200 protein-coding genes, 1 tRNA gene, 7 pseudogenes and 1 riboswitch (2 of these 209 running past the window's edge) are annotated in these 230,686 nt (G+C 50.7%); of the genes and pseudogenes, 117 read left to right on the top strand and 91 right to left on the bottom strand.

Annotated elements, in window-relative coordinates:
• Both A8F97_RS12790 and A8F97_RS12785 read left to right on the top strand, forming a co-directional pair.
• A protein-coding gene (locus A8F97_RS12790) for a retention module-containing protein (protein ID WP_418303278.1) crosses the window boundary here: on the top strand, positions 1 to 5,001 show its 3' portion. It extends 7,803 nt beyond the left edge of the window; 5,001 of the gene's 12,804 nt are visible here — the last part of the coding sequence; its start codon lies beyond the left edge, outside the window; its stop codon occupies positions 4,999 to 5,001.
• A 59-nt stretch (positions 5,002 to 5,060) separates the two neighbouring features.
• Positions 5,061 to 5,405, top strand: coding sequence for a hypothetical protein (locus A8F97_RS12785; protein WP_014698923.1), 345 nt, complete (start codon positions 5,061 to 5,063; stop codon positions 5,403 to 5,405).
• 122 nt (positions 5,406 to 5,527) lie between these two features.
• On the opposite strand, the gene lapD is transcribed toward A8F97_RS12785, so the two are convergent.
• On the bottom strand, positions 5,528 to 7,480 hold the full coding sequence (gene lapD / locus A8F97_RS12780; RefSeq protein ID WP_014698924.1) for a cyclic di-GMP receptor LapD: 1,953 nt from the start codon (positions 7,478 to 7,480) through the stop codon (positions 5,528 to 5,530).
• Positions 7,481 to 7,489: 9 nt separating this feature from the next.
• Entirely contained in the window at positions 7,490 to 8,179 is a 690-nt protein-coding gene (lapG, locus tag A8F97_RS12775; protein WP_014698925.1) for a cysteine protease LapG, read from the bottom strand.
• Positions 8,180 to 8,393: 214 nt separating this feature from the next.
• On the opposite strand from lapG, the gene murQ reads away from it, so the two are divergent.
• The 3 genes from murQ (at position 8,394) to tadA (ending at position 10,697) form a co-directional block, all read left to right on the top strand.
• Complete coding sequence (gene murQ, locus A8F97_RS12770; protein WP_043898757.1) at positions 8,394 to 9,245, top strand: N-acetylmuramic acid 6-phosphate etherase; 852 nt, start codon at positions 8,394 to 8,396, stop codon at positions 9,243 to 9,245.
• Between the two features lie 32 nt (positions 9,246 to 9,277).
• Complete coding sequence (gene yfhb / locus A8F97_RS12765) at positions 9,278 to 9,916, top strand: phosphatidylglycerophosphatase C (RefSeq protein ID WP_014698927.1); 639 nt, start codon at positions 9,278 to 9,280, stop codon at positions 9,914 to 9,916.
• 304 nt (positions 9,917 to 10,220) lie between these two features.
• The gene (gene tadA, locus A8F97_RS12760; protein WP_033071024.1) at positions 10,221 to 10,697 is read left to right on the top strand and encodes a tRNA adenosine(34) deaminase TadA; all 477 of its coding nucleotides are present in this window, start codon (positions 10,221 to 10,223) and stop codon (positions 10,695 to 10,697) included.
• A 154-nt stretch (positions 10,698 to 10,851) separates the two neighbouring features.
• Here the strand turns inward: tadA and mltF are convergent, their stop codons facing one another.
• A complete protein-coding gene (gene mltF / locus A8F97_RS12755) occupies positions 10,852 to 12,378 on the bottom strand; it encodes a membrane-bound lytic murein transglycosylase MltF (RefSeq protein WP_375154048.1) in 1,527 nt (508 codons plus the stop codon).
• Positions 12,379 to 12,576: 198 nt separating this feature from the next.
• Here mltF and purL point away from each other — a divergent pair, with 198 nt between their 5' ends.
• From purL to glnB, 5 genes are all read left to right on the top strand, one after another.
• A complete protein-coding gene (gene purL, locus A8F97_RS12750) occupies positions 12,577 to 16,464 on the top strand; it encodes a phosphoribosylformylglycinamidine synthase (RefSeq protein WP_033071026.1) in 3,888 nt (1,295 codons plus the stop codon).
• Positions 16,465 to 17,168: 704 nt separating this feature from the next.
• On the top strand, positions 17,169 to 18,620 hold the full coding sequence (locus A8F97_RS12745; RefSeq protein WP_014698931.1) for a sensor histidine kinase: 1,452 nt from the start codon (positions 17,169 to 17,171) through the stop codon (positions 18,618 to 18,620).
• 20 nt (positions 18,621 to 18,640) lie between these two features.
• A complete protein-coding gene (gene qseG, locus A8F97_RS12740; RefSeq protein ID WP_033071027.1) occupies positions 18,641 to 19,477 on the top strand; it encodes a two-component system QseEF-associated lipoprotein QseG in 837 nt (278 codons plus the stop codon).
• The gene (glrR, locus tag A8F97_RS12735) at positions 19,474 to 20,811 is read left to right on the top strand and encodes a two-component system response regulator GlrR (RefSeq protein ID WP_014698933.1); all 1,338 of its coding nucleotides are present in this window, start codon (positions 19,474 to 19,476) and stop codon (positions 20,809 to 20,811) included. Before qseG ends, glrR begins: the two co-directional genes overlap by 4 nt.
• Before the next feature lie 288 nt (positions 20,812 to 21,099).
• Positions 21,100 to 21,438, top strand: coding sequence for a nitrogen regulatory protein P-II (glnB, locus tag A8F97_RS12730; RefSeq protein ID WP_005970202.1), 339 nt, complete (start codon positions 21,100 to 21,102; stop codon positions 21,436 to 21,438).
• 127 nt (positions 21,439 to 21,565) lie between these two features.
• On the opposite strand, the gene pemA is transcribed toward glnB, so the two are convergent.
• The 3 genes from pemA to hmpA all read right to left on the bottom strand — a co-directional run bounded on the left by pemA (position 21,566) and on the right by hmpA (position 26,134).
• Positions 21,566 to 22,672, bottom strand: coding sequence for a pectinesterase PemA (pemA, locus tag A8F97_RS12725; RefSeq protein ID WP_033071028.1), 1,107 nt, complete (start codon positions 22,670 to 22,672; stop codon positions 21,566 to 21,568).
• A 101-nt stretch (positions 22,673 to 22,773) separates the two neighbouring features.
• Entirely contained in the window at positions 22,774 to 24,432 is a 1,659-nt protein-coding gene (gene paeY, locus A8F97_RS12720; protein WP_014698935.1) for a pectin acetylesterase PaeY, read from the bottom strand.
• 511 nt (positions 24,433 to 24,943) lie between these two features.
• Entirely contained in the window at positions 24,944 to 26,134 is a 1,191-nt protein-coding gene (gene hmpA, locus A8F97_RS12715; protein ID WP_033071029.1) for an NO-inducible flavohemoprotein, read from the bottom strand.
• 360 nt (positions 26,135 to 26,494) lie between these two features.
• Here hmpA and glyA point away from each other — a divergent pair, with 360 nt between their 5' ends.
• From glyA to A8F97_RS12680, 7 genes are all read left to right on the top strand, one after another.
• The gene (glyA, locus tag A8F97_RS12710; protein WP_014698937.1) at positions 26,495 to 27,748 is read left to right on the top strand and encodes a serine hydroxymethyltransferase; all 1,254 of its coding nucleotides are present in this window, start codon (positions 26,495 to 26,497) and stop codon (positions 27,746 to 27,748) included.
• 436 nt (positions 27,749 to 28,184) lie between these two features.
• Positions 28,185 to 29,345, top strand: coding sequence for a 3-phenylpropionate MFS transporter (locus A8F97_RS12705; RefSeq protein WP_014698938.1), 1,161 nt, complete (start codon positions 28,185 to 28,187; stop codon positions 29,343 to 29,345).
• A 31-nt stretch (positions 29,346 to 29,376) separates the two neighbouring features.
• Complete coding sequence (locus tag A8F97_RS12700; protein ID WP_025919119.1) at positions 29,377 to 30,036, top strand: DUF1007 family protein; 660 nt, start codon at positions 29,377 to 29,379, stop codon at positions 30,034 to 30,036.
• A complete protein-coding gene (locus A8F97_RS12695; RefSeq protein WP_025919120.1) occupies positions 30,027 to 31,100 on the top strand; it encodes a nickel/cobalt transporter in 1,074 nt (357 codons plus the stop codon). The genes A8F97_RS12700 and A8F97_RS12695 overlap by 10 nt, the downstream gene beginning before the upstream one ends.
• A gap of 119 nt (positions 31,101 to 31,219) precedes the next feature.
• Complete coding sequence (locus A8F97_RS12690; protein WP_014698941.1) at positions 31,220 to 32,347, top strand: ABC transporter substrate-binding protein; 1,128 nt, start codon at positions 31,220 to 31,222, stop codon at positions 32,345 to 32,347.
• A gap of 421 nt (positions 32,348 to 32,768) precedes the next feature.
• Positions 32,769 to 34,436, top strand: a complete 1,668-nt coding sequence (locus A8F97_RS12685) for a methyl-accepting chemotaxis protein (RefSeq protein ID WP_014698942.1) — start codon at positions 32,769 to 32,771, stop codon at positions 34,434 to 34,436.
• Between the two features lie 87 nt (positions 34,437 to 34,523).
• Positions 34,524 to 34,847 (top strand): hypothetical protein, encoded by a 324-nt coding sequence (locus A8F97_RS12680; RefSeq protein ID WP_005970188.1) that lies wholly within the window; start codon positions 34,524 to 34,526, stop codon positions 34,845 to 34,847.
• Positions 34,848 to 34,903: 56 nt separating this feature from the next.
• Here A8F97_RS12680 and A8F97_RS12675 read toward each other — a convergent pair whose 3' ends face one another.
• From A8F97_RS12675 to suhB, 4 genes are all read right to left on the bottom strand, one after another.
• Positions 34,904 to 35,704, bottom strand: a complete 801-nt coding sequence (locus A8F97_RS12675; RefSeq protein WP_014698943.1) for an ABC transporter ATP-binding protein — start codon at positions 35,702 to 35,704, stop codon at positions 34,904 to 34,906.
• On the bottom strand, positions 35,701 to 36,783 hold the full coding sequence (locus A8F97_RS12670; protein WP_005970186.1) for a FecCD family ABC transporter permease: 1,083 nt from the start codon (positions 36,781 to 36,783) through the stop codon (positions 35,701 to 35,703). Before A8F97_RS12670 ends, A8F97_RS12675 begins: the two co-directional genes overlap by 4 nt.
• Positions 36,784 to 36,789: 6 nt before the next feature.
• Positions 36,790 to 37,908, bottom strand: coding sequence for an ABC transporter substrate-binding protein (locus A8F97_RS12665; protein WP_033071030.1), 1,119 nt, complete (start codon positions 37,906 to 37,908; stop codon positions 36,790 to 36,792).
• 192 nt (positions 37,909 to 38,100) lie between these two features.
• Entirely contained in the window at positions 38,101 to 38,904 is an 804-nt protein-coding gene (gene suhB, locus A8F97_RS12660; RefSeq protein ID WP_014698945.1) for an inositol-1-monophosphatase, read from the bottom strand.
• 142 nt (positions 38,905 to 39,046) lie between these two features.
• Here suhB and trmJ point away from each other — a divergent pair, with 142 nt between their 5' ends.
• The 11 genes from trmJ (at position 39,047) to sseB (ending at position 48,099) form a co-directional block, all read left to right on the top strand.
• Positions 39,047 to 39,772: a tRNA (cytosine(32)/uridine(32)-2'-O)-methyltransferase TrmJ gene (trmJ, locus tag A8F97_RS12655; RefSeq protein ID WP_005970181.1), complete on the top strand. Its 726-nt coding sequence runs from the start codon at positions 39,047 to 39,049 to the stop codon at positions 39,770 to 39,772.
• A 119-nt stretch (positions 39,773 to 39,891) separates the two neighbouring features.
• Positions 39,892 to 40,386: a Fe-S cluster assembly transcriptional regulator IscR gene (gene iscR, locus A8F97_RS12650; protein WP_005970180.1), complete on the top strand. Its 495-nt coding sequence runs from the start codon at positions 39,892 to 39,894 to the stop codon at positions 40,384 to 40,386.
• Positions 40,387 to 40,641: 255 nt separating this feature from the next.
• A complete protein-coding gene (locus A8F97_RS12645) occupies positions 40,642 to 41,856 on the top strand; it encodes an IscS subfamily cysteine desulfurase (protein ID WP_014698947.1) in 1,215 nt (404 codons plus the stop codon).
• Between the two features lie 24 nt (positions 41,857 to 41,880).
• Positions 41,881 to 42,267, top strand: coding sequence for a Fe-S cluster assembly scaffold IscU (iscU, locus tag A8F97_RS12640; protein ID WP_005970177.1), 387 nt, complete (start codon positions 41,881 to 41,883; stop codon positions 42,265 to 42,267).
• A gap of 81 nt (positions 42,268 to 42,348) precedes the next feature.
• Positions 42,349 to 42,672 (top strand): iron-sulfur cluster assembly protein IscA, encoded by a 324-nt coding sequence (gene iscA / locus A8F97_RS12635; RefSeq protein ID WP_005970175.1) that lies wholly within the window; start codon positions 42,349 to 42,351, stop codon positions 42,670 to 42,672.
• A gap of 71 nt (positions 42,673 to 42,743) precedes the next feature.
• Positions 42,744 to 43,262, top strand: a complete 519-nt coding sequence (gene hscB, locus A8F97_RS12630; RefSeq protein WP_014698948.1) for a co-chaperone HscB — start codon at positions 42,744 to 42,746, stop codon at positions 43,260 to 43,262.
• A gap of 74 nt (positions 43,263 to 43,336) precedes the next feature.
• Entirely contained in the window at positions 43,337 to 45,187 is a 1,851-nt protein-coding gene (hscA, locus tag A8F97_RS12625; protein WP_033071031.1) for a Fe-S protein assembly chaperone HscA, read from the top strand.
• 1 nt (position 45,188) lies between these two features.
• Positions 45,189 to 45,524 (top strand): ISC system 2Fe-2S type ferredoxin, encoded by a 336-nt coding sequence (gene fdx, locus A8F97_RS12620; protein WP_014698950.1) that lies wholly within the window; start codon positions 45,189 to 45,191, stop codon positions 45,522 to 45,524.
• A 21-nt stretch (positions 45,525 to 45,545) separates the two neighbouring features.
• On the top strand, positions 45,546 to 45,746 hold the full coding sequence (gene iscX, locus A8F97_RS12615; RefSeq protein ID WP_014698951.1) for a Fe-S cluster assembly protein IscX: 201 nt from the start codon (positions 45,546 to 45,548) through the stop codon (positions 45,744 to 45,746).
• Between the two features lie 153 nt (positions 45,747 to 45,899).
• Positions 45,900 to 47,210, top strand: coding sequence for an aminopeptidase PepB (pepB, locus tag A8F97_RS12610; protein ID WP_014698952.1), 1,311 nt, complete (start codon positions 45,900 to 45,902; stop codon positions 47,208 to 47,210).
• Positions 47,211 to 47,304: 94 nt separating this feature from the next.
• On the top strand, positions 47,305 to 48,099 hold the full coding sequence (sseB, locus tag A8F97_RS12605) for an enhanced serine sensitivity protein SseB (protein WP_014698953.1): 795 nt from the start codon (positions 47,305 to 47,307) through the stop codon (positions 48,097 to 48,099).
• 93 nt (positions 48,100 to 48,192) lie between these two features.
• On the opposite strand, the gene sseA is transcribed toward sseB, so the two are convergent.
• On the bottom strand, positions 48,193 to 49,062 hold the full coding sequence (sseA, locus tag A8F97_RS12600) for a 3-mercaptopyruvate sulfurtransferase (protein WP_014698954.1): 870 nt from the start codon (positions 49,060 to 49,062) through the stop codon (positions 48,193 to 48,195).
• 460 nt (positions 49,063 to 49,522) lie between these two features.
• Between sseA and ndk the strand changes: the two genes are divergently transcribed.
• The 11 genes from ndk to A8F97_RS12545 all read left to right on the top strand — a co-directional run bounded on the left by ndk (position 49,523) and on the right by A8F97_RS12545 (position 60,702).
• On the top strand, positions 49,523 to 49,951 hold the full coding sequence (gene ndk / locus A8F97_RS12595; protein WP_014698955.1) for a nucleoside-diphosphate kinase: 429 nt from the start codon (positions 49,523 to 49,525) through the stop codon (positions 49,949 to 49,951).
• A 244-nt stretch (positions 49,952 to 50,195) separates the two neighbouring features.
• The gene (gene rlmN / locus A8F97_RS12590) at positions 50,196 to 51,398 is read left to right on the top strand and encodes a dual-specificity RNA methyltransferase RlmN (RefSeq protein WP_014698956.1); all 1,203 of its coding nucleotides are present in this window, start codon (positions 50,196 to 50,198) and stop codon (positions 51,396 to 51,398) included.
• Between the two features lie 190 nt (positions 51,399 to 51,588).
• Positions 51,589 to 52,374 carry a type IV pilus biogenesis/stability protein PilW gene (gene pilW, locus A8F97_RS12585; protein WP_050512632.1) on the top strand — a complete coding sequence of 262 codons (786 nt, stop codon included), beginning with the start codon at positions 51,589 to 51,591 and terminating at the stop codon, positions 52,372 to 52,374.
• Complete coding sequence (gene rodZ, locus A8F97_RS12580; protein ID WP_033071032.1) at positions 52,364 to 53,362, top strand: cytoskeleton protein RodZ; 999 nt, start codon at positions 52,364 to 52,366, stop codon at positions 53,360 to 53,362. The genes pilW and rodZ overlap by 11 nt, the downstream gene beginning before the upstream one ends.
• A gap of 40 nt (positions 53,363 to 53,402) precedes the next feature.
• Entirely contained in the window at positions 53,403 to 54,524 is a 1,122-nt protein-coding gene (ispG, locus tag A8F97_RS12575; protein WP_014698959.1) for a flavodoxin-dependent (E)-4-hydroxy-3-methylbut-2-enyl-diphosphate synthase, read from the top strand.
• Positions 54,525 to 54,661: 137 nt separating this feature from the next.
• On the top strand, positions 54,662 to 55,936 hold the full coding sequence (gene hisS / locus A8F97_RS12570; protein WP_015729856.1) for a histidine--tRNA ligase: 1,275 nt from the start codon (positions 54,662 to 54,664) through the stop codon (positions 55,934 to 55,936).
• Between the two features lie 13 nt (positions 55,937 to 55,949).
• Positions 55,950 to 56,570, top strand: a complete 621-nt coding sequence (locus A8F97_RS12565) for a YfgM family protein (protein WP_015729857.1) — start codon at positions 55,950 to 55,952, stop codon at positions 56,568 to 56,570.
• 10 nt (positions 56,571 to 56,580) lie between these two features.
• A complete protein-coding gene (bamB, locus tag A8F97_RS12560) occupies positions 56,581 to 57,762 on the top strand; it encodes an outer membrane protein assembly factor BamB (protein WP_033071033.1) in 1,182 nt (393 codons plus the stop codon).
• Between the two features lie 144 nt (positions 57,763 to 57,906).
• Positions 57,907 to 59,394 carry a ribosome biogenesis GTPase Der gene (der, locus tag A8F97_RS12555; protein ID WP_033071034.1) on the top strand — a complete coding sequence of 496 codons (1,488 nt, stop codon included), beginning with the start codon at positions 57,907 to 57,909 and terminating at the stop codon, positions 59,392 to 59,394.
• Positions 59,395 to 59,468: 74 nt separating this feature from the next.
• The gene (locus A8F97_RS12550) at positions 59,469 to 60,428 is read left to right on the top strand and encodes an AEC family transporter (protein ID WP_014698964.1); all 960 of its coding nucleotides are present in this window, start codon (positions 59,469 to 59,471) and stop codon (positions 60,426 to 60,428) included.
• A 49-nt stretch (positions 60,429 to 60,477) separates the two neighbouring features.
• A complete protein-coding gene (locus tag A8F97_RS12545) occupies positions 60,478 to 60,702 on the top strand; it encodes a zinc ribbon domain-containing protein (protein WP_014698965.1) in 225 nt (74 codons plus the stop codon).
• 8 nt (positions 60,703 to 60,710) lie between these two features.
• On the opposite strand, the gene A8F97_RS12540 is transcribed toward A8F97_RS12545, so the two are convergent.
• From A8F97_RS12540 to xseA, 3 genes are all read right to left on the bottom strand, one after another.
• The gene (locus A8F97_RS12540; RefSeq protein ID WP_033071035.1) at positions 60,711 to 61,055 is read right to left on the bottom strand and encodes a protealysin inhibitor emfourin; all 345 of its coding nucleotides are present in this window, start codon (positions 61,053 to 61,055) and stop codon (positions 60,711 to 60,713) included.
• The gene (locus A8F97_RS12535; protein ID WP_014698967.1) at positions 61,052 to 62,095 is read right to left on the bottom strand and encodes a M4 family metallopeptidase; all 1,044 of its coding nucleotides are present in this window, start codon (positions 62,093 to 62,095) and stop codon (positions 61,052 to 61,054) included. Before A8F97_RS12535 ends, A8F97_RS12540 begins: the two co-directional genes overlap by 4 nt.
• A gap of 223 nt (positions 62,096 to 62,318) precedes the next feature.
• Positions 62,319 to 63,713: an exodeoxyribonuclease VII large subunit gene (gene xseA, locus A8F97_RS12530; RefSeq protein ID WP_014698968.1), complete on the bottom strand. Its 1,395-nt coding sequence runs from the start codon at positions 63,711 to 63,713 to the stop codon at positions 62,319 to 62,321.
• A 171-nt stretch (positions 63,714 to 63,884) separates the two neighbouring features.
• Here xseA and guaB point away from each other — a divergent pair, with 171 nt between their 5' ends.
• The 4 genes from guaB to A8F97_RS12510 all read left to right on the top strand — a co-directional run bounded on the left by guaB (position 63,885) and on the right by A8F97_RS12510 (position 68,302).
• Positions 63,885 to 65,351: an IMP dehydrogenase gene (guaB, locus tag A8F97_RS12525; RefSeq protein WP_014698969.1), complete on the top strand. Its 1,467-nt coding sequence runs from the start codon at positions 63,885 to 63,887 to the stop codon at positions 65,349 to 65,351.
• A gap of 107 nt (positions 65,352 to 65,458) precedes the next feature.
• Positions 65,459 to 67,036, top strand: a complete 1,578-nt coding sequence (gene guaA, locus A8F97_RS12520) for a glutamine-hydrolyzing GMP synthase (protein ID WP_033071036.1) — start codon at positions 65,459 to 65,461, stop codon at positions 67,034 to 67,036.
• 154 nt (positions 67,037 to 67,190) lie between these two features.
• Entirely contained in the window at positions 67,191 to 67,451 is a 261-nt protein-coding gene (locus A8F97_RS12515; protein ID WP_127087860.1) for a hypothetical protein, read from the top strand.
• Complete coding sequence (locus A8F97_RS12510; protein ID WP_033071037.1) at positions 67,448 to 68,302, top strand: PA4780 family RIO1-like protein kinase; 855 nt, start codon at positions 67,448 to 67,450, stop codon at positions 68,300 to 68,302. Before A8F97_RS12515 ends, A8F97_RS12510 begins: the two co-directional genes overlap by 4 nt.
• A gap of 292 nt (positions 68,303 to 68,594) precedes the next feature.
• On the opposite strand, the gene A8F97_RS12505 is transcribed toward A8F97_RS12510, so the two are convergent.
• Together A8F97_RS12505 and A8F97_RS12500 are read right to left on the bottom strand one after the other, a co-directional pair.
• On the bottom strand, positions 68,595 to 69,473 hold the full coding sequence (locus A8F97_RS12505) for an aldo/keto reductase family oxidoreductase (RefSeq protein WP_033071038.1): 879 nt from the start codon (positions 69,471 to 69,473) through the stop codon (positions 68,595 to 68,597).
• Between the two features lie 29 nt (positions 69,474 to 69,502).
• Positions 69,503 to 70,501 carry an NADP-dependent oxidoreductase gene (locus tag A8F97_RS12500; RefSeq protein WP_227001551.1) on the bottom strand — a complete coding sequence of 333 codons (999 nt, stop codon included), beginning with the start codon at positions 70,499 to 70,501 and terminating at the stop codon, positions 69,503 to 69,505.
• Between the two features lie 41 nt (positions 70,502 to 70,542).
• Here A8F97_RS12500 and A8F97_RS12495 point away from each other — a divergent pair, with 41 nt between their 5' ends.
• Positions 70,543 to 71,145 (top strand): TetR/AcrR family transcriptional regulator, encoded by a 603-nt coding sequence (locus A8F97_RS12495; RefSeq protein WP_015729865.1) that lies wholly within the window; start codon positions 70,543 to 70,545, stop codon positions 71,143 to 71,145.
• Between the two features lie 109 nt (positions 71,146 to 71,254).
• Positions 71,255 to 71,368: pseudogene (locus tag A8F97_RS24645) on the top strand (helix-turn-helix domain-containing protein); the annotation flags it as partial.
• Between the two features lie 143 nt (positions 71,369 to 71,511).
• Here A8F97_RS24645 and A8F97_RS12490 read toward each other — a convergent pair.
• Together A8F97_RS12490 and A8F97_RS23275 are read right to left on the bottom strand one after the other, a co-directional pair.
• Entirely contained in the window at positions 71,512 to 72,957 is a 1,446-nt protein-coding gene (locus A8F97_RS12490) for a tetratricopeptide repeat protein (protein ID WP_015729866.1), read from the bottom strand.
• 105 nt (positions 72,958 to 73,062) lie between these two features.
• Positions 73,063 to 73,425, bottom strand: a pseudogene (locus A8F97_RS23275) (helix-turn-helix transcriptional regulator); the annotation flags it as partial.
• On the opposite strand from A8F97_RS23275, the pseudogene A8F97_RS12480 reads away from it, so the two are divergent.
• A pseudogene (locus tag A8F97_RS12480) lies at positions 73,419 to 73,924 on the top strand (FMN-dependent NADH-azoreductase); the annotation flags it as partial. The pseudogenes A8F97_RS23275 and A8F97_RS12480 sit on opposite strands and share 7 nt — an antisense overlap.
• A 17-nt stretch (positions 73,925 to 73,941) precedes the next feature.
• Positions 73,942 to 74,250: pseudogene (locus A8F97_RS12475) on the top strand (YciI family protein).
• A gap of 108 nt (positions 74,251 to 74,358) precedes the next feature.
• Here A8F97_RS12475 and A8F97_RS12470 read toward each other — a convergent pair.
• The 3 genes from A8F97_RS12470 to A8F97_RS12460 form a co-directional block, all read right to left on the bottom strand.
• Positions 74,359 to 75,489, bottom strand: a complete 1,131-nt coding sequence (locus A8F97_RS12470; RefSeq protein WP_014698980.1) for a linear amide C-N hydrolase — start codon at positions 75,487 to 75,489, stop codon at positions 74,359 to 74,361.
• Between the two features lie 175 nt (positions 75,490 to 75,664).
• Positions 75,665 to 76,102, bottom strand: a complete 438-nt coding sequence (locus tag A8F97_RS12465) for a GNAT family N-acetyltransferase (RefSeq protein WP_025919142.1) — start codon at positions 76,100 to 76,102, stop codon at positions 75,665 to 75,667.
• An 86-nt stretch (positions 76,103 to 76,188) separates the two neighbouring features.
• Positions 76,189 to 76,587 carry an ester cyclase gene (locus A8F97_RS12460; RefSeq protein WP_033071040.1) on the bottom strand — a complete coding sequence of 133 codons (399 nt, stop codon included), beginning with the start codon at positions 76,585 to 76,587 and terminating at the stop codon, positions 76,189 to 76,191.
• A gap of 257 nt (positions 76,588 to 76,844) precedes the next feature.
• Between A8F97_RS12460 and A8F97_RS12455 the strand changes: the two genes are divergently transcribed.
• The 4 genes from A8F97_RS12455 (at position 76,845) to A8F97_RS12440 (ending at position 81,235) form a co-directional block, all read left to right on the top strand.
• Positions 76,845 to 77,618: a DUF3750 domain-containing protein gene (locus tag A8F97_RS12455; protein ID WP_015729870.1), complete on the top strand. Its 774-nt coding sequence runs from the start codon at positions 76,845 to 76,847 to the stop codon at positions 77,616 to 77,618.
• A gap of 450 nt (positions 77,619 to 78,068) precedes the next feature.
• Positions 78,069 to 78,836, top strand: coding sequence for a sulfite exporter TauE/SafE family protein (locus A8F97_RS12450; protein ID WP_181374902.1), 768 nt, complete (start codon positions 78,069 to 78,071; stop codon positions 78,834 to 78,836).
• A 342-nt stretch (positions 78,837 to 79,178) separates the two neighbouring features.
• Positions 79,179 to 80,090, top strand: a complete 912-nt coding sequence (locus tag A8F97_RS12445; protein ID WP_014698985.1) for a DUF1266 domain-containing protein — start codon at positions 79,179 to 79,181, stop codon at positions 80,088 to 80,090.
• Positions 80,091 to 80,416: 326 nt separating this feature from the next.
• Positions 80,417 to 81,235 (top strand): hypothetical protein, encoded by an 819-nt coding sequence (locus tag A8F97_RS12440; RefSeq protein WP_033071041.1) that lies wholly within the window; start codon positions 80,417 to 80,419, stop codon positions 81,233 to 81,235.
• Positions 81,236 to 81,295: 60 nt separating this feature from the next.
• On the opposite strand, the gene adhP is transcribed toward A8F97_RS12440, so the two are convergent.
• Together adhP and A8F97_RS12430 are read right to left on the bottom strand one after the other, a co-directional pair.
• Entirely contained in the window at positions 81,296 to 82,306 is a 1,011-nt protein-coding gene (adhP, locus tag A8F97_RS12435) for an alcohol dehydrogenase AdhP (RefSeq protein ID WP_014698987.1), read from the bottom strand.
• Between the two features lie 236 nt (positions 82,307 to 82,542).
• Positions 82,543 to 83,466, bottom strand: a complete 924-nt coding sequence (locus A8F97_RS12430) for a GGDEF domain-containing protein (protein WP_015729872.1) — start codon at positions 83,464 to 83,466, stop codon at positions 82,543 to 82,545.
• 743 nt (positions 83,467 to 84,209) lie between these two features.
• On the opposite strand from A8F97_RS12430, the gene A8F97_RS12425 reads away from it, so the two are divergent.
• Positions 84,210 to 84,563 (top strand): DKNYY domain-containing protein, encoded by a 354-nt coding sequence (locus A8F97_RS12425; RefSeq protein WP_033071042.1) that lies wholly within the window; start codon positions 84,210 to 84,212, stop codon positions 84,561 to 84,563.
• Between the two features lie 75 nt (positions 84,564 to 84,638).
• Here the strand turns inward: A8F97_RS12425 and ahr are convergent, their stop codons facing one another.
• Positions 84,639 to 85,658: an NADPH-dependent aldehyde reductase Ahr gene (gene ahr / locus A8F97_RS12420; protein WP_033071043.1), complete on the bottom strand. Its 1,020-nt coding sequence runs from the start codon at positions 85,656 to 85,658 to the stop codon at positions 84,639 to 84,641.
• Positions 85,659 to 86,373: 715 nt separating this feature from the next.
• Between ahr and leuC the strand changes: the two genes are divergently transcribed.
• From leuC to A8F97_RS12400, 4 genes are all read left to right on the top strand, one after another.
• Positions 86,374 to 87,792, top strand: a complete 1,419-nt coding sequence (gene leuC, locus A8F97_RS12415; protein WP_025919147.1) for a 3-isopropylmalate dehydratase large subunit — start codon at positions 86,374 to 86,376, stop codon at positions 87,790 to 87,792.
• Between the two features lie 2 nt (positions 87,793 to 87,794).
• The gene (gene leuD, locus A8F97_RS12410) at positions 87,795 to 88,406 is read left to right on the top strand and encodes a 3-isopropylmalate dehydratase small subunit (RefSeq protein ID WP_033071044.1); all 612 of its coding nucleotides are present in this window, start codon (positions 87,795 to 87,797) and stop codon (positions 88,404 to 88,406) included.
• 18 nt (positions 88,407 to 88,424) lie between these two features.
• Positions 88,425 to 89,270, top strand: a complete 846-nt coding sequence (locus tag A8F97_RS12405) for a fumarylacetoacetate hydrolase family protein (protein WP_014698993.1) — start codon at positions 88,425 to 88,427, stop codon at positions 89,268 to 89,270.
• A gap of 76 nt (positions 89,271 to 89,346) precedes the next feature.
• Positions 89,347 to 90,693 carry a 2-hydroxycarboxylate transporter family protein gene (locus tag A8F97_RS12400; protein WP_015729878.1) on the top strand — a complete coding sequence of 449 codons (1,347 nt, stop codon included), beginning with the start codon at positions 89,347 to 89,349 and terminating at the stop codon, positions 90,691 to 90,693.
• A 35-nt stretch (positions 90,694 to 90,728) separates the two neighbouring features.
• Here A8F97_RS12400 and A8F97_RS12395 read toward each other — a convergent pair whose 3' ends face one another.
• A complete protein-coding gene (locus A8F97_RS12395) occupies positions 90,729 to 91,634 on the bottom strand; it encodes a LysR family transcriptional regulator (RefSeq protein ID WP_050512675.1) in 906 nt (301 codons plus the stop codon).
• A 69-nt stretch (positions 91,635 to 91,703) separates the two neighbouring features.
• Between A8F97_RS12395 and A8F97_RS12390 the strand changes: the two genes are divergently transcribed.
• Together A8F97_RS12390 and A8F97_RS12385 are read left to right on the top strand one after the other, a co-directional pair.
• A complete protein-coding gene (locus A8F97_RS12390; RefSeq protein ID WP_050512633.1) occupies positions 91,704 to 92,321 on the top strand; it encodes a hypothetical protein in 618 nt (205 codons plus the stop codon).
• Positions 92,318 to 93,247 carry a hypothetical protein gene (locus A8F97_RS12385; protein ID WP_033071046.1) on the top strand — a complete coding sequence of 310 codons (930 nt, stop codon included), beginning with the start codon at positions 92,318 to 92,320 and terminating at the stop codon, positions 93,245 to 93,247. The genes A8F97_RS12390 and A8F97_RS12385 overlap by 4 nt, the downstream gene beginning before the upstream one ends.
• A gap of 457 nt (positions 93,248 to 93,704) precedes the next feature.
• On the opposite strand, the pseudogene A8F97_RS24910 reads toward A8F97_RS12385, so the two are convergent.
• Positions 93,705 to 93,824: pseudogene (locus A8F97_RS24910) on the bottom strand (transposase); the annotation flags it as partial.
• Between the two features lie 296 nt (positions 93,825 to 94,120).
• Positions 94,121 to 94,217: riboswitch (TPP riboswitch) on the top strand.
• A 37-nt stretch (positions 94,218 to 94,254) separates the two neighbouring features.
• Here A8F97_RS24910 and thiM point away from each other — a divergent pair.
• From thiM to psiE, 3 genes are all read left to right on the top strand, one after another.
• Positions 94,255 to 95,049, top strand: coding sequence for a hydroxyethylthiazole kinase (thiM, locus tag A8F97_RS12380; protein ID WP_014698997.1), 795 nt, complete (start codon positions 94,255 to 94,257; stop codon positions 95,047 to 95,049).
• Complete coding sequence (gene thiD, locus A8F97_RS12375; RefSeq protein ID WP_033071047.1) at positions 95,046 to 95,849, top strand: bifunctional hydroxymethylpyrimidine kinase/phosphomethylpyrimidine kinase; 804 nt, start codon at positions 95,046 to 95,048, stop codon at positions 95,847 to 95,849. Before thiM ends, thiD begins: the two co-directional genes overlap by 4 nt.
• A gap of 216 nt (positions 95,850 to 96,065) precedes the next feature.
• Complete coding sequence (psiE, locus tag A8F97_RS12370) at positions 96,066 to 96,473, top strand: phosphate-starvation-inducible protein PsiE (protein ID WP_005970095.1); 408 nt, start codon at positions 96,066 to 96,068, stop codon at positions 96,471 to 96,473.
• Positions 96,474 to 96,486: 13 nt separating this feature from the next.
• On the opposite strand, the gene yegS is transcribed toward psiE, so the two are convergent.
• The 11 genes from yegS to A8F97_RS12315 form a co-directional block, all read right to left on the bottom strand.
• On the bottom strand, positions 96,487 to 97,386 hold the full coding sequence (gene yegS, locus A8F97_RS12365) for a lipid kinase YegS (RefSeq protein ID WP_033071048.1): 900 nt from the start codon (positions 97,384 to 97,386) through the stop codon (positions 96,487 to 96,489).
• 629 nt (positions 97,387 to 98,015) lie between these two features.
• Positions 98,016 to 99,377 carry a prephenate-dependent tRNA uridine(34) hydroxylase TrhP gene (trhP, locus tag A8F97_RS12360; protein WP_033071049.1) on the bottom strand — a complete coding sequence of 454 codons (1,362 nt, stop codon included), beginning with the start codon at positions 99,375 to 99,377 and terminating at the stop codon, positions 98,016 to 98,018.
• A 194-nt stretch (positions 99,378 to 99,571) separates the two neighbouring features.
• On the bottom strand, positions 99,572 to 100,531 hold the full coding sequence (locus A8F97_RS12355; protein WP_033071050.1) for a glutathione S-transferase family protein: 960 nt from the start codon (positions 100,529 to 100,531) through the stop codon (positions 99,572 to 99,574).
• Positions 100,532 to 100,812: 281 nt separating this feature from the next.
• Entirely contained in the window at positions 100,813 to 101,364 is a 552-nt protein-coding gene (locus A8F97_RS12350) for a GNAT family N-acetyltransferase (RefSeq protein WP_014699002.1), read from the bottom strand.
• A 60-nt stretch (positions 101,365 to 101,424) separates the two neighbouring features.
• Positions 101,425 to 102,153: an envelope stress response regulator BaeR gene (baeR, locus tag A8F97_RS12345; protein WP_014699003.1), complete on the bottom strand. Its 729-nt coding sequence runs from the start codon at positions 102,151 to 102,153 to the stop codon at positions 101,425 to 101,427.
• Positions 102,154 to 102,186: 33 nt separating this feature from the next.
• Positions 102,187 to 103,560 (bottom strand): envelope stress sensor histidine kinase BaeS, encoded by a 1,374-nt coding sequence (gene baeS, locus A8F97_RS12340; RefSeq protein ID WP_014699004.1) that lies wholly within the window; start codon positions 103,558 to 103,560, stop codon positions 102,187 to 102,189.
• A 7-nt stretch (positions 103,561 to 103,567) separates the two neighbouring features.
• Positions 103,568 to 104,968, bottom strand: a complete 1,401-nt coding sequence (gene mdtD, locus A8F97_RS12335; protein WP_033071051.1) for an MFS transporter — start codon at positions 104,966 to 104,968, stop codon at positions 103,568 to 103,570.
• Positions 104,969 to 105,380: 412 nt separating this feature from the next.
• On the bottom strand, positions 105,381 to 108,461 hold the full coding sequence (gene mdtC, locus A8F97_RS12330) for a multidrug efflux RND transporter permease subunit MdtC (protein ID WP_014699006.1): 3,081 nt from the start codon (positions 108,459 to 108,461) through the stop codon (positions 105,381 to 105,383).
• On the bottom strand, positions 108,458 to 111,580 hold the full coding sequence (locus A8F97_RS12325; protein ID WP_033071052.1) for an MdtB/MuxB family multidrug efflux RND transporter permease subunit: 3,123 nt from the start codon (positions 111,578 to 111,580) through the stop codon (positions 108,458 to 108,460). Before A8F97_RS12325 ends, mdtC begins: the two co-directional genes overlap by 4 nt.
• Complete coding sequence (locus A8F97_RS12320) at positions 111,580 to 112,812, bottom strand: MdtA/MuxA family multidrug efflux RND transporter periplasmic adaptor subunit (RefSeq protein WP_033071053.1); 1,233 nt, start codon at positions 112,810 to 112,812, stop codon at positions 111,580 to 111,582. The genes A8F97_RS12325 and A8F97_RS12320 overlap by 1 nt, the downstream gene beginning before the upstream one ends.
• A gap of 368 nt (positions 112,813 to 113,180) precedes the next feature.
• Positions 113,181 to 114,371: a NupC/NupG family nucleoside CNT transporter gene (locus tag A8F97_RS12315; protein WP_095522169.1), complete on the bottom strand. Its 1,191-nt coding sequence runs from the start codon at positions 114,369 to 114,371 to the stop codon at positions 113,181 to 113,183.
• A gap of 263 nt (positions 114,372 to 114,634) precedes the next feature.
• On the opposite strand from A8F97_RS12315, the gene A8F97_RS12310 reads away from it, so the two are divergent.
• Complete coding sequence (locus A8F97_RS12310; protein ID WP_015729889.1) at positions 114,635 to 115,600, top strand: aldo/keto reductase; 966 nt, start codon at positions 114,635 to 114,637, stop codon at positions 115,598 to 115,600.
• A gap of 70 nt (positions 115,601 to 115,670) precedes the next feature.
• Positions 115,671 to 117,428, top strand: coding sequence for a D-lactate dehydrogenase (dld, locus tag A8F97_RS12305; RefSeq protein ID WP_015729890.1), 1,758 nt, complete (start codon positions 115,671 to 115,673; stop codon positions 117,426 to 117,428).
• 144 nt (positions 117,429 to 117,572) lie between these two features.
• Here the strand turns inward: dld and A8F97_RS12300 are convergent, their stop codons facing one another.
• The 6 genes from A8F97_RS12300 to A8F97_RS12275 form a co-directional block, all read right to left on the bottom strand.
• Entirely contained in the window at positions 117,573 to 117,914 is a 342-nt protein-coding gene (locus tag A8F97_RS12300) for a PTS sugar transporter subunit IIB (protein WP_011094702.1), read from the bottom strand.
• Between the two features lie 154 nt (positions 117,915 to 118,068).
• The gene (locus A8F97_RS12295) at positions 118,069 to 120,129 is read right to left on the bottom strand and encodes a beta-galactosidase (protein ID WP_033071054.1); all 2,061 of its coding nucleotides are present in this window, start codon (positions 120,127 to 120,129) and stop codon (positions 118,069 to 118,071) included.
• 40 nt (positions 120,130 to 120,169) lie between these two features.
• Positions 120,170 to 121,387 (bottom strand): glycoside hydrolase family 53 protein, encoded by a 1,218-nt coding sequence (locus A8F97_RS12290; RefSeq protein ID WP_033071055.1) that lies wholly within the window; start codon positions 121,385 to 121,387, stop codon positions 120,170 to 120,172.
• Between the two features lie 35 nt (positions 121,388 to 121,422).
• On the bottom strand, positions 121,423 to 122,271 hold the full coding sequence (locus A8F97_RS12285) for a sugar ABC transporter permease (protein ID WP_011094699.1): 849 nt from the start codon (positions 122,269 to 122,271) through the stop codon (positions 121,423 to 121,425).
• A gap of 12 nt (positions 122,272 to 122,283) precedes the next feature.
• The gene (locus A8F97_RS12280; protein WP_043898762.1) at positions 122,284 to 123,600 is read right to left on the bottom strand and encodes a carbohydrate ABC transporter permease; all 1,317 of its coding nucleotides are present in this window, start codon (positions 123,598 to 123,600) and stop codon (positions 122,284 to 122,286) included.
• An 88-nt stretch (positions 123,601 to 123,688) separates the two neighbouring features.
• Positions 123,689 to 124,921 carry an extracellular solute-binding protein gene (locus A8F97_RS12275; RefSeq protein WP_014699015.1) on the bottom strand — a complete coding sequence of 411 codons (1,233 nt, stop codon included), beginning with the start codon at positions 124,919 to 124,921 and terminating at the stop codon, positions 123,689 to 123,691.
• Between the two features lie 492 nt (positions 124,922 to 125,413).
• On the opposite strand from A8F97_RS12275, the gene A8F97_RS12270 reads away from it, so the two are divergent.
• Entirely contained in the window at positions 125,414 to 126,496 is a 1,083-nt protein-coding gene (locus tag A8F97_RS12270) for an ABC transporter ATP-binding protein (protein ID WP_015729894.1), read from the top strand.
• A gap of 493 nt (positions 126,497 to 126,989) precedes the next feature.
• Here the strand turns inward: A8F97_RS12270 and A8F97_RS12265 are convergent, their stop codons facing one another.
• Positions 126,990 to 128,297, bottom strand: coding sequence for a maltoporin (locus tag A8F97_RS12265; RefSeq protein ID WP_014699017.1), 1,308 nt, complete (start codon positions 128,295 to 128,297; stop codon positions 126,990 to 126,992).
• Positions 128,298 to 128,783: 486 nt separating this feature from the next.
• Positions 128,784 to 129,794 (bottom strand): HTH-type transcriptional regulator GalR, encoded by a 1,011-nt coding sequence (gene galR, locus A8F97_RS12260; RefSeq protein WP_014699018.1) that lies wholly within the window; start codon positions 129,792 to 129,794, stop codon positions 128,784 to 128,786.
• Positions 129,795 to 130,258: 464 nt separating this feature from the next.
• Between galR and galT the strand changes: the two genes are divergently transcribed.
• Both galT and galK read left to right on the top strand, forming a co-directional pair.
• On the top strand, positions 130,259 to 131,299 hold the full coding sequence (gene galT, locus A8F97_RS12255; protein ID WP_014699019.1) for a galactose-1-phosphate uridylyltransferase: 1,041 nt from the start codon (positions 130,259 to 130,261) through the stop codon (positions 131,297 to 131,299).
• Positions 131,300 to 131,308: 9 nt separating this feature from the next.
• Positions 131,309 to 132,472: a galactokinase gene (gene galK / locus A8F97_RS12250; RefSeq protein ID WP_014699020.1), complete on the top strand. Its 1,164-nt coding sequence runs from the start codon at positions 131,309 to 131,311 to the stop codon at positions 132,470 to 132,472.
• A gap of 63 nt (positions 132,473 to 132,535) precedes the next feature.
• On the opposite strand, the gene mgtE is transcribed toward galK, so the two are convergent.
• Positions 132,536 to 134,014 (bottom strand): magnesium transporter, encoded by a 1,479-nt coding sequence (gene mgtE / locus A8F97_RS12245; RefSeq protein ID WP_033071056.1) that lies wholly within the window; start codon positions 134,012 to 134,014, stop codon positions 132,536 to 132,538.
• Between the two features lie 219 nt (positions 134,015 to 134,233).
• On the opposite strand from mgtE, the gene A8F97_RS12240 reads away from it, so the two are divergent.
• Together A8F97_RS12240 and A8F97_RS12235 are read left to right on the top strand one after the other, a co-directional pair.
• Positions 134,234 to 134,683, top strand: coding sequence for a MarR family winged helix-turn-helix transcriptional regulator (locus tag A8F97_RS12240; RefSeq protein WP_014699022.1), 450 nt, complete (start codon positions 134,234 to 134,236; stop codon positions 134,681 to 134,683).
• 158 nt (positions 134,684 to 134,841) lie between these two features.
• Entirely contained in the window at positions 134,842 to 135,267 is a 426-nt protein-coding gene (locus tag A8F97_RS12235; RefSeq protein ID WP_014699023.1) for an organic hydroperoxide resistance protein, read from the top strand.
• A gap of 192 nt (positions 135,268 to 135,459) precedes the next feature.
• Here the strand turns inward: A8F97_RS12235 and A8F97_RS23250 are convergent, their stop codons facing one another.
• The 4 genes from A8F97_RS23250 to ppk1 form a co-directional block, all read right to left on the bottom strand.
• Positions 135,460 to 135,675, bottom strand: coding sequence for a YfgG family protein (locus A8F97_RS23250; RefSeq protein ID WP_014699024.1), 216 nt, complete (start codon positions 135,673 to 135,675; stop codon positions 135,460 to 135,462).
• Positions 135,676 to 135,909: 234 nt separating this feature from the next.
• On the bottom strand, positions 135,910 to 136,098 hold the full coding sequence (locus A8F97_RS12230; RefSeq protein WP_005970064.1) for a YjfB family protein: 189 nt from the start codon (positions 136,096 to 136,098) through the stop codon (positions 135,910 to 135,912).
• Between the two features lie 231 nt (positions 136,099 to 136,329).
• A complete protein-coding gene (gene ppx / locus A8F97_RS12225) occupies positions 136,330 to 137,865 on the bottom strand; it encodes an exopolyphosphatase (protein ID WP_014699025.1) in 1,536 nt (511 codons plus the stop codon).
• A complete protein-coding gene (gene ppk1 / locus A8F97_RS12220; protein ID WP_014699026.1) occupies positions 137,865 to 139,937 on the bottom strand; it encodes a polyphosphate kinase 1 in 2,073 nt (690 codons plus the stop codon). Before ppk1 ends, ppx begins: the two co-directional genes overlap by 1 nt.
• Before the next feature lie 217 nt (positions 139,938 to 140,154).
• On the opposite strand from ppk1, the gene A8F97_RS12215 reads away from it, so the two are divergent.
• From A8F97_RS12215 to pstB, 3 genes are read left to right on the top strand one after another with little or no spacing between them, the layout of a single operon-like run.
• The gene (locus A8F97_RS12215) at positions 140,155 to 142,323 is read left to right on the top strand and encodes an ABC transporter permease subunit (RefSeq protein WP_033071057.1); all 2,169 of its coding nucleotides are present in this window, start codon (positions 140,155 to 140,157) and stop codon (positions 142,321 to 142,323) included.
• A complete protein-coding gene (pstA, locus tag A8F97_RS12210; protein ID WP_014699028.1) occupies positions 142,320 to 143,966 on the top strand; it encodes a phosphate ABC transporter permease PstA in 1,647 nt (548 codons plus the stop codon). The genes A8F97_RS12215 and pstA overlap by 4 nt, the downstream gene beginning before the upstream one ends.
• Positions 143,967 to 143,981: 15 nt before the next feature.
• Complete coding sequence (gene pstB, locus A8F97_RS12205; protein ID WP_014699029.1) at positions 143,982 to 144,797, top strand: phosphate ABC transporter ATP-binding protein PstB; 816 nt, start codon at positions 143,982 to 143,984, stop codon at positions 144,795 to 144,797.
• Here the strand turns inward: pstB and A8F97_RS12200 are convergent.
• Complete coding sequence (locus tag A8F97_RS12200; protein WP_014699030.1) at positions 144,794 to 145,255, bottom strand: hypothetical protein; 462 nt, start codon at positions 145,253 to 145,255, stop codon at positions 144,794 to 144,796. The genes pstB and A8F97_RS12200 overlap by 4 nt on opposite strands.
• Before the next feature lie 371 nt (positions 145,256 to 145,626).
• Here A8F97_RS12200 and A8F97_RS12195 point away from each other — a divergent pair, with 371 nt between their 5' ends.
• Positions 145,627 to 146,064, top strand: coding sequence for a helix-turn-helix domain-containing protein (locus tag A8F97_RS12195; protein ID WP_014699031.1), 438 nt, complete (start codon positions 145,627 to 145,629; stop codon positions 146,062 to 146,064).
• A gap of 171 nt (positions 146,065 to 146,235) precedes the next feature.
• Here the strand turns inward: A8F97_RS12195 and A8F97_RS12190 are convergent, their stop codons facing one another.
• From A8F97_RS12190 to ppiB, 5 genes are all read right to left on the bottom strand, one after another.
• Positions 146,236 to 147,525 (bottom strand): HAAAP family serine/threonine permease, encoded by a 1,290-nt coding sequence (locus A8F97_RS12190; protein WP_025919171.1) that lies wholly within the window; start codon positions 147,523 to 147,525, stop codon positions 146,236 to 146,238.
• A gap of 661 nt (positions 147,526 to 148,186) precedes the next feature.
• Complete coding sequence (gene purK, locus A8F97_RS12185) at positions 148,187 to 149,257, bottom strand: 5-(carboxyamino)imidazole ribonucleotide synthase (protein WP_014699033.1); 1,071 nt, start codon at positions 149,255 to 149,257, stop codon at positions 148,187 to 148,189.
• Entirely contained in the window at positions 149,254 to 149,763 is a 510-nt protein-coding gene (gene purE, locus A8F97_RS12180; protein ID WP_014699034.1) for a 5-(carboxyamino)imidazole ribonucleotide mutase, read from the bottom strand. The genes purK and purE overlap by 4 nt, the downstream gene beginning before the upstream one ends.
• 453 nt (positions 149,764 to 150,216) lie before the next feature.
• The gene (locus A8F97_RS12175; RefSeq protein ID WP_014699035.1) at positions 150,217 to 150,939 is read right to left on the bottom strand and encodes a UDP-2,3-diacylglucosamine diphosphatase; all 723 of its coding nucleotides are present in this window, start codon (positions 150,937 to 150,939) and stop codon (positions 150,217 to 150,219) included.
• A 10-nt stretch (positions 150,940 to 150,949) separates the two neighbouring features.
• Complete coding sequence (gene ppiB / locus A8F97_RS12170; RefSeq protein WP_014699036.1) at positions 150,950 to 151,444, bottom strand: peptidylprolyl isomerase B; 495 nt, start codon at positions 151,442 to 151,444, stop codon at positions 150,950 to 150,952.
• A gap of 24 nt (positions 151,445 to 151,468) precedes the next feature.
• Between ppiB and A8F97_RS24120 the strand changes: the two genes are divergently transcribed.
• The 3 genes from A8F97_RS24120 to cysS all read left to right on the top strand — a co-directional run bounded on the left by A8F97_RS24120 (position 151,469) and on the right by cysS (position 153,953).
• The gene (locus tag A8F97_RS24120; protein WP_141650732.1) at positions 151,469 to 151,720 is read left to right on the top strand and encodes a hypothetical protein; all 252 of its coding nucleotides are present in this window, start codon (positions 151,469 to 151,471) and stop codon (positions 151,718 to 151,720) included.
• A 145-nt stretch (positions 151,721 to 151,865) separates the two neighbouring features.
• Positions 151,866 to 152,297, top strand: coding sequence for a DoxX family protein (locus A8F97_RS12165; protein ID WP_005970046.1), 432 nt, complete (start codon positions 151,866 to 151,868; stop codon positions 152,295 to 152,297).
• 270 nt (positions 152,298 to 152,567) lie between these two features.
• Positions 152,568 to 153,953: a cysteine--tRNA ligase gene (cysS, locus tag A8F97_RS12160; RefSeq protein WP_014699037.1), complete on the top strand. Its 1,386-nt coding sequence runs from the start codon at positions 152,568 to 152,570 to the stop codon at positions 153,951 to 153,953.
• Positions 153,954 to 154,045: 92 nt separating this feature from the next.
• On the opposite strand, the gene ybcJ is transcribed toward cysS, so the two are convergent.
• The 3 genes from ybcJ to A8F97_RS12145 form a co-directional block, all read right to left on the bottom strand.
• Positions 154,046 to 154,258: a ribosome-associated protein YbcJ gene (gene ybcJ, locus A8F97_RS12155; RefSeq protein WP_014699038.1), complete on the bottom strand. Its 213-nt coding sequence runs from the start codon at positions 154,256 to 154,258 to the stop codon at positions 154,046 to 154,048.
• Positions 154,259 to 154,493: 235 nt separating this feature from the next.
• Entirely contained in the window at positions 154,494 to 155,357 is an 864-nt protein-coding gene (gene folD / locus A8F97_RS12150) for a bifunctional methylenetetrahydrofolate dehydrogenase/methenyltetrahydrofolate cyclohydrolase FolD (RefSeq protein ID WP_014699039.1), read from the bottom strand.
• 106 nt (positions 155,358 to 155,463) lie between these two features.
• Positions 155,464 to 156,954: a sensor domain-containing diguanylate cyclase gene (locus A8F97_RS12145; protein ID WP_227001550.1), complete on the bottom strand. Its 1,491-nt coding sequence runs from the start codon at positions 156,952 to 156,954 to the stop codon at positions 155,464 to 155,466.
• Positions 156,955 to 157,475: 521 nt separating this feature from the next.
• Between A8F97_RS12145 and A8F97_RS12140 the strand changes: the two genes are divergently transcribed.
• The 8 genes from A8F97_RS12140 (at position 157,476) to arnF (ending at position 166,326) form a co-directional block, all read left to right on the top strand.
• Positions 157,476 to 158,642 (top strand): nucleotide sugar dehydrogenase, encoded by a 1,167-nt coding sequence (locus A8F97_RS12140; RefSeq protein WP_033071059.1) that lies wholly within the window; start codon positions 157,476 to 157,478, stop codon positions 158,640 to 158,642.
• Positions 158,643 to 158,875: 233 nt separating this feature from the next.
• A complete protein-coding gene (gene arnB / locus A8F97_RS12135) occupies positions 158,876 to 160,024 on the top strand; it encodes a UDP-4-amino-4-deoxy-L-arabinose aminotransferase (RefSeq protein ID WP_033071060.1) in 1,149 nt (382 codons plus the stop codon).
• On the top strand, positions 160,017 to 161,000 hold the full coding sequence (arnC, locus tag A8F97_RS12130; RefSeq protein WP_015729905.1) for an undecaprenyl-phosphate 4-deoxy-4-formamido-L-arabinose transferase: 984 nt from the start codon (positions 160,017 to 160,019) through the stop codon (positions 160,998 to 161,000). Before arnB ends, arnC begins: the two co-directional genes overlap by 8 nt.
• Entirely contained in the window at positions 160,997 to 163,018 is a 2,022-nt protein-coding gene (gene arnA, locus A8F97_RS12125) for a bifunctional UDP-4-amino-4-deoxy-L-arabinose formyltransferase/UDP-glucuronic acid oxidase ArnA (protein ID WP_033071061.1), read from the top strand. Before arnC ends, arnA begins: the two co-directional genes overlap by 4 nt.
• Positions 163,015 to 163,908, top strand: a complete 894-nt coding sequence (gene arnD, locus A8F97_RS12120; protein ID WP_033071062.1) for a 4-deoxy-4-formamido-L-arabinose-phosphoundecaprenol deformylase — start codon at positions 163,015 to 163,017, stop codon at positions 163,906 to 163,908. Before arnA ends, arnD begins: the two co-directional genes overlap by 4 nt.
• A gap of 17 nt (positions 163,909 to 163,925) precedes the next feature.
• A complete protein-coding gene (gene arnT, locus A8F97_RS12115; RefSeq protein WP_033071063.1) occupies positions 163,926 to 165,596 on the top strand; it encodes a lipid IV(A) 4-amino-4-deoxy-L-arabinosyltransferase in 1,671 nt (556 codons plus the stop codon).
• On the top strand, positions 165,593 to 165,934 hold the full coding sequence (gene arnE, locus A8F97_RS12110) for a 4-amino-4-deoxy-L-arabinose-phosphoundecaprenol flippase subunit ArnE (RefSeq protein ID WP_014699047.1): 342 nt from the start codon (positions 165,593 to 165,595) through the stop codon (positions 165,932 to 165,934). Before arnT ends, arnE begins: the two co-directional genes overlap by 4 nt.
• Positions 165,934 to 166,326, top strand: coding sequence for a 4-amino-4-deoxy-L-arabinose-phosphoundecaprenol flippase subunit ArnF (gene arnF, locus A8F97_RS12105; protein WP_025919179.1), 393 nt, complete (start codon positions 165,934 to 165,936; stop codon positions 166,324 to 166,326). The genes arnE and arnF overlap by 1 nt, the downstream gene beginning before the upstream one ends.
• A 30-nt stretch (positions 166,327 to 166,356) precedes the next feature.
• Here the strand turns inward: arnF and A8F97_RS12100 are convergent, their stop codons facing one another.
• From A8F97_RS12100 to A8F97_RS12090, 3 genes are all read right to left on the bottom strand, one after another.
• Entirely contained in the window at positions 166,357 to 167,397 is a 1,041-nt protein-coding gene (locus A8F97_RS12100; protein WP_015729910.1) for an ABC transporter ATP-binding protein, read from the bottom strand.
• 2 nt (positions 167,398 to 167,399) lie between these two features.
• Entirely contained in the window at positions 167,400 to 168,977 is a 1,578-nt protein-coding gene (locus tag A8F97_RS12095; protein ID WP_014699050.1) for an ABC transporter permease, read from the bottom strand.
• Between the two features lie 126 nt (positions 168,978 to 169,103).
• A complete protein-coding gene (locus A8F97_RS12090) occupies positions 169,104 to 170,120 on the bottom strand; it encodes an iron ABC transporter substrate-binding protein (RefSeq protein WP_033071064.1) in 1,017 nt (338 codons plus the stop codon).
• A 357-nt stretch (positions 170,121 to 170,477) separates the two neighbouring features.
• On the opposite strand from A8F97_RS12090, the gene A8F97_RS12085 reads away from it, so the two are divergent.
• Entirely contained in the window at positions 170,478 to 171,371 is an 894-nt protein-coding gene (locus A8F97_RS12085) for a LysR family transcriptional regulator (RefSeq protein ID WP_015729913.1), read from the top strand.
• A gap of 274 nt (positions 171,372 to 171,645) precedes the next feature.
• On the opposite strand, the gene A8F97_RS12080 is transcribed toward A8F97_RS12085, so the two are convergent.
• On the bottom strand, positions 171,646 to 171,846 hold the full coding sequence (locus tag A8F97_RS12080) for a hypothetical protein (RefSeq protein ID WP_014699053.1): 201 nt from the start codon (positions 171,844 to 171,846) through the stop codon (positions 171,646 to 171,648).
• 347 nt (positions 171,847 to 172,193) lie between these two features.
• On the opposite strand from A8F97_RS12080, the gene A8F97_RS12075 reads away from it, so the two are divergent.
• The 4 genes from A8F97_RS12075 (at position 172,194) to A8F97_RS12060 (ending at position 176,247) form a co-directional block, all read left to right on the top strand.
• Positions 172,194 to 173,330 carry a D-alanyl-lipoteichoic acid biosynthesis protein DltD gene (locus A8F97_RS12075; RefSeq protein WP_033071065.1) on the top strand — a complete coding sequence of 379 codons (1,137 nt, stop codon included), beginning with the start codon at positions 172,194 to 172,196 and terminating at the stop codon, positions 173,328 to 173,330.
• A 129-nt stretch (positions 173,331 to 173,459) separates the two neighbouring features.
• Positions 173,460 to 174,578 carry a membrane-bound O-acyltransferase family protein gene (locus tag A8F97_RS12070; protein ID WP_014699055.1) on the top strand — a complete coding sequence of 373 codons (1,119 nt, stop codon included), beginning with the start codon at positions 173,460 to 173,462 and terminating at the stop codon, positions 174,576 to 174,578.
• The gene (locus tag A8F97_RS12065; RefSeq protein WP_033071066.1) at positions 174,575 to 176,008 is read left to right on the top strand and encodes an AMP-binding protein; all 1,434 of its coding nucleotides are present in this window, start codon (positions 174,575 to 174,577) and stop codon (positions 176,006 to 176,008) included. Before A8F97_RS12070 ends, A8F97_RS12065 begins: the two co-directional genes overlap by 4 nt.
• Positions 176,009 to 176,025: 17 nt before the next feature.
• Positions 176,026 to 176,247: an acyl carrier protein gene (locus A8F97_RS12060; protein WP_005970017.1), complete on the top strand. Its 222-nt coding sequence runs from the start codon at positions 176,026 to 176,028 to the stop codon at positions 176,245 to 176,247.
• Positions 176,248 to 176,395: 148 nt separating this feature from the next.
• Here A8F97_RS12060 and A8F97_RS12055 read toward each other — a convergent pair whose 3' ends face one another.
• Positions 176,396 to 177,850, bottom strand: coding sequence for a M20 family metallo-hydrolase (locus tag A8F97_RS12055; protein ID WP_127087862.1), 1,455 nt, complete (start codon positions 177,848 to 177,850; stop codon positions 176,396 to 176,398).
• A gap of 549 nt (positions 177,851 to 178,399) precedes the next feature.
• On the opposite strand from A8F97_RS12055, the gene A8F97_RS12050 reads away from it, so the two are divergent.
• Both A8F97_RS12050 and A8F97_RS12045 read left to right on the top strand, forming a co-directional pair.
• Complete coding sequence (locus A8F97_RS12050; protein ID WP_014699058.1) at positions 178,400 to 179,347, top strand: omptin family outer membrane protease; 948 nt, start codon at positions 178,400 to 178,402, stop codon at positions 179,345 to 179,347.
• A gap of 113 nt (positions 179,348 to 179,460) precedes the next feature.
• Positions 179,461 to 179,826: a DUF4751 family protein gene (locus A8F97_RS12045; protein ID WP_014699059.1), complete on the top strand. Its 366-nt coding sequence runs from the start codon at positions 179,461 to 179,463 to the stop codon at positions 179,824 to 179,826.
• 97 nt (positions 179,827 to 179,923) lie between these two features.
• Here A8F97_RS12045 and A8F97_RS12040 read toward each other — a convergent pair whose 3' ends face one another.
• From A8F97_RS12040 to A8F97_RS23240, 3 genes are all read right to left on the bottom strand, one after another.
• Positions 179,924 to 180,955: a methionine synthase gene (locus A8F97_RS12040; RefSeq protein WP_014699060.1), complete on the bottom strand. Its 1,032-nt coding sequence runs from the start codon at positions 180,953 to 180,955 to the stop codon at positions 179,924 to 179,926.
• A gap of 27 nt (positions 180,956 to 180,982) precedes the next feature.
• Positions 180,983 to 181,960: a DUF1852 domain-containing protein gene (locus tag A8F97_RS12035; protein ID WP_014699061.1), complete on the bottom strand. Its 978-nt coding sequence runs from the start codon at positions 181,958 to 181,960 to the stop codon at positions 180,983 to 180,985.
• Between the two features lie 479 nt (positions 181,961 to 182,439).
• Positions 182,440 to 182,643: a GIY-YIG nuclease family protein gene (locus A8F97_RS23240; RefSeq protein ID WP_232487872.1), complete on the bottom strand. Its 204-nt coding sequence runs from the start codon at positions 182,641 to 182,643 to the stop codon at positions 182,440 to 182,442.
• A gap of 227 nt (positions 182,644 to 182,870) precedes the next feature.
• Here A8F97_RS23240 and A8F97_RS12030 point away from each other — a divergent pair, with 227 nt between their 5' ends.
• From A8F97_RS12030 to A8F97_RS12000, 9 genes and pseudogenes are all read left to right on the top strand, one after another.
• Positions 182,871 to 183,287, top strand: coding sequence for an NUDIX hydrolase (locus tag A8F97_RS12030; protein WP_095522170.1), 417 nt, complete (start codon positions 182,871 to 182,873; stop codon positions 183,285 to 183,287).
• A 72-nt stretch (positions 183,288 to 183,359) separates the two neighbouring features.
• Positions 183,360 to 183,929 (top strand): TetR/AcrR family transcriptional regulator, encoded by a 570-nt coding sequence (locus A8F97_RS12025; protein ID WP_014699063.1) that lies wholly within the window; start codon positions 183,360 to 183,362, stop codon positions 183,927 to 183,929.
• A gap of 125 nt (positions 183,930 to 184,054) precedes the next feature.
• Positions 184,055 to 184,457: pseudogene (locus A8F97_RS23235) on the top strand (DUF1348 family protein).
• Between the two features lie 124 nt (positions 184,458 to 184,581).
• Positions 184,582 to 184,806 carry a LysE family transporter gene (locus A8F97_RS25155; RefSeq protein WP_157985451.1) on the top strand — a complete coding sequence of 75 codons (225 nt, stop codon included), beginning with the start codon at positions 184,582 to 184,584 and terminating at the stop codon, positions 184,804 to 184,806.
• A gap of 406 nt (positions 184,807 to 185,212) precedes the next feature.
• Positions 185,213 to 185,551, top strand: coding sequence for a hypothetical protein (locus tag A8F97_RS12020; RefSeq protein ID WP_025919186.1), 339 nt, complete (start codon positions 185,213 to 185,215; stop codon positions 185,549 to 185,551).
• A 466-nt stretch (positions 185,552 to 186,017) separates the two neighbouring features.
• On the top strand, positions 186,018 to 187,709 hold the full coding sequence (locus A8F97_RS12015) for an Hsp70 family protein (RefSeq protein ID WP_033071965.1): 1,692 nt from the start codon (positions 186,018 to 186,020) through the stop codon (positions 187,707 to 187,709).
• Positions 187,706 to 189,001: a J domain-containing protein gene (locus A8F97_RS12010; RefSeq protein ID WP_033071067.1), complete on the top strand. Its 1,296-nt coding sequence runs from the start codon at positions 187,706 to 187,708 to the stop codon at positions 188,999 to 189,001. The genes A8F97_RS12015 and A8F97_RS12010 overlap by 4 nt, the downstream gene beginning before the upstream one ends.
• A 376-nt stretch (positions 189,002 to 189,377) precedes the next feature.
• Entirely contained in the window at positions 189,378 to 189,698 is a 321-nt protein-coding gene (locus A8F97_RS12005) for a hypothetical protein (RefSeq protein ID WP_033071068.1), read from the top strand.
• A gap of 459 nt (positions 189,699 to 190,157) precedes the next feature.
• A complete protein-coding gene (locus A8F97_RS12000) occupies positions 190,158 to 190,562 on the top strand; it encodes a hypothetical protein (RefSeq protein ID WP_050512634.1) in 405 nt (134 codons plus the stop codon).
• 204 nt (positions 190,563 to 190,766) lie between these two features.
• Here A8F97_RS12000 and A8F97_RS11995 read toward each other — a convergent pair.
• From A8F97_RS11995 to A8F97_RS11935, 13 genes and pseudogenes are all read right to left on the bottom strand, one after another.
• Positions 190,767 to 191,126, bottom strand: a pseudogene (locus A8F97_RS11995) (Arm DNA-binding domain-containing protein); the annotation flags it as partial.
• A gap of 389 nt (positions 191,127 to 191,515) precedes the next feature.
• Positions 191,516 to 191,920: a type II toxin-antitoxin system tRNA(fMet)-specific endonuclease VapC gene (gene vapC, locus A8F97_RS11990; protein WP_033071069.1), complete on the bottom strand. Its 405-nt coding sequence runs from the start codon at positions 191,918 to 191,920 to the stop codon at positions 191,516 to 191,518.
• On the bottom strand, positions 191,920 to 192,150 hold the full coding sequence (gene vapB / locus A8F97_RS11985; RefSeq protein WP_012765080.1) for a type II toxin-antitoxin system VapB family antitoxin: 231 nt from the start codon (positions 192,148 to 192,150) through the stop codon (positions 191,920 to 191,922). Before vapB ends, vapC begins: the two co-directional genes overlap by 1 nt.
• Positions 192,151 to 192,244: 94 nt before the next feature.
• The gene (locus A8F97_RS11980) at positions 192,245 to 193,078 is read right to left on the bottom strand and encodes a DUF4942 domain-containing protein (RefSeq protein ID WP_033071967.1); all 834 of its coding nucleotides are present in this window, start codon (positions 193,076 to 193,078) and stop codon (positions 192,245 to 192,247) included.
• A 117-nt stretch (positions 193,079 to 193,195) separates the two neighbouring features.
• Complete coding sequence (locus A8F97_RS11975; RefSeq protein ID WP_033071070.1) at positions 193,196 to 193,516, bottom strand: TA system toxin CbtA family protein; 321 nt, start codon at positions 193,514 to 193,516, stop codon at positions 193,196 to 193,198.
• Between the two features lie 70 nt (positions 193,517 to 193,586).
• On the bottom strand, positions 193,587 to 193,922 hold the full coding sequence (locus tag A8F97_RS11970; protein WP_033071071.1) for a type IV toxin-antitoxin system YeeU family antitoxin: 336 nt from the start codon (positions 193,920 to 193,922) through the stop codon (positions 193,587 to 193,589).
• A 39-nt stretch (positions 193,923 to 193,961) separates the two neighbouring features.
• Complete coding sequence (radC, locus tag A8F97_RS11965; protein ID WP_033071072.1) at positions 193,962 to 194,435, bottom strand: RadC family protein; 474 nt, start codon at positions 194,433 to 194,435, stop codon at positions 193,962 to 193,964.
• An 87-nt stretch (positions 194,436 to 194,522) separates the two neighbouring features.
• The gene (locus tag A8F97_RS11960) at positions 194,523 to 194,756 is read right to left on the bottom strand and encodes a membrane protein (RefSeq protein ID WP_033071073.1); all 234 of its coding nucleotides are present in this window, start codon (positions 194,754 to 194,756) and stop codon (positions 194,523 to 194,525) included.
• A gap of 16 nt (positions 194,757 to 194,772) precedes the next feature.
• Positions 194,773 to 195,246 (bottom strand): hypothetical protein, encoded by a 474-nt coding sequence (locus tag A8F97_RS11955; RefSeq protein ID WP_033071074.1) that lies wholly within the window; start codon positions 195,244 to 195,246, stop codon positions 194,773 to 194,775.
• Between the two features lie 35 nt (positions 195,247 to 195,281).
• A complete protein-coding gene (locus A8F97_RS11950; RefSeq protein ID WP_227001548.1) occupies positions 195,282 to 195,854 on the bottom strand; it encodes a hypothetical protein in 573 nt (190 codons plus the stop codon).
• A gap of 178 nt (positions 195,855 to 196,032) precedes the next feature.
• Entirely contained in the window at positions 196,033 to 196,731 is a 699-nt protein-coding gene (locus A8F97_RS11945; protein ID WP_033071076.1) for a DeoR family transcriptional regulator, read from the bottom strand.
• A gap of 369 nt (positions 196,732 to 197,100) precedes the next feature.
• Positions 197,101 to 197,976 (bottom strand): GTPase family protein, encoded by an 876-nt coding sequence (locus tag A8F97_RS11940; RefSeq protein ID WP_033071077.1) that lies wholly within the window; start codon positions 197,974 to 197,976, stop codon positions 197,101 to 197,103.
• A 125-nt stretch (positions 197,977 to 198,101) separates the two neighbouring features.
• Positions 198,102 to 198,896 carry a hypothetical protein gene (locus A8F97_RS11935; protein WP_033071078.1) on the bottom strand — a complete coding sequence of 265 codons (795 nt, stop codon included), beginning with the start codon at positions 198,894 to 198,896 and terminating at the stop codon, positions 198,102 to 198,104.
• A 365-nt stretch (positions 198,897 to 199,261) separates the two neighbouring features.
• On the opposite strand from A8F97_RS11935, the gene A8F97_RS11930 reads away from it, so the two are divergent.
• From A8F97_RS11930 to A8F97_RS24640, 4 genes are all read left to right on the top strand, one after another.
• Positions 199,262 to 199,843, top strand: coding sequence for an inovirus-type Gp2 protein (locus A8F97_RS11930; RefSeq protein ID WP_033071079.1), 582 nt, complete (start codon positions 199,262 to 199,264; stop codon positions 199,841 to 199,843).
• Positions 199,844 to 199,946: 103 nt separating this feature from the next.
• The gene (locus A8F97_RS11925) at positions 199,947 to 200,153 is read left to right on the top strand and encodes a helix-turn-helix transcriptional regulator (protein ID WP_033071080.1); all 207 of its coding nucleotides are present in this window, start codon (positions 199,947 to 199,949) and stop codon (positions 200,151 to 200,153) included.
• Between the two features lie 103 nt (positions 200,154 to 200,256).
• On the top strand, positions 200,257 to 200,832 hold the full coding sequence (locus tag A8F97_RS11920; protein ID WP_033071081.1) for a hypothetical protein: 576 nt from the start codon (positions 200,257 to 200,259) through the stop codon (positions 200,830 to 200,832).
• A gap of 164 nt (positions 200,833 to 200,996) precedes the next feature.
• A complete protein-coding gene (locus A8F97_RS24640) occupies positions 200,997 to 201,161 on the top strand; it encodes a PDDEXK nuclease domain-containing protein (protein WP_237029076.1) in 165 nt (54 codons plus the stop codon).
• A gap of 257 nt (positions 201,162 to 201,418) precedes the next feature.
• On the opposite strand, the gene A8F97_RS11910 is transcribed toward A8F97_RS24640, so the two are convergent.
• From A8F97_RS11910 to A8F97_RS11870, 8 genes are all read right to left on the bottom strand, one after another.
• A complete protein-coding gene (locus A8F97_RS11910) occupies positions 201,419 to 203,158 on the bottom strand; it encodes a UvrD-helicase domain-containing protein (protein WP_033071082.1) in 1,740 nt (579 codons plus the stop codon).
• Positions 203,155 to 204,906 (bottom strand): ATP-dependent nuclease, encoded by a 1,752-nt coding sequence (locus tag A8F97_RS11905; RefSeq protein WP_033071083.1) that lies wholly within the window; start codon positions 204,904 to 204,906, stop codon positions 203,155 to 203,157. The genes A8F97_RS11910 and A8F97_RS11905 overlap by 4 nt, the downstream gene beginning before the upstream one ends.
• A gap of 23 nt (positions 204,907 to 204,929) precedes the next feature.
• A complete protein-coding gene (locus tag A8F97_RS11900) occupies positions 204,930 to 206,003 on the bottom strand; it encodes a serine/threonine-protein kinase (RefSeq protein ID WP_033071084.1) in 1,074 nt (357 codons plus the stop codon).
• On the bottom strand, positions 206,000 to 207,055 hold the full coding sequence (locus A8F97_RS11895) for a serine/threonine-protein kinase (RefSeq protein WP_033071085.1): 1,056 nt from the start codon (positions 207,053 to 207,055) through the stop codon (positions 206,000 to 206,002). Before A8F97_RS11895 ends, A8F97_RS11900 begins: the two co-directional genes overlap by 4 nt.
• Positions 207,056 to 207,066: 11 nt before the next feature.
• Complete coding sequence (locus tag A8F97_RS11890) at positions 207,067 to 208,227, bottom strand: protein phosphatase 2C domain-containing protein (RefSeq protein WP_033071086.1); 1,161 nt, start codon at positions 208,225 to 208,227, stop codon at positions 207,067 to 207,069.
• A gap of 17 nt (positions 208,228 to 208,244) precedes the next feature.
• Positions 208,245 to 208,466: a type II toxin-antitoxin system RelB/DinJ family antitoxin gene (locus A8F97_RS11885; protein ID WP_033071087.1), complete on the bottom strand. Its 222-nt coding sequence runs from the start codon at positions 208,464 to 208,466 to the stop codon at positions 208,245 to 208,247.
• 484 nt (positions 208,467 to 208,950) lie between these two features.
• Complete coding sequence (locus A8F97_RS11875; protein ID WP_033071089.1) at positions 208,951 to 210,165, bottom strand: tyrosine-type recombinase/integrase; 1,215 nt, start codon at positions 210,163 to 210,165, stop codon at positions 208,951 to 208,953.
• Between the two features lie 177 nt (positions 210,166 to 210,342).
• Positions 210,343 to 210,419 (bottom strand) — tRNA-Arg (locus tag A8F97_RS11870).
• A gap of 398 nt (positions 210,420 to 210,817) precedes the next feature.
• On the opposite strand from A8F97_RS11870, the gene A8F97_RS11865 reads away from it, so the two are divergent.
• Positions 210,818 to 213,271: a DUF3772 domain-containing protein gene (locus A8F97_RS11865; RefSeq protein ID WP_033071090.1), complete on the top strand. Its 2,454-nt coding sequence runs from the start codon at positions 210,818 to 210,820 to the stop codon at positions 213,269 to 213,271.
• 183 nt (positions 213,272 to 213,454) lie between these two features.
• On the opposite strand, the gene A8F97_RS11860 is transcribed toward A8F97_RS11865, so the two are convergent.
• Together A8F97_RS11860 and dgcA are read right to left on the bottom strand one after the other, a co-directional pair.
• Positions 213,455 to 214,315: a D-amino-acid transaminase gene (locus tag A8F97_RS11860; RefSeq protein ID WP_033071091.1), complete on the bottom strand. Its 861-nt coding sequence runs from the start codon at positions 214,313 to 214,315 to the stop codon at positions 213,455 to 213,457.
• A 42-nt stretch (positions 214,316 to 214,357) separates the two neighbouring features.
• Positions 214,358 to 215,338 carry an N-acetyl-D-Glu racemase DgcA gene (gene dgcA / locus A8F97_RS11855; RefSeq protein WP_014699070.1) on the bottom strand — a complete coding sequence of 327 codons (981 nt, stop codon included), beginning with the start codon at positions 215,336 to 215,338 and terminating at the stop codon, positions 214,358 to 214,360.
• 381 nt (positions 215,339 to 215,719) lie between these two features.
• Between dgcA and alaC the strand changes: the two genes are divergently transcribed.
• Complete coding sequence (gene alaC / locus A8F97_RS11850; protein ID WP_014699071.1) at positions 215,720 to 216,961, top strand: alanine transaminase; 1,242 nt, start codon at positions 215,720 to 215,722, stop codon at positions 216,959 to 216,961.
• A 108-nt stretch (positions 216,962 to 217,069) separates the two neighbouring features.
• Complete coding sequence (gene gspS, locus A8F97_RS11845; protein WP_014699072.1) at positions 217,070 to 217,483, top strand: type II secretion system pilot lipoprotein GspS; 414 nt, start codon at positions 217,070 to 217,072, stop codon at positions 217,481 to 217,483.
• Here gspS and gspB read toward each other — a convergent pair.
• Positions 217,480 to 218,043: a type II secretion system assembly factor GspB gene (gene gspB, locus A8F97_RS11840; RefSeq protein ID WP_014699073.1), complete on the bottom strand. Its 564-nt coding sequence runs from the start codon at positions 218,041 to 218,043 to the stop codon at positions 217,480 to 217,482. The two genes, gspS and gspB, sit on opposite strands and share 4 nt — an antisense overlap.
• A gap of 752 nt (positions 218,044 to 218,795) precedes the next feature.
• Here gspB and A8F97_RS11835 point away from each other — a divergent pair.
• From A8F97_RS11835 to gspL, 11 genes are all read left to right on the top strand, one after another.
• Positions 218,796 to 220,775, top strand: coding sequence for a glycosyl hydrolase family 28 protein (locus A8F97_RS11835; protein ID WP_015729949.1), 1,980 nt, complete (start codon positions 218,796 to 218,798; stop codon positions 220,773 to 220,775).
• A 51-nt stretch (positions 220,776 to 220,826) separates the two neighbouring features.
• On the top strand, positions 220,827 to 221,684 hold the full coding sequence (gene gspC, locus A8F97_RS11830) for a type II secretion system protein GspC (RefSeq protein WP_025919195.1): 858 nt from the start codon (positions 220,827 to 220,829) through the stop codon (positions 221,682 to 221,684).
• 88 nt (positions 221,685 to 221,772) lie between these two features.
• Complete coding sequence (gene gspD, locus A8F97_RS11825; RefSeq protein ID WP_025919196.1) at positions 221,773 to 223,725, top strand: type II secretion system secretin GspD; 1,953 nt, start codon at positions 221,773 to 221,775, stop codon at positions 223,723 to 223,725.
• Positions 223,722 to 225,218, top strand: coding sequence for a type II secretion system ATPase GspE (gene gspE / locus A8F97_RS11820; protein ID WP_014699077.1), 1,497 nt, complete (start codon positions 223,722 to 223,724; stop codon positions 225,216 to 225,218). Before gspD ends, gspE begins: the two co-directional genes overlap by 4 nt.
• A 1-nt stretch (position 225,219) precedes the next feature.
• Entirely contained in the window at positions 225,220 to 226,446 is a 1,227-nt protein-coding gene (gene gspF / locus A8F97_RS11815) for a type II secretion system inner membrane protein GspF (RefSeq protein ID WP_033071093.1), read from the top strand.
• A gap of 32 nt (positions 226,447 to 226,478) precedes the next feature.
• Entirely contained in the window at positions 226,479 to 226,919 is a 441-nt protein-coding gene (gene gspG / locus A8F97_RS11810) for a type II secretion system major pseudopilin GspG (protein ID WP_005969985.1), read from the top strand.
• Between the two features lie 99 nt (positions 226,920 to 227,018).
• Positions 227,019 to 227,585, top strand: coding sequence for a type II secretion system minor pseudopilin GspH (gene gspH, locus A8F97_RS11805; RefSeq protein WP_014699079.1), 567 nt, complete (start codon positions 227,019 to 227,021; stop codon positions 227,583 to 227,585).
• Positions 227,582 to 227,947 (top strand): type II secretion system minor pseudopilin GspI, encoded by a 366-nt coding sequence (gspI, locus tag A8F97_RS11800; RefSeq protein WP_014699080.1) that lies wholly within the window; start codon positions 227,582 to 227,584, stop codon positions 227,945 to 227,947. Before gspH ends, gspI begins: the two co-directional genes overlap by 4 nt.
• A 50-nt stretch (positions 227,948 to 227,997) precedes the next feature.
• Positions 227,998 to 228,597 (top strand): type II secretion system minor pseudopilin GspJ, encoded by a 600-nt coding sequence (gene gspJ, locus A8F97_RS11795; RefSeq protein ID WP_227001545.1) that lies wholly within the window; start codon positions 227,998 to 228,000, stop codon positions 228,595 to 228,597.
• Positions 228,594 to 229,580 (top strand): type II secretion system minor pseudopilin GspK, encoded by a 987-nt coding sequence (gene gspK / locus A8F97_RS11790; protein ID WP_014699082.1) that lies wholly within the window; start codon positions 228,594 to 228,596, stop codon positions 229,578 to 229,580. The genes gspJ and gspK overlap by 4 nt, the downstream gene beginning before the upstream one ends.
• A protein-coding gene (gspL, locus tag A8F97_RS11785) for a type II secretion system protein GspL (protein WP_033071094.1) crosses the window boundary here: on the top strand, positions 229,577 to 230,686 show its 5' portion. It continues 168 nt past the right edge of the window; the window shows 1,110 of its 1,278 coding nt (coding positions 1-1,110); its start codon is at positions 229,577 to 229,579; the stop codon falls past the right edge of the window. The genes gspK and gspL overlap by 4 nt, the downstream gene beginning before the upstream one ends.

The following is a 230,686-nucleotide window of genomic DNA, read 5'->3' as shown; positions in this document are numbered from 1 at the left end:
CCGGCCGGGATCGGTGATACCGGGCAGGCGACCATCAGCGATTTGAATAGCACCGATCCGCAAACCCCGAACCCGGGCGCGGACGTACCGGTGCTGACGGTCGGGGATGCAGGGACCGTGGCGGAAGGCCAGCCGGCGCGCTTTGAGATTGCGCTGAGCAAGCCGGTGGATGCGGCGACCACGCTGACCTTCACGGTGCGCCACGGCTCTACCGACGCGAACGATATCGGCACGCCGACGGTCACGATAGCCGGGCAGCCGGTGGCGGTGACGGCGAACGCGGACGGCAGTTACAGCGTACCGGTCGCGGCCGGCACCACTGACGGCATTGTGGTGTCGGTGCCGACCGTGGACGATGGGGTATTTGAAGGCAACGAGACCTTTGAACTGGTGGGCACGCTGACCGGGACCACGGCATCGGGCACCCCGCTGCCGGCCGGGATCGGCGACACCGGGCAGGCGACCATCAGCGATTTGAATAGCACCGATCCGCAAACCCCGAACCCGGGCGCGGACGTACCGGTGCTGACGGTCGGGGATGCGGGAACGGTGGCGGAAGGCCAGCCGGCGCGCTTTGAGATTGCGCTGAGCAAGCCGGTGGATGCGGCGACCACGCTGACCTTCACGGTGCGCCACGGCAGTACCGACGCGGACGACATCGGCACGCCGACGGTCACGATAGCCGGGCAGCCGGTGGCGGTGACGGTGAACGCGGACGGCAGTTACAGCGTACCGGTGGCGGCCGGCACCACCGACGGGATTGTGGTGTCGGTGCCGACCGTGGACGATGGGGTATTTGAAGGCAACGAAACGTTTGAACTGGTGGGCACGCTGACCGGCGCCACGGCATCGGGCACCCCGCTGCCGGCCGGGATCGGTGACACCGGGCAGGCGACCATCAGCGATTTGAACCGTGGCACGCCGGACAACCCGAGTGCCGGCGCAGATGTACCGGTGCTGACGGTGGGGGATGCGGGAACGGTGGCGGAAGGCCAGCCGGCGCGCTTTGAGATTGCGCTGAGCAAGCCGGTGGATGCGGCGACCACGCTGACCTTCACGGTGCGCCACGGCAGTACCGACGCGGACGACATCGGCACGCCGACGGTCACGATAGCCGGGCAGCCGGTGGCGGTGACGGTGAACGCGGACGGCAGTTACAGCGTGCCGGTGGCGGCCGGCACCACCGACGGCATTGTGGTGTCGGTGCCGACCGTGGACGATGGGGTATTTGAAGGCAACGAAACGTTTGAACTGGTGGGCACGCTGACCGGCGCCACGGCATCGGGCACCCCGCTGCCGGCCGGGATCGGCGATACCGGGCAGGCGACCATCAGCGATTTGAACCGTGGCACGCCGGACAACCCGAGTGCCGGCGCGGATGTACCGGTGCTGACGGTCGGGGATGCGGGAACGGTGGCGGAAGGCCAGCCGGCGCGCTTTGAAGTTGCGCTGAGCAAGCCGGTGGATGCGGCGACCACGCTGACCTTCACGGTACGCCACGGCAGTACCGACGCGAACGACATCGGCACGCCGACGGTCACGATAGCCGGGCAGCCGGTGGCGGTGACGGCGAACGCGGACGGCAGTTACAGCGTGCCGGTGGCGGCCGGCACCACCGACGGGATTGTGGTGTCGGTGCCGACCGTGGACGATGGGGTATTTGAAGGCAACGAGACCTTTGAACTGGTGGGCACGCTGACCGGGACCACGGCATCGGGCACCCCGCTGCCGGCCGGGATCGGCGACACCGGGCAGGCGACCATCAGCGATTTGAATAGCACCGATCCGCAAACCCCGAACCCGGGCGCGGACGTACCGGTGCTGACGGTCGGGGATGCAGGGACCGTGGCGGAAGGCCAGCCGGCGCGCTTTGAGATTGCGCTGAGCAAGCCGGTGGATGCGGCGACCACGCTGACCTTCACGGTGCGCCACGGCTCTACCGACGCGAACGATATCGGCACGCCGACGGTCACGATAGCCGGGCAGCCGGTGGCGGTGACGGCGAACGCGGACGGCAGTTACAGCGTACCGGTGGCGGCCGGCACCACCGACGGCATTGTGGTGTCGGTGCCGACCGTGGACGATGGAGTATTTGAAGGCAACGAGACCTTTGAACTGGTGGGCACGCTGACCGGCACCACGGCGTCGGGCACCCCGCTGCCGGCCGGGATCGGTGACACCGGGCAGGCGACCATCAGCGATTTGAACCGTGGCACGCCGGACAACCCGAGCGCCGGCGCGGACGTACCGGTGCTGACGGTGGGGGATGCGGGAACGGTGGCAGAAGGCCAGCCAGCCCGCTTTGAAATTGCGCTGAGCAAGCCGGTGGATGCGGCGACCACGCTGACCTTCACGCTGCGCCACGGCTCTACCGACGCGGACGATATCGGCACGCCGACGGTCACGATAGCCGGGCAGCCGGTGGCGGTGACGGTCAACGCGGACGGCAGTTACAGCGTACCGGTGGCGGCCGGCACCACCGACGGGATTGTGGTGTCGGTGCCGACCGTGGACGATGGGGTATTTGAAGGCAACGAGACCTTTGAACTGGTGGGCACGCTGACCGGCGCCACGGCATCGGGCACCCCGCTGCCGGCCGGGATCGGTGATACCGGGCAGGCGACCATCAGCGATTTGAATAGCACCGATCCGCAAACCCCGAACCCGGGCGCGGACGTACCGGTGCTGACGGTGGGGGATGCAGGGACCGTGGCAGAAGGTCAGCCGGCGCGCTTTGAGATTGCGCTGAGCAAGCCGGTGGATGCGGCGACCACGCTGACCTTCACGGTACGCCACGGCTCTACCGATGCGGACGACATCGGCACGCCGACGGTCACGATAGCCGGGCAGCCGGTGGCGGTGACGGTGAACACGGACGGCAGTTACAGCGTACCGGTGGCGGCCGGTACTACCGACGGCATTGTGGTGTCGGTGCCGACCGTGGACGATGGGGTGTTTGAAGGCAACGAGACCTTTGAACTGGTGGGCACGCTGACCGGCGCCACGGCATCGGGCACCCCGCTGCCGGCCGGGATCGGTGATACCGGGCAGGCGACCATCAGCGATTTGAATCATGCACCGGTCACCGCCGACCAGTCGATCCGTACCGAGGAAGATACGTCGGTCAGTGGCACTATTACGGCAAGCGATGTGGACGGTGACACGCTGAGTTACGGGGTGGGTACGCCGCCGCAGAACGGCACGCTGACGCTGGACAGCACCACTGGGAAATACACGTACACGCCGGCTGCCAACTTTAGCGGCAGCGACCACTTTACGGTCACGGTGGCGGACGGCAACGGCGGCACGGCAACCAGCACGGTGACGGTGGGCATTACCCCAGTAGCCGATGCGCCAGTCGTGAGCCTGAGCTCTACCGTCGGTGCTACGACGCCGGGTTCTGCGGAAATCATCAAGGTGAACGGAGGAAGTGGGAAGTCCGGTGGGTTTGATGTACAAGATGGAAAAATTGTTAAGATCGGCAGTGGCGTGCGCGTTTGGTTGACAGAGGGCGACACTGCGCCTACTGCTGCTAACCCTTCTGAACAGATTAAGTATTACGGCAAAGATAATGGCAATGGTAATCCTGGGGGATCGACAAGCTATGCTGACATTTTTGTTGTTCATTCCAAAAGCGGTTATTTCTACCGCCAGTCTGATTGGACTGAAGCACAGAAACAGTATAACCAGCTTGATTCTGTCCACGGGAATAGTCAGTCACAGTCGAGTAACCCAGGTAAAGATTATATCTTTGTCCAAAAAGAAGAGGGCTTTACCTATAAGGCTGAAAATTCGACGAATAATAGAAATAATAACTTCAACACAATGGATGGCGTGAAAGTTACTTATTCTGACGGGAAGGGGCATTCGGGGGCTTTAATTAAGCAGGTAAGCAACCAGCTTGAAGGTGTGATCTACAGCGATGGATCGACATATACCGCCGGAAATAGCGCGACAGTGGACAAAGTACCCGGTCAGGCGGGAAAACAGATCTATACGCTCGATGTTTCAGCGGCATTGACCGATCGTGACGGTAGTGAAATGTTGTCAGGGATTCGGCTGACGGGGATCCCGACGGGTACGGTGCTGACTGACCAGATCAACAACGTGAAGTATACCGTGGGTGATGATGGTACATACCTGATTCAAAATGCGCACAATGCCCAAACTCTGGCTGGGAAGATTACGCTTGAGGTGCCAGGTGATGACGGTAAATTGAATGTCATCGCGCAGGCGACATCGACAGAAATTAGCAACCACGATACGGCAACGGGCTATTCGGCGGAAGGCGCTGAGCAGTATGGATTGAGTGTCGGTACGGCAGGTAGCGATACGATGTCCGGCACGTATAATGATGATGTTCTGTTCGGCGATGTCGTATCGTTCCCGAATATCGATGGCAATGGTATCACTGCTTTGCAGAACTACATTGGCAAGCAGTTAGGTATGCAAACGGGTGTGCCGACCACGAAGGACATGCATAACTATATTGCGTCGCATAGCTCGGAGTTTGATCTGTCGTCAGCCAAAGGAGGGAATGACATACTCAATGGCGGTGACGGGGATGACATCCTTTTCGGTCAGAGCGGCAATGATACCCTCTACGGTGGTGCAGGGAATGACTTGCTCTACGGCGGTAGCGGAGACGACATCCTGATTGGCGGCGCAGGGGGGGATACGCTTATCGGTGGTGCGGGTGCGGATACCTTTAAATGGCAGGCTGGTGATATCGGCAACGATGTGATCAAAGACTTTAATGCCAAAGAGGGTGACCGGATAGATCTAAGTGATTTGATTGGTGAGTTAGAGCAAGGAACCGATATCAGTCGCTATATTCGCATCACAGATAGCCAGGGTTCTCCGGTGATTGAAGTGAGCACGGCAGGGAACTTTACGGCAGATAAAGGCGGAACGGTTGCGGTGTCGATTACGTTGGAACATTATAACGGTGCATTACCGTCGCTTGAAAGTCTGGTGAGTAAACCTGAACAGCCCCATTGATGGAAAAGGCGGAGCCTGCCCGGCTCCCTTCTTATCGAAAACATAAAAGGTCTCTGAAAATGTTTTATATCCAGCGCGATAGTGATGGGCATCTGATGAAGGTAGAAGAGAGTCCTTTTCCTGAAATGAATGGTGAGTTGCCTGACGATTCGCGTGAGGCGCAGGCCTGGGTCCGGAGCCATCAGGCGGCGATGTCCAGTTTGCAGCAACTGCAGCAAAGCGATCTGGAAATGGTGCGTGTGCTGGAAGATTTAATTCAGGTTTTGATCCAGAAAGGTGTAGTCAGCATTACCGATTTCCCTCAGGCGGCACAGTTGAAGTTGATCAGCCGTGCACAGGCGCGTGAAGCGCTGAATGGCGGATTGAACAAGCTGATTGGTGATGATGAAGAAACGATGTTTTAAAGAGATAATCTTTTAAAGATACAATGTGTTAAAGCAAGAGTATTTTAACCTCGATCCCGGCTTCTCTCCGCAATAGAAGAGGCCGGGACGGTTAAAATTCCGTTAGCCAAAATGGCGTCACGTCAGGCCTTGAGCGCTAGCGCCGGTTCACCCAGCAGTCGTCCCATTGCGCCCTGTAATCCCATCTCCTGAAGCACTTTTAATTCACCCGCTGTTTCAACGCGTTCGGCGATAAGCGGTAAGGCAATGCTGTTGGTGGCACGATACAGCGCTTCGATAAACATTTGCTTATCGCTTTCCTGATCGATATTACGGATGTAGCTGCCATCGACTTTAAGGTAAGCCAGCCCCCACTGGGACAAGTTGCCGATCATATTAAAGCGTCCACCAAAGTGCTGTAACCCCAGCGCACAGCCATGCTCATTCAATAGCTTGATTAAGGCTTCCAGTTGGACGCTGTCTGGCAGTTGATTCTCATCCAGCTCCAAAATCAGCCGTCTGGCAATGTCTGGTTGATGCTTCAGCGGGGCGAGCAGGTCGGTGAGTAGATGAAGATCCTGGGCTGTGGTGCCAGACAGGCTCAGTGCGAGGTTGCCGTCGTGCTGGCGGAGATAGGCCAATACTTCGCGTAGCATGGTCTGATCCAGGCGGGTATCCCAGCCAAAGCGTTGGATCCACGGCAGGAAGCGACCTGCCGCGATGCTGTTTCCTTGCGCGTCCTGAATGCGAGCCAGTACCTTGTGATGTAATATCTGGCTGGGATCGTCACACGCGACAACGGGTTGCAGGAAAAGCTGCAAACGTTCCTGTTCAAGGATGGGGTCGAGCAGGTTAAACCACATATGGCGATCGGTCTCGATCTGTTCCGCACTGAGTGACGGAATCTGGTGAGAGGCGGCAGTATCGGTATCGCTTTCGGCTCGCGTAAGCGCCTGATCGCCCTGAATAAACAGGGATTGTGCGGTGTCGCCGTGGCGGAAAGGCACCATGCCGAATTGGGCAACAGGGGAGACATCGGTTTCGCCTGTCAGATGCAAGGTTTCGATGTTACGCGTCAGTTCTCCAATCAGCGCATAGGCTTCTTTATCAACCAAGCCAGGGCAGAACAGGGCAAATTCCCCACCGCGGATACGCGCTAAAAGACTTTCCGTATTCGTGTGCTGTTTTTGCATTTTTCGCAGGATATTCCCAACGGAGGCTAACAGCGCATCAGTACGCTGGCCGCCCAGTCGTTGATTCATACCCGCCAGATCCTGAACGCGAATCATAATAAGAAAGCCGGGTGCCGTTTCCTCATCGGCCAGTTTGTCGTTGAATTGCATATCAAATGCACGGCGGTTATTCAGCCCGGTTTGTGGATCCTGATAGGCTTCCTGACGTAAGCGCTCGCTCCGCTCTGCCTCCTCTTCAAACAGTGTCTTGAGTTTGCTGACCATCAGGTTCATTGCCTGTGCGACGCGGCGGAATTCCGGCGTATTGGGCAGATCCGGCTGGCTAAGGAATTCACGGCGGGTAATTGCCAGCGATTGATCGACGATATAGTCGAGTGGGCGTAACTGGCGGCGCAGGAACAGCGCACCGATGAGTACGCCCAGCGTGCCGCAGCCAAGCAGCCACAGGAACGTCGCCGTACTGCTGCGCCACAGTCGGGTTACTGCGAACATCGGGTGGCTGACCACTTCGACTTTTGCCGCCTGTTCCCAACCGCGCATCACAATGGCTTCGCCTGCACCGGGCTGAAGGTCCACTAATCGGACAAACCAGATCGGTACGTCAGGGATATCCGGTGATGCGGTACGTGCCAGCGTGACGTTGCCGGTTTTTAAATCTCGCACGCGAATACTGGAAAAATAGCCGCTGTCGAAAATTGAGCTGACCATCAGCTCCACCATCGCAGGGTCATCAATATTCGGCGTCAGGGAGAGCCCAAGTGCAGTCGCAGCATCCTGTGCATGTGAGTGAAGCTGGTTATTATATTGTTCGCGCGAATTTTCCAGGCTGACGAAAAAACTCCCGCTGAAAATGATTAGCACAAACAGGCAGATGGCTATCAGTAATTGTTTGTATAAAGACATAGCCTACCTTTACTCCTCAATTGAAAACCCTTCGGCTCGCATTTTGGTTAATACATCCTGCCAGCGTGAAAGTCGTTTACTGTCACCGACGCGTTTGTTGCTGCCGCTTGCTCCCGGTAGCCAGAGACCACCGCCATTAAAGGCGTACACCGGAACTAAATCGTTGCGCTCTGTCGCAGGTTGGATCTTGTCAGTCAGATTATCCAACACCAGCGGAATTGAAGTTGGCGTAGGGTAATAGGTGAGCACCATATGCGCTTTATTCAGACGCAAGGCTTTAACATAGGTAATGCGTAATTTGTCCGCAGGAACGCCTAAATGGCGCAGGGTAAAATACTTGGCAAGCGCATAATCCTCACAATCTCCAGCGCCTTTGCGCAGTGCTTCAATCGGTGTTGCCCAGTAATCTTCCTGATTCCAGACGACAATATCATCGCGAAACAGCATACGATCGTTGAAAAACTGGTTCACGCTACTCAGCAGCGCTTTTTCGTTTTTATTGCGGGAATTGACCAACAGCGTTTGCCATTCATCTATCCGACGGCGAGCGTCGGGCATTGCCGGGCCATAAAGCTGCTCGGTCCGCTGATTAATGGTAATAAAATCCCAGTCCGCACGTAGAGAACCCGCCAGCAGAAACAGCAGACAGCTAATAAAGAAGAGCTTGTAACTGGAGAGCTTGAATCTGGAGAGTCGCACTGAGGTTTCTCTGTTTACCTTGCGAGATGAATGGGAGAGTGAATTCGATGCTACGATGCAGAATAGCTTACTTTTTCAGGGCTCCAAAGCGATTATAGTGGTGAAAATCATTGAAAGAACGCAGGCATGAGGTATCAGAGTGAGTTCAGGCATAGTGAATAGAGATCGTCTTAATTTAGGGAAACTGGTTTCTGAAACTCGTAACCCGGCAACAATGTCGCTGGATCAGTTATCTACACTGGAGATGATGCACGCCTTTAATCAGGAAGATCGGAAAGTGCCTGAAGCCATCGCGCAGGTTTTACCCGCGATCGCCGAGGCTGTCGATCTGGCTACGGCTTCGTTACAGGCGGGGGGGCGGCTGATCTATCTGGGTGCGGGCACTAGCGGCCGTTTAGGGGTATTGGATGCATCGGAATGTCCGCCGACGTTTGGTGTGCCACACGGGCTGGTTATCGGTCTGATTGCCGGCGGGCCGGGGGCGTTACTTAAGGCGGTAGAAGGCGCGGAAGACGATCCGGCACTGGGTGAGGCGGATTTGAAAGCGCTGGGTTTAACCGCTGCTGATATGGTGATCGGTCTTGCGGCATCGGGCAGAACGCCGTATGTGATTGGCGCATTGCGCTATGCGCGCCACGTTGGCAGCCGGACCGCGGCAATCTCTTGTAACCCAGACTCCCCAATCGCACGGGAAGCGCAGGTAGCGATATCTACTGTGGTCGGCCCGGAGGCGTTAACGGGCTCGACGCGGCTGAAGTCGGGAACGGCGCAAAAATTAGTCCTGAATATGATTTCTACCGGCGTAATGGTTAAGCTGGGCAAGGTCTATCAAAATTTGATGGTCGATGTGAAGGCAACCAATGTGAAGCTGTTGGACCGGGCTTGCCGTATCGTGGTGGAAGCAACGGGGGCAGAACCGGATACCGCGCTACAGGCGTTGGTACAGGCGGATAATGACGTTAAGCCTGCGATTCTGATGCTTCTGGCTAATATTGACGTGGAGGCGGCGCGTGAGCGCCTGAAACAGCACAACGGTTATCTGCGTGAGGCGCTGATTGGCAGATAAGACCATCTTGGTGTAAGTCGGGGGGATATGTTTTGAGTGATAAGCGAGAGCAACGCATTGTTTTTTTTGATCTGGATGGCACGTTGCATCAGCAAGACATGTTTGGCAACTTTCTGCGTTTCTTGCTTCGTCGGTTGCCGTTAAACCTCATTCTGGTTATTCCACTATTGCCCGTTATTGGACTGGGCTTATTAATTCGTGGTCGCGCGGCTCGCTGGCCAATGAGCTGGCTGCTGTGGGCGATTACGTTTGGGCGTGACGAAGACGATCTTGCCCTGCTTGAAAAGCAGTTCGTTGCTGCGTTTCGTTGTGATGTCATACCGTTTCCGCAGGTTCAGCGACGGTTGAATACCTATCTCGAAGACAGTGATGCACAGGTTTGGCTGGTGACTGGATCGCCACAGCGACTGGTGGAACAGGTCTATCACGATTCGCCTTTTCTATCCGGCGTTCGCCTGATGGGGAGTCAGATTACGCGCCGCTACGGTGGCTGGGTACTCACGCTGCGCTGTCTTGGGCATGAGAAAGTAACGCAGATGGAACAGCGTTTAGGTGTCCCGCTCAAGCTTTACAGCGGCTATAGCGACAGCAAGCAGGACAACCCATTGCTCTATTTTTGCGAACACCGCTGGCGGGTGACGCCTGAAGGTAGCCTGCAACAACTAGAGTAACGCCTTCAATACGTCACCTATATAGGTATAATGCGCCGCCAAAATACGAATAATAAGGGCCTATTCCAGTAGGCGTTTATTGGCGCTGCCAGTTTGGACTCGGACAGCGCGGAAAAACCGGAGCGTACACGTAGTACGTGAGGATTATTCGCTACACTCACCCTTCGGGCTGCCCCAAGGGGCGTTCAAACGCAATTGCGTTTGTGCGAGCACTGCCCAGGTTCAAAATGGTAAGTGAAATAGTCCTAATGGGATAGGTTCTAAGTGAGGAAACGTGGTTAGCCTGCATAATGATGAATACTGGATGCGCTATGCGTTGGCGCTGGCTCAGCGTGCTCAAGATGAAGGTGAAGTCCCGGTTGGCGCGGTGCTGGTGTTGGATAACAAAGCGATTGGTGAAGGGTGGAACCGGCCGATCGGGCATCACGATCCTACCGCACACGCTGAAATTATGGCGCTGCGGCAGGGGGGGGCAGTGTTGCAGAACTACCGCCTGCTGGAGACCACGCTGTATGTTACGTTGGAGCCGTGCATCATGTGTGCGGGCGCGATGATACATGGGCGCATTGGCCGCCTGGTTTATGGCGCATCAGATGAGAAAACGGGGGCTGCGGGATCGCTGTTGGACATTCTGCGTCATCCTGGCATGAATCATCAGATCGTGATTGAATCCGGTGTACTTGCTGGCGAATGTTCTGCAACGCTCAGCGCGTTCTTTCGTCTGCGTCGTGAGCAGCATAAAGCCCGGCGTGTGACAGTAAAAAACGCTGCGCAGGAATAGCGTAATGCCGAACGTTTAAGCATCGAGATACACGGATCTACCATGGGGCGAGGTGTCCCTGCGGGAACCTCATCCCCATTTTTTTTCCTAAAGTTGGGCCGAGGTGATCAGTATCAGCGCTGGAGTGGCAGCGTTTTTCTTCCTTGATGTAGGCTTATTCCGGCACCTTGTTGAGAGGAACCGCCGGATAGCTTTGCGCAATCTGAGTTTGCTGCTGCGCTTTGGTTTCTTTTTCTATCAGATAACCTTCCAGACTCACCATATAGCGTCGAATATTTTCCACATAGTTATAGGCTTCTTGCCCGCGCGCGTAGCCGTAGGTAGTTTGGGTGTAATAGCGCTTCTGGCTCAGCATGGGTAAACGCATTTTTACGTCTACCCAACTGTCAGGATTGCCTTTTTGTTTCTCGGTCAATTTACGTGCATCAAGCAGATGGGCGTATCCCATGTTGTAGGATGCCAGCGCAAACCAGATTTTTTCATCTTCTGGAATGGTGTCTGGCATTTTTTGCATCATATACGACATATATTGTGCGCCGCCGCGAATACTCTGCTCTGGGTCGATGCGATCGGTCACGTTCAGGCTTTCTGCGGTGTTACGCGTTAGCATCATCAGCCCACGCACACCAGTAGGGGAGGTTGCCAGCGGGTTCCAGTGTGACTCCTGATAGGAGATAGCGGCCAGCAACTTCCAGTCGATATTGATGGCGTACTTTTCGAACAGCGGGCGCAGGTCTGGCAGTGTTTCATCAATCGCACCTAGAAACGTGGTGGTATCGACATAATCAAATTCACCAACGTGGCCGAGATATTTTTCCTCCAGACGTGCGAGCGTACCGTCTTCGACAATCTTGCTGAAAAAATCCAACAAGGCAGCAGACAGGCTATCATCATGCGAACGGCGCATATACCAGGTGACAGGCTCTTCGTCGCTGAGATCGAAGGCGACGGCGAGTTGTGGATGAATACGCTGCATCAGGCCGATGGTAACGGAGTCACCTAGCGCATAGTCCAGTTTGCCGTCGGCAACCTGTTTCAATAGTTCCTGCGTGCTCTGATCGGAGGCGGATTCCCAACTTAACTGTGGGTACTTCTCTGCTTTTAAATCGCGCAGGGTCGCTGCATGGGCGGAGCCCGATGTGACAACGAGGCGGCCTTGCAGCTTATCCAGCGTTTTGGGACGAGGTGAACCGAGGCGGTAGACCATTTGCTGCGAAATGGAGTAGTAGGTCGGGCCAGCACGGAAACGCTCCAGACGCTCGTGATTGTAAATCAGCCCGGCAGCCAGTAGGTCGGCATCGTCACCGTCCAGATCGTCGAACAGTTCGTCAAGGTTCTTGCGCGACGAAACCACCAGCTTGACGCCGAGGTAATCGGCGAAACGTTTTGCCAGTTCATAGTCCAGACCTGTCGGGGATCCGTTGCTCATTGCATAAGTCAGCGGTGAGTTAACGGTGCTGATACGCAACTCGCCGCGTGACAGGATCTGCCTGAGCTGCACATCCTGACTGCTGCGCCAGGGAATGCTAGGCCATAGCGCTAACGCCAGTAGTAACGTGATAATCCCGATGAAAAAATAATTTAATTTTAAAGGCTTCAAATAGTTATCTCTCGGCGGCCGGGTGGCCAGGCTGTCTGTAACGGCAGTTTTTTTATATGTCATTTCCCAGAGTTGGGGCATTTTGCTTAACAAACCGCCAGTGTGCAACTTTTATTGATTTGGTCACCGATTAATCATTCGGCAGATGCGAAGTGAAATTATCGCCACGCAAACGGTTTCGTCCGAGGGAAGGATTCTCTATAATGTGCGCGTTTCCCCCCTGTTGTACCCAGTGGCTGTATTGCAGCCAGTGCATCGAAGACGAGAGAACTTTAGATTATGGAAATACTGCGTGGTTCACCTGCTTTATCGGCTTTTCGTATTAATAAATTGCTGGTCCGCTGCAAAGAGCACGTTTTGCCAGTCAGCGATATCTATGCTGAATACGTACATTTCGCCGATGTCAGCGCCCCGCTGAACAACGATGAACAGGCCAAACTGACACGTTTGCTGAAGTATGGTCCTTCTCTCGCTGAGCACGAGCCGCAAGGTCGTTTATTACTGGTCACGCCACGTCCTGGCACCATTTCACCGTGGTCTTCCAAAGCGACGGACATCGCCCATAACTGTGGATTAAGCAACGTGCTGCGTCTGGAGCGCGGGCTAGCTTTCTATATTCATGCGCCAATGCTGAGCGATGAACAGTGGCAGCAACTGGGGGCACTGTTGCATGACAGGATGATGGAAAGCGTATTTAGCGACCTGCAGCAGGCTGAAGCACTGTTCTCTCATCATCAACCTGCCCCTTTCAAGCGTATCGAAATTCTGCTGCAAGGGCGTCAGGCGTTGGAAGAGGCGAACGTCCGTCTGGGGTTGGCATTGGCGGAAGATGAAATTGATTATCTGCTGGAAGCCTTCAACAATCTGGGCCGTAACCCAACCGATATCGAACTGTATATGTTTGCGCAGGCGAATTCTGAGCACTGTCGCCATAAGATTTTTAACGCAGATTGGGTGATCGACGGCGTAACTCAGCCGAAATCACTGTTCAAAATGATCAAAAATACCTTTGAACACACACCCGATCACGTTCTCTCCGCCTATAAAGACAACGCCTCCGTAATGGAAGGTTCCGCCGTCGGCCGTTTCTATACCGATACCAACGGGCAATATGCTTACCATCAGGAAGACGCGCATATCCTGATGAAGGTTGAAACGCATAACCACCCAACCGCGATTTCACCGTGGCCGGGTGCTGCAACAGGGTCTGGCGGCGAAATCCGTGATGAAGGCGCAACGGGCCGTGGCTCTAAGCCGAAAGCCGGTCTGGTTGGTTTCTCCGTATCGAACCTGCGTATTCCAGGCTTTATCCAACCGTGGGAAGAAGAAGAGTTCGGCAAACCAGATCGCATTGTTAGCGCACTGGATATCATGACCGAAGGCCCATTGGGCGGTGCGGCATTTAACAACGAATTCGGTCGTCCTGCACTGACGGGCTATTTCCGTACTTATGAAGAGCGTGTTGATAGCCACAATGGCGCAGAACTGCGTGGTTACCATAAACCGATTATGTTGGCGGGCGGTATTGGTAACATCCGTGCCGATCACGTCAAAAAAGGCGAAATTAGCGTCGGAGCTAAACTGATTGTTCTGGGCGGGCCGTCCATGAATATCGGTCTGGGCGGTGGCGCGGCGTCTTCCATGGCATCGGGTCAATCTGATGCGGATCTGGATTTTGCTTCTGTGCAGCGTGATAACCCAGAAATGGAGCGTCGCTGTCAGGAAGTGATCGACCGCTGCTGGCAATTGGGCGAAGCCAACCCGATCCTGTTCATTCACGATGTCGGCGCGGGCGGTTTATCGAATGCAATGCCGGAACTGGTGAGTGATGGTGGTCGCGGCGGTCGCTTTGAACTGCGCGATATTTTGAACGATGAGCCGGGCATGAGCCCGCTGGAAGTCTGGTGTAACGAATCGCAGGAGCGCTACGTTCTGGCCGTTGCTCCAGAGCAGTTGGCACAGTTTGATGAAATTTGCCGCCGTGAGCGTGCGCCTTATGCGGTGATTGGTGAAGCGACGGAAGAGCTGCATCTGACGATGAACGATCGTCACTTCAACAACAAACCTATCGACTTACCGCTGGATGTACTGCTGGGTAAAACACCGAAGATGCTGCGTGATGTGGAGCGCAAACAGGTAGAAGGCACGCCGCTACAGCGCGACGACATCTATCTGGCTGAAGCGGTCGAGCGTGTGCTGCATTTGCCTGTGGTTGCGGAAAAAACTTTCCTGATCACCATCGGCGACCGTTCTGTTACCGGTATGGTAGCGCGCGATCAGATGGTCGGTCCGTGGCAGGTGCCGGTGGCTGACTGTGCCGTTACCACCGCCAGCCTTGACAGCTATTACGGCGAGGCGATGTCTATTGGTGAACGTGCGCCTGTCGCGTTGCGTAACTTTGCGGCCTCCGCGCGTTTGGCGGTTGGTGAGGCGCTGACGAACATTGCTGCTACGCATATCGGCCCGCTGACTCGTGTGAAGCTGTCTGCAAACTGGATGGCGGCGGCAGGGCATCCGGGCGAAGACGCTGGCCTGTACGATGCGGTAAAAGCCGTGGGTGAAGAACTGTGTCCGGCGTTGGGTCTGACGATCCCGGTGGGTAAAGACTCCATGTCGATGAAAACCCGCTGGCAGGAAGACGGTGAAGATCGCGCAGTCACTTCGCCGATGTCGCTGGTGATCTCTGCATTTGCGCGTGTAGAAGACGTGCGTAACACGGTAACGCCACAACTGCGTACCGGTCAGGATAATGCGCTGCTGCTGATCGATTTGGGCGCGGGCAATAAAGCATTAGGTGCGACGGCGCTGGCACAGGTTTATCGCCAACTGGGTCGTAAGACGGCAGATGTGCGTAGCCCAGAGCAACTGGCGGGCTTCTTTAACGCTATCCAAGAGTTGGTCGCGGCTAAAGTGCTCCTGGCCTACCACGACCGTTCAGACGGTGGTCTGCTGGTGACGCTGGCAGAGATGGCGTTTGCTGGTCACTGCGGTGTCACTGTCGATATCGCGTCCCAGGGCGAGGATACGCTGGCGACGCTGTTTAACGAAGAGTTGGGTGCCGTGATCCAGATCCCGACCGCGCGTCGTGCCGAAGTGGAAGCTATTCTGGCGCTGCATGGTTTGGCCGAGTGCGTGCACTACCTTGGTCAGGCTGAAGAAGGAACGCGTTTCACCATCAATCAGGGGGCTGAAGCGGTCTATCAGGAAAACCGTTCGACGCTGCGCCGCTGGTGGGCTGAAACCAGTTGGCAGATGCAGCGCCTGCGCGATAATCCGCAGTGTGCCGATCAGGAACATATCGCCAGACAGGATGATAACGATCCCGGCCTGAATGTGTCGCTGACCTTTGACCCGAAAGAAGATATTGCCGCGCCTTATATTGCTAAGCATGTCCGGCCTAAAGTGGCTGTCCTGCGTGAGCAGGGGGTGAACTCGCACGTAGAAATGGCAGCGGCGTTCCACCGTGCTGGCTTTGATGCTATTGATATCCATATGAGCGACCTGCTGGCGAATCGCCGTAACTTGCAGGATTTCCAGGCGCTGGTGGCATGTGGCGGCTTCTCTTATGGTGACGTGCTGGGCGCGGGTGAAGGCTGGGCTAAATCTATTCTGTTCAACTCTCGCGTGCGCGATGAATTCGCTGAATTCTTCCTGCGTCCGCAGACGTTGGCGCTGGGCGTATGTAACGGCTGTCAGATGATGTCGAATCTGCGTGAACTGATCCCAGGAGCCGATCTCTGGCCGCGTTTTGTCCGCAATAAATCCGATCGCTTTGAAGCACGCTTCAGCCTGGTCGAAGTGGAGAAAAGCCCGTCGCTGTTCATGAATGATATGGCGGGATCGCGCATGCCGATTGCTGTTTCACACGGCGAAGGACAAGTTGAAGTCCGTGATGATACCCATCTGGCGGCAATTGAAGAACACGGTCTGGTAGCGCTGCGTTATATCAACCACTACGGTCAGGTAACCGAGAATTACCCGGCTAACCCGAATGGTTCGCCAAACGGTATTACGGCGGTAACCAGCACCAGCGGCCGGGCAACTGTCATGATGCCGCACCCTGAACGCGTGTTCCGTACCGTGAGTAACTCCTGGCATCCAGAAGAATGGGGCGAAGATGGCCCGTGGATGCGTATGTTCCGCAATGCACGCAGACAACTGGGCTGAGTTAACGCCAGTTAGAGAAAGGGGCTTCGGCCCCTTTTTTACACCTGTTGTCTCGGTTTGTCGTTTTTTTGCGACAAACTGATTTTTTCTGTCTCTAATTGGTGACATTTAACTGTTTGATTTATATGTATACTGTAATGGAGTCATAAAGCTGTCTGTTTTTAGCGACATCAATCGTCTCTTTTTCGCGTATTTTCGCTGTTTGCACTCTGGATAATTTATTTAGCGATAAAATAAAAAGTAAAAAGCATTAATAATCAGGTGTTTGTTTTTTATTTTTCATTATTGGCATGATAAGTGCTTGTTAATCAGCGTTGCTCATTCAACTGGTTATGATTGCGTTGCTAACTGGCAAATATTTTCGCTCATAACATCTGGAATGATGCCAAAAGAAAGGGTGCCTATCGTCCACCAGACCGATAACAGTACGTGAAAACGAACGTTATCAAGCATCGGGCGACACGTTGAGTGAGGCACCGCCTATTCAGTTACGCGGCCAGAGGGAGTGGTTCTTCTGGTCGCGTGATGCTTTATACCCGCCGCATCTCCCAGAAAATCTCCCTGATTGTTTTTTACGACGCTATTTTCTACCGCGTTACATTGGTATTCATGCCGTATTGCGAAGCGTTGCGCATGTCGTAAGGGAAAACGTTGAACTTTTATAAGACTCAGTTAGCATCAGTGCGGATTCGATAGGTAACGAGATGATTTCTTTGAAACGATGGCGTTTATTTCCGCGTTCTCTGCGGCAATTGGTAATTATGGCGTTCTTGTTGGTGCTGCTGCCGCTGTTGGTGTTGGCTTATCAGGCTTATCAAAGCTTAAACATGCTGAGCGAACAGGCTGCGGATATTAACCGGACAACGCTGGCGGATGCCCGCCGCAGTGAGGCGATGACCAGCGTAGCGTTGGCGATGGAGCGTAGCTATCGGCAATATTGTGTATTAGATGACCAGACGCTGGCGACGCTCTACCAGAATCAGCGTAAACAGTATTCGCAAATGCTGGATTCCCACGCGCGGGTGCTGCCCGATCCCCGTTATTATCAGACCTTACGTCAACTGCTGACTCAGCTCGGCGAAATACGCTGTCATAACAGCGGCCCGGAACAAACGGCGTCCAGCCTGCTGGAAGGGTTCTCTCGCGCTAACGGACAGATGGTACAGGTGACGCGTGACGTCGTTTTTTCCCGTGGGCAACAGCTTCAGCAGGCTATTTCTGAACGCGGCCAGTTCTTTGGCTGGCAGGCGTTACTCCTCTTCCTGGTCAGCGTACTGTTGGTGGTTCTCTTTACGCGGATGATTATTGGCCCGGTTAATGGCGTGGAGCGGATGATTAACCGTCTTGGAGAGGGGCGCTCGCTGGGGAATACCAGCACGTTCAAAGGGCCGCGTGAAATTCGGACGCTAGCACAGCGTATTATCTGGCTGAGTGAGCGTCTGTCATGGCTGGAGTCGCAACGGCATGAATTCTTGCGCCATATTTCCCACGAACTCAAGACACCGCTGGCTAGCCTGCGGGAGGGGACTGAACTGCTGGCCGATGAGGTGGTGGGGCCGCTGACTGCTGACCAAAAAGAGGTGGTTGAGATTCTCGATAGCAGTAGCCGCCATCTGTTGCAACTGATCGATCAACTGCTGGACTATAACCGCAAACTGGCTGATACGCCGACTGAGTTAGAGCGAGTTGAAACCGAAGAGATCGTCGATATTGTCGTGTCGTCTCACAGTTTGCCTGCCCGCGCCAAAATGATTCATACCGATGTGGTGCTGGCTGTTGGACATTGTTGGGCGGAAACGACGCTGCTGATGCGGGTGATTGATAATCTCTATTCCAATGCGGTGCACTACGGTAAGGAATCCGGTAACATTTGGATTTATAGCCGTCAGATTGGTAACCGTGTTCAGATTGATGTTGCCAATAGTGGTACGCCCATTCCTGATGCCGAGCGGAGCATGATTTTCGAGCCCTTTTATCAGGGAAGCCATCAGCGCCGTGGCGCGGTAAAGGGGAGCGGGCTTGGCCTGAGTATTGCGCGCGATTGCATTCGCCGTATGCGTGGTGAGCTTAGCCTAATTACCGTGGACTATGCTGATGTGTGTTTCCGCATCGAACTGCCCTTATTGTCCGATAACGAACAGTCCGAGAATGAATAAAATCCGAGAATGAATAAACAATGAATGTAGGGTTTATGAAGGGATGGCTGGCGAATAGACAATTCTCCTGTTTGTTGAAGGCGGCGGTACTGTCGTCGCCACTTGTTTTGGCCGCGTGCAGTAGTTATGTGAACAGTGACTCTGCATTGCTGGAAATAGAAGGCACGCCACCGAAAGAGCAGGTTGCTGATTTCCGTATCGCGCAATGTGAGCATCTGTGGCAGATAGACGATCGCGAATCCATGAATAACGCACTTTATTGGTTACGTGCGATGGATTGTGCGGGGCGCTTGACCCAGTTTCAGGCTCGTGACGAAGCGGAGCAGGTCGCGGGGGATAGCTGGGAAAATGCGTTTAAGCAGGGTATTTTGCTGGATAATGCCGGTATTACTCAGGCTGAGCGACGTCAGGTGCTGGAACAGATCAATTTGTATCGCCTGGCTTTCCCCGCGGCGTTGCGCCCGCTGATGCAAACCTGGCGCGATAGACAAACGCTCTTTCTGGCGCTATCGGATGAGCGCCTGCGCTATAAGCGTTTACAGGAATCCAGCGATAAGCAGCTAGATGCCCTGCGCGTGCAGCAAAATCACCTGCAATACCAGTTAGAAACAACCACGCAGAAACTGGAAAATCTGACGGATATTGAACGTCAACTATCATCTCGTAAGCAGTTGTCAGGGGAAATGCCGGATAACGATGCCGATCACCGTGGCAGTGCGGGGGCAAATAAAGACGGCTCACGCAATTCGGCCACGAAACCGAGAAATGAGCCCGTTGATGCGGATGACACCTATACGCCGCCGATGGAATCACATACGGACAAATCGACGACGAAGAAGGAGCCAGCAAGACAATGACAGCCCGGAAAACGGCGAGTTTGTTGCTCGTGGATGATGACCCCAGTCTACTGAAGCTGCTGGGCATGCGTCTGACCAGCGAAGGATTTAGCGTGATGACGGCAGAGAGCGGCCAGGAGGCGTTGCGGCTGTTAACGCGCGAGACGTTTGATCTGGTGATCAGCGACCTTCGTATGGACGAAATGGATGGCATGGCGCTGTTTTCCGAAATCCAGCGCTATCAGCCGGGGATGCCGGTGATCATCTTAACCGCCCACGGTTCCATTCCCGATGCGGTTGCGGCGACGCAGCAGGGGGTGTTCAGCTTCCTCACGAAGCCCGTTGACCGTGACGCGCTCTACAAAGCCATCGATGATGCCATGGCGCTGTCCGCGCCGGCGGGTGATGAAAGCTGGCGTGAAACCATCGTGACGCGTAGCCCAATTATGTTACGTCTGTTGGAACAGGCCAGAATGGTGGCACAGTCGGACGTTAGCGTGTTGATTAATGGTCAGAGCGGAACCGGAAAAGAGGTGCTGGCTCAGGCAATTCATGCGGCGAGCCCGCGAGCAAAGAAAGCGTTTATCGCAATTAACTGCGGTGCATTGCCTGAGCCGCTGCTGGAGTCGGAGCTGTTCGGTCACGCGAAAGGGGCCTTTACTGGCGCGGTCAGCAGTCGTGAAGGGCTTTTTCAGGCGGCAGAAGGCGGTACGCTGTTTTTAGATGAAATCGGCGATATGCCGCTGTCTTTACAGGTTAAGTTGCTGCGCGTTTTGCAAGAGCGAAAAGTTCGCCCGCTGGGGAGCAACCGCGATATGGACATCGACGTGCGGATTATTTCCGCCACGCACCGTGATTTGCCGAAGGCGATGGAAAAAAACGAATTCCGCGAAGACCTGTATTATCGGCTCAACGTGGTGAATATGAAGCTGCCCGCGTTGCATGAACGTGCTGAAGATATTCCGCTGCTGGCAAATCATCTGCTGCGCGAATCCGCCAATCGTCACAAACCTTTTGTGCGCACCTTTTCAACCGATGCGATGAAGCGCTTGATGACGGCAAGTTGGCCGGGTAACGTGCGTCAGTTGGTGAATGTCATCGAACAGTGCGTGGCGCTGACCAGCGCCCCGGTAATCAGCGATGCGCTGGTTGAGCAGGCGTTGGAAGGTGAAAATACCGCGTTGCCGACGTTTGTTGAAGCTCGTCACCAGTTTGAACTTAATTATTTGCGAAAACTATTACAGATCGCAAAAGGTAATGTGACGCAGGCTGCGCGAATGGCCGGGCGTAACCGAACGGAGTTTTATAAACTGTTGGGCCGCCACGAACTGGATGCCAACGATTTTAAAGATTAACGCTGAGATAGCGGGTAGGACGCCCGTAATGCAGTGTGGTGTGGGTCAGTGCCCACAATTCATCAGGTAAGTGATTCGGGTGAGTGACAAATCTGCTAAAAGCAGATTTGAACGCTGCTTGCAGCGGCCCCAACGGGGCGAGACACACACTAGTGTGTCGAGTAACGCAGCCAACGCACATGCAACTTGAAGTATGACGGGTATAGATTGTCCGCCTGAGTTCTGACATGCTGTTTATTTGCTGATGCTCGGCTTTGGCCGCAACATAGATAACACAAAGGTTCCTCCATGAAGAAAATTGATGCGATTATTAAGCCGTTCAAACTGGACGATGTGCGTGAAGCGTTAGCTGAAGTGGGCATCACAGGGATGACGGTAACGGAAGTTAAAGGCTTCGGTCGCCAGAAAGGTCATACCGAATTGTATCGTGGCGCAGAATACATGGTCGATTTTCTGCCGAAAGTAAAAATCGAAATTGTTGTGTCGGATGATATTGTCGATACCTGTGTTGAAACCATCACACAGACCGCGCAGACGGGTAAAATCGGTGACGGTAAAATCTTTGTTTTTGATGTGGCGCGTGTTGTCCGTATTCGTACCGGTGAAGAGGACGAGGAAGCGATTTAATCGTTTCGCCTCGCCCACCAATACGGTTTGTACGCTACATCATTCGAGTTTCAGGCAGCCAACGCACATGCAACTTGAAGTATGACGAGTATAGAAGCCAGCCTGATGAAGGCTGGCTTTGTTACATTTATTTCCCTTTAGGCGCAGTAGGAACCCAACCTGCTAATACCTTATCTGTGGTGTATTCTGCCGCCTCCGCTTCGCTTAGCTGACGGCGCTGCTCGTTTTTCTCTGCCCCAGTACCGCTAGATTTGTACTCAAAAAAGCGCGAGTCCTGCGGATGGAACCAGATTTTTTCGCCTTGTTTATCTTTGCCTGACATTTTGTCCCAGCCATAGATGTGATTGTCCATGCTGGTGTTCAGGATAACGGTCTGGCCGATGGCGTTAGGATCGGCATAACGACCGTCCTCAAAGGTGGTTGTTGGGTGCCAAGGGCGGCCCAAACCATAGCTTTTTGCGGGCACATCTTTCTCTTTAATCACCCGGCTATTAATAATGACCAAACCATATTTTTGCTTAATGTCAGTGCTGGGGGCGGTGAGGTAACCAAGTGGTTGATCTTTCACGTCGGTACGATTACGAGCGACAATGTCACAATCGTCAAACAGCGCAGTGCCGTTGCCAAAGATGAAATCAACGGTGCCGCTGATACGGCATTTTGAGAAGAAGCTGCGCCCACCTTTCACATACAGCGTGTCCTGGTAGCCGGTCAGGCTGACATCATGGAACCACGCACGATCGCTATTTTCGGCAACCAGCAGCGCAACGGCCTGCGAGTCTTTTAATTTGGTCGGGTCATCACTGGCTTTGGCCTGATTGGCTGGGTAATCGAAATCGTTGCTGATGGTTAGCGAACGGGCGCTGAAATCGGGTGCATCGACTTTCACCGTGTTGCTGCCATAGGTTCCCCATTTGCTGCCATCGGGTTTGAGCATTCCAGCGGCGGTGGTTGCGGCGATCACTGTACCGTCACGACTTTCGCCTTGTAGATGGATGTTGGGGCGCGTAATCGTGAGGCGCTCGTGGTACACGCCATTTTTCACATAGATAACAAATGGGGAACTGTCTGCCGGGGCGCTGGCGATAGCCTCAGTAATGGTTTTATAGGCTTTGGCGTCCGTTGCATTGGTGGAAACCAGCGCATTGTAGTCGGCTGCCTGTGCTAACGTCCAAGGTGAGGAAATTAACATGGCTAAAGTCAGCGTCTTGCCGAAGTGTGAGGCATTTATCATGTCCAGAGTCCTGTAATCGGTAGGGGAAAGAGGAAGGTCTATAACGCGCGGCTACGTTACGCCGCGCGTGGTTCTGTCTTATCGTTTTGCCTGACTGATAACTACTTGTGTTTGCTGACTGTTTTTTCTGCCAGCGACGCTAAAGCTGGTTCTTGCCGAATGGCATTCGCGACAATCTCTGCCACGGCGATCGCGCCTTTTTTCTGAAAATGGGTGGTGTCTGGTTTGCTCAGGCTACCGGCCTGATCGCGGTAGTAAGGGTATTTTTTGGGATCGATCACCAGCCAATATTGTTTCCAATGCTCGCTGTTGCCCTGATTTGCCAACGCAATAGTAGCGGGCTCAATGTCCAGCAAAACGACCTTGTTATTCGCAGCCGTGTCCTTGATGGTCTGGCTGTAATCGCCAACAAAGGCGTAGCCGTTGTCTGCATTTTGTTTGGTGAAGTGGCTATGTACGGCAGGTGTGCCGTTTTTCCCTTCAGCCGTTTTCACCCGGGTGGTCGGGGTAAGCAGTACCGGCGTCAGTTTATGCTGACGGGCGAAAGTGATGTAGCGTTCCAGCGATGTCTGGAATGACATATCCGCTTTCCCCTGCGGGGCCTGTTTTTTCCCTGCGGCATCGTTCGGGTAAGTACACAGGTTAGCGACATCAGCGGGGCCGCGTATTTCTTTTGCACCGTTGCAATTTTGATCGTTGTGTCCCATTTGTATAAATAGGAAATCACCTTCCTTCATCAATGGTTGCATCTGGCGGAACCAGCCTTCGTAAAAATAGTCGCGTGAGCTACGGCCTGCGCGCGTACCATTAACGACTTTCACGCTGCTGTTTTTACTGAACTGTTGTTCAAAAACCTGACCCCATCCCATACGTGGGAAGCGCATTTTTTCATAAGTGGCTGCGGTTGAATCACCAACGAGGAAAATGCGGGTCTGCGCTTTCTGGATTGCATCCAGGCTTTGGCGGGCAGAGCGATAATCTAGCGGTTCATAGTCGCCTTTATCGTTCAGGCCGACAATCGGGTGAAATGCGCTGTCGGTTAGAACGGTATGGCCGGAGTAACCCGTATTGTTGTGATAGTTGCGGTTATGGTTAATAACGTTGACGATTTTGGTGACGGCTTCCTGCTGGCTTGCTGGGTAGGTTAGGGGATCGAAGCGCGCGGGAACGCTGATACCTGCCTGTTTTAACGCGCCATTAAAGCCAGCATGGAAATCGGCATAGGCTGTTTTCCATGCTGCGGCGTCCAGTTTTGGTGATGCCGTGTCGTCGGTTAGCTGCTGTGGGCCGATGTAACCGGCTGCTACTGCGATATCTGAGGTAATGCGGTCAGTCAGCGGGTTGATATTGGCGATATTTTCTTTACCGTCATGCAGTGAAGGTGCGACGGCAGACAGGCAGATTGCACGGGAAATATTATTCAGCAGGCAGTTATTGCCACCGGATTCAATGGCTAGAACCCGTAACGGGGGCGTGAGACCTGAGACATCAAGGTGGTATTTCCCTTGCTCATCGGTCTGTGTCTGCCGTTTCTGGCCCTGTTGGTCTCTGATAATGATGGTGGCAGGCAGGTGAATATCCCGCACGGTGACATTACCGGATAACCCCGTTTTTTCACCCAGCGTTGAACCTGACAGCAATTTAGCACTCTCTGGTGTCGCGGTCTGGTGTGCAGCAGCGGGAGCTTTAGCGTGTACGCATGTGAAAGGGGCGGAAAGTATCAACGCTAAAGCCATACTTTCTGAAAAACGTTTTGCCATGGTAGGACATATCCCTTGTTGGTTAATCGAAAACGGTTAATGAACCCAAGTGTTATCAAAGATAAGAACGCTGTTTTTTATCGTTCTTGCCACGGCCTTTAGAGAGAACATCGGGGCTGTTATTGTGCACCCAAGCCGATTCAAGGGCGATACCTATACCCGTCATTCTTCACGTTGCATGTGCGTTAGCTGCGATACTCGGCACGCTGGCGTGAGCCTCGCCCTGACGAGTCAACGCTTTGCGTTGTTCAAAACACTAACGTTTTGTCCTGCGACTCGAATTATTTAGGATATGAACGCAGGTTATTTTGATGAAATACTTATTCATTAAAAATGAAATATTATTTTAATAAAATCTTCTTTTTTGTGACCCACCTCTTTTTTAGCGGAGTACCCGTGTATCGACCTATAAAATTGTGATCAGTAAAGTGTTTCTGGGAAGGCGATGTTTTGATAGACGAAAAAAAGGCCGCAAAAGCGACCTTTGGGTTTGATCCGTTATCAATGAGGGTTAGACAACTTTATGCGGACCAAAACATTCGTAATGCAGTTGCTCGGCCGGGATGCCGATTGCCAGCAACTGCTGTGCGACAAACTGCATGAAAACCACTGGGCCGCACAAGTAGTAGTGCATGGCCGGCGTGGTTAATTCATCTTGTAGCGAGGATAGCTGCATCAGGCCACTGTGATGGTAATCTTCGCCCGGACGATCGGTCTGTTGCGGTTCCCGATACCAGATGTGGTTCTGGAACTGGGGCAGTGATTGCCCCGTCTGTTCGATTTCATCAGCAAATGCGTGCGTTGCGCCGTTTTCTGCTGCGTGCAGCCATAACACTTTCGCCTGATGGCTCTGTTGTTTGAGCGTATGCAGCATACCCAGCATCGGGGTTTGCCCCACGCCACCGGAAATCAGAGCAACCGGCGTGGTGGCGGGAATATCAAGGAAGAAGTCGCCGTGCGGAGCCGCCAGGTGAATGATATCGCCTTCACGAGCGGTATCATGCAGATAGCCGGAAACGGTGCCTTGAGCTTCACGTTTAACCGCAATCCGGTAGGACTGTCCATTCGGTGCATGGGTCAGAGAGTATTGGCGAATTTCCTGATTGGCAAAACTGTCATGCTTGATGTAAACCGCCAGATACTGGCCTGGCTGAAAATCGGCAATAGGCTGACCGTCGGTGGGCTCCAGGGTAAAGCTGGTGATCACTGAACTTTGCGGCTGTTTGTTCACAATACGAAAAGCGCGTACACCGCTCCAGCCGCCATTTTTGGTTTCGGTGCTGCGGTAGATATCATTTTCGCGTTGGATGAAGACATTAGCCAGTACGCCATAGGCTTTACCCCAGGCATCCAGCACTTCTTGGCCGGGACTAAACATTTCATCCAGCGTTGCCAATAAGTGACTACCCACGATCTGATATTGATCTGCCTGAATGTTAAAGCTGGCATGTTTCTGGGCGATGCGCTCAACCGCAGGCAGCAGCGCAGCCAGGTTTTCGATATTCGTCGCATAAGCACAAATGGCATTGAACAGCGCTTCCCGCTGATCGCCATTGCGCTGGTTGCTCATATTGAAAATATCTTTGAGCTCCGGGTTATGCGTAAACATACGATCGTAGAAATGCGCGGTCAGTTTCGGACCGGTTTCTGCCAGCAGAGGGATGGTTGATTTAACGATAGCGATAGTGTGGTTATCCAGCATGGTGACTCCTTATTTATTTGCATGACTTATAAGTTGTATTTTACATGCATCTTATTGGGTTTGTCCGTCGCTGTAAATTACCTTTTTGGTGGTGGGGGCTTTTAGCGTGGGTCAGAGGGAATAACATGAAAAAATAGCAGGATGGGAATGAAGAAAAATCCGTTTGTCGCTACACAACGTAGATTGGCTGAAGCCTTGCGCCGCCTGTAGCTAATCGTTTGCGTAAAAACCTCTGTCAAGACCTATCTTCATTAGGGAAAAACGGTTTACACTATACGCCATTCCCCAAAAGGGTAGGCCCATTCTCAAATGAGCCATCAATTCCCAGTATATTTATGTTAGCTGAGTCAGGAGATCCGGATGTTAAAGCGTGAAATGAACATTGCCGATTATGATGCCGACCTGTGGCAAGCAATGGAGCAAGAAGTGGTGCGTCAGGAAGAGCACATTGAACTGATTGCATCAGAAAACTACACCAGCCCACGCGTTATGCAGGCTCAAGGGTCTCAGCTAACGAACAAGTATGCTGAAGGTTATCCGGGCAAACGTTATTACGGCGGCTGTGAGTATGTGGACATCGTTGAGCAATTGGCGATCGACCGTGCTAAAGCGCTGTTCGGTGCCGATTATGCTAACGTACAGCCGCACTCCGGTTCTCAGGCTAACTTTGCCGTTTATACCGCGCTGCTGCAGCCGGGAGACACTATTCTGGGTATGAACCTGGCGCACGGTGGTCACCTGACGCACGGTTCTCCGGTTAACCTGTCCGGTAAACTGTATAACGTCATCCCTTACGGCATCGACGAAAGCGGCAAAATCGACTACGACGAAATGGCTGAGCTGGCGCGCACGCACAAGCCAAAAATGATCGTTGGTGGTTTCTCTGCCTACTCTGGCGTGGTTGACTGGGCGAAGATGCGTGAAATCGCTGACAGCATCGGTGCTTATCTGTTTGTGGATATGGCGCACGTTGCGGGTCTGATTGCTGCAGATGTTTACCCTAACCCGGTTCCTCATGCTCACATTGTGACGACGACAACGCACAAAACGCTGGCTGGCCCACGCGGTGGCCTGATTCTGGCGAAAGGTGGCGACGAAGATCTGTATAAAAAGCTGAACTCCGCTGTGTTCCCTGGTGGTCAGGGTGGTCCGTTGATGCACGTTATCGCGGGTAAAGCTGTCGCACTGAAAGAAGCGATGGAGCCTGAGTTCAAAGTCTACCAGCAGCAAGTTGCGAAAAACGCCAAAGCAATGGTTGAAGTCTTCCTGTCACGTGGCTTTAACGTGGTTTCTGGTGCAACCAGTAACCATCTGTTCCTGCTGGATCTGGTTAGCAAAAACCTGACCGGCAAAGAAGCCGATGCTGCGCTGGGTCGTGCGAACATCACCGTGAACAAAAACAGCGTGCCTAACGATCCGAAGAGTCCGTTCGTGACTTCCGGTATCCGTATCGGTACGCCAGCGGCAACGCGTCGCGGCTTTAAAGAAGCGGAAGTGCGTGAACTGGCTGGCTGGATCTGTGATGTGTTGGACAACATCAATGATGAAGCGACCATCGAACGCGTGAAGCAAAAAGTTCTGGATATCTGCGCCCGCTTCCCGGTTTACGCATAATCCCACAGTGTCTCTGACATTACCGTCGGAACATGTACTGAACGCCAGCCTGTGTGCTGGCGTTTTTTATGGCGAGCCATCCCTGGCCGCCACCCTGAGGGCCGTCGCAAGCGACGTTGAAAAACGTTCCCCACGTTTTTTTATGGCGTTCCATCTCTGGCAGCCACCCTGCGGGCCGTCGCAAGCGACGTTAAAAATTTCTCCCGGAAATTTTTTATGGCTGTTGCTCAGTCGATATTCCCGTTTACGGGTAATGACGAATAACGCGTTGCGCCACCGCATGCACTCTGACACAGTAACCAGCAAAAAAAGCCACTGGCAAAAAGAATCGCCAGTAAAAACGTTGGCGTATTTTCAGCGGAAAATTATACACGTCGTGTTTGTGACAGTTTGTAGGGTGGTGAGCAGGAGCGTTCGTCATCGAAAGGGAGACATTATGGTTTTGCAATCGACGCGCTGGCTGGCGCTGAGCTATTTCACATACTTTTTTTGCTATGGCATTTTCCTGCCGTTTTGGGGCGGATGGCTGAAGGGGGAGGGGCTGTCCGCAGAGTCGATCGGCATGCTGTTGGGGGCAGGGCTGGTGGCGCGCTTCGTCGGCAGTCTGGTCATTACGCCTAGCGTGAAAGACCCGTCCAAATTAATTACGGTATTACGTGGGTTAGCACTGCTGTCATTGGCGCTGGCTGTGGGGTTTTGGCTGGGTAATGCCTGGCTGTGGCTGATGATAGTGATGATCGGGTTTAACCTGTTTTTTGCGCCGCTGGTGCCGCTGACTGATGCGTTGGCTGCCACGTGGCAAAAGCAGGTAGCGATGGATTATGGCAAAGTGCGCGTATGGGGATCGATTGCCTTTGTTATCGCCTCTGCCGTGACGGGCGAGCTGGTGGCTATTTGGGGGCATTCCGCCATTTTGGCGATCCTGAGTGCAGGCCTTATCACCATGCTGCTTGGCATGCTGTTCCGGCCGAGTGTGATGCCACAGACTGCTGCGTCTACAGCGCAGTCTGCCAGCGTTACGCCATGGAAAAAATTACTGAGTGAACCAGCGGTATGGCGTTTCCTGCTTTGCGTGTCCCTATTGCAGGGCGCGCACGCGGCTTACTATGGTTTCAGCGTGATTTATTGGCAGGATTCAGGCTACTCCGCCTCGATTATCGGTTATCTCTGGTCGCTGGGGGTTGTCGCAGAGATCGTCATTTTTACCTTTAGCCAACGCCTGTTTCGACGCTGGAGCGCCAGACAACTTCTGCTGCTTTCTGCGGTATGCGGCGTGGTGCGCTGGGGCTTGATGGGGGCGACGGTGGCTCTGCCGTGGCTGATTGTGATACAGATATTGCACTGTGGTACGTTTACTGTCTGCCATCTGGCCGCTATGCGTTTTATTGCAGCACGCAGTGGTGGTGGAGACGTATTGCGATTACAAGCGGTATATTCCGCATTGGCGATGGGCGGGAGTATTGCGGTGATGACAATGGTGTCCGGCTTCCTGTTTGATCATTTACAGGGCGGTACGTTTTGGGTGATGGCGCTGTTGGCGGTTCCGGCCCTGTTTATCCGACCGTCTGTGAGCCATCACACTGTCGCAAAAACATAAAAGAGTGGCGTAACACGTTGTGGTGAAAATAATGTTACATTATAACGCTTTGAAACGGCGGGTTGGTCGGATAACGTTGCTAATGACAGGCTTGGCACTCTGCCAGCCCGTTTTCGCTCACCCACACAGTTTTATTGATATGCAGACGACAGTTGAGAGTCAGAACGACAACATCACCGGTTTACGTATGCAGTGGACGATGGACCCTATCACGTCTGCCGACTTGCTATATGACGCAGGAAAGGCGACAAAAGATTCTGAAGTCTGGAAAAAACTGGCGGCGGAAGTCATGGCTAATGTGCTAGGCCAACACTATTTCACTGATATTTATCGCGATAATCAGCCCGTGAAATATGCACGGCTGCCAACCGAGTATCACCTTTCCCGCAAAGGCAATCAGGCGGTACTGGAATTTGTGCTACCGCTGTCACATCCTCAGCCACTGGCCGGAAAGCCGCTGCTGATTTCTACTTACGACCCGACCTACTTTGTCGATATGTCCTATCAGGATGATAAGGCCGTTAAGCTGGCCCCTGAGCTGGTATCTCGCTGTAAAACCACGCTTGTCACGCCGAAGCCCAACGCTGAACTGCAATCCTATGCGCTATCACTGGACAAAAATGATGCTCCAGATGAAGACATGGATTTGGGAAAACAGTTTGCACAGCGGGTGACGTTGCAATGTCAGTGAACCTTGGCTCGTTGTCGCGTCAACGTCCGTTGTTGAGCCGACTGCGCGATCTGTGGCCGCTGTGGCTGTTTTTGGCGCTGCTTGCTGCGGCGCTGTATTACATCGTGGGGTATTGGCCGCAAATCGTGCTGCAAAGTGCGATTTGGCAGAAATCGCTGCACCAGCAGATGTCACACCTGTTGCAGATGGTGGAACAGCAACCGCGTCAGGCAGGGCTGAGTTTGATGATGTTCAGTCTGGTCTATGGCGTGCTCCATGCGGTCGGGCCGGGGCATGGTAAGGTCGTCATCATGACCTATTTAGCGACACATCCGTCGAAGTTGAAAAGCAGCCTGAAGCTGACGCTTGCCGCCTCGCTGGTTCAAGGGCTGATGGCGGTAGTGCTGGTGACCGTAGTACTTGGGATCTTGCAATTGTCGAGCCGAACGCTGCATAACAGTAGTTTTTGGATGGAAAAAGGGAGCTTCGTGCTGGTGGCAGGGCTGGGGTTATTGCTCTGCTTTCGTGCGTTGAAGCAGCTATATATCGCACTAGTGTGGCAACCCAAGCCGGCGACGATTTTGCGCATGACGCCACTTAACGTATCAGTTCATGGGCGTATGACGCTTAGCCCGATTTCTGCGCCTTCTCACTCCCTTCATCAGCACGATGCCGACTGTGGCTGCGGGCACCGCCATCTCCCCAGTCAGGAAGAACTTGAGCGTGATAGCCGCTGGCGCACGCGTCTGATGATTGTGCTGGCGATGGGGATGCGTCCGTGCTCCGGCGCCATTCTGGTGCTGCTTTTCTCTAAAGTGATCGGCGTTTATGTGTGGGGCGTGGCCTCCGCGTTGGTGATGGCTGCCGGAACGGCGATCACTATCTCGGCACTGGCCGTGTTGGTTTTTTACTGCCGTCGTGCTGTTGAGCGCTTAGGTGCGAACCGCGCATCGCCCGTGTGGCAGCGTACGACTTTTTCTCTTTTGGCTTTTGCTGGCGGGCTGATTTTAGTTGGCTCCGGCATCCTGCTTTATCTCAGCGCACAGCCCGCGATGATGGGCGGTATTCGGCCATTCTCCGGCTGATTTCACTTTTTATTAACCTCGCGTTAAAAAACCCATTGCCTCCGATAATCACGGCGGGATATTATTTCATTAATGATAACTATTATCATTTATAACCATAATCGTAGAAGGGAATAAGAATGAAAAAATGGCTGTTCTCAGTCGTTATGCTCTTGGGGCTGAGTGCGAGCGTTGCTGCCAGCGCTAACCCGATTGTTATTGAAGACGTTAGTGGCAGGAAGGTAGAAATCAAATCCGAAGTGAAGCGGATTATTTTAGGGGAAGGTCGACAAATTTATCTGCTGGCCGCCTTTGATACCGAGTCGCCGTTCCAACGTGTGGTTGGCTGGCGTGACGATCTGCCAAAAGCCGATTACGACGGCTATCTGGCTTATGAAAAGAAATACCCGGAAATTACAAAGCTGCCGACCTTTGGCGGGGCGAAAGACGGTACTTTCAACGTCGAGCAGGCGTTGACGCTGAAACCGGATTTGGTGTTGATGAATCTGGAGTCAAAAGCGGCGACGGATGAAGGTAAGTTGATTGAAAAACTCAGTTCGCTGGGTATTCCAGTGGTGTTTATCGATTTCCGCGAAAAGCCGTTTGAGAACGCGGAGAAAAGCATTCATATCATGGGCCAACTGGTGGGCAAGCCCCAGCGTGCAGAAGAGATTATTAAATTCCGTCGTGAGCAGATTGAAATCGTTACCGATCGGTTGAAAAACTATCAGGGCCCGCGTCCTAAAGTGATGATCGACCGCGCGGGTGGCTATGATGAAGAGTGCTGTATGTCATTCGGTGATGAGAACTTTGGCCGTATGGTTGAGGCTGCTGGCGGTGATAACATTGCCAAGAACATCATTCCCGGCACATTTGGTACGCTGAACCCTGAGCAGATTATCAGCTCTCGTCCTGATGTCGTGGTAGTAACGGGCGCTAACTGGAAAAACTACAACACAGCAAACGGCTGGGTTGGCGTCGGACCGGGAGCCGACCAGAAGGAAGCGCTGCAACGTTTGCAAAAACTGATGGAACGCTCAGCATTTAAAACGCTGCCGGTAGCAACCGATGGCAATGCTCATGCAATCTGGCATCAGTTCTATGACAGTCCGTATCAGTTTGTAGCGATTCAGGTATTAGCGAAATGGATGCACCCTGAACTGTTTAAAGACCTCGATCCTGATGCAACATTCCGTACCTTCCATGAGAAGTTCCTGCCTCTGCCGTATCAGCCAGGCTATTGGGTTACGCTGCCAGCGAAGAAATAACGCTATCAGACAGTAAACCAGAGATAAAAAAGCACTGAACCTTATTGGTCAGTGCTTTTTTTATACCTTTCTCACCGATTCCGGTGCCCATCGACAACAGCGTTGGCGATGTTTATGTCACTGAATTCTTTGCTTTGCGAAGAGTAAAGCAAACGTTTCCCTATCAATTTATGTCATCACGGATCGTCAGATGTTTTTGACGATCGATTATCTTGTTTTGATAGTTTTTTTGTATTGATTTGAGATTATTGAGTGGTTTTGGCGATCGAACATATAAAACTGCTTGCTGATGTGTCGATAACTGAGCGTGGTAAAAGAATGCCCGATCTTCACTCAATGGCATGCAAGAACGGGATGTTGCCGATGCGACATACCCGAATCAGGAAAATATGCAGTATAAAAATTTAAAATGGAGCGGTTTATGAATATCACGCAACGCCTGCTGTTGACGTTTTCGTTAATGTCGCTAGCACTTATCGCATTGGTTATTGTCACTTTATCACTATTATCAGGGTTCCAGTCTCGTTTTGAATACGTTCAGGATAACGCTATTCCAAGTATCAAGGATTTGAATAGCTTGGTGGATAAAAGTAATTCACTGGTGCTTTTTTTGTATCGTCATCAGACTACGGATGACGATCGTAAGCTGCCGGCGATCGAGCAGGACATTAATAGAACCATTGAGGAAATAAAGAAACTCAATGAGTATTACCTGATAAATGACGCTTCCAGCGAGGCGGATCGGCAACTAACTAATACGGCAATTGACCAGACCCAAAAATTACAGGCATCGCTACCTGTTTTTATTAATGCGTCAAAAGCGAATCAAAACGATATCGCTCTTGGCCTGCTTCAGGGAATGGATGGCCCAGGGAAAGCGGTCCGTGACCTCCTCGCCAATTATCGTAAGCAATTCGATCTTAATGTTAAAATGGGCGACGATCTGCGCCAGGTGAATAAGCAAGTTTATGATCAAACGTGGTTTGGCCTGTTGTCAGGCACGCTATTGGTTGTACTGCTGATTGGTTTTTTTGCTGTGAGAACCATCCTGGGCATTAGAAAGAGTTTGAACAATATGAATCAAACGATGGAAGACGTCAGCAATCATCTTGATCTGACCATTCAGGCTGACGATCGGCGCAAGGATGAGGTTGGGAATACTGCCCGCGCTTTTAATAGCCTGATGCATCGTGTTTCCGCGGCGCTGGCTTCGGTGAATGCTTCATCGCAGTCGGTAAGCAGTGCGGCAACGCAGATTGCAGCAGGTAATGAGGATCTGTCAGCGCGTACTGAGGAACAGGCGGCTTCGCTGGAACAAACCGCTGCCAGTATGACGGAAATCAGCGAAACGGTACGCCAGAATGCGGAAAACACGCAGCAGGCCAGCCTGTTGGCGGGCAATGCCAGCCGGATTTCTGTCAATAGTGCCGATTCAGTTAGTACGATGCTGAGTACGATGGAACATATTCGTACTAGCTCAGGCAAGATTACCGACATCATTGCGCTCATTGAAGGGATTGCGTTTCAGACCAACATCCTTGCCCTGAATGCGGCGGTAGAAGCCGCGCGTGCGGGTGAGCAAGGGCGCGGTTTTGCGGTGGTGGCGGGAGAAGTGCGCACGCTGGCACAGCGTTCGTCTACGGCCGCCCGCGAGATCAAGGATCTGATCGGTGCGTCAAACTCGCTAGTATCGGCAGGGGTTGAACAAGCCAGCGATGTGGGGAAAAACATGGCGGCGATGAAAGACGCGATCCAACAGGTGACGGATTTGGTGAACGAAATCGCTGCGGCGACGGAAGAGCAAAGTCAGGGTATCAGTCAGGTGCATCAGGCCGTTAACCAGATGGATGATGTGACCCAGCAAAATGCTTCATTGGTCGAGGAAGCGTCCGCCGCCTCGCAGTCATTGCAGGAACAGGCAAGCACATTGAGCCAACTGGTCGGGCAGTTTATTGTGGGGCAAATGACTCCAGCGGCGCTGACCCCCGCTCTTGCCTCTGTACCGTCTGGCCTATCTGTACCTCGTCTCGCCCCCGCGAAGAAAAAAAGCGCTGCTGCTCAGGATGAAGGAGATTGGCAGCGTTTCTAATCTATCGAGCCGCGTGTTGTGCCGTAAGGCTGTACGCGGCCATAGAATCCTATGCCGGATGGCAAAAGGATAAAGGGAGATGACAGTATGAAATCGACCGAGCACAGCGCTGAAAATTTGGGAGATTATGCGTCTTTGTTGGCGGAATTCGAACACATGACGACGCTACTGACTCAACTAATGAACAGCGATTACCGCACGCTTGATCTGTATCTCAACAATTGTCGTCATCTGATTTTGCGTTTTACTGAAATTTATAAATTGATCGGTAAACCAGAGTTTGAGCATTACTTGAAACATCATGACGCGGCGCTGTATTACAATGTAAACAGTGTTGGTTTGGCATTACGTTTGTTTGAGAACATGTTGACGAACATGCGCGATATGTTGGGAACTGAGCGTTTAGACTAGCAGTATTATGCCTCCGGGGCACTTGCTTACCGGAGGTTATTCGAATGGCTTATCATTTAGATGGTCGGTTCGCTGACCAGTCCGTCGATAATCACCTGTGGTACGCCCTGTGAACAGCGTTCAATACGTCCGCGTACGCCATAGACTGCTGACAGGCTTTCGGGACTAATCACTTCCGCAGGCGCGCCATCAGCAATCAAGTTACCATTTTGCAGCATCAACACGTGGTCGCCATGACGCAGCGCGATATTGATGTCATGCACCACTACGACGGTGATGATGTTGCGTTTACGCGTTTCCTTGCGCACCAAATCCATTACGTGGAATTGATAATTCAGATCCAGCGCGCTGAGCGGTTCGTCCAGCAAGAGCAGCGAGGGTTGGCGGATCAGCGACTGCGCTAGCCCAACCAACTGCTTCTGTCCGCCAGAGAGTTGATCGAGATAGCTTAACGCCAGATGCTCGATGCCCAACTGACGCAGCAGGGTCATGACTTCATCCTGCTTTTCGGCGTTATGCATGCCGCCGGAGGCGCGCTGTGCGACGATAATGGATTCCAGCACGTGCAGGTGAACGCCTGCGGGCAAGGATTGCGGCAGATAAACGACCTTTTCCGCCCGCTGAGCGAACGGCAATGTCATCAGGTTAGTGTCATCCAGCCACAGTTCGCCTTCGGAAGGATTCAGACCTGCCATGGCACGCAGCAGGGTGGATTTTCCGCTACCGTTGGGGCCGAGTAGAACGGTGATTTTTCCGCGTGGCAGTTGTGGTACGGAGAGATCGCGAATCACCTGACGCTTGGGATAACCCGCACGAAAATGGGAAAGTCGTAATCCAGATGGGGTTTGCTGACTCATACGTTCCCTCTGTGGCGCAAAATAATACTCAGGAAGAAAGGTACGCCAACCAGTGAGGTGACGATACCGACCGGAATAATGACGCCGGGAATCAGGTTTTTCGAGGCAACAGACGCCATCGATAGCACCAGCGCACCCGTTAATGCACTGGCAGGCAAATAGAAACGGTGATCTTCACCGAAAATCATACGTGCGATATGCGGAGCAACCAGACCGATAAAGCCGATGGGGCCAACAAACGCGACTGAAATAGCGGATAAAATACTAATACGCAGCAGCGTTGCCAGACGCAAGCGGCGCACGTTAATACCGAAGCTGACAGCACGATCTTCACCCAACCGCAGTGCAGTCAATTTCCACGAACTCATTAGCGAAATGGGCATAACGATGACCAGTACCAGCAGCAGGATGCCCAGCTTTTCCCACGAGGCGCGAGCCAGACTGCCCATGGTCCAGAACACTAGACCTTGCAACGTGTCTTCGTTAGCGATGAACTGGAGCATGGAAACCAGCGCATTGAAAGTGAACACCAACGCGATACCGAACAGCACCACGCCGGAGGTGGCGACCTGCGTCCAGCGCGTAATGCCATCAAGCAGCAACGCTGCCAGCAGAGCAAAGATAAAGGCGTTTGCAGAAATAAACCACTGAGCCGGAATGCCGGGGATACCGATGCCTAGCACGATAGCCAACGCCGCGCCGAATGCGGCGGCGGAGGAAACGCCAAGCGTAAACGGGCTGGCCAACGGGTTGTTCAGGATCGTCTGCATTTCTGCGCCAGCCAGGCCGAGCGCTAGCCCGACGATGATAGCCATCAGCGCATAGGGCAGACGAATATCCCAGACGATCACGCGTGTGCCTGCATCGGCGCTGGCTGGATCGGTCAGCGTGTTCCAGAGCACATCAAGCGTTAGCCCCGAAGGCCCCATCGTGAAATCCAGCAACAACGAGCCGATGATGATCAACAGCAGTATCGCCATAACACCCACACGGCGTCGAATAATGCCGCGATAGTTGTCCATAATGGTGTTGGCATCCGTGGCAGTATTACGGATACCCGGTTCAGTGGTTGTACTCATGAAAAATTATTCACCTTGTTTCCAGGCAAAGATAAAGTCACTGTCAGGCAGTGAGGTAAAATTCTGAATGATATGGTGATACGTGTCATCAGGATCCAAGCTGGCAAACGCCTGAGGATAAATATCTTTTGCCAGATATTCCATACCGACAATGTTGTAGGGATGGTTGTAGAAATGGTGGTAAACGCCATACACGTGCTTAGCCTGAACTGCCGGAATTTGGCTAATACCGGTGCGGTTGAGTAGCACGTTAGCCTGAGTGCGAACCCCTTCTACGCTGGCACCATAACCTAGCGGCAGTACCTGGCTGTTACCGCGTTTAGAGCCCGTCATGATGTAGACATCAGGTTTCATGCTGATAATTTTTTCCAGCGAGACAAAACCCGTTGCACCCGGCAGCAAATCAGAACCAATATTTTTTGCGCCGACCGCTTCAATTAATCCGCCCCAACCGCTGTTGCTGTGCGTGAAACAGCAGGAGTCTGAGTTGCCGGCAATCGGTTCTACAAAGACGCTGGGTTTCGGGGTGATTGCGGTGGTTTTCTGCTGAATGGCATCGAAGTGCTGACGATAGAAATCGGTATACGCTTTGGCATTGGCTTCGCGGTTCAGAACCTTACCCAATAGATCGATGCTGGGGGCGGTATCTTTGGCCGGATTTACTTCATAATCGACAAAGAGTACGGGAATATTCAGCGTGCTGAGTTTGTCTATCACGCCACTTTCTTTCAGCGCCGCCTTGGCACGCAACTGGGCAATCATCAGGTCCGGCTGTTTTGACAGCACGCTTTCCAGATCGACGTTGCCTTTGTCACTGAATCCCATGTCCAGAATACCAACGGACTGAGGCCACTTTCCTTTCAGCATCTCCCAGGTTGCCGTGTCCTGTTTTTTTGCCAGATTGTTCCAGGCAACCAGACGCTGAAAGGGATTATCACGGTCAAGCAGGGCCATCGCCATAATATCGCGGCCGTCTTGCAGAATGATGCGCTGTGGCTCTTGTTGAATGGTGACACTTCTGCCGTCGAAGTCGGTAACGGTGAGAGGATATTGGGTGGCATAGCTGAAAAGTGGAGCAGAGAGTAATGCGGTCAGAAAGAGCGATCTTACTGATTTTCTTAACATGGTGGCGATCCTAATTCACAATTTATCAGAGTATTGAATTTATCAGTAGAGTACTGAATTCATCAGTGTAATGAGTTTGATAATTATTATCGTATAAGGATAAACAATGCGTATACAGGATTCATATGTAAAGAAAAATAACAACTCCGACCCGATTTCATTTTTATGTGGGTGAGCCGGAGTTGGTCGAGATTAGCGTTTCAGCGCGTCACTCAGTTCTTCACGAATGGTGCCCAGAATGGCTTTAACCACTCGCGGATTACCTGCAACCAGGTTGCCGGACGTCATATAGTTATGAGCACCAACGAAGTCTGTCACGATCCCGCCAGCTTCGCGCACCAGCAGTTCGCCACCAGCAAAATCCCACGGCTTCAGGCCGATTTCAAAGAAACCATCAACGCGGCCCGCGGCTACATAGGCGAGATCCAGTGCCGCAGAACCCGTGCGACGGAAATCCGCACACTGGGTGAACAGCGCGCTGATGATGTCGATATAACTTTTGCTGTGTTGTTTTAATTTGAAAGGGAAGCCGGTTGCCAGTACGGTGCCGTCCAGATCGCGGGCAGTGCTGCTGCGCAGACGATAGCCGTTCAACTGCGCGCCCTGACCACGGGTAGCACTAAACAGTTCATTGCGCATAGGATCATAAACAACGGCAACTTCAGTACGGCCTTTAATGCGGACCGCAATAGAAACGGCAAAGTGGGGTAAACGTTTGATGAAGTTGGTGGTGCCATCCAGAGGATCGATAACCCATTGTACTGCCGGATCTTCACCTGCCAGTTCGCCACATTCTTCACCAATAATAGTGTGCTGTGGGTAAGACTTGCGGATGACTTCAATGATCAGACGTTCTGCATCCCGATCGACGTTAGTCACAAAATCGTTGCTGCCTTTTTGGCTAGCTTCGACGGCGTCTGGCGTTTCATAATTTTTGGCAATTAAATTACCGGCTTTACGCGCAGCGCGTATAGCGATGTTGAGCATCGGATGCATGGTATCGGTCCACTGGAATGTTAAAGAACGGAAAGCGGCGCAGAGTATAGCAGTGGAAAAGTAAAATAGCTAAGTTTGTGTTAAGGTATGGCGCTTTCCTTTTCACACGACTACTTCTTCCTTTTCGCATAACAGAGTACATATGTTAGACAATATTCGCATTGTTCTGGTTGAAACGTCGCACACTGGCAATATGGGGTCGGTGGCCAGAGCGATGAAAACCATGGGATTAAGCAAACTCTATTTGGTCAATCCACTGGTTAAGCCTGATTCGCAGGCGATTGCGCTGGCGGCCGGTGCCAGCGATGTCATTGGTAATGCTACGATTGTTGATTCGCTCGATCAGGCGCTTGAGGGGTGTAGTCTGGTCGTTGGCACCAGTGCGCGTTCTCGCACGTTGCCCTGGCCGATGCTGGACCCGCGTGAATGCGGCGTTCGCAGCGCACAGGAAGCGGAGCACGCGCCAGTGGCATTGGTGTTTGGGCGTGAACGTGTCGGGCTGACGAATGATGAACTTCAAAAATGCCATTATCACGTGGCCATTCCCGCTAATCCGGAATACAGCTCGTTAAATCTGGCGATGGCGGTGCAGATTATTGCTTATGAAGTCCGTATCGCGCATTTGGATCGGTTACAGGCCGGTAAGCCGGAACATGAAGAGTCGCCGTATCCGCTGGTCGACGATCTGGAGCGCTTTTATCAGCATCTTGAAGAGACATTGCTGCAAACCGGATTTATCCGACCAGCACATCAGGGGCAGGTGATGAACAAGCTGCGTCGCCTGTTTACCCGCGCCAGACCTGAAGCACAGGAACTTAACATCCTGCGTGGGATACTGAGTTCGGTACAGAAAACACACGACGAATAATACTTGAGTGTTTTACTCGGTTAAATAGTTGACTAAAACACTCAGGAATGTCAGACTCGCGGTATGTTCTGCCAATACATGTTTTCATAATACATGTTTTACCTACAGGTACCACTATCATGAGACTGACATCCAAAGGCCGTTATGCCGTTACCGCCATGCTCGATGTGGCTCTGCACTCCCAGGAAGGTCCGGTTCCATTAGCGGATATTTCTGAACGCCAAGGCATTTCACTGTCTTATCTGGAGCAACTGTTTTCGCGCCTGCGCAAGAACGGACTGGTTGCCAGCGTTCGCGGCCCGGGCGGTGGTTATCTGCTGGGTAAAAGCGCGAACGAAATCGCCGTTGGTATGGTTATTTCTGCGGTCGATGAGTCTGTCGATGCAACACGCTGTCAGGGTCGTGAAGGCTGCCAGGGTGGCGATCGCTGCCTGACACATACGCTGTGGCGCGATCTGAGCGACCGTATTACCGACTTCCTGAATAACATCACGCTGGATGAGCTGGTGAATAATAAGGAAGTGCTGAACGTTGCCGATCGTCAGGATGCTGACATCCGCCGTACCGCTAATGGACGTATCCAGGAAACGATCAACGTTAACCTGCGCGCCTGATACACCTTCAACGTGACGAGTACCTTTACTCGTCACGTTTTGCCTTTCTGATAGCTGAGTAAGTATGGCCATCTTGCCCAATGTGGTACGGGTGCTATTGCGGCTGTCACGGTGTTGTTGTGACGATAAGATAAATTGTTCCGACGATAACATCGTAAAATTTTGCATTGGCCCGAGAGGTTGCGGGTATAAACAGCCTGTCAATAAAACAAAACGCATTGTACGTTTTGAAGTGATGTACGGAGTTTATGAGCAATGAAGTTACCTATCTATCTCGATTATTCAGCCACCACGCCGGTTGACCCGCGCGTTGCTGAGAAAATGATGCAGTGTTTGACTCTGGACGGTACGTTCGGTAACCCGGCTTCCCGTTCACACCGTTTTGGCTGGCAGGCGGAAGAGGCGGTTGATATCGCCCGTAACCAAATTGCTGAACTGGTCGGTGCCGACCCGCGTGAGATCGTCTTCACGTCAGGCGCGACCGAAGCCGATAACCTCGCGATTAAAGGTGCTGCCAACTTCTATCAGAAGAAGGGCAAGCACATCATCACCAGCAAGACCGAACACAAAGCCGTGCTGGATACCTGTCGTCAGCTTGAACGTGAAGGCTTCGATGTCACTTACCTGGCACCGCAGCGCAACGGTATTATCGACCTGACTGAACTTGAAGCCGCAATGCGTGAGGACACCATTCTGGTTTCCATCATGCACGTCAACAATGAAATTGGTGTTGTGCAGGACATTGCTGCTATTGGTGAGATGTGCCGTAGCCGCGGTATCGTATTCCATGTCGATGCCACACAGAGCGTAGGCAAATTGCCTATCGATCTCAGCCAGTTAAAAGTGGATCTGATGTCTTTCTCCGGCCATAAAATCTATGGGCCGAAAGGGATCGGAGCACTGTATGTTCGTCGTAAACCCCGCATTCGTCTTGAAGCGCAGATGCACGGTGGCGGCCATGAGCGCGGTATGCGTTCTGGCACCTTGCCTGTGCATCAGATTGTCGGTATGGGCGAAGCCTACCGCATCGCAAAAGAAGGGATGACCGTAGAAATGGATCGCCTGCGTGCGCTGCGCGATCGTCTGTGGAACGGTATTAATGATATTGAAGAAGTCTATCTGAATGGTGATATCGAGCAGGGCGTGCCTAACATCCTGAACGTCAGCTTCAACTATGTTGAAGGTGAATCGTTGATTATGGCGCTCAAGGATCTGGCGGTATCGTCCGGTTCTGCCTGTACGTCGGCTAGTCTGGAGCCCTCCTACGTGTTACGCGCGTTGGGCATGAATGATGAGCTGGCACATAGCTCGATCCGTTTCTCGCTGGGGCGTTTTACCACCGAAGAAGAGATCGACTACACCATCGAGCTGGTACGTAAATCCATAGGTCGTCTGCGCGATCTTTCTCCGCTGTGGGAAATGTTCAAGCAGGGCGTGGATATCAGCAGCATCGAATGGGCACATCATTAATTTACCAGATCGGGGACGACTATCATGGCTTACAGCGAAAAAGTAATTGATCACTACGAAAATCCACGCAACGTGGGCTCGTTTGACAACGCCGATCCTTCTATCGGCAGTGGCATGGTCGGCGCGCCAGCGTGCGGCGATGTGATGAAGTTGCAGATAAAAGTCAACAATGAGGGTATCATCGAAGATGCCCGCTTCAAGACATACGGTTGTGGTTCTGCCATTGCCTCCAGCTCGCTGGTAACCGAGTGGGTAAAAGGCAAATCGCTGAATGAAGCTGAAGCGATTAAGAACACGCAGATTGCCGAAGAGCTTGAGCTACCGCCAGTGAAGATCCACTGCTCCATTCTGGCGGAAGACGCTATCAAGGCAGCGATTGCGGATTACAAAAGTAAACGCGACGCGCAGTAATCTCTGCGGCTGAACTCGTCGGGGGCACCGTGGTTCTCGGTACCTGATCCCGTCGGGCTAGCGAACGATCGAGGTAACAGTATGTCGATTTCTCTGAGTGAAAGTGCCGCACAACGCGTGAGCGCTTTCATCGCAAACCGGGGCAAAGGCCTTGGGCTGCGTCTTGGCGTGCGTACATCCGGCTGTTCCGGTATGGCGTATGTGCTGGAGTTTGTTGATGATTTGAACGACGGTGACACAGTCTTTGAAGACAAAGGCGTCAAGGTCATCGTGGACGGTAAAAGCCTGGTCTATCTTGACGGAACCGAGTTGGATTTCGTTAAGGAAGGGTTGAACGAAGGCTTTAAGTTCAATAATCCTAACATTACCGGCGAATGTGGTTGCGGCGAAAGTTTCAACGTCTGACGTCTCTTGGGTAGTGAGCGTGCGAGCGATTAATAACACGCGCTGCTACCCAGCACTCCCAGAGTACCACTATGGATTACTTTACGTTATTCGGGCTGCCGATTCGCTATGATGTGGATGGCGATCTGCTTGCATCTCGGTTTCAGGGGTTGCAACGGCAGTTCCACCCTGACCGTTATGCTGCCAGCCCTGAGCGCGAGCGTATGCTGGCGGTACAGCAGGCGGCGACGATCAATAACGCCTATCAGGCGCTAAAACATCCGCTGAAACGCGCGGAGTACATGTTGTCACTGCACGGTTTTGATGTGAACAACGAGCAGCATACGATGCGTGACACGGCATTCCTGATGGAACAGCTTGAGCTGCGCGAAGAGTTAGAGACGATTTCGCAGCGATCCAATGCGGATGATGCGCTGGCGGCCTTCGCCGAGCGGTTGCAGACAGCGATCGCCACACGTCATTCTCACATGCGTGATGAACTCGATAATGAGACGTGGACAGACGCTGCGGACACCGTGCGCAAGCTACGCTTTTTAGACAAGCTCCAGCAACAGGTTGAAGAACTCGAAGAACAATTGCTGGACAGATAACTCGTTAATCCGGTGGGAAAGTCGATGGCTATTGCCATTCCGGTTTTTCGCCAGCCAATTGATGGAAGCTCAATATGGCCTTATTACAAATTAGTGAGCCTGGCCTGAGTGCCGCACCGCACCAGCGACGTCTGGCCGTCGGTATTGATTTAGGCACCACCCATTCTCTCGTTGCCACCGTGCGCAGCGGCGAAGCTCAAACGCTGGCGGATAGCGACGGTCGCGACCTGCTGCCCTCGGTTGTTCACTATCGTCACGATAGTCACAGCGTCGGCTGGGATGCACGCGACAATGCTGCCCACGATCTGGAAAATACCGTCAGCTCAGTCAAACGCCTGATGGGGCGTTCTCTGGACGATATTCAGCAGCGCTATCCTCATTTACCCTATCGTTTTCATGCCAGCGATAATGGCCTGCCGCTGATTCAGACTCCGGCTGGCAACCTCAATCCTGTACAGGTGTCGGCGGATATTTTGTCCGCGCTGGCTGCGCGTGCGGAAGCGGCGTTAGGCGGCGTGCCGGATGGCGTGGTGATTACTGTTCCTGCGTATTTCGATGATGCACAGCGTCAGGGGACTAAGGATGCGGCGCGTCTGGCCGGGCTGCACGTGTTACGCCTGCTCAATGAACCAACCGCAGCGGCGATTGCCTACGGGTTGGATTCCGGTAAAGAAGGCGTGATCGCCATTTACGATCTGGGCGGTGGCACCTTTGATATTTCCATTCTGCGCTTAAGCCGTGGCGTCTTTGAAGTGCTGGCGACTGGCGGCGATTCTGCGTTGGGTGGTGATGATTTCGATCATCTACTGGCTGAGTGGCTGCGTGAGCAGGCTGGTGTTCACGATCGTGACGATCGCCAGTTGGATCACGCGTTTCGCGACGCGGCGGTGCAGGCTAAAATTGCGCTCAGCAGCGCTGATGCGATCGATGTGGATGCCGCTGGCTGGCAGGGGACGATCACCCGTGAACAGTTTGATGCATTGATTGCTCCGCTGGTGAAACGCACGTTGCTATCCTGTCGCCGCACGCTGAAAGACGCGGGGCTGACGGCAGAAGATGTGCAGGAAGTCGTGATGGTTGGTGGATCTACTCGTGTTCCGCTGGTGCGTGAGCAAGTGGGAACGTTTTTTGGCCGTACACCGCTGACGTCGATCGATCCAGACAAGGTTGTGGCGATCGGCGCGGCGATCCAAGCGGATATTCTGGTGGGCAACAAGCCAGACAGTGAAATGCTGTTGCTGGACGTGATCCCCTTGTCGCTCGGGTTGGAAACGATGGGCGGGCTGGTGGAAAAAATCATTCCACGCAATACCACGATCCCCGTTGCTCGTGCGCAAGAATTCACGACCTTTAAAGACGGCCAGAGCGGCATGATGATCCACGTCTTGCAAGGCGAACGCGAAATGGTCGCGGATTGCCGCTCGCTGGCGCGATTCTCACTGCGCGGTCTGCCGCCGCTGCCTGCCGGTGGGGCTCACATTCGCGTGACTTTTCAGGTTGATGCGGATGGCCTGCTGAGCGTGACGGCGATGGAAAAATCGACGAGCGTTGAGGCATCCATTCAGGTTAAACCGTCATACGGTTTGAGCGACACGGAAATCGCCACCATGATCACCGATTCGATGCTGAACGCGAAGGAAGATGTCGGCGCACGTCGTTTGGCAGAGCAAAAAGTGGAGGCGGCACGCGTGCTGGAAAGTTTGCAAACTGCGCTGGCGGCCGACGCAGAATTATTGAGCAATGACGAAAAAGGCGTCATTGTCGCGGCATCCGAACATCTGCATACGATGATGCAGGGAAGCGATCCCGTGGCAATTGAAGCCGCGATTAAAACAGTCGATCAACAAACCCAGGAATTTGCCGCCCGCCGCATGGATGCCTCTATCCGTCGCGCGCTAGCAGGCCATTCTGTGGATGAGGTGTAACATGCCTAAGATAGTTTTTTTACCGCATCAGGATCTGTGTCCTGAGGGCGCGGTTTTGGAAGCGGAACGTGGCGAAAGCATTCTGGAAGTTGCCTTGCGTAACGGAATTGACGTCGAACATGCCTGCGAGAAATCCTGTGCCTGCACAACATGCCACTGTATCGTGCGCGAAGGCTTTGATTCACTGGCGGAAAGCACGGAAGAAGAAGACGATATGCTGGATAAAGCCTGGGGGCTGGAACCAGAAAGCCGTCTGGGCTGTCAGGCGCGCGTTGCCGGAGACGATCTGGTTGTCGAGATCCCGCGCTATACGATCAACCATGCGCGCGAGCATTGATCTGAATAGATAGGAACAGTTATGGGACTAAAATGGACGGACAGCCGGGCGATCGGCGAAGCGCTTTACGACCAGTTTCCCGATCTCGATCCGAGAACGGTACGTTTCACGGATATGCATCAGTGGATCTGCGAACTGGATGAATTTGACGACCGACCAGATGCCTCCAATGAAAAAATTCTGGAAGCGATCCTGCTGGTCTGGTTAGATGAAGCAGAATAGCGCGATGACGGGCTGCCTTGGGTGGCCCATTTTATTTCCGTGCCAAAATTCGTAACATTTTCATGTCATGATGCACGGTTTATGTATCTGCAAATATGAAAAGCACCTGCAAACATGAAAAGTGGCAGGAATATCCATTATCGGAGAAGCTCTATGACGAACAATACCATGCTGATTTCACTCTCCACTCAACCTGCTGATGTGCGCTGGGGAGAGAAAGCGACGCTGAGTGTGAATGAGCAGGGTTTTACCATTCATGTTGGCACGACGTCACTGAATGGCAATGCTGCACTGGCAACGATCCAGCGCGCCGCTCGTAAAATTGACGGGCAAGGGATTAAACACGTTACGTTAGCGGGTGAAGGCTGGGATCTGGCAAACAGTTGGGCATTCTGGCAAGGGTATCGCGGGCCGAAAGGGCAAAGAACGGTTGAATGGGCGGAATTGAACGACGCTGATAAGAAAGAGCTGAATGACCGCCTGAAAATTGTTGACTGGGTGCGTGACACTATCAACTTGCCTGCTGAAGATCTGGGGCCAGAACAGTTGGCGACCCGTGCGGTCGACCTGCTGTGTCACGTAGCTTGTGATGCTGTCAGCTACCGCATCACCAAAGGTGAAGATCTGCGCGAACAGAATTATGCCGGCCTGCACACGGTTGGTCGCGGTTCTGAACGTCAGCCGGTACTGTTGGCGTTGGACTATAATCCGACGGGTAACCCGGATGCACCGGTATTTGCTTGCTTGGTCGGCAAAGGTATTACGTTTGATACCGGCGGCTACAGCCTGAAGCCTAGTGGGTCCATGGATTCTATGAAGTCAGATATGGGCGGCGCTGCCACTTTGACAGGTGCACTGGCGCTGGCGGCGTCACGTGGTTTGCAGCAGCGCGTAAAGCTGTATCTGTGCTGTGCAGACAACATGGTGAGCGGCAATGCGTTCCGTCTGGGCGATATTATTCGCTACCGTAACGGCAAAACGGTTGAAGTGATGAACACCGATGCTGAAGGACGTCTGGTACTGGCGGATGGCCTGATCGATGCCTCCGAGCAGAATCCGCAGTGGATTATCGACTGTGCCACGTTGACGGGTGCTGCGAAAATGGCGCTGGGCAATGATTATCACGCTCTGTTCAGTTTTGATGATGAGCTGGTGGCGGCATTGCAGGAAAGTGCGAAAGAAGAGAATGAGCCGTTCTGGCGTCTGCCGCTGGAAGAGTTCCACCGCAGCCATCTGCCGTCCAGCTTTGCCGATCTGAATAATATTGCCAGTGGTGCACACACCGCTGGTGCCAGTACGGCAGCCGCTTTCCTGTCGCATTTTGTGAAAAATTATCAGCAGGGTTGGCTGCACATTGACTGTTCTGCGACGTACCGCAAAAGTGCGGTAGAACAGTGGGCGACAGGCGCGACCGGGCTTGGTGTTCGCACATTGGCGAATCTTCTGCTGAGTAACGCCAAGTAGTCGCTTCAGGTTTGTCTGCCATGTACAGAATGTCTTGAGAAATAAAGCCGGCTCTCAACGTGCCGGCTTTTAACGTAATCATGTTGAGGAAAGTATGGAGTTTTCGCCACGTAACAAACTGGAAGAAGTGCTGATTCTGGCCGCAACGGAGCCAGCGCATCGTCCTGAATTTTTCAGTGAACTGATGGAAGCTACGGTGTTTGTGTTGGGCAGTACCGATGACGGAGATGAGTCCGGTGAGGTGGTGTTGCATGCGGGCAGTAATGTGAACATCCAGCACTGGGAAAAAGACGATGGTTCATCCGCCATTCCTTTCTTTTCTTCTCTGGAAGCGTTACAGCGCGTGATTACGGAAGAAACACCTTTTCTGGCACTGCCAGTGCGGTCATTGTTTGAAATGACGCAGGGTGTCACGCTGTTCCTTAATCCTAAGCTGCCGTATGGCAAAGAATTTTTGCCGCAGGAAATTGAACATATACTGTCTGGCGAAGGCAATGGTTTTGTTCAGCAACGCGTTGTTGAAGAAGATATGCAGGTGATGCTGAGTCAGCCAGCCGAGATGCCCGCACAGATGATCGACTCCCTGACGCAACTGTTTGCCAAGCATCGCCAGGTGAAGCGGGCGTTTTTGGCACAGATTCAGGAGCCTGGTGAAGAACAGCCGCACCTATTGATTGGTATTGATGTCGATCAGGATGAGGAAACCATCATTCGTGAAGCGGGCAACGTCGCCAGCGATACCTTACCGGACGACCGTCCTGTCGATCTGTGTCTGGTGAAAGACGGTGAGCCGGGCATCAGCCATTACATGATTAAACACACCACGCCGTTCTACGAACGTAAATGGGGCAGTTTCCTGCGGGAATTTAAGGCTACCGGCAACGCGTAATCGGCATGACGGCGACAGCGGATTAGGCTTTTTCCGCTGTCGCCTGCTCTACATCTGACCGCCATTCGCGGTTGGATGTAATCTCACCCAGCATTAATCGCGTGCAATCGGGACATCATCGCGGCTGCCCCAGTCGCTCCACGACCCATCGTATAATGTCACATTAGGGACATTTAACTGCGTCAGCGCTAATACTACGACGGACGCCGTCACGCCAGAACCACAACTGGCGACGATGGGGCGAGTGAAATCCACGCCGTGCTTATGCAGAATAGTCGCCAGTTCGGCATTGGGTTTCAGCGTCCCGTTATTCACTAAATCGGTCCACGGCACATTCAGGCTCCCGGGAATATGGCCACGATGCAGGCCGGGGCGCGGTTCGTCCACTTCGGCATGAAAACGCGCGGCGGGGCGGGCATCGACAATCTGCTCTGATTTATCCCGACTGATTGAGAGTACGTCATCGCGTGAGCGAATAGCATTTTCATCCAGTGTGGCGTTAAACGTGGCGGGTTTGCGTATGACATCGCCTTGTTCCAATGGCAAGGTTTGCGCTTTCCAGCCTGCCAGCCCGCCGCTCAAAATAGAAAGCGATGTGGCACCGAAGGTGTGTAGCATCCACCATGCTCGGGGGGCTGAAAAGAGATTACCTTCATCGTAAATCACCAAATGCTGCTGATTATCGATCCCCAGCTCACCCATCGCGTGTGCGAAGTCTTTGCGAGTCGGCATCATATGCGGCAGATCGGTGCTGTGATCGGACAGGGTTTCAATGTCAAAAAAAACCGCGCCTGGCAAATGACCATCGCGGTACTCTGCATGAATATCACGATGAGTGTTACCTGGAGGTAGCATTCGGGCGTCAATGAGCGTGATGTTGCCATCATTCAGGTGGCTGGCAAGCCAGTCTGCGCAGACAAACCGCTCATGAGAAACGGGCAAATCAGAAGACGATGCTGACATAGATCCTCCACGCTAGGGCTGAGGAATTCAGCCCCGATGTGCAATGATAGATTCATTGTCAGCGATTTTCCCTAATCCGACAAGTCATGGATTATTGGGCGATACTGTTTGTATATGCTTGTTTTAATTGCGTCCAGTCATCCTGGTTGGCGTCAGTCATTGGGAATAGAATCGTTAATGAAGAGAAAAGAAGAGGTAATATTTTTTTAATAAAATGTTATTTCCTTGGTAGGCAACAAAGGCCAGTACCCCTATAATTTCCGCCACCTTCACTGGCTGGGTATATCCGTCATACTTCAAGCTGCATGTGCGTTGGCTTCCCTTACTCACCCCAGTCACTTACTGGTGTAAGCTCCTGGGGATTCGTGCGATTGCCGCCTGCCTGCAACTCGAATTATTTAGGATATAGATAATTCTTATAATCCGGCTGTAATCTGATAGTTTAGTTAATGAGGTCAATATGACGATAGAACGTACCTTCTCCATCGTAAAACCTAATGCGGTTGCCAAGAATGCCATCGGTGCGATTTACGCCCGCTTTGAAAGCGCTGGTTTTACTATTGTTGCGGCTAAGATGCTGCGTCTGAGCCGTGAGCAAGCAGAAGGTTTTTACGCTGAGCATAAAGGTAAGCCCTTCTTTGACGGTCTGGTTGAGTTCATGATGTCTGGTCCGATCATGGTGCAGGCGCTGGAAGGTGAAAACGCCGTTCAACGTAACCGTGACATCATGGGTGCCACCAATCCCGCCAACGCGTTGGCGGGAACGCTGCGTGCTGACTATGCCGACAGCTTCACAGCGAACGCGGTGCATGGTTCCGATTCCATCGAATCTGCTCAGCGTGAAATTGCTTATTTCTTTAGCGACGACGAAATCTGCCCGCGCGCGTAATTCTGCGTGGGTAATAGCAGGTGAGTACTAATAATATTGCCCTTTTTTCACCAAGTCAGTGCGCGACGCTGAAGCAATGACTCAGAAAAAAAGCGGTGATGGTAGCTTACCTGTTTTAAACTTTGTACAATGCTGCGCCCCGGATGAGCCTGCACTTGCCCGGGGCATTTCTTTGGTCATTACCATCGAATTCAACCCTCTTTTTTAGCGCCATAACGTGTAACAACGAGGCCAGGATCTATCAATGTCTAAGCAAATCGTGTCTGAGTCTGAAACTATCGTGTCTGAATTCTCCCCGGCATCTGCTGATGCTTCTCAATCCGTTAAAACCAGTGCGGAAAAAATCAACCTGCTTGATCTTAACCGTCAGCAAATGCGCGAGCTTTTCATGTCTATGGGGGAAAAGCCGTTCCGCGCCGATCAGGTCATGAAGTGGATCTATCACTACTGCTGTGATGACTTCAACCAGATGACGGATATCAACAAAGTTTTCCGTTCCAAATTGCAGGAAATTGCTGAGATTCGCGCACCTGAAGTGGTGGATGAACAACGCTCTTCCGACGGCACGATTAAGTGGGCGATTCTGGTGGGCGGCCAGCGGGTTGAAACGGTTTATATTCCAGAAGAAGATCGTGCCACGCTATGCGTATCGTCTCAGGTCGGCTGTGCGCTGGAGTGTAAATTCTGCTCAACGGCGCAGCAGGGCTTTAACCGTAACCTGCGCGTATCGGAAATCATCGGCCAGGTGTGGCGCGCGGCGAAGATCATCGGTGCCTTTAAAGTCACTGGTCAGCGTCCGATCACCAACGTGGTAATGATGGGGATGGGCGAACCGCTGCTGAACCTGACTAATGTGGTGCCAGCGATGGAAATTATGCTGGATGACTTCGGCTTTGGTTTGTCTAAGCGCCGTGTGACGCTGTCTACGTCAGGCGTGGTGCCCGCACTGGATAAACTGGGCGATATGATTGATGTTGCGCTGGCGATTTCACTTCATGCGCCGACAGACGACATCCGTAATGAAATCATGCCGATCAATAAGAAGTACAATATCGAGATGTTCCTGAGTGCAGTGCGTCGTTATCTGGAGAAATCCAATGCGAATCAGGGACGCGTTACGGTTGAGTATGTAATGCTGGATCATATCAATGACGGCACCGAGCATGCGCATCAACTGGCTGAATGCCTGAAAGATACGCCGTGCAAGATCAACCTGATTCCATGGAACCCGTTCCCGGGTGCGCCGTATGGCCGCAGCTCAAACAGCCGCGTTGACCGTTTCTCCAAAGTGCTGATGGAATATGGTTTCACGACGATAGTACGTAAAACGCGTGGGGATGACATTGATGCTGCCTGCGGTCAGTTGGCGGGTGAAGTCGTGGATAGAACCAAGCGCACGTTGAAGAAGAAAATGGCCGGTGAACCTATCGCGGTGAAAGCGGTCTGATAACGAATGGTGCGGGTTAATGCGGAAACGCTAACCCAGCGTCTCGCCGCGGATGTCGTTTTGCCTAGGTCATTTTCAGGGCAACGGTGGGTAAATTGCGAGGCGTGCCGCGTTGTTGTGAGGCTTGACTGCCACTCTGTTTGTATTCAGGTAACCTCTTTGTCAGAAATGACAACGCGAGGGAACAGGGATGGCGAAGCCTCTATTGCAGGGACTGTCTTTATTACATGGAAGGGCGTTATCACCGCTGAGTAACTTGTTTGCGATATTGCTGCTGGTGGGGTGTGTGAATTCGCCTCATGAGGTGACAAATCCAGCGGTCGCCCAAACCCGCTTACAGTTGGGGTTGGCGTATCTGGCGCGCAATAATTTGGACTCGGCGCGGCAGAATCTTGAGAAGGCGGTCGCGGTTGCTCCGCAGGATTATCGAACGCAATTGGGGATGGCGCTTTACGAACAGCGGATAGGTGAAAACCGTCTGGCCGAACAGCGTTATCAGCAGGTGCTGAACATGGTACCGGAAAATGGCAGCGTCATGAATAATTACGGTGCGTTTCTGTGTAGTTTAGGGCAGTATGTAGCGGCGCAGCGACAGTTTAGTGCGGCTGCACAACTTCCTGATTACAGTCAGGTTGCTGATGCATTGGAAAATGCGGGATACTGCTTTTTCAATGCTGGACGGGTTGATGACGCACGCAATTTATTAAGTCGGGCGCTGAAATATGACCCGAAGAAAGGCGTCGCATTGCTGGCGGAAGCAAACCAACAGTTTTCTGCCGGAAAAAGTGAGCAAGCGCGACTGCTGATTGAGATTTATCAGCATAGTCTTCCGGCCAGTGCCGAAAGTTTATGGTTACAGATTCGTTTCGCCGCGTTAGCGGGCCATGATGGCGATAAAGAACGTTATGGCAACGTGCTGGCGCGAAGTTTTCCACAATCTAAACAGTACCAGCATTTCTTAGCTAATGAATACTGAAGCCACCCAAAATACAACAGAAGCAAAACTACCCGGTGAACGTCTGCGTGAGGCGCGTGAACGCCTTGGGCTGACTCAGCAAACTATTGCCGAGCGTTTGTGCCTTAAAATCACCACCGTTCGTGATATTGAAGACGGTACGACTCCTGCTGATTTAGCACCGACCTTTCTGCGCGGTTATATCCGTTCTTATGCCAAGCTGGTTCATTTACCTGAAGATGACCTGCTTCCCATAGTGGATAAACAGGCCGTGCCTAAAACGATCTCGGTTTCGCCGATGCAAAGTTTTTCACTGAAGAAAAACCGCAAGAAGCGTGATGGCTGGTTGATGACAATCACCTGGCTGGTCGTGCTGGTTGTTTTGGGGCTAACGGGTGCATGGTGGTGGCAAAACCATCAGGCTCAACAGGCGGAGATTAACAGTATGGTCGATCACGCCAGTTCGGTACAGGCGCAAACGGAAGGGCAGTCCATTTCGCTGATGGATAACAGCGCTCCGCAGGAAACTGCGACGCCGAGTTCTGCAACGGCACCTTCCGCAACGCCAGTCGATCTTTCCGCCACTATCGCGGCGACACCGTCAACGTCTCCTTCTTCCACAACAGTCCCTTCTGCCGCACCGTCTAGCCAATCATCTTCACCGGCTAATACCGCACAGCCGCAGGCTGCGGGTAATACTCTGCTGGGTGCTGGGGCAGTCGCACCTGTTGCTACGGTAGCGCAGAGCACTCCGGTGTCTGCAACTCATGCATTGGTAATGACCTTTACGGCTGATTGCTGGTTGGAAGTCACGGATGCGAGCGGTAAGAAACTGTTCAGCGGCATGCAGCGTAACGGTGGCACGCTGAATCTGGATGGTCAGTCACCTTATAAACTTAAAATTGGCGCGCCAACTGCGCTACAGATCCAATTTCAAGGTAAGCCGGTCGATTTAAGCCAATTTGTACGCAGTAGTCAGGTTGCACGCCTGACGCTGACGGCCGAATAATATGTTGTTCAAGTAAGACTGCAATGTTGGAGATGAAGTAATGCATAACGCTGCACCCATAACCCGTCGAAAATCAACACGGATTTACGTCGGCAAGGTGCCTGTTGGTGATGGTGCGCCGATTGCGGTGCAATCCATGACCAACACTCGAACCACCGACGTTGAAGCTACCGTCAATCAAATTAAAGCGCTAGAGCGTGTTGGTGTCGATATTGTCCGCGTCTCCGTACCCACAATGGATGCGGCGGAAGCCTTTAAGCTTATCAAACAGCAGGTGAATGTCCCGCTCGTTGCCGACATCCATTTTGACTACCGCATCGCGCTGAAAGTCGCAGAATACGGCGTTGACTGTCTGCGCATCAACCCCGGTAATATTGGTAACGAAGAGCGCATTCGCTCGGTTGTCGACTGTGCGCGTTACAACAACATCCCGATCCGCATTGGTGTTAACGGCGGCTCGTTGGAAAAAGATTTGCAGGAAAAATACGGTGAACCAACACCGGAAGCGCTGCTCGAATCGGCAATGCGCCATGTCGATATCCTTGACCGCCTGAACTTCGATCAGTTTAAAGTCAGCGTTAAAGCATCGGATGTTTTTCTAGCGGTCCAATCCTATCGTCTGCTGGCAGCGCGCATCGATCAGCCGCTGCACCTTGGTATCACTGAAGCTGGTGGTGCACGTAGCGGCGCGGTGAAATCGGCTATCGGCCTAGGTCTGCTGCTGTCTGAAGGTATTGGCGATACGCTGCGTATCTCGCTGGCGGCCGATCCGGTTGAAGAAGTGAAAGTCGGCTTCGATATCCTGAAGTCACTACGCATTCGTGCACGTGGAATCAACTTCATTGCTTGCCCGACCTGTTCTCGCCAGGAATTTGACGTGATCGGTACAGTGAACGCGCTGGAACAACGACTAGAAGATCTCATCACGCCAATGGATGTCTCAATTATCGGTTGCGTGGTGAATGGCCCCGGTGAAGCGCTGGTCTCTACCATTGGCGTAACGGGTGGGCACAATAAGAGCGGCTTCTATGAAGACGGCGTGCGGCAGAGAGAACGCTTCGATAACGAACAAATGATCGATCAGTTAGAAGCCAAGATTCGCGCGAAAGCCTCCATGATGGACGAAAATCAGCGTATTACCGTCAATCTGGTGGATAAATAAGTTTGCAGGCATGACGGTATTCCGTCACCTGTATAATTCACGATTCCTGAACCCGATGGGGATGCCCCGCATTGAAGATGCGACGACAATCCCTCTATAATCGGGTTTATTTTTTGAAAAACGCATAGAGAACTGACGTGGCAAAAAATATTCAAGCCATTCGCGGCATGAACGATTACCTGCCAGCCGAAACGGCATTGTGGCAGCGTATTGAAAACAGCCTGAAACAGGTGCTCAGCGGCTACGGCTATAATGAAATTCGTTTGCCGATTGTCGAGCAAACACCGCTGTTTAAGCGCGCTATCGGTGAAGTGACCGATGTTGTCGAAAAAGAGATGTATACCTTTGACGATCGCAATGGCGAAAGCCTGACTCTGCGCCCGGAAGGGACGGCTGGCTGCGTCCGCGCGGGTATTGAGCACGGTATTCTCTACAATCAGGAACAGCGTTTGTGGTATGTCGGCCCAATGTTCCGCTACGAGCGTCCGCAGAAGGGGCGCTATCGCCAGTTTCATCAGTTGGGCTGTGAGGTTTTTGGTCTGCAAGGGCCAGACATTGATGCAGAACTGATCCTGATGACGGCCCGCTGGTGGCGAGTGCTTGGCATCGCCGATCATGTGAAGTTGGAACTGAACTCGATCGGTTCATTGGACGCGCGCGCCCGCTATCGCGAAGCGCTGGTGGCGTTCCTCGAACAGCATAAAGATCAGCTTGATGAAGACTGCCTGCGCCGGATGTACACCAACCCGTTGCGCGTTCTGGATACCAAAAATCCACAGATTCAAGCGTTGCTGAATGATGCGCCAGTGCTGACGGACTATCTGGATGACGAATCGCGCGAACACTTTGAGGCACTAGGTGAACTTTTAACGCAGTCCGGTATCCCATATACCGTTAATCCGCGTCTGGTTCGTGGTTTGGATTACTATAACCGCACCGTATTTGAATGGGTTACCACCAGTTTGGGCGCTCAGGGCACGGTCTGTGCCGGTGGGCGTTATGATGGTATGGTGGAGCAACTGGGCGGCCACGCGACGCCAGCGGTCGGCTTTGCAATGGGTTTGGAGCGTCTGGTTCTGCTGGTGCAGTCTGTGAACCCGGATTTTAAAGCTCAGCCAAGCGTAGATGCTTATCTGATTTCTTCCGGTACGGGAACGCAGGTCGCTGCAATGCAACTGGCGGAGAAATTACGTGATGCGCTGCCGCAGTTGAAACTGATGACCAACTACGGTGGTGGCAACTTTAAGAAACAATTCGCCCGCGCTGATAAATGGGGCGCACGCGTCGCATTGGTATTAGGCGAAAATGAAGTGGCGGCCGGTCAGGTTGTGGTTAAAAACCTGAGCAATGGCGAACAGGATACATTGGCACAGGCCGATGTCGCATCGCGGCTGACAACGTTACTGGATTGAGGAGAGAGACACCGTGGAAGTCTATACCACAGAGAATGAACAGGTTGATGCGCTACGTCGTTTCCTCGCGGAGAACGGAAAGGCGTTGGTTGTCGGTGTTGTATTGGGCGTTGGTGCACTGGTTGGCTGGCGTTTCTGGCAAAGCCATCAAAATGACAGCGTGCAGGCGGCATCTGCGTCTTATCAGCAGGTGACGGAACAACTGGCCGCAGGCAAAGCGGAAGCGATTGCTTCAACAGAGAAATTTACGGCTGAGAATAAGAATACCTATGGTGCGCTTGCTTCTCTGGAGCTGGCTCGCCATTACGTTGATCAGAAAGATTTTGCTAAAGCAGCGCAGCAACTGGTACTGGCACAGTCGCAGACTAAAGATGCCGATCTGCTGGCGGTAGTGAATCTGCGTCTGGCGCGGGTTCAGCTACAGGAAAACAAAGCGGATGACGCGCTGAAAACGTTGGATGCCATCAAGCCGGAAGGCTGGGCGTCACAGGCAGCGGAAGTTCGTGGCGATATTCTGGTGAGCAAAGGGGATAATCAGGCTGCGCGTGATGCCTACAACAAAGGGTTGTCTTCCAATCCATCGCAGGCACAGCAAGCGTTACTGCGCATGAAACTGAATAACCTATCCAGCTAAGAGGAATTCCATGCAATTGCGTAAAACACTGTTGGTAGGACTGGTTTCTGTTGCCCTGCTGAGCGGATGCTCGCTGTTTAACAGCGAAGAAGATGTCGTCGCTATGTCTCCATTGCCGAAGGTGGAAAATCAGTTCACGCCAACCAAAGTGTGGAACAGCTCGGTTGGGAGTGGCATTGGTGAATTTTATTCCAATCTTCACCCAGCATGGCAAGATAATCGCGTTTTTGCCGCCGATCGTCGTGGCACCGTAAAAGCGATGGATTTGAATGATGGCAAAGAGGTGTGGCGCGCCGACCTGTCCGAGAAAACCAATTTCTTCTCTCGCAATAATCCAGCACTGCTGTCTGGCGGCGTGACGGTTTCTGGTAACCATGTCTATGTCGGCAGCGAAAAGGCGCAGGTCTATGCGCTGAATGCGGAAGATGGTACGCCGGTGTGGCAGGCGAAAGTGGCCGGCGAAGCGCTGTCCCGTCCTGTGGTCAGCGATGGTGTGGTGCTGATCCACACTAGCAACGGTATGTTGCAGGCCTTGAATGAAGCGGATGGCGCAATCAAGTGGAGTGTCAATCTGGATATGCCGACGCTGTCTCTGCGCGGTGAATCTGCACCGACAACCGCGTTTGGTGCGGCGATTGTCGGCGGTGACAATGGTCGTGTGAATGCCATCATGATCAATCAGGGTCAGCTCATCTGGCAACAGCGTATTTCGCAGCCGAGTGGCGCAACCGAAATCGATCGTTTGAATGATGTCGACACAACACCTGTTGTTGCGGGCGAAGTGGTATACGCATTGGGTTACAATGGCAACATGACCGCGCTGGATCTGCGTTCTGGTCAGGTTTTGTGGAAGCGTGAACTGGGTTCAGTGCATGATTTCATCATTGACGGCGACCGCATCTATCTGGTCGATCAGGACGATCGCGTCGTTGCATTGAACACCAACGGCGGCGTGAGCCTGTGGCGTCAAAGCGATCTGCTGCACCGCAACTTAACGGCTCCGGCACTGTATAACGGCTATCTGGTTGTGGGCGATGCTGAAGGGTATCTGCACTGGCTGAATACGGCAGATGGTCGCTTTGTGGCGCAACAAAAAGTGGATAGCTCTGGTTTCCTGAGCAAGCCTGTCGTTGCCAGCGACAAGCTGTTGATTCAGGCGAAAAACGGTGATGTCTACGCGTTTACTCGCTAGGTAATCTCGTATTGATTTGGAGCGCAGCGCTTTTGGATGCGTTCCCATAACGGCTCCTGACACTATCAGGGGCCGTTTCGTCTTTTTATCGTCAGCGAGTATTTCGCTGTAACGTATTGAAATATAAGTAATGAGGTTGTAACAATGATACCTGTCGTCGCGCTGGTCGGGCGCCCGAATGTGGGTAAATCCACGCTATTTAACCGCTTAACGCGCACTCGTGATGCATTGGTGGCGGATTTCCCTGGGCTGACTCGCGACCGCAAGTATGGTCGTGCAGAGGTGGAAGGGCATGAATTTATTATCGTCGATACCGGTGGGATCGACGGCACAGAAGACGGTGTGGAAACGCGAATGGCGGGTCAATCGCTGGTAGCGATTGAAGAAGCCGATATCGTGCTGTTCATGGTCGATGCTCGTGCGGGGCTGATGCCTGCGGATGAAGGCATTGCCAAACATTTGCGTAGCCGCGAAAAGATGACGGTACTGGTCGCTAACAAAACCGATGGCCTTGACCCGGATATGGTCACGGCAGATTTTTACTCGCTCGGTATGGGTGAAGTCTACGCGATCGCGGCATCTCATGGTCGCGGCGTGACATCGCTGCTGGAAACGGTTTTGCTGCCGTTTGTACAAGATGAAATAGAAGAACCCGTCGAGCTAACCGAAGAAGAAGAGAACGCGGCTTATTGGGCTGCGTTAGAAGCGGAAGAGCAGGCCAGCGAAGAGGAAGCGGAAGACGATTTCAATCCTGAAGATTTGCCGATCAAACTGGCGATTGTCGGGCGTCCGAATGTGGGCAAATCCACGCTGACTAACCGTATTCTGGGTGAAGAGCGTGTGGTCGTGTATGACATGCCGGGCACCACGCGTGACAGTATCTATATTCCGATGGTGCGCGACGAACGTGAATATATTCTGATTGATACCGCTGGGGTGCGTAAGCGCGGTAAAGTCACGGAAACGGTAGAAAAATTCTCCGTCATCAAGACGTTGCAGGCGATTGAAGATGCCAACGTAGTGCTGCTGGTTATTGATGCGCGTGAAGGTATCTCCGATCAGGATCTCTCACTGCTGGGCTTTATCCTCAATAGTGGGCGCTCACTGGTGATCGTGGTGAACAAATGGGATGGCCTGTCGCAGGAAGTGCGTGACCAGGTGAAAGATATGCTAGATCTGCGTCTCGGTTTCATCGACTTTGCCCGTATTCACTTCATTTCCGCATTACACGGCAGCGGCGTGGGTAACCTGTTTGAGTCGGTTATGGAAGCCTATTCTTGCGCGACGCGCCGTGTGAGTACCGCGATGTTGACGCGTGTTATGCAAATGGCAGCAGACGATCACCAGCCACCATTGGTGCGTGGTCGTCGCGTGAAACTGAAATATGCGCATGCCGGGGGTTATAATCCACCGATTGTGGTGATCCACGGTAATCAGGTGAAAGACCTGCCGGATTCCTATAAGCGCTATCTGATGAACTACTATCGTCGTTCGCTGGAAGTGATGGGCACACCGATTCGTATTCAGTTTAAAGAAGGGGAAAACCCCTTTGCAGACAAGCGCAACACGCTGACGCCAAACCAATTGCGTAAGCGTAAGCGGCTGATGTCGCATCTTAAAAAGAGTAAGTGATTCACAGCGGGGGCGAATAGCGATATTCGCCCCCGTTTCATCTCTGACAAACCGAATAATAATCAAGGAAAGCCATGTCCTGGGAAACCTGGAGTTTTGCATTCAATGTTACGATGCCTAATGTGCTTATGTTGTTGATTGGCATGGTATTACGTAAGCTAAATGTGTTGAACGATGCCTTTTGCGATGCCGCGATGCGGTTAGTGTTCAACCTTTCCTTGCCTTGTCTGTTGTTTTTCAGTGTTGCGACCAATCATCAGTCGTTCTCAGAGCAGTGGCCGCTGGTGGTGTATGGCACCGTGGGGACGCTGGCAACCTTCCTGCTATTGGAAATAGTGGCGATTCGTCTGGTCAAAGAACCCTCGGAGAGGGGCATCTTCGTTCAGGGTGGTTTCCGCTCCAACACGGGCATCATGGGCATGGCGTTTGCGATGAGCGCCTATGGTGAGGAAGGGGTGGCCGTCGGGTCCATGTATCTGATGGTGACGGTGATTATGTTTAACGCACTGTCTGTCATTACGCTGACGCGCAGCTTGCAACGGCAATCTCCGGAGCAGAAGATCCCAGCAAGTCAACTGTTGCGGGGGATTGTAACGAATCCGCTGATCATTGGCCTGCTCCTTGGGGCGGCATATGGACAGAGCCAACTGCCGATGCCGAGTATGATTAAGCAAACTGGCGGCTTTATTTCCTCAATGGCGCTGCCGCTGGCGTTACTCTGTGCCGGAGCGAGTCTGGAATGGCGTAGTATGTTCCGCTCATCCAACGTCGCCATGCTCTCCTCCGTGGCTAAGCTGTTGGTCGTTCCGGGACTGCTGACGCTCGGGGGATGGTTGGCTGGCTTCCGGGGTGTTGAACTGGGTATCATCTTCTTGTTTTCCTCAACGCCGACGGCATCGGGAAGCTACGTAATGACGCGAGCGATGGGGGGCAACGCCACGCTGGCGGCGAATATCATCGGGCTGACGACAGCGGGAGGCTTCTTTGTGATTGCGCTAGGGCTCTACTTTTTACGCTCACTGGGCGTGATTTAACGCGGGCGTTGAGCGCACATGTTTAGCGATAAGATCGGGAGGCGATAAGATGGATGCAATCTGTCCACACTGCCATAGTGTGATGGACTGGCAAACCGGCAATACATTTCAGTGTGTCGCTTGCCAGCAGCATTATCTGCGTAAGGCTACGTGCCATGAGTGTAACCACTCACTTCAGGAACTGAAAGCCTGTGGCGCGGTGGATTACTTTTGTCAGCAGCACGGGATGATTTCCAAACGGCGGGTCGTGTTCAGCTACGCCCCTGCCGATTAAGTCAATTGTTACTCCTGTACACCATTGCGCCACAGATCGGTCAGTTCCGGCGGTGCGCGCTCTTCGGGGATCAGCAGGATGACATCGGCATATTGATTCTGCTGCGAGTGACTGTAACTGATGTGGATGCGGTAATAGAACTGGTCGCCGCGTCCCGGACCATCTGGTTCGCCAGGTTCACGAGCTTGGGGAAAGGCATCACGGAGCGCATTACAAATGCGCTCCCGTTCGGATGATGTCACGCTGGCGAGCGCGAAGCGTCGCGGCCCCGCCAGCTTGGGTATCCAGGCGAATCCTCCTTCACGCGCCAGCTCAATGATGGCGTCGTCGTTGAGGGCCGGCAGCGTTCTCATAAGAATTCCTGTCGTACCTCCACACCCACGGTTTCCCATGACTGCTGAACGATGTCGGCAACGGTGTGGTTAAAACGCTTAGCGGCATGTTGAATGGTGTGGCGCGCGAAAATCTCGAAATCTGCATTTTGCGGCAGCGCTTTGTCACACAGCGTGTCGTACCAGATACGACCGGCTTTTTCCCAGGAATGCCCGCCCAGCGCGATAGCTGTCAGATAGAATGCCCGGTTGGGAATACCTGAGTTCAGGTGTACGCCGCCGTTATCTTCCCGCGTGTTGACATATTCGTTCATGTGGGAGGGCTGGGGATCGGTACCCAATAACTCATCATCATACGCGGTGCCCGGATGAGACATCGAGCGCAGCCCCATACCATGGATACCGTCTGCCAGAAGTTCTGCGCCGATAAACCAGTCGGCCTGCTCGGCGGTTTGCCCTAAATGATACTGTTTGACCATGGAACCAAAGACGTCAGATAGCGATTCATTGAGCGCACCGGACTGACGGAAATAAATCAGCCCCGCTTCATGCTCGGTGATGCCGTGAGCGAGTTCATGCGCAACCACATCAAGCGCAATCGTGAAGCGATTGAATATTTTGCCATCGCCATCTCCGAATACCATCTGCTGCCCGTTCCAGAAGGCATTCTGGTAATCCTGACCGTAATGCACGGTGCCAGCCAGTGTCAGCCCTTCAGCGTCCAGCGAATTGCGTTGGAAAACCTTCCAGAAAAAATCATAGGTTACGCCTAGATAGTCATAGGCTTCATCCACAGCGATATCACCGTTGCTGGATTGGCCTTCAGCGCGTACCAGTTTGCCCGGCAACTGTTGCTGTTGTTCGGCATCAAGGATACGGCGATTTACCTGCCCGACGGGCAATTTTTCATGGGGTTCCGGGCGCGGGTTGTGACTGACCATTAATGACTGAACGTGCATGAGCGTTTGCTGCGCACAGTGGCGCTGCTCGTCGGTTCCGTTTGCGATAATACGATGCAGAATATAAGGGGGGATCACGCTACAAATCTGTCTGGACTTCATACCTCATCTCCTTGAAAACACTCATCAGGGGTAACACAGACGATCAATAAAGCTCACTGCATTTTTATCCCATCCGCTTCATCGCGCAGGTGCTGTTTGAAGTATGGCGGGGATAAATTTTAGTGAGCTAGAAATGAGTATAGTTCAGATGTCAGGGGCAAGAATGGGGGATCGACGTCGTTTTAGGATAAATCCCCATTTCGTGCATTTTATGCCAATCGCGTTATTTTGGCGTCTGGGATGAGGGTTTTCGCCGCTTTTTCACGGAGCTTGGATTTGGAACCAGCGTCGTGACCTGGCTTTCCACCCAGCCGTCCTGCAAACGGGTTTTCAGTGTTTCACCGGGGATAATTTGCGCGACATTTTTCAGCACATTACCGTCCGGTGCCGTGGTGACGTTATAACCGCGTGCCAGCGTTGCCAGCGGGCTAACGCCCTCCAGTCGCGAACAGGCGACGCCCAGCTTCTGCTTATTTTGATTCAACTGACGATCGACCGCGCTCTGCATCTGATAGCTAAGTTGCTGTAAACGCTGTTGTGCACGATGAATTCGGGTTTGCGGCTGCTGTTGCATCAGGCGCTGTTGTAAGCGTTCACTTCGGCGCGAGGCTTGCCGAAGCTGTTGCTTCATGGCGTCATCGAGTCGCTGGCGCAGTTTGACCAACTGCGTCTGCTGACGTGCGAGTCGCAGTTGCGGATGTTGCTGCTGCAAGCGATGGTGCAGGCGGGTAAATTCCCGGTTGCGCTGGGCAAGGTAGTAGTCCATCGCCATTTCCAGCCGCTGGCGTTGGGACTGTATCTGACGCAGTAGCTCAAGTTGGTTACGACTCACTAACTCGGCAGCGGCGGACGGCGTGGGCGCACGCAGGTCACCGACGAAATCGGCGATGGTGACATCGGTTTCATGGCCGACGGCGCTGACGATAGGAATGCGGCTGGCGAAGATGGCGCGAGCTACCCGTTCGTCATTAAAGCTCCAGAGATCTTCCAGTGAACCGCCGCCGCGCCCAACAATTAACACGTCACATTCATCTCTTTGGTTAGCTAGCTCAATAGCGCGAACAATCTGTAGCGGCGCGTCTGCGCCTTGCACCGACGTGGGATACACGATAACCGGCAGTGACGGATCGCGGCGCTGCAATACCTGCAAGATATCATGCAGTGCGGCACCGCTGGCTGACGTAATCACGCCGACCTGTTTGGCGGGAGAGGGGAGCACTTGCTTAAACTGCTGCTCGAACAGCCCTTCGGCGGCGAGACGCTGCTTGAGCTGTTCAAACTGTTGCTGCAACAGGCCATCGCCGGCGGGCTGCATACTTTCCGCCAGCAACTGATAGTCGCCACGGGGTTCATACAGCGTAATGCTCGCGCGAATAAGCACCTGTTGACCGTTTTGCGGGCGGAACGTCACTTTACGGTTGCTAGTGCGGAACATTGCGCAGCGCACCTGCGCCCGTTCGTCTTTCAGCGTGAAATACCAATGGCCAGATGAGGGCTGAGACAGGTTGGAAATTTCGCCGGAGAGCCAAATCTGGCCCATTTCCATTTCCAACAGTTGTCTAACCGTCTGATTCAGTCGGCTAACGGTAAAAATTGCAGAGGAGGGAAATTGAGACATTGTGAGCCAGATCAAATTTTAAAACAGTCACTTAATTGATCGATACTACCTACCTGAAACAGGTAATCAAGCATTTTAGTAAAATAATGCTGGAGGCAACCGATTACGCTCTGTATAATGCCACGGCAATATTTTATCTATTCTTACATCCACCTTGGTGAGATATTGCCCATGCTACGTATCGCTAAAGAAGCACTGACGTTTGACGACGTTCTCCTGATTCCTGCTCATTCTACCGTTCTGCCTAACACTGCCGATCTGTCCACGCAGTTAACGAAAAACATTCGCCTGAATATCCCTATGCTGTCCGCAGCGATGGATACCGTTACCGAATCCGGTCTGGCCATTGCGCTGGCGCAGGAAGGCGGTCTGGGCTTTATTCACAAAAATATGTCGATTGAGCGTCAGGCTGAAGAAGTTAGCCGCGTGAAAAAACATGAAAGCGGCGTTGTGGTCGATCCACAAACCGTAACGCCAGAAACAACGCTGCGTGAAATGAAGGAACTGACCGAGCGTAATGGCTTTGCAGGTTACCCGGTTGTAGCAAAAGACAACGAACTGGTCGGTATTATTACCGGTCGTGACGTGCGTTTTGTTACCGATCTGGAAAAACCGGTTAGCGCGTTTATGACGCCGAAAGAGCGTCTGGTCACGGTTAAAGAAGGCGAAGCGCGTGATGTCGTGCTGCAAAAAATGCACGAAAAACGCGTTGAAAAAGCGCTGGTGATTGACGATCAATTCCACCTGATCGGCATGATCACGGTAAAAGATTTCCAGAAAGCAGAACGTAAACCGAACGCCTGTAAAGACGAACACGGTCGTTTGCGTGTAGGCGCGGCAGTTGGCGCTGGTGCGGGTAACGAAGAACGTGTTGATGCACTGGTTGCGGCTGGCGTTGACGTACTGCTGATCGACTCCTCACACGGCCATTCCGAAGGCGTACTGCAACGCATTCGTGAAACCCGCGCCAAATATCCGAACCTCGAAATCATCGGCGGAAACGTTGCGACGGGCTCAGGGGCGAAAGCGCTGGTTGAAGCCGGCGTTAGCGCGGTGAAAGTTGGTATCGGCCCTGGCTCTATCTGTACCACTCGTATCGTGACCGGCGTGGGTGTACCGCAGATTACGGCGATCTCTGACGCGGTTGAAGCGTTAGAGGGCACGGGCATTCCGGTCATCGCCGATGGTGGTATCCGTTTCTCCGGCGACATCGCTAAAGCTATCGCAGCCGGTGCAGCCTGCGTCATGGTCGGTTCTATGCTGGCGGGCACGGAAGAATCTCCGGGCGAAATCGAACTGTATCAGGGGCGTTCATTCAAATCTTATCGTGGTATGGGTTCACTGGGCGCGATGTCCAAAGGCTCATCTGACCGTTACTTCCAGACCGATAACGCGGCTGACAAACTGGTGCCGGAAGGTATCGAAGGCCGCGTAGCCTATAAAGGCCGTCTGAAAGAGATCGTTCACCAGCAGATGGGCGGCTTGCGCTCCTGTATGGGGCTGACCGGTTGCGCCACCATTGACGCGCTGCGTACGCAGGCTGAGTTTGTGCGCATCAGCGGCGCGGGCATTCAGGAAAGCCACGTTCACGACGTTACCATTACTAAAGAGTCACCAAACTACCGTATGGGTTCATAAGGTAATTTGCGGGCTGATTTAACCCGATAAACCCGGTACTATTGCCTGCCTTTTTAGGGCTATTCGCCGGGTTTACTTATTTTTTAGCTTTTTGGAACACGCTCCTCATGACTGAAAACATTCATCAACACCGCATTCTTATTCTGGATTTCGGCTCGCAGTACACGCAACTGGTCGCACGTCGCGTGCGCGAACTGGGCGTTTACTGTGAACTGTGGGCATGGGATGTCACGGAAGCGCAGATTCGCGGCTTTAATCCGAACGGGATCATCCTGTCCGGTGGCCCGGAAAGCACCACCGAGTTTGGCAGCCCACGCGCGCCAGAATACGTTTTCAACGCTGGCGTACCGGTATTAGGCGTGTGCTACGGTATGCAGACGATGGCGATGCAGTTGGGTGGCCACGTTGAAGGTTCCAACGAGCGTGAGTTTGGTTATGCGCAGGTAGAAGTTAAGACGGATAGCGCTTTGGTGCGTGATATTCAGGATGCGTTGAGCGCCACGGGCGCGCCGCTGCTGGATGTCTGGATGAGCCACGGCGACAAAGTGACGGCTATCCCAGAAGGGTTTGAGACCGTTGCCAGCACCGATACCTGTCCGTTTGCCATCATGGCTAACGAAGAGAAGCGTTTTTACGGCGTGCAATTCCACCCGGAAGTGACGCATACCCGTCAGGGCCAGCGCATGCTGGAGCGTTTTGTGCGCGATATCTGCCAGTGTGAAGCTCTGTGGACGCCAGCCAAGATTATCGACGATGCGGTGAACCGTATTCGTGAGCAGGTGGGTAACGACCATGTGATTTTGGGTCTGTCTGGCGGCGTGGATTCTTCCGTTACCGCGATGCTGCTGCACCGTGCGATTGGCGATCGTCTGACCTGCGTGTTTGTCGACAACGGCCTGCTGCGCTTGAACGAAGCCGATCAGGTTCTGGAAATGTTCGGCGATCATTTCGGTCTGAACATTGTGCATGTCGCGGCGGAAGATCGCTTCCTGAATGAACTGGCTGGTGAAAACGATCCAGAAGCCAAACGTAAAATCATCGGTCGCGTGTTCGTTGAAGTGTTCGATGAAGAAGCCAACAAGCAAACCGACGTGAAATGGCTGGCGCAAGGCACCATCTACCCGGATGTAATCGAATCCGCAGCGTCTGCTACCGGTAAAGCACACGTGATCAAGTCACACCACAACGTGGGTGGACTGCCGAAAGAGATGAAGCTGGGTCTGGTTGAGCCGCTGAAAGAGCTGTTCAAAGACGAAGTGCGCAAGATCGGTCTGGAACTGGGTCTGCCGTACAACATGCTGTTCCGCCATCCGTTCCCTGGCCCAGGTTTGGGCGTGCGCGTACTGGGTGAAGTGAAGAAAGAATACTGTGACTTGCTGCGTCGTGCGGATGCGATCTTCATCGAAGAACTGCACAAAGCCGATCTGTATAACAAAGTCAGTCAGGCATTCACCGTCTTCCTGCCGGTTCGCTCCGTGGGTGTGATGGGTGATGGTCGTAAATACGATTGGGTTGTCTCACTGCGTGCGGTCGAAACCATCGACTTTATGACCGCGCACTGGGCACACCTGCCATACGACTTCCTTGGCCGCGTTTCCAACCGCATCATCAACGAAGTCGACGGCATCTCCCGCGTCGTTTATGACGTATCGGGCAAGCCACCGGCAACGATCGAGTGGGAATGATTGGGCATCCAGAACTGACCTGCTTTCTCTAGCAAGAAACATCCTGAAGCCCGCGTAATAGCGGGCTTTCGGCTTTTTTGGCTGGCAAATTCTGGCAATTTTGTGCAGTGCCAAGTTCCGTGTTTATATAGCCAGCACAGCCGTTGAAGCCTTCTTGTTTCGCTACAACTCCTCAACCCTAAGCAGACAAGAAACCATCACCTTTTGTCAATATGGTATTGATGGGATAACTCTTTCAGCGGCGTATGAACGGCTTAATGATGTAAAGAAGACGATCGCAACGGGAGCAGGCAAGCAAAATCCGGTAATTATTGGTAAAATTAAAATCTTTCTTCAGACTCTGCCATTTTTTACAGTATCGCCGTCTTTGTTATTGATACGAAAAGCGGCTGAAATAGGGCATAAAGCCGCATGAAAATCCCAAATAGGCTCCAACCTCTGGTCGATGATGGCCTCATAGACGATGTGCTCCAACGCTTGAAAAGCGGCAAGGAGGCGGACGTTTACACTGTTTTATGTGGTGACAAAATCCAGTGTGCCAAAGTTTACAAAGAAGCAATGCAACGTAGCTTTAAACAGGCAGTGCAGTACCAGGAAGGGCGCAAAGTCCGTAATACGCGTAACGCCCGTGCAATGCAAAAAAGCTCAAAATTCGGACGCAAGCAACAAGAAGAATCCTGGCAAACGGCGGAGGTCGAAGCATTGTTCCGTCTTGCTAATGCCGGTGTTCGCGTACCACAACCCTATATTTGCATTGACGGTGTGTTATTGATGGAGTTGGTCACAGATGTTGAAGGCGCTGTTGCTCCACGCCTTAGCGATGTGATTCTAACGGAAGAGAGTGCCGTTGCTGATTTTAATACGATGATCCGCAATATCGTGCGCATGTTGTGTGCAGGTATTGTACATGGTGATTTATCGGAGTTTAACGTGCTGCTCGATGCGCAAGGACCGGTAATTATCGACTTGCCACAAGCTGTGGACGCCGCCGCCAACAACCATGCTGAATCTATGTTTACACGTGATGTTAATAACATCACCGCTTACTACGGTCAGTTCGCGCCACAATTATTGCAAACACGGTATGCGCAAGAAATCTGGATGTTATATGAAGACGGAAAATTAACCCCAGAAACAGTGCTAACCGGCCTCTTCGTTGAAGCGGCGCATGAAGTGGATATGGGTTCACTGATTGATGAAATCATTGCCGCTGAAGATGAGTTCTACGAACGTCAGCGGGCAAAAAAAGAACGTGACGATGAATAATGGTTGGAGTGATATAAGTCGTTGGTGGCCCTTTCAGAGATACAGTGAAAACTGAATTCGGGTTAGCCGCCAGGTGCCATTTATATCGTCTTGTGCGCCACCATAAATGGCGGTCTTACACCAAATGAATCAGAATGTTTGTTCTGGGAAAATGTTAAAACCGCAGTCAATTTTGTGCCCACAACACTCTGTGCTAAATAGCAAAAAGCATATCTAAACCCGCATAGCTGCGGGTTTTCCCATTATGAAGACGGCGGTTTCTTATTAAAGACACCCGCCACCTAAGGCGTGATTAATCAACCTGTCGCGAAATGTTATTAAGCTTTGTGATTTGCTCACCTGACAATACAAGATCTGCTGCGGCGAAATTCTCTCTGAGATGCGTCGTAGATGACGTTCCTGCGATGACAAGAATATTAGGAGATCGCTGTAGCAGCCATGCTAATGCAACCTGCTTTGGCGTCGCTCCGACCTCGTTAGCCACTTGTGAAAGGATCGACGATTGCAGTGGCGAGAATCCGCCCAGCGGGAAGAAGGGAACGTAAGCCACCCCTTGTGCCGCCAGAGCATCGATGAATTCATCATCGTCACGCTTGACCAAATTATATTGGTTCTGGACGCACACGATTGTCGTTATCGACTTAGCTTCGGCAAATTGCGTGGGTGAAACATTACTCAAGCCAATATGACAAATAAGGCCCTGCTGTTGGAGTTGAACAAGTACTTCCAACGATTCAGCTACCGAACGATCGTCCGGTCCGTGCGCGCCGCCTAGCCGCAGATTGACAACATCAAGCGTTTCCAGTCCGAGGCTTGTGAGGTTCTCATGCACAGCACGCTTGAGCCCATCCGGCGTATGATCGGGTACCCAAGATGCATCGTCACCACGCACGAAACCGACTTTGGTAACGATCGTCATCCCACTCGAATAGGGCGACAACGCTTCGCGGATTAGCTGGTTGGATACGCCCGGGCCATAGAATTCGGCTGTGTCGATGTGATTGGCTCCCAGAGCTATCACCTCGCGCAGTACTGCCAGAGCAGCGTCTTTGTCGCGCGGTGGACCCCAGACGTGCGGGCCGGGCAATTGCATGGTTCCATAGCCCATGCGTTTCAGGTTCAACGATGTACCGATCGGGGTAAATGTGCCACCAAGGTGCGAGGTATTCATGAAATTATCCTAATGTGGGTTGTTGAGGTTTATTGTGAAAGTACGACGATCTTACCGCGTGCATGACCGTAGATCTGGTAGTCCCACGCTTCGTCAAAGCGATTTAAAGGAACTGTGCGATCAATGATCACCTTCACATTTCGACTGGCGATCGTTGCGACGAGATCGCCGAGACGATCGGCAAAGGGCTTGGCATAGAAGATGCTGGCCGTTACTCCATGTGCTCGTGCTTCTTCCTCGTCGGGTGGCATGACTGTAGAAATGAGGCGTCCACCCGCGCGGAGGACTTTGTAGGATCGGCTTTGTGTCTCTCCACCGACGAGGTCGAGAACCATATCGACATCAGCAGCCAGACAGGTGAAGTCCTGCGAACGATAATCGATGACTTCGTCGGCTCCCAGACTTAGTGCAAGGGTAAGGCCACTGCCAGACGCAGTTGCAATTACGCGCGCGCCTGCCATGCGGGCGAACTGGATAGCAAAGCAGCCAACGCCGCCTGCGGCAGCATGGATCAGTACCGTTTCATGGGCTTTCAACCTGCCGTAGGAGAATAGGGCGTGCCAGGCGGTGATCCCTGCTGTCGGAATCGCGCTGCCCTGTGCGGCTGAAAGGTTTTCAGGCAACTGCACGCATGTGTGAGCGGGTGCAACCGCAAAATCTGCAAGGCCACCTCCTGACCCGGCATCAACCCAGGCAATTACCTTGTCGCCGACGTTCCATTGTGTAACATCTCCACCAATGCGCTCAATTGTCCCCGCGAAATCGGTGCCTAGCGTGATAGGCATGGTGATGTCGAAGAACTGGCGTGCGATCCCCGATGCCACGAGTGCATCAAGAGGATTGAGTGCCGTTGCCTCCACGCGCACGAGCACATCGTTTTGGCCGACATCAGGTACGGGGATGTCCTCCCTACGCGGTGCTTCTGTGAAATTGTGAATGCGTATGGCTCTCATGTGTGATTTCCAAAGTTGGGGAAAGTAGGTATCGATGATATATTTATGCACTAAGTGCAAAATAAAATATTGCACTTGGTGCAAATTTTCAAGAAAAAAATATGTGAGAGCTTGGTATGGAACATGAGTTGAAACGCAAAGACGGCGTTCGCGAAAAGAAGCGCCGCGACATGCATCGCCGCATCACTGAGATAGGTCTGAAGTTGTTCGCTGAGAACGGCTATGAAGCCACGACACTTGATGCGATTGCCGAAGCGTCGGGCATAGCCCGACGAACTTTCTTTCATTACTTCCGCTCTAAGGAAGAAATCATTTTAGCCTGGCAAAATGCGCTGCCGGGCGAGTTACACGCCGAGATACTGAAGCAGGGGGGGGCAGCATCACCAATCACCACGACCCAAGCTGCGCTGGTTGCTCTGGCGGTAAATATGCGTCCAGATGTCGCGGTGTTGATTGGCAGAATTGTGCAGTCAACCGAGCAGCTCCAATCGGGCAATCAGGCTAAATTTCTGCGAATGGAGCAAGCAGCCTACGAAGGTCTGTGCGAGATTTGGCCAGATTCTGAGAAACGTTTTGGCCTACGTCTTGCAGCAATGATTGGCGTCGGAACAATGCGGCTTTCGATCGACGCATGGGTTGCCGAAGGATGTCAGAGGCCACTAGTAAAGCACCTTGAGGAAAATTTTGGTTGTCTTAAAACCGAACTAGGTGCCTGCTAAGCGATCGGGGATTATGGTTTGTTTACAGGGCGGATCTTTTACGAAAAGGGAAAGTTCGAGTGTAATCGATAATGAATTTACCTGTTGCACAAGCGCCCTGAGCGGCTGGCTGGCGTCATCCACGCTGGCGAATGCGCTTACCAGACACAGGCCGAAAGGAGAGCATCTGATTGCTGAAACGATGGGGGAAAGGCTGGAAGAGATTTGGCCAGGCGTGAGGTGAGAACTGGGAGTCGGGTACATAAACGACAAAGCGCCATAGTTTAATGGCGCTTTGTCTGTGTAAGCCGTAAATCCTATCGTGCGTGTGATGGTGCCGCGGATGTAAAATTTTCATTTTACTGCTCGGCGTGCGACGCGATTTTCCTAATACTTCAATATCCCTGCTTTAAGTACATCCACTTCCTTGCCATTAATCGTGGCGGTAGCGGAGGTGACCTGATATTCCAGATCGCTGAACTGGCAAAAATCGGGTTTGTACTGTGGGAGCAGAGTAGATTCATGGGAAAAAATGAATTTTTCTCCAATCATTCTGGCATCAAAGCTACTTAACCCAAAAGGTGGGAACGCAAGCACCTGTTCAGCCGAAGCGCCCTCGCTGTTTTTTAGTCGCAGTGTTGCGCGAAAATTGGCGACTTCACCTAGTTTATTTGTATTGATAGAGAAATTAAGCTCGCATTTATAGGGATTATTATCTCCACCGAATGGGCTCGATTCATGCTTTAACATTAAGACAGGTAATACGTCGCGCGTCGCTTTTCTCTCGCGCTTATCCTTTTCACACTGGCGAAAATAACTGTTATCTGTACTCTCTTTGTACTTTTGGGCTTGATGACAATCCACATCAACGTACTGTCCGCTGTAATACATCTGGGATAAATATCTGCTGGCGCTAGTCACGTCATTTTTATCGGCCTGTTCAAATAATGCATACGCCTTACGGTAATCGGCCTTGATGAGTACGCCATCGTAATACATTTTTCCCAAATTCATCAGTGCGTTGTCATTGCCTTGTTTTGCTGCCCGCTCATACCATTTTTCAGCTTCTTCTCCGTCTGCATGAATACCCCAGCGTCCTTTTTCATATACCGCACCAAGAATGTTTTGTGCCTCTGGATGACCGCCTTCGGCAGCGACACGGAACCATTTAAGGGCTTCAATATTCTCATTTTTGATATCGGCATAGCCAAAATTATAGAAATACCCGACCAGGAAATTTATTTCTGGATCGCCATCTTTTGCCCAGAATGTCGCCAGCCGTAGCACATCCCGTTTGCTAAAGCCGATACGGGTAAAGAAACGTTGCGTCTCTTCATCACCACTGGTGAGGTATCTTTTGGCGACATAAATTAACGCAGGACGCTGTGATATATCGCTATCGGCATTGGCTTTTGCGCTATACAGGTAATCGATGACTATCTCTATTACATCAGGCGGTGTTTTGAGATCGGCGCGATTCATCTTTTCTGCAAACTGTCTGGCGCGTTCTTTATCCTGCGCCACGCCTTTGCCGTATTGATAAAAATACCAGACGTTGTAGCAGCCAAAATTGCCGTCTATTTCGCAGGCTTGTTGATAATACTGGAGCGCTTGCGTGGTATTTTGCGGAACGGTGATACCGTATTCATAGATGAACCCTAGTGTACTCAATGCTCGCGGGTCGCTGTCTTTCGCTAATGCTGTCAGCGCGGTTAATGCATGAGTATCCTGCTGCGTCAGGCGTTCGTAGAGTGCATCGATCTTGTCATTGGCCTGACTGATGGACATTGCTGACAGACTGAGCAGCGAGGCAATTATTGTTTTCCTTATCATCGATCTCATTTCCTTACTTCATTCCCTGAGTGAATAGCAATGTGTAGCAAAGGTACCGGTCAACGTGATGGTTTGCCGTAAGTTGTGTTTTCTGGAACCATCGACTCAATCACCATCGTCATTATCTAACGCACTTGGTTTGTTATTTCTCAACAGCGCCCATTTTCTGAACTGGGTCGGCGTCATCTCCATCTGCTGAGAAAAGGCGCGTCTGAAAGCAGTCTCTTCACTATAACCGCATTCGGCGGCAACCTGCTTGATATTGGTCATTGGGTTTTCAAGCAACAGACAGGCCATTTCGATCCTGACGCGGGTAATAAAGTTCTTCGGACTTTCCGCCGTAAGTTCTTTTAGCTTGCGGTGAAGCGTTCGGTCACTGAAATTCAGAGCGCTGGCTAACGCTTCTGCGGTGATTGCTGGGTTTTCGTAACGAATGAGCTGTTCAGCACGCAGCAGTAGGGGATGTAGTTAAAGATGAAATACGCCACTTAACGGGGCCGATTGCCGCAGGGTTTCGCCAAATAGCGTCCTCTTCAGCGGATGACGCCACGCTGCGGGAACACCAATTGTCTGATGCGTTAGTCGCGGAATTTCTGGCGCATGACATTATTGTTGTTGGTGCACCGATGTATAACTTTTCCGTCTCTAGCCAACTGAAAGCGTGGCTGGATCGGCTTGCGCAGGCTGGAAAACCTTTAAATATACGGAAAAAGGTCCGGTAGGGCTGTTTGGGGGAAGAATGGTTATTGTGGTTTCTTCCCGTGGTGGTTTCTATACCACACCACCTTTTTTAGATATGGATTTTCAGGAGCGCTATCTTCAGGGTTTTTTCCGGTTTCTTGGTATTAGCGATATTCATTTTATCCGTGTGGAAGGGGCTTCAAAAGGGGAGGAAATCAAGAATCGTGAAATTCACAATGCGAAATCCTCTGTCCATTCCATTATTACATCTATAGCCGTTCAATAATCATTGAGGTAGCAATCATGCTCTATGCTATTACGCTTTCTTATACCAGCCCGAAAGATGAACTTGAAAAGAGTATTGATGCGCACAAAAAATGGCTGGCTGATAACATTAAAAAGGGAAATGTTATTTTTGCTGGCCCACTGGAAGATGGATCCGGCGGGTTTATTTTAGCCTACGGGTTAGCACTTTCTGATATAAAAGATCATCTTTCCGATGATCCGTTTGTCAATTTGGGATTAGTCAAAACAGAAATAAAGTAAATTGAGCCAGGGATCTGTTCGAGCCATTTCTATGCTGAATGGGCAGGAGATGCGAAGTTGTTATAAGTAGTCTGTAGATAGCCTTAATTATTATCATGAGCGAAAGCGCCATGTTCCCATGACGCTTTAACATCATTGTCTAATAAACGGAATGTTAGGGAATAATTTTCCTATTTATAATCCTGCAAATTTAAATGGTGTAGCAGGTTTAAAATGCCCTGAGGCTTGGCCAGAGTAAATTATACTTTGGTTTGGCCCTAAATCTAACTTGCTGGCGCTATTTCCTCGCGGAGCAAAATCGATCTTCTTCAAGTCAACCCAAAAGATATTGGGAGAAACAGCAGATTCAAAGAAGTATTGCAGTGATGTATGGTCGATAACGGTACGCCAGCGCGTTGAGGCAATATTCGGCACGTTAGGTAAGGAATAGCCATAAGGAACCGACACATTACGTATGATACTGAATGCAGTGGCTAAGTCCGCTTTGTCTTTTTCTATTTTACTTTTCTCTGCTATCCCAGGAATGAGTTTATTCGGGGTAGTATTTTCCACATAGAATGAGGCTCGAACGAAGCGATCGGCTGCGCGGTTTGTTCCTGGCAGCATCACATTACCACCGATCTGATCCCAATAGGCATTAAGCGCTAACTGCTGATCGAACGTGGGGGAATTGGTCATCACCTGATAGCTCTTATTATGGTGAATAACCTGTTTGCCGTCGATATATTCAATAATCGCACTGTCGCCAGAGGAATCAGATAATGAAAGGTGCAGTGTTGCCTTCCGGTCCTGCCCCGGTACGTCTTTGGTAACCAGTATAAATTTTTCCTGTTGTAGCGATTTTACGGCCTCATCGACGGTAGCAAAATTATCCAACACGTACTGGGCCCACGCGGCGACGCTTAATCCCGGTTTTTTCGCTGTCGGTTTGGTTTTAGGGTATTCAGATTCTGCCAACCATAGCACGTTAGCCGCCAGCCCTTTCTCATTCAAACCATCGGTTGTGGAAGCCATTTTCTCGTCGCCATCAAAAGCAGAGGCAATAACACTGCCGTATTTTGATGTCCACTCCAGAGAATACTGACCAGCAGCGCCAGAGCGGTTTAATTCTCGTGGGAAAATCCAGAGATTAGTATGGGTATCCTCTGCCCAGTCCATTGAACGGGCGGTAATAGGGTAATCAGGATTTTGTGGGTCCAGATAAACAAAGCGCGTACAGGCGAGTGAAACCGCGGAGCCCAGTGTTAATGCGGCTAATGATAATGCACATACCGTAGACTTAATACGCTTATTATTTTTAATCATTTAATTTCTCCACTTTCTACCAGAGGTGTATCGTTAATTGAATTCGCAGGTTTATTATAGTCAGTGGTTTTTTAATGGTGTTAAATAATTAAAATAAACTGAAAAATGTTTGTTGATTTTTTAATAATTGCATCTCGTAAATATATTATTCTCATGGTTATTTTTTTACACTATCTCATGCTGCTTTGTGCGGTGGGTTTTTCAGGTGCTTGATAAAGAAATAATGTGATTCTCCAGGTAAGGGCGAATTTTCAACTTTTTCAATAATTCTATATCCTTTCTTCTCATAAAAGCCGGGAGCGTTGAAGCTCATTGACTCCAAATAGACGAAGATACAACCTTCTTCTAAGGCCATTTTTTCTGCCGCAGCCAGCAACTGCCCGCCTATGCCTTTCCCGTGGTAACGATCGTCCACGACAATCATCTCTATTTGGAGATAATTGAAAAAGATGGAACCAACGATCCGGCCAGCAACGTTATCGTCTTCTTTATAAATAAAGCTGACTTTCTTTTCTTTGAAGCAGAATTTATCCCCTAGCTTATTTTCCGTATACGCATCCAGCGCCTTACCGGCCTCTTTTTCATTTTTCCTGTAATCTTCTGTGCAAATCATTTTTATATTCACTTATTTCTGTTGCGTGACTTGTCCCGAGTAAACTTGATTTCACTTGGGCAACCGGGGAGTTTGGGGACAGCCAATCAGGCGGTTTCTTCTATTTTTAATCCATCGAAATTTTCAAAGTGCCAGGTTTCACTGATGCGTCCCCCTTCAATACGGTGCATATCCATACCCGAAAAACGTACCTGCTGGCCGGAGGCTTTCCAACGGTCGAAATCACCGATGTGCTGGCCACTCATGGCGATTCGGCAAACGACAAGATCGTTCTCGGCAACCACCGCTTCGATATCAATATGGAAGCCTTCAAAAGCCGCATGCGTTTGCGCCACCGCGCGTTTGAATCCCGCAGGTGTGTTCGGTTGACCGGGGTCAGCGGGGTGATTGACCCAATTGGTCGCAAGTAGGCGGTCGAAAGCAGCGCTGTCATTGGTATTGAAGGCCTGATAGAACGCGGCCGCCAGAGTCGAGTTATCGCTCATATTGTTGTTCCTTGGCATTTTTTAGCGTGGTGTATTCCGCGAATAGAATGTGGCATGAGGACCAGATAAAAGGAAGAATTTTACCTGCCTGCACTCGCACAGCGTAAAAATAGGTCAAGGTTTCACCCAATGCTTTAATCTAACAGCCAACTGGCAGTAAAATGGTTGCCGTGATTTTTTGACCGATTTTCACTGTGGGTACTCGCCCGCAGGCGTATCGATTCTGTTCCACTCCTTTTCTGCGAGCTATCTGGCCTATGACGTACCTCAAATTCTTGGGGATTGGGTTTATTTGTGTACTGTTGCTGTCTTTTTGGCAAAGTTGGGCGCAATCAACGCGTAATGGCGAAACGTTTAGTGGACAAAGTTGGTGGTCTGCTAAACGTGATTCCTCCGGGTTAGCGCCGGATCCGGTGCAATTGCGCCAGACTGCCGTCGTACAGGTTTATGCTGCGCCGACTTACGGCTGGCGTGGTCTGGTGGCGGTGCACCCGTGGATCGTTTTCAAGAAAGCTGGGGAAACCCAATATCGCCGTTACGAGATTTTAAGTTGGGGGGGTGATAACGTCATCCATCTGAACCGTTCGGTGGCCGATGCATATTGGTACGGTGCGAAACCGAAACTGTTAGTGGATCATCAAGGTAATAAGGCGGAAGCCATGATCCCGCAGATTGAAGCCGCCATCAAAAGCTACCCGTGGCCGAATACCTATCATGCGTGGCCGGGGCCAAATAGTAATACGTTTCTGGCGCATATCGGCCGTGAGGTGCCCGCGCTCAAGCTGGATATGCCTGCTAATGCGATTGGTAAAGATTACCGCCCAATAACACGTCCCGTTGGCCGGTCCCCGTCGGGGAGCGGCGTGCAGATTTCGCTGTTGGGTGTAATGGGTATCACCATGGGCGTTGAAGAGGGGATCGAAGCCAATATTTTGGGCCTGAATATGGGCGTGGATATAAACCCCCCCGCGCTGCGTTTACCTTTTATTGGCCGCCTCGGCTATGACAAAACGGGCAGTGAAGAAGGCTGATAGCCTAATGCTGGTCACTTAAGCCTCATTTTAGGAGAAACACGGGGATGAGGTTCCCGCAGGGATACCTCGCCCCGTGGTCGCTCCGTGTATCTCGGTTCGTAAACGTTCAGCATTAGGCTGATAGCCGCATTTTACTTTTACGTGCCATGCGGCCTAATACATTGGCTACAAATACATTGGCTACAAGATTAGCTCATCCCTTATTGGCAGGGGCGCGTGCCAGGCCGTGCGGATAAACAGGTCCGGAAAATAGGGAAATGGTTAGCAGTTTGATTCCGCTCAGCATACCGTCGCATTTCTTGTGTCACGCTGTACGTTAACACAGCCAGAGGTTTTCCTGACAGGAAAGGGTCGTTGACGATTCAGGGATTATCAATACGCGACTCTGCACCTAGGATGGTGTTGTTTTCTCTCTACTTTTTAGCCTATGAGTTATCTGGTTACGTTATGTTTAGCTTAATGATGTTCAGCGATATTTTGTTGTGTTTACTTTTGGGCGTCGGGTTGGGGTTTTGCGGGGGAATGTTGGGGATTGGCGGAGGAATTATTGCGATTCCGATTCTGGGTGTGCTGTTTGGGATGGATCAGCATATGGCACAGGGAACCGCGCTGGTGATGATTACGCCTAATGTACTGATTGGTTTTCTACGCTATCGCCAGCGTAATCGTATCGATACGCGGGTGGCGTTGACGATGTGTCTATTCGCTACGGGATCTGCCTACCTTGCGGCACATATCGCCTCATCGATTGATGTTAACCGCCTTCAGCGCGCGTTTGCCATTTTCCTGCTGGTGCTGGCGGCATACTATATGTGGCAGTGGTATAACAAGAAGCGTAGCCAACCACCGGAGGTTGTGCTGTCGACTCATTATCTGCCGTTGCTCGGCGTAGCGAGCGGTTTTATGTCCGGCATTTTCACCGTCGGCGGTGGGCTGGTGGTGGTACCGGCGCTGGTCACGCTATTTGCCTTTGCGCAAACGCAGGCCCAGGGTATGGCGCTGATACTTGTGGTGCCAGGGGCATTGGCAGCGCTGCTTTCCTATTCGCAGGCGGGTAACGTTGACTGGAATATCGGTTTACCGCTGGCGCTGGGGGGAATTGTCAGCGTCTCGTGGGGTGTCGCGGTTGCCCACAAGCTCCCTGTCGTTTATTTGCGTGCTGCGTTTTGCCTGGTGCTGGTCGGCGTGGGAATCACCATGCTGTTGTTGAGATGATCGCCCAATCGAAGCATTGCCGCGTTGTTGGCGTAATATACCCGTCGCTGAGGCGAGAATATTGCCAGCAATACCACGTTACAATCGTAAATATGGTGCATTTGTTTTATGATAATGACGCTTGCACCTATTAGATTTCAGAGGCTGGCATCGGGAAGAGGGAGTGTCCCAGTACCTATTTTCTAGATACGTGTACCCAGGGAGTCACGTGTATCTTGATTCATGTTACATGGGACGATTTTATCTTTTCAATGAAAACAGGTAAACGTTTTCATTATGCTATTGCATGGGAAATAATCGGTGTATGGATATGATGATTGATTAAATAAAATAGGTATTGATATGTTGAATTTTTTTTATAAGGATATAAATCAACTGCTTCGTGGCGGGTTGGTGGTGGCTGCAATCCTGTTTGGCGGGGAATGGCTGAAGAATGCATCATTAATATATTTAAATGTGGATTTCTCACTGTTATATAATGTATTGTTTTATTCGTTTCTGGCTATATGGGTTTTTGTTCTTCTTAGGTCATGTGCGAAAGTGTTTTTTTTGCTTTCAACAAAAAAAGAAAACAATGTTTTATCTGTAGGGATTAATCGCAATGCAAAATATCCTTGTCGAGATGAAAAAGATGCGCTTTTAGTCAGAATAAGTAGCCTTTATTCTATTACCTCTGTTGGGAATGGCGAGAGTAAAAAATACCCTAATTTTATTAACTGTATAGAAGAATGTAATCTATCGGAACCTGATGCAGTAGAAGGGATTAAACTGGCACTTTCTGCAAGCTATGATATTAATACTAGCGGCGGGTTGACGCGTTTTATTGCAGATTTGTTGGATGAAGAAAACTACAGTAAACAGCGTAATGACGATTATAAAAAGCCGCTGTCGCATTTGTATCAATTAGCGGAGAAAACCGGTGCTAATCTTAAACCAGTTAGTGAAATAAACAATCTGACCGCTGCATTTAATTTACAGCGAGCTGCATTATTAATGCGTAGCGGTGTAACCTGCGGTTTCTTATCCATAGAGGAATGGGATTCCTTGAAAGACGACGTGGTTCGTCTGATGGAACAAGAGTTTCCTTCTATCGATCAATTCATTCATGATTATATGCTGGCCGTTTATCTGTTTCATATGGATGGTTCGTTTAGTGCATTTATGATTCTGGAACGGTTATATGGCCTCGCTATATTTCAGGAACATAATTACCTGTCATGGAATACCGCAATGCTGAATAACCCTTCGCTGTGATTGCTTTTCATTAGGGTACGTGAAGGTTAAGAATAGAGCGGGGTTTATACTCCGCTTTATTTTTATCATCGGTGCTGCATTGGGGGGGAATCAGGCGAAGGAGAAAATGGAGAACATGGGGCGTGTCACACTCATCCTGTGTCCCTATTTACCTCTTTCAATTCATGCCTATTAAGCCTAAAGTTTTCAGTGCTTTCTCCGTTGATAGGTAGGAAGTTATGCGGTCAGACCGAATGGTTTCTCAGGTTCCTGACTGTTGCCGGAACGGCCCGAGTGAAGTTGGGTCGACGTCCCCTCTGAAGCCCAATCTGAATAAGGCGTGATGTATGAGTCTCGTGAGCTATCTCGGAAAACAAACTCTCGGTGTACTGGCGGGTTATAAGCAGGATGGTGTGGTCATCCATATTTGCGGCGTTTACCCCAATGCGGATAACAGTCTGCGCGTTTTTTTCCCGCACGGACATGAGTTTGTCGTTGGCGATCTGGTAACTATTCACCTTGATAACCGCTCTGGGGTTGACGAATTTGATGCCAATATTCAAGTCTATCGCGCTTCTTACAAAGGGCGGGTGATCGTCAGCGAAGGCGATTGGGTGGTGTTGGAACCGAGAGAGTGCCAACTCCTGCATGGTTTCACGCCCGCGCTGAATATTCGTGAGCCGGGCTATCAGTTTCCACAAGACGATCGCCCGTCAATGCCCGTGCCTCTGACATCGATGGTAGATTTTCCGCCGACGGAAAAGCAGGATTTTTCCAATAAGGTCGGTGTCTTAATCACTATGGCTGCCGAGCAGCCGCATACCACGGTGTTGGCGTTCCTCTCATCCGTGGATAACGATATCTTCCTGATTACGTTCCCTGAAACCTTTAAATCTCAATTGCTCAAACGTAATCCGCACTGCTTTTTTGCGATGGATGAACGCAGCCATTATACCTTTGAGCGAGCCATTGAGTGGAACTACACCCTTATTGAAGGGGAAGCATTTATTATCGCGCGCGATAATCCGCTCTATGAAAAGGTGCGCCATGAATTCGTCACCAAGAACCCGTGGGAAATTGCCTTTTTCACGCGCCCTGACGTTGAGGTTTATCATATTAAAAGTAAACAACTGGTGTGCCCCGGAAATACACAAACGCTGCGCTAACACATGAAAATAAATAAACGGGATAGTGACATCCCGTTTATTAGCTGTGGGTAATTACGCTTACATTGACAGGTCGATCACCATACGGCCGGTGATTTTCCCGCCTTTCATTTCAGTGAAAATGGCGTTGATATCTTTCAGTGGACGGCGGGTGACCTTCGGTTTCACTTTCCCTTCGGCCGCAAATTGGAATGCTTCTTTCAGATCTTCACGCGTGCCGACCAGCGAGCCTAATACCTGAATGCCATCCAACACCAGACGCGGAATATTCAGATCCATAGATTCTGGTGGCAGGCCGACGGCGACAATACGCCCGCCTGCGCGAACGGAATCCACGGCTGAGTTAAATGCTGCGCGTGCAACGGCGGTGACCACGGTCGCATGTGCGCCGCCCACTTTTTCCTGAATGATCTTGGCGGCATCTTCTTTGGCTGGATTGATGACCAGGTCTGCTCCCACTTCTTTGGCAAAGGCTAACTGTGCGTCATTCACATCAATCGCAATGACTTTCGCATTAAAGACGTTTTTGGCATATTGCAACGCCAGATTACCCAATCCACCCAGACCATAAATGGCGATCCACTGTCCCGGCTTGATTTGCGAGACTTTCACCGCTTTGTACGTTGTCACGCCCGCGCAGGTAATGCTGCTTGCAGCCGCAGAATCCAGACCATCCGGTACTTTTACCGCATAGTCGGCAACGACGATACATTCTTCAGCCATCCCGCCATCAACGGAATAGCCCGCGTTTTTTACCTCGCGACACAGCGTTTCGTTACCGCTATTACAATATTCGCAGTGGCCGCAGCCCTGATAGAACCAGGCGACGCTGGCGCGATCGCCGGGCTTCAGTGAGGTCACTCCGGGACCGATTTCTTTAACGACACCGACACCTTCATGGCCGAGTATGATACCGGCAACATCGCCAAAATCGCCGTCTTTGACGTGTAGATCGGTGTGGCAAACGCCACAGCATTCCATTTTTAGCAGTGCTTCTCCGTGCTGGAGGGGGCGCAGTTTTTTGTCCTGAATTTCAACGGAGTGATCCTTCGTAACGATGGCTGCTTTCATTAGTCTTCCTTTTACTGAATGTGTTATGAATGTTAATGTATTCTGTTCTACCTATAGAAGAGTATCCGAGGGTTGGCAAGGTGGTTAATCAGGAATGGGTTAATTTTATTACAAAATGAGAGGTGGCGCGGTTAGGGGCAATCATCGCAGGATCGTTATTTACAGTAATTTTTATGATGATTTAGGGAGGGGACGCGTCCGTGCGGCCATATTCATTGGTATGATATTATGTCGGGCTACAGGGCTTCTTCTTTTGGTTCCAGAGCCCATTCTACTTTGCCTTTACCGGTGGTTTTGGCTTGATAAAGAGCAATATCCACCCGTGTCATAAAGTGTTCGGTGGATTCCTGCGGCTGTTTTCTCCCTGCGCCAATACTGACAGAAAGGTGTTGCATATTCTTAATGATGATCTTGTTCGCGTTCTTTAACACCTTTCTTGCCAGCGCTTCTGCCTGATCCTGTGTCCCGGTATACAGAATCATCGCAAACTCTTCGCCACCGATTCGGGTGGCCACGACTTCACTGTTATCGAAACGAGAAAGAATATGGCCGAATTTGCTCAGTATTTCGTCACCTTTCGTGTGCCCATATCTATCGTTGATAGTTTTGAAATTGTCGATATCGATAATAAATAAATAGGGTATCTTCGCTTCGAGATTTTTTAATTCATTAATAAAAAAACGGCGATTAGGGAGTTGTGTCAGTTCATCGCTGAATGATTGTATTCTGGCTTCGACATATTTATTGTTAATTTTCTGTATTAGGCTATAAACGCCAAAACCTACACTAGATATACCGATGATTTTAAATAGATCCTCTAAATAATACCTGGCCCATTTGGGTTGAAGAATTATCTCATCCATAACATCGAACATTGCCGAGCATGCCCAGATAATGAATCCGTAACGTATATATCGTTCGGATTTATGGCGGATAGATATTTTACTGATATTGGAAATAATAAAAAAAAGAATGATTAGTACAAATGTATCAATATACAATCCTGGGTGTTTTATTAATTCTAGTGGTGTATCTAGAGGTTCGAAAAGTAAGAGATTAAAAACAATAATTAATATTGACAATAATAAAGTAATTTGTATGCAAGACGTTTTTTTTGAACGTTTGTCAATTAAATCATGAACATATTTTGTCAAAGGCATAGAAAACTCCCCTTTCCAACACAAGGCATCGTACTATGAATAGAATTAAGTTTAGTGCCATTTTGGCAAGATGAAGGGATGTTTTTAAAGAATTCAGATGCACGGACAGTTTGTTATGCTCGTGGGATGGCTTATATGGTGCTTACGTATTTTTCTGCGGCTGTACGGCGTAACAGGAGGTGATAGTCGCTTATGAGTAGACCGCTTTGTCCGATCAACGACGAGTCTTTGGTGAAAGAGCGGATGTCTCTCATTTCATCTTGATGCACTTACTCAGGTAAGTGATTCGGGTGACTACGTGCAGCTAATGCACCGATATGTAACTCGATGTATAACGAACCGGTTGGCGATGGAATAACATAACGCAGAAAATCTGCGAAGAGTAGCATTTTATTCTGAAAATATTTGTTTGTAAAACATGTAAATTTATCATATTGGATTATTTTACGTATATGTTCTCAACGTATTTTTAATAATTCATGTAATAATTCGCGTTTAATATTTAATGCACGATAACTATTTAAATTGAAAGTAAATTTATTTTTTGTGATGCTGATTAGTGATGGAATTACTCTGGGTCATTGATGAAGGTAAGAAATAGTACGGTTGATGGTTTTATTTTTTAATATTTCCGCTCTCTCTGTTTACGATTTTTTCTTACAGGAAAAATATTATCTTAGAAAACAGAATCAAGAAACTATTCCGTATCAGCGTTGCGTTAACATTTATGATAAGTGCTTTGGGTGGGGGACATTTACTATCTCGGTGAAAAAAATGAAAGTGCTGATGCCAGGATGTTCCAATGTTTCTCTTTCACGGTAGCAGCAGATAAGCACGGTTTTTATCTTTATGGTAAGCCATTCCCGATATTTATCCTGGATGTGAAAGTGAAAAATATTAAATTTTTTTCCGATCATGTTGTGACGGATAAAAAATCAGTCTGGTTCGTGAAACTTGAGTCGGAAAAATTAGACGGGATTAACGGAGAAAAGGCCACGGTAAAAGACAGCACTATTTCTGATGGCGTCAATACATGGCAATGTTCTGACTTTAAGTCAGGAAATGAACCGATGTACACTAAAGTAGCAGAACAATAAAAAATAGCAGGCAACGCAATGTTAATGTGGGCGAATACGGTATATGGCGTATTCGCCCGCTGATGTCTTTACCGATTAGAAATCGGTTTTCAGTACGACGCGGTAGCGGGCTTTGCCGTCACGCACGTGCTGGATAGCATCGTTGATTTTCGACATCGGGAACAGTTCCGTCTGCGGCTTCACGTTGGCGCGCGCGGCGAGTTTCATCAGGGATCGCAGTTCATGCGGTGAACCGGTAGAAGAACCGGAAACGCTGCGGTCGCCTGCGATAAGTGTAAAGGCCGGAACGCTAAATGGCTTCATCACCGCACCAACGGTATGGAACTTCCCGTTGTAAGCGAGCGCGTTGAAATAGGGCTGCCATTCCAGATCGACACTCACGGTGTTGATGATGAGATCGAACTGGCCAGCTAGAGCAGTTAGCGCCTGCGGATCGCGGCTATTGACGACTTTATCGGCCCCCATCGCCAGCACCTCCTGCTCTTTGGACGGATTAGAGCTGAATGCCGTGACTTCACAACCCATTGCGTGCAGGAGCTTAATCGCGATATGCCCCAGACCGCCGATACCGATCACGCCGACGCGACTGGTTGCGGTGATGTGGTGCATTAACAGCGGTTTGAAGACGGTGATGCCGCCGCATAGTAATGGGCCTGCAGATTCGATATCAATGGAATCAGGAAGCGGGATAGCCCATTGCCAGTTTGCACGAATTTTATCGGCAAAACCGCCTTTATTCAGGATCGTCGGCACGCTGCCTTGCTGACAGTTGGTTTGGCTGCCGCTGATACAGGCATCGCAGTGCCCACAACTGCGAGCCGTCCAGCCAATGCCGACCCGCTGACCGATCTTTAATCCTTTGTTCTTTGCTGCTTCGCCCAGTGCGTATACACGACCAATTACTTCATGCCCGGCAACCAGTGGATAGCTCGATATTCCCCATTCGTTATCGATCATCGAGAGATCGGAATGGCATACGCCGCAGTATTCAACCACGACTTCGACGTCTTCTGTTTGTAGTACACCCGCATCAAACTCATACAACTCCAGCGCTGCACCTGCTTTTGGTGCGGCATAACTCTTGATTATCGTCATCACAATTTCCTCAGTATGGGCTTGATTAACCAGTCTAAAGGGTTATGACGTTTTTCTCTATGTCACAACGGCCTGTGGTTTTTCATTTCCTATCATATTGTTGAAAGATGCTGGAGTCTTTTAAAAGCGTGTCGCTGGGTTGCTATCCGTTATGAGAAAACAGTCAGGAACTATCTTTCGCTAGTGAAATTAGTCTGCATCCGACTTTTTATCAGAAAATGAGGTTATTTATTAGGTTACGTAATTTTCAGTTAACGCCATAATGTTGTTTATTTTTTTGATATTGTAGATGACGTGGTAATACGTTAGGAATAATCATTATCAACACCGTACCTTGTGCTAAAGGTTTTGGTATCTGAAATAGATAAGTCATCACCGGGATCGTTATCCATTATCTGAGGGCCTCCGCCCCAGCTCCAAAGGTAGGCTAAGTTAGAGTAAGATCGGAATGGCTGAAAATGTGATCACAAACACAATATATATGAATATTATTGTCAGGATAAAAATGGGACCTACCTTAGCATTGAATTCTGCAAACATCTAATTTATATAAAATCGAATATATAATATTAACCATTTGATTTGTAGGGTTTAAGTTGTATTTTACATTTTGTAAAAAGTGTTTTTCATCATATTGATTCGGTAATGGATATACACGATTAACCCGATGCTTATACTGGTATTAACTTAACCCGTGAGCAATGTAGGTAAGATCATGAATCTGAGTAAAACGCTATATGACAAACATATTGATTCACACACAATTAAAAAGTTCGATAATGAAGGCAATGTTCTTTTATATATAGATCGTTCAATTTTGAATGAATATACCAGCCCGCAAGCATTTAGTGGATTGCGTGAAAATGACCGTATGGTCTGGAATCCAAAATCTATTCTGCTTAACGTAGATCATGTAAACCCGACTCGTCCATCACGCGATCTGCTCATGACAGACCCTGGTGGTACGTTGCAGGTTAACTACTTCAGGGAGAACAGCCAGCACTTTGATATTGAATTATTCGATGTCATGGATAAACGCCAGGGTATTGAACATGTGGTCGCGCACGAGCAGGGTCTTGCCATGCCCGGAATGGTTATCGCTGCAGGAGACAGCCACACCACGACTTATGGAGCACTGGGCGCGTTTGGCTTCGGCATTGGAACCTCCGAAATTGAACACCTCTTGGCAACGCAGACCTTGGTATATAAAAAACTCAAGAATATGCGCGTCACCCTGGAAGGTACTCTCGGTCTGGGGGTCACTTCAAAAGATGTCATTATGGCGGTTATTGCACATATTGGCGCAGACGGTGCTACCGGTTATGCCATTGAATTTTGTGGAAGTGTCATCGATAACCTGAGCGTTGAAGCACGCATGACTATCTGCAATATGGCCGTAGAAGCCGGTGCGAGAGGGGCATTTATGTCACCGGACGACAAGGTATTTGCGTATCTGAAAGCTACCCCACGTGCCCCGCAGGGCGAGATGTGGGATAAAGCGGTTACCAACTGGCGGCAGTTGCGTAGCGACCCTGATGCAACATTCGATAAAGAGATTTTTATCGACTGCTCTACCGTAGAACCTTTTGTTACCTGGGGAATTAGCCCCGATCAGGCTGGTGCCATCAGTAGTTCCGTTCCCGATCCAGAAATTATCTCAGACGAGCAAAAGAGAAAAGATTATTTCACTGCCTTGAAATACATGGATCTAAAACCAGGAACGCCTTTCACTGAAATTAAAATTTCCCACGCTTTCATTGGGTCGTGTACCAACAGCCGTATTGAGGATTTACGCGAAGTTGCAAAAGTTGTTCAGGGTAAAAAGTTGGCTTCACACGTGCGCGGCATGATTGTCCCTGGCTCCTCCCTTGTTCGTGAGCGAGCGGAACAAGAAGGTTTGGCTCAAATCTTTATTGATGCTGGTTTTGAATGGCGCCAGTCTGGTTGCTCCATGTGTCTGGCCATGAACGAAGATGTTCTGTCCCCAGGAGATCGCTGTGCCTCAAGTACCAACCGCAATTTTGCCGGTAGACAGGGTGCCGGTTCACGTACACACCTTATGAGTCCGGCAATGGTTGCAGCCTCTGCAATCGCTGGTCATTTAACTGATGTTCGCTATTTTACCGGGGTTTAATGATGGATACGTTTAAGAAAATTTCAGGACTGGCCGCTCCCATGCTAGCCGCTAACATCGATACTGACGTCATTATGCCTAAACAGTTTCTTAAAGGTATTGATCGTCAGGGGCTTGATAAAGGCCTTTTTTACGACCTGAGATTTAATGCTGATGGCACTGAAAATTCAGATTTCATTCTTAATACACCTCAATGGAAGGGTTCAAAATTCCTGGTTACCGGACCAAATTTTGGGTGCGGATCCAGCCGTGAACATGCTGTATGGGGGATGAAACAATTAGGTATTCGCGCCCTGATTGGCACTTCTTTTGCGGGAATATTCAATGATAATTGCCTACGCAATGGTGTTCTGACTATCACTCTTGCGGAAGATAAAATGAGTGAACTGGCTAGGATTATTTCCCACATTGAAACAAATGAAATCCTGATTGATCTTGAGAACCAGATCATCAGTACCGAAAAAGAAGATTTTACATTTAATGTAGATGAACTGAAGAAAGAGATGTTGGTACAAGGTCTGGATGCAATTGGCTTAACGTTATCCTTTAAGGATGAAATTATCCAGTTTGAAAATGAATATTATTCGGAAAATCCATGGCACAAAGTAAGCTGAAAAGCTTGAGAGTAAATGATGAAAATAGCTAATTTCAAATTAAATGGTAAACATAAATTTGGTATTGTGAAAGGCTCGGGGATAATTGATGTCAGTGCAGTATACGGCAATAAATATCCATCGCTGAAGACGTTTCTGGAAAATGAAGATATCTCTGAATTAGCAGAAATATCTACAGCTCAGATAGATTATAAAATTGATCAGGTTGAGTACCTTCCGGTTATTGATAACCCCACCAAAATCATTTGTGTGGGGATGAACTACTCTGAAAAGCGTGCTGAGTTCAATGAACTCAATCCAGAGCCTACTTTATTTGTAAGATTTGCTGACTCACAAACAGGACATCTTACTTGTATCAACAAGCCTGCTGAGTCGCATGAGTTTGATTATGAAGGTGAGCTTGCGGTTATCATCGGTAAAACATGTTTCCATGTTTCTGAAGATGATGCACTTAACTTTATTGCTGGCTATAGTTGTTACATGGATGGTTCAGCCCGTGATTGGCAACATACCTGGTATACTGCGGGCAAGAACTGGCCTAAAACTGGCGGGTTTGGTCCTTATCTGACGTCGAAGGATGAAATACACGATCCACATAATCTTTCAATCCGCACCTTCCTGAATGCTACAGAAGTGCAGAATGATAACACGAAGAATATGATTCATAAGATACCTTATCTTATTGCATATATTAGCACTTTCACCCAACTCAGTCCTGGGGATGTAATTATAACGGGTTCCCCAGGTGGCGTTGGTAAAAAAAGAATACCACCTCTTTTTTTAAAAGAAGGTGATTGTATTGAGGTGGAAATTGAAGGTTTAGGTCGGTTGCGCAACCATATTCGCGAAGTAAGAATAGCTTAATAAATATAAATGCTAAAAATAACACTTATCTCATTTGGGATAAGTGTGTACCCTACATGTTATACAGGTGAATATAATGAATAATATTCAAGAAGAGACTCTGTCTAAATGTGATGATGCATCTGGATTAACTGATTCCAAAAACTCCTTTTTTTCTAAAGAAATTTGTTCCATACCTGCACTGTTTTTTTTAGTTATGTGTATTATTATCGGTGCGGCTGCATTTTTTGGCACGTTACCAAAAAATATGATCGGTGGTCTTGCGATTATAATGTCACTGGGATTTATTCTTTCAACTGTAGGGAAGAACATTCCAATTATAAAGGACATTGGCGGTCCGGCAATTTTTTGCCTGATGATTCCATCGATTCTGGTTTTTTACCATTATATTCCTAAGAACGTACTGGATTCTGTGCATGTTCTTATGAAAGATGCCAACTTCCTGTATTTTGTTATCGCCACCCTTGTCGTTGGCAGTATTCTTGGAATGCATCGTGTCATTCTGGTACAAGGCATGATCAGAATGTTTGTACCGCTGGTTGTCGGTACTGTAACTGCGGTAGGCGTTGGTTTGATGGTTGGAGAGTTGGTTGGTTACAGTATGTATCATACCTTCTTCTATATTATCGTTCCGATCATTGGTGGCGGTATCGGTGAGGGGATCTTACCTCTTTCTCTGGCTTACTCCTCCATCCTTGGCACCACGCCGGATATCTACGTTGCTCAACTTGTTCCTGCTGCAGTCATCGGTAATATTTTTGCCATTGTCTGTGCTGGGTTCCTGGCAAAATTAGGGAGCGTCAAGCCTACGTTAAGTGGTGACGGGATGCTCATCCGTACTGCTGAAGACAATGCGATTTTCAACAACCTTGGCTCGGAAGGGAACGGTAACACGGATTTCCCATTAATGGGCGCTGGTTTGCTGGTAATTTGTTGTTTCTTTATTGTAGGTGGACTGCTTGAAAAAATTCTGCACATCCCCGGACCGGTACTTATGATTGTCCTTGCCGTGATCTGCAAATATATTGATATCATTCCTCACCGTATGATTGATGGCTCAAAATCTTGCTACAAGCTCATTTCAACGTCCCTCATCTGGCCTACGATGATCGGCCTCGGAATGCTCTATGTACCACTGGAAAGCGTTGTCGCGGTATTCTCATTAGGTTATGTGGCTGTATGTGGTTCCGTTGTGCTCTCAATGGCGATTGTGAGCTTCTTTATGGCGAAATACCTCAACATGTATCCGGTTGAAGCCTCGATAGTGACAACTTGCCATAGTGGGTTAGGGGGGACTGGCGATGTGGCCATTCTGTCTGCTTCGAACCGTATGGGACTTATGCCATTTGCTCAGATTTCCACGCGCATTGGTGGCGCTTTTACCGTAATACTTGCAACGATGTTATTAGCCGCATTTTCCTGATACTTGTATAAATAAACAGCTACTCTTGTGGCTGTTTATAGTTTTATGTCTCTGAAATACTCTTCAAGGAATTCAACACATCTCTTGGTCTTCAATGAATCGTCTAATTTGGTGGGGTAAACGGCCCAGATGGATGCTTGCTCATAATAATCAGGAAGAATATGAATAAGTTGTTTGTTTTCAATGTATTTTCTGGCATCCCACTGACTTCGGTATGCTATTCCGTGGCCAGCTAGAGCCCACTGCATAATTATCTCGCCATTGTTGGATGATAGATCTCCATTGACACGTACAGTTTGCAGGTTTATCCCATTGTAAAGCCGCCACAGCCCAAATGTCTGGCCTTTTTCCTGCAAAAAAAGACAACTATGATTAGCCAGTTCCTCTGGGGTCGTTGGCATATCTTTGTCTATAAAATAAGTTGGTGAGGCGCAGAGTATTCTTTTATTATCTGCAATTTTTTTTGCATAATATCTATCGTTAAAATTCTCTCCAACCATGATTTCCAGATCAATCCCTTCCTTTATTAAATCAAGCTTTGTATCTGTTAGCGTCAATTTTATTTTTAAGTGTGGGTTGTTTTTTGAAAAGAAAGAAAAAGGTTGAGCCAAATGATTCTTTCCGAATCCGAATGAACTTGAGATATGAAGACTACCAATTACGTCATTTCTGACATCCTGAATTTTCTCGATAGAATTCCTTGCATTTCTTATTAATTCTTCAGCTTGAATCCTTGCTACTTCGCCTGCGCTTGTAAGCCTTATTTCACGGGTATTACGATGAAATAACTTTACCCCCAAAACACTTTCAAGAATGTTAATTCTTTTCGTGATATATGCATTTGAAAGACCCAGTTCGACAGCGGCAGCAGAAAAACTACTGGTTCTGACCACGGTCAAAAAAACGTTAAAATCTTCGATCTGAGGCCATTTGTTTTTCATTATCGTCATACAATCCAATAATATATAATTCTTAAATTATATAGCATTATATCAATATGCAAAACTGCTATGGCAAGTTTCTTGCTAAAGAATAAATTTTTTGACGAAATGCTGGCACTGAAGATTTCCCAGTTTATTGGGGCAATTGGTGAAGCTAATATTGTCAAAAAACTGTCTGGCGGTTCAGCCCGCTTTCACGTGTATAAGAAAGACGCCACGGCAGAAACACCCCTTCTTCATCTGAATGTGGTAGCTGGTTCGGTCACTCACTTACAGCATAGTCGTACAAAAAACGGGCTGGATATAATTGCCAAGGTCGTCAATCCTTCTCCACCGCCTCCACATTTCTGGGCAATATTTGAGGTAAAAACCACGGCGATGCATTCTAAAGATGTTCCGCCATTGGGACAATATGAAGGGGAACTGTCAGTTAAGCAGAAAAAGGGGATTGATTATGTGATAACAACAATAGAAAATGCTTTAAAAGCTAATGAAAAAAATCCTCTAGGGTTTGTTATTGGGCAAGGGATAAATGATAAGTACAAGGCCATAAAAAATACCGTTAACCCCGAAGGTTTACAGCAGGCAACCTTATGGTTTGGAAGTAAAGAGATCGTTAAAAAATCCTTTGGTATAGATATAATGAGTCACTCACAATTAATAAATAATGGAAGCATAAAGCCATGAGTCGTTATGATGATATCAGCAATTACTATTATAATGAGAATAGTGCCGAAATGGATGTAAAAAGATACCTTGATTTATTGGGTGATTCTTATGAGATATATTTGGAGGAGTTAGAGAATAATCCTCATGAGTTGTTTTTTAGAGCCAGTTTTCTTTTCAGTTATGTCTCTCTAAGACATATTTATTATTACTCTTGGCAATTGACATTCAAAAACAAAATCGACAACCAAATGTTGTGTGATTTTATCGCTTTTGAGTCAATGGGCATATTCTGTGAGTATGCGTCATATCCTGAGCATGTTGATAATTTCAAGATTCCTCTCTCTAAACAAGGTAGTGCCATACTGTCTTTTTTAGCTTGTCATAGAAATGATATTGCAGAACATTGCTACCCCTTCATTCTTGATGGGTTAAAAGCCATGACTCCGGGAAAATTGGGTGAATTAGAAGTACAAAAACTTGGAATACTAGCCGTTGAAATGTTGGCCAGTGAGAAAAAACAGACTATTGATTGGGATTCAATGGAGATACCCTTTGATAAATTTTATAGTAATTTTGTCCGAGAAGCCCTTTATTCAAAGGATGGAAAAGTATTAACGGACTGGCTCACCGCTCTTTGTGATAATCACTTGAAATGGTCTGCACGTTCAGAACTTGTAGAAAATGAGTCTCCTTTATTAGGTTATGAAATATCAGAAGATCATCAATTCCTCTGGCCATTCGAATATCAGGCCATTAAAAATTTCCGTGCCAAACATGGCTTAAGTACCCCTGACATTGATCATCCGTTACTTAAAACACCGATGGCGATCAACCATCATCCTGATTTTAACCAATGGAAAGCACCCGAATGGTTTTATCCGTTGCTTGATAAGTTAATCGCTATCAACCCGAAGATTTCATTTGTTAAGGATCTATTCAAGTAATATAGAGTTGGTAAGTGAAAGCTAAATAGCTATATGGACACCTCGCCGATGCAAGCACGGACAGTTTTTTTCTGACAAAGTCGTCACGCACATATATTCGGCTTCGTGAGCCTCGATGAACATCCGTAATCCCTGGCCTGATTATCGCAAGGGCCTGCTGTGGCCGAGTTATTTGTCAGGTTTACAGAGAATCGGTTCTACCTGCCAGTTCATCAACGCTTCGGACTTCTTATAAATCAATTGATTACTTAGCTATATAATCCGTTCTCTGGTTTACCGGAGCCCAAGCCACCCGGGCATTTTAGTTCGCCAGCGCGACTACGGCTTTATTCACGCCGCTGCGGACAATGATACCTTTCAGCCATCGCTGGAGACTGCCGCTTCGATCTTCCCGGCGGTTCATTACCCGGTAAACCACTGAGCGGGATCCATGGATAAGCAGCCCACGTAGATAACCGTCTCCACGTTTTGTTATCCCGAGAAGCCTGACTTTTCCGCCGCTATTGTGCTCCTTCGAAACCAGGACCAAATAACTGGCAAAGTATCGTCCATTATGAAAATCGGTGCCTTCATTCAATGCGACAGTCAGGATTGATGCACGTAGCGGACCGATACCCGGAATATTTTCCAGCCGGAGTGTATCCCCGTTTTGTTAACTTATCTGCTTAGCCAAATTGTATTGATTACCGGATCAATCTCGGCGTCGACCATCCCATCTCTGATCCTCAGTATGGGGTTGATTAACCAATCTAAAGGGGGATGGCGTTTTTCTCTATGTCAGCGCGGACTGTAGTTTTTCATTTTTATCGGTGGTGGAACGGGACGAACTGGCGCTTGCTTTACGGGGGTCACTTACTTATGCTGCGAAGCGTAGTAAATGACTCGGGGTGCCCTTCTTTGTGAAGGCTGAGAAATACCCGTACCACCTGATCTGGATAATGCCAGCGTAGGGAAGTCACGGTATTCCCCACCGGTTACCGCTTTCTTCCACGCCGGTTGGGAGACCTATGAACACGCAACCCACCGACTTTTCTGCCGCTCAGGCAGCAACCTCACTCACTCAATTTCGTTCTGCTTCACCGCTGGTACACTGTTTGACCAACGATGTAGTGCAATCTTTTACTGCTAATGTGTTGTTGGCGTTGAATGCTTCGCCCGCTATGGTGGTCGATCCTGATGAAGCCGCGCAGTTCAGCGTGATGGCAGATGCGTTACTGATTAATGTTGGTACGTTGGAACGCACGCGTGCCGAGGCGATGCGTGCAGCCGTAAGCAGCGCGTATCAGGCGGGTACGCCGTGGGTGCTCGATCCCGTTGCCGTAGGTGGTTTAACTTTCCGTACTGAATTTTGCCAGGAATTGCTGACGTGGAAACCGGCGGCGATTCGCGGCAATGCGTCCGAAATCATGGCGCTTGCTGGGTTGGCCGCGCAGGGGAGGGGCGTGGATAGCACCGATGATTCGCTGGTGGCTCTCCCTGCTGCGCGCGAATTGGCCCGGCAGGTGGGGACGATTGTGGCCGTGACCGGAGCAGTGGATTATGTCACGGACGGTGAGCGCGATATGGCGGTAGCCGGCGGCGATAGCATGATGACACGCGTGGTCGGTACGGGCTGCGCGCTGTCGGCGGTGGTTGCGGGATTTGCTTCTCTGGAAGGTGATCGCTTATCCCACGTGGCGGCGGCGTGCTATGTCATGGCATTAGTAGGGCAACAGGCGGCCTTGGCGTCGCAAGGTACGGGGAGTTTTATTCCCAACTTCCTTGATCGACTCTATACCTTGCGTGCGGAGGATCTGGCATGAAACGTATCAATGCGTTGACGATTGCGGGTACCGATCCGAGTGGCGGTGCGGGGATTCAGGCGGATTTAAAAGCGTTTTCAGCCCTGGGGGCTTATGGCACCTCGGTCATTACCGCGCTAGTGGCGCAGAACACACGCGGCGTGCAGTCTGTCTACCGAATTGAGCCGGATTTTGTCGCAGCGCAGTTAGATTCCGTGTTGAGCGATGTGCGTATCGACAGCGCCAAGATTGGGATGCTGGCGCAGGCCGATATTGTTGAAACGGTTGCCGAGCGTCTGCGTCATTACACGGTTCCTTTTGTGGTGCTAGACACCGTGATGCTGGCGAAAAGCGGCGATCCGCTGCTCGCGCCTGAAGCGGTGGAGTCGATCCGCCGTGAGCTGTTGCCGCTGGTTTCCTTGATTACGCCCAACCTGCCAGAAGCCGCCGCATTGCTGAATACGTCACCTGCCACCAATGAACTGGACATGCGTGAACAGGGGGAAGCACTGCTGGCGATGGGCTGTCAGGCGGTGTTAATGAAAGGTGGTCACCTCAGTGAAGCGGAAAGCCCAGACTGGCTGTTCAGCCGACAGGCCGACCCGCAGCGCTTTAGTTCGCCGCGCGTGGATACGCGTCACACGCATGGTACGGGCTGTACGTTGTCTGCCGCGCTGGCGGCGCTGCGACCGCGTCACGATAGCTGGGGAGAGACGGTTAAGGTCGCTAAGGACTATTTACAGCAGGCGCTACAGCAGGCCGACACGCTGGAGGTCGGGCACGGGATCGGCCCCGTTCATCACTTCCATCGCTGGTGGTAAATATTGCGTACCCTAAATAATTCGAGTGGCGTGAAGTCAACGCGCACGCCGCTTGAAGTATGACGGGGATAAGTAAATCGACTTGTACTTTGTGCGACATCTTTGTCAGTAATTTCAAACTAAATTAAGCGTATTTCGGCGTGACAGTACGGGTGTGTCCGGTTACTTTGCTGTGAAATCTTGGTGTTAATGTGAAATAGGATGTGGGGATAACATATGGCAGGTTCTGCTCGTAGTGCAATGGCTGCCAAGGCGCTTCAGACGATACTCAATATCGGTCTGCTGGCGCTGGCAACCATTTTGGTGATTTTTTTAGTCAAAGAAACGTTTCATTTGGCGAAGGTGCTGTTGATCTCCAGCGAGAAAGATTCCTCCTATCAGTTGATAGAAGGCATTGTGATTTATTTTCTCTATTTTGAATTTATTGCTCTAATCGTGAAGTATTTTCAGTCCGGCTATCACTTCCCACTGCGCTATTTTATCTACATCGGCATCACGGCCATCATTCGCCTGATTATTGTCGATCACAAAAGTCCATCGGATACGCTGGTGTATTCAGCGGCGATCCTGCTGCTGGTGGTGACGTTATACCTGGCAAACAGTAATCGCCTGAAGCGGGAATAATCAGAACGCGTCGTTATTCCAACAGCGAACACTGAGGCGGCAACCGACAGTAGATCGCTGCGGGAAGCACCTCGATGCGGAAACATTTGGCGGTGAGCGGCTCGCCGTCCAGATTAAACGTCATATCGTCTGGTGCGGTGATCTCCAGCCAGGGCAGGGTCGCGGAGATCATGTTCTGGTTTTCGCTGCCGGTAAACCAGGCCTGAAGCATATTGGGCAACAGCTCTTTTGCTGACAGTACGCTCAGTTCCAGCAGTCCATCGTTGATCAGCGCCTCCGGACAAAGCTGCTGTCCGCCGCCTGCCTGACTGCCATTTCCCACTGCGATAACCAATGTATCGCCCGACCAGTGAAAATCCGGCCCGCGAATCTCACAGCGCTCGGCTTGCAGCATATCCATACGAAAGAGCGCGTGCAGCACGTAAGAGGCACTCCCCAGTGCGGCCTTCATCTTGGCGGGGGTTTCCGTCGTAATGCGCGTAGCAAATCCGCCCGTTGCCATGTTGATGAAGTAGTGACTGTCATTGACTTTGGCGATATCAATCGCGGTAGCGCGGCCTTTGATCGCCAACGTCATCGCATTGTGCATTTCCATCGGAATCTGACAACTGGTGGCAAAATCGTTGGCCGTGCCCAGTGGCACAATTCCCAGACACGGACGAACCGCTTCCGGTTGCATGGCTAGTGCTGTGGCGACTTCATTGACGGTGCCATCGCCTCCGGCGGCGATCACATTATCCGCGCTGAGTTGAATCGCCTCTTCCACGTAGCGCTTCGCATCACCGTATTCCCAGGTGACGCGGATATGCAGCGTATAGCCGTCTTTGCGTAGCTCACCGATGGCCTCGCGAAGCTCTTCATTACCCGCACTTTTCCCATTCAAAATCAGCAGTGTGATTGGATTTTTTTCCATGTCGTCTTTCTCTGGCTGCGATGTTGTTAATACGAAACGTTGCAGTTAATCATAGTCACTAAATTGGTAGGCAGATATCAGAAGAGTCGGTGAATATACCCGTCATACTTCAAGTTGCATGTGCGTTGACAGCGCTTAAATACTCGGCCCGTCGTGGGCCTTGCCCTAAAGGGCCGCTGCAAGCAGCGTTCAAATCTGCTCCCGGCAGATTTGTCACCCGAATCACTTACCTGAGTAAGCTCATCGGGATGCCTTCTCTTGCCGCCTGCCTGAAACTCGAATTATTTAGGGTATATGTGCGGTGGGGAAATACGTGGGCGGGAGAAAAAGAAAAGCCAGCTCAAGGGAGATTGAGCTGGCCAAGGAGGTGGTTCCTAGTAGTATCACTACGCTTATTTTTCGTTCTATGTTTTCTCAGCGACGCAATACTAACCACAAGACCGGCGAATTGATGTGATCTGTTTCTAATATTCGTTAAAAAACCCCTGAGCTTTGTAACGATACCTTCAGGCTGTGAGTGTACTTATTTGTTACGGGGAAAGGGCGTTAGTGGGGGGACATACCGTAAGAAAGCATTGCCCTGTGAAGGGCAATGCTGGATGTGCGAGCCATCCTGCGGGATTACTGGTTTATTCGATGTTAGGATTACGCGTGGTCGTGCCCGGCAGATTACGTAGCAGTAGCGCATAATCCAGCGAGACATCATCTGGCACCGGCAGATAAACGATATGGCCGTTACCCGGTGCAACCTCGGTCGGCTGGCCTTTGGTATTTTGCATGGCTTCGATGGTGAACTGAATATTGCCGTTTGGCGTCATCATTTCCACGCTGTCGCCGCAGGAGAATTTGTTCTTCACTTCGACTTCCGCCAGCCCGTCGCGGCGCACGCCGGTGAATTCGCCGACAAACTGCTGACGATCGGAAACAGAATAGCCGTAGTCGTAGTTCTGGTAATCTTCATGCACGTGACGACGCAGGAAGCCTTCGGTATAGCCACGATGCGCCAGACCTTCCAGCGTTTCCAGCAATGTTGAGTCGAACGGCTTGCCCGCGACGGCATCGTCGATGGCGCGGCGATATACCTGTGCGGTTCGAGCGCAATAATAGAATGACTTGGTGCGACCTTCGATTTTCAGCGAATGAACCTGCATCTGCGTCAGGCGTTCAACGTGCTGGATCGCACGCAGGTCGCGGGAGTTCATGATGTAGGTGCCGTGCTCGTCTTCAAATGCGCTCATGTACTCGCCGGGGCGCATGTTTTCTTCCAGCATAAAGACTTTATCGGTCGGTTCGCCTATGCCCAGTGCGGGCTCAACATTTTTCACCGCGATAGGTTCGTGCTGATGAACGATGTTCCCAACCTCGTCCTCTTTGCCTTCCTGAACCTTATATTCCCAGCGGCAGGCGTTGGTGCAGGTGCCTTGATTCGGGTCGCGCTTGTTGATGTAACCGGACAGCAGGCAGCGGCCGGAGTAGGCCATGCATAGCGCACCGTGCACGAAAATCTCCAGTTCCATATCCGGCACGTTCTGGCGGATTTCTGCAATCTCTTCCAGCGACAGTTCGCGTGACAGAATCACACGCGTCAGCCCCATCTGCTGCCAGAATTTCACCGTCGCCCAGTTGACCGCGTTGGCCTGAACGGAAAGGTGGATATCAATCTGTGGGAAGTTTTCGCGCACCAACATGATCAAACCGGGATCGGACATGATCAGCGCATCCGGCCCCATTTCGATTACGGGTTGCAGATCGCGTAGGAAGGTTTTCAGCTTGGCGTTGTGTGGCGCGATGTTAACGACCACGTAGAATTTTTTGCCCAGTTCATGCGCTTCGTTAATGGCTTGCGCCAGCGTCTGATGGTTGAATTCGTTATTGCGCACGCGCAGGCTGTAGCGAGGTTGACCGGCATAAATCGCGTCCGCGCCATAGGCAAAGGCGTAGCGCATATTTTTCAGCGTACCGGCCGGAGAAAGCAGTTCCGGTTTAAACATGGTATCTCTCGATTCTGATCACAAGTCAGGCTGCTCCACGGTGGGAACAGTAAAGGCGGAGGATTCTAGCGCTAATAGGTGGAAATTGCAGTAGACGACACACGAAACGTGGGCCTATTGTTTGACGTAAATCAATTTTTTGACCTAAATAAAGAATGGCCTGTCATAAACAGAGCAGGCCAGATCTCGCCGTATTAACGTGTGGCGATACGGGATGTGCCGAGGGTTTCGCGGTTGTGGAGCTGGTATAAATCAACCCGTGGGCCAACCGGTACAATCTGTGTCGGATTCAGCCAGGCAATGCCGTAATAACCGGCTTTGATATGGTCGATATTGACCGTCTCTGCAATGCCCGGCCACTGATACAGTTCGCGCAGGTAATTTGATAAGTGTGGATAGTCGGCAATACGTTTCAGATTACATTTGAACGCGCCGTGGTAGGCCACGTCAAAACGTATCAGCGTCACGAACAGACGCCAGTCGGCTTCGGTCAGCGTGTCGCCCAGCATATAGCGATGGTTGGCCAGATGATCGTCTAGTTCGTCCAGCGTAGCAAATAGCGTGGTGACGGCATCGTTATAGTGTGCCTGCGTTTTGGCGAACCCGGTTTTATACACGCCGTTATTGACGTTGTGGTACACGGTTTCGTTCCAACGGTCGATCTCACCGTGCAGCTCCGATGGGTAGAAATCGAGGTGATTGCCGGTCAGATCGTTGAATTCACTGTTTAGCATGCGGATGATATCTGCCGATTCGTTGTTTACGATACGGCCTTCTACCCGATCCCACAGTACGGGCACCGATACCTTTCCGCTATAGTTCGGTACACTGGCGGTGTACAACTGGTGCAGATAGTGAATCTCGCCTGCATGCTCACCCGCATCCTGCGGCGTTGCAAATTCCCAGCCGTTATCGGCGATACGCGGATTAGCAATCGAGAGCGAAATAATGTTCTCCAGCCCTTTCAGCTTGTGGAAAATCAGCGTGCGTGATGCCCACGGGCAGAGATAGGAGACAAAAAGCTGGTAACGACCGGCTTCTGGTACCAGCTCGGTTTGTCGAAATTTGGTTTCTTCGCGGTGGAACGCGCCGTTCTTGATCTCTTCGGTCGCGACATCGCCGTTAACCCATTTGCCATCAACTAAACCTGACATACATTTTCCCCTGTCTATTGTTTTCAAGCCCCATTCTTTTGAAGAACAACTGCTTTGAAGCGCAATGCTTTTGCAGATCAATCGCTTTGCAGATAAATTGTTTTCAAAATCAATGACGTTAAAAAATCAATGGTGTTGCAGGTGACCTGTGCCCGCATGTGATGCGGATGGAGACCTGTCATTATTGTAGGCTTGAAATGGTAACAGCCGTGGGAAAAGAGAAAATGACAAAATTTTCATTAAGTCGGACAGTATTTTTGACTGGTATGGAAAGGTAGCGGTTAGCGCCTTGCTGCCAGCAGGCCGTAGAGCGCAGAATCAGACACTTCACCGCCTACGATCCAACGCTGCTTTAACAACCCTTCCTGCGTGAACCCCAGCCGTTCCAGCGATCGCGCTGAGGCCACATTGCGGGGATCGATTTCGGCTTCCAGCCGGCTTAGGCCCGCTGTTTCAAAGGCGAAATCCCGCAGGGCAGAGAGCGCTTCCGTCATATAGCCTTTCCCTTGTGCACTCGCCGCCAGACAGTAACCGATCTCTGCGCGTTTGGAGTCAATCTCAAGGTTGAACAGCACACAGGTGCCGATCAGCTCGCCGCTCTCTTTCACTTTCAGCCCTAGCTTCATGTACTGCCCGGCACACAGCGCGCTCCAGTATTCGTCAATCGCATCATGCGCCTGTTCGATCTGTTGCCAGGGCGGGTGATTCCAGAAACGCATGACGACCGGATCGGACATGAAGGCGAACAGCGCTGGTGCATCATCACGATAAAGCGGACGCAGCAGCAGGCGAGACGTCTCGATTGTGGTGGTTTCGGAAAATAATGCAGTCATTATCGTGAAAGCCTCTTCTTCGTGTGGAAGGGATTGGTGTGAAATGAAAGGCGGTCGGCGTTATACCTCATTGCAGGGCGCAGCTTCCCAGCGATAGCCGATGCCGTAAACCGTGCGGATAAATGAGGTTTCTTCATCCAGTTGTTCCAGCTTGCGGCGCAGGTTTTTGATGTGGCTATCGATGGTGCGATCGGTCACGACACGATAATCGTCGTAAAGCTTATCCAGCAGCGCCTCGCGTGAAAACACCTTGCCCGGTTCGGTGGAGAGCGTCTTGAGCAGACGAAACTCCGCAGGTGTTAGGTCAAGGTTTTGTCCCAGATAGCTGGCCTGAAAGCCGCTTTTATCAATCAACAGCGCTGTTTCGCTTTTCTCGGCGGCTTTCATGCCGTCGTTCTGCCAGCCGCAGCGGCGCAGTAGCGTTCTGACGCGCACGACGACTTCACGCGGGCTGAAAGGCTTACAAATATAGTCATCGGCACCAATTTCCAGCCCCAGCAGGCGGTCGATCTCTTCACTGCGGGCGGTGACCATGATAATCGGCACGTTGGAAAACTGGCGGATGGTGCGGCAAATCGTCAGGCCATCGCAGCCTGGCAACATCAAATCCAGCAAAATAAGGGAAGGAGAATGCTGCCGCACCCACTCAATGACGTCATTGCCATTAGGCAACCAGTGCGTGGCATAGTCCGCAGCCTGAAGGTAATCCACCAGCAATTGCCCCAATTTGGGCTCATCTTCGACGATCAAAATGGGGGACGCCATAGCGAAATCGGGTGCGGTTGTCATAGCTCTGCTTAGTTTCGGTTTCAGGAATAGCAATTAATCAGGTACGTGCGATGGAAGCTCAATGGTAATCATCACTCCCCCTAATGGTGAATGTTTAGCATACAGCCGTCCGTTATGTGCCTCAACGATATTATTGCAGATAGCCAGCCCCAGACCGGAGCCACCACTGGCGCGGTTGCGTGAGCTTTCCGCCCGATAAAAACGCTCGAAAATCAGCGTGAGCTGCTCATCGGTTACGCCGGGGGCACTGTCCTGCCAGATAATAGCCCAGTGTTTATGGCGCTGAACAACTGAAAGGGTCAGTTGACCCTGCTCGTCAGTATAGCGCAGGCTATTTTCCAGTAGATTATTAAACAACTGGCTTAGCCGATCCGGGTCACCAAAAACGCTAGCCTGAAGCGGTAAGTCGGTGGTTAACGTAATCTGCTTTTTCTGGAAACGTTCATGAAATGCGGCGATAGCAATATGCAGGGTTTGCACTATATCCACAGACGTTTTGCGGTAGGCCAGCGCCCCGCGATCGGACAAGGTGAGCTGGTGCAGATCGTCCACCAGTTTGGTGAGTGTTGCGACCTCAGACTGGAGCGAATGCAGGGAATGCGCATCGGGCTTGCGCACGCCATCCTGCAAGGCTTCCAGCTCGCCACGTAGCACTGCCAGCGGCGTGCGCAGCTCGTGGGATACATCGGCCATAAACGCGCGGCGCGACTGTTCATTTTTTTCCAGCGTATTGGCAAGCTGATTGAAATCCTGTGCCAGCCTGCCCAGTTCATCGTGCGAGCTTGCTGTCACGCGGGTGCTGAAATCTCCCGATGCCAAACTGTGCATGCCGTTGACCAGTCGTTTGACGGGTGCGAGAAGGCCACGGGCGGTCAGCCAGGTGGCGATGATAGCCAGCAACATCGATAGCGCGGCAATCAGCCAACTGGTGCGCTGCTGCTGTTGATCGAAACTGATATCGGCGTTACGGGTCAGACGTTCAACAGGCGAGGCGACAATCCAGCCGACGGTCTGATTTTGCACCTGAATCGGCTGCCAGGTGCCTTCATTAGGTATCGGTGCCGGCGATCCGAACAGCTTGCGTTTACCCGTATCCAGCACCCAAAGGCGCACTCGCCATCCCTGCATACTATTGTCGGTATCGGTGTCGTTGTTTTGATCCATAGCGTGCAGCATCTTGAACACCAAACGCTCATTGTTGCGCAGGAATGACCAACTGCCGCGTAGTTGATATTGCTCCGCCAGCGCATCGCGCAGTTGCGTAACCCGCTGTTCGTTGCCGCGCTTAATGTAGTCGATAAAGCCGCGTTCGAAACTGGCGCGCACGCCCCAGTGCATGGTCATTAGCACTAGCATGCAGGTGGCGAAAATCGCGAGAAACAGCTTGGCAGTGATTCCAAATTTCATAACAACCTCACGATTTACGCGCTAGCGTTGACTGTTTTACGGTGTCAGGTGGGACACGATTAAAAATCAACGCCGGCAGGGCGATGATGACGACCATGCTGAGATAGGTATAGAGAAATACCGTGTGGGTTGCCCCGCTTTCTGCTGCGATATGTGGTTGAGAAAACATACCCAGCAGGATACCCGCGATGCTCACTCCCAGGCTGGTGGAGAGCTGCATGGTCATCGACAGCAGGCTATTTCCGCCGCTGGCGAGGGAATCAGGCAGATCTTTCAACGTCAGCGTGTTCATGGTAGAGAAGCGAATAGCGTTCACTGTACCGAGGAAGAACAGCACAATCGGAATCATCCAGATCCATTGCATAAGCGCGACCAGTGCAAATAGCGCCGTGACCAGCGCCAGCAATAACGTCGAGGCGACCAGCACACGCCGGTAGCCGAATCGGTTGACGATCTGCACCACAACGCGTTTTATTCCCATGCTACCCAATACCATTGGCACCATCATCAATCCGGCATGGAACGGAGAAAACCCCATTCCCAACTGCAAAAATAGCGGTGTCATAAACGGCAACATGCCGCTACCGATGCGAGCCAGCAGCCCGCCGGTCAGGCCGATAGAAAAAGTATGGGTGTCGAACAAACGCAGATTGAACAGCGCCCGTTCGTTATGACGAGCGTGCAGCCAGTAGCTCAATAGTGCGATAAGCCCGATGGCAATCAGCGCGAAAATGGCAATCGGCGGAATGCCGAGACTACGGTTACCGTCCAACGCTAGCGTCAGCGTCGCCATGCCTACGGCAAGCCAAACGAAACCGCTGATATCAAAGCGCTGGGTTTGCATGGTGTAATTGGGCATCAGGAACCAGGTTGCCAATGCGCCGAGAATGCCAACGGGCAGGTTGATGAGGAAAATCCAGTGCCAACTGGCGTACTCCACCAGAAAGCCGCCGAGCGCCGGCCCCAGTAATGGGCCAATCTGTCCGGGCAGCGTCACGAAAGTCATTGCCGCCATATATTGATCGCGTGGGACGATCTTCATCACCGTTAGACGTCCTACCGGCACCATCATCGCGCCACCAATGCCCTGAATCACGCGGGAGAGCAGCAGCTCATCCAACGTTTCCGAACGGGCACACAGCAGCGACCCCAGCGTAAACAGCAGAATCGCGGCGAAAAAGATGTTCTTCACGCCGATACGATCCGCCAGCCAGCCGCTGGCGGGCAGCATCACTGCGACGGTCAGCACATAGGAAACAATCACCGAATGCATATGCAGCGGGCTTTCATTCAGACTCGCCGCCATCGAAGGCAGCGCGGTATTCACGATGGTGGTATCCAGCGTCTGCATAAAAAAGCCAAAGGCAACAATCCAGAGCTGCCAGCGAACGGAAGCTGGTTGGGTCATCTTCCATGACCCTCTGGATTGTTGGATATATTCGGCATAGTTGGTGGTGTCCTCACATTGCGCATAGTGTTTTTAAATCACGAATACTGCTATTTAGGCGTGGTTTCGTGCGCTGAGTATTTCCCTTGGCGTAAATTATGCTGAGGGAAAGGCAGACTCTCGGATAAGCGGCATGGATGCCGCGCAAGCCGATGCTGCGTCGGGAACGCGTCAGCGGCGGTCCGCAAAGAGGATGCTTTTCCCGAAGGCACCGCACAGCGGCATAATTTCCCGCCAAAAAAGCCAGGGTTCCAAGGGCGACGGCAATTGAGCCGCCCTTGGTCGGGCGCGTCGGGGCGCTACTAGAAAAACAGCGAACGTTAAGCGCACGAAACTTCTCCTAAATTAGCATTTTACTGGTGCTCATGTTCCGTCACGACAGTGACAAATCCCTCTCCGGTGCTTTGCGCCGAATATTCCTCAGCTTGTCGAAAAACAGATACACCACCGGGGTGGTATACAGCGTGAGGATCTGGCTCATCACCAGCCCGCCGACAATCGTGATGCCGAGCGGTTGACGCAGCTCGGCACCGTCACCGCTGGTCAGCACCAGCGGCAGTGCGCCAAACAGCGCGGCTAATGTGGTCATCATAATCGGGCGGAAACGCAGTAGGCAGGCCTGAAAAATGGCGTCCCGTGCGCTCAGCTTGCCGCTGCGCTGTGCCACCAGCGCGAAATCCACCATCATGATCGCATTCTTCTTCACGATCCCAATCAACAGCATGATACCTATCAGCGCCACCAGACTAAACGGTACGCCAAACCACTCCAGTGCCAGCAGAGCACCCACGCCCGCAGAGGGCAGGGTAGACAGAATCGTCAGCGGATGCACATAGCTCTCATACAGCACGCCCAGTACGATATACACCGTGATAATCGCCGCCAGAATGAGCAACAACTGTGACGACTGTGATTGCTGGAACGCCTGTGCCGTACCGGAGAACTGGCCGCGTACCGATGACGGCACGCCTAGTGACGTCATGGTTCTTTCTACCGCCGCTGTCGCAGTGGAAAGATCGGTGCCTTCAGGCAGGTTAAAAGAGATGGTCGATGCGGCAGATAGCCCCTGATGATTCACCGACAGCGGCGCGTTGATCGGCTTCCAACTGGCGAAATAAGAAAGCGGGATGGGCTTACCGTCGCTATTGATGACGAACATCTTGTTCAGTGAACTGACATCCTGCGTGTAGGCGTCGTCCACTTCCATCACGACCTTGTACTGGTTTAACGGCTGATAAATGGTCGAAATCTGACGCTGGCCGAAGGCATTATTAAGCAATGCATTGGCAGCAGAGACGTTGATGCCTAACTGTGCCATCGCATCACGATCGTAGGTTAACGCCATTTCTGCGCCTTTATCCTGTTGATCGGAATTCACATCGGCCAGCTCAGGCAGTTTGCTGAAAGCAGCACGAATCTTTGGCTCCCAGGTTCGCAGTTCGCTCAAATCATCAGACAGGAGTGTGTACTGATAGCCCGCGCTCGATTCCCGTCCGCCGATACGGATATCCTGCACTGGCATTAAAAATAGGTTGGCACCGGGTTCTTTTGCCAGCTTGACGCGCAGGCGACTAATTACCTGTTGAGCGGAAACATCGCGTTCAGAAAGCGGCTTAAGCGAAATAAACATCGAGCCGCTGTTGGTACGCGATCCCCCCGTAAAACCGTTCACGTTATCCACCGCAGGATCGCTGCTGACAATGGTCATGAAATTCTGGAGCTTTACCGTCATAGCCTGAAAAGAAATGCTCTGGTCAGCCTGAATAAAGCCCATCAACCTGCCCGTATCCTGTTCCGGGAAGAAAGTCTTCGGAATACTGATGTACAGCCAGACGTTGAGTGCGATGGTGCCCAGCAAGAGCAGCAAAACCCAGCGGGCATGGTTGAGTACCCACTTCAGCGAACGCCCGTAGCCTTGTTGCATCGCGAGCAACACACGATTAAAACCCCGAGTGCGCGGCTGGCTGCGTTTGGGCACGGCACGCAGCAGTCGTGCGCACAGCATCGGCGTCAGCGTGAGCGAGATCAGCAGGGAAATCATGATCGCTACCGACAGCGTTACGGCGAATTCGCGGAACAGCCGTCCCGGCAGGCCGTCCATCAGCAGCAGCGGGATGAACACGGCCACCAGCGACAGGCTCATGGATAACACGGTGAACCCAACTTCTCTCACCCCTTGAAGCGATGCCTGGAGCGGCTTCATGCCCGCTTCAATGTGGCGGGAAATATTTTCCAATACCACGATGGCATCATCCACCACGAAACCGGTGGCAATGGTGAGCGCCATCAGCGACAGGTTATTCAGGCTGAAGCCGCACAGGTACATGGCAGCAAAGGTGCCAATGAGCGACACGGGAACGGCCAGCGCCGGAATAGCGGTTGCCCGCCCGGAGCGTAAGAACAGGAAGACGACCAGAATAACCAGCGCGACGGCGATAATCAGTGATTGCTCCACTTCCGCCAGCGAGGCGCGAATCGTGGGGGAACGATCCTGGGCGACATCCAACTGTATTTCGGCAGGCAGGCTGGCGCGCAGTTCCGGCATCGCGGCGCGGATGTTGTCTACGGTGGTGATAATGTTGGCATCCGGCGCGCGGCGAATCATCACCAGAATGGCAGGTTTCGCGTTCGCCATTCCTGCATTGCGGGCGTTTTGCACCGAATCTTCCACCGTGGCGACGTCGCTCAGGCGAACGGCGGCGCCGTTGTTGTAGTGGATAATCAGCGGTGCATAAGCATCGGCAGTTTTGAGTTCATCGTTGGTTTGTATCTGCCAACTTCTCTGACTGTTTTCCACATTCCCTAACGGCCGGCGCACATTCGCCTGTGCGATAGTCTGCCGTACGTCATCGAGGGAAATGCCTTGGTTAAATAACGCCACCGGATTCAGCGCCACGCGCACGGCGGGGAGCGAACTTCCGCCGATAGAGACATCGCCAACACCTTCCATCTGAGAGATTTTCTGTGACAGTTGGGTGGACGCGAAATCGTACAGTTGGCCCTGGCTGTAGGTGTCCGAGGTCAGCGTCAGGATCATGACCGGTGCGTCGGATGGGTTGACCTTACGGTAAGTCGGGCGGTTGGACATACCGGACGGCAGCAGGTTCTGCGCGGCGTTGATAGCCGCCTGAACATCGCGCGCTGCGCCGTTGATATCCCTATCGAGGTTAAACACCAGAATGACGCGCGTACTGCCGAGCGAGCTGGTGGATGTCATTTCGTTGACGCCTGCAATTCTACCGAGTGCACGTTCCAGCGGCGTCGCGACGGCAGAGGCCATGGTTTCCGGTGATGCACCGGGCAGTGAGGCGCTGACCGAGATCACCGGGAAATCCACCTGCGGCAGCGGGGATACCGGCAGCAGGCGGAAACCTAATACGCCACAGAGCGCGATGGCCAACGTCAACAGCAGGGTGGCGACGGGGCGGTGGATGAACAGGGCGAAGAACTTCACTCGGTTTCTTCCTCCTGATGCGGTGCACGACGGAAGCGCGCTGCCAGGCGGTCAAACAGCAGGTAAATTACTGGTGTCGTAAACAGCGTCAGAATCTGGCTCATGATCAGGCCACCGACCATACAGACCCCTAGCGGCTGGCGCAGTTCCGCGCCGACGCCGGTGCTCAGCATTAGCGGTAGCGCACTGAGTAGGGCGGCCATCGTGGTCATCAGAATCGGTCGAAAACGCAGCAGACAGGCCTGATAAATGGCGTCATACGGTGTCATCCCCTGTTCTCGCTCCGCTGCTAGCGCGAAGTCGATCATCATGATGGCGTTTTTCTTCACGATCCCGATGAGCAAGATGATCCCGATAATGGCAATCACATCCAGCTCATTCCCCGCCATCATCAGTGCCAGCAGCGCACCGACACCCGCCGTTGGCAGCGTAGATAAGATGGTGATCGGATGAATAAAGCTTTCGTATAGCACGCCGAGCACAATGTACATCGCGACAATCGCCGCAATGATGAGCCACACGGTGCTGCTCAGCGCCGACTGGAACGCCAGCGTACTGCCTTGAAAACGGGTAGTGATATCCGCAGGCAGATTCATCTGTTGTTCGGCCTGCGTGATGGCATCAACCGCTTCGCCTAGTGCGTAGCCGCTGGCGACGTTGAAAGAGATCGTCGTCGAGGGGAACTGGTCGATATGGTTGATCGCCAGCGGCCCCTGACGCTCTTCAATCGTGGCGATGCTGCTGAGCGGGATCGTACCGCCGTCGCTGCTGATGAGGCGCACGTCGTTCAACGCGTCCAGACCGGTATTGTTGGTCGTATCGTGTTCCAGCACCACGCGGTATTGGCTGGCCTGCGTATAAATAGTGGAAACCAGACGCTGACCAAAAGCGTTATACAGTGCGCTGTCGACCTGTGACATCGTGATACCCAGACGACTGGCGCTGTCGCGATCGACGTTGACGTAGGCGACCGCAGCACCGTCTTGCCAGTCGCTGCTGACATCCTCTAGCTGCGGTAGCTTTTTCAAGTCGGTCATCAGCTTCGGCACCCAAACGCTCAGTTCATCCAGCGACATCGCTTGTAACGTAAACTGATATTGCGTGCGGCTAATCTGGGTGTCGATGGTGAGATCCTGCACCGGTTGCAGATACAACTGAATGCCGGGAATCTGGGCCGTTTGCTGTTGCAGGCGACTGATGATCGCCTGAATACGCTCACTGCGTTCACTGAGCGGTTTCAGGTTGATTTGCAGTCGGCCGCTGTTCAGCGCGGCATTCGTGCCATCGACGCCGACGTATGAGGAAATGCTCTCTACCGCAGGGTCCTTCATGATAATAGACACGACGCGCTGTTGGCGGTCAGCCATATTGCTGAACGAGACCGTCTGCGGTGCCTGTACGGTGCCCTGAATGATGCTGTTATCTTGTATCGGGAAGAAGCCCTTCGGGATCCAGATATAGAGCAGGATAGTGAGCAGCAGCGTACCGAGCGCGACGCTCAGCGTCAGCCACGGATGATTCAGTACTTTGCGTAACCAGACGCCGTAGACAGTAATCAGGCGAGTGAAGAAACGTTCACTGGCGCGAGTAAAACGGTTCTGTTTACTCAGCGACTGATGGCTCAGCATGCGGGCACACATCATCGGGGTGAGCGTGAGCGACACGACGGCGGAAATCAGGATCGACACTGCTAGCGTTACGGCAAACTCGCGGAACAAGCGTCCGACGATATCGCCCATAAACAGCAGTGGGATCAGCACGGCGATGAGTGAGAAGGTCAGAGAAATGATGGTGAAGCCGATTTCTCCCGCCCCTTTCAGCGCCGCGTTAAGCGGCTTTTCCCCTTTTTCGATATAGCGGGAGATATTTTCGATCACCACGATGGCATCATCTACCACGAAACCCGTGGCGATGGTGAGTGCCATTAACGTCAGGTTATTGATGGAAAAACCGAGGAAATACATGGCGGCAAAGGTGCCAACCAGCGATAGCGGTACGGCAATGCTTGGGATCAGCGTGGCGACGGCGTTACGCAAGAACAGGTAAATCACCATCACGACCAGCGCGATCGCCAGCAGTAGCTCGAACTGGACGTCTTTTACTGAGGCGCGAATACTGGTGGTGCGGTCAGTCAGCGTAGTGACATCCACAGAGTTCGGCAGGCTGGCTTTTAACGCGGGCAGCATCTTGTTAATGCTATCCGTCGTCGTGATAACGTTAGCACCTGGCTGGCGCTGAACGTTGATAATGATCGCCTGCTGCCGATTCGCCCAGGCACCGAGATGAATATTCTCGGCGGCCTGCTCAATCGTGGCGACATCCTGAAGCCTTACCGGCGCGCCGTTTTTCCACGCAACAATCAGCTTGCGGTAATCATCAACAGATTTCATCTGGTCGTTGGCGGAGAGCGTCACTGAACGCGTCGGACCATCCAGACTCCCTTTGGCGGAATTCACGTTGGCGGCGGTAATCGCGGTGCGAATAGTTTCGCTGGTCAGACCGTAAGCCGCCAGCGCTGGCGCGTTTAGCCTTACCCGCACGGCCGGTCGCTGGCCACCGGCTAACGACACCAGCCCGACGCCCGCGACCTGCGAAATTTTTTGCGCGATCCGGTTGTCCACCATGTCCTGCACCTGCGTCATCGACATCGCGGTGGAGGTGACGGCCAGCGTCATAATGGGCGGGTCAGCCGGGTTCACTTTGCTGTAAGTGGGTGGATAGGGCAGATCGCTTGGCAACAGATTGCTGGCCGCATTAATGGCAGCCTGCACATCCTGTTCCGCGACATCCAGCGACAGCTCAAGCTGGAATTGAAGCGTGATGACGGATGCGCCGCCTGCGCTCTGCGTCGACATCTGTTTTAGCCCGGACATCTGGCCGAACTGCCGTTCCAGCGGCGCGGTAATCGCCGAGGTCACTACGTCGGGGCTGGCTCCCGGATACAGGGTAACGACCTGAATCGTCGGATAATCAACCTCAGGCAGGGCTGAAACGGGCAGTGCCCGATAGCCAATGATGCCGGCCAACAAAATGGCGAACATCAGCAGCGTCGTCGCGACGGGGCGTAGAATAAACAGGCGTGATGGTCCGCCTCCGCTGGCTGGAACGGTATCCTGCATCAGGATTTCTCCCCAGTGATTGCAGGCGTTTTCTCCGTCAGCGTAGAGGGAACGACTTCCACTTTGGTTCCTTCGGTCAGACGGTCGATGCCGTCAGTGACAACCTGCACGTCGGCGTCCAGTCCGGCGGTGACCACGACCAACTGGCCGAACTGAATACTGGTCGTGACCTGACGCTTACTAACCTCGTTCTTATCATTCAAAATCCAGACGAAGCGGCCTTCATTGCCCATTTGTACGGCGGCAGACGGTGCGACGACGGCGTTTTGCAGCGTATCGACCTTCATGCGGATATTCACAAACTGATTCGGGAACAGGGCATCATCCAGATTGTCAAAACGCGCCTTGAGCTTGATCGTACCCGTAGTGGTGTCGATCTGGTTATCCATACTGAGCAGGCTACCCTGCGAGAGTTTCTTCTGGTTGGTGCGATCCCAGGCTTCTACCACCGGCGGCTGACCTGATTTCTGCGCGATAATAATGGTGGAGATTTCCGCTTCCGGTACGGTAAAGACGACATCGATAGGGTACGTCTGTGTAATCACGACAATGCCATTGGTGTCGCCGCTGGTGATGTAATTCCCCACATCGACCTGTTTTAAACCGATCCGGCCGCTGATAGGGGCGGTAATTTTGCTGTAATCCAGTTGGAGCTGTGCGCTGGCTACGGCACCGTCATCGGCTTTTAATGCGCCTTCTGCCTGTCGCACGGCGGCGATCTGTGTATCCAGTTCCTGACGGGAGATCAGGTTGGTTTTCACCAGTTGCTGATAACGTGCTAAATCCTGCTGAGCGTTAGCTAGCACGGCCCGATCTTTTGCCAACTGCCCCTGTGCCTGCGTCAGTTCAACCTGAAAAGGGCGGGGATCGATTTCTGCCAGCAGGTCACCAACCTTAACCTGCTGCCCTTCCTGAAAGTGCAGTGCCATCAGTTGCCCGTTCACCCGGCTGCGTAGCGTCACGGTATTGGCTGCGGTCACGGTGCCTAAACCGGACAGATAATAAGGTACGGAGGCGGATTGCGTCAGCGCCGCCTGTACGGGAGCCAGCGTGCGCATGGCCGCCCTGCGCCCACCACCACTGCTACTGCCCGAATTTGACGTACGGGCGGCGTGCTGTTCACTCGTGCCGGGAGCGGCAGGCGACGTCTGGGTAAAATGGCGCCAGATCAGTACGGCAATAGCGATAACAGCGGCAAGTACCAGCAGGCCTCGGATACGTTTAGCATTCATAGTGGTGGATTACTCTCTCCAGGTTGCGCGGGAAGTACGATCTACCCGTCATACTTCACGCTGCATGTGCGTTGGCTGTCATACTCAGCGTGTTATTGGACCAATGGCCACGTGCCGATCGTTTAAGAACCGAGATACACGGAGCGACCACGGGGCGAGGTGTCCCTGCGGGAACCTCATCCCCGTGTTTCTCCTAAAATGAGGCTTAAGCGATCAACATTAGCCAATGGCCGCATTTTACTAGTTTAAACAGGGGATGCCGGACAAAAATGAAGGAAATATGGAAGATGTGTCAGGGTTTGTAGGAAAAAAATCCGGCAGTGTAAGACTGCCGGACTGGGATAAGGGTTTTATAGCGCGATGAAGGGTTACAGCACCAGACCGGCGATAGACGCGGAAAGGATACTCACCAGCGTGGAACCGTAAACCAGCTTCAGGCCGAAGCGGGAAACCACGTTACCTTGCTGCTCGTTCAGGCCTTTAATCGCGCCAGCAATAATACCGATGGACGAGAAGTTGGCGAAGGACACCAGGAACACCGACAGAATGCCTACGCTACGTGGAGACAGTTCACCAGCCACTTTTTGCAGTTCCAGCATCGCGACAAATTCGTTAGAAACCAGTTTGGTTGCCATGATGCTACCAACCTGAAGGGCTTCATGCGACGGGATACCCATGATCCAGGCGAACGGGTAGAACACGTAGCCAAGGATTTCCTGGAAACTGACGCCAAAAATGGCGCTGAAAACCGCGTTGACTGCGGCAATCAGGGCGATGAAGCCGATCAGCATAGCGGCGACGATAACGGCGACTTTGAAGCCTGCCAGAATGTATTCGCCCAGCATTTCAAAGAAGCTCTGATTTTCATGCAGAGTACCCAACTGCAATTCCTGCTCTTCACCGACTTTGTAGGGGTTAATCAGCGACAGCACGATGAAGGTACTGAACATGTTCAGGATCAGCGCAGCAACGACGAACTTGGCATCCAGCATAGACATATACGCACCGACGATGGACATCGACACGGTGGACATGGCGGTAGCGGCCATGGTGTACATGCGTTTTTCGGACATCTTGCCGAGAATATCTTTATAAGCAATGAAGTTTTCAGACTGGCCGAGAATCAGTGAACTGACTGCGTTAAAGGATTCCAGTTTGCCCATGCCGTTCACTTTGGACAGAATCGTACCAATGATGCGGATGATGAAGGGCAGCACTTTGATGTGTTGCAAAATACCGATCAGCGCAGAAATGAAGACGATAGGACAGAGCACTTTGAAGAAGAAGGAAATCAGGTTCTTCTCATTATTCACCATGTCACCGAATACGAAGTCCGTCCCTTGGCCTGCAAATCCGAGTAATTTGTCGAAGACTGCCGCGAACCCTTTGACCACCCCTAGCCCAACGTTTGAGTACAGGAAGAAGTAGGCGAGCAGAATTTCGATGACGAGTAGCTGAATAATAAAACGAATACGAATGCTTTTACGATCGCGGCAGACGAGTAGCGACAGCGCCGTAACAACAACCAGCGCCAGAACAAATTGCGCGATATGGGACAAGGACATGTGTGCTCCGAATATGAGGCAGGCCAAATTTTCCACGTCATTTTATGTAACGCGTGCACTAAAAATGAGAGGAAGAACGCAAAAAAACAATTATACCTCGGGATTTTATCTAAACTAAATGCCACGTCTCGTTATTTGGGTCTTTCTGTTCATTCATTATTCTTATCGCACACAGAAAGTTGCATTGCCCTACTTTAGGTTGCAGGTTGGCGAGTATTTTTATGGTGTTTTCTGCATGATTCAAAAGGAGAGTGATTATGTCAGTATCAGATACCACACGTGAGCTTGGACGTTCAGGCATTGTGGTCCCGCCTTTTTCGTTCGGTGGTAATGTTTTTGGTTGGACGGTCGATCGGGCGACGTCATTTAGTCTGCTGGATGCACTCGTGGCGCATCGGCTGAATTTCATTGATACCGCTGATGTTTACTCACGCTGGGCGCCCGGCAATCAAGGCGGGGAGTCTGAAACGATCATCGGCAACTGGCTGAAAAAAAGCGGTCAGCGCGACAAGGTGATTATTGCCACCAAGGTTGGCATGGATTTGGGCGATGGCAAGAAAGGGCTGTCTGCGGCTTATATTCGTCAGGCGGTTGAGGCTTCATTACAGCGCTTGCAAACCGACTACATCGATCTCTATCAGGCACATACTGACGACAAGGAAACGCCGCTGGAAGAAACGCTGGCCGCGTTTGATGCGCTGATTAAAGAGGGTAAAGTGCGCGCGATTGGGGCGTCTAACTACAGTGCTGCGCGTCTGGCTGAAGCGCTGAAAGTCAGCAAAGCCAACCATCTCGCACGGTATGAAACCCTGCAACCGGAATACAATTTGTACGATCGGCAAGGGTATGAGGCCGCGCTGGAACCGCTGGTGCGTGAGCAAGGGGTTGGCGTGATTAGCTATTATTCGCTGGCCAGCGGGTTTCTGTCAGGCAAGTATCGTCAGCCGAAGGATGCGTCGAAAAGTGCGCGCGGGCAGGGCGTAGTAGAAAAATACCTGAATGAGCGTGGTCGCACTATTTTGGAAGCGCTGGATAGCGTGGCGAATGCGCATCAAACGACGTCATCACAGGTCGCGCTGGCCTGGCTAATTGCACGTCCGAGTATTACTGCCCCGATTGCCAGTGCGACGTCGCTGGAGCAGGTCGCTGAATTGGCGAGCGCGACACAGCTAGTGTTACCCGTTGAAGATATTGAACTGCTGAATCGCGCGAGTCGTTACTAATCCATGTGACGTTTTTTGAATGCGAGTCTTTTTTATCGTATTTGTTAAATAATTTACAGGACAGACCGCTATGAAGGACGATGTAATCTCAGAAAGTCGCATTTCCGTTGATTCTCAAGATCTTATTCAAATGCTAACCCGCATTGTCGGTAAGCCCCACATCTTAACCGATAAAAATAAAACGGAGCGTTATCGCAAAGGCTTCCGTTCGGGTAGCGGAGAGGCTCTGGCCGTGGTTTTTCCTGCTTCACTACTCGAACAGTGGCGGGTATTTAAAGCCAGTATTGAAGCGGGGCGCATTGTGCTGATGCAGGCCGCTAATACCGGTTTAACCGAAGGTTCCACCCCGAGCGGTAATGATTACGATCGAGAAATTGTGATCATTAACACTTTGCGTTTGGATAACGTTCAACTGCTGGATGAAGGGCGACAGGTTGTGGCGCTGCCGGGAAGCACCCTGTGGCATCTTGAACGCGTATTGAAACCGCTTGGGCGTGAACCGCATTCTGTGATCGGTTCTTCTTGTATTGGCGCATCGGTGATTGGGGGAATTTGTAATAGCTCTGGCGGTTCGCTGGTTCATCGGGGGCCGGCATATACCGAAATGGCACTTTACGGTCGGGTTAACGAGCATGGTGAAGTGGAACTGATCAATCACCTGGGGATCAATTTGGGTGATACGCCGGAAGTCATTCTGACTCGTCTGGAATCACAACAGTATGACGCGAGCGATGTGATTGATGATGGACGCCAGGCATCCGACCACGACTATATTGAACGTGTGCGAAATGTTGATGCAGACACGCCGTCGCGCTTTAACGCTGATGAACGCCGCTTGTTTGAGGCCGCTGGCTGCGCAGGAAAGCTTTCGGTTTTTGCTGTGCGTCTGGATACGTTTCCAGCGGAGAAATCTCAACAGACCTTTTATATTGGGACTAATCAGCCGCAGGTATTAACGGAATTACGCCGCCATATGCTCGCCAATTTTAAAAATTTACCGGTGGCGGGTGAGTATATGCATCGCGATATATTCGATATCGCCGAAATATACGGCAAAGATACGTTTATGATGATCGATAAACTGGGTACGGATAAATTACCCCTATTCTTCAACCTGAAAGGACAGATGGACGCGATCTTTAGCAAAGTGCCTTTCCTACCGTCACATCTCGTTGATCGTACTATGCAGTTTCTCGGCCGTCTGCTGCCTTCTCATCTACCGGCACGGATGAAAACGTATCGTGACCGTTTTGAGCACCACTTGATGTTGAAAATGGCGGGCGATGGTATTGATGAAGCACGCCGTTGGCTGGAACAGCATTTTCATGATGCCGACGGTGAGTTTTTTGTCTGTACGCCGGAAGAAGGCGCTAAGGCCTTTCTGCATCGCTTCGTCGCGGCGGGAGCCGCTATCCGCTATCATGCTGTACATAGCAATGAAGTGGAAAATATCTTGGCTCTGGACATCGCTCTGCGGCGTAATGATCGTGAATGGTTCGAGCATTTGCCTGCGGAAATTGGCAACATGCTGGTGCATCGGTTGTATTACGGTCACTTCATGTGCCATGTCTTCCATCAGGACTACATTGTGAAGAAAGGCGTAGATATTCATGAACTGAAAGAGAGAATGCTGGCCTTACTCGATCAGCGTGGGGCGGAATATCCGGCAGAGCACAATGTTGGTCATCTCTATCAGGCTAAACCACAGTTGAAAGCGTTCTATCAGAAAAGCGATCCTACCAATAGCTTGAACCCAGGAATAGGAAAAACTACCAAGCTGAAAAACTGGGGCTGTACCGATTGTGAAGATCACCACATTAATCATTAACTAGCTGATGCCGCTAACGGGCGTGTTGTGTCCGTTAGCGGCATGGCTTAATGTGTTTCCCCGTTTTTATCCCATTTGCTGACCTGCGTAGTAAGTCAGAGATGCCACAGTGTATTTATCACCGGTCGGGACGAAAACGTGTCGCTAGTGTGCTTCCGCGCCATCATCCTCAAACCAGGCGGCCAGTTCGCGCCGTAGGTTATCTGACTGGGTGCCGAAAATGGCCTGCACCTGATGACCGACAATAATCACGCCGATAGCACCCAGCTTTTGCAGGCTGTCGCTGTTGACCAGACGCAGGCTGTGAACCTCGACCCGCAGGCGGGTGATGCAGGCATCCAGACTGACGATATTTTCTTTGCCACCAAAGGCGTTCACTAACTGCTGCAAATTCTCTTTGTCTAGCGGTGAAGCGATTTCAATTTCGGTAATTTGCTTACCCAACATTGATGCGAACAATTTCCGAAAATTGTGAATCTTGCCCATCGTAGTCACCTCTTCGTTTGTTTATCAGCGTGCGTATGGTAATGCCACTCACCTAACATTACTGTTAGGCGACACACGGTGATGGAGTTTCGTCGAAACACTCATCACCGGTGCCCCATCAGTATTGCGATGCTTAACTGATCAGCATGAATCTTTACTGTAATGCGCGGCGTAGAATCCGGCAGCCGTAGCCTGACAGGTCGATAGACCCTGAAAGCGTGCTGCCTGTCGTCATTTCCTCGTAAACGGCAGGCAGCGTAATGTGCTGCGGCGTTGCCGTGTAGTTCTGTACGAAGATAAACTCGCTTTCCCCGTCATCACGACGATGAGCGACAATGCCGTAAGGCAGATCGATTGGCAGCGCGCGCGGTAGATCCAGCGTTTGTATCAGCGTGGTGAAGAAATCCCGCTGGAAGGCGAGATCGTTGCGCGATGCGATGTAGTACGCCTGTCCTTTGCCGTAATCATTGACCGTCACGGCTGGACGTCCGGCATAGAAATCGCTGTCATAGGTCGCTAGTGCCCGTGCGCCTTCCAGATGAATCAGTTCGCACAGGTGAGTGACCTGATACGGGCCGGCCAGACGTTGTTCATTCCCTGTCAGACCGCTGATACTGTTGCTTTCATGATCGTACAGTCCGTCGATTTCTTCCGCCCAAATTCCCATGATAGGGCGCAGCGGACCGGGGAAACCGTTTTGGTAGCACAGATCGGTGTCGTTAACGACACCAGACCAGTAGGTAGTGACGAAGCGGCCACCTTGTTTGACGAAAGCATCGACGCGTTCGGCAAAACCATCGCGCACCATGTAGAGCATCGGTGCAATCACAACCTGATAACCGCTGAGGTCGACATCGGCGTTAATGATGTCCACCGCCACGCCCTGTTCCCAGAACGTCCGATAGTGATCGGTGACGGTTTTTTCATAGAACAGCCCCGCATTGCGCGGCCCTTGAGCATTATCCATCGCCCAGCGGCTTTCCCAGTCGAAAACGATGGCGACTTTCGCATCGACCCTGCTGCCTGCGACAGGAGCGAGTTTATTGAGTATGTCACCCAACTCCTGTACTTCGCGCCCGACACGGGTGTCGATATGCCCGACATGATCGACGACGGCACCGTGGAATTTCTCGACGGAACCGCGGCTCTTACGCCACTGGAAATACTGCACGGAGTCTGACCCGTGCGCGACGGCCTGAAGCGAAGACAGGATATGCATACCCGGCTTTTTCAGTTTGCTGATCGGCTGCCAGTTGGTCAGGCTCGGCGTCGACTCCATCAGGTAGAAAGGCTTGCCGCCTTTCAGCGTGCGCATCAGGTCGTGATACATCGCGGTGTAAGCACCCAGCGTGCAGTCATCTTCCGCGTTATGCCACAGCGGGTAGCTGTCCCAGGAGATGAAATCGATCACCTTCGCCAACTGCCAGTAGTCGTAATCATAGAAATATTCCATGAAGTTCGTCGTGGTTGGCAGTGACGGATTTTCGGCTTTTAGCGGCGCAATTTCGGCGGCACAAAAATCACTGACCTGTGAGGTGTTAAAACGTTTCCAGTCCAGATTCAGGCCGTGAATGGAGACTTCACCGATGGGTGACGGTGGTTCTAACTGCGACCAGTCGGTGTAGGTGTGGCTCCAGAAGGTGCTCCACCACGCTTTATTCAGCGCCTCTAACGTGCCGTAGCGGGCTTTCAACCAGCTTTGGAAGGTGCTGCGACAGGTATCACAATGGCACTCGCCGCTGTATTCGTTGGAAATATGCCAGCCGATCACCGCAGGATGGTGCGAGTAGCGTTTTGCCAACTGGGTGTTCATTTGTTTTACTTTTTCGCGATAATTCGGCGAACTCAGGCAGTGGTTGTGACGACCTCCGTGCAGCGCCCGCACGCGATTGCTACCCACACGCAACACGTCCGGGTATTTCTGCGAGAGCCAGGCCGGGCGAGCACCGCTGGGCGTTGCCAGAAAAACGAAGATCCCATTGGCATGCAGCATGTCGAGGATGCCATCCAGCCAGCCAAATTCGTAGCGACCTTCTTCCGGCTCAATCCCGGACCAGCTAAAAATGCCCACGGACATGACGTTGCACTGGGTCTGCTTCATCATCTCGATGTCTTTTTCCAATACCTCTGGGTTGTCCAGCCATTGGTCTGGATTATAGTCTGCACCGTGCAGCAGAACAGGCACCTTGCTGCTTAATGGGGGGAATTTAAACATCGTTCTCTCCTAAACGGGTTGTCAACGTGTTGAATACGGTTTACGACTTAAACGCTTTGATGGAAGGCAGGACGTTGCCTTTGCAGTCGAACAGCGCCTGATTTTCCCGCGCGTTGCCTTCCTTCCATTCGTCCTTGTTGTACTTCATGCCCGCTTTCGTGGCCCAGGTTGCGCCGGGAGTAGGTAACCAGATTGGCTCCCAATAGAAGACGCCTTTGCCGCGTTGGTTGGGAACGTTGATGACGCTTTGCATCAGATCGTGCAGGTAGTTGGCCTGCCCCTGAACGGAAGCCGGATAGCCGCCTGCATCCAGCTCTTTTTGCTGGAAGCTGTTTTCGGCGTTATCGCAGTTTTCCAGTGTATAGGCATAGGCTGCTTCAACCACGATGATGTCTTTATTGTAGCGCTTGGTGACGTCGTTCATGTTGTACTGCAACGCGCTGATGGGGCCGTTCCAGTAGGTGTAGAATGAGGCACCGATGATATCAAACGGGACATTGCGTTTGACGATTTCATCAAACCACCAGATAAAGGTGTCGTTTTTGGTGCCTTCAGCCAGATGCAGCATGATTTTGACGTTATTCGCGCCTTGTACGTCCTTCACGCCCTGAATACCGGCTTTCAGTAATGCAGCGAGGCGATCGAATTCGCCGCCACCTTGACCCCAGCTTTTTCCTTCCGGCCACAGCATCCCGCCGTTCAGTTCGTTACCGATCTGCACCATATCCGGCATGACGCCCGCTTTCTGGAATTCGCTAATGGTGGCTTTGGTGTAGTCATGCACGGCCGTAGTGAGCTGTGCTACGTTTAGGCCAGACCAGGCTTTGGGCTTGTTTTGGTGGGCTGGATCGGTCCAGAAATCGCTGTAGTGGAAATCCAGTAGCACTTTCATACCGTTCGCTTTGGCGCGTTTAGCCAGCGCTAACGTGGTCGCCAGATCGTTGTTACCGCCGCCGTAGCCATTGCCCGCCATATCTTTCGGATCGTTCCAGATGCGCAGACGGATATAGTTAATGCCGTTTTCTTTCAGGATCAGCATGGCATCTTTCTGCTTGCCATGCTCGTCATAAAATTTTCCGCCGTGCTTTTCCACCTCGTTCAGCATGGAAATGTCCGCGCCTTTAATGAAGTCGGCAGGGACGTTCGTCAATTTGTTGATCGTCACATTTTCTGCAGCATACAGGGTTTGCGGCAGGGAGACAGTCAGCAGGCCAGTTGCGAGCATGGCGGCCATCAGTACGCGTTTTTTCATTTTCATTTTACGTTCCTGGAATAGGTACAGATGTTGAGTCATTACCCTTTGGTCCCGCCTGACGTCAGGCCGGAGACAAAGTACTTTTGCAATGAAAGATAAAGAATGGCGACCGGTACCGCGATCAGCACGGCACCTGCGGCGTAGGTGGTGTAGCTAGCGCCCATCTTTTGCGCGACCAGGTTGTAAAGCCCGATAGGTAACGTGTATTGATCCGGCGTGCGCAGGATGGTGCTGGAGAGAATGAAATCACCCAGTGGACCGGTAAATGAGAACAGGGCAATCACCGCAATGATCGGCTTGGACAGCGGCATAATGATCTCGATAAAGATGCGGAAGTTGCCCGCGCCGTCCATACGCGCGGATTCATCCAGATCTTTCGGAATAGCATCCAGATAGCCTTTCATCAGATAAGTGTTCATCGGGATCATGCCACCGACGTAAACCAGCACCAGCGCAATATGGCTGTTCACCAGCCCCAGCATCTGTGCCAGTACGAAAATGGCGATCAATGCGGAGAACTGCGGGATCATCTGCAACAGCAGAAACAGCATCAGCCCGTTCTGGCGGCCGCGAAAGCGGAAGCGAGAGAAGGAATACGCGGTGAAACTGACGCTGACGAGCGTCAAAATCATGGTCAGGAAGCTGATTTTCATCGAGTTCCAGTACCAGGCGGCATAGTCAATCTGGCCGTTAAACAACTCCTCATAGTGAATAAAGGAGAAGTTATCCGGGATGATCGAGGTGTTGAGCAGGCTGCTGCCCGGGTTAAGCGACGCGCCTACCGTCCAGATCAGTGGATAAATAATGATGACGGCCACAATCGTCAGCAGCAGGTAGGTCAGGCCGAGTTTGATAAAATTCTGGCGTTTTACGCTGTGTTTTTTCATCTGCGCGCTTTCCTATGCCATGTTGTCTTGTTTGAAGGAATTGGTGGCGCGGAACTGCCACAGCGCGATCCCCACGACAAAGATCGACAGCAGAATGGTGATGCTGGCGGCGATCGCATATTGGGAAGAAGACATGGTCAGCTTATAAATCCAAGACACCAGAATATCTGTCCCGCCTGCGTTGGAGCCGATCACTGCCGGGCCACCGTTGTTGAACAGATAGATGATGTTGAAATTATTAAAGTTGAACGTGTACTGCGTGATGATGATGGGCGCAATGGAGTAGAGCACCAGCGGCAGCGTGATGGTAGTCAGCTTGTACCAACTGCTGGCACCGTCAATGGTTGCGGCTTCGTACAAATCATCAGGAATAGCCTGCAATACGCCGGTCGTCATGGCGAACACAAACGGAAAGCCTAACCAGGTTTGCATCAGGATCAACGCGGTCTTGGTCCAGAACGGATCGGTCATCCACGCTTTAGGTTCAATCCCTAGGGCAGCCAGAATGCCGTTATTAATCACGCCAAACGTTTCATTAAACATCCCAGCGAAGACCAGGATGGTCACGAAACCTGGCACTGCCCACGGCAGGATCAGGATGGTGCGGATCAGTGGCTTAAAGCGCAGGCCTTTCTGGTTCACCAAAATCGCCAGCAGGATGCCCACGGCGCACTGGAGTGTGGTCGCAATCAGTGTCCAAATTACCGTCCATTGCAGCACGTCAAAGAACGTCGAGCGCCAGAGATCGAGCCGGAAGATGTTGATAAAATTCGTCATCCCCACCCAGTCGACCAGCTTGGCGGGCGGCGTGTGGTAGAGATTGTAATTAGTAAAGGCAATGGAAAAACCGAAAATAATCGGAAAAACCACGACAAACACCAGCAGGATGAAGCCTGGCGTGATCATCAGATAAGGGAAACCTTCGCTCAGCAGCATCTGATATTGCTTCTTCACGCTGTTCAACGGTAGGCCTTTATCACGTCTGGTGCCGCAGACGTAGGCATCACGTAGGCTGTAATAGTAGACGCCGACACCAAAGGCGGCGACGATCACACTGATAATGCCTTTTGCCAGCAGAAAAATAGAGTGATCGCGCGGCAGTTCGGTGCCTAGCGTGATAAGCCCCCAGGCGCCGTTCCGCAGGAAATCATGGAATATGCCGATGAAGCAGACCATGACGATAAAGAAAAGCGCACCTTTGACGAACTGGCGATTATAAATCTGTCCGAGTCCGGGGACGAGCGCCAGCAATACAGCCGTTCTGGCGTGGCGATGTCCTCTTTCTTGTGGCGTAAGGCCGCTGGCGTTGATGGTCACATCTACCTCCATTTTCTTAAAAACATGGTATCCCCCACATCCCGAAACCGAGTGGGGATAAACAAGGGGATCCCATGTTGACCCACAGTGGTGCAGTGGTTTACTGGTTACTGTGGTTAGCTTCGATTTGCATTTTTATTACCTTCACGGCGGACTCCAACGCCGCTTTAGTGTCCTGTTTGCCCGTCACGCTCAATTGCAGCGCACTGTTGGCTGGCGTCCAGACTTCCTGCATTTCCGGTACGCTCGGCATCGGGACGGCATAACCAGACTGGATCGCGACAGCACGAGATTTTTCGTCATCCTTAATCAGTGGATCGTCAACCAGTGCGGCAATCGGTGGGATTTCTCCGGTCAACTGGAAGCGAACTTTGGCGTATTCCGGCTGATTGATGAACTCAATGAATTTCTGTGCCAGATCTTTGTTCTTGGAGTAGGTGGAGATGCTGTAGCCTTTTACACCCAGCAGTGAACGCGGGTGTTCGCCGTTTGGCAGCAGCGGCAGTGGGGCGACGCCGTAGTTTACGCCTGCATTTTTGTACGGCTGGAATGCCCACGGACCGGTAATCACGGCTGCGGCCTTTTTCTCAGTAAACAGGGAGTCGATGGCGTTAGCGCCGGTTTCACCAACGATACCGGGCGGGAACAGGCCATCTGTGTAGAATTTCTTGATGTAGTTGACGGCGTCGATGGTGGCTTGTTTATCCAGACCGATGTCTTTTACATTCGGTGACCCGTTGCTGTTCTGGCCGAAAATGTAGCCGCCCATCCCGGCGATGACGCCATAGGCGTAATAAATCTCATCAAATTTTGCCAACAGACCATAGCGACCTTCGGCACGCTGCTGTTTAGAGAAGGCGAACAGGTCGTCGAATTTTTCCGGCGGTTGTGGCATCAGGTCTTTGTTGTACACCAGTACGGTGGTTTCAACCGCTTTCGGCACGCCGTACAGCTTGCCGTTATAGGTTTGCGCTTCCAGTGCAGGTTTGGTGAAACTCGACAGGAACGCCTGATCCAGCTTCAATTCGCTAATTAACCCCTGAACCACGGCGGTGCCAACCTGATCGTGTGGCATCACGATCACATCTGGGCCGATACCCGCTGGGCCATCCAGACGGAGTTTCTCAATCTGCTGAGCGTAAGGCGTCTCCAGCACTTTGATTTTGACATTATTCTGTTTTTCAAAGGCTTTTATCGCGTCGGCGATGCCGTCAGATTTTTTGATATCTTCCCAGACCAGAAGTTCTTTGTCGGCTGCCAGCGCTGATTTGCTGAGCACGCCGGTGATACCCAGTGAAATCATAATGACGGTGGTCAGTGTTTTCATTTTCATCATTAGTCCTCAAAGCCCTGGTGGGCCAATCATGGTAGGAAATCGTTGCGCACTTCCCGCTCTCGCCGTTTTTGTCGTCCTTGTACGATGTTGGTGTAACGTTACATCGCACGGCAGTACACAGCAGTGAATGAGGCATCTGACAGCACGCGTTGTTTGGTGATCGTCGTTGTGTGGCGCGTGATGCTTTATTGCGCGTTTTTCACAAGCTAGGGTAACGGTTACACCAGTGGCGATTACATTAAGCAGAGTGCGCCACGTCTGCCAGTGAAACATGTAAAGGCTGTGATCTTATGCACAAAAGTAACCCCCTGTTTGTGCAAACGGTTACACCATGCTGTTATATTGCGATTATGACCAGCGTGCAGGTAAGCCTGGCCGGATGCGGATACGTCTGGACGGGCTGCCGAGCCATTTTGAGTAGACGACCACTGGGCCGTTGTGACTCTGCGCTTATATTCTGAAAAGCAAAATTATCAAGAGGTTACCGTTATGGCGTCGATCCAGTTGGATAAAGTTAGTAAGCATTTTGGCAAAACGATTACGCTTCACGATGTGAATCTGACGATTGCAGATGGAGAGTTCGCTGTTTTTGTTGGGCCGTCTGGCTGCGGTAAGTCGACGTTGCTGAGAATGATTGCCGGACTGGAAGATGTCACAGGCGGTGAAATCATGATTGATGATGCGGTAGTGAATGATGTCGCCCCCGCGCATCGTGGTGTGGCGATGGTGTTCCAATCCTATGCGCTATACCCGCACATGACCGTCGCCGAGAATATGGGCTATGGCCTGCGTGTTAATGGCGTCCCGAAAGACCAGATTAAGCACCAGATCGAAATGGTGGCGAAGACGCTGCAACTGTCTCATTTGCTGGAACGCAAACCGAAAGAGCTATCAGGCGGCCAGCGTCAGCGTGTGGCGATAGGGCGCGCGATTGTGCGTAACCCGAAAGTATTCCTGTTTGATGAACCGCTGTCGAACCTTGATGCAGAGCTGCGAGTGGATATGCGGTTGCACATAGCCAAGCTACATCAGGAATTGAAAACGACGATGGTCTACGTAACGCACGATCAGGTCGAAGCCATGACGCTGGCTGACAAAATCGTGGTGATGAATTACGGTAAAGTTGAGCAGGTTGGATCACCAATGGAGCTTTATTATCATCCGGTTAACCAGTTTGTAGCGGGGTTTATTGGCTCGCCAAAAATGAACTTCCTACCTGCACAGGTTATCGACTGGACGCCGGATAGTCTGACGGTAAATGTCGCCGATCAGCTACAGCTTGAGCTGCCGATCCGTACCAGTGAGTTGGGCACTGGCAGTACGGTAACGCTGGGGCTACGGCCAGAACACGTTTCACCGGAAGGTGAGGGGATTCGCCTGTCATTCGGTTGTGAAGTCGTCGAACGTTTAGGCAATAGCACTTATCTGTTCGGTCAATGCTGCGGGATTGATAATTTCAAACTTCTGCTGGCCGGCGACAGCGCTTTCAAGCCCTATGAACACATTGAGGTTTTCTTCTCCCCCACTAACTGTCTGGTGTTCAACGCCGATGGCCTGCGTATCAGCGCTTAGTTAAATCATTGGATCTAAATAGCAAAACCCCCAATTAAACAGCGCCCTTAGCGGGCGCTGATCCCGCACTGATAAAATCATCTATTGCGACATATGCCGCTGTTCTGTGTGTTCCAGGCGTAAAAATTCGCGCTGAGGTGTACATGGCCGTTGGATGAGCGGCATGGACGCCGCGAAAGCCTGCGCCGTGCTGGGAGCACGTCGCAGGCGGTCCGAGCAGCGGACATGGACACCGAAGGAACCGCATAGCGGCGCGAATCACGCCGAAAAGCCAGTGGTCAAGGCGCTGCGGCGACTGAGCGCGCCTTGTCGGGCGTGTGACGATATCACAGAGAAATACGGTGTTTAACACGCACGAAACCGATACGCAGCACCAGCATAGAAGTAAGCATTCGTATAATAATCTATAACGGAAAAAGGCTCTCCGTAGAAAGCCTTTTGGGAAATACCCGACAGGAATGATGAGCCCGTCGGGTTGAGGGTTAGAGACCGATTACCACCAGGCTTCCGCTTGAATACCGAAGTTCACTGCATTGCTGCGAGCGTCGTTGAAGGTGTTGCGGTTTTCATTTCCACGGTTTTGATAAGACACGAAGAAGCGCAGTTCCGGGCGTGTCATCATGGGAATATCGGCGGTGAAAGCGTGTGCCAGCGTGTATTTCTCACCACTGTATTTGGTTTCTGTACCGGCTTTCCAGCTATCTGTTTTTTGATACGCGCCAGCTTCCAGATAGGTTTTTTGGTTCTTGGTCCAGACATATTGACCACGGCCTACCGCAGACAATAACTCTGTGCTGTCGTGCCCGCGTTTGATTTCATCCGCTTTACCGTAGGTCAGAACATGGCTAAGAGAAATATTATCAGTGATCGGCAGATCACCGGTCTGAATGACGCGGTAGCCTTTAGCGCTGCCGTTAATGCTCCAGACGTCATACCAGCCGCCGCCCTGATCCACCATGTTGTGCGCCAGCCCTTTGTCGGCATATTGCAGCACCAGTTTCTGGTTGGATTTGAGGCCAGAGAAGTAGTGGCTGAGCTCGCCCGTGATCATCATCGAGTTTTTAGGATCGAATTTTTGCCCTTCCGCGAGGAAGATATTTTTCTGCGTGTCCGCCTCATTTGGCATCGCGTAGGAGATTCCGAACTCTGTCCACGCACCGTCCCACGGCTTCCAGCCCGCATAGCGTGCGTCCAGATAGTTGATATTCAGATCGTTGTAGGTGTCAGTTCTGTTTTGACATTCCTGACTGTTGACACTGTTGCTACAGTCGACGTTCATGTTTTCGGCATCGGCACGGATCCAGGCAAACGAGAAAGCACCTTCACCGGCTTTGATGTTTTCGATCCCGGCACCCGCACCGGAGATATTCCAGTATTTGGTATCGATGATGTGCAAGTCATGACGCTGATAGTAGCGTTTCCCCGCCCATACCGTGGCATCCGGTAGCCCAGGCACAAAGCCTTTCGCTTTCAAATTAAACTGCTGTAAACCGAAAGTGGCATCGTCGTTTGCGGTGCTTTCATCACCGTTTGAGCTGTCTGACCACATAGAAACCATACTATCAACGTAAAACGTTTTCCCATCTTCGTTATACAACTGCTGCCCTAGTTGAATTTCACCATAAGTATCGCTTTCGTTACCTAAGCGCCCAACGAGATTTTTATCGGCTGTCTGTTGTTTTCCGTGGTTTGAAGCACCCACCCCAGAACGGAAGTATCCTGAAAAATCAACAGAATAAGAAGGGGTTGCCAGCATTGCCAAACTCAGCGCAATGGATGTCGTCAGCAGTTTTCTTTTCATAATATACCTTTCGCTTATTCGGGTAAGAATGTGGATGTTCCAAATAACATGATGTGAACGGAGGTAAAACGTTTCCACTCATGGCGAAGGATTATGGGGGAATAAAATAGTACGTGACATGATTGTTCTCACAAAAAACAAAAGAGTTACACCAAAATTTACACTAAGTTAACGGTGTTACAGGCCGTTATTGGGTTATTTATTAGTATTAACCTGATGTTATTCGCTATGTAATGGTGTGTAACTGGTTACACGTTTTGCTCGTGTACCTCAAATGCAGCATAAAATTTTTTTTATACCACAATCGGAAACGTTGCATAAAAGGTGTAATGCGATATTGAGTCGGACACATTTCTGGAATAGAGAGAAAGCGTGCTTGCTGAAGGAAGAGAAAAAACAAGATATGTGAATTCAAGCGCGCAATGGTCTCGCTGCCCGTTCTGACGCGGATTATCGCATCAGGCAGACAGCATTGATGGAAGACTGTTATTTCTTGCGGGTGGGAGGGCTTACTGAATGGCGGCGTACCAGCGTCGGGCTAAACATATTCGTCGTTTCGTTGAGTTGTTTACCGTGAGATAACGCGATAGCTAATTCCGCTGCCTGAATGGCCATGGCGGAAACCGGATAGTGCACGGTGGTCAGTCGAGGGCGAAGGTAGCGGGCGATCAAGACATCATCAAACCCAATAACCGACATATCTTGCGGTACGTTGATACTGTTATCGCTCAGGACGGACAGGGCTCCTGCCGCCATAGAGTCGTTATAGCACACCACTGCTGTCATATTGCCGCCCCGACTCAAAAGCTCCGTCATGGCGGACTCGCCGCCCACTTCGTCTGGTGAGGCACGCGCAATGAGGCGCTCATCCCGTGGAATACCGTGCTCTTGCAGCGCATCCATATAGCCTTGCAGGCGGTCGACGGAGTCGGAAATTTGGTGGTTAGAACAGAGAAAGCCGATCCTCTGATGCCCTTCCTGAATCAGATGGCGTGTTGCCAACCAGGAACCATAGCGATCGTCGAGCGCAACGCAGCGGTTTTCATAACCGGGCAATGTACGGTTGATGAGCACCATATCTGGAATATGGCTCATCAATGCTGCCAGTTCCCCATCCGAAAGCATTTTTGCATGCACGATCAATCCCGCGCAGCGGTGGCGAATCAATTGCTCAATGGCTTTCTTTTCCTGCTCGGCATTGTGGTAGCCGTTACCAATCAGCAGGAAATTGCCAGTTGCCTGTGCAATTTGTTCAACAGATTTGACCATTGTCCCGAAAAAGGGATCGGACACATCTGCAACGACCAGCCCCATTGTCTCGGCACTTTGGTGTGCGAGCGCTCTGGCATTGGCATTTGGATGATATTGCAACTCCGCCATGGCCTTGTGTACGGCTTCCCTTGAGGCCGTGCTGGCTTTGGGGGAGTTATTGATTACGCGCGAAACCGTAGCGACTGATACACCTGATAGACGAGCGACATCCTTTATTGTGGCCATTGGCATTCCTGAACGATCAAAGGCGTGGTGAGGCGGACCGCAGCCTAACGCACAAGTTAAAAGAGAAAATCGATTATTTATATTTATAAATGTACAGGTTTTTGGGGAATGTTACCTATCCGACCTCCTTTCCTTTTTGATCCAGACTGTACTTATGTGATCGCTATCAACAATCATCGGTCATTTCTCTCTTCCAAAATACTATTCTGAGGTTTAAATTTAGGGTAACCGATTACACTCGTGTGATAGCTAAACGATAGCGCACTATCGTTGTTCAGCATTATTACAGCTATTTTATCCATAACATAGAGTGAAACTGATTACATTAAGAGGTTTTTCTGGCTGAATTTGCAGACTGACCTGATGCTTCCTCCTGGCCGCTGACGCGCTGTTAGCGCCGTACAATTGGCTGTGGATGGCGCCGTTGTTGCACCGAATTTGTGTTTTGTATTGAGGAATAGCTTATGCAGTTTGAGCCAACTGAACATCCGCATCGCCGTTTTAATCCGCTGAAAGGCGAATGGGTTCTGGTTTCCCCGCATCGCGCAAAGCGCCCCTGGCAAGGCCAGCAGGATGAACCGGATCGCACTACGCCGCCACCTTACGATCCGACCTGTTATCTGTGTGCGGGCAATAAACGCATTACTGGCGATATCAACCCGTATTATCAGGGCACCTTTGTCTTTACGAATGACTTTTCAGCGCTGATGGAGGACACGCCAGATGCGCCGTCGAGTGATGACGAGCTTTTTCGCGCGCAGCAAGCTCGTGGTGTTAGCCGTGTGATTTGTTTTTCTCCCGATCACAGCAAAAGCCTGCCACAGCTTTCGCTGCCCGCGTTGAAAGCGGTGATCGATACGTGGAGCGATCAAACGGAGGAACTGGGTAAGCACTATCCGTGGGTTCAGGTGTTTGAGAACAAAGGTACGATGATGGGGTGCTCCAATCCCCATCCACACGGGCAGGTTTGGGCTAACGATTTTCTACCGAACGAGGTACAGCGCGAGGATGAGCAGCAGCGAGACTATTTCTCCCGCCATGGTTCGCCGTTACTGCTGGACTATGTACAGCGTGAGCAGGCTGACGGATCGCGTATTGTGGTGGAAACGGAACACTGGTTAGCGGTTGTCCCTTATTGGGCATCGTGGCCATTTGAAACGTTGCTGCTGCCCAAGTTTGCTGTACAGCAGTTGCCGCAGCTAAATGGGATTCAGCGTGACGATCTGGCGTTGATCCTTAAAAAATTGACCAGTCGTTATGACAACCTGTTTCAGTGTTCATTCCCTTATTCGATGGGGTGGCACGGTGCGCCGTTTAATGGCAATGACACCCAACATTGGCAGTTGCATGCCCATTTTTATCCGCCGTTATTACGGTCAGCCAGTGTACGTAAATTTATGGTTGGTTATGAAATGCTGGCCGAAGCACAGCGTGATCTGACGGCAGAACAGGCCGCTGAACGTTTACGCAACGTGAGTGATATCCATTTTCGTGAGCAAATTTGAGGTCATTTTATGAGCCGTATTGATTCTCTACGTCAGTTAACCGAGTCTGTTTTTGTCCGTTTATTTGGTTATGCGCCGCATGCCGCGATTCAGGCCCCCGGTCGTGTCAACCTGATTGGTGAACACACCGATTATAATGACGGTTTTGTTTTGCCTTGCGCTATCGACTATCAGACGGTTGTCAGTGCGGCAGTGCGTCAGGATGGCATCGTGCGAGTGATCGCGGTGGACTATGACAATCAACTGGATGAATTTGATCTTGCTAAAGAAATAGAGCCTCATCCGGAATATGTCTGGGCGAACTATATCCGTGGAACAGTGAAGTTTTTGCTGGCGCGTGGTTTGTTACTCAGCGGCATGGATATGGTGGTTTCCGGCAATGTGCCTTCTGGCGCAGGGCTAAGCTCATCGGCCTCGCTGGAAGTGGCGATCGGGCAGACGTTCAAGGAATTGAATAACCTGAACATCAGCCAGTTGGATGTGGCGCTAAACGGTCAGCAGGCGGAAAACCATTTTGTTGGCTGTAGCTGCGGTATTATGGATCAGTTTATTTCCGCTCAAGGGCGTGCAGGTCAGGCGATGTTGATCGACTGCCGCTCTCTGGAAGGGCGCTCTGTTCGTATGCTTGATGGTGTGGATGTGCTGATCGTGAATTCCAACGTGCGCCGTGGGCTGGTGGACAGCGAATACAACACGCGTCGCCAGCAGTGCGAAGCCGCTGCGCGTCACTTTAACGTCAAGGCGCTGCGTGATGTATCACTGTCACAGTTTGAGGCGGGAATCGAAGGGCTGGATCCGGTAGCGATTCGCCGTGCGCGACACGTCATTACCGAAAATCGCCGCACATTGGAAGCGGCTGATGCGCTAGCGCGCCAAGATGCACACCGTTTGTTTACGCTGATGGCCGAATCACATGTCTCCATGCGCGACGATTTTGAAATTACCGTACCGCCGATCGATACGCTGGTGGCACTGATTCAGGATTATGTTGGCGATCGGGGCGGCGTGCGTATGACTGGCGGCGGTTTCGGTGGCTGTATTGTTGCGCTGATTCCTTCGGCGCTGACGGATGAAGTCAAACAGGTGATCGAACGTGAATATCCGGCACGCACCGGTCTTCAGCCGTCCATCTATTTGTGTCAGGCATCCGGCGGTGCGGGTCGCGTGAGTTAAGTTCAGGCTGGGAAAGGTGAGCGAAAAGGGCTTTGATTAAAGCCCTTTTTACATTGCATATGTTTAAGGCAGCAGGAACAGCGTTGCCAGTCCAAGGAAGATAAAGAAACCACCAGTGTCGGTGATTGCCGTAATCATCACGCTGGAACCGATGGCTGGGTCGCGTCCAAGCTTCATCATAACCAGCGGAATCGCAACCCCCATCAACGCGGCGAGCAGCAAATTTAACAAGATTGCCAGCATCATCACGCCACCCATAGCAGGGTTGCCATAGAGCAGGAAGGTGACCACGCCCATCATCGTGCCCCATATCACCCCGTTTACCAGTGCAACGCCTAATTCTTTGAGCAGCAGGTACGATTTTTTACCGTGCTCAAGTTGATGTAGCGCCAGTGCGCGTACAATCATGGTGATTGTTTGGTTACCGGTATTCCCGCCGATTCCGGCGACAATTGGCATGAGTGTTGCCAGCGCAACTAAATGGGATAGCGTGTGTTCAAACAAACCAATGACTCGTGAAGCGATAAGTGCGGTACAAAGGTTGATGGCTAGCCACGCCCAGCGATTACGGAATGATTTATATACCGGTGCATAAACATCTTCAGAGGGCGTTAACCCTGCTGAACGCCGCAGATTACTGTCGCTTTGCCTGTTCACGACATCAACGATATCCTCAATTGTCAGGCGTCCCATTAGTTTGCCTTTGCTGTCCACTACGGCGCTGGAGATTAGGTCGTAACGTTCAAAAGCCCCGGCGGCTTCTTTGACTTTATCTTCAGGCTGAAACCTCAGCGGCTGAGCATCCATAACGTCGGTAACCAAAGCATGAGGTGAGTGGAGCAGGATACTCGCCAGAGATAACTCACCGATTAGCGTATTTTTGCGGTCGGTCACGAACAGCTTATCGGTAGATTCAGGAATGGTTTTACGGTAGCGCAGATAGCGCTGTACGGCTGCAAGCGTGACATCGGCGCGTATGGTGATGAGTTTGAAGTCCATCATGTGGCCAAGGCAATCTTCATCATAATTGATGGCGGCACGTAGCTGCGCGCGCTGTTTCGGCTCAAGCGAGGTCAGTATTCGGCCCAATAAATGGCGGGGAACGAGGCGAGATAATTGCGCCTGTTCATCCACATCGAGTACCCGAACTGCCCTTAAAATTTCCTTATCCTGCATATCGCCGATCAGATCGTCGGAAATACTGTCAGAGGCTTCAATCAAAACGCGACCACGTTTCGCTATGGGGATGAGCCGCCAGAGCGCCAGACGTTCATCCTGTGGTAACGACTCTAGTAAATCGGCCAGGTCAGCCGCATGGAGAGCGACGATCAGTTCGCTGATTTCTGCGGTTTGATCGAGCAGAATACTTTTTTCACGTAGCCTGATTTTGTTACTTAAAACCGTTTTGTCGCCTAACGTGGTTTCGTCATGTTCTGTGATAGGGGGTTGCCGATTGATGATGTCTTCAACCAGTTCTTTATTTTCCAATAGCAGAAGGGAGATGCGGCGTCGGAGGTCGGTAAGCTTTTTTACACTCGACATAATGTTTTATGCTCGGTCTGTTTTTTATCCATGTTTTATTAAACGTAGCGCAAAATCAGTAGATTAAGAATAGGATTACTGGCGAATCGCAGTCTGAAAAACGAACTGATACTGGCCGAGAGTGTTTTTTATGCTGATTTTTATTTAACGTGAAATTAAATCGTTTGCTATTTAGTTTTTGGCGATATAAAGTCAGTCTCAGAAACGTAACAGACACCGATGGCAGAGACGATGAACGACAACGCTTACAAACTGGATGGACAGCTATGCTTCGCACTGTATTCTGCCAATCTGGCAATGAATAAGCTGTATCGCCGTTTGCTGTCTGAGCTGAATCTGACTTATCCCCAATATCTGGTCATGCTGATACTGTGGGAACGAGAGGGATTGACGGTATCTGAACTGGGCGAGCGGCTGTATCTGGATTCCGCGACGCTGACACCATTGCTCAAACGGTTGCAAAGCGCAGGATTAGTGGTGCGTAACCGAGGTACGGAAGATGAACGTCAGGTACTGATTGGGTTAACCGAAGCAGGACGTGCCCTTCAGCAACAGGCGCGAGCGATTCCTGAAAGCGTGTTTTGTGCGACGGAATGTCATCTTGAACAGTTACAGACGATCAAAAAGGATCTTGAAATGCTACGTAAGAGCCTTATCGGACATCTTTAAACACGCACTTGTTCTATACACATCGTAAGATTTGTTATGTAGTGTCATGTTTTTAAGTAATTTATTTTAACTCATTAAATAGTGTGCGATTTAATTTTTTGCTATGTAAATGAAATAACAGCAGCATCCCTATTTCCTTAACTATCTGGAGTCACATTATGTCTATTGAAAAAGTATTATACGTTGCTCATGCTCAGGCCACTGGGGGTCGTGATGGTCGTGCAGTATCTTCCGACAACGCGGTTGATATTAAATTGACGACGCCACGTGAACTGGGCGGTGCCGGCGGCGAGGGGACTAACCCAGAGCAGTTGTTTGCCGCCGGCTATTCTGCCTGTTTCCTTGGTGCCATGAAATTTGTCGGTGCGCGTGAGAAAATCGCCGTACCGGCTGATACCACGGTAAACGGTAGCGTAGGTATCGGCGCCATCCCTACAGGATTTGGTATTGAGGTTGAGTTAAAAATTTCTCTGCCAGGTTTGGAGCGTGCGGTGGCTGAAGATCTGGTGCAGAAAGCCCACATCGTTTGCCCTTACTCCAATGCAACGCGTGGCAACATCGATGTGACCTTGACCATCGTCTAAGTCTGGTTTGATGTAAGTGTATTACTGAGAGTTGAAAACGGTAGCTGCGAAGATTCGCACTGCCGTTTTTTTATTTGTACGGCAAAGGTTGAATGGGCAATGTGCGCGGGCGTGAAGAACGAACACGAGAATGCGAAGGCAATAAAGCCTGAGGAAGAAAAGTAGAATATAAGGGACGGGTTTGGTTAAGCGTTACTCTTTCTGATTAATGAGTACGTTGGTAGGAAGCAATAATTGTTCAGCACGCTGCTGCTGCTTGTCTTGATGATGGCCAAACGCGGTGATGGTGGAGTAAGCAAAACGGCCTAAAAGGATAACGAAGCTGATGAGTAAAACGGCACGAGCGATCCGAGAGCCACTTCGTCGTGGGCGTATCGATAATCGTCGTTTGTGGGCAAGTGTGGACATTACCAGTAAATCCTCTGTGAAAGCGAACATTCGCTGTTGTTTATTTAGGCACAAGCGATAGACGAGGTCAATCCGTCGCTGTGAAAAAGGTGATGACCGCTTCGGTTTCCGCACGTTCGGTGCTGGGATGGGGTTTTAGGAACTAGCACGAAGAGGAAAGTACATGAGGATAGGGAGAGGTGGTACAAAAAACCCGCTCAAAAACGGATAAGCGGGTTGTGTAGTACGACGGAATTACGCCGTGGTATTGACGTTACGCCCGATCGCCGGGTTTGCTGGCAGCGGGGGTAACGCTTGCAAAATACCTAAAGCAACAGCTTCCTGGCTGTCGAGCGCTTTTTTCATCACAAGCGTACTGGCCTCACTGCTGGTGCGCAGGTTGCTGAGGTCGGTTGCGAGTGAGGCAATCTGTGATACATCCATTTTTCTCTCCTTAACGTTGAGTTGGATTACTATCCGGCATGAAAAGAAAGCGCGCCTTTCCACCGAGGTTGCACGATGTTGGTTAAAATTCTCACCAGCCATCAATTTGGTATCGGCCCCATTCTGGTTAACTTTATGTTAACCAGAATGAACCCGCCAACGCGGTGGTACAATTGGGCCTTATTATGGTGTCCAATGCGCACCAGATTTCTTGCGCAACACCTTCGGTAATCAGCCTTTCTCTTCCTCAATCATCAGCTTCCAGCCGGTAACGTCCTGCCAATATTCCTGTTCACGTTCCAGATCGAGCTGTACCAACGTGTTATTGGTAAAAAAGTCGTGCGGGAACGTCAGCGTCCAGTAATTGTCATCGGTATGTAATTGCAATGATTCTGGCGTTGTCGTTGCCTGACGCTGGTTATTCAACAGTGTGGCAAGGCGCAAGAGTTGCACCAGTGGCAAATACTGCTTCTTTTTGAACAGATTCAGCCGCGGTAACTCTTCCAGTTTGATGGCTTTACGGTGCAGTCGCACGATCATTGACAGTACAAGCTGCTGTTCCTGATTGAAACCGGGCAGGTTGGTATTTTGCAGAATATAGGCGGAATGGCGGTGCATGCCGCTATGGTTAATGCCCAATCCGACTTCATGCAGCATGGAAGCCCAGTTTAAGATGGCCTCAAGCTGCGGATGCATCAGGCTCGGATTTTGCTCTGCCCATTGCGCATAGAGCTGTTGCGTGGTTTCCCGCACGCGTCGCGCCTGCTCGCGGTCGATATTGTAATGGGTCGCCAGACTTTGTGCGGTACGGATCCGAATATCCTGATGGCGGAAACGGCCTTCCATTTCATACAGCACACCTTCGCGCAGCGCGCCATCGGATAAGCGTAATTCTTTGATCGCCAGCGCATCGAAAATACCACACAAAATCGCCAAACCCGGCACCAGCACCGACTGCCGATCTTCGGACAGCCCCGGCAGGCTCAGTGATTTAAAGTGCTTAAACTGCAAGATTTGCGTGCGTAACATTTCCAGTCGTTCGGGGGTAATCAGACCGTCTTTTTCCCCCATCTCCACCAGAATTTCGTGTGTGGCTTTGATCGTTCCAGATGCACCGAGGGCGAATTTCCAGCCGTATATGCGATATTCCCAGGACAGCGTTTCCAGCTTTTGTGCCGCAGCCAACCGAGCGCGCTTGAAATTGGCTTCACTGATTTCACCATTGGGGAAAAATTGCTGTGCGAAGCTGACACACCCCATTCGACGGCTTTCTACCAGCATCGGTTCGAAATCTTCCCCGATAACCAGCTCTGTAGAACCACCGCCGATATCGATAACCAGTTTGCGGCCTTTTTCCGGCTGCGTATGCTCTACGCCCATAAAAATCAGGCGGGCTTCCTCATGACCGGAAATGATCTCTATCGGATAGGGGATGATATCCGCCGCACGACGCAAAAACTCCTGCGCGTTGGCCGCCTGACGCAGCGCGTGCGTTCCGACGATGGAGACGTTCATTGCCGGAAAACCTTGCAGACGTTCGGCAAACAGCGCCAGACAGCTTAAGCCACGTTGAATAGCTTCTTCACTGAGCACACTTTTGTTGTCCAGCCCGTCGGCCAGATGTACCCGCTGTTTTAAACGCCCCAACACCTGAAGTGCACCGTTTACCACGCGTGCGATCACCATGTGAAAACTATTGGAGCCCAGGTCGATAGCCGCGAATTCTTGCGGTTTCATCTCGATTTTTTCATTGTTCGTTAACGGCATTATTCAGGCTTATCTCCAGGTTGCTCCAACGCCTTGATGTAGTCGTAAATGGCATTTTGCGCGCGTACTTTACGCTTGTTGCCGCGTGATACATAGCGGTTGCTCGACTCTTTATCAATGACGCGGGCTTTCACCGTGTCGCTGAACAGAATATCCAGTGTTTCCAGTACGCGGTTTTTCAAAATGGGATCAAGGATTTCCACTGCGACTTCAATGCGATAATCAATATTACGGGTCATCCAGTCGGCGGAGGAGAGGTAGACTTTTTTGTCCCCACCGTTGTTGAAGACATACACCCGATCGTGTTCCAGATAGCGGTCAAGAATACTGATGACCTGAATATTTTCACTGATCCCCGGCAGATTAGGGATCAATGAGCACATGCCGCGTACCAGCAGGTTAATCTTCACGCCCGCAGAGGAAGCCTGATACAGCTTTTCCGCCAGCCCTTTATCCACCAGATTATTTACCTTAAGCGTAATGCCTGCATCACGATTAGCCAGCGCGTTTTTGGTCTCGGTATCGATCAGTTGGTAAAGTTTGTCGCGGGAGTTTTGTGGTGACACCAGGAGGTGCTCGAAACTGACCGGACGGTAAGGGTTTTCAATGAAGTTGAAGACGCGACGGACTTCGTTGGTAATGCGTTCATCGGCGGTCAGCAGCGAATAGTCGGTATACAGACGGGCGGTTTTTTCGTTGAAGTTACCGGTGCCTATATGTGCGTAACGCACGATGTTTTCCCCTTCACGACGGGAAATAAGAAACAGCTTGGCATGTATCTTCAGCCCGGGTACCGAGAAAATGACGTGTACGCCAGCTTCGGTCAGACGCTTGGCCCAGTGGATATTCGCTTCTTCGTCAAAGCGTGCCTGTAGTTCCACGACCACCGTAACTTTCTTGCCGTTGTGCGCCGCATGAATCATCGAGGTTATGATGCGTGAGTCCTTGGCGACGCGGTAAATATTGATTTTGATGGACAACACGCTGGGATCGAAAGAGGCCTGCCTCAGCAACTCCAGCACATGTTCAAAGGTGTGGTACGGATAATAGAGCAGGATGTCACGTTCGCGGATCGCATCAAACCCGTTGCGAAAATGGTTGAATCCCGTGTGCCGCAGGCGAGGCAACGGTTTGTTGACCAGATTGGCGCGTCCAACGTTCGGGAAAGAAATAAAATCTTTGAAATTATGATAACGCCCGCCGGGGATCACGGAGTCAAAGGATGAAATCCCCAGTTTCTCTTGTAGCATCGTGACCATCGCGTCCGGCATGTCACGCTGATAGACGAATCTCACCGGTTCGGCGGTTAAGCGCTGTTTCAGGCTGGAGGACATCAACTCCAACAGGCTGGATTCCATTTCCGTGACCAGATCGTATTCCGCATCGCGCGTCATCTTCATGGAATACGCGTTCAGCGCATCATAATCAAAGAAGCCCTTGAAGATATCATCAAGACAGTAACGCAGAATGTTATCTATAAGGATCATGGTCTTACGGCGACGCGGCGCTTCCGCAGGCAGGTTGACGAAACGCGGTATTTTATCCGAAGGAATTTCCAGCAGGGCATAACTGATCGCATCGCCACGAATGATTTCGACGGCCAGATAGGTGTAGTTATCCTTCAGGAACTCCACCAAATTGGTTTCGTTAAAGATCAGTATTGGCGTGATGTGCGGGCGCAGATATTGCCGAAAGTAATCCCTCAGCCACTCCTGCTGATTAGGGGAAACCTGACGTTCGTTGACCAGAAAAATTTGGTTACGCGCCATCTCCAGCAGCAGTTCGTTATACAAGCTGTCAAAGAGTTGATCGGTTTTTAGTACACGCGCCTGAATTTTGCCTAAAAGATGCCGCAGATTGCCGTCCAGACCTTGTTCTTCGTTAATCAGAATGCGTCTTTTCAAGTCGGCAAAACGGACTTTATAAAATTCATCAAGGTTGCTGGAGTAAATGCCCAGAAAGCGCATGCGTTCGATTAATGGATTGCTTTTATCCGCTGCTTCCTGAAGTACTCGCTCATTAAAGGATAACCAACTTAATTCTTTCTCTATATAGAGTTTGTCCTGACCCATTGTCACTCCGCTCAACTCATGTACTGAAGGTTCATCCAATATTCATACCCTTCCGCTGTGGAGATAGGGTACAACAACATTATGGCGTGTTGATGACGATAAAATCTAATTCATAGACAGACTTACCATTGTCATATTATGGGCGTAAAGGCAACATATGCTACCTGCAATACGTTAGCAACACGACTCTGGCAGCTTCATTTTAACGGCGAGAATAATGGTAAAAACCGGCAACACATTACAGTATCGGGATCGTCGACGAGCGTGGGTTGATCGTTTGGTTCACCGCATTGTGGCGGGCAGCGGGCTGCTGGTGCTGGCTATGCTGTTGTTAATCTTCTTCTATCTACTGTATGTGGTGACGCCACTGTTCCTTTCTCCTTCGGCCAACGGGAAAAAAACGGTTCAACGCCACACTGTCGAACCGTCGCTGGCATTGGGACTCAGCGACAATGGGCAAATCGGTTTTCGTATCGATGCTCAGGGCTATGGTGAATTTATTCCGTTTGCGGAAAATCAGCCTATGTCGCGTATTCAACTGGTTCCTGCGCTGACTCTGCTGGCGCAAAGTCAGGGCGAGCGACAGATTTATGCCTTGAGCCAACCCGATGGCCGTCTGCTTTTTGTTCAGCCTGCATTATCACGGACGGAAAACCGTTCTCCTGTCTGGGTGTATCCGTTGGGTGAGCAGGCGTATTCACTTGGGCTACCCGCGCAACCGCTGCGTCATCTGGCGATAGCGGCTGTGGGCGAAAAACGGGTTGTTGTCGCGGCGATTGGGCAGGAAAATGCACTGATTATTGCCGATATTGATGATAACGGTGTACGGCAGCGGGCACCTATTCCGCTTCCCTCCGGTACGGTTAACCAACTATTGCTGACGCCAGACGGACAGCAAGTATATTTGCTCCGCGGAAATACCTTAACGTTGTGGCAAGTGGGCGAAAATACGCTGACGCTGCGTGAAGAACGGCAATTGCAACTGGCGGAACCCCTGCATCTGGCGCTGTTGTCCGGTGGACGTTCGTTGCTGGTGCAGGCTGTTGATGGGCGAATTAGCCAGTGGTTTGAAGTCCCGAGTGAAAAGGGCGTCAGACTGACGGAAACGCGTCAGTTTCCGCACGTTACTGGGGAATCGGTGTTGCTGGCAACAGAGGCGCAGCGACGCGTATTTGCCACATTAAATACACAGGGTGAGCTGTCACTGTTTGCCAGTAAACAATCACATGCGTTGCTGACGCAGATGTTACCAGCACAGGCGCAGGGGATGGCATTTTCGTCGCGTGGTTCTGCCATGCTGATTGAAACGGCACAGGGTTGGCATCGCTATCAGGTTGATAATCCATATCCTGATATTGGCTGGCGCGGGCTGTGGCAAAAACTGTGGTATGAGAACTACCCGGAACCGGCTTATATCTGGCAATCCACGTCTGCGGATGACAGCTATCAGGCCAAATTTAGCATGATGCCGCTGATGCTGGGCACCATGAAAGCGGCGATTTATGCCATGTTGTTTGCTACACCGCTGGCGCTATCTGCCGCGATTTACACTGCCTGCTTTATGTCGCCGACGCTGCGACGCTGGATTAAACCCACACTGGAGATCATGGGCGCGCTGCCGACTGTTGTCATCGGCCTGATTGCGGCCATCTGGTTAGCGCCACATTTTGCGACGTATTTGTCCGCCATTCTGGTCATGCCGATATTATGGATGCTGGCGGTGCTTGGCTGTGGTTGGTTGGTTGAGTGCCTGCCGACGCGCTGGCGCAGTCGTTTCCCTATGGGTTGGGACGCACTATTTCTCATCCCCGCCATTTTGCTGACATTCGTGGTGGGCTGTTGGGCTGCGCCACATATCGAAATAGCGGTACTGGGGCAGCCACTATACCAATGGTTGGGCGACGATTTTGCCCAACGTAATACGCTGGTGGCGGGGGTTGCCCTTGGTTTCGCTCTGATCCCGTTGATTTTTTCGCTGGCGGAAGATGCCCTCTTCAGCGTGCCGGCGCGCTTAAGTCAGGGGTCGTTGGCGCTGGGTGCAACAGCGTGGCAAACCTTGTGGCGCGTTGTACTGCCGTCTGCCAGCGCCGGAATTTTTGCCGCGCTGATGCTGAGTTTTGGCCGCGCCGTGGGGGAAACCATGATTGTACTCATGGCGACGGGCAATACGCCGATTATGGATGAAGGTTTGCTTCAGGGCTTGCGCTCGCTGGCGGCGAATATTGCCATCGAAATGCCGGAAGCCGTAACGAACAGCGGTCACTATCGGGTGCTGTTTTTAACCGCATTAACGCTGTTTATTTTCACGTTCATCGTGAATACGCTGGCTGAAACTATCCGGCAGCGCTTGCGCCAACGCTACCGTGATGAAGGAGAAAACATGTGAAGCGCTGGTTCCGTTCGGGAAGGCCCTGGGTGTGGCTGACCGCATCGTCAATTTCAATCAGCCTGTTGGCGATGTTGGCTATTATTGTGCTACTGGCAGGGCAGGGAATGCGTTATCTGTGGCCGCAGCCCGTCTGGCTACTGACATTACAGCCTGAACAGGGTGTTCAACGCGCGCTGATAGGGGAAATTTATGCTGAGCAGACGCTTTCGCCTCAGCAGTTGCAACAGGCTGATTTAGCGTCTTCGTCTGGGAAGGAAGAAACCCGTTATTTGATCAAAATTGGCCAGCGTGAAATTTATGGGCAGAGCTTTCGCGCGCTGCTGTCCCGCGACATTATCAAATTTGATAAACCTGCCGACATTCTGGTGTTAAAGCGAACCAATAATGGCACCGCCTACGGTTATCTGGCAGGAATGCAGGAGGGAGAGCAATCGCTGGTGGCGACGGATCTCCCCGCAACCCTACAGCATCGCGTCGAGCAGGTGCAGGGATTGCTCGCGAAGACGCAGGCAATTCGCATGGGTGAGATGGCAAAGATCAACCAGCAGTTTGAGGCGCTACGGCTGGAAGAGAAAAAGCGACAGCAGGCAAAGACGCTGGATAATCAGGCGCGGGCCCGTCTTCAGGCAGAACGTATTGAACTGCAACGCCGCTTTGATGAACTATCGCGCCAGCTAACCGCACTCAATCTGGATATTAATCGCGATACCGTGCAGTTACGGGATGCGAACGGCAGCGTCCATCTTATCCCACTCAGAGACATTGAGCAGGCCTGGTATCCTAATGCAATGAGTCTGTGGGAAAAAGCCGGTCATTGGGGTCAGCAGGCGAAATACATGCTGGCGCACTACTCGCCGGACAGCAACAGCACAGGCCAACTTTTCCCTGCCATTTTTGGCACCGTGCTGATGGTGGTGCTGATGTCCATTGTCGTGATGCCGCTGGGGGTGATCGCTGCGGTTTACCTACATGAATATGCAGGAAAGAATAGTTTAACGCGCTGGGTGCGGATTGCGGTGGTTAACCTGGCTGGTGTGCCATCGATTGTTTACGGTGTATTCGGATTAGGTTTTTTTGTTTATCTCATCGGCGGCACGTTGGATCAACTGTTCTATTCTGAAGCGCTGCCGAACCCGACATTTGGTACGCCGGGGCTGCTGTGGGCGTCGCTGACGCTGGCATTGCTAACGCTGCCAGTGGTGATTGTGGCGACAGAGGAAGGGTTGTCGCGAATTCCGATGTCTGTGCGCCACGGTTCGCTGGCTCTGGGGGCGACCAAAGCCGAAACGCTGTGGCACGTCGTTTTGCCGATGGCCGTTCCTGCGATGATGACGGGGTTGATCCTTGCCGTAGCGCGTGCCGCGGGGGAAACAGCGCCGCTGATGTTAGTCGGCGTGGTGAAGTCGGTGCCAGTTTTACCGGTTGATGACATTTTCCCTTATCTGCATCTTGAGCGAAAATTTATGCATCTGGGGTTCCAAATCTACGATCTGGCGTTTCAAAGCCCGGATGTGGAAGCAGCAAGGCCGCTGGTGTACATCACCGCGCTGCTGCTGGTATTGATTGTGGTCGGGTTGAACCTTGCTGCAATTGGGATCCGTCATGTTTTGCGTGAGAAATACCGGTCGTTATCACTCTGAAAGTAGGATGAAGTTATGGGATTTATGACACAAAAGGAGATGGCACCGCTGCCTGATGTTCATCAACTGAGTGATGAGCAGACGACGTTAACCGTGGAACATCTGAATCTGTACTATGGTAATAAACAGGCATTGAACGATATTTCGATTCGCATTCCGAAGAACCAGGTCACGGCGCTGATTGGACCGTCTGGCTGTGGCAAATCCACTCTGTTACGCTGCTTTAATCGCATGAACGATCTGGTGGATGATTGCCGTACCGAAGGTGATATCAGGCTGAACGGTATGCCCATTAACGATCCGCAGTTGGATGTTGCCGTGTTACGTCGCCGCATCGGTATGGTTTTTCAGCGTCCGAATCCGTTTCCCAAGTCGATTTATGAAAATGTGATTTATGGCCTGAGATTGCAGGGGCTGCGCGATCGTCGCTTACTGGATGATGCCGTTGAGCGTGCGCTGCGTGCAGCGGCACTATGGCATGAGGTAAAGGATCGGCTAAGCGACAACGCGCTCACGCTATCCAGTGGACAGCAGCAGCGTTTGGTGATCGCCCGTGCTATCGCCATTGAACCAGAAGTGCTGCTGTTGGATGAACCGACCTCTGCGCTTGATCCGATTTCGACGCTGATTGTTGAGGAACTGATGGGAACGCTAAAGCAGCACTTTACGCTGGTGTTGGTGACGCACAATATGCAGCAGGCGGCCCGTGTGTCGGATTACACCGCGTTTATCAATCAGGGTAAGTTAATTGAGTACAACCGCACGGACGATCTGTTTACCTCTCCGATACAGCGCCGCACGGAAGATTACATTACTGGGCGATTTGGTTAGATTTTTATGCTAATTGGTGTTGAACCAAGCTGCATTAACTTATCCAATACTGCTCTTTGTTGTTCTGCATGTAGGTGTTCGCCGCGTGACAACGAGCCATTCATTCCGTTTTTGAGCATTTGGATAAAATTGATTTTCTGGTTGGGATCGGCGGGAGCGACATCGTCAAGCGGAGGATGCAAAATGAGCAGTGCCGCCATACCGATTTCCAGGCTTTCTTCAAATGACATATCGCCGGAGGCCGTAAGTTCTTTTGTCGCGTCAAGCGCTTCTTGTGGTGTCATATTGGAAAAGTCATAGCGTTTGCTTGACTGAATCGTTGAGGGAGGATTAGCAGAAACGGAATGGGGGGACTTAGACGTATTACCAGCAAGTGAAAATGCGTTTTCCGCAGGTTCTTTACGGTTTACAGAGGGGACTGAGTAGTTAGTGATACCATTAAGGTTCGTGATGCTCATTATGGAGATTCCTTTCCTGCGAGGGTGAGATTCAATAATAGAGAGTTGTTATGCTGTACAATCGTATGAATATAGAACAAAGTTTATCTTAGTTAAGATGTTTGTCGTCTCTTTTATTTTGTTAATCAATGATTTTACTTTTAATTTATTGTTTTTATTTGGTTTTTAATTACACCGTCCTTGGCTGTTTTTTATGGTTTTAATTATTAGATTGTTTGACGGTTTTCATCAATATAACCCGCCTGATGGGATGTTCATGGTTTCATCAAACCATAAAAAATTATGACTACCGGTCATCAATTGTCCGTGCCATTTGAAAAATTGATGATAAAATGCGCGCAATTTTATGACTCTGGTAAGCGGCAGGTAAGATGAAATTCAGCACCATGAATGAAGGCGAAATTATTACCGAACTGTGCCGGAGAATAAAAGATTGCAGAATCCAGCAGCGTTTATCGCAGGTCGATCTTGCCGAACGGGCGGGGCTGGGCATTGCGACGATCAAGCGTGCTGAAATGGGGGAATCCATTACGCTCATTAGCCTGTTGTCTATTCTGCGTGGGTTGAACCGTCTGCATCAGATTGAAGGCGTGCTCTTCGATGCGGAAGTTGAATCCTTCCATGCACAGATCAGCGGTGAGAAAAAACAGATCCCCTTGCGTATCAGAAAGAAAGCCGCGACCTTTCCTGGCAACGCACTCACCAAACATGAAGAAATCAAGAAATCGGCTAACAGCACTGTGGATTGGTACATTGCGGCGGCTGAAAACAATATTGTCTGGTCGCTTCCTGAAAGTGATAAAAAATAAAGGGTTAATGCCAAATCATTCGCATTAACCCCCGATTGTCGCGTTAATCTGCCAGACATTTAACGCGACAAGGACAATTTATGCTCGCTATTGATCCCCTAAATAATTCGAGTTGCGTGGCAAAACGTGCGCGAGTTGAACAACGTTCTGGCGTTAAATTAGCGTGGGGGACTACAGCAGATCGCGCAGGCTGTAAACAATGGCAGAAATCGCGATCAGTCCCATCAGAGTAACAAAGACGTTACTGATGTGGCCGCTGTACTTCTTCATCGCTGGAACTTTCTGGATGGCGTACATCGGCATCAGGAACAGCAAGCAGGCGATAATCGGACCACCCAATGTTTCGATCATACCCAAAATGCTTGGGTTCTTGGTCGCGACAATCCAGGTGGTGATCAGCATGAACAGCGCCGTGATGCGGTTCAGTTTGGTATGGGAAATGGTTTTGCCTCTGCTACGTAGGGTTTTCACGATCATGCCGTTAAAACCTTCGCCAGCGCCCAGGTAGTGACCCAGGAAGGATTTAGATATCGCGATGGTGGCAATAACCGGAGCCAGATAACCGATGACTGGATTGTTAAAGTGGTTCGCCAGATAGGACAGAATGGAAATATTCTGTGTTTTCGCTTCCATCAGTTCCGTCGGAGAAAGGCTCAGTACGCAACTGAAAACGAAGAACATCACAGTCAATACCATCATGATGTGGCTATAAGACAGAATACGTGAGCATTTTTTTTCTGCGTCATCGCCATATTCTTTGCGTTTGGCAACGGCGAATGAGGAGATGATTGGCGAGTGGTTGAAGGAGAAAACCATCACCGGAATAGCCAGCCATAATGTTGCTAACAGACCGTTGCCCGTTACGCTGGAACTCAAAGAAATGTTTTCAAAAACAGAGGTATTCCAGTTAGGAATTAAATAAAGCGCCAGTAACATCAGCACGGCAACAAAAGGATAAACCAGAATACTCATTGCTTTAACGATCATCGCTTCACCGAAACGGACAATAAACATCAACCCAAGGATCAATATTAATGACAGCACGGCACGCGGTGGAGAAGGTAAGTGCAATTGGTGAGTAATAAAGCTATCTACCGTATTGGTGATGGCAACGCTATAAACTAATAAGATCGGATAAATAGCGAAAAAATAAAGCAAAGTGATTAATTTACCAGCACCAACGCCGAAATGTTCTTCAACGACTTCGGTAATATCTTCGCCACCTTTCTTGCCGGATAATACAAAACGGCATAATGCACGGTGAGAATAATACGTCATCGGGAAGGCAATCAGTGCCATGATAATTAAAGGAATTAAACCACCAATGCCAGCATTGATGGGTAAGAATAACACGCCAGCGCCGATGGCCGTGCCATAAAGACCTAGCATCCAGACGGTGTCGCTTTTACGCCACCCTGAAGCCTGTTCTAACACGTGGCTGCTATCTTGAATTGTGCTCATTTAGTGGTTTCTCCTCGGTGAACACATGAATACCTATTTATACCCGTCATACTTCAAGCTGCTTGTGCGTTGGCTGCCTTTAAATACTCGGCCCGTCGTGGGCCTCGCCCTGCGGGCCAACGCTTTGCGTTGTTCAAAACGCTAACGTTTTGTCCTGCAACTCGAATTATTTTGGGTATATTCAGGTATAAAAATTACAGTCCCGGCAACTTGCCGTTACAAAGTTAAAAAAAGAACAAGACATAGTGCTAATTATGTCAACAGATCAATACTGTTTTGCGGCGGCATTCTATATCGTGGTGGTCAGCGAATAATATTGAAGCGATCACAGAAATGGAATGATGAGGGTTATTTTAATAAATTTTCTCCAAAATTAAAATATCAATATTGATACTTTAATTCAAATATTTCCAATAGCTCATTATTGATGCTTTATTTAAAGGCGAGGTGATAAAAAACGAACAATAAATAAAATAAAAAGCAGATTAAATAATAAACGCAATGTTTCTGATTTCACGTGTAACGATGGTTTTCTCTTTTCGGGGACGAATTGGTGGTGTGGCGCCTGTTGTTGCCTCTAATCGCGTTGTGCTCAGATGCGTTGTGATCTAATGAGCGTTATCCGGCAGATCGCAACCTGCCGGATAACTGCCGCCGATCGTCAGGCAGTGAGTTTTTCTTCTGCCCACGCCAGGCCACTGTGGTATTCCTCTGGTAATAGCGGTACCAGCGATTGCAGCGTGTGTCGCAACTGTACGATATCCGACGACGGTAGATTGAGATGTCCGACTTTACGGCCAGGACGAACCTCTTTTTCATACCAGTGCAGATGCACCAGCGGTAGCGCCAGCCAGTCGATATTCACATCGGTTCCAATCAAATTGACCATCACCGACGGTGTTTCGACGGCCGGAACCGGCAGCGGCAGATCCAGAATGGCGCGCAGGTGGAGTTCAAACTGGCTGATCGATGCGCCATTTTGTGTCCAGTGTCCGCTATTGTGTACGCGTGGAGCCAGTTCGTTAATGAGTAAGCGATTGCCGACAATAAAACACTCCATCGCCATCACGCCCACATAGCCTAGCGCATTCATAATCGTGGACAGCATCTGCTCAGCCTGCTGTTGCAATTGCGGATCAGGTTGAGGGAAAGCCACGCTGGTACGCAGAATGCCATCCTGATGCAGGTTATGGGTTAACGGGTAGAACACGCATTTGCCGTGCGTATTGCGGGCGCCAACTAGCGAGACTTCGCCAGAAAAATTAATCCCTTGCTCAACGATGCACTCGCCGTAGCAATCTGCGGGCAGCGTCTGCTGTTCTCCGTCACGCAGGCGCCATTGCCCACGACCGTCGTAACCGCCGACGCGACGTTTAACGATCGCGAGTTCACCTAATGAGGTGAAGATGTGTGGCCATTCACTGACGCTGGCCAGCAATTGCCAGGGCGCGGTTGCCAGACCCAGCGAGTCCAGCAACTGCTTTTGCGTCAGGCGATCGGCCAGACGCGGGAAAATGTCGCGATTCGCAAACGCTGTGTGTTCAGCCAGTTCGCGAGTGAGGGCGGTTTCTGGCCAGCGTTCGATCTCGGCGGTAATCACACTATTATGAAACGGAACCGACTCTGGTTCTGCATCCAGCCCTACGGGGTAAACCGCAATACCTAACGGTTCGCCAGCCTGACGGAGCATTCTGCCTAACTGACCATTGCCTAATACGCAGACCGGTTTCATGCCTCCTCCCGCGGATCAGGATGAGATAGTACATCATCAGTTTGCGCTTGACGCCAGTCGGCCAGTCGGGTGGCGATGCCCTTATCATGCAGGGCGAGAATTTGTGCGGCCAGCAGAGCGGCGTTCGCTGCGCCCGCCTTGCCTATTGCCAATGTGCCGACCGGGATACCGCGCGGCATTTGAACGATGGAATACAGACTGTCTACACCGCTCAGCGTTGAGCTTTGTACCGGCACGCCGAGCACGGGAACCAGCGTTTTCGCTGCCAGCATACCCGGCAGGTGTGCTGCGCCGCCTGCGCCCGCGATAATCACATCAAAACCGTTCTGTGCCGCTTGCTCAGCGAAGCTGAACAACTTATCTGGTGTCCGGTGTGCGGAAACGACTTCGGTATGAAAAGGAATGTTCAGCGTGGTGAGGATTTCCGCAGCAAACTGCATGGTGGCCCAGTCACTCTTTGAACCCATGACGATGGCAATTTTAGCCGGGGCAACGTTGGATGACATGCCTGTAACGCTCCTATAATTGTACGTGTTCGTGACGCGGTATACCCGTCATACTTCAAGCCGCATGTGCGTTGGCTTCCCTTAAATACTCGGCCCGTCGTGGGCCTCGCCCTAAAGGGCCGCTGCTAGCAGCGTTCAAATCCGCTCCGGCAGATTTGTCACCCCAGTCACTTATTAGTGTAAGCTCCTGGGAACTCGTGCGGTTGCCGCGTTACGAGGTCTATAAATGAACCTCGCCCTAGCGGGCCAACGCTTTGCGTTGTTCAAAACGATAACGTTTTGTCCTGCAACTCGAATTATTTAGGGTAACCAATATTGCGTCGGCCAGACAGGGAGGGTCTGGCGTTGAGGGCGTAGAGCATATCACGCCATTATGGCGAGGAAAACGGTTGCGTATGCGGAAATGTTAGGGGAATAAGACGAGAGACCGTTAAGTCAATGTCAGGAAAAGCATTAAAATGGGAAGGAAATCAGTTCGATATTTTGTGGTGTGACCTTAATCATCGACCCTTCTTCATGCCAGGCACCGAGAACGGCACGACGGCCATGAGATTCTCCGAGAGAAACCTGATGGATGGATGGCCGGTGGGTGTGGCCGTGGATCATCGTTGTCACCTGATGATGTCGTAAGCGTCCAAGCACAGCATCGTGATTGACATCCATAATCTGCTGCGATTTCTTCTTATTGGCCTGCTGGCTGCTGGCGCGCATCTTAGCGGCAATCTTCAGGCGCAGCGATAAAGGTAATAGCAGGAACAGCCACTGAATAAACGGGGTGTGTACGCGGCGGCGAAATTTTTGATAGGCCAAATCGTCAGTACACAGAGTATCGCCATGCAGGATGAGAATCTTTTGGCCGTAGAGATTGAGCACCGTTTCCGTCGGCAGCAGCGTCATTCCGCTCTGTTTGGCGAAACGCTTGCCGATCAGAAAATCACGATTACCGTGTACGAAATAGCAGGGGATGCCACGCTGATGTAATGCACACAGTTCAGCGGCGATGGTCGCGTGCAGCGGCTGTGGATCGTCGTCACCAATCCAGGCATCGAACAGATCACCAAGGATGTACAGCGCATCGGCATGAATCGCATCATGGCGTAAAAAACGCAGAAAACCGGCGGTAATCGCCGGTTCATGAACGCTTAAATGCAGATCGGCAATGAACAGCGTTGCCATGCAGGTCGGATTATTCGCTGACCGTTACGTGGGTAATCACCACGTCTTCTTTTGGTACGTCCTGGTGCATACCGCTGCGGCCAGTTGCCACGCCTTTGATTTTATCCACAACGTCCATGCCGTCGGTCACTTCAGCGAAAACGCAGTAGCCCCAACCATCGGCACGTTCTGAACGGAAGTTCAGAAAATCGTTATCAACGAGGTTGATAAAGAACTGAGCTGTTGCTGAGTGCGGATCGTTAGTACGAGCCATCGCCAACGTGCCACGCGTATTTTTCAGGCCATTGTTGGCTTCATTTTTGATTGTCGCGTTGGTTTCTTTTTGATCCATGCCGGGAGCAAAGCCACCGCCCTGAATCATAAAACCATTAATGACACGGTGAAAAATCGTGTTGTCATAAAAACCACTGCTGCAGTAGTTCAGAAAGTTTTCTACGGTAACTGGCGCTTTGTCTGCAAACGTATTAATAACGATATCGCCGTGATTGGTATGAAGCGTAATCATAATAATGAACCCTAGATAGCCTTAGTGATAAGAGTGCTGCCCACAAAAGGCGGTGAGCAACAAGAGCGCTGTTATAGCATAACTGGTCGATTGAGTCAGTATTTCGCTCTTGCTGTGCGTTGGTTGGCGATTGGCGTGATTGAAAAGTCGTATAAAAATGTGTACTACTCTTATTTAGGTAATCCTTGGCAAGGGGGATCTGTGGTTAAGTGTGCATTGATTAATACATTCATCACGCAGTATGGATTTTTAAAAGCAAATAAATTGATTAAGTGATGATATTATGGTTAATTTATTTGAATGATATTTTTGTTGCCCCAGATCAATGTTTTGCGTAATCAATGTATTCTTTTTTTCTGGCTCAGATTAATCTGAGAGTAACTCTTATTTTCCCAAATAACTCTAAAGAGATAGGTGAACTATGCTGGGTATTCTGGATGGTGTTAATCGTTTATTAGACAAACCGGATTTTGGCAAGCTGTTTCTGCGCGTATCTTTCAGCGTTTTGATGCTGTTCCACGGGTGGCACAAGCTGCACGGTGGGATTGGTGCCATTGAAGGTATGCTGACCAATGCTGGGCTTCCTGCTTTCATTGGCTACGGTGTCTATGCTGGCGAAGTCATCATACCGATCCTGATGATTTTAGGTATTTTTACACGTCCTTCCGCGCTGATTTTCTCTTTCACCATGCTCGTCGCGACGTTGCTGGTTCACCCAGATGGTTTCTTCACGCTGGCAAAAACCGGTGCCTGGGGTGTTGAAGGCACAGCAGTCTTCTTCTTTGCGGGTATCGCTATTGCCTTGCTCGGTAGCGGAAAATACTCAGTGATGTCGAATCCACGCTGGCGCTGATCGTTTTTTCGTCAACAACGCTGATTGTGTGAAATGGCCCGGATTTTCCGGGCCATTTCATTTTTATCCTTTCTCGCTTATTCCCGCTTCTTAACCTTGCAATACAGTAGGGTTCAGGTTTCAATACGCTGTTAGGGGGTAAACCCTGAATGTATTGATGTTACTGACGCTAACCGCGACGGTAATTGACCTGCCGTGTGAACACTATTTTTCTTGTGAAGACCATTTTTTGTGAAAACCATTTTTTTATAAAAACACTGGAACGTCCTGATGCTAAAGATTTTTAATACGCTGAGTCGCCAAAAAGAGGAATTTAAACCTATCCACGCCGGGCAGGTGGGAATGTATGTGTGTGGCATCACCGTTTATGACCTGTGTCATATCGGTCACGGGCGTACTTTCGTGGCGTTTGATGTGGTGGCGCGCTATTTGCGGTATCTGGGATATTCACTGAAATATGTGCGTAATGTCACCGATATTGACGACAAGATTATTAAACGTGCGATCGAAAATGGCGAAACCAGCGACCAACTGACGACCCGCATGATCGCAGAAATGCATGCAGATTTTGATGCCTTGAATATTGTACACCCGGATGCCGAGCCGCGGGCGACGCACCATATTGCCGATATTATCGAAATGGTAGAAACGCTGATTGCCCGTCGCCACGCCTATGTGGCGAGCAATGGCGATGTGATGTTCTCCGTTGATACCGCGCCGGGCTATGGTGCGCTGTCTCGTCAGGATCTGGATCAGTTACAGGCTGGCGCGCGCGTTGAAATTACAGCGGTGAAGCGTAACCCGATGGACTTCGTGCTGTGGAAAATGTCCAAACCGGGTGAACCTCACTGGTCTTCTCCGTGGGGGGAAGGGCGTCCTGGCTGGCACATCGAATGTTCTGCCATGAACTGCAAACAGCTTGGCGAGCACTTTGATATTCACGGCGGCGGCTCAGATTTGATGTTCCCGCACCACGAAAATGAGATTGCGCAATCCCGTTGTGCGCACGATGGCCCGTATGTGAATTACTGGATGCACTCCGGTATGGTGATGGTTGACCGCGAAAAGATGTCAAAATCGCTCAACAATTTCTTCACAGTGCGCGACGTATTGGCGTATTACGACCCGGAAACCGTGCGCTACTTCTTGATGTCAGGCCACTATCGTAGCCAGTTGAACTACAGCGAAGATAACCTGAAACAGGCACGTGCGGCGTTAGAACGCCTGTATATCGCACTACGCGGAACGGATCTCAGTGTTGCGGCGCACGGCGGTGACGAGTTTGAAGCACGTTTCCGCGAAGCGATGGATGACGATTTCAACACGCCGGAAGCCTACTCTGTGCTGTTTGATATGGCACGAGAAGTCAACCGCCTGAAAGCGGAAGATGTGCAGGCGGCGAATCAACTGGCATCGGCACTGCGTAAACTGTCTGGCGTACTTGGCCTGCTGGAGCAAGATCCTGAACAGTTCCTGCAAAACGGCGCGCAGGTGGATAACGACGAAGTAAAAGAAATCGAAGCGTTAATCCAACAGCGTAAAGATGCACGCGCGGCGAAAGACTGGGCGCTGGCCGATCAGGCACGCGATCGGTTAAATGAAATGGGAATTGTGCTGGAAGACGGCCCGCAGGGAACGATCTGGCGTCGTAAGTAACTCTTTATCTCAGTAAACATGCTTTCAGCTAACAAAAAGCCCGCAAAATATAAATCGCGGGCTTTTTTTCGGCATCATCAGTGTCGCAAAAGTTATTCGGCGATGGTTACCGTCTCGCCATTGAATTGAACGGTTTGCCCGGCGATGATTTTGCAGCGCTTGCGCGTTTCCGTCTGGCCGTCGACGGTCACGTCGCCTGCGGCGATAGCCAGTTTGGCCGTCGCGCCGCTTTCACTCCAGCCCAACAATTTCAAGAGGTCGCACAATTCAACGTGCGGATGTTTTTCAAGATTAAAGGTTGCCATAAATTCCTGCTTATCGGTGTTTGACCTAATATATCCTAAATAATTCGAGTTGCGTGAAGGCGACAACCGCACGAGTCCCCAGAAGCTTGCATAAGTAAGCGACTGGGGGGGACAAATCTGCCGGAGCGGATTTGAACGCTGCTAGCAGCGGCCCTTTAGGGCGAGGCCCACGACGGGCCGAGTATTTAAGGGCAGTCAACCCACAAGCAACTTGAAGTATGATGTGTATCGCCAATTATTTGGCGTGGTCATGATACTCTTCGCACGCCTGTAGCGTGTTTTGAATCAGTGTGGCAACGGTCATTGGGCCGACGCCGCCCGGTACGGGGCTGATGTAAGACGCTCTTTCCTGTGCCGTTTCAAATTCTACATCGCCGACCACTTTGCCGCTTTCCAGACGGTTGATCCCTACATCCAGCACGATTGCGCCCGGTTTAATCCATTCGCCAGGGATGAAGCCCGGCTTGCCCACTGCCACAACCAAGAGGTCGGCGTTTTCAACATGGTGGCGCAGATTTTTAGTAAAACGGTGCGTAACGGTAGTGGTGCAGCCAGCCAGCAACAGTTCCAGGCTCATCGGACGGCCAACAATATTGGATGCGCCAACTACAACGGCATTTAGCCCGAAGGTGTCGATATTATAGCGTTCCAACAGCGTGATGATGCCGCGTGGCGTACAGGCTCGCAGCAGTGGTGCTCGTTGGCACAGTCGACCCACGTTGTAAGGATGGAAGCCATCAACATCTTTATCTGGGGCGATACGTTCAATGACCTTGGTGTTGTCAATGCCTTCCGGTAACGGAAGCTGAACCAGAATACCGTCGATCGCTTGGTCTGCGTTGAGCTGATCGATAAGCGCTAGCAGCTCTGATTCTGTAGTGGTGATGGGTAAATCATAAGAGCGGGAGATAAAGCCAACTTCTTCACACACCTTGCGTTTGCTGGCGACATAGATCTGTGACGCTGGATTCTCGCCGACCAGTACAACAGCCAGACCCGGCGCGCGTTTTCCTTCAGTTAAACGCTGCGTGACTCGTGCGGCAACTTCGTCTTTGACCTGCTGCGCAATCGTTTTACCATCAATAATCTTTGCTGCCATCTGAGATGAGACCCATCAATTTGAAATAGGGGGAGATGGCCGCTATTTTGTCAGAACCTGCGCGTGCTGTCAGGCATTGCGTCAACATTAATTCCAATTGATATCGCTATTCACTGACTTCGAACCGATTTTTGCCGCCATTTTTGGCGCGATACAATGCGGCATCGGCAATATCGATAATAGATGTTGCCGCTGGCAGTGGGTTATCGACGCGGAACACGTAGGCTCCGGCGCTAATGGTGACGATTTTTTCCGGAAACAAAGTCATTTCATGGGGGATCTTTTCCTCCCGCACTGCATCCAGTACGCGCTGAGCGAGCGTGATGACACCTTGCTTATCGGTATCGGTGATGATGATAGCGAATTCCTCGCCGCCATAACGGGCGACTAAATCTTCTTTACGCTTCGGCATGTTGCTCAGGACGTGGCCAATCTTGCGCAGACACTCATCGCCAGCCACATGCCCATAATGGTCGTTATATTTCTTGAAGGCGTCAATGTCGATCATGATCAACGCCATGCGCTGCTGCGTACCGGCAACTCGCGAGAGGGTTTGCTGCAGGAAAATATCAAACTGGCGGCGGTTAGCCAAGCCTGTCAGGCCATCAAACAGCGCCAGCGTTTGCAGGGTATGGTTAACCGATGTGAGCTCATCACGCACGATGGTTAAATCGATCTGATTTTTTAAATTCATACGGATTTGCCGCAGTACGATCAGGCCGAGCAGGGTCATCGTGAGCAGCAAAATGAGCGTAATGGCAGCGTAGACCAAACTGTCCGTTCGCCATTTACTGAGAACCAATTCAAGATCGAAACCTGCGGCAATGACGATGGGGTAACGCTTTAATTTTGTGTAGCCATAAATACGTTCGATATGGTCGAGCGTCGAGACAAACGTCGCGGTCCCGCTTTCGGACTGTCGCAGATATTCTGAAAAGAGTGGGCCACTTGACACATTTCGATTGATATACGAATCGTCGTAAGGGCGGCCGTACAGAATTCGGCCATCGGAAAGTAGAATGGCGAGTACGTCCATATTCCCCATGGAGTAGTAGCCATAATACTGTTTGAAATAGTTCAGCGAGAGGGTGGCGAGCAGCACGCCGTTAAAGCTGCCGTCTGGTTTACTGATACGCATAGAAACCGGAATGATCAGATCGCCGGTAGAGCGACTAGTAATTACGCTGCCGATGTACATGTCTTTGTTGACGTTGTTTTGGTGATATCTAAAATATTCTCTGTCAGCGTTATTCGCATTGGTGGGTTTAGTTCCCGCCGAGCTTACCAGCCATTCACCCCTCTCATCGTAGATAAGGATTCCGTGCAGTTGTGGCAGCGTGGTTTTCCTGTTTTTTAAAATATCGCCGAGCCTGATTATTTGCGTTGGTGATAAACCATCTTTATCGATGCGTTCTTGCAAATCCTGTAACAAGATATCGACTTGTAGAAAGGTATCTTCGGCATGGCGTGCCAAGGACAACGACAGATTTTTGGCGTTTCGCTCTGTGGAATCGATAAGCTGTTGGTGAGAGTTGAATACCGTCCACCCGTTCAGTGCCACTACGGTTGTGATGATGAATAGTATAAAGATAAGCATCAATCTTTGGAGTGGCATGTGATAGTAATTGTTTTTGTTGTGCGTGCTGACCCTCATTGTCCTTCCCATCCTTAGCCAGAGAGATGACTGGTAATAAGTGTAGACGCTTCTGCCGCCTGCGTTGGAATTGATGAAATTAGCTTATGTCTTTTGCTGAGTATCATCCGTCTATCACGATTAGAGAGCCTTTCAAGATAAATTACGTTGTGTTACACCGTCTCATGAAAATTTATTTTTATTCTAATGATTTAAAAATGTCAGAAGGTGTAAGGGATTTTTTTATTTATCATTAAATGCACTATGTTTAATTGTCGTTTAACTGAAATTGTTAATGATAAATGATATTGCGTTCCTGATTTTTGACGTGTGAGGGCGATTTTCTCTTAAGTGATGTGGCTGTTAATTGTGTGGGTCTAACCGGAAATAAATTGAAAACCAACACGGCTACTCAGATGGAAAAATAGCAAAGATACTGCGGTAACGTATGGTTTTTTAGCGAATACTGAGATGAAGAGCTTTGCATGAAAATAGCCATTAGCGGAACGGGATATGTGGGTTTATCGAATGGATTATTATTAGCACAACGGCATCAGGTTGTGGCGTTGGATATTGTGGCTGAAAAAGTGGCGCTGTTAAATCAACGAAAATCGCCGATTAATGACGCAGAAATTGAGCGTTTTTTACAACATGAAACGCTGGATTTCTCGGCTACGCTGGATAAGCATGAGGCGTATATCGATGCGCAGTTCGTGATTATCGCTACGCCGACGGATTACGATCCGCAAACCAACTATTTCAATACCTCGTCGGTAGAGGCGGTCATTCGCGATGTGTTGGCGATTAACCCACAGGCCATTATGGTGATTAAATCGACGGTGCCTGTTGGCTTTACGGAGAAAATCAGCCAACAGTTGGATACGGATCACATCATTTTTTCGCCCGAGTTTTTACGCGAAGGAAAGGCGCTGCATGACAATCTTTATCCGTCACGAATTGTGGTGGGTGAACGCTCGGAAAGGGCAAGGTTCTTCGCTAACCTATTGATGGAATGCGCATTAAAGAAAGATGTTCGTGTACTATTTACCGATCCGACAGAGGCCGAAGCGATAAAGTTATTTGCGAATACCTTTCTGGCAATGCGGGTGGCCTACTTTAATGAATTGGACAGTTATGCCGAGTCGCTAGGGTTGAATACCCGGCAGATTATCGAAGGCGTGTGTCTCGATCCTCGCATCGGCGATTACTACAACAACCCTTCTTTTGGCTACGGCGGTTACTGTTTACCGAAAGATACCCGGCAGCTTCTGGCTAACTATCGTACCGTACCGAATAATCTGATCAAGGCTATCGTAGAGGCTAACCATACGCGGAAAGACTTCATTGCCGACACAATTATCCGTCGCCACCCTAAAACCGTTGGCGTCTATCGCCTTATCATGAAAGCGGGGTCGGACAATTTTCGCTTTTCCTCCATTCAGGGCATTATGAAAAGGATAAAAGCGAAAGGAATCAATGTTGTGATTTATGAACCGGGCATTGATGATGACGATTTTCTGGATTTTCCTATCATTCATCAATTCGACAGTTTCAAACAACAGTGTGACATTATTATTACCAATCGTTATGTCGATGAATTAAAAGAAGTGATGGGGAAAGTCTATACGCGAGATTTATTTGGCGAAGATTGAATTTTTGTCGTAAATCAATGGAGCGATATTTTGTTATTCGGCCATTAGCGAAAATATTATTTATACATTGTAATCAATTATATCTCTTTGAGCATGGCTTTTTTACGCTATGCCATGTGGTGTCGTTTATCTATGATTTATGACTATTGTAATAAATTAAGGTTGGCTTAAGGCTTCATTATTTAGACTGCTGAATGATGATTTGTCGCCATTATTTATTTTGGGAATACGTTATGACGGATTTTTTGCCTTTTTCCCGCCCGACTATAGGCGACGAAGAAATTGCGGCCGTGGCGGAAGTATTACGTTCCGGCTGGATAACCACGGGGCCGAAATGTCAGCAGTTAGAACAGGTTTTTTGCCAACAGTTTGGCTGCCGACAAGCAATTGCAGTCAGTTCTGCGACGGGGGGAATGCACGTTACGCTGATGTCGCTCGGCATTGGCCCCGGCGATGAGGTGATTACGCCGTCCCAGACCTGGGTTTCAACCGTCAATATCATCACGCTATTGGGTGCGGAACCGGTGATGGTGGATGTGGATCGGCATACGTTGATGGTGCGGCCGCAGGATATTGAAGCCGCCATTACGCCGAAGACCAAAGCGATTATTCCTGTGCATTACGCCGGTGCACCTGCCGATCTGGATGCGCTTCGTGCGCTCAGTGAGCGCTATGGTATTCCGCTGATTGAAGATGCGGCGCATGCCGTCGGTACGCAATACCGTGGTGAGTGGATCGGTGCACGCGGAACGGCCATTTTCTCGTTTCACGCGATTAAAAATATCACCTGTGCGGAAGGCGGCATGGTGGTGACGGATGACGCAGCACTTGCCGAGCGTATACGCAGTCTGAAATTTCACGGGTTGGGCGTGGATGCGTTCGACAGGCAGTTACAGGGGCGTAAGCCGCAGGCCGAAGTGGTGACGCCGGGGTTTAAATACAATCTGGCGGATATCAATGCCGCTATTGCGCTGGTTCAACTGGATAAACTCCCGGCGATCAACGCCCGCCGTCAGCAGCTTGCCGCGCGTTATTTCACGCAGTTGCACTCGCTGCCGCTCCAGCCGCTGGCGGTTCCTGATTATCCCCATCTGCACGCCTGGCACCTGTTTATGGTGCGCGTGGACGAAACGCAGTGCGGTATTTCACGCGATGATCTGATGGCGGCTCTGCAAACGCACGGTATTGGCACCGGACTGCATTTCAGAGCGGTGCATACGCAGAAATATTACCGTGAGCGCTACCCCCATTTGCACTTGCCGGAAACGGAGTGGAATTCGGCGTCTCTGATGACGCTACCGCTGTTCCCCGATATGCAAGACAGCGATGTCGATCGCGTCATCGCGGCGTTAACCTCGATTCTGGAGTCTGTTCGTGATTGATGACATCAAAAATGTTTCTGTTGTGATTCCCGTTTATAACGAAGAAGAGAGTCTGCCAGTGCTGATTGAACGCACGTTGGCAGCTTGTCGGAAGATCGGTAAACCCTGGGAAATTATTCTGGTGGATGACGGCAGCAGCGATCGCTCTGCGGAACTGTTGACCGAGGCGGCGAGCGACCCGGATAGCCACATCATTGCCGTGCTGCTGAACCGCAACTATGGTCAACACTCAGCCATCATGGCGGGGTTTCAGCAGGCGGTGGGCGACGTAGTGATTACGCTGGATGCAGATTTGCAGAACCCGCCGGAGGAAATCCCACGGCTGGTTGAATACGCATCGCAAGGGTATGACGTGGTCGGCACCGTGCGGGCCAATCGACAGGATTCGCTGTTTCGCAAACTGGCCTCGAAAACCATCAATATGATGATCCGCCGCTCGACCGGGAAATCGATGGCGGATTACGGCTGCATGTTGCGCGCCTACCGTCGCCACATTGTCAGCGCGATGCTGCGCTGTCACGAGCGCAGCACCTTTATTCCTATCCTTGCCAACACGTTCGCACGAAAAACCATTGAGATCGACGTGTTGCACGCCGAGCGGGAGTTTGGCACGTCCAAATACAGCTTTCTGAAGTTGATTAACCTGATGTACGACCTGCTGACCTGCCTGACAACGACGCCGCTACGCATACTCAGCCTGATTGGTAGCGTCGTCGCGCTGTCGGGCTTCCTGCTGGCACTGCTGTTGATCGGCCTACGTCTGTTCTTAGGGGCGGAGTGGGCAGCAGAGGGTGTGTTCACGCTGTTTGCCGTGCTGTTCATGTTTATCGGTGCGCAGTTCATCGGGATGGGGCTATTGGGCGAATACATTGGTCGTATCTATACCGATGTGCGTGCCCGGCCACGCTATTTTGTACAAAAGACAGTGAGTGCGGCAACGCCACTAACCACCAGTTTACGGGATGAAGAAGAATGAAAGCGATCGTATTTGCCTACCATGATATCGGCTGCGTGGGTCTTGAAGCGTTGGTATTAGCGGGCTATGAGATTCAGGCGGTCTTCACACACAGCGATGCACCGGGAGAAAATCACTTCTATGCGTCGGTGGCGAAAACGGCTGCTGGGATGGATGTGCCCGTGTTTGCACCGGAAGATGTGAACCATCCGCTCTGGGTGAATCGTATTCGAGAGCTGGCACCGGATGTTATTTTTTCCTTCTATTACCGCACACTATTAAGCGATGACATTCTTCAGATCCCGTTGGTTGGCGCATTCAATCTGCACGGTTCACTGTTGCCGCGCTACCGTGGGCGAGCACCGGTTAACTGGGTGCTGGTGAACGGAGAAACGCAGACGGGGGTGACGCTGCACAAGATGGTTTCCCGTGCGGATGCCGGTGATATCGTCGCGCAGTCCGTGGTGGCGATTGACGATGAAGATACCGCGCTGACGCTGCATGGAAAATGCCGAACCGCCGCCGCCGCTTTGCTGGCGCAGCAGTTACCGCTGATTCGCTCGCGTGAGATTGCACTGACGCCACAGGATGACAGTCAGGCCAGCTATTTTGGTCGTCGCACGGCGGCAGATGGCCTGATCGATTGGCAAAAAAGCGCCAGTGAGATTAACAATCTGATTCGCGCGGTGACGGAACCCTATCCGGGGGCGTTTACGTTTCTCGGCGAGCGCAAGGTGATTATCTGGCGCGCCCGTGTGGTTAAAAACAACCATGTGAACGTTAATCATCCACATAGCGATGATGTTGGCTCGATTATTTCGACCTCTCCGCTGGTCGTGTCCTGTGGTGAAGACGCGCTTGAGATCGTCAGCGGACAGAGTGAAGCCGGACTGTATATGTCGGGCAGCCGACTGGCTGCGGAAATGGGCATGGTGCCACAGACGCGGCTGGGTAACCTCGCCAGCCGTGTGCAACGACGCCGCACGCGTGTGCTGATCCTCGGCGTAAACGGTTTTATCGGTAACCATCTGACCGAACGCCTGTTGCGTGACGATCGCTATGAGATCTACGGGTTGGATATCAGTTCCGATGCTATCGCGCGTTTCCTTGACGATCCGCGTTTCCATTTTGTGGAAGGCGATATCAGCATCCATAACGAATGGATCGAATACCACATCAAGAAATGCGATGTCATTCTGCCGCTGGTGGCGATTGCCACGCCCATCGAATACACCCGTAACCCGCTGCGTGTGTTTGAGCTGGATTTTGAAGAGAACCTGAAAATTGTGCGCGACTGCGTGCGTTATAACAAACGTATCGTTTTCCCGTCCACCTCAGAAGTGTACGGCATGTGTGATGACAAAGAGTTTGATGAAGACACCTCACGCTTGATTGTCGGGCCGATCAATAAGCAGCGCTGGATCTACTCGGTATCCAAGCAACTGCTGGATCGGGTTATTTGGGCCTACGGTGCGAAAAACAACCTGCGCTTCACGCTGTTCCGTCCGTTTAACTGGATGGGGCCGCGTCTGGACACGCTGGACGCCGCACGGATCGGCAGCTCTCGCGCCATTACGCAACTGATCCTCAATCTGGTGGAAGGATCGCCGATCAAGCTGGTAGACGGTGGGGAACAGAAGCGCTGCTTTACTGATATTCACGACGGCATTGAAGCGCTGTTCCGTATTATTGAAAACCGCAACGGTCAGTGTGACGGGCGGATTATCAACATCGGCAATCCGCACAATGAAGCCAGTATCCGCGAACTGGGCGACATGCTGCTCACCAGCTTTAATGCTCACCCGCTACGTGACCGCTTCCCACCGTTTGCCGGGTTTATTGACGTAGAAAGCAGCAGTTATTACGGTAAAGGCTATCAGGATGTGGCACACCGCACGCCGAGCATTCGCAACGCCAAACACCTGCTGGAATGGGAACCAACGGTGAAAATGGAGCAAACCGTTGCGGAAACGCTGGACTATTTTCTGCGTACCGTTGATGTCCCGCACAGCGCTGACGCCACGGATGCGCAGGGATGACGCGCGTTGGCCTGCGAATTGATGTCGATACCTGGCGCGGTACGCGGGACGGCGTTCCCGCGTTACTGAAGGTGCTGGCTGAGTTTGATATTCGGGCGAGTTTCTTTTTTAGCGTCGGGCCGGACAACATGGGGCGACACCTGTGGCGTCTGCTGCGTCCCCGTTTTTTATGGAAGATGCTGCGCTCCAATGCGGCTTCGCTCTACGGCTGGGATATCTTGCTGGCTGGCACGGCGTGGCCGGGACGTCATATCGGCGCACGGTTTGGCGCGTTAATCCGCCGGACGTACGACGAGGGGCATGAAGTGGGGTTACATGCCTGGGATCACCACGGCTGGCAGGCGAATGTTGCCCGTTGGTCGGATGCGAAACTGGCAGAACAGTTCCGGGACGGTATGGATGCGTTAATGCGGGTCCTACCGTCGCCGGTGCGCTGCTCTGCGGTGGCGGGCTGGCGAGCCGATCCGCGCGTCGTTGAGATGAAGCAGCGCTGGAATCTGGACTATAACAGCGACTGTCGCGGCACCCGGCCTTTTCGGCCTCGCCTGAAGAATGGTGAACTCGGCACGACGCAGATCCCTGTCACGCTGCCGACCTACGATGAGGTTATTGGTGAGCGTGTGAGTGACGGCGAATTTAACGACTTTATTCTCGATGCAATCGAGCAGGATCGTGGCGTGCCGGTGTATACCATTCATGCAGAGGTTGAAGGTGGCGCGAAATTGGCGCTGTTTCGTCAGCTACTGCTTCGCGCCCGTCAGCAGCACATCGAATTTTGTCCACTTTCCTCATTACTGCCTGACGATCCGGCTACGCTGCCCGTCGGACGGATTGATCGCGCGCCGTTTCCCGGACGGGAAGGGTGGCTTGGCGTACAAACGGAAGAATAAATACAGCGGGAAATCGTATGGGAAAAGGCATGTTCAAGCTGAAAAGTACTGTGATAGTGGTGCTGTTTGCTTTGCTCTACCTGCTGCCGCTTAATGGCCGTTGGCTGTGGTCGCCGGATGAAACACGTTATGCCGAAATCAGTCGTGAGATGCTTCAGCGCGGTGATTGGATTGTGCCGCATTTGTTGGGTATCCGCTATTTTGAGAAACCTGTCGCGGGCTATTGGCTGAATAACATGAGCCAATGGCTATTGGGTCATACCAATTTTTCCGTGCGTTTTGCCTCGGTTTTTTCTACCGCGCTGAGTGCGCTGCTGGTGTTTTGGCTGGCGATGCTGTTGTGGAAAAACCAGCGCACCGCGCTGTTGGCGGCGACGATCTATCTTACGTCACTGCTTGTGTATGGCATCGGCACTTACAGCGTGCTCGATCCGATGGTGACGCTCTGGATGACGGCGGCGCTGTTCAGTCATGCGCTGATTTTGCGGGCAAAACTGACGCGTGAACGGCTGTTGGCCTGGGGATTGATGGGGCTAGCCTGCGGTATGGGATTTATGACCAAAGGCTTTCTGGCGCTGGCGTTGCCGGTGATCAGCGTGCTGCCCGTGGCGCTGGCGCAAAAGCGAATCAAGGAACTGCTGCTGTTCGGGCCGCTGGCGATTGTCGTCGCAGTATTGCTGAGCGCACCGTGGGCGCTGGCGGTGCACGAACGCGAGGCTGATTACTGGCATTACTTTTTTTGGGTTGAGCATATCCAGCGCTTTGCTGAAGACGATGCGCAACATAAGGCACCGTTCTGGTATTACCTGCCGGTTCTGATTGTGGGGACATTTCCTTGGTTCGCGCTGTTGCCGGGGGCGTTACGCAGTGGCTGGACTGAACGGAAAGTGAACCCAGAGCGGTTCTTCTTGCTGTGTTGGGTGGTAATGCCGCTGCTGTTTTTCAGCATCGCCAAAGGCAAGCTGCTGACCTACATTCTGCCGTGCTTTGCACCACTGGCGCTGCTGATGGCGGCGTGGATTTCCGAGTTGGCACCCGAAGTGCGCAAGCGTCTGTTGCGCATCAATAGCTGGCTCAATATTGCTTTTGGCAGCGTGCTGGGGCTTGCGGTTGCTATGCTTGGCCTTGGCATCGTCATGCCGCATTTCTATCAACCGGGAGAAGGGCTGACCATCGTATCGGGGATCGTCTGTTTTATCGGCTGGATCGCTTTTGCCGTTGTCAGCTTGAGAAAACAACGGACATGGGGCTATCTGGTGGCGGGCTGTCCGCTCTTTCTGGCGCTGCTCGTTGGCGGAAGCATTCCGACGAGTGTGGTGGATTCCAAGAACCCCCAAACCTTTATTCGTAGCCATCAGCCGTTGCTGGAAGACAGCCGCTATGTGCTGAGCGACGAGGTTGGTCTGGCCGCGGGACTGGCATGGGAACTGAAGCGCAGCGATATCACCTTATTCAAAGCACGTGGCGAATTGAACTATGGGCTGAGCTATGCAGGTGCTGCGGATCGCTTTGTGGATGAGGAGGCTTTCCCTGCCTGGCTTGCCGATAAACGGCGTAGTGGGAATGTTGTGCTGGTGCTGAAGACCGACAGAGACAGTGATGCCGAGTATCGCAATCTGCCCGTCCCTAATCAGTTGAGAAAATCCCACCGCTACGTGCTGCTGTTTTATAAGCAGGTAACGCCATGAGTTATCTATTGGTTGCCGTCGTTTGCCTGCTGACCAGCTTAGGGCAACTGTGTCAGAAACAGGCGGCGGAGTGCTGGCGACGTTTACCCGTGGCTCAACAGCAACGGGCGGCGCTTGGGTGGCTGATATTGGCGGCAGCGCTGCTGGGTATTGGGCTGCTGCTGTGGCTTTTGGTGTTGCAGCGTCTCCCGCTCGGCGTGGCGTACCCGCTGCTGAGCATCAATTTTATTCTGATCACGCTGCTGGCGCACTATGGGTTTGGCGAACGCGTAGGTAAGTCTCACTGGTGCGGTATTGCGCTGATTGTCATCGGTATCTATTTGATGCAGGGGGGATGATGGCGAAAAGGGGCTATGTCTGGGCGCTTGTCAGCATTGTGCTTGCCAGCGCTGCACAGGTATTAATGAAAAGCGGCATGCTGGCGCTGCCGATCATTTCCATGGCGCACTGGTCGTCGCTCAGCACGTTACCGGTGGGCTGGCCTGCCGTGGCGGTGCTGGTCGGGATTGTTTGCTACGGTCTGTCGATGGTGTGCTGGTTCGTGGTGCTACGCTATTTGCCGCTCAGCCGTGCTTACCCGCTGATTAGTTTGAGCTATGCGGTGGTCTACCTTGCCGCGGTTTTTCTGCCGTGGCTGAACGAACCGATGAGCCTGCGTAAAAACTTCGGTGTTCTGGTTATTCTTCTTGGGGTTTGGCTGATTAACCGCAACACACAGGCGACGAAGTAAACCGCCTGTGCTTGCTTCCAGCGAGAGAAATTATTGACTGAAAACGTGTGCGGCACCGTTCACGCTCAGGCTAACCTGTTGGCCGACGGTGAAAGCAGCGTGACTGACGGTTTTCAGTTCAATGACATCAGCTTCTGCGTTGTGAACGTCCAGCGTTAGCGTGGAAACGAAACCGGAAAAATCAACTTTACGAATGGTGGCACGAATGTGTGCTGTGTTCGCTATCCCGGTATCCTGAATCGTTATCTGCTCCGGCCTGAGCATGATTCTTGCTCGACCGTTTGCCGTTGGGCGGCCCACCGCGATGTGCCCAAGCAGACAGTCAGCCTGACCGTCATCAATCTGCGCGTCGAGGATTAGCGTTTCACCGAGGAAGGTGGCGATGTCCTCATTGTTGGGCTGATGGTAGAGCGCCCACGGCGAGCCTGATTGCGACAGTTGTCCATCACGCATGACGACCACCTGGTCGGCAAAAGATAGCGCTTCTCCCTGATCGTGGGTCACCAGAATCGAAGCCACGTTAGCCTGCTGTAATACGTCCATTACCGCTTTACGGGTGGCGGCACGTAGGCCAGTGTCCAGAGCGGAAAACGGTTCATCCAGCAGCATCAACGCAGGGCGTTGCGCCAGTGCGCGAGCCAGTGCAACACGCTGTTGTTGACCACCGGATATTTCATGCGGCGAGTGCTTCTGTAAATGTGCAGGAAGGGAAACCAGTGCCATCAGCTCATCCACCCGTTTTTGTTTCTCTGCCTTCGTACCTTTTAGCCCAAAAGCGATGTTGTCCGCGATGCAGAGATGCGGAAACAGCGCGCCGTCCTGTGGGACATAGCCGATTCCGCGCTGATGGGCAGGGACGGAGAGTCCGTTATCGCAGAGCGTTTGGCGGTTTAGCGTAATGACGCCAGTATCCGGTTTGTCGAACCCGGCGATCAGGCGTAGCAGGGTGGTTTTGCCTGAACCGGATGGGCCGACAATCGCCGTGCGACGGCTGTTTTCTAACGTTAAATTAATGTCAGACAGCACGGTGCGCCCGTTGAAGCTTTTACTGATGCGATGAAGTTCCAACATGATTACAGCCCCGCCATTTTTTGTGATTGCGTGTAGAGAAACCAGGTCCACGGTAGCGACAGTAAGATCAGAATCAGCGCGTAAGGTGCCGCCGCAGGATAGTCAATCTCACTGGTTAGCGCCCAAAATCCGGTTGCCAGCGTGCGCGTGCCGTTGGGTGCCAGCAGCAGCGTGGCGGTTAGCTCATTGATGATGGCCAGAAAAACGAGCGTTGCCCCTGTGGCGACGCCGGGTGCAGCCAGCCGAATAGTCACGGTCATTAACGTCTGCAAGGGGGAACGTCCCAGACTGGCAGCAACCTGTTCTAACTCTACCGGTGCCTGTGCGATACCCGCACGTAGATTAACCAGCGCTCGTGGCATGAACATCAGCAGATAAGCCAACAGCACGGTGAACTCAGTCTGGTAGAGCGGCCTGATGACGTGGATTGTGGTGGTTACCAGCGCCAGCGCGACAACGATACCCGGCAGAGAGCTGGTGATGTAATTGCATCCTTCCAAAAATCGATACAGGCGATTAGGGTGGCGGATGGTCAGCCAGGCCATCGGGATCGCTGCCAGCGTCGTCAGTGCAGCACCGCTCAGCGCTAGCATCATGGTCTGGCGAAATGCATCAAGTAACTCATGCCGCTGCCACACTTCCCAGCCGCCAAACCACAGCCAGCGAGACAGCGTAATAAAAGGTACGCCGAGTGTCAGTAGCACCAGCGTTGCCAGTAACAGCAGCGCCAGCGAGAGAGAAAGCGGTGATAAGCGTATCGGAGTGACAACCTGTGGCGCGCCAGAACCGACATGCGCATAGCGCGTGACGCCACGTATGCGGGCATCCGCACACAATAGAAACAGGCACAGCAGTGCCAGCACGCCAGCCAGCATGTTGGCGGCTGGGCCATTAAACGTTGACTGAAACTGATCGAAAATGGCGGTAGTAAAGGTATCGAAACGGATCATGGCGAACAGGCCATACTCCGCTAGTAAATGCAGGGCAATCAGCAGCAATCCGCCGCCGATGGCCAGCTTTAACTGCGGTAACACCACGCGGAAAAACACGGTAACCGGAGGTACACCCAGCGTAGCCGCAACATCTTCCAACGCAGGATTAAGACGCCGAAGCGTCGCGGCGCAGGGTAAATAAAGAAACGGTAAATAGGCGACGACGGATAAAAATACACCAGCCGGTAAGCCATGTAGATTGGGGGCGGTGCTGATCCAGGCGTAGCTTTGTACAAACGCAGGAATTGCCAGTGGCGCAGTGAGCAGCAGGGACCACAGGCGTCGAGCGGGTAAGGTGGTACGCTCTGTCAGCCAGGCCAACAGCACGCCCAAAATCGTACAAATCGGTAGCGTCAGGACAACCAGCAGCACCGTATTTGTCAGGAGCTCGCCGACGCGCGGGCGGAATAACAAGGCACGAGCCGTTTCCCAACCGGTATCAATGCTTACGCCAATCACAAAGCCCAACGGAATAAACCCCATGAGAGATAACGTCAGAGCGATGATCGTAAGCAACGCGGCGGGTTTGCGTAATGGGGGAGAGGATTCGGGAAACGTGGTGGTTTCGCTGTAGCTAACGTTTGTCATACTGCCTGTAGTTGCCTCGTCAGGACGATATTCTTAGACGATGAAACCGCGTTGAGCGGCCATTCTTATGATGATTCGTCAGGGCGAAAATGCCCCGACGAAGGCACTATCATTACAATCTACCTGTTACAGCAAGCCAGCCTGTGTCATCAGATCCACGACTTTTTTGCTGTTGAGTTTGGCGGCATCAACTTTCGGAGCGTCCAGATCTTTCAACGGAACCAGTTTGTCGTTTGAGGCAGCATTGACGCCAACCGCATATTCAAACGCATCGTTGGTGCGCAAGATCTCCTGACCAGGTTTGCCCGTGATCCATTTGATAAAAGCCTGAGCATCTTTTGCATGTTTGCTGGATGCCAGCACGCCGCCGCCGGAAATACTGACGAACGCGCCCGGATCTTTATGCTTGAAGTAGTACAGCTTGGTGCTGTTACTGTTTTCGCCGGTCTTAGCCTGATCGACAAAACGGTAATAGTGATAGATCACACCGCTATCAATCTGGCCTGCGTTCACCGCTTTCATTACCGTACTGTTACCCTTGTAGGCAGTGAAGTTCTCTTTCATGCCTTTCAACCACTCTTGCGTGGCTTTTTCGCCCTTCAACTCCAGATAAGCGCTGACGATGGCTTGAAAATCCGCACCCGATGGCGATGCCGCCCAACGTCCTTTCCATTCTGGCTTCGCCAGATCGGCTAAGGATGTCGGCAACTGCGCATCGGTAAATTTGGTTGGATTATAGACAAATACGGTGGAGCGCGCGGCAATGCCGATCCAGCGTCCGTGAGAAGGACGATAGTCAGGCGCTACCTGCGCAAGGGTCGCTTTATCCAACGGAGCAAAGAGATCGGCATTATCGACCAACACCATCGACGGTGAGTTTTCTGTCAGAAACACATCGGCAGGGGACGATTTCCCTTCCTGTACTAACTGGTTGCCCAATTCGGTGTCGCTGCCGCTGCGTAACGTCACCTTGATTCCGGTTTCTTTGGTGAAACCATCCACCCAGGATTTCACCAGGTTTTCATGCTGGGCATTGTAAATCACAATCCCTTCATCGTTTTCTGCTGCGTTTGCCGATGTGCCGAAAGTCAGGCCGGAAGCCAATAAAACGGCAGAACTCAGTAATCCAAAACCAAGCTTCATAGTATTTACCCTTATCAATACCCGTTATGTTTGAATATTGCTGGCCTACGTGATCCCCTCGCATCACATTATTTTAGTGAGACAGGCAGGGATGTAGCGGCAGTCGAAAATGGATTCTACATATCGGTAATAATAATGATAGTTATTATTATTTCGCTTTCTTAAGGTTAAATTAAGGTTTCGGTGAAGGTGATATTTCGCCTATCAGGTTATTTCAGTTCATGTCGCGGTGTGAACTGGGATAAGAAGCCATTCAGTTTCACTCTGAGTGTCTTTGTTGTTTTTGGGGCAGAACAATATTATTCATGAACTTGTATAATGGATACCTATTGATAGCACCACTTTTGAGACACGCTGATGTTAAAAGAAAACGTTAATGACCTCATTTCGTTCCTAGTGGTGGCTAGAGAACGCAGTTTTACTAAGGCGGCGGCGAAGCTCGGGCTTTCTCAGTCGGCGCTGAGCCATTCGATTCGCGGTCTCGAAGAACGCCTCGGTGTGCGTTTGTTGACCCGAACCACGCGTAGTGTCGCGCCGACGGAAGCGGGGGAGAAACTGGCGCATAGCCTTGGCCCACGTTTTGCGGATATCGAAAGTGAACTGGTTGCACTGAGCGATATGCGCGAGCGGCCTGCGGGGAATATTCGCATCACGGCGGGGGAGCACGCGATTGATTCGATATTATGGCCGGTGTTAAAGCCATTTTTAGCGAATTACCCCGATATTAACGTCGACATTACAATGGATAACGCTTTGACGGATATCGCCATCGGTCGCTTTGATGCGGGTATTCGTTTGGGCGAACAGGTAGCAAAAGGCATGATTGCCGTGCGTATTGCACCGGAAATGAGTATGGCGGTGGTCGGTTCCCCTAACTATTTTGCGCGTAATCCGCCTCCCGCAACGCCACAAGATTTACATCAGCATCGCTGTATTAACATGCGTCTGCCGGCAATGGGTGGCATCTATGCGTGGGAGTTTGAAAAAAGTGGACGGGAAATAAAGGTGTGCGTTGAAGGACAGTTGACGATGAATAGCCTGCGCCAGCGGATCGATGCTGCGCAAATTGGGCTAGGCGTGGCCTACGTGCCAGAAGATTCGGTGCAGGATAATATTGCCAGCGGACGCCTGATTCGGGTGCTGACAGAATGGTGCCCACCGTTTCCGGGGTACTATCTGTATTATCCCAGCCGCAAGCAGCATACCACCGCCTTCTCACTGTTTGTTGAGGCACTGCGCTATCCGCGTTAGTAACGCAGAGCTAACCTCTTGATTAAGCCGCGTTGGCAGGATGCTGTTAGCGATCTCATTCATGAATTGCGGTGTGCGCTATAACCGAGTAGGAAATAAAATGTGCTCTGATAATAATGAGGCGTCTTATACATTTTACGGCGATTTGGGACTCGTGGGGAATTGAAACGAGTAGCGATCGTTTTCAATAATCATTTCTATTTTTTCGCCTTACTTATTAGGGCATCTTTTATTATTTATTTAATCATCGACACGATAAAAACACCCTATTACGTTAACGCCTTGACTGCTCACACTGATTTTTTAACTTCATCATTTCCGCTGGCGGTAAAGGGGCTATCATCATTGAACGGTACTTCATACACTCTGGCGTTTCATCTAGGGGGGATTTTTTCGCACTGGATGAACAGGCGATAACCAACAACGTTACCGAGGCAATCAATAGCTGATGGATAGTGGCCTGGTAGTTTTTCATAAACTCTCCTTTTAACTTTTTTGTCAGTCAATGCTCAACGATTTTTGAATTCAATCACCTCTGCCATCACGTCCAAATTGGGGGCGGTGAGACTCCGGCCAGTGAACCTTTACTACCTCACATTCGGGCGACCTAAGCAATAAGGGATGTCTGGGAATCCTTCTCCTGCTTGGTCGCCAACCTGATTAGTGTGACGGACATAAACACTGTACATACCGTTACACAGCAACGCTCATCATCGAAGATAACCCTGGTATATAATCCAAAAAATACAGGGATCGATTTACTGTGAAGATAAAAATTCACAAATTTCAAACAATAAATATCATGTAGCCTTACTTTATATAATGAAAATAAAAAATACTCTCTGTCTACATCTCCTGATGGCTACTCTCGCCATCCTGTTCCTTAGCGTTCACCCGCTAGTGACAAGTTTTGATCCGGCGTTAACATTCCAACCGTTGATTAACACTATGGAAGGAACGCCGAAAGAACAAAGGGAAAAAATAGCGACTATTTCTCATGCTTTACAGGGAAATGCGATTTTCTTTCTCGGTGCATCCGAAGTTTCTACTTCTGAAGATGAACATTATGCGGTCTATAATTATTTTAATAACCAACTGCATCGCCCGGTTGTGGCCTATGGCGATAGTTATATCGATAGCGTCACGCACTTTTTACTGCTTTCACGTTTTAAAGATGAGCTTAACGCTAACAGTAAAGTTGTTTTGCTGCTTGCGCCCGATAGTTTTTATTCGGACGGTATTCCCCCGGCAATTTTTGCCAACAATTTCCCAGCATCTGTTTTTAACCCATTGATGAAGGACGAGCAGACGCGTTCCTTTCTGGTCAATTACTTACGGCAGATCGATAAAGAAGAGATAAGCCATTTAACGTTCGGCCAAATGAAAGTCTATGGCTGGGACCCGCAAATTATCTGGCAAGAAGTGAGTTATCAATTTGCTAATTTCTGCGAGCTAATAAAAAGCGACTGGCTAGCGATGCTACGTATTGTCCCTCAGTCTGCGCAACCGTGGCCTCATCCACCCGTTACCAACGTGAACCCTGACTGGGACCACGAGGTGGCTCAGGCTCATGAGCTGAATAAATCTCGCCAGCAAAGTGCCGCCACGCTGTGGATGGATAAATCTGTTTTTGCAGACGATCAAGCGCGGGAAGAGTGGGATGACGCGCCAATTATTCCTGCGCAAATGGAGGCGTTATCGGCGACGATCAAACTGTTGAAAGCGCGCGATGCCCAGTTTGTGGTCATTGTCGATCCGATCAATCCGTGGGCAATTAAGAATTCCGAGAAATTCCAGCCAGTCGATAGTCAGATCAGGTCGATGCTGGAGGAAAATCAGGTTCGCTATTTTGATATGTATGCTCAGCCTTATCAAAACGGCTGGAATTGGGACCGCCTCCACCCAACCGAGCCAGCATGGGTCGCGATGGATAAATTTATTGCTGAGAGTTTTAAATGATGAAAACCGCCATTCGCCTTTTTTTCCTTTATCTCTTTCTGGCAGTAACCATTGTCGCGTGGACCTCTGTTGATGAAAGCATGAGTTTAAAAGTGCATTTTGAATATCAAAAATTCTGAAGGATGAATGATGTACAGCTCCGGAATGTTTTTTTTCCTTCTGTTTTCATCAGCATTATTGTTTGCGCTGGTTAATCGCGTATTCAGTTATCGACTGACGTATTTATCCGCCTTTTCCGTCTTGGCGGTGTTAGGCTGGGGATATATTTTCCAGGGGGATTACGTTGTTCCCGTGGCGGTTTTCCTGAGCTTTTATATTCTCGTCACCTTAAAAGAGAAAGGCTGGTTAAAAACCTGGCAGGCGGTCAGCCTGACGTTGCTCCCGCTGTTTTTAGTGAAGTTACACCTTAACAACCATTGGGGCATGATTGGTCTGTCTTTTATGACCTTCCGCGCCATTGATGTTCTGCTTTATCGCAGCAAAAAAGATGGCCAAAGTTTCCTGCATTACTTCTGCTATCTGTTTATGCCATTCATTATTCTGGCCGGCCCGATGTATCGCTGGCGGACATGGCTTACTGACATTAATAAACCGGTCTTCGTTATTACCCGTGAGCAGTTTTTAGTGGCCATGGAGCAAATTGTTACCGGTATTGTGCAGAAGTTCTTATTCGCCATGTTGATCAATAATTTGGTTATTGAGTCGTGGAGCCAGCGCCCGTTTACATTAAGCGTTGGTGTGGTGATGTCACTGGCCTACAGCGCCTATCTCTATTTTGATTTTGCAGGCTACAGCAATATGGCTATCGGGGCGGGGCGCTTATTTGGCCTGACTATCCCGGCGAACTTCAATATGCCCATTCTGGCTAAAAACCCGCAGGATTTCTGGCGGCGTTTCCACATCAGCCTGTCAGAATGGCTGAGGGACGTGGTCTTTATGCCGATTTATATGAATCTGATGAAGCTCGACTTTTTCCGACAGAATAAAACACTGGCGCAGAATATTGGCATTTTCTGCACCCTGTTTTGCATGGGAGCATGGAACGGGCTTGAACGACACTATGTTATTAGCGGCGCGCTGTTTGGTGCCATTTCCGTTGTTCATAACATGTTGCAGTGGTCTGCCAAACGTAGTCCGGCTTTGAATAATTGTCTACATCATCCGGTTGTTGTATTCATCGGTCGAATTCTGACGCTGACAAGCGCTGCGGCCTCCCTCTACATCTTTAGCGGAATGTCTCCTCTATGAACCTTCACTCAGAACTTCATGAACTACAAGATTTCCTGCGTGCGGCATTACTCGATCCCGCTAGCCCCAATCAGTTGGCGATTAGCGGTAGCGATGAAGCAATGACCTGGCAACAGCTATCTGTCGCTGTGACTGATTGGTTGCATCGCTATCAGCATTGTCAGCAGTCCGCAGGTTCGCCGGTGGTGTTATATGGGCATCAGCAGGCGGAATTTGCTGTAGCGATCTATAGTTGCCTGCTGCATAACATTCCGTATATCCCGGTGGACTGTATCTATCCGCAGGAGCGGCTCAAGGAGATTTGCCATCTGGCGAATGCCCCTTACTACTACGATGTTGCGACCAGACAGTTTATTGCGACGGGTGAGGCGGGTCAGGCGCTGGTCGAACAGGATCTCGCCTATATCATGTTCACCTCTGGCAGTACTGGGAAACCAAAAGGGGTGCAGATCGGACGCGAAAGTCTGTGGCACTTCATGAAGTGGGTGCGTGAGGACTTCTCGCTGCCAGATGTACCGGTACTGATGAACCATGCAGTATTCAGTTTCGATCTCTCCCTGATCCCGCTGCTGGCGAACCTGGCAACCGGAGGGCACATTGTTTTGAATGCAAAAGAGGATATTGCAGCCGAAAACTGGCTCGATCGCCTGAAAGATAACGGCGTTTCCGTCTGGGTTTCAACGCCATCTTTCGCCTATCAGAAGCTGCTTTCTCCTCAGTTCAACAGTGAATATTTACCTGAACTTAGCGTCTTCGTATTTATTGGCGAAGTGTTAAATAAGGCGTTAGTAAAACAGCTACGCCGCCGCTTCCCGCACGCTAAAATCCTCAATTCCTATGGCCCAACGGAAGCGACCGTCGCTACCACCGTTATCGAAATCACCGACGACATCCTGCACAGCGAAAACGATCTGCTGCCCGTCGGTGCGATGATGCCGGACTCCAGAATGGAAATTACCGCTGAGGGGGAGCTGATCATTTGGGGGAAAAACGTGATGCGTGGCTACCTTGGGCTCGCGCAGGAGAACGCTGAGAAATTGTTGCATCGGGAAAGTGAAGCATTCCGAGGCTACAGAACCGGCGACTTGGGCTATGAGAACGGGTTGTTGTACTGTCAGGGGCGAAATGACAGCCAGATCAAACTCAATGGTTACCGTATTGAAATCAACGAAATTGAAAACCGCCTGCTGGCGATATCCGATATCAGCGAAGCGGTTGTTCTGCCGCTGATGAAGTCAGGCGGTGGTGTTCTGCGTATCGCGGCGTTCTGCGTGACGAACTTAGCACCAGAAGCGATTAAAACCTCGCTCTCTAAGGTGATTCCGCCCTATATGGTGCCTTCCCAAATTATTATCAAAGACGCGTTGCCGCTGAATCCTAACGGCAAGATTGACCGTAAACTGCTGGACACTCATGCCCGCACCATTTAATTATCCCAGGAAAAATTATGGAACAAGAAATACTCGCGCTGTTTGAAAAGATCTTATCCCGTAAAGTGGGCTTTAATGATGAACTGATTGAGTCCGATATTCTCGACTCTATTCTGGCGGTCGATTTGGTGCTGGAAGTGCAGGACGTTTACGGCTGTGTGATCCCGCCAACTGAAGTCGCTACCGTTCTGAAGACCCCAGCAGAATTGGCTCGCTACATTGAAGAGAACCGCGGCTAAGCCTTAAGCGGTGACGGCCCCTGTATGCATTCAGGGGCTGTTTTACAAAGGTGGCTGGCGTCGGATAGTGCTTGTGGTGGCTTTCACCTAGAACCGTTTGAAAACCAGAATCTCATTTAGGGCTGTGCCCACCTTTACGTGGGTAAGATCATTTCAAAATAAACAAACGCTGCAACTCGCGTCGATTACGTGCTCCCGTTTTGCGGTATAGATTTTTCAAGTGTGTTCGAATTGTATTAACACTCAAATTGAGCTGTTCACCTATATTCTCATTATTCATGCCAAGCCCCACCAACATAGCGACCGACTGTTCCGCAGGGGTGATATTTTTTGCGCCTTCACAGGGGAGCGATTGAGACACCGTCACCTTGGATAATTTTAGCGGAGAAGCGTATAACATTCGGGCAAAAATGCGGGTTTGTTCTAACTGCGCTTTAAGGCTGATACTTTCATTTATCTGGTTCTTACTGGATTGCTGAATCCCCCATACCGCCACAGGTAGCCCCAGAGAACGGATCACAGACACCATTGTCACCCCACCAACCCCGACCAGACGTGGTGTAACCCCTAGTTCTTTCTCTATGGCGTCTGAAAGAATGCGAATTACTGGCGAATGCCCAGAGGTAATGGGGGCATCTGGCGTGATCTCCACGTAGGAAAAGGTAAACAAAACCTTTTCCTGTTTTTCAATAAGGCGGGCTAACTGCTGGAGATCCTCCATCACCAGCTCAAGCCCACAGTTTGGCATCAGGCGAATATCGAGGTAAAACACAAAATTGGCAGGAACGTGGTTTAGCCCCGTACAATTAGTTTCAGAGTGCGTTGGGGTTATCGTTGATGTGGGCGGGAAGAAAAATGGGTCAGGACAAGCATGGCGACGACGTACATGCTTCAACCGATAAATAAAGCGAGCTGCTGCCTCAAAACAATTCGGCCCTTCACTAAAACCAGCATGATATTCCCGACCTTTGACATCAATGCGCACCCAGGCGTTGCGTTTTTCGCCAATTTCGATAATGCTGCCGTTCTCGTTGCCATAATCGGGCACCACAATCAGATCGTCAGTGCGGAATAACTGTGGGGTCTTATTCAGGATATGTCCGATGCCTTTCGTGTAGTCGGTAATACCCGCGCTGGTAAAAATAATTCCAATACCCATTGGCGGCGTTATCTTCAGTTGCTTGACGGCATCCAGTAATAATAAAGCGGAAACAATACCCTGGTTATTATCCTCTACGCCCCTGCCATACAGTCGGTCGCCATCGACGCGCAATATAAATGGATCGCTCACCCAGTGCTCAAGTGGCCCTGGTGCGGCAATATCCATATGCGTCACTAGCCACAGCGTGTGCTTGCACTCTGGTGGAAGAAAATGTGCTACTAAATTAGGCCTTAGCTTATTGTTTGCCTGAACGTCTAACGCATCCATACGCTGCACGCGGCACAGACCATTATGATATAGCCATTCTTCTATCCAACGCGCTTTTGTTTCCTCACCCTCACCACCGTGCTCAGGATTAATTGCTGGGCGGCGAACCAATTCCCGATGAAGATTTATTGCTTCACCTTCTCGCTGTGCAATGAAACTTAACAATTTATTCATAATAAAAGGCCAAATGGTTAACGCGATGATTAGGGTGTTAATAATTATTTTTATGGTATCTCGGTATTTACCGTGATCTTTATCATGCTGTAAATATAAAAAAACGATATCACCCCCCTTTTTACACAAAAAATGCGTTACTGGGGGTGAAGTTATTCATGGGGAAGTAAAAAGTTAATTAAAAACAAATCATTAACTTTTCTTTTCTGGGGGTGAGCCGAAGTAATCACCCACAGATTTCTACGATAAAGCTACGTTTAAACACTGGTTAATACCGTGATCCCTCCCCGATTTTAATTGCGGGGGGTGAACAATAAATCAGAGAAAAGGTGATGGAAAAGGGTTCAGATTTGAATAATCTGAATAGTACGTAAACATCATTTACGTAAACGTAGAGAAATAACGTTGCACGTTACCTCTACTCGTCTATTCCTCTGTGACCAGTTATATCGGCGTAATGATGCGATATTTGGATGTTTTTAAAAAATAATCACATTATAAAAATAATCAGTATGCAAAGACACACAAACATAATTAAGGGAATTGAAAATGAAAATACCGCTTACTCTTATTATCCTAACGAGCGGACTTGTTATACCTAAGCTCACGATAGCAGAAGTGACGTTTGCGGGGCAGGCTAATAATCACCCATTAACAGGTAGTCTGGCATTAGGATTTTTAGCTGGGGAATCAAAAGAATTTATCTATCACCCGACTTATGGAGGAAAAAAAGCCAGTGAGCTTGACTGGAAAATAGATAGTGCAGTCATCCTGAAAGGCGATCTCAGCTACGATCTTTTTTCTCATTTGACGGCAGGAATTCGAGGCTGGACGACGCTTACGTCAGGAAATGGAACGTTGGATGATTATGACTGGGTTAATGATAATCAAACTGGCTGGTCTCACTGGAGCCACCACAAAAAGACCGACTTGAATTATGCGAACGAAATTGATCTGAATCTTATCGGCTGGATGATAAAAACGCCGGATTACAAATTTGGGGCCACCCTAGGCTATCAAAAAACCACGTTTAGCTGGTCAGGGTATGGCGGTTACTTTGACTATGACGATGGGCAAGGGGGACGCGATATCTTCACTATCCCCGATAGCGATAAAATCTTTGGGTATCGACAACGTTACAGTATGCCTTATATCGGACTAATCGGCTCCTGGCGGCATAAAGATCTAGAAATTGGGGGGATTTTTAAATTCAGCAGCCTGGTTCAGGCAAAAAGTAATGACAATCATTATGCCCGAGATCTTACTGTTCGGACTAAGGGAAGAAACTCACTGCATTTTTCGGCAGTGTTAAATGCAGGCTACTACATTCTGCCTCAAACGAAATTCTATGCCGAGGCTGCTTATATCCGGAATGAGGAATCAAAAAGTGGTATGGAATGGCGAGTTGCCGACAGTACAACATATTACGATGGAGATTGGAGTGGGATGGATAATAAGTATTATACATTGTCGTTAGGTATACAGCATTCGTTTTAAATATCGGTAAATTATTTGTGTTTTTCATATAAGAATAATTCCTTATATATTAACTAAATAGTAAGTTGTTCATCAGTAATATACATCACAAATAACCCTGAGAGGATACTATCATGAGTAAATATAAGAATCCTGTTTTCATTAACCAGTCTTTAGTGAACCCCGCCATTAAAACAGCAAGTAAGTATATCGCCTATAAAACCTGGAACGATCCCAGCGTCTGGTTCGCAGAAGTTATCGATAATGGCAATGCGTTTTTCCATTGGCATCAAGGCAAAAAAGCTGGAGGTCATAAAGATACTATCATCAATTATCACACGGCTGATGGCACGCAATGGCAGGCAACGATTAAAGATTACGTGTTCTTTCACTCCCCTCATGGAGAAACATCAAAAGGGCATTCAGACAATAAAATTGTTTATATTAGTGCGGACGAGCAACCCTATGAAGCCACTTTTGCTGAATGGTTTGATGAATAACCACTATTGATAGCAACAATGCAAAAACGAATCCACCTGCATCGCGCAGGTGGATTCTTACACCGCTTAGATTTTATCTCGCAGCGGTGAGAAAACGTTATTTAGCCAAGAGTTCTCTTCGGACGATTTCTGCGCCAGCACTTAACGCATTGAGTTTGCCTGTCGCTACTCGGCGAGATAAAGGAGCCATGCCACAGTTGGTTGAAGGATAGAGCTTGTCGGCATCGACAAACTGAAGTGCTTTTCGCAGCGTCTCGGCGACGTCTTCTGGTGTTTCGACGGCGTTGGTTGCCACGTCAATGGCCCCGACCATCACTTTTTTACCGCGAACCAGTTCAAGCAGATCCATGGGAACACGCGAGTTGTGGCATTCCAGCGAGATGATATCGATATTGGACGTTTGCAGTTTAGGAAACGCTTCTTCATATTGCCGCCACTCTGATCCCAGCGTCTTTTTCCAGTCGGTATTGGCTTTGATGCCATATCCGTAGCAGATGTGTACCGCTGTTTCACATTTCAGCCCTTCAATTGCTCTTTCTAACGCGGCGATACCCCAATCATTCACCTCATCAAAAAAGACATTAAAAGCGGGCTCATCAAATTGAATAATATCCACACCCGCGGCTTCTAACTCTCTCGCTTCCTGATTGAGAATTTTAGCGAATTCCCAGGCCAGTTTTTCGCGGCTTTTATAGTGGTTATCATAGAGCGTATCGATCATCGTCATCGGCCCTGGCAGAGCCCATTTAATCGGTTGCTTGGTGAGCTGACGTAAGAATTTTGCATCTTCAACAAAGACGGGTTTTTGACGTGCAACTGCGCCGACAACGGTCGGTACGCTTGCATCATAGCGATTACGAATTTTAACGACTTCACGTTTCTCAAAATCCACGCCGCTAAGGTGCTCAATAAACGTCGTGACAAAGTGTTGGCGCGTTTGTTCACCATCGCTGACTATATCAATGCCTGCACGCAGTTGATCAAACAGCGACAAACTGAGGGCATCTTTTTTCCCGTCAATTAACTCTTCGTTTTGTAATTTCCAAGGGGACCACAGTTTCTCCGGCTCTGCGAGCCAGGACGGTTTGGGCAAACTGCCAGCAGTCGAAGTGGGTAGCAATCTTTTCATAACAGGTGACCTTATATTTTTGTTGAATCAAAGCGCGTAGTGAGCAGACCATTGTTCAAGAATATTCTTGTAGGGTTTGATGAATTGCTCTTCAGTAAACTTCCCTTGCTCAATAGCCAACTGACTACGTTCTACCCGGTCATAAACAATTTTTGTTAATGAATGATCCTGATGGTTCAGGTTGGGCTGATAGTATTGCCCTGCTGCCGCGTTAGCGTTGTAAATCTCAGGTCGATAAATCTTTTGGAAAGTCTCCATTGTGCTGATCGTACTGATAAGCTCAAGATTCGTGTAATCGCTCAGTAAATCACCAGAAAAATAAAAAGCCAAAGGTGCAACACTATTTGCAGGCATAAAGTAGCGAGCCTGTAATCCCATTTTTTCGAAATAATAGTCGGTCAAGGAAGGTTCATTTTGCTGGTATTCGATGCCCAATACCGGATGCAGATTCCCCGTCCGGTGATAGGTGTTTTTACTTGAAACACTTAAGCATATAACGGGTTGTTTATTAAAATTGTTTTTGTAAAATTTTGAATTTGTGAAACATTTGAATAATTTTCCATGCAGATCGCCAAAATTATCTGGCGTGCTAAATCCGGGGTGACTCTTATTATGCTCTGGCAGTAATACGCTAAAATCATAATCTCGCACGTAAGAGGAAAAATTATTCCCTACGATGCCTTCAATGCGTTCATTCGTTTTTTTATCGACAATATTTGTTTTCAATATTTCAATTGCCGGGAAGGTGTCGCCATTGCCTTCAATATCAATTTCAACGGAAACGATTTCAAGTTCGACAGAGTAACGATCGCCTTTAGGGTTATCCCAATATGCCAATGTATTGAAACGATTATCGATCATCACTAACGTGTTACGTAAGTTTTCCTGGCGATTCTTTCCCCTGGCCAAGTTAGCAAAGTTGGTCGTGATACGCGTATTTTCGGAGGGGTTATAATTTTCATCGAAGCAACTGTTCTTAATCGTAAATGTAAAATCTTTGTTCATCGCGTTCTTGTATCCTAAATTTTGATATGAAAACTGAAGCAATTTGTTGATTTTAATGTGTTTGTTTGTTTCTTGTTCAGTGGTTTTTATGTTGTTAATAAGTTAATATTGCATATTTTATGCCAGAGTAATGGGAGGAGGGAAAGAGAGTTAATTTCATCGAATATGAATTATATTCATGATCACTGTGCGGTCAGGATCGGTGTTAGTGCAGAAACCTCTGTCTCACAGAATTTATCGCTGGAATTTTCCATACCCCAGCCCTGCCTGATTCCGCCCCAACAGTCACCATCGGTAAGTTTATAAGCGTTGTCTTCTGACTTTAGGCGAAATGCCTTTCCACTTCATACTCACGCGCTATTCGTTGGCGTGCTTTATCATGGAAAAGGTTTGTCGTCATGATAATAGAGTACACATCGTAGTCATTCACCAATTTATGCACATTCGAACGGATGTCATCTTTCGGTCGAAAGAATGCCTCATCTGCGGCAGTAATGAAGGTTAGATCTGTTCGTTGGATTATCTGCTAACTCACAGTGTATCCTCGCTTCCAGAGTTTCATGTTGTTCGGCAAACAGCTCGAAGGCCACTTGAAACGGCGTTGGAATACCCGTCGAGGAAAGTTCACGCGCCCGCAGACGGGGGTCGCGTAGCGTTCGACCGATCTTAATCAACCCCGGCATGCTCGGGTTGACCAGAATATATACATAGCCAGGGATTATAGACGCTCCTCCTTTTCCTGAAACTCCAGGTACTGTGCTGTGTGAATCTAAGAAGTTACATAACACACATAATTGCTTATCATAATATCCTTTTATAGTTCATGGTCTTTGGTTGTTTAGTGAGATGGTGAACATAAAAATTTAAGATGAAATGTAAACCGCATACGGAGGGAAAGACAGTGAGCACAATAGGCAAAATTAACATTGCAGCGGCGATTATCACCGACATTAAAGGACGTTGCCTGTTAGTGAGGAAACGTGGCACTCACTACTTCATGCAGCCTGGAGGAAAACCGGAAGCCGGGGAGCTTCCGGAAGCTGCTTTAGTGCGTGAGCTTAAAGAGGAACTCAACTTCATCGTTTCACCTGATGAGCTTGTATCGGTCGGCAGTTTCACCGATGTTGCGGCTAATGAGCCTGGGCATATGGTATGTGCTGATATTTTTCGCATATCGACAGATAGAACTTATTTTGAACCTGCCGCAGAAATTGAGGAAGTGATCTGGTTTGAGTCGAGCCAGTATAATCATATTAAACTTGCCCCTCTTACTGAAAATCATCTGATTCCTCTGCTGAAAAGGGGAGGATTTTGCGAGACACGTTGAAAGTCCAATTGATCAAAAAAGTTTTTCCAGCCACCGCTTGACTTGGTAGAACGATCGTTCCACATTAAGCTCATGAACAAAAAGCCGACAGACACTCGAGAAAAAATCTTGGCGACCGCCGAGCAACTTATCTATCAGAACGGGATTCATGCCACAGGCATGGACCTGCTGGTGAAGACCTCAGGCGTAGCCCGGAAAAGTATTTATCGCTATTTTGCGACCAAAGATGACGTGGCAGCAGCGGCGTTGAATGCACGCGATATACGCTGGATGCACTGGTTCAGAACTGAATGCGACAAAGCAGATACGCCGCAAGATCGCATTCTGAATATGTTCACTGTGCTCAAAGGTTGGTTCGAATCAGATGGGTTTCGTGGCTGTGCATTCATCAACACGGCCGGAGAAGTTGGCGACCCCGCTGATCCCATCCGCCAGATCGCCAGGCTTCATAAACAAAAGTTGCTGGATTATACGCTTGAACTGACCGATCAATTGAATATCGAGCAATCGTCAGCCTTGGCTAGACAGTTGCTGATACTGATGGAAGGCGCAATCACCATGTCACGTGTGATGGGCGATTACAGCGCCGCCGACAGCGCAAGGGACGTTGCGCAACTGTTGCTAAAACAGGTCTCGCTCTAGGGACCTGAGCTTCAGAGGCGCTAACCCTACTGGTCTATCTAATTTCCCCAGGAGGCCCTACTATGCCCAATATCCAAATTCGCCCACCACTTCCTCCTTTCACTCGCGAACCGGCGATTTAGACGATTCGACTCGCTGAAGATGGCTGGAACAGCCGGGATGCCGAAAAAGTCTCTCTTGCCTATGCGCTGGACACCAAATGGCGTAACCGCGCCGATCTTGCTACCAATCGTCAAGAAGCTAAAGGTTTTCTTACGCGTAAATGGAAAAAAGAGCTGGATTATCGCCTGATCAAAGAGCTATGAGCCTTTACTGACAACCGCATCGCCGTGCGAGTGGCGCGATGATTCTGGTAACTGGTTCCGCTCTTATGGCAATGAAAACTGGGAATTTGAAGCTGATGGTTTGATGCACCGTCGCTGCGTCTGCATAAACGACATGCCCATCAAAGAGAGCGAGCGTAAATTTCACTGGTCACAGGGACGCAGTCCGGATGACCATCCGAGTTTGACAGAGTTGGGCCTGTAAGTGTAAGTATCACGATCTTCTTGAAAGAAGAGCCGCCGACAACTGAGTTGTTCTGTAAGTGCCTCAAAAGTTTTTCTAGCTGGCGTATTTACGCAAATCAGTAATCCCCATACAGCTCTGGTATTTGCCAGTATTTTTTCCGCAGCGCTTAGCAAAAACATTCACCCTGCTATGTATATTTATCCTGCCCTCAATGGCTTTTGCTATCGATGTATTATGGTATGCAGTTGTAGCATGCGTATTGTCAACGGACGGGCCGCATCAGGCTTATATTAAATACCGTAAGTTCATAGATAAATTTAGCGGGGGAGTTATGGTCTTTCTGGGAATACGGCTTCTGTTAAAGTGATTCAAACGATTACGAATTAGTCTATGGGTGTGAAACATTAAGGTTGGCTCCTCGCTCAACGCCGCCTGTTAACTTCTGGCTGCTTAAAAAATAAGTTTAACGTGGGATGTTTTCCTTTTTTCATGCGGGCCCTTACACTATAAATACGATGTCAGTATGGGTAATGGTGTGTTGTACCTCACCGACCCCTAAGTAAATCAGAGCATTTGGCTCGGTTTACCTGGGGGGCTTACGCTGATAGTTATGACACGTTAGGTTTACTAATTATGAGCCGTAAGTCAGAGCTCCATTGCGTTAGTGCAAAGACGAAATAGGATACTAATTCCACCACAGCCTTAAGTTGGGGCGTTTTCCCCTTCGACCATTAGCTTTCAGCTAAAGCCTCTTAATAACAAGGAATTGAATTATGAAAAAATCATTGTTGCTGATGTTAGTGTTTTCGGGATTCACATACGCCGCAACGGCAACACAGCCCTTTACCGAGATGGATCTCCATGATCAAGCTGTAGGGGTGTGCGGAGCTCGCGATGCTATTGATGCTGGGGCGTCGATATCGCGTAGCGCAGGCGTTATTAAGGCCTACAAGGATGCGGTGGAACGTGATTCTAATATCAAGGTTATTGATGGGTTAAAGGACGGAGAATGTACCGGTGAGACAATTAAGCAATACAACAGCAAACCAGAATATTACGCGAGCTGTGATAAAAACAATCTGACGGGTTATATTACTTGCTCAGGGAAATAACGACTTTGAGCGATAAAATGCATAACTAAGGGGCGATGAGCCCCTTAGGCTTATGTCCTGCGAACATGAGTCATAATACCTTCCCCCGCAGAGCGGCTTTGGATCATCGGGCGGCGCTCTCAGTTCACAATCTCATGCGTGCGGATACAGCGAAAACATATAGCCCCTACCAAAGAGTATCTTAAGAACCGTGGACTAAGTGATGTCCTCAAATCTGAGTCTATTTCAGCATCGAGTGATTTGATATTATCCGCAGAGAGGGGGCAAGCTCAAAGACGTGTTTGCTGTCGCTCTTGGATGCGCTTTGTAGTAACAGAATTCGAATCGTCGCTAGTTCGTGAGGCAATTATCCATGCCTAAGTAAGAAGAGGCAGAATAAACAGACGCATCAATCATAGCCCTAAAGTATACATGGACGCGGTATTTATTATCTGACTTCACGATCTAAGGAATAACAGTGGCAACCATGCACGTTATGGGAATTGATCTTGGGACAACCAACAGCGCGGTGAGTCTCTGGCAGAACGGTAAATCTGTTTTGATCCCAAATCAGTGGGGTGAAGTACTCACTCCGTCAGTCGTCGGGCTCGATGAGCAAGGCAATATTTTGATTGGTCGTCCGGCACGTGCCCGCTTGCAACGTTTTCCACAACTGACACAAGCAAGCTTTAAACGCTATATGGGAACTGATGTCATTCTTTCGTTGGGGACACGACAGTTTCGCGCCGAAGAGTTGTCTGCATTACTGTTGCGCCAGTTAAAACAGGATGCAGAAACCTGGCTTGGACAGCCGTTGACAAGAGCGGTCATAACTGTCCCTGCCTATTTTAATGATGTCCAACGACGTGCGGTCAAAAATGCAGCCCGTCTGGCTGGATTAGAGGTCGCGCGCTTGCTCAATGAGCCAACTGCCGCTTCCCTCGCTTTCGGTTTGCTTGAAAACCGCGAACAAAAATATCTCACTTTTGACCTCGGTGGTGGCACTTTCGACGTTTCCATAATCGATATGTTTGAAGGTGTGGTTGAGGTTCGTGCCAGCAGTGGCGACGTGCAACTGGGTGGGGATGATTTCTCAGAAGCTATCGTACAGTGGATGCTACGCCAGCACCCTGAACTTAGAGAGTCATCACCGGTGCTCAGAGCTGAATTACTGGCGAGGGCGGATGCTATGAAGCAGACGTTAAGCCTCGAAGATAATGCGGCGGCCACCATTGAATGGAATGGCCGCCAATGGCACTGGACGCTGACGGAAACCGCACTGACGGACTGTTGCCAGACGCTGCTGACACGGCTACAGCGTCCCATTCAACAGGCGTTGCACGATGCACGCTTCTCCCTGTATGACCTCGATCATATCCTGTTGGTCGGCGGTGCGACGCGGATGCGCCTGGTACGCCAGACCGTCGCCCGGCTTTTCGGACGCTTTCCCCGGTATGACCTGAATCCTGACGAGGCGGTAGCGCTGGGGGCTGGCGTGCAAGCGGGAATGGTGATGAATGACAGCGCCGTAGAAGACATTATCCTTACCGATGTAATGCCTTTCTCGCTTGGTGTAGAAGTGGCTAAACGTCATGCCGGCCAGATAGAATCCGGATTCTTTCTGCCTCTCATTGAACGCAATACCTTTTTACCGGTAAGTAAAATGGAGACAGTTAACACGGTTGAGAACAACCAGACCATGGTACTGCTGAAAATTTACCAAGGAGAGGGGCGTCGGGTGCAGGATAACGTGTTTCTTGGAGAAATGCAGGTTGAGGTCCCCCCCCGTCCCGCCGGTGAAATCGAGCTTGACGTGCGCTTTACTTACACACTGGATGGACTGTTAGAAGTGGAGTGCTGCAACAAAGACAGCCCAACGGTATCACGACTGGTTATCGAAAAAATCCCTGGGCAAATGAGCGAAGAGCAAATAGCCGCCAGTCTGCAAAAACTAATTGACCTCAAGCTGCACCCTAGGGCTCGCCAGGAAAACCAGGTACTACTGGCACGCTGCTCACGCTTGTACGAACATCTACTCGGCGAGGAGCGCAGGTGGATTGACGAGTTATTAACCGCGTTTGAACAGGCCTTGGAAAGTCAGGATGTTCGCTGTATTGCAACGATGCGTGGGCGGTTAGAGCAATTTCTGCGGCAATATGATGAGGAACTCCCCTCGTGAATATCTGGCAAGTTCTGGGGATAGCCCCTACACACGATGAAGCAGAAATACGTCGCGCCTACGCCCAACAGCTCAAAACACATCGCCCTGACAGAGATCCTGAAGGATATCAGCGACTACGCGAAGCCTTTGATTCGGCCAAACAGCAGGTACGGGGCGGCGCTACTCCAATACTCATTGATATTCCCCCCCAATCCCAGCCTCCTGTCGTCGAGGTCGCGTTCCCTCTGGCGAAAACGTTCTATACCCCTGAAGAGATGCAGGCGTTGGCACATCAGTTGGTCAACACTGAGATGGTTGGGATCGTGGCGATGAAACGATTATGGACAAAAATCGCTTCGCAAGGGAGTCTGCTTCAGCAGCAGCAATTTCATCAGCATCTAGCTGCGGCGCTATCTGAAGAGCAAGGGCTCACGGAAGGGCTTCTTGAGCGTGTCTCTGGACTACTGACGTGGGGGATAGATGAATATGATTACAGTCATATCATCCCCGAGCCGATACAACACGCTATCCAGCAGCGTTTGCGGGAGACGGAAGTTAATCGCGCCTGGCGGCAGATGTCAACTGAGGAAACACATGGTACGCTGCTAGCGAAAACGGCGGTTCGGCTACTGAAAAGCAATCGTAAACACGTGCCATTCTGGATCCGTCTTGCGCCAGGGCTTCTGCAGGCGCTCGTTTACCAGGCTCAACATCTTACGTCTTACTATCCCGAGATTGCTGAACGGCTCAATCCCGTGATGCTGGAGTTTCTGCGCCAGACACGCCTGACGCTCAGTTGGCAGGGAATATTTCTGTTAGTGTTCTGGGGGATGGCATTTAAATCGTTACTCCAGCAACCGGATATTCATCATGCTGCCAGCATAACGGCTATCGTCATCGTCGTATTTTATCTGTATCTCAGCGATATTCTCATGATGGGATTTAGTGGCAAGCCTCGATGGCTTAGTTGCTTCCTTTTCATGGAGTTTATGTTCTCACTCGCGGTCATTCAGTTGTTTTTCGGCGGGCTTTTTTTTGCCGCCGTGATCACTATCCCTCCCTCCGGACATGGCTCAATGGCACTCGTCTCGCTACTGGCTGTTCTGGCACTTTGTATTATGTTCTGGGTAGCCTGGCCGAAAGGCGTTCCTTTTATCCGCAAGCCCGGTATTATCATGAGCAGGATTTTTTCCAGTCCATGGAAAATGATTGAGTGGATGAATTTCACTTGGTTTTCGGCTATATGGGCGATACTTTATTTCATTATTTGTGTAGGCGTTCTCTCCGAGTTACTAAAATTATTCAAATAGTGAAACTGGATTTCTGATAGTTATCTTTTTTAAAAACTGCCGTATGACCAGATAACCAGCCGTAATTAATAAATATTTCACTTCCTCCTTCGACGTTAAAAAAGGCCTTCTCATACAGAGGAGGTCACTTCAGTAGGCTATTTACGATAAAGTTTGCGTACTGGCATGTTAGCCTCGGATTAGCTGGGAATACTGATGATCGGTTCGTCTACTGATTTGTGAGACTTTTTTAATAACCATGACTAAGTCGGTATCTCATATATATTGAATGACCAAACGGGCGGAAGCGTCTGCTTTCGCTCATAGCAGGCCTGATGGCCCTTGGTTTATAAGTAGGTTTATCGCCAACAAGAATCAATAACTCAGGAGTAATTACGTGGCGTTTGAGATTAGAAAAGAAGACAAAATTATTGGCGTTTCTGAATTAGAGTTTGGTGATCCCCCTATGGGATTTGTGCATGGAGCCCTTAAACCCACGCAGTTTTATTCGCCAGATGTTGTTAAAACTGGCTGTAAACTATTTATTAAAGGGACAAATGAAGAAATCGCCAATAAATTCATCGCGATAGAAGATTTTTCAGAAGAGCTGGATGAAACGTTTATTGAGGTAACAATCTTAATAAGTTCCGCTGATGATTATAGAAAATACTTTAAAAATCATTTGGATGTTTATGAAAAAAAATTTGGTAATCAGTGAGCGCTATGAGTCTCCATCAAGCGTCTCGCTATTGATTAATGCAGAAACTGGCCTGTGATAAATATGCATTAAATCCAGCTTTCGCTCCAAAAGCGGATGCTGTTAATCGCATATACAGAGAGCACAAGACTTAAGCCACACTCAGCGTCAGACTCCTTCAGCCCCCAGCCTACCTATCCAACTCAGCTTTATTTGACTACTCCAGCAAATAAGTTCTGGTCGTCACTACTGCCAGACATTATAAATTCATGCCAAAATACATAGGCCCTGAACCGCTCAGCAACCAAGACCGACGCTGCGGTCATATCAGTAGTGTTATCCCGGAGGCCATAGAGCATGCTGCGCTACGTAGAGCAAAAATTGGCAACAACATCCTAAAAGAATGCAGCCGGCCTACTGTTAAATGAGGGCGACTAATTAAACTGGGTCTCACAACGCGTAGTCTACGCAGGAGGAACAATGAGCACTTCTGGTACCAAAGATAATGTGATAACAACACCTAAAGAGCTGGGTAAAGCTATTAAAGAAGAGCAAGATACGATCACTATTGAGGGGAGTTTAGCTAAAACTACGGTGAAAATTCATGCGACTGGGAAAGTTGCATGGGCTATAGCATTTGCAGCCATCGGTATTGCGGTAGTTGCAGCCATGGCAACATTAGCTACCGGAGGCACCAGTGCTCCAGCTACTGGCACAACTGCTGCATTCTCTGCAGGTGGCGCAGCGGCTATCCTCGGTAGTTCGGCAACAAGTGCAGCTATCTATATTGCTATCGCAGCAGGCGGTGTAGGCGCTTTAACGAAACTTCGCCGATATAAAGTAGTAGAAAAAAGCGACTCAAGGCTAGTGTTAAGAAGACGTTAATTGATACCGGTAAGAGTATCAAAAGGCTATAAATTCTTGTGCTCCTGTTATTTTTCCTATGCATCACTGCACTAGTGAAGAATACCGGTGTAGTTAAACCGCACGCAACGGGCCGTATGAGCCTGCTGTGTGACCTTACTCCCCGAATACATTGATAAAGCGCGTAGAAAATCCGGCAGTTCATCAGGCAGCAGGTGAGGGTAGTGCGTAGCCTTTGGTGGGGGAAGGACGCTTATATTCACGCCATTCCAATGCGATAGCTTTAAAGGTGTTATCAACGAGCGTTTGGCGTAGTTGTTTATCCACCTTCTTCTGTTCGCTGGGGTCTGTACCGGTTGCAATCTGGCGTTTGGCTTCATCACGGCGTTGCCGGGCTTCAGACAGGGTAATTTCAGGATATACCCCAAGCGCCAGAGTTTTCTGTTTGCCAGCGAAGCGGTATTGCAGACGCCAGTATTTTGAACCATTAGGATGGACCATCAGATGCATCCCTTCACCATCGGTAAGTTTATAAGCCTTGTCTTCTGGTTTGGCACTTCTGACTTTTACATCGGTGAGTGGCATAGCCGATCTCTATATTGAGGTGTCGGCATACGCTGGCTGTGGGTATAAGAATTCATTGAACGGGCTTGTACCATCACTTATACCAACAAATCCTACTTGATGTACGTAGATGTCGGTAGAGTCTGGTTGACTGAAAACAGCGAATTTATAGCTAATTCACTGAATTTTAGGCATAAAAAAAGACGTCGATTGACGTCTGTTTACTTCGAAATGGTCCCTACAGGATTCGAATTAGCCGCGTATCTATATTGAAATAAAAGGATTTTCACCAGTTCGAAAAACCTAGTGGCCCCCAAATGGGCCCCCAAACCTTTCTGGCTGGATTTTTTGCGGGTTATCCGCAGTAGGCGGTAGATTATATCCTGTTTTGGGGGAGGGCAGAATACGGCTTATTGACCGACCCAGTTTTCCACACGTAGCCCAAGCACTCGCTCAAATTCACGCACATTGTTCGTTACCAGTATCAAACCTGCGGATCGCGCGTGACCCGCTAACATGGCATCATACGGGCCGATGGGTGTTCCTTGTCTTGCCAGCTCGGCACGAATTTGCCCGGTATGTACGGCAGCGTCAAAGCCATAAGTTTGCACTTCCAGACGAGCAGAAAAACCTTCAATCACGGAGAGATTCTTTTCTGGGTTTACCGATTTCTCCGCACCATAGATCAGTTCCATCAGCGTGATAGCACTGATAGCAAACTGCCCGTAATGGCGGTAGAAAGCGTCCCTGACTTCCTGTGGCTTGTTCTTGATGGTGTAAATACAGATATTGGTATCGAGCAGATATTTCAGCATCAGAAATCTTCCCTGATCTGATCATCGGGTTGCTCTCTGGTGATCATAAAGTCAGGCGTTACGCCATCCTCTTCGAACCAACTGTCCCAGCTTTCGCCTGCCGGAGTGATGATTCGTGTGCGACCAATCGCGACGATATCAACCTGCTTAACATCATCGGGCAGTGCAACGGCTTTCGGGAGGCGTACCGCCTGGCTACGGTTGCTTTTAAATACTGTAGTTTTTTCCATGGAAATCTCCTTGGCTAAATTTTGCTCTATCTCTAGCATAAAGTGTTATTGGGATATGTCAATGGGATATACTTGTGTGGCGTTATTGGATCAATCACCTCGCTGCCAACATCCCCGGATAGTGTTTAGCGATTATGTCGTTCATCTGCTCGATCAGGTCGGGGCGTTTAAAGGTGAGATGACCGGTGCCTTTCTGAAAATAACGCACACTAAAGAACTCATCCTCGTATTCCTGCTTGTGCGGATTATCGCGGATATGGTCCATCAGTCGGATAGTGACATCGCCCCGATTGTCGGGGATCTGTTTACCATCCAGCAGATACAGCATACGCTCTAGATCGGCCAGTTGATCGCGTCGCCAACCCCAGTTCAGACCAAAGCCCCAGCGGTTGTACGTCACCAGATTGCTGATGATGATTTTCTTGCCGAAATAACAAGGGTGATTGGTTTTGTAATCCCAAGACAAGCCTTTAAACACATTGATCACCCCACGTTCGAATACCTCCCGCTTGCTCTGATGAAGTTGCTCAAACGTACTGAGAATATTGGTTTCGCTGATGGCCGGTAGGTCACCCTCTTCCAGATTCTTGTGCCACTGGCTGCGTGCTTCAGCATCCATCAGCGACAGCATGCCGGATTTCAGCATCAGGTCACGCCAGATATTGCGATCCAGCGTGCGGGTAATAGCAGGCATCGCTTTATCAGGTGTTTCCGTTAGCCAACAATCGTAACGGTGCCCTTGTTTTAATGCCCAGTCCTCAGCGGTGCCGCCACCGATAGTCGCCGTGAGTGTTGAGATCGACTGTAGCTGGTTGAGGAGCTGTTCTATTTGTTGCAACGCGGTATCACGTCCAGTAACGATACGTTCGATATTGGTCGAGCAAATCAGCTCGGTGTGTTCGGTCAAAACCTCGGATTCAGTTTGCATCATTTATGGTCCATACATACAAGCAAATGCGCCAACCGCTGAGGGCTGGCGCATTATGCATTGGGGAAGAAGATAAATAGATTTGGCCTGGTATTACTGGAAAGCGGCTCGCAATCTTTATGCTTTGAGCAAGCCGATAGCGCGTCTGGCACGGAGAACATCAACGGCAGTGAGAAATGGCGATTGCTCCTGCCAGTTAAAGCCGTTGCGATCGATACGCACCAGTTCGTATTTTTCCACCAGAAAATTCACGGCATTGACCAACGTGACGCCAGCATCGATATGCTCCTGAATCACATTTTCCTCACAGAGCGGCGTATCGTTCAGCGTGAGGCCGTAGTGCTTTTCCAACAGGTAGGTCAGAAGTTGTTGCCAGACGGCTATAGGCGACGGACAGGGGTTATCCTCCCGTGGCGGGATTGCAGGTGCTGTTTGCATGGGAATACTCTCTACAGGTTAAGTCGATAAAATCGGGAAAATGTTCAGAAGGAGGGAGAGAAGCTGCGGGTTATTCTGCTGCCGCAGAAGAGGGATAAATAACAATATACACGTAGCCAAAACTGCCCAGCGTATCGGCTTCACAGGTCCATTCGTTGCAATGCAGTGTGATGCAACCTTGTTGGTGAGGATTTAGCTCACCCGTTCTCAGTTTTTGTTCCAACTGCTTAATCAGCTCAGGGAAGACGCGCTCCAGATTACGGGCTTCTGTCTTGCTAAAAGTACCGATAAAGCTGGCCCGATCTACCAGATAATGCAGACGGTTACCTTCCTGCACCAGCCTGGCTCCGAATCGCGGCGTAACGGCACATTTTAATCCCCATTCCGGGGTATCCGATGATTGCATAATGGTTTCCTTATAAAAACGCGGTAGTAAATGCGGTCATCACAGCCAGCCGCGTTCAGCGAATGACACTACCTCAACGCCGCCGACAACCAGATGATCGAGGACTCTGACGTCGAGTTGTGACAGTGAGTCCTTCAGCTTGTCGGTGATATGGCGGTCAGCCTGACTGGGCTCGGCACAGCCGGAAGGATGGTTATGTGCCAGTATTACGGCGGCGGCGTTATGGCGCAGTGAAGCTTTGAGGATTTCACGCGGATGCACTTCGGTGCTATTGATGCCGCCCAGCGCGATAATTTCCTTTTCTATCAGGCGATGCTGGTTATCCAGATACAGCACCATAAAGACCTCGCGCTCCAGGCTACTGAGCTCCAGCATTAACCAGCTTTTGGTGTCTTCCGAGGTTTTGAACTGCCGCGCATTTTTACGCACGCGCTTTTCTAGCAGGCACAGTGCCATCTGGATGATGCGCTGTTCTCGACTTGGCATTGGTGGGGAAGATAAAAGGGATGACATGATATTGATTCCTTAATAAATAAAACGCCCCCGCTGCGTGAGCAACAGGGGCGGGAATGGACTAACGTTGAGTAGTTAACGCTATCACTAGCGTCGGGAAAACCATCGCAGTACTTTGGCGAATACGGTTACACCGATAAACAGCCCTATCGGGATACCCAGAAACGGTGTCAGCGCCACGCTGGCAATGCCTGCGGTTCCGCTGCCGGTGAGCAACCCTGCAACGGTGGCGATAACCAGGCCAATAAGGCTGTCCGAGATACCGGTTTTACTTAAGACAATGACAACCACGACAATAACGATGATGGCAATAATGGGCATGGGTTACCTCTCCCGATTATTCCCGGCGTGTTGTGACGCACGACGCGATATCAGCCAGCACCTTCTGCACGTTTTTCTGCTTGGGTTCCCAGGCACCTACATGCCGGTCATTGAGATAAACATCGAACTGCGTTGTGCTGCCAATCGCCTCAATAAACGCGAACCAGGCATTATCGGCATTACGCCATCCTAACGAGGACGGAATACCGTACTGCTGGTCATCGATAACGACGACGATAGACACCTCGGTGGAAAAATGGGAATCAGCACCCTTACCACCTACGGGCGACACCGCCACGCTGTGTTGCAGCGTGTGGTCCTCGTCAGGGTTGCCGGTGCAGTTAACGGTAAAGACGCTGCCCTCGGTGTTGGCTATCCGATATTCGGTGACACCCTGACCGGAGTCGGTACTCCACAGGTTCGGTACGGCCTGTACGGATAACGGCAACAACAGTGCGCCAGCGAGCAGAAGTGAATGAATGTGTTTCATGCGAGTTCCTCTGTGTGAATGGACACGTCTCAGGGTCAGTAGCCGTAACGGCGGTGGTGCTCTTTGTTGAAGCCGTCTGCCAGCCATTTACCCAGTTTCTGCTCCTGTTCACGTTTCTGTGCCTTAATTTCCGCCATCTTTTTCTGGTCGATACACTTTTCTGGAATGCTCAGCAATAACGTCGGCTGCTCGGGCTTGCCGTCGGCAAAATTGGCGTTGAAATAGACCTTTGTGTCGGTAATTTCATAGGTACAGTTGCTGGTTTTGTTACCACGATAGACCACCTCCAGGTCACCTGATGTTTTTGACCGCGTTTTCATATTGACCCGAGAAAGGGTTTTGGCCTTTTTATTCGCCAGAAACAGTGGCCCGTAGCCATCTCTGACAAAAAACTGCTCAGTCCAGGGATAGTTAAAAATCGTTCTGCCTTTATAGGTCATGCGGATTAACTGGTCATCACTCAGCCCGTCAGGGTTGGTCCAGCCAAGCCTTTTGAAGGTAAGCCAGGTGACCTGAGCAGGAAGCTCGGTTTCTGCCTGAGCGGAGAAGGTTGCCAGTAGCCCGATTATCAGCCATCCCCGTTTGCCCGGAAGGTAGGTAAACATCATCGTATCCTTTATGTTGAAGTCATTATGAAAATCGTCCAGGTAGAACGGTGTCTGCCTGTGACGTCTGGAGTGGTCCTTCACTGAACTGTCCGGTAACGGCCTCTGTGTGCCGCTACGGGTACTGTCCTTTTTTATCCGTCTTTCTGGTTTTCTCTGGTGTTGGCATCGCGTCCCTGATTTATGTAGTCGGAGACGTGCCGAAGGTGGTGAGTACGTCGTGAATAAAGCGAAAATGCGGCAATGCCGTGATGAAGTCGGATTGTGTGGTCAGGTGGCAGATGTCATCGCGGCGCGGGAATGATTCGGTGGACACCGTCACCCCATGAATCTCATGCAGCGGCAGGACCAGAAGATGCCCCAGCGACTCGGCCACCAGATACCACTCGCCATACAGGCAGATAAGCCGGTAAGGCGATAATCCGTCATAGCGCTGACCGTCGGCCAGAATCGTGACGCGTAGCTGCTCGCCAATCGCTCTGGTCAGACGGTAAAAATGCCCCGGCAGTGTCGGCGTACCGCGCTGGGGCGGATGCCAGACCAGACAGGGTGCGTCCTCACCGCTGTCCAGCAGGGTGTTAACCAACCGGTTATCCAGACCGGGAAACACGTTTCCCATCCCGGTCTGTCGGACAAACATCAGCACATCCTGCCCATGCCGTGCCGGGTTATGGTGCTCCGGCAAACGGCAAAGGCCGTTGCGGTATTCCAGGTCGAGATACATCAGCCGTTCACGGAAATCTCGCCGTAAGGTACGAGTAGAGACGCCGAACTCTGCCGCCAGTTTTCTGACGCTCAGTGTTTCGCCCGCCAGTAATCGGCTGATTATCAATGACAGCCTGACGGCCAGCCGGTCATATCGGCGGTCAGCCTGTGTCATGGTGCAGCCTCCTGAGGCAGTTAACGGAATGAAAGTCCTTTGATTACTTTAAAGAGGGGCGTGGTCAGGGTATGGACACTGTGAAAAATATTTTTATTTTCAGTAAGAAAGCTGGTGGGATGCGGCCTGAGGGGCCATTGAGGTAAACAGGCTATGAGGGTAAACGCTAACGGTCGGACACACCCTGTCCATGTGGTTACAGAGTGATAACACGAAGTTCCTCAATCACTGGCATGTCGCCAGCATGGTTTCTGCCACCACGACGAGTCACGTTAACCGAACCATAGGAATGTCCTCAGAAAAAGAATAAATAAAAGCCCTGGCGCAAAAGCGACAGGGCCGGACGGGATGGGAAAGCATAGGTATTGCCTAGAACAGCAGTGACCACAATGAACGGGCGAGTGACACCACCGTTTGTTTGAGGCCGCCGATAAGTATTTTTAGCGGCACAGGGACGACAGGTAGCGTAATCACGCTATCAAGTACGTCGCCGACCGACTGGGCAAAATCATCCCGAGCCCGGTTATCAATAGCCACTGAACGCCAGTCGGGCTGTAAGCGGGCTGACAGCGGACTACTGGCCTTTGGCGGTAAACACTGAAACAGCGTCTCCACCATCGTCGCCATGCCCCAGTTGGTTTTTACCGATACGGCGCAGACCGGATGGGTCGGAAAGAAAGTGGAACGCACGGCGACGCGCCGGGCATAGATATTACCGGACTGCTTTAATGAGGGTTGCTGTGACTCCCGGTCCCATTCGTGACTGGGCTCCAGTTTATCGACTTGATTCAGGACAAACAGTATCTTGTCACGGTAGCGCTCACCGATAACGGTGCGATAGATATGCTGGTCAACGGAGAGTGCTCGGTCATCGGCCTTGAGCAACCAGAGCACAATATCAACGCGGGGTAGCCAGTGCTGATAGAGCGCAGCATAGTCACGGTCCCGCTCCTCACTCTCACCGACACCGGGTAAATCAACAAACAAAATGCTGCGTTGCCCCGATGACAACCGGAACGTAAGAGCGTGTCGCGTACAGGCACGGCTATCACTGACTGGGGACACGTCCCCCTGAAATAGCGCATTACATAAACTGGATTTACCCGCACCGGTCTTCCCCATAATGCCGATGACGGGTTCGTATTGGATCAGTTGTTCAATGTAGTCAATGACGCGCTGGTGCAGGCTATCCGGCAATACTGACAGCGACGCCTGTATCTCTCGCAGGTTCTCGTGGTTGGGCATAAGGATTTCTCAGACAGACAGAACGGTGTGGCGGCTATTGAAAACCGCCACAGATTGGGGGTGTGCATGGGGATAATATCTATCTGAAAAAAATCAAATAATATCAAACAGAAATGCTGAATTTTTTAATTTGGAGTGATGACGGTAATCAATGCTGGTTTACGGAAGGTAAGTCCATTCTTTTTTGAATCCGTGCGATACACCGGTACTATCACGGCATTTTTGTCACTGAACAGAATAGGCACCCAACAGTAGACGCTTGGATCTTTGGCCGTTTTAGAAAATCCCCGCGTACCAGAAGATATCAGATCGATCATGTTAACAAACAAAGCACCAGTTAAATCAAAAAAGAGATTTTCGTAAACCACATCTTTTAGCATCAGAATAAAAGCATCACCTGCGGCTAGCCTTATCGACGCTGATTCATCATCGCTTTTCTTCTTATCAGTAAATACAATCCGCTCGGCATAGATGAAACAGGCATACTGAGCATCTTTCCTATTTCCTCTCATAGCTACGTCACAGATATCCTTGATATAGCGACTCTCCACCTTTCCGATATGATCATCACGGCGATAATGGCGCTTTTTCTCTCGAACATGAAGTATCCCGCTAGCGCTATCAAAATCATACATTTTTCCCACGAGGAGATTGTTTTCAAAAATTTCCAGACAATATCGCTCAGCATCTACCACATTTTTTCTTCGTGGCAAATCCTGTCGATAGACGCCGGATAATAGTCGTGTATTGAGTTCATCTGCGAGTTGATAGTAACAATTAACATCATTCAACACTGGCACAGTAGCATCAAGCAATGTAGCTATAGCCAGAGAGCGAGAGATACCTTGCTTCTTGCAGTATTCATCCACGACACGTAACGTGTCCGAATTAGTGACATTAAAGGTAATACGCTCTGCCACATCTGGCCCCTTTGTTAATCATATGGTCAATTTTGCATAACTTTAAAATTTAATAAAATATTTATCAATGGTTTATTATTTTTTAATGAAATAAAATCATTATTAATGTAAAATATACCTATTGACTATTTTTAGATAAAATGTTCAGAGAGAATATTTGGGTTTTTAGTATAATTAATATTCTCTGTCTGCTCTCATTTCCCTTATCAATACTACATGTATAACGTAAGCAACAAATACGTCCGATAGCATCTACTCACTGTAATGGCGTACCACAAGAAATACCGTGATCGTCACACTGCCTTACTGAATAGAAAATACATATCAGTCCATTTCTCTGTATATCCATTACAGAGGACTCGATTATGGATTTTCCCTATCCCTATAACCGTAATTACACGATGAACTGGTTCCTACTTTCGTTAGTCAATGACCACCTTAATCAACTGTTAGCCCGTTACTCTCGCCTACAACCCATCAGGATCGATCTATTTTATCGTAAAGGTTCATGGCGTTATCTCCATCATGGGATGAAGCAGACTGAATGGGATGTTCGTCAGTTGGCTGAAATGATGATGCGCCAAGGCAGACTCGTCGGATATTTTTGGGTATTGGAGTCTACACCCCTTCATGGGTGTCATGCTCACATCGTGATGTATCTCAATAGACACAACAATCAGTCAACATATCCGGTAGCAGAACAGGCTGGCGCACTGTGGCAGGACATAACGGAAAGCCAGGGTTACCACAACCGGTGCGATCATAAAGCCAGCTACGAAGCTGATATAACCCAGCCAGTTAATTACGATGATAGCGTTGCTATCAATGGCCTACGCTACATTATCAGCTATCTGGCGAAAGAAGAGCAGAAGGACGGGCATTATTACTACGGTTCTAGCGAGGTTCCTACACCCAGTGGGCTAGGGAGGCCACGAGGTAATCCGTGAAGACAAAACACTTTTTACATTCTCCCCGGTTGTTATGCCGGAGCAGGCAGTGATAACCAGCATCTCGACTCCGGTACTCTTTAAACTACCGGAGAATTTCGCTATGACTGTTCAACCTTCCCTACTCGAAGACCAGTTTGTCGATATGGCATTCATCACCAAACTGACAGGGCTCACCGACAAATGGTTTTATAAACTGATCAAAGATGGCCTGTTTCCCAAACCCATTAAGCTAGGGCGTAGCTCCCGTTGGCTACAAAGTGAAGTGGAAATCTGGTTACAGCAGCGAATTGTTCAGTCTCGCCAGTAGCGCTCTCCTTCATTTGCAACAGTCCCCCCAACAGCCAATTCAACAATCCGCTTTCTGTGAAACTTTTGGCTACCAATTTATTTAGATAAAGGGTTATTCATCGATGAAAGAAACAGCTGCTTGCTACAACGATCTGCTCAATACCTATCAACGCTGGTTGACCGATTTGACCAATATCGCAATCAGAAACGGGATGTGTCATCCAGAAATTCGGCACAGTCACTGTCTTACAGTTTCAGTTTTGCATTTTCCCGAGGCAGGAGCAGTTACAGCGATTGTGCCGCAATACCTGAACCGAATAGTTCATGGTAAAAAATGGCCTGACCCGCTGTTTTCACTAGATGATTTACGAACAACTCTCGAAACTAATGATGAACTTCTGTTCACCCATGCTGGGCTGGAAGGAATTTTACTGAGTGAATGCGTCAGACTGAAGCAAGGCCGCCTTGCTAACAAACTGATCTGCCTTTTCGCACAATTTAAGATGCGTGACATTCGCCATAAACTTGTCTGGCTATGTTGGTATGATCTTATGCTGGGTGCTTCAATGAATGACTGGTTAGCGAATTTGAAACTGATGAATCACGAGGAGATTTGCTTCTGGCTGGGTAAAAGGCAGGAAGAAAATGCGGCGTTGACAAACCTGATGGATGAATATGTCGTTTTTACGCGCTACTGACCTTGGTATTGTGGATCACGTTGGATACTCCAACTATCTAGAGAAATGCCATCTACGCCGCCGAGGTGCTACGTGGTGGTTGGAGCGTGCGCTAGCTCGACCTCAAGGACGAGTAGTCGGCGTCTGCTCTGGAAACTGCCTTGCTCCTGCTGCTGGGACATTTCTTGCTGGAACTAGGTGAAGGCTTCACCTTCGTTGGGCGGCAACGTCGGTTGCGCATCGAGCAGACCTGGTATTGGGGCGATTTGCTGTTCTTCCAACGCAAGCTACGCGGCTTGGTCATCATCGACCTGAAGCTAGGTAGCCTCACCCATGCTGACATGGGGTAAATGCCTATGCCAAGGATCATTGGGCCTGAGCCTGTGCGCTGATAAAGGCTATGCCCTACGGGATATGTACTGGATGGCCTGCCTACCAAGGTAATGGCGACCAACTATCGGACGGTGTTGTCGGATGTTGAGTTGCTGCAAAAAGAACTGGAGAACACGCGGCGTCTGCTCGAATCTCGCTGGCCCACTTTCGCTCAAAAATAACAAGGCATCTGCCGTGAACTGTGGCACGGCTTAGGGCTGACGACCACGCAATATTAGGTGGTGAGAAGGGCTGGTATGCCAATCTCTTGAAAACCGTTCGCAACCAATTTAGGCCGTAATTCAGATAGCGAATTGGCTGGAACGCCCAGCCACAAGAGATCCCTGGCGCGCGTCACCGCGACGTATCCTATGCGTCCGACTTCTGAGTCCACTCCATCCAGCATAGCCGTGACGTGTTCTTTGGTTGCCATGTAGAGAACAGCATCCAGGTTCTCGCCTTTCGCCTGATGAACTGTGTCCACACGGATTCTGGCTGTATTTGATGCCGCCAGATCTGCGGTAGTGGCAAGCGGCACATTAGGTAATTTTTTCTTGGCGAGTTTCATACCTATGTTGTTAACAGGCTTCAAGCCATGGTCCTTCTCCAACGTAGCCAGTAATGCCTTTACCCTGGTGAGCAACAGCGGATGCCATTCGGTGTCCGCCTGCAAGGAAGCAGAAGGTAGTCCTGTATCCGGGTTTCGCGTGAAGCGCCAAATTAGGCGGCGCAACGGTTGGGCTTCGGGATAGCTCGCGGGATGTGTGACAGTGGCCACCCACCCCTTGGGCAAATTGACGAGAAGGCCAGCAATGCAAATGGCAACGCCCTTGAAGGCCCCGACATAATCTTGATTCTTGTCACGGGAGATGGCGGCTTGGGCAAAACCTTTCACAGCTCCTTGGCCAGCGGGAGACTCGTTGCCGGCCAACTTGTTGGCAAAGTCACGGCCACGACAGAGCACGGCGGAACGTTCGAGCATCAGTCCTGCCGCGATGACGGTGGCTTGGAATGTGTGTACTAGGTTGTCGCGGTCAGCCGTCCTGTAGGGGATGAAGTACGCGCCATGTGCCGTTTCCGGGATGATGCGATCTGGATCATCGCTACGGTCTGAGAGCTTATTCGCCAGTTCGAGAATTGGCGGTACGGACCGATAGTTGCGGGTCAATTTCAACCCAATGACGCCAGAACGTGTCCCGTACTGCGACAAAAATCTTCCATTGGCCCCAGCAAACTCGTAGATGGCTTGGTTGGGATCGCCGATGAGCGATACCTGCACGCCTGCGTTGATGAGTTGTTCAAGAATGGCCTGATGGAGCGTGCCAATGTCCTGCGCTTCATCAATCAGGATATGCGGATACCGGCGCGCCAAGGCGCGAAGAATCACCGGTTGTTCCCTGAGTGTGCGATAACACCAGTAACGGCCAAGATTGTGTGTATAGGCACCCACAGTCCCCAGGCGATGGACGATCGCAGAGGCATAACCGTGGTTCAACTCTACGACTTGGTCATTGTTCACGTAGTAGAAATAGATGCCGGAGTCACGCCATCCGACCTGCATGGACATGATGCTAACGGGGTAGTTGCCTGGCTTGAAAGAGAAACTGTTCAGGAATGACTCGCCACCAGTGACAAGAAAGGCCGCCTGTGTTGCTTGCATCGTCCGGTGGGCATGGGGGTGAAGAACATGGCGCGTGATGAAACCGTCCAGTGTATTGATGTCAACGCGGTGGCCGCTGGGACCGACCGACATTTCAAGGGCTAAGGACTGGTAGCTTTGTCGGAACGTGTCCACAGCGATATTGGAGAAGGACAGCAGCGCCACTCGGCCACGATGGCTACCAAGCAGTCTGCGCATCTCCGCCAACCGACGTACTGCCGTGTGTGTCTTTCCGCTTCCAGCGCACGCGATAACCGACATGGGGACCAGTGGCGCGTTGATGATAGCCGCCTGCTCAGGGGAAGGTTTTGTCATGGGCGCGCATGTGCCTTTTGGCAAGCATGTTTGATGGCGTTCAGTATGTATTCGGGTATGACACAAGTCCCGCCGTCAGCCAACACTTGCGCCAAAGCTTGGCCGAATCGTCCTTTCTGGACATTATTCTGCTTACGTTCAAACATGCCGCTGAACAAGATGCGCGCCTTTTCAGCATCGCCGCTTGCCGCATTGACAGAAGCCTCAACGGTCTCCCCGATCTTTGGGTGAAACTCCTTGAGTGCGCTCAGCATGGCCAAGCGATTGGCTTCGTGCAGCGCCAGGTCGTACTCCAAGGTCTTCACACCGTGAAAAACCTTCACGAAGGCATCTTCGTTTTCCTTCATCTTGGCCGTGTTGTCGGATACCTTGACAACGTCACCGAGGGCCGGATATAGCGCCTGCGACTCGCTTTCGCCGTCAGCGGGCGTATCCACAGGATCTGCATCGGTAATGACGGATACGGGGATCTTCAATGCCTTTTCACCGAACAGCGGAAGGAAGGAATCAAAGTTCAGGCCCTCAACGCTAATCAGGCTGACGCCATGCTCGCGCAGCTTGTACCCGGCCTTCTCGGCCAACTGGCTGACCAACATCAGTTCAGCAGCGCCTTCGACAAAAATGACTCTGCGGGCAAAGAAGATCTCTGCGCGTGTCACGTCAAGGTAGCGCTCCAGCTTTTCTCGCTTTCCTTTCCCAAAGTCTATGTCGCGGGGGAAGAAGGTTTCGACTGCGCTACCTGTGTCCACTAGGCAGGTCAGGCTGTTGATATGGGCGATGCTGGCGAAATTAGGTGAATGGCTCGTAACGAAGAGCTGAACTGGCTTCTCGCTATCGGTGGCCTTCAGCGTCTCCAAGTAGCTCAACAAGACGGCCTGAAGTTGGGGATGCAAATGTGCTTCGGGCTCCTCGACGATGAGGCTACGATAGCTCGACTCCGGGTTCTTTGCCAGTTCGCTCAGAACAACCGCCATGAAAATCAGATTGTTGAAGCCAAGGCCGTTCTGCTCGATTTCGAAGGCATCAACCATCAGTGATAAGCGCGAGGCCAATCGCTGAAAATCGGTTCCGCTCAATCCCAATTCTAGAAGCTGTGCAAGTTGGGGGCCGAGCATGGTGTCGTGTAGGCCTTTGATTGCGGTATATGTGTTGGTGATCGGCGTATGTTTTTTCAGTTCTTCATCGAGCTTCTTCAGTGCTTCATTGATGTCATCGCGTCCGGCGTCGTCGGATAGCAGATGGAACAGTCTGGCCAGTTGGCTGCTGCGACTGGGTTTCAGGCTCTGAGATGCATCGCGCAATGGCGGCAAATACACCCCGCGCAGGTTCTCCATCATGTCTGAGGTCAGCCCCACATCTTCATGATCCCCGCACCAGCGTTTAGCGCGTAGCCGGCCGATCTTGTCGGCCTCTGCGTACCGAATGGAGATGTGTGCCTCGGCCTTGCCAGCTGTGTCGATTTTCAGCGCTGGAAGAAAGTCAGCTTCATTGTCTTCGTCAAGATCACGAAACACGTACTGAAACATGATGTCTCCAGCCGGTGTCACTCCACGAGGTCGATGGACGTCGTCAACATTGAGCCGGGGATAGGGTTCGTCATGTCCCGCTAGTAGTGCTCGCAGAGCATCGACGACAGCGGTCTTTCCAACGTTGTTTGCACCAACCAAGACGTTTAGGCCGGGTTGGAACTCCAGTTCTGCCTTCTGTAGCTTTCTGAAGTTCGAAATCGTCAACTGTGCCAAATACATTAGCTCCCCCAAATCATCTAAGTTTAATTCTTTGAGAGTTTCAGTACGGGGAGTGCTCTTGGTGCATAACCACCATCATAACTAGCCAAGACGACCTTATCTCCAATGTTAGGTAAATCTCCGTAAACACTATCCTTGTGATAAAAAACATTGCCTTGCTCAGTTGTAATAAACCCATAGGCAGAATGCATAAAATTATTCACCACGCCGATAGTGCGATCAGAAATGGAATAGCATAGCTGGCTGCATTTCCGAACCAAATCATCTGCTGTTGGACGATCGTTAGGATTCTTTCTAAGGCAAGACAGCATTATTTCTATGATTTCTGTAGCCAACGGAGAAAATTGAGGGTTTCTCATTACGAATGACGGTATTTCTGGCTCTGCCGCTTCTACAATTTTTGGAACCGCCCGAAGTCCCTGCCCATAGGGGTACTGTCCGCAGAGCAGGTGATACGTCATTGCCCCAATCGACCAGATGTCTGCTGCTTCGGTAACATCTCTGGGGGTTTCAATCGCCTCCGGGGCCATGTAGGGTAGAGCACCCACAGCGGTTTGTGATGTAGTTAAGCTCTCTTCTCCACCTTCAACCGCTTGTAGTAACTCTTCGCTAGCCATTTTTGCGATACCAAAGTCTGTAACTTTCAATTCTGTGAGAGAGTATTGCCCGCATATCATTATATTTGTCGGCTTCAAATCACGATGAACTACGCCTGCGTGATGGGCTGCTGCAACACCCTTGGCAAGATGATGAAGTATTTTGGCAACCAGATAGGGATCGAGATATTCCGCTTTATCCAGTAAAGCAGCCTTCATATCACTCCCTACTATCAGCTCCTCAATCAAGTATCTTGATTCATTCTCTTTGATATAGTCGAGGGTTTTTGCCACATTTGGATGATTGACTCTTGCAGCGACTACGGCACTTCGACGAAATCGCTTTGTTGCCGATTTGTTTTTTGGGGTTTTTAGAGCAACATTTCTTTCTGTTAGGTTGTCTCGCGCCACATAAACATATTGCATCCCTCCTTCACCAAGGTAATTGAGTATTTGATAGCGGCCGCCTATCAGTGCTCCAGGCAATAAATTTCCACTCATAGCACAATCTCCGGATGCGAAAGGTCGAATGTTATGTATTTTCGTTGATTTTTTTTCTCTGGCGCCCCAAGGGTTACCACACAAGCACCCGGAATTGCGAAGTTATTGCTTACCGCTCGATTGTTTATAAAAACTTCGCCTGAAATTTCTACTGCTCTAAAATCAAACCCATCATATTGAATTTTTATCTGACCAAGACCATGAGCATTTAAGCTGACCGAGCGATTTTTTCCATTCAAAAATGTCGATTTTCCATCGAAAACCACAAGCGCTCTGTGGGTGTCGTGAAGGATATTTTTCGCGAGTAAATCTCTTACCTCCCTCATTGGTGGCCGATTTTTGGGAGATTTAGAGAGACACGAATTCAATGAACTTCGGAGCTCATCTCGTAAATCAAATCTTATTTCTTCGAAAAAATCATTGGCATCAAGCTTTGGTGGACGATATTTCAGATCGCTGGGTAGGTCGCCCATTGCAAGATATAGTGCGCTGGCACCAAACGCATAAACATCTACGGCCGCAGTGAATTTTGGGTTATCTGCATATAGTTCAGGAGCTGCAAATCCCGGCGTTCCGACGAATCCCATCGTGCTAGCACCTTCTCCTTCATCGCGCGCTAGACCAAAGTCGAATATTTTCAAAACCCCTTCATTATCCACTTTCATGTTGTTTGGCTTAATATCTCTATGAATTATTTTTAGATCATGGATATCAGCCAATCCAGAAGCCATCTGCCAGAGAAGTCTTAGATATTCTCCTTTGGTTTTTGGGAATAATCGTTTATCAAACAAATCAAATCCAGAGATAAATTCTTGGACAATTGCCAAGCCCTCATTTTCTGTGGGGAAGATGTCGTATATCTGAACAACATGTTTGGAGCGCATTTTTAGTAGTGCTGAGACTTCGTCTCGTATGCGTCGCTCACTTGCAGCTCCTGGCATTATTTTTATTGCCACATTTCGCGATAATACCTTATCTTGACATGGCAAAACTGTTGCCATTCCGCCAGAAATGTAGTTTCCATCGAATTGATAGCGACCAGCAATAAGCATGTCGTCTCCTTTTAGTCTTTATCTGGAAAATCCACAAAAAGCTCAGGCGCCTTTACTAGTTTTTGTTCGTTCGTTTGGGTTTCTATTTTTTTCTTTGGTGTGCGCTGCCTTTTCTTTGCTGTTTTTTTGGGTTCAGGAGGAACTGTTTTTTCAGGAGATAAGCTTTCTGATAGCAAATCTTTTTTTGCTTCTAATTTCTGGTGATCATTTCTGTCGATCAATTTTTTCTCAATGCTTCCAGAATCGGTAAAAAATACAGGTATCTGCAACTCTCCAAAGGAATCCCATATTTCCAGTTGGTCTTGTTCCAATTCCGCGGTTGATTCGGCTTGATGAGAGATGGATATGACTGCAACCGATGCATTGTCAGGACCTCCGCACCATTTAGATACGTCGATTAGCCTTTTTACGCATACGCCAGGATCTCCGCTATTGGTGATGATTTTCTCAAACCAATCTTGCGACGAAGATAAGTAATGAACCCCATCGGATGTTAGCAAGACATTACGAGATTCCTTTGCCTCAATTGCTCCAGTATGAATATCTAGCTCAGCTTCTGATCCTATAAACTGGAGAAGCTTTGTTTGTTCCTGATCTATTTTGTCTTGTTTGCCAAGCTGGCCGGCAATAGTGTCGTCTTTCGATAATTGATAGACGGATTTTCCATCCCAGCTATATATGCGACTATCACCAACACTAAGCCAGCATGGGTTTTGGTTCTTTAAATGTAGAATGGCAACGAGCGTAGCTCCCCCCGTCTCATTGTATTCCTGAAGAATTCTTGAATTTGCTTCGAGTGCCGCAGCTTTTAACCATTGCTCCGGGCTATTAGCATGTTTATCTTTTGATATTTCAATAATTTTCCCAAGGAACGTTCCGATAGCTTTGGCGGAGCAAAGCGCCCCATCCTTCATGCCTCCAATGCCGTCAGAGAGAGCTATTACGGAATATTCTTGGCCATTAGAGTCAAATCCACGCAATGCTGCGACATGATCTTGATTCTCTTGTCTAACCATTCCAACATCTGTGGCTAGTGCGGCTCCAAGTTGAACGATACGCCTTAAACCAGTGGTGCTTTTCTTTCGGAGCAACCATCTTGAGATGATGTTTGATATTTGCAAGAAATTTAAAGCCATTGTGTTCTCGCCGGTTTTTTGATTGTGATTCATCATAAACGCCTCCCATAGTTCTACTGGATGATTAAAATAATTGAAGGCGATTCTTTCTTGGTCTGGACTTCTGAGCTGTTTGTTAATGCCATCTCAAATGGAATAGATTTTTCCTTCGCTATTTTCATGAGAAAAGTTCTCATTACATCTGAGAGTGATAATCCCATTTCAGCTAAAACTGCAACTTCCTCAGCTCTAACCTCTGAACTAATCCGAGCACGAACGACATCTGAGACTGCCATGTGTAGTACCTCATATATTGTGGCTACATTGTAGCCATATTAGTTCTTTATAGTCCATTATCGGGATAGGCTAACTGTTGCTTTCCGATGTTGACGTTCGGCCGGTCGCGCTAACGAGCTACGCGTCGAGCCGCCCGGGGCTTACGGGCTTCCATCGTTCCCTCGCTCCCCTGCCTGCCGCTTTTCCCCTTGATGGCCCACGTCCGTGGACTCATGGTCGTCGCAGGCGATGAACTCAGGAAATACGGTGGCAACAGGGCCAATCAGGCTCTTCGTGTCAACCGCACCGAACAGCCACAAAGACTGGGCTCCGAATCTTGGAGTCCGGTGTGCGGCGACACTGTGGCCGATGTGTGCGCGCCGCATAAAGGCAATGTTGCTGGGTAAGTCATCGAAGGCGCGTATCAGGTGCTGCACGACTTTGACCGTGCGTTGGCATCCCGAGAATTTATGCAGGCCATACAGAGAACGCCGGATAATCCTCTTACTTTCGCTTACCCATCACCACAACCTTCTTCACATCCCCATGCTCCAGCCCATCAACAAAATCCCCATACCACTGCAACATGCTTCTCCGCTGCTCCAAATACTGGGCATGGTTATACGTCCCACGAATCGTATTTTTGTCCACATGAGCAAGCTGCAATTCGATCCAGGCAGTGTTATAGCCTTGTTCGTGCAGTATGGTGCTCATTGTGTGGCGAAAGCCGTGTCCTGTTGCTTTGCCGTGATAACCAATTCGTTTCAGTACCTGATTAATACTGGCTTCACTCATCGGTTTGGTGATGTCGTTACGTCCAGGGAAAACCAGATTGTAGCGCCCGGTAATTGCCTGGAGCTGTTGCAGCGCATCAATCACTTGATCAGAGAGAGGAACGAGGTGAGGGCGGCGCATTTTCATGCGTTCTTTCGGTACTTCCCAAAGCTGTTTGTCAAAATCAAACTCCTTCCATTCTGCTTGTCGTAATTCGATAGTACGAACGCCGGTAAGCATCAGGATACGTGTTGCCAGTTGCGTGACCTTACTCCCCGAATACATTGATAAAGCGCGTAGAAAATCCGGCAGTTCATCCGGCAACAGATGAGGGTAGTGCGTAGCCTTTGGTGGGGGAAGGGCGCTTGCCAATTCTGATGCTGGATTGTTTTCCGCCCGACCAGTAACAATCGCGTACCGGAACACCTGATTACAGGCTTGGCGGATTTTACGCAATTTGTCGAGTACGCCGCGTTTTTCCAGTTTGCGTAGAGTGGTTAGCATCTCCAGCGGCTTAACTTCAGCAACAGGACGTTTGCCGATATCTGGGAAAATATCGTTCTCAAAGGCTTCCATCAGGTCTTCAGCGTAACCCTTCGACCAGTTAGGACGCTTATATTCATGCCATTCGAGAGCAATGGCTTTGAAGGTGTTATCAATGTTGATTTTTTTAGCCTGTCTTTCAACCTGCTTTTGTTCACTAGGATCGCCACCTGAGGCGACGATTTTGCGAGCCTCTTCCCGTTTTAGTCTCGCTTCAGCCAGCGAGATATCAGGATAAACACCGATAGATAATTTTTTCTCTTTCCCTGCAATGCGGTACTTCAAACGCCAGTATTTGGCTCCATTCGGCTTTATCAGAAGATAAAGGCCCGCACCGTCAGTGAGTTTGTATTCTTTGTCTTGTGGCTTGGCGGTTTCTATCTGTCGAGCATTAAGTGGCATCGTGGGGGCCCCTAATAGTCATTGAACAAGAAGAGCCCCCATAGAGGCCCCCAACATCGACTTGATTTCCAGTATGCTGGGTTGACCTCGGTGGAGCTCAGCGACAGAAAATCCTAGTGGTATCAATGAATATAACGGGGTTTTGTTGAATTCGGTAGAGTCTGGGAGAACTTAAAATGGTACGCCCTACAGGGCTCGAACCTGTGACCTACGGCTTAGAAGGCCGTTGCTCTATCCAACTGAGCTAAGGGCGCATTACGCAAAGAAGTGGCCGCTGCTTGTTGCAACAGTGGGCTGGATTATACCCACAAGCCCCAGTGAGTCAACGGGTTGGCACGGGATTTACGTTATACGGTGAATCCCTGTACAACTTTGGTGAATATTGCTTTTGCTGGTGTGAATTTTTTGCACAATTGCGAGCCCTCTCCACACGAATGACACATAGCAATGAAAGTTTCAGTTTTATCTGCTGGATGCGTTCAGTAATTCTTTTCAAGTTATGAACAGGCATATTCTGCGCCCTACGCTGTTGGTACACTATGCCCGTATTCGTTGGATTTTGGATGAATGCGGGCAGCTTTCACGTGCTGGGGGTCGTTGCTTGGCTATTGATGAATTCGCTATTTCGTCGAACTTTGGAACCTTTTGATTTATGAACATTCTTTCATCCGCATTTTTACGCATTTGTCTATTGACGATGTTAATGCTGCCTGCTGGATATGCAGCGGCGGCGAATGCGGGTTCTGACCCAGATCCACAGCCCGCTCAGACTGATGCACCAGTAAAAATTAATGTTGATGCCGAGTTGATCAAGCTGCAAAAACAGTTGGATAGCATCAAGCAGCAAGTCTCAGGTACCAATAACGACAGCAAATTTGGTGCGTTGAATGACACGACACAGGAACTGGTGAATAGCGCCAGCGAGCTTTCTAATGCGGTTGCGCCGCTACGTGCTCAAATTCAGGCTCAGTTGGATGTATTAGGGCCTGCACCAGAGCCTGGTTCCAGTCTTAATGAAACCAGTGAAGTGACGCGTAAGCGCAATAGCCTGAATGCGCAAAAAGCAAAAATGGATGCGCAGATCGAACAAATTCAGGCTTTACGCACCAGTGCGGCTAATCTGTCGGCGCAAATCGTTACTCTGCGCCGTAGCGCACTGAAAACACAGTTGGCATTGAACTCCGGCAGCATTTTGGGCGGGCGTTTCTGGGCTCCGCTTGCGGCACCGCAGACCGAGGATGTTCGCCGGCTGAGTACTTTTCAAGATCAATTAAGCGATGCTTTTATGGTAGCTTGGGAACCGGACTGGCGTTACGGCTCTGCGTTCCTGATTCTGATTGCAATGGCGATGAGTTCGGCAGGGCGACGGTATCTGGAAAAGTATCTGGCTTGGGCGGGGATCCACTGGTTACCGGAAGGGCGCTTGCGGAGGAGTTTCTTGGCCACGGCATCGGTTATTTCAACCGTGGTAACGATCGGTATTGCGGCAAATTTAATCGATTTTACGTTCACGCGTCATGGCGAGGCGACAGAACGCGTAGTGTCGTTCCTTGATGCGCTGGTGAGACAGGCAATCTTCTGTTCGATGATTGCTGGGCTGGGGCGAGCATTTCTGTCAAATAAACGCCCTTCGTGGCGTTTACCCGCGATTGCGAATCCAGTCGCAAAGGCCATGAAACCGTTTCCTGTGGTTGCCGCTGGCATTATTCTGATCTTCGGTTTTATTGAACAGGTGACGGCGACAGTAGGGACATCGGTTGCGGCAACCATTATGGTGAACGGTTTATCTGCACTGTTCTTAGCCTTCACCGCAGGGACGATCACGCTGAAAAGCGATCAAATTCGTCGGCAGATGGTGCATTCAGGGGAACAACCGGAAGCGCGTTCGACGCTATCTGGCGTTATCCACCTTGCGGTATTGGCGACGTCATTCTCAATACTGGTGTCGTTGGTCATCGGTTATATCTCACTGGCTCGTTTCCTGGCGTTCGAGCTAGTGTGGATTGGCATGGTGTTCTCCTGCCTGTATTTGTTTTCAACGTTTATTACCGATATCTGCGAAAGTATCTTCTCCCCCCATAATGCCAGTGGCAAGCGGATGAAAAATTCGCTCAATCTGGACGATCGGCATCTGGCTCAAGCTACATTGCTTCTGTCGGCTAGCGGTAAAGTCTTTTTAATTTTGATGGCGGCTGTTGCTTTACTAAACGGTACGTTTGGCACGACTACGCCACTGGAATTGGTGCAAAAAGCCGCTGAGATTTGGGGAGGGAAAGGGCTGGAAACATTGAGCATCGTGCCTGCTCATCTGGTTAACGCAGTGCTCTTTTTGGTGGTAGGAGTTTATGTTTTACGCTCTTCAAAACGCTGGCTGGAGGACGAGTTTCTTCCTAAAACGACGTTAGAACGTGGGATCCGTGCATCGCTGGTGACGCTGTTTAGCAACATCGGCTATATCCTGATTATTCTGCTGACGTTGGCGACATTGGGGATTCAATGGAACAAGCTAGCGTGGATTGTCAGTGCGTTGTCGGTGGGTATCGGTTTTGGCTTACAGGAGATAGTGAAGAACTTTATCTCTGGCCTGATTCTGTTGACGGAACGCCCGGTGAAAGTAGGGGACTCGGTCAGTATCAGCGGAGTCGAAGGAGATATCCGTCGGATTAACGTGCGTGCGACGGAAATTCAATTGGGCGACCGTTCGACGGTAATTGTGCCGAACTCGCAATTCATCTCACAGAATGTGCGCAATATTACCATGGGGAACCCCTTTGGGGTTGCGACGCTGGCGCTGACGTTCCCGTTGGATATCGATCCTGAAGAAGTCCGATCCCTGTTGCTGGATGCTTATATCAACCACGATGCGATTTTGGAATCACCAGCACCGTCAGTGAAGTTCAGTCAGTTGACTCCTACGGGTATGGTGCTGAGCGTAACGGGCTATGTCAGCAGCCCGAGAATGGTCTCGGAAGCGAAGAGCGACCTGTTGTTTGAGATCATCAAGCGGTTACGGGCATCTAATATTCCGCTGGCTGTACCGCAGAAGATGGTGCTGGAAAACTCGGGGGTGGCGCTGACTGACGGCACTTCGGGCGAGGATAAATAATGATTTATACCCTAAATAATTCGAGCTGCAGGACAAAACGTTAGCGTTTTGAACAACGCAAAGCATTGGCCCGCAGCCAACGCACATGCAGCTTGCAGTATGACGGGTATAACCATCCGTTATCCGGCATTAAACGGGTAACGGATGAACATCGAAGCCATGCTGACAGGATGTGAAGTGCGGCTATTTTTCCTGCTGTTTAATCATATCGAGATAAATTTCACGCAGTCGTTGAGTTATTTGGCCTGGTTTGCCGTCACCGATCGTTTTGCCGTCCAGCCTGACGACAGGGAGGACGAGCATGGTGGCTGAACTGACGAAAATCTCTTTGGCGTGATACGCCTCTTCCTGTGTAAAACAGCGTTCTTCTAGCGTAATGCCATCCTTTTCTGCCAGTTTGAGCAGCGACTGACGCGTGATGCCGTGCAAAATATCGTTGCTAAGCGGTCGGGTCACCACCGTGTTGTCATGCAGGACGATGTAGCAGTTGCAAGAGCTGCCTTCGGTAATGAAGCCATCTTCGACAAAGAAGGCGTCATCGGCCTTATTGGCGTGGGCATACTCTTTCGCCAGGCTGGCAGCGAGCAGGCTGACAGTTTTGATATCCCGGCGGTGCCAGCGGATATCCTCGGTGGTGACAATGTGTAGCCCTGTTGTGGCTTTCGGGTTGCCGACCAGCGAACGAGCCTGAGTGAATAAAACCAGTGTGGATTTGACGTCCGCAGACGGGAAATAGAAATCACGATCGCCAGCATTGCCGCGGCTAAGCTGTAAATAGATCGCGCCTTCTTGCAGATCGTTTTTATTGATCAGCTCATTGTGAATGTCTTTGAGCGCCTCGGCGGTGACGGGCAGCGTAAGCGACAGTTCGCGGCAGGAGCGTTGCAGGCGAGTGATATGGTCGGGGAAATCAACCAGCTTGCCATCGATTACTGCAGTCACTTCATAGACGGCATCGGCAAACAGGAAACCACGGTCAAATACGGAAATTTTTGCTTCATTCTCTTCTAAATACTGTCCATCAACGTAAACAAGACGTTGCATCACAACACTCCTTAATAGTTGCTCAATGCAGGCTAACGCGCGTTATCCCCACAATAATGCGTTGGGCGGTAATATTTCGCTACCGTTATAGTGCAACCCATTATTGCGATCGCGCTGTAAGAGCAGCGGGCCATCCAAATCGACCACGGTGGCACCCTGCGCGACAATAAATGCGGGTGCCATCGACAGCGATGTGCTCACCATGCAGCCGACCATAATTTTTAAACCTTGTTCCTGCGCGTATTTTCGCAAACGCAGCGCTTCAGTCAGTCCACCGGTTTTATCCAGTTTGATGTTGATCATGTCATAGCGTCCTATCAGAGCGGTTAGCGACTGACTGTCATGACAGGACTCATCGGCACAGACGGGAATGGGGTGAGGCAGATCTGCCAGCACATTATCCTTACCTGCCGGGAAAGGTTGCTCGATCATCGTGACGCCAAGCGCGGCGAGTTCAGGAACCAGCATTAGATAGCGATCGGTATCCCATCCTTCGTTGGCATCCACAATCAGGCGAGCCAATGGAGCACCTTTGCGAACGGCGGCGACTCTGGCCAGATCGTCTGTGTCAGCCAGTTTTAACTTGAGAAGAGGGCGATTGGCATTGCGCATCGCAGCCTGGCGCATATGGTCTGGTGTATCAAGCGATAGCGTATAAGCGGTTTCCAACGCTGTTGGCAAGGGAAGATTCAGGCGCTGCCAAATGCGCTGCTGATGCTGTTTGCACTCTAGATCCCAGAACGCGCAATCAAGCGCATTACGTGCCGCACCGGCAGGTAGAATGGTTTGCAAACTCTCTCGATCTAAACCATTACGAATGTCGTTGTGCAGTGATGCGAGTTGCTCCATTACGCTATCGAGAGATTCACCGTAGCGTGAATAGGGGACGCACTCGCCATAGCCCGTCACGTTGCCGGATTGAAGCGCCACGACAACGACATCGGCCTGACGCTTGCTGCCGCGTGAAATGGTAAATGCACCTTCTATTGGCCAGCTTTCGGTGAAAAATCGCATCTCATTCATAAGCTTACTCTTGAATCACCCTCTCGAATCAACCATCTTGTGTCCCGAGCTATAAATACCTTGCTTAGAAGGCCTGATCGGGTTGTAAAGTGTAATGCTTCTTCCGACGTGTATTCTTCATTTTTCGCGGTTTTAGTCAGAAATAAATGCGGTTTACTTCCGGGCTGAGAAAATTTATGAACGGGTATCGACAGAGCGAATTATCTGAGATAGCTTGAATAAACTCATCACACTTGAGATCGCATGTGCTTTTTTGATTAACGAAATCGGTAGTCGACGAAAACTGGCTTCGTGCGATTTGAAAGATGTTGGGTAGAGTGTCTTTTTACAGGCACTGCGTCGCTCGGACGGTCCGGGCGCTCACGTTAATTTGAGGATGTTATGGCTGATTCACCTTCTCCGCGCCGTTTTACGCGCATCGATCGTCTTCCCCCGTATGTATTTAATATCACTGCTGAATTAAAAATGGCTGCGCGTCGTCGTGGCGAAGATATTATCGATTTCAGCATGGGTAACCCTGACGGCCCGACACCTCCTCATATCGTGGAAAAACTCTGTACGGTTGCACAACGCGAAGATACCCATGGTTATTCGACATCCCGAGGCATTCCGCGCTTACGCCGTGCGATCTCTCGCTGGTATGCCGATCGCTATGAGGTTGATATCGATCCTGAAAGCGAAGCTATCGTCACTATCGGTTCCAAAGAGGGGCTGGCGCACTTGATGTTAGCAACATTGGATCATGGTGATACGGTGCTGGTGCCGAACCCGAGTTATCCGATTCACATTTATGGTGCGGTGATTGCGGGGGCCCAGGTGCGTTCTGTGCCGCTCGTGGAGGGCGTCGATTTCTTTAATGAATTAGAACGTGCGATCCGCGAGAGTATTCCGAAGCCGAAAATGATGATTCTTGGCTTCCCGTCGAACCCGACAGCGCAGTGCGTCGAACTGGATTTCTTCGAGCGCGTTGTTAAGTTGGCGAAACAGTACAATGTGTTGGTGATCCATGATTTGGCCTATGCCGATATTGTGTATGACGACTGGAAGGCGCCGTCGATCATGCAGGTTCCCGGCGCAAAGGACATTGCAGTAGAGTTCTTCACGCTGTCAAAAAGCTATAACATGGCAGGCTGGCGCATTGGCTTTATGGTCGGTAACCCGGAGTTGGTAAACGCACTGGCACGGATCAAGAGCTATCACGATTACGGCACGTTTACACCGTTGCAGGTTGCCGCGATCGCCGCGTTGGAAGGTGACCAACAATGTGTGCGTGATATTGCCGAGCAGTATCGCCAGCGCCGTAACGTTTTGGTACGCGGTCTGCATGAGGCAGGTTGGATGGTGGATGAACCGAAAGCATCAATGTACGTGTGGGCGAAAATTCCGGATGCCTATGCACACCTAGGGTCGTTGGAGTTTGCCAAGCGGATGCTTTCGGAGGCGAAGGTTTGCGTCTCGCCCGGTATTGGTTTTGGGGATTATGGCGATACCCATGTGCGGTTTGCCTTAATCGAAAATCAGGATCGTATTCGGCAGGCGGTGCGTGGCATTAAGACGATGTTCCGTGCTGATGGTATCTTACCGACTACTAAACCCTTATCAGGAAAGGACTCTGCTGCCTGATATCCTCGGCTCCCAGTCGTCCGACTGGGAGCAACATAAACATGCCGTGACAGCGGCTTATCATTTGCTAGAATGCCTACCGTTAATCTCAATCAGGATGAGTTTGTCATGTCGTTATCTCTGTCTAAATTTTCTGCGTTTGCGCTGCTTTGCGTCACGCTGGCCGGGTGCCAACAAACAGGAACGTCTGCCCACAAAGGAACAGTGGCAGGTCAGTCTTCTGCGGTAACGGTCTCTCCTAACGATCAACTGAACCAGTTGTCGTCACTGGTTGCGGCCACCCGCTACCTTAAATCGAAATGTAGCCGCAGCGATCTCCCCGATGATGCGACGATTACTAATGTCGCGTTGGCGGTGGCGAAGCAAAAAGGCTGGGATGTTGCGAGCTATCAGGCTTTACCGCAGCGCAGCGAAAGCTTGTATCAAGGGTTATTAAAAGACAGCACGCCAAAAGAGACGCAGTGTTTGGAATTTAACCGTACCCTGACGCCGTTTATTGATGCCATGCGCAACCACGGCTAAGACGCAGCACTTCCACGTTCATTGTCGGCGGAACGTTCATTCTCGTTGAATTTTCCGCCCGGCCAGTCCTCCAGTGCCTCCAGAATAAACACTTCGCCTTCTACGCTAAAAATGGTCATATCTTGCTGGATTTGTTCTATGGTTAGCCCTTCCACTGGTGAATCGCCTTCGCGGAATTGCAGACCGTTGAGTGTGATACTGCGCTTGGTTTCATCGGACGTATAAACATGTGCGCTGTAGGTCAGCGGCGGAATTTCACCATTGCTGATAGCAGGTAACGGCAGCGTGGTCTTTTTCTCTGGGGGCGCAGGTGTATCAGCATGGACCTCCCCTTGATGAGATGTGGCCGCGGATGTTGTCGGTGCTTGTCCCTCAACCGCAGGCAAGGTAGCGGCCAGAGTGGTCGGTGTGGAAGTCGTCGGACTCCCCCAGCGCTGGTGGCTGAACCAGCCTAGCGCGATAAAAAGCAGAGCATAAACAACCATCAGATAACCGGGCATCGGGTATCTGGCAAGTAGCGCTGGCTGTGGGGGTATCGGTGCGTCCGGTGCGTTATCCACGCGCTCATCCTTAATTATTTACTTAGGCCGTGTAGCATCACATCATAAACGAAAGTTGAACAAACGGATGGTGCTATCTGCCTTATTTTTTAAAAAATAGAAAGAGCTAAAAACTGAATCTCTCTGTTATGTGAGCCTGCCTCCATTTTGATTAAAAGCTATTACAATCATAATAATCACAGACGGAATCTTGATGCGGGTCGCAAAAAGAACGTGTAAATTTGCTTTCATGAAATCGCGTTTTATTATTGTTGGTATAGTGTTTTTTGATTTTCGATAATCAGCAAATGTGAAGGGAAATAATAATTTAATTAACAGCGATGAGTGTTAATTGGTTGTAGTGCTATGTGGCTTTTTTCTACAGAGATTTCGCTGGTTTTTTATTGGCAAGGGCGCGATCAATCTGCTTCCGGCAGATTTGCCACCTGAATCACTTACCTGAGTAAGCTCATTGGGACGCCTTCACTTGCCGCTTGCCTGGAGTTCGAATTCTTTAGAGTATAAGAAAAATTTTAAAATATGTGATTAATATTGCAGGGTTTTCTGTGGATTTATTTTCTATATGTTTTTTTTAATGTTGAGGTAAAAGGGGAATGCTGGATCACCATTGAAGGGAATTATCTATTAGTACATTATTTTTATTGAAATAGTTATCTGTAATCCTTCAGCCCAATATCTATCATTCTGCAGTAATGAACCTGCTGTAGGGTGGGGTATATCGGGGAAATAATAGTAAAAATACAGGAAATGTTATGACTTCTGTTTTACTTCGTACCCGCCTTACGTTTTGCGCGACTTTAGTCCTGAGTGGCCTGATTGCCGGATGCAACGATAGCGACGCAACGCCGGATGTTGGTGTCGATCGTTCCGCTGCGCCACAGAATGTTAAAGTGCCGACGCTAGCCTATGATGATACCAGCGTGGTACTAGCCTGGGAAAAACCGACTAAACCTGCCGCAGACATTAAAGATTATCGTGTCTATATGAATGGAACCTTGTTGGGCGGAACCATTGATAACCAGAACGCGCATTCGCCAGCTAAGCCATATATCGATAATTTCTATAACTCGATCGATACCACCAACTGGCACGTCCGCGTCAGTTTCCATAATTTCAAGGTGGCTAACCTGTCGCCTGAAACTGAGTACCGTTTCACGGTGCGCGCGCTTTATGACGATGGCAAAGAATCTGTTGATAGTGAAGCGGTTGTGCAGAAAACGACTGCTACGCCAGCCTCACTGAACGTGACTAACTACGGTGCGAAAGGGGACGGGATAGCAAACGATACGCTGGCGATTCAGAAAGCGATTGATGACTGTACGCCAGCCGCGTATCCGAAAGGCTGTAAAGTCGTGGTTGAAGGTGGCACGTTTAAAACCGGAGCGCTGTTCCTGCATAGCGATATGACGTTTGAAGTTGCGAAAGGTGCTACGTTGCTAGGGTCGGCAAACGGTGACGATTACCCGCTCGCGCGTGGCTACTATCTCTACCCGTACAGTGCACCTAAATTGCCTAAGCGCCCACCCTCACTGATTAACGTATTGGAAGCGGACGATCAGGGTAGCAGTCATGCTGGCACCTTTAAAAATATTCGTATCGTCGGGCAGGGCACGATTGATGGTAATGGCTGGATGCGTGGCATTAAAGCCAGCGATAAAAACATTACTGAAATTGATGAATTAAAGAATGAGTTGCCGCTCTACCGTGCGAGCAAAGCGACTAATGTTGGCAGTGACGGTATTCTGGCAAAAGACCAAACGGCAAAAGCCGTTGCTGAAGGAATGCTACTGGATGAGGCGTATAAAAACCGCCGCTCCAGCCTGATGACCTTGCGCGGTGTGAGCAATATGTATCTGGAAGGGCTGACAATTCTGAATCCTGCATACCACGGTGTGATGGTACTGGAATCCGAAAATGTGGCGATGAATGCGCTGGTACACACGACGTATGATGCTAATAATGCGGATGGTATTGAATTCGGAAATAGCCAGAATGTCATGGTATTCAATAACTTTTTTGATACAGGAGATGACAGCGTAAACTTTGCCGCGGGGTATGGTGCCGAAGTGGTGACGCTGGGGCAAAAAGCGCAGAGCGGCGCTTGGATCTTCAATAACTACTTCCGTCGCGGGCATGGTGCGGTGGTCACGGGTAGCCATACTGGTGCCTGGATCGAGAAAATTGTTGCTGAAGATAACGTAATGAATAAGACGGATGTTGGCTTGCGCATGAAGAGTCGTCCCTATTATGGTGGCGGCTCGCGTGACGTGGTATTCCGTAATAACGCGATGCGTGATATTGTCAAGGAACCGTTCGTGTTCACTATCAAATATAAAGCGGACGTGAACGATACCCAGCCAGCGGCAGAACCCGCACAGTTCCGCGATGTGACCGTTTCCAACGTCACGGTTGATGGTTCAGCGAAGAAAAACAGCATCATGGTCGATGGGATGACCATCGCTGAGATGGCTGATGCGTATAAGTTCTCTTTTGGGCGTGATGCTTATCACCAAGGCCTGCATTTTGAGAATGTAAAATTCAAAAATGTAAAAGCCACTGATATCACGTTCCTGAAGAACAGTGAATTTAAGAATGTCGTTTTTGAGAATGTACCGGGAGCCTGGAATTTCGGCCATATTGAAAATATCGGGCTCAAAGACCGTGTAAATAATGATGCCGCGCTGACGACCCGCGATGATGAGACCATCAGCCGGGAAGCCGCAACGGAATAAGGCATTTTCCCCACGTCGCTGGGCGTGGGGAGTATTATGGATGATTACTCTATGGCACGATTGCAAGCTTTCAAAGAACCGTCTTTTAATTCGTTGGTTGCCACTCTTCGGTCACTGCCAACTCCTCTGATTCGACGCATCGTGTTGGGGGTGATTTTGCTGCTGATTTGTCAGCAGTTGGCCGTACTGGCTTGGCATTTTCTCCTGCCTGAAGACTCACGCGTTGTTGGCGTGTCTGTTACGCCTGCCCAGGCGAAAGAAAAGCCCGCTACGCTTGGCGATTTTACCTTATTCGGCCATGCCCCCGATGCGCCTGTGGTTAACGATGCTGCGTTATCCGGTGATATCCCGCTGACATCGTTAAATATCAGTCTGACTGGGGTGCTGGCGAGTGGAGACGCCAAACGTTCGATTGCCATTATCGCTAAAGATAGTCAGCAATACAGTCGCAACGTCGGCGATGCCATTCCCGGCTATGAAGCCAAAATTGTGACTATCTCTGCCGATCGTGTCGTGCTCCAGTATCAGGGGCGATATGAGGCGCTGAATTTGTATCAGGAAGAACACGCTGCTGATGCGCTGCCGTCTCCTGGTGCTTTTAGTCAGGTGAAGGGCGAGATACAAAAAGATCCCTTTACGGCGCAGGATTACCTCACCATTTCCCCCGTCACGGAAGAAGAAGTACTGAAAGGATATCAGTTAAACCCCGGCAAAAACCCCGATCTTTTCTACCGCGCAGGCTTGCAGGATAACGATCTCGCTGTGTCATTAAACGGCATGGATTTACGCGATACGGATCAGGCACAGCAGGCGATGGCGCAACTGGCAGGGATGAGCAAATTTAATTTGACCGTCGAGCGTGATGGTCAACAGCAAGATATATATCTGGCACTGGATGGAGACCACTAATTTGTTTAGCAAGGGACAGGGATTTTTTAAGCGTCAGGTTTTTTCGAAATATAAAAACCAATGGCTTGGTCATGTACGCCGCAAGAGCATGTTATTGCTTGGCGGGAGTGTTTTGCTGATGGCGTCATCGTTAGCGTGGAGCGCTGAGTTCTCCGCCAGCTTCAAAGGTACGGATATTCAGGAGTTTATCAATACCGTCAGTAAGAATCTGAATAAGACCGTTATTATCGATCCGTCGGTCAGCGGAACGATTACCGTTCGCAGCTATGACATGATGAACGAAGAGCAGTATTACCAGTTCTTCCTTAGCGTGTTGGATGTCTACGGATTTACTGTTATTCCTATGGATAACAATGTATTGAAGATTATTCGCTCAAAAGATGCGAAATCGACATCTATGCCGCTGGCGAGCGATGAGCAGCCGGGTATCGGCGATGAAGTCGTTACGCGCGTCGTGCCAGTTAACAATGTAGCGGCACGCGATTTGGCACCGCTGCTGCGCCAGTTGAACGACAACGCGGGTGCCGGGAGTGTGGTGCATTACGAACCCTCGAACGTGTTGCTGATGACTGGGCGCGCGGGTGTCATCAAGCGGCTGATGACGATCGTCGAACGGGTTGATCAGACGGGCGATCGGAATGTCACCAGTATCCCACTGTCTTACGCGTCCTCGACGGAAGTGGTGAAGATGGTGAACGAACTGAACAAGATGGATGAGAAATCTGCCTTGCCGGGGATGTTGACCGCGAATGTGGTGGCCGACGAACGAACCAACTCCGTGCTGGTACGTGGCGAACCGAATTCACGCCAGCGCGTTATCGATATGGTCAAGCAGCTCGATCGCCAGCAGGCGGTGCAGGGCAATACTAAAGTCATCTATCTCAAATACGCCAAGGCCGCCGATTTGGTCGAAGTGCTTACGGGCGTAGGTGACAGTATCCAAACTGATCAACAGAATGCGTTGCCCGCGCTGCGTAAAGACATTTCGATTAAGGCGCATGAGCAAACCAACTCGCTGATTGTGAATGCCGCGCCTGACATTATGCGCGATCTGGAACAGGTGATTGCACAGTTGGATATCCGTCGTCCGCAGGTATTAGTCGAAGCGATCATCGCGGAAGTACAAGATGCCGATGGGATGAATCTGGGCGTGCAGTGGGCTAATAAAAATGCCGGGACGACGCAATTCACGAATACCGGGTTACCGATCACGACCATGATGGCGGGAGCGGACCAGTTTCGGCGTAATGGGACGCTTAGCACGGCAGCGACGAGTGCACTTGGCAGTTTCAACGGGATTGCCGCCGGTTTCTATCAGGGGAACTGGAGCATGCTGATGACGGCGCTGTCCAGCAACAGTAAGAACGATATTCTGGCAACCCCGAGCATTGTAACGCTGGACAATATGGAAGCGACGTTTAACGTCGGCCAGGAAGTGCCTGTATTAGCGGGTTCGCAAACGACATCCGGCGACAACGTTTTCCAAACGGTGGAACGTAAAACGGTCGGTATCAAACTGAAGGTGAAACCCCAAATCAACGAAGGCGACTCCGTTCTACTGGAAATCGAGCAGGAAGTCTCCAGCGTAGCAGATGCCGCCTCCAGCAGCAGTGCTGAACTGGGCGCAACATTCAATACGCGCACTGTTAATAACGCAGTGTTGGTCAGCAGTGGCGAAACCGTTGTGGTGGGGGGGTTGTTGGATAAAAGTACGCGTGAGTCTGCCAGTAAAGTCCCCCTATTGGGGGATATTCCGATTCTGGGGCACTTGTTCCGATCCAACAGTCAGGAAACGTCAAAGCGTAATCTGATGCTGTTTATCCGTCCTTCCATTATCCGCGATCGTAGCGAATACCAGAGCGCCTCTGCCAGTAAGTATCGCTCATTCAACAATGAAGAAGAGAAGCAGCGAAATGTGAGTAACGGTGAGGGAGGGCTGCTGGATAACGACTTGCTGCGCTTACCTGAGGGGGGGAACGCCCATACGTTCCGTCAGGTTCAGTCCTCTATCGTGGCATTTTACCCGGCAGGCGGGAAATGAGCGACGTTGCCTCTTCGATTATAGAATTACGTCCCATATTGCCTTTCGCGTATGCGCGATCGCAGCAAATTCTGCTGTTGCAGGGGGATAATGATGCAAGCCTTCAGACGATCTGTGTTGCGCAGACGCCAGCGGCAGCGCTGTTAGAGGCGCGTCGGGTTGCAGGCTGCCCGCTCAGGATTGAGCGGGTGACGGAAGACGAGTTTGAACGACAGTTAGTCATTAGCTATCAGCGCGATTCGGAAGAAGCGCGCCGTCTGATGGAGGACATCGGTAATGAGATGGACTTCTATACGTTGGTGGAAGAACTGCCAGATAGTGATGATTTGCTCGATGCCGATGATGACGCGCCGATTATCCGCCTCATCAATGCCATGTTAACCGAAGCGATTAAGAATAAGGCGTCGGATATTCATATCGAAACCTATGAGCGTTATTTGCTGATCCGTTTCCGGGTTGACGGCGTATTGCGTGAGATTTTGCGTCCACAGCGTAAGCTGGCTTCGCTGCTGGTGTCGCGTATCAAAGTCATGGCAAAGCTGGATATTGCGGAAAAGCGTATCCCGCAGGATGGGCGCATGGCGCTGAGGGTGGGAGGACGGGCGGTTGACGTGCGTGTCTCCACTCTGCCGTCGAATTACGGTGAGCGTGTCGTGCTGCGTTTGCTGGATAAAAACAGCGTTAAGCTCGATCTTGAATTGCTGGGTATGTCGGAACGCAATCGACAACTGCTGGACAGCCTGATCCATCGCCCACACGGTATTATTCTCGTCACCGGCCCGACGGGGTCGGGGAAAAGTACCACGCTTTATGCCGCGCTTAGCCGCCTGAATGCTTCGGAACGTAACATCATGACGGTGGAAGATCCCATCGAATATGAGCTGGAAGGCATCGGGCAAACGCAGGTCAATACCAAAGTGGACATGACGTTTGCCCGTGGGCTGCGTGCCATTTTGCGTCAGGATCCGGACGTGGTGCTGGTAGGGGAGGTTCGCGATGGTGAAACCGCGCAGATTGCCGTGCAGGCATCGCTGACTGGCCACCTTGTACTCTCCACATTGCATACCAATAGTGCGCTGGGCGCGCTGTCTCGTTTGCAGGATATGGGTGTAGAACCTTTCCTGCTATCAACCTCTTTGTTGGGCGTACTCGCACAGCGTCTGGTTAGAACGTTATGTTCTGACTGTAGTCAGCCGCAGCCTGTCGATCCGGTTCAGGCGAAACAGATGGGGATCGCGCCGGATACGCTGCTGCACAACCCCGTTGGCTGCCCGCAGTGTAGCTTCACCGGCTACCGCGGACGTATCGGCATTCATGAGCTGGTGTTGATCAATGACGATGTCCGCACGGCGATCCACCGTAGTGAGGGGGAAATGGCGATTGCGCAGATTTTGGGGGAGAGCCGAACGACAATCCGTCAGGACGGGTTGGAGAAGGTACTGGCGGGGCTCACAACCTGGGAAGAAGTGATCCGCGTAACCAAAGAGGAATGATATGGCACAGTACCAATATCAAGCGCTGGATGCGCAGGGGAAAAAATGCCGTGGCAGTCAGGAGGCGGACTCCGCCAGACAGGCGCGCCAGCTATTGCGGGAACGTGGACTGGTGCCGTTGTCGGTTGATGAAAGCCGAGGCGACCAGCAGAAAACCCGTTCTACGGGATTCTCCCTACGCCGAAAAATTCGTATTAGTACCTCAGATTTAGCGCTGTTGACGCGCCAGTTAGCCACGCTGGTGGCGGCATCGCTGCCGCTGGAAGAAGCGCTGGATGCGGTGGCGAAGCAGAGTGAAAAGCCGCATCTGAGCCAGTTGATGGCGGCGGTACGCAGCAAGGTGATGGAAGGCCACTCGTTGGCCGATGCCATGAAGTGTTTTCCCAGTAGCTTTGAACGGCTGTATTGCGCAATGGTCGCAGCAGGCGAGACGTCCGGTCACCTTGATGCCGTGTTGAATCGGCTGGCGGACTACACCGAGCAGCGACAACAGATGCGTAGCCGCATACAGCAGGCAATGATCTACCCCTGTGTGTTAACCGTGGTCGCGATTGCGGTGGTCAGTATTTTGCTGTCCGTCGTGGTGCCGAAGGTCGTCGAGCAATTTATTCACATGAAGCAGGCGTTGCCACTTTCTACCCGAGTTTTGATGGGGATGAGCGATGCCGTGCGCACGTTTGGGCCGTGGTTTCTATTGGCATTGCTGGCTGGATTTATGGCGCTGCGGGTGATGCTGCGGCAGGAAAAGCGGCGCGTTAATTTTCATCGACACCTGCTGCATTTACCGTTGCTTGGGCGTATCGCTCGCGGCTTGAATACAGCACGCTACGCGCGGACGCTCAGCATTCTCAACGCCAGTGCCGTGCCGCTGTTACAGGCGATGCGCATTAGTGGTGATGTAATGAGCAATGATTACGCCCGCCATCGGCTCTCGATGGCAACGGATGCGGTGCGAGAGGGCGTCAGTCTGCACAAGGCGCTGGAACAGACGGCGCTCTTTCCCCCGATGATGCGCCATATGATTGCCAGCGGTGAGCGCAGCGGCGAGTTGGACAGCATGCTGGAACGGGCAGCGGATAATCAGGATCGTGAATTCAGTTCGCAGATGACGCTGGCGCTGGGGTTATTTGAACCTCTGCTGGTGGTCAGCATGGCGGCAGTGGTGTTGTTTATCGTATTGGCGATTTTACAACCGATTCTGCAACTGAATACGTTAATGAGTTCGTAAGAGAACCAACAATTGAACAAGGAAAAGTAAGGATGCAACAGTATCAACGTGGTCATAGTCAGCGTGGTTTTACCCTGTTGGAAATTATGGTGGTGATTGTCATTCTCGGCGTGCTGGCGAGTTTGGTGGTGCCCAATCTGATGGGGAATAAAGAAAAGGCGGATCGACAAAAAGCCGTCAGCGATATTGTCTCTCTGGAAAGCGCACTCGATATGTACAAGCTGGATAACAACCGTTATCCGTCCACAGAGCAGGGGCTGAAAGCGTTGGTGACGAAGCCGACGGTACAACCGGAACCGCGTAACTACCCGGCCGATGGCTATATTCGCCGCCTGCCGCAGGATCCGTGGGGTACAGACTACCAACTGTTAAACCCGGGTCAGCACGGCAAGTTAGATATCTTCTCCTTGGGGCCAGATGGTATGCCGGGAACGGAAGATGATATCGGCAACTGGAATCTTGATAAAAAATAAAGGTATGCGACGGCACGCCTGTATTTATAGAAGATTGCTGCCGACGATGGTTGTCGGCAATCGCTAGCGATGACGGCGGAAGAGGACGGCAGAAGCGTAATGAAGCGGTCAATGAGGAAACAGCAGGGTTTTACCCTGCTGGAAATGATGCTGGTTGTATTGTTGGCTGGTATCGCAGCTAGCATGGTGGTCATGGCGTTTCCTCCCGAGCGCCAGAATGATAGCGCCTGGCAGTTGACCCGTTTTCAGGCGCAGTTGGAATTTGCCGCTGAAAGCAGTCAGGTTAATGAATATATGCTGGGTGTTCGCATCTATCCCGATCGCTGGCAGTTTTATCAACTCCAGCGCCCTGCTGCAGCGGAAGGCGTACCTGTGCCGAGTAGCGATCGCTGGCAGGGTTATAAGTGGCAACCGTGGCAACCGTATCGAGTGAAGGCATCGGCGACGTTGCCCGATGCGTTACGGCTTGAGCTATTGCAGGCCGATGGGAGAAAAGTGGATAAAACACAGAGCGGTGACGACCCCGATATCCTGATTTTGCCCGGTGGTGAAATCACGCCTTTCCGTCTGGCCTTTAAGTCTGAAAACAAAGCGCTCTCAAATTGGCTTCAGGTCGATGCCAACGGACGGTTTGTGACGTCGATGAGTCAGGGTAAGAAACGATGAGACGGCAGAAAGGGATGACGCTGGTGGAAGTGTTGGTTGCGCTGAGCGTTTTTGCTCTGGCGGGCATTGCCGTTTTGCAAACGACAGCCAGACAAGCAAGCAGCCTGAGCCGACTGGAAGAGAAAACATTTGCTGGCTGGGTGGCTGAAAACCAGCAGGTTCAACTGCGACTGGAACAGCGCTGGCCGGAAGCGTCGTGGGTGAAAGGGGAAACGAAATTTGCTGGCGTGCGTTGGCATTGGCGCTGGCAGGGCATAGAAACTGGCGACCCCCAGACTAAAGCGCTGGATGTGGAAGTGCGGCGTAATAAAGATGCCTTTGCCGCCGATGCCTCGCTACGCACCTATGTGGTGAAGCCATAATGTTTAGTAAAACAAGGATGTGTAATCAAACCAGAAGAATGCGAGAGACCGTGCGGCACAGGCACCAGCAGGGTTTTACGCTGTTGGAAATGATTCTGTCGATCGCTATTTTTGCGGCGCTGAGTCTCAGCGCGTTTCAGGTGCTGAACGGTGTGATGCGCAACGATGAAATCTCGCAGCGTAAGGCTGAGCGTCTGGCTGAAATACAGCGCGCTTTTTCACAAATGGACAGCGATTTTTCCCAGATGATCGCACGTGGTAGTCGGGGGAGCACCTCGATATTTTATGCGGGTCGCGATCGGCTAAAAAGTGATGACTGGGGCGCAAGCTTTATGCGCAATGGTTGGCAGAACCCGTTTGGCATTCTGCCGCGTTCTGAACTGCAGCCTGTGGCCTATCGACTGCGGGAGCATACTCTGGAACGGCTAACGCACTCGGTTCCCGATCCTATTGAAGGGCTTGAGCCTGGTGTAAAACCGCTTCTCACGCAGGTTGATGGTTTCCGCCTACGTTTTTTCAGCAATAAAACTTGGCGCGACCACTGGGATAACAGTACGCAATTGCCACAAGGGATTGAAGTGGTACTGACCTTAAGGGATTACGGAGAAATGTCGCGTATGTTTTTGATTACCACCGGGCCAGTTAAATGAAGTCGCGTCAGCGCGGCGTTGCGCTGTTAGTGGTGCTCTTGATTCTGGCATTAATGGTAACGATAGCTGCGGTGATTACGGAACGCACCGGTAAAGCGTTTTTGCGTACCGAAAATCATTTAAGCCGCCAGCAGGCGAAATGGTTTGCGTTAGGGGCGGAAACGCTAAGCGGGCAGATATTGCTGCGCGATACCCGAAATATGCCTGGTCGCACGTTTGTCGGGCAAAACTGGTCGCAGCCAAGCCAGCGTTTTCCCGTGGACGGTGGGGATGTCATTGGTCAGATTAGTGATGCGCGTACCTGCTTTAATCTGAATGCGATCAATCAAGGCGTGGATAACGAAAGTACGCTGGTGAAGACACCTTATCCGGCACAGGTTTTCCGTTTTCTATTGAAAAATCTCGGTGAGGAAGCGGATCGTGCAGAGAAAATCACCGCCGCAGTGCGTGACTGGATTGATGCTGATAACTATCCATCGGCGAACGGTGCAGAAGACGAGGTCTATGCCACGCTGCCTGTGCCTTATCGTACCGCTAACCAAAGAATGAGTGAAATCAGCGAATTACGGGCAGTTTACGGCATGGATAGCGATCTCTATCGCCGGTTATTGCCCTATGTCTGTGCGCTGCCAGTGGATGCGATGTCCATTAATATCAATACACTAACGGAGTCTGATGCGCCGCTGTTATCTGCCGTTTTCTTGAATGAAATGACGATGTCGCAGGCAAAAGCACTGGTGCAGCAACGTCCTCGGATGGGGTGGGCAAGTCTGGAGGTCCTACAGCAAACCGGATTATTGCCTCCGAATAGTAAAAATACCGCGCAGCGGGTGCTGGCAGTGAAAAGTGAATGGTTCTTTGTAAAGCTTCAGGTGCGTGTTGGCGACACTGATTTTCACCAACGTAGCTTGCTTCATCTGAGTGGACAAAAAGTAGAGGTTGTGCAGCGGCAATATGGAGGATATAGGACGGTGAATCCATGAAATTAGCGGGAAAATGGAAGAAAAAAGCCGCGAAAGTCCCATTAAATCGAGGTTCGGTGGTTCGACATCCGTGCCTCATTGTGCGTCTTCCGGTAGAGGAACAGGGCGAAATCGAATGGCAGGTCCGTTCACCCAATGGGGAGAATTTACTAAGTCAGGGGCGTGGTAGCGTAGAGCAGGTTCGTCCCGCGTTAGCGGCTTACCCGTCTGTGACGTTTACTCGCGTCCTGGTTCCGGCCACTGACGTGACCTTTTATGCCCTGACGCTACCCCGACAGGCGCGGCGTCAGTTGACGCAAGTCGTGCCATTTATGCTGGAAGATCAACTGGCTACGGATATTGAAAAGTTGCATTTTGCCGTGCTGGAAATTCATGGCGATGACGGTACGATCGCAGTGGTGGAGAAAAGGCGAATGCAGCAGTGGCTGGCGCAGTGTGATGCGTTGGGTCTCCACGTTGATGCTCTATTGCCTGATGCTCGCGTATTGCCAAAACATTTGGATGGGTGGAGCGCGTTGGAACATGATGGCATGTGGCTGTTCCGTCAGCCTACGGGCCATGCCATGGCGGCAGAATCGTCTTGGTGTGGCGACCTGCTGAAGGCATCTATGCCGTTGCCTGCGATATACAGCTATAGCGCTGCATCGGTCGGTGGTGAGCTGTCACAGTACGAATGGCAGGAAGAGGGCGAGTGGAAAGCGCAGCCGGAAACGGATCTCTTCACACTGGCAGCAACAACGTCCCTATCTGCCTCGGTTGATTTGCGGCAAGGCGATTATGCGGCGGAGAAAGCGTGGCAAAACACTCTGCGGCCGTGGCGTAGCGTTGGAATCGCTTTTGCCTGCTACCTTCTGCTGGTCGTGGCGGATGCGGGTTGGGCGCACTATCAGCTTTATCAACAGGCTGAGCATTGGCGGCAGGAGAGCGTGCGTGTCTATCGGCAAATTTTCCCTTCCGAGACGAATGTCGTTAACCCGCGAGCACAGATGCAGCAGCATCTGCAACGTACCGCGGCCGGGGGCGCAGGGAAGGGGCTACTGGAGCAATTGAACCCTTTGCAACAACTCATGACGCAAAATAGCGCGATCAAAATTCAGTCTCTGTCT

The organism is Pectobacterium parmentieri, from assembly GCF_001742145.1.
In the GTDB taxonomy this organism is placed as follows: Bacteria; Pseudomonadota; Gammaproteobacteria; order Enterobacterales; family Enterobacteriaceae; genus Pectobacterium; species Pectobacterium parmentieri.
This window is presented reverse-complemented; position numbering and strand designations above follow the sequence as displayed.

Coding starts and splice junctions, on each gene's coding strand:
- A8F97_RS12785 (WP_014698923.1), top strand. CDS start 5,061: ATGTTTTATATCCAGCGCGATAGTGATGGGCATCTGATGAAGGTAGAA.
- lapD (WP_014698924.1), bottom strand. CDS start 7,480: ATGTCTTTATACAAACAATTACTGATAGCCATCTGCCTGTTTGTGCTA.
- murQ (WP_043898757.1), top strand. CDS start 8,394: ATGTCGCTGGATCAGTTATCTACACTGGAGATGATGCACGCCTTTAAT.
- tadA (WP_033071024.1), top strand. CDS start 10,221: ATGCGCTATGCGTTGGCGCTGGCTCAGCGTGCTCAAGATGAAGGTGAA.
- mltF (WP_375154048.1), bottom strand. CDS start 12,378: ATGCCCCAACTCTGGGAAATGACATATAAAAAAACTGCCGTTACAGAC.
- purL (WP_033071026.1), top strand. CDS start 12,577: ATGGAAATACTGCGTGGTTCACCTGCTTTATCGGCTTTTCGTATTAAT.
- A8F97_RS12745 (WP_014698931.1), top strand. CDS start 17,169: ATGATTTCTTTGAAACGATGGCGTTTATTTCCGCGTTCTCTGCGGCAA.
- qseG (WP_033071027.1), top strand. CDS start 18,641: ATGAATGTAGGGTTTATGAAGGGATGGCTGGCGAATAGACAATTCTCC.
- glrR (WP_014698933.1), top strand. CDS start 19,474: ATGACAGCCCGGAAAACGGCGAGTTTGTTGCTCGTGGATGATGACCCC.
- glnB (WP_005970202.1), top strand. CDS start 21,100: ATGAAGAAAATTGATGCGATTATTAAGCCGTTCAAACTGGACGATGTG.
- pemA (WP_033071028.1), bottom strand. CDS start 22,672: ATGATAAATGCCTCACACTTCGGCAAGACGCTGACTTTAGCCATGTTA.
- paeY (WP_014698935.1), bottom strand. CDS start 24,432: ATGGCAAAACGTTTTTCAGAAAGTATGGCTTTAGCGTTGATACTTTCC.
- hmpA (WP_033071029.1), bottom strand. CDS start 26,134: ATGCTGGATAACCACACTATCGCTATCGTTAAATCAACCATCCCTCTG.
- glyA (WP_014698937.1), top strand. CDS start 26,495: ATGTTAAAGCGTGAAATGAACATTGCCGATTATGATGCCGACCTGTGG.
- A8F97_RS12705 (WP_014698938.1), top strand. CDS start 28,185: ATGGTTTTGCAATCGACGCGCTGGCTGGCGCTGAGCTATTTCACATAC.
- A8F97_RS12700 (WP_025919119.1), top strand. CDS start 29,377: ATGTTACATTATAACGCTTTGAAACGGCGGGTTGGTCGGATAACGTTG.
- A8F97_RS12695 (WP_025919120.1), top strand. CDS start 30,027: ATGTCAGTGAACCTTGGCTCGTTGTCGCGTCAACGTCCGTTGTTGAGC.
- A8F97_RS12690 (WP_014698941.1), top strand. CDS start 31,220: ATGAAAAAATGGCTGTTCTCAGTCGTTATGCTCTTGGGGCTGAGTGCG.
- A8F97_RS12685 (WP_014698942.1), top strand. CDS start 32,769: ATGAATATCACGCAACGCCTGCTGTTGACGTTTTCGTTAATGTCGCTA.
- A8F97_RS12680 (WP_005970188.1), top strand. CDS start 34,524: ATGAAATCGACCGAGCACAGCGCTGAAAATTTGGGAGATTATGCGTCT.
- A8F97_RS12675 (WP_014698943.1), bottom strand. CDS start 35,704: ATGAGTCAGCAAACCCCATCTGGATTACGACTTTCCCATTTTCGTGCG.
- A8F97_RS12670 (WP_005970186.1), bottom strand. CDS start 36,783: ATGAGTACAACCACTGAACCGGGTATCCGTAATACTGCCACGGATGCC.
- A8F97_RS12665 (WP_033071030.1), bottom strand. CDS start 37,908: ATGTTAAGAAAATCAGTAAGATCGCTCTTTCTGACCGCATTACTCTCT.
- suhB (WP_014698945.1), bottom strand. CDS start 38,904: ATGCATCCGATGCTCAACATCGCTATACGCGCTGCGCGTAAAGCCGGT.
- trmJ (WP_005970181.1), top strand. CDS start 39,047: ATGTTAGACAATATTCGCATTGTTCTGGTTGAAACGTCGCACACTGGC.
- iscR (WP_005970180.1), top strand. CDS start 39,892: ATGAGACTGACATCCAAAGGCCGTTATGCCGTTACCGCCATGCTCGAT.
- A8F97_RS12645 (WP_014698947.1), top strand. CDS start 40,642: ATGAAGTTACCTATCTATCTCGATTATTCAGCCACCACGCCGGTTGAC.
- iscU (WP_005970177.1), top strand. CDS start 41,881: ATGGCTTACAGCGAAAAAGTAATTGATCACTACGAAAATCCACGCAAC.
- iscA (WP_005970175.1), top strand. CDS start 42,349: ATGTCGATTTCTCTGAGTGAAAGTGCCGCACAACGCGTGAGCGCTTTC.
- hscB (WP_014698948.1), top strand. CDS start 42,744: ATGGATTACTTTACGTTATTCGGGCTGCCGATTCGCTATGATGTGGAT.
- hscA (WP_033071031.1), top strand. CDS start 43,337: ATGGCCTTATTACAAATTAGTGAGCCTGGCCTGAGTGCCGCACCGCAC.
- fdx (WP_014698950.1), top strand. CDS start 45,189: ATGCCTAAGATAGTTTTTTTACCGCATCAGGATCTGTGTCCTGAGGGC.
- iscX (WP_014698951.1), top strand. CDS start 45,546: ATGGGACTAAAATGGACGGACAGCCGGGCGATCGGCGAAGCGCTTTAC.
- pepB (WP_014698952.1), top strand. CDS start 45,900: ATGACGAACAATACCATGCTGATTTCACTCTCCACTCAACCTGCTGAT.
- sseB (WP_014698953.1), top strand. CDS start 47,305: ATGGAGTTTTCGCCACGTAACAAACTGGAAGAAGTGCTGATTCTGGCC.
- sseA (WP_014698954.1), bottom strand. CDS start 49,062: ATGTCAGCATCGTCTTCTGATTTGCCCGTTTCTCATGAGCGGTTTGTC.
- ndk (WP_014698955.1), top strand. CDS start 49,523: ATGACGATAGAACGTACCTTCTCCATCGTAAAACCTAATGCGGTTGCC.
- rlmN (WP_014698956.1), top strand. CDS start 50,196: ATGTCTAAGCAAATCGTGTCTGAGTCTGAAACTATCGTGTCTGAATTC.
- pilW (WP_050512632.1), top strand. CDS start 51,589: ATGGCGAAGCCTCTATTGCAGGGACTGTCTTTATTACATGGAAGGGCG.
- rodZ (WP_033071032.1), top strand. CDS start 52,364: ATGAATACTGAAGCCACCCAAAATACAACAGAAGCAAAACTACCCGGT.
- ispG (WP_014698959.1), top strand. CDS start 53,403: ATGCATAACGCTGCACCCATAACCCGTCGAAAATCAACACGGATTTAC.
- bamB (WP_033071033.1), top strand. CDS start 56,581: ATGCAATTGCGTAAAACACTGTTGGTAGGACTGGTTTCTGTTGCCCTG.
- der (WP_033071034.1), top strand. CDS start 57,907: ATGATACCTGTCGTCGCGCTGGTCGGGCGCCCGAATGTGGGTAAATCC.
- A8F97_RS12550 (WP_014698964.1), top strand. CDS start 59,469: ATGTCCTGGGAAACCTGGAGTTTTGCATTCAATGTTACGATGCCTAAT.
- A8F97_RS12545 (WP_014698965.1), top strand. CDS start 60,478: ATGGATGCAATCTGTCCACACTGCCATAGTGTGATGGACTGGCAAACC.
- A8F97_RS12540 (WP_033071035.1), bottom strand. CDS start 61,055: ATGAGAACGCTGCCGGCCCTCAACGACGACGCCATCATTGAGCTGGCG.
- A8F97_RS12535 (WP_014698967.1), bottom strand. CDS start 62,095: ATGAAGTCCAGACAGATTTGTAGCGTGATCCCCCCTTATATTCTGCAT.
- xseA (WP_014698968.1), bottom strand. CDS start 63,713: ATGTCTCAATTTCCCTCCTCTGCAATTTTTACCGTTAGCCGACTGAAT.
- guaB (WP_014698969.1), top strand. CDS start 63,885: ATGCTACGTATCGCTAAAGAAGCACTGACGTTTGACGACGTTCTCCTG.
- guaA (WP_033071036.1), top strand. CDS start 65,459: ATGACTGAAAACATTCATCAACACCGCATTCTTATTCTGGATTTCGGC.
- A8F97_RS12510 (WP_033071037.1), top strand. CDS start 67,448: ATGAAAATCCCAAATAGGCTCCAACCTCTGGTCGATGATGGCCTCATA.
- A8F97_RS12505 (WP_033071038.1), bottom strand. CDS start 69,473: ATGAATACCTCGCACCTTGGTGGCACATTTACCCCGATCGGTACATCG.
- A8F97_RS12495 (WP_015729865.1), top strand. CDS start 70,543: ATGGAACATGAGTTGAAACGCAAAGACGGCGTTCGCGAAAAGAAGCGC.
- A8F97_RS12490 (WP_015729866.1), bottom strand. CDS start 72,957: ATGATAAGGAAAACAATAATTGCCTCGCTGCTCAGTCTGTCAGCAATG.
- A8F97_RS12470 (WP_014698980.1), bottom strand. CDS start 75,489: ATGATTAAAAATAATAAGCGTATTAAGTCTACGGTATGTGCATTATCA.
- A8F97_RS12465 (WP_025919142.1), bottom strand. CDS start 76,102: ATGATTTGCACAGAAGATTACAGGAAAAATGAAAAAGAGGCCGGTAAG.
- A8F97_RS12460 (WP_033071040.1), bottom strand. CDS start 76,587: ATGAGCGATAACTCGACTCTGGCGGCCGCGTTCTATCAGGCCTTCAAT.
- A8F97_RS12455 (WP_015729870.1), top strand. CDS start 76,845: ATGACGTACCTCAAATTCTTGGGGATTGGGTTTATTTGTGTACTGTTG.
- A8F97_RS12450 (WP_181374902.1), top strand. CDS start 78,069: ATGTTTAGCTTAATGATGTTCAGCGATATTTTGTTGTGTTTACTTTTG.
- A8F97_RS12445 (WP_014698985.1), top strand. CDS start 79,179: ATGTTGAATTTTTTTTATAAGGATATAAATCAACTGCTTCGTGGCGGG.
- A8F97_RS12440 (WP_033071041.1), top strand. CDS start 80,417: ATGAGTCTCGTGAGCTATCTCGGAAAACAAACTCTCGGTGTACTGGCG.
- adhP (WP_014698987.1), bottom strand. CDS start 82,306: ATGAAAGCAGCCATCGTTACGAAGGATCACTCCGTTGAAATTCAGGAC.
- A8F97_RS12430 (WP_015729872.1), bottom strand. CDS start 83,466: ATGCCTTTGACAAAATATGTTCATGATTTAATTGACAAACGTTCAAAA.
- ahr (WP_033071043.1), bottom strand. CDS start 85,658: ATGACGATAATCAAGAGTTATGCCGCACCAAAAGCAGGTGCAGCGCTG.
- leuC (WP_025919147.1), top strand. CDS start 86,374: ATGAATCTGAGTAAAACGCTATATGACAAACATATTGATTCACACACA.
- leuD (WP_033071044.1), top strand. CDS start 87,795: ATGGATACGTTTAAGAAAATTTCAGGACTGGCCGCTCCCATGCTAGCC.
- A8F97_RS12405 (WP_014698993.1), top strand. CDS start 88,425: ATGAAAATAGCTAATTTCAAATTAAATGGTAAACATAAATTTGGTATT.
- A8F97_RS12400 (WP_015729878.1), top strand. CDS start 89,347: ATGAATAATATTCAAGAAGAGACTCTGTCTAAATGTGATGATGCATCT.
- A8F97_RS12395 (WP_050512675.1), bottom strand. CDS start 91,634: ATGAAAAACAAATGGCCTCAGATCGAAGATTTTAACGTTTTTTTGACC.
- A8F97_RS12390 (WP_050512633.1), top strand. CDS start 91,704: ATGGCAAGTTTCTTGCTAAAGAATAAATTTTTTGACGAAATGCTGGCA.
- A8F97_RS12385 (WP_033071046.1), top strand. CDS start 92,318: ATGAGTCGTTATGATGATATCAGCAATTACTATTATAATGAGAATAGT.
- thiM (WP_014698997.1), top strand. CDS start 94,255: ATGAACACGCAACCCACCGACTTTTCTGCCGCTCAGGCAGCAACCTCA.
- thiD (WP_033071047.1), top strand. CDS start 95,046: ATGAAACGTATCAATGCGTTGACGATTGCGGGTACCGATCCGAGTGGC.
- psiE (WP_005970095.1), top strand. CDS start 96,066: ATGGCAGGTTCTGCTCGTAGTGCAATGGCTGCCAAGGCGCTTCAGACG.
- yegS (WP_033071048.1), bottom strand. CDS start 97,386: ATGGAAAAAAATCCAATCACACTGCTGATTTTGAATGGGAAAAGTGCG.
- trhP (WP_033071049.1), bottom strand. CDS start 99,377: ATGTTTAAACCGGAACTGCTTTCTCCGGCCGGTACGCTGAAAAATATG.
- A8F97_RS12355 (WP_033071050.1), bottom strand. CDS start 100,531: ATGTCAGGTTTAGTTGATGGCAAATGGGTTAACGGCGATGTCGCGACC.
- A8F97_RS12350 (WP_014699002.1), bottom strand. CDS start 101,364: ATGACTGCATTATTTTCCGAAACCACCACAATCGAGACGTCTCGCCTG.
- baeR (WP_014699003.1), bottom strand. CDS start 102,153: ATGACAACCGCACCCGATTTCGCTATGGCGTCCCCCATTTTGATCGTC.
- baeS (WP_014699004.1), bottom strand. CDS start 103,560: ATGAAATTTGGAATCACTGCCAAGCTGTTTCTCGCGATTTTCGCCACC.
- mdtD (WP_033071051.1), bottom strand. CDS start 104,968: ATGACCCAACCAGCTTCCGTTCGCTGGCAGCTCTGGATTGTTGCCTTT.
- A8F97_RS12325 (WP_033071052.1), bottom strand. CDS start 111,580: ATGCAGGATACCGTTCCAGCCAGCGGAGGCGGACCATCACGCCTGTTT.
- A8F97_RS12320 (WP_033071053.1), bottom strand. CDS start 112,812: ATGAATGCTAAACGTATCCGAGGCCTGCTGGTACTTGCCGCTGTTATC.
- A8F97_RS12310 (WP_015729889.1), top strand. CDS start 114,635: ATGTCAGTATCAGATACCACACGTGAGCTTGGACGTTCAGGCATTGTG.
- dld (WP_015729890.1), top strand. CDS start 115,671: ATGAAGGACGATGTAATCTCAGAAAGTCGCATTTCCGTTGATTCTCAA.
- A8F97_RS12300 (WP_011094702.1), bottom strand. CDS start 117,914: ATGGGCAAGATTCACAATTTTCGGAAATTGTTCGCATCAATGTTGGGT.
- A8F97_RS12295 (WP_033071054.1), bottom strand. CDS start 120,129: ATGTTTAAATTCCCCCCATTAAGCAGCAAGGTGCCTGTTCTGCTGCAC.
- A8F97_RS12290 (WP_033071055.1), bottom strand. CDS start 121,387: ATGAAAATGAAAAAACGCGTACTGATGGCCGCCATGCTCGCAACTGGC.
- A8F97_RS12285 (WP_011094699.1), bottom strand. CDS start 122,271: ATGAAAAAACACAGCGTAAAACGCCAGAATTTTATCAAACTCGGCCTG.
- A8F97_RS12280 (WP_043898762.1), bottom strand. CDS start 123,600: ATGGAGGTAGATGTGACCATCAACGCCAGCGGCCTTACGCCACAAGAA.
- A8F97_RS12275 (WP_014699015.1), bottom strand. CDS start 124,921: ATGAAAATGAAAACACTGACCACCGTCATTATGATTTCACTGGGTATC.
- A8F97_RS12270 (WP_015729894.1), top strand. CDS start 125,414: ATGGCGTCGATCCAGTTGGATAAAGTTAGTAAGCATTTTGGCAAAACG.
- A8F97_RS12265 (WP_014699017.1), bottom strand. CDS start 128,297: ATGAAAAGAAAACTGCTGACGACATCCATTGCGCTGAGTTTGGCAATG.
- galR (WP_014699018.1), bottom strand. CDS start 129,794: ATGGCCACAATAAAGGATGTCGCTCGTCTATCAGGTGTATCAGTCGCT.
- galT (WP_014699019.1), top strand. CDS start 130,259: ATGCAGTTTGAGCCAACTGAACATCCGCATCGCCGTTTTAATCCGCTG.
- galK (WP_014699020.1), top strand. CDS start 131,309: ATGAGCCGTATTGATTCTCTACGTCAGTTAACCGAGTCTGTTTTTGTC.
- mgtE (WP_033071056.1), bottom strand. CDS start 134,014: ATGTCGAGTGTAAAAAAGCTTACCGACCTCCGACGCCGCATCTCCCTT.
- A8F97_RS12240 (WP_014699022.1), top strand. CDS start 134,234: ATGGCAGAGACGATGAACGACAACGCTTACAAACTGGATGGACAGCTA.
- A8F97_RS12235 (WP_014699023.1), top strand. CDS start 134,842: ATGTCTATTGAAAAAGTATTATACGTTGCTCATGCTCAGGCCACTGGG.
- A8F97_RS23250 (WP_014699024.1), bottom strand. CDS start 135,675: ATGTCCACACTTGCCCACAAACGACGATTATCGATACGCCCACGACGA.
- A8F97_RS12230 (WP_005970064.1), bottom strand. CDS start 136,098: ATGGATGTATCACAGATTGCCTCACTCGCAACCGACCTCAGCAACCTG.
- ppx (WP_014699025.1), bottom strand. CDS start 137,865: ATGCCGTTAACGAACAATGAAAAAATCGAGATGAAACCGCAAGAATTC.
- ppk1 (WP_014699026.1), bottom strand. CDS start 139,937: ATGGGTCAGGACAAACTCTATATAGAGAAAGAATTAAGTTGGTTATCC.
- A8F97_RS12215 (WP_033071057.1), top strand. CDS start 140,155: ATGGTAAAAACCGGCAACACATTACAGTATCGGGATCGTCGACGAGCG.
- pstB (WP_014699029.1), top strand. CDS start 143,982: ATGGGATTTATGACACAAAAGGAGATGGCACCGCTGCCTGATGTTCAT.
- A8F97_RS12200 (WP_014699030.1), bottom strand. CDS start 145,255: ATGAGCATCACGAACCTTAATGGTATCACTAACTACTCAGTCCCCTCT.
- A8F97_RS12195 (WP_014699031.1), top strand. CDS start 145,627: ATGAAATTCAGCACCATGAATGAAGGCGAAATTATTACCGAACTGTGC.
- A8F97_RS12190 (WP_025919171.1), bottom strand. CDS start 147,525: ATGAGCACAATTCAAGATAGCAGCCACGTGTTAGAACAGGCTTCAGGG.
- purK (WP_014699033.1), bottom strand. CDS start 149,257: ATGAAACCGGTCTGCGTATTAGGCAATGGTCAGTTAGGCAGAATGCTC.
- purE (WP_014699034.1), bottom strand. CDS start 149,763: ATGTCATCCAACGTTGCCCCGGCTAAAATTGCCATCGTCATGGGTTCA.
- A8F97_RS12175 (WP_014699035.1), bottom strand. CDS start 150,939: ATGGCAACGCTGTTCATTGCCGATCTGCATTTAAGCGTTCATGAACCG.
- ppiB (WP_014699036.1), bottom strand. CDS start 151,444: ATGATTACGCTTCATACCAATCACGGCGATATCGTTATTAATACGTTT.
- A8F97_RS12165 (WP_005970046.1), top strand. CDS start 151,866: ATGCTGGGTATTCTGGATGGTGTTAATCGTTTATTAGACAAACCGGAT.
- cysS (WP_014699037.1), top strand. CDS start 152,568: ATGCTAAAGATTTTTAATACGCTGAGTCGCCAAAAAGAGGAATTTAAA.
- ybcJ (WP_014699038.1), bottom strand. CDS start 154,258: ATGGCAACCTTTAATCTTGAAAAACATCCGCACGTTGAATTGTGCGAC.
- folD (WP_014699039.1), bottom strand. CDS start 155,357: ATGGCAGCAAAGATTATTGATGGTAAAACGATTGCGCAGCAGGTCAAA.
- A8F97_RS12145 (WP_227001550.1), bottom strand. CDS start 156,954: ATGCTTATCTTTATACTATTCATCATCACAACCGTAGTGGCACTGAAC.
- A8F97_RS12140 (WP_033071059.1), top strand. CDS start 157,476: ATGAAAATAGCCATTAGCGGAACGGGATATGTGGGTTTATCGAATGGA.
- arnB (WP_033071060.1), top strand. CDS start 158,876: ATGACGGATTTTTTGCCTTTTTCCCGCCCGACTATAGGCGACGAAGAA.
- arnA (WP_033071061.1), top strand. CDS start 160,997: ATGAAAGCGATCGTATTTGCCTACCATGATATCGGCTGCGTGGGTCTT.
- arnD (WP_033071062.1), top strand. CDS start 163,015: ATGACGCGCGTTGGCCTGCGAATTGATGTCGATACCTGGCGCGGTACG.
- arnT (WP_033071063.1), top strand. CDS start 163,926: ATGGGAAAAGGCATGTTCAAGCTGAAAAGTACTGTGATAGTGGTGCTG.
- arnE (WP_014699047.1), top strand. CDS start 165,593: ATGAGTTATCTATTGGTTGCCGTCGTTTGCCTGCTGACCAGCTTAGGG.
- arnF (WP_025919179.1), top strand. CDS start 165,934: ATGGCGAAAAGGGGCTATGTCTGGGCGCTTGTCAGCATTGTGCTTGCC.
- A8F97_RS12100 (WP_015729910.1), bottom strand. CDS start 167,397: ATGTTGGAACTTCATCGCATCAGTAAAAGCTTCAACGGGCGCACCGTG.
- A8F97_RS12095 (WP_014699050.1), bottom strand. CDS start 168,977: ATGACAAACGTTAGCTACAGCGAAACCACCACGTTTCCCGAATCCTCT.
- A8F97_RS12090 (WP_033071064.1), bottom strand. CDS start 170,120: ATGAAGCTTGGTTTTGGATTACTGAGTTCTGCCGTTTTATTGGCTTCC.
- A8F97_RS12085 (WP_015729913.1), top strand. CDS start 170,478: ATGTTAAAAGAAAACGTTAATGACCTCATTTCGTTCCTAGTGGTGGCT.
- A8F97_RS12080 (WP_014699053.1), bottom strand. CDS start 171,846: ATGAAAAACTACCAGGCCACTATCCATCAGCTATTGATTGCCTCGGTA.
- A8F97_RS12075 (WP_033071065.1), top strand. CDS start 172,194: ATGAAAATAAAAAATACTCTCTGTCTACATCTCCTGATGGCTACTCTC.
- A8F97_RS12070 (WP_014699055.1), top strand. CDS start 173,460: ATGTACAGCTCCGGAATGTTTTTTTTCCTTCTGTTTTCATCAGCATTA.
- A8F97_RS12065 (WP_033071066.1), top strand. CDS start 174,575: ATGAACCTTCACTCAGAACTTCATGAACTACAAGATTTCCTGCGTGCG.
- A8F97_RS12060 (WP_005970017.1), top strand. CDS start 176,026: ATGGAACAAGAAATACTCGCGCTGTTTGAAAAGATCTTATCCCGTAAA.
- A8F97_RS12055 (WP_127087862.1), bottom strand. CDS start 177,850: ATGAATAAATTGTTAAGTTTCATTGCACAGCGAGAAGGTGAAGCAATA.
- A8F97_RS12050 (WP_014699058.1), top strand. CDS start 178,400: ATGAAAATACCGCTTACTCTTATTATCCTAACGAGCGGACTTGTTATA.
- A8F97_RS12045 (WP_014699059.1), top strand. CDS start 179,461: ATGAGTAAATATAAGAATCCTGTTTTCATTAACCAGTCTTTAGTGAAC.
- A8F97_RS12040 (WP_014699060.1), bottom strand. CDS start 180,955: ATGAAAAGATTGCTACCCACTTCGACTGCTGGCAGTTTGCCCAAACCG.
- A8F97_RS12035 (WP_014699061.1), bottom strand. CDS start 181,960: ATGAACAAAGATTTTACATTTACGATTAAGAACAGTTGCTTCGATGAA.
- A8F97_RS23240 (WP_232487872.1), bottom strand. CDS start 182,643: ATGCCGGGGTTGATTAAGATCGGTCGAACGCTACGCGACCCCCGTCTG.
- A8F97_RS12025 (WP_014699063.1), top strand. CDS start 183,360: ATGAACAAAAAGCCGACAGACACTCGAGAAAAAATCTTGGCGACCGCC.
- A8F97_RS12020 (WP_025919186.1), top strand. CDS start 185,213: ATGAAAAAATCATTGTTGCTGATGTTAGTGTTTTCGGGATTCACATAC.
- A8F97_RS12015 (WP_033071965.1), top strand. CDS start 186,018: ATGCACGTTATGGGAATTGATCTTGGGACAACCAACAGCGCGGTGAGT.
- A8F97_RS12000 (WP_050512634.1), top strand. CDS start 190,158: ATGAGCACTTCTGGTACCAAAGATAATGTGATAACAACACCTAAAGAG.
- vapC (WP_033071069.1), bottom strand. CDS start 191,920: ATGCTGAAATATCTGCTCGATACCAATATCTGTATTTACACCATCAAG.
- vapB (WP_012765080.1), bottom strand. CDS start 192,150: ATGGAAAAAACTACAGTATTTAAAAGCAACCGTAGCCAGGCGGTACGC.
- A8F97_RS11980 (WP_033071967.1), bottom strand. CDS start 193,078: ATGCAAACTGAATCCGAGGTTTTGACCGAACACACCGAGCTGATTTGC.
- A8F97_RS11975 (WP_033071070.1), bottom strand. CDS start 193,516: ATGCAAACAGCACCTGCAATCCCGCCACGGGAGGATAACCCCTGTCCG.
- A8F97_RS11970 (WP_033071071.1), bottom strand. CDS start 193,922: ATGCAATCATCGGATACCCCGGAATGGGGATTAAAATGTGCCGTTACG.
- radC (WP_033071072.1), bottom strand. CDS start 194,435: ATGTCATCCCTTTTATCTTCCCCACCAATGCCAAGTCGAGAACAGCGC.
- A8F97_RS11960 (WP_033071073.1), bottom strand. CDS start 194,756: ATGCCCATTATTGCCATCATCGTTATTGTCGTGGTTGTCATTGTCTTA.
- A8F97_RS11955 (WP_033071074.1), bottom strand. CDS start 195,246: ATGAAACACATTCATTCACTTCTGCTCGCTGGCGCACTGTTGTTGCCG.
- A8F97_RS11950 (WP_227001548.1), bottom strand. CDS start 195,854: ATGATGTTTACCTACCTTCCGGGCAAACGGGGATGGCTGATAATCGGG.
- A8F97_RS11945 (WP_033071076.1), bottom strand. CDS start 196,731: ATGACACAGGCTGACCGCCGATATGACCGGCTGGCCGTCAGGCTGTCA.
- A8F97_RS11940 (WP_033071077.1), bottom strand. CDS start 197,976: ATGCCCAACCACGAGAACCTGCGAGAGATACAGGCGTCGCTGTCAGTA.
- A8F97_RS11930 (WP_033071079.1), top strand. CDS start 199,262: ATGGATTTTCCCTATCCCTATAACCGTAATTACACGATGAACTGGTTC.
- A8F97_RS11925 (WP_033071080.1), top strand. CDS start 199,947: ATGACTGTTCAACCTTCCCTACTCGAAGACCAGTTTGTCGATATGGCA.
- A8F97_RS11920 (WP_033071081.1), top strand. CDS start 200,257: ATGAAAGAAACAGCTGCTTGCTACAACGATCTGCTCAATACCTATCAA.
- A8F97_RS11910 (WP_033071082.1), bottom strand. CDS start 203,158: ATGACAAAACCTTCCCCTGAGCAGGCGGCTATCATCAACGCGCCACTG.
- A8F97_RS11905 (WP_033071083.1), bottom strand. CDS start 204,906: ATGTATTTGGCACAGTTGACGATTTCGAACTTCAGAAAGCTACAGAAG.
- A8F97_RS11900 (WP_033071084.1), bottom strand. CDS start 206,003: ATGAGTGGAAATTTATTGCCTGGAGCACTGATAGGCGGCCGCTATCAA.
- A8F97_RS11895 (WP_033071085.1), bottom strand. CDS start 207,055: ATGCTTATTGCTGGTCGCTATCAATTCGATGGAAACTACATTTCTGGC.
- A8F97_RS11890 (WP_033071086.1), bottom strand. CDS start 208,227: ATGATGAATCACAATCAAAAAACCGGCGAGAACACAATGGCTTTAAAT.
- A8F97_RS11885 (WP_033071087.1), bottom strand. CDS start 208,466: ATGGCAGTCTCAGATGTCGTTCGTGCTCGGATTAGTTCAGAGGTTAGA.
- A8F97_RS11875 (WP_033071089.1), bottom strand. CDS start 210,165: ATGCCACTTAATGCTCGACAGATAGAAACCGCCAAGCCACAAGACAAA.
- A8F97_RS11865 (WP_033071090.1), top strand. CDS start 210,818: ATGAACATTCTTTCATCCGCATTTTTACGCATTTGTCTATTGACGATG.
- A8F97_RS11860 (WP_033071091.1), bottom strand. CDS start 214,315: ATGCAACGTCTTGTTTACGTTGATGGACAGTATTTAGAAGAGAATGAA.
- dgcA (WP_014699070.1), bottom strand. CDS start 215,338: ATGAATGAGATGCGATTTTTCACCGAAAGCTGGCCAATAGAAGGTGCA.
- alaC (WP_014699071.1), top strand. CDS start 215,720: ATGGCTGATTCACCTTCTCCGCGCCGTTTTACGCGCATCGATCGTCTT.
- gspS (WP_014699072.1), top strand. CDS start 217,070: ATGTCGTTATCTCTGTCTAAATTTTCTGCGTTTGCGCTGCTTTGCGTC.
- A8F97_RS11835 (WP_015729949.1), top strand. CDS start 218,796: ATGACTTCTGTTTTACTTCGTACCCGCCTTACGTTTTGCGCGACTTTA.
- gspC (WP_025919195.1), top strand. CDS start 220,827: ATGGCACGATTGCAAGCTTTCAAAGAACCGTCTTTTAATTCGTTGGTT.
- gspD (WP_025919196.1), top strand. CDS start 221,773: ATGTTATTGCTTGGCGGGAGTGTTTTGCTGATGGCGTCATCGTTAGCG.
- gspE (WP_014699077.1), top strand. CDS start 223,722: ATGAGCGACGTTGCCTCTTCGATTATAGAATTACGTCCCATATTGCCT.
- gspF (WP_033071093.1), top strand. CDS start 225,220: ATGGCACAGTACCAATATCAAGCGCTGGATGCGCAGGGGAAAAAATGC.
- gspG (WP_005969985.1), top strand. CDS start 226,479: ATGCAACAGTATCAACGTGGTCATAGTCAGCGTGGTTTTACCCTGTTG.
- gspH (WP_014699079.1), top strand. CDS start 227,019: ATGAAGCGGTCAATGAGGAAACAGCAGGGTTTTACCCTGCTGGAAATG.
- gspI (WP_014699080.1), top strand. CDS start 227,582: ATGAGACGGCAGAAAGGGATGACGCTGGTGGAAGTGTTGGTTGCGCTG.
- gspK (WP_014699082.1), top strand. CDS start 228,594: ATGAAGTCGCGTCAGCGCGGCGTTGCGCTGTTAGTGGTGCTCTTGATT.